We start from the raw sequence: 226,470 nt of genomic DNA, 5'->3' as shown, positions 1-226,470 counted from the left end.
AAGGTGGCATCCAGCGGATTCGGCCCGAAGCTGCCGGCGTTCAAGGGACCTGCGACGAACTCCCAGAACGGCTCGAACTGCTGGAACGCGGCGCGATTGGGGTGATAGTGGTGCGCCGCGCAGTAGTGCACATCCGCCGTCAGCCACACGGTGTTGCGCACCCGCGCGCGCTGGATGAAGGTCAGCAGCTCGGCGATTTCCAGTTCGCGGCCCAGCGCCGGGCCATCGTTGCCGTTGGCGATGGCCTCCCAGCGCGGGCCGTCCGGTACGTGCAAACCGATGGGCATGTCGGCGGCGATGACCTTCCAGGTTGCGCGCGAGGACCGCAGCTCGCGCTTGAGCCAGTCCAGCTGCTCGCGGCCGAGAAACGCCGTGTCCGCGCCCTGCTCGGCCTGCAGGTTGTGCGTGTTCGGCCCGCGGTAGCTGCGCATGTCCAGCACGAACACCTCCAGCAGCGGCCCGTAGCTGACCTTGCGGTAAATGCGCCCGAGCCGGTCGCCACGCGCGATGCGCATCGGCGCGTATTCCAGATAGGCCTGCCGCGCGCGCCGCACCAGCGTATCGATATCACGCACCTGCTGATAACGGTCATCCAGCACCTTGCTCGGCGACCAGTTGTTGGTCACTTCATGGTCGTCCCACTGCCAGATCTGCGGCACCTCGGCATTGAAGGCGCGCAGGTTCTCGTCCAGCAGGTTGTAGCGGTAGTTACCGCGGAACTCGTCGAGCGTCTCGGCGACCTTGCTCTTCTCTTCGGTGACCAGGTTGCGCCAGGTGCTGCCGTCCTCGGCGGTCACTTCGGTGGGGATCGGCCCGTCGGCGTAGATCACATCGCCGCTGTGCAGGAAGAAGTCCGGCCGACGCTGGCGCATGGTTTCGTAGATGCGCATGCCGCCGAAGTCGGGGTTGATGCCATAGCCCTGCCCGCAGGTGTCGCCGCCCCAGACGAAGCGAATGTCGCGCGGGCGCTTCGGCGCGCTGCGCAGGTGGCCGAACCAGGGCTCGCTGAGCAGGCCGCTACGGGCATCCTCGAAACGCGCGCGGTAGAAGATCGACTGATCCGCCGGCAGCCCGCGCAGGTCCACGCGGGCGGTGAAGTCCAGGCTGGCGTCGGTGACCGGCGAAACCATGCGCCGCGGATTGCCGAAGCGACTGCGCGTATCCCACTCGACGATCAGCCGGCCGGGGCGGTCGCAGCGGCTCCAGACCAGCGCACGGTTGCCCTCGACCTCGCCGGACTGCACACCGTCGAGCATCTGTGGCCGCGCGCGCGGCGCGGCGATGATGGCGGGCGCGATGCCCAGGGCCGGCAGGGCGAGGCCGGCGCCGATGCCTTGCAGCAGCAGGCGGCGGTTGTGGTCCGGTGCGGTCATGACGGGGGTCTCCTTGCGGGTGGGTTTGTTCCGGTCTACCCACCGTGCTTGACAGTCCCGTGACGCGCCGACCGGCGGCACGCCTATTCGGCGGTCAGCACCAGCACGGCTTCGATCTCGAACAGCATGCCGTCGAGCGCCAGGCGCGGCACCGGGATCAGCGTGCAGGCCGGTTTCGGCCCCGGCCCCAGTGCGCGCGCCAGCTCCTCGCCGAACACGTGCAGCCGAGCCTCGCTGTGCTCGACGATCAGAACGCCGAGCTTGGCGATCTGCGCCGGCGAGCCGCCCGCCGCCTCGATGGCGACACACAGGTTGCGCAGCGCCTGGCGCACCTGCTGGCGGAAATCGGCCGACAGGCTGCCGTCGGCCGTCTCGCCGCCCTGCCCGGCGATGAATGCCAGCCGCGCGCCGGCCGGCAACAGCGCGACGTGCGAGTAACCGTTGGGCGCCGGGTCATACAGCCCCGGCGGGTTGATCAGTCGCAGCCCGCTGCGCTCGGTTTGTTCGCTCATGCAATATTCCTTTTGGTGGTGGGACGCAGATCGGCAAAACGCTCCAGTGCGCGGTTCATCGCGCCCTTGAGGTCGCCCGAACGGTACTGGCCGGGCTCTTGGCCGAAGGCGACGTTCAGGCGGTTCCAGCTGTTTATGGCGATGATGGCAAAGGTCAGCCGAGTGATCGCCCGCGGCGAAAAATGCGCGGTCAGCTCACCGTAGCAGCGGTCCAGGGTTTCGCCGTCGGGCAATCGGGTCACCGCCTCGGTCCAGGCCAGCGCCGCGCGTTCGGCCGGGCTGTATACGCTGGCTTCGCGCCAGGCCGACAGCAGCAGAATGCGCGGCAGCGGCGTTTCCAGCGCCAGCAGGTCTTTGCTGTGCATGTCGATGCAGTAGGCGCAGCTGTTGAGCTGCGAGGCGCGCAACTCGATCAGTGCCAGCAGTTGCGGGTCCAGGTCGGATTCCTGCAGGTAGCCGCTGATCGCGGTCAGCGCCTGCAGCGGCAGTGCGTCGGCGTGCTTGAAGTAGTCGAGGCGAACGGTCATGGCGGTCTCCAGTCGGTTTGTCGGTAATGACCCAGCCAGGACGCAGCCGCCCGCAGGGTTGTGACAGCGGTGCCGAAAAAGTCGGCTGTCACAGCGCGCACGGTCGATCCGTCCATACTGGACGAGTCATCGTGAGGAACTGACGTGCGGGACAAGACGGATTTCTTTCAAACGCTACGGCCGAAGCTGTTCGGCCTGGCCTACCGGCTGCTGGGCAGCCGCGCCGACGCCGAGGATCTGCTGCAGGACGCCTGGCTCAAGTGGAGCGGCGCGGATGCGGCGACGATTCGCGACGCCGAGGCCTGGCTGGTCACCGTGGTGACGCGGCTGGGCATCGACCAGCTGCGCCAGCGACGCGCACGCCGCGAGGAGTACCTCGGCCCCTGGCTGCCGGAACCGCTGCTCGGCCTCGGCGACCACGAAGGCGAGCGGCTGGCCGACCTCGGCGCGGACATCTCGATGGCCTTCATGGTGCTGCTCGAACGCCTCGGCGCCGAGGAACGTGCAGCCCTGCTGCTGCGCGAGGTGCTCGAACATTCCTACGAACAGATCGCCGCGACCCTCGGCAAGAACGCGGCCGCCTGCCGGCAGATCATCAGCCGCGCACGGCGCCGGGTGCGCGAGGAGCGGCCGCGCTTCGCAGTCGATGGCGAGGCGCATCGACGGCTGGTGGAGCGCTTCGCCGCCACGCTGCTGGAAGCGGACAGCACGGCCTTCGCCGAACTGCTCGCCGAAGACGTGAGCTGGATGGCCGACGGTGGTGGTCTGGTCTCGGCCGCCTCGAAGACGCTGCACGGCGTGCGGGCTTCGACGCGCCTGGCCCGCGGCATCGCTCGTCGCGCGGCGGGTCAATGGCAGGCACGCGTCGCCTGGATCAATGGCGAGCCCGGCGTGCTGGTACTGCACGGCGAGCACCTCCACGCGGCGATGACGCTGGTCAGCGACGGCCGGCAGATCCGCCGCATCTATGCAGTGCTCAACCCACACAAGCTCGGACAGACGTCGCCGGACGCGGCGACCTGAGCGCCTGCGCGCGGCTTGCCGCACATCGCCGCCGCGCTTATGGTGAGCGCCCGCCTCGCTGGAACCTGCACGCATGTGGTCCTTTCGCGCCTGGCAGCGCAAACGCATCCTCGCCCGCAACCCGGTGGCCCCGGAGCTGTGGCAGCAGGTGCTCGACAGCCTGCCGATTCTCGATGGCCTCGGCGACGACGAACTCGCCCGCTTGCGCGAACGCGCCGTGCTGTTCCTGCACGATAAGCGTCTGACCGCCCGGCCGGGCGTCGAGCTGCAGGCCGAGGATCGCCTGCGCCTGGCACTGCAGGCCCAGCTGCCGCTGCTGCATCTGGCCGATCTGGGCTGGTATCGCGGCTTCCACGAGATCGTCATCTATCCGGACGACTTCCTCAGCCCGCAGAAGCACCGCGACGCCGCCGGCGTCGAGCATGAGTGGGACGCCGAACACAGCGGCGAGGCCTGGCTGCAGGGCCCGGTGATCCTCGCCTGGCCCGGCGTGCAGCAGAGCGGTGGCTGGGAGGCCTACAACCTGGTGATCCACGAGCTGGCGCACAAGCTGGACATGCTCAACGGCGACGCCAATGGCTTGCCGCCGTTGCACCGCTACATGCGCATCGACGCCTGGGCGGTGGCCATGCAGCAGGCCTACGACCAGCTGAACGCCAGCCTCGACGCCGATCCAGACGCCGAAACGCCGATCGATCCCTATGCCGCGGAAAACCCGGCGGAGTTCTTCGCCGTCACCAGCGAATACTTCTTCAGCGCGCCGGACCTGCTGCACGCCGCCTTCCCCGAGGTCTACGCCCAGCTCGCCGATTTCTATCGTCAGAACCCGCTGCAACGCTTGCAGCGACTGCAGGCCGAACACCCGGCCTACCGGGAACCTGCCTAGGCCGTACGCGTCGAACCCGGCGTGCATTGCGCGCGACATTGCGCCTATAATCGCGCCCACTTTTTTCCGCCCCCCGGCCACGCTGGCCGATCACGGAGCCTTTCCTTCATGAGCTACAGCAAAGTCCCGGCTGGCAAAGATCTGCCGAACGACATCTACGTCGCCATCGAAATCCCGGCCAACCACGCACCGATCAAGTACGAAATCGATCACGACACCGACTGCCTGTTCGTCGACCGCTTCATGGCCACCCCGATGTTCTACCCGGCCAACTACGGTTTCATCCCGCACACCCTGGCTGACGACGGCGACCCGCTGGACGTGCTGGTCGTGACCCCGTATCCGGTCGCACCGGGTTCGGTCATCCGCTGCCGTCCGGTCGGCGTGCTGAACATGACCGACGAAGCCGGCGGTGACGCCAAGCTGATCGCCGTCCCGCACGACAAGCTGACCCAGCTGTACAAGGACGTGAAGGAATACACCGACCTGCCTCCGCTGCTGATCGAGCAGATCAAGCACTTCTTCGAGAACTACAAGGATCTGGAGAAAGGCAAGTGGGTCAAGGTCGAAGGCTGGGAAGGCGCCGATGCGGCCCGCGCAGCAATCATCAAGGCGGCGGAGGCTTATCAGAAGTAAGCCAGCGCCACCCCTGAAAGCCGGCCACAAGCCGGCTTTTTTATTGCCTGCGAAACGCCGTGCCCCACGGGCGGACCGGCCTTGCCGGCATCTAGCCGGAAGATGAATGGCCCTAGACTTTTTGCGGGATTCACGCGGCTGTGCGACTCCGCTATGGTGGCACTCAACCATCACGAGGTCGCAGGATGCGCCTGACACTTCTGTTGCTGCTTGGCCTGATTCTGCTCGGCTGCCAGCCGAATACCGAGCCGACTCGCGTCGGCAGCAATCGCTGGCTGGGCTATGGACCGATCTATCTGGCCGACGATCTGCGCTGGACCGAATCCGCCGGCGTGCGCCTGGTCGAGTATCCGACGACCACCGGTGTGCTGCGCGGCTTTCGCAACGGCATGCTGGACGCCGCGCTGCTGACGCTGGACGAAGTGCTGTTGTTGCAGGACCGCGCGCCGGAACTCGACCTGGAGATCGTGCTGGTCGCCAACGTCTCCGCCGGTGCCGATGCGCTGTTCGCGCGTGCCCCGATCGCCTCGCTGGACGCGCTGAAGGGACAGCGCATCGGCGTCGAGAACACGGCGCTCGGCGCATTCTTTCTGGAGCGCCTGCTCGACCAGGCGCAGCTGAGCATCGACGACGTGACCGTGGTCAGCCTGCCGGTGCACGAGCACGTCGAGGCCTTCCGCGAGGGCAAGGTCGATGCAGTCATCTCCTTCGCCTCGGAAGGGCCGGCACTGGAGCGCCACGGCGCGCGACGGCTGTTCGACAGCCGGCAGCTACCTGGCGAGATCGTCGACGTGCTGGTGGTCGACCGCCGGCACGTCAGCACCGAGCGGCGCCTGCAGCTCAAGGCGCTGTGGCTCACCTCGCTGCGCACCTGGCAGGAAAACCGTGCGGAAACCGATCCGCGCCTGCAGGCGCGCCTCGGGCTCAGCGCCGAGGCGATGCAGGTCACGCTGGCCGGGGTGGTGATGGGCGACGCCGCGCTCAACCGCCAATGGCTGGACAGCGGCCAGCTGCTGCGCAGCGTCCAGCATCTGAGCGATTATCTGAGCGAGCGCGGTCTGCTCGCCAATCCGCGCCCCGCCCAACAGTTGCTTGCCGAATGCCGAGGTAGGAAATGCTGACCCGCTATTCCCTGCGTCTGTCGCTGCCGCTGCTGCTCGGCCTGTTCGCCCTGACGTTCACCCTGCTGCTGACTGCCTGGCACATGCCGAGTCGCGTCGAGGAGACGCTGGAGCACTGGCGCGTCCATACCCGCCAGCACCTGGCGCTGCTGCAGAGCAGCCTCAGCGACCACCAGCGCATGGGCCGTACCGCCGAGCTGCAGACCGAGCTGGCCGACGTCGCCAGCCTGCAGGGCGTGCGCTGGGCGATGGTCATCGACCAGCAGCTGCGCGTCATCGGCAGCACCCGCCTGGGGCTGGACCCGACGAAGCTGACGCTGATCGACCCGGACGTACTCACCGACTACGTGCGCAGTGGCCGCGTCGGCTGGCTGGGCGATTCGTCGGCGCGGCAGCTGGTCATCTACCCGCTGGACCGCGCCACCCAAACGGGTGCGCCGCTGCGCGAAGCGCTGCTGGTGGAGTTCGATTTCGCTCCGGTCGTGGCGCAAACCCGCCGCGACGGCTGGTTCTACCTGGCGCAGACGCTGAGCCTGCTGGTATTGCTCGGCCTGGCGCTCAACCTGCTCTACAACCACCTGATCACCCGCCGCCTGGCCCGCATCGACCGGGCCGCACGGACCTTCGCCCAGGATCAGCAGCCGCAGCCGCCAGCCGTCAGCGGCCAGGACGAGATCGGTCAGCTCGCCACCACTTTCAGCCAGATGATGAACCAGCTGCACCAGCGCCGGCTCGCCCAGCAGGAAAGCGAGCAGCTGATGCGCAACCTCATCGACACGGCGCCGATCGGCATGCTGGTGGTCGACGGCGAGCTGCGCGTGCAACAGGCCAACCCGGCCGCCGCCGCCCTGTTCGACTGCGCACCGGACGAGCTGGTGGGCAATGTTCCGGCCGACCGTCTGCTCGAGCCGGACGCCACCGAGCGGCTGCAGCGCGCACCGGCCAACAGCGTGCTGCAGCTGACCGGGCACCGGCACGGCCAGCAGGTGCCGCTGGAAATCACCTGCACGCCGTTCCTGCGCAACGGTGAAACGCACGCGCTGATGCTGCTGCGTGACATCGGCGACCATCTGCGTGCCGAGCAGCGTCTGCGCTTCCTCGCGCATTTCGACCCGCTGACACAGCTGGCCAACCGCAACTTCCTAGTCCAGCGACTCGAGCAACTGCTCAGCGAGCGCGTGGCGCTGAGCCTGTTGTACCTCGACCTGGATCACTTCAAGCGTATCAACGACGCCCTCAGCCACGAGATCGGCGACCGCCTGCTGGTCCAGGTCGGCGAGCGCCTGCGTCAGCTGGCGCCGGAGCCGGCGCTGCTGGCGCGCACCGGCGGCGACGAGTTCATGCTGCTGCTCGAACACAGCGACGCCCAGCAGGCCGGGCAACTGGCCGAGCATCTGATCGAAGGCTTCCAGCCGCCCATCCGCATCAACCAGTACGAATGCTTCGTCAGCCCCAGCATCGGCATCGCCAGCAGCGACGGTCGCGGCAGCGCCAGCGAGCTGCTCAAGCAGGTCGACCTGGCGCTGTATGCCGCCAAGGATGCCGGGCGCAACTGCACGCGCTTCTTCAGCCAGGAGCTCAGCGCCGCGGCCGAGCGCCGCCGTCAGCTCGAGCAGGCGTTGCGCCGCGCGCTGGACGAAGAGCAGTTCGTGCTGCATTACCAGGCACAGGTGAACGCCGCGGGCGAACCCGAGGTGATGGAAGCGCTGCTGCGCTGGAACTCACCCGAGCGCGGTCTGGTGCCGCCGGGCGAATTCATCCCGGTGCTCGAAGACAGCGGGCTGATCATCGAAACCACCCGCTGGGTGTTCCGCCAGGCCTGCCGGCAGGCGCGCCAGTGGCGCGAACAGGGTCACCAACTGCGGATCGCGGTGAACCTTTCGCCGCTCGATTTCCGTCAGGCCGATCTGGCCGGCAGCCTGCTCGCCATCCTTGCCGAGGAAGACACGCCGGCGGAGCTGCTGGAACTGGAGATCACCGAGAGCGCGCTGCTGGAGGCCGACGAGCATGTGCAGCAGACCCTCACCCGCCTCAAGACCGCCGGCCTGCCGCTGCTGCTCGACGACTTCGGCACTGGCTACGCCTCGCTGACCTACCTGCAGCGCTTCCCCTTCGACGGCATCAAGATCGACCGCGAATTCGTCGCTGGCCTGCCCGATAGCGAGCACTCGGTGGCGCTGGTGCGCGGCATTCTGACGATGGCGGCACACCTGGGCCTGCACGTGGTCGCCGAGGGGGTGGAGAACGAGCGGCAGGCGGCGTTCCTGCGGCTGAACAACTGCCCGAGCCTGCAGGGCTACCACTACGCGCGCCCGCTGGCCGCCGAGGAATGCCTGCTGGCCGGTGTCATCCCGCCGACGCCGGCGCTGTTATTGCCGCTAGACGGCTGAGCCGCGCCATGTGCGGCTGGCCTTGGCGCGACGGGCTGGCTACCCTGCCCGTTTTTGCCACGGACCCTGCCTCATGTCGATCCTCGAGATTCTGCTGCTGGTCGCCGCCGGTTTCGCCGCAGGCGGGATGAACGCACTGGCCGGCGGCGGCACCTTCTTCTCCTTCCCGGCGCTGCTGGCCATCGGCCTGCCGCCGGTGACCGCCAACGCCACCAATGCCGTGGCGCTCTGGCCCGCCAGCCTGGCCGGCGCCTGGGCGGCACGCGCAAGTCTGCGTCCGCTCGGTCGCTACCTGCTGCCACTGTTGCTGGCCGGTCTGGCCGGCGGCCTGCTCGGCGGCCTGCTGCTGCTGGCCGGTGGCGACGACGTGTTCAGCCTGCTGATCCCCTGGCTGCTGCTCGCCGCTACCGCGCTGTTCGCCGCCAGCCCGCGACTGAGCCGCTGGCTGGCCGCGCGGCGCAAGGAAAGCGCCGTGCCACCGCATTCGCCGCTGTCGCTCGGCGCACATAGCCTGGTGTCGATCTACGGCGGCTACTTCGGCGCCGGCATGGGCATCCTGCAGCTGGCGGCGTTCTCCATCGAGGGGCATGCGCTGGTGCGCGCCAACGCGCTGAAGAACCTGATCTCGGCGGTGATCTACAGCGTCGCCAGCCTGACCTTCATCTTCGCCGGGCGGGTCAGCTGGTTCGAACTGCTGATCCTGCTCGGCGGCGCGACGCTCGGCGGCTACGCCGGCGGTGCGCTGAGTCAGAAACTGCCGGCGAGCTGGCTGCGCGCGCTGGTGATCCTGGTCGGCAGCGGCATGACGCTTTACTACTTCTGGGCCACCTACCTCGCCTGAGCGGATACCGGCGAACGGGTGGCTGCGACAGGGCTTCTTTGCTAATGTCGCGCCCGTTTCCGACCCGCCGCCGACAGGTGCCCGCATGGCCCGCAAGAAAGCCGCCCTCGATTTCGAACAATCCCTCGCCGAACTGCAGCAACTGGTCGAACGCCTGGAAAGCGGCGAGCTGTCGCTGGAGGACTCGCTGACCTGCTTCGAACAGGGCATCGGCCTGACGCGCGACTGCCAGGCGGCGCTGAGCCAGGCCGAACAGAAGGTGCAGATCCTGCTCGAACGCGACGGCGCCCTGCAGGAAGCGCCCTTCGAGCCGGATACCCAGGCATGATCATCGGCGACTACCAGAAAGACTGTCAGCAACGCGTCGACAGCTGCCTCGAAGCGCTCTTCGCCCCCCCGCGCCCGCAGCTTGAACGCCTCTACCAGGCGATGCGCTACAGCGTGATGAACGGCGGCAAGCGCGTGCGTCCACTGTTGGTCTACGCCGCCTGCGAAGCGCTGCGCGGCGACCGCGCGACAGCCGATGGCGCCGCCTGCGCGGTCGAGCTGATCCACGCCTACTCGCTGGTGCACGACGACCTGCCGGCGATGGACGACGACGACCTGCGTCGCGGCCAGCCGACCACCCACAAAGCCTTCGACGAAGCCTGCGCGATTCTCGCCGGCGATGGCCTGCAGAGCCTGGCCTTCGAGGCGATGGCCGAGGAAAAGCACAATCCTGCCGATGCCGCGTTGCGCCTGCGCATGTTCGCCGTGCTGGCGCGTGCCGCAGGCCCGGCCGGCATGGTCGGCGGGCAGGCCATCGACCTCGGTTCGGTCGGGCTGAAACTCGATCGCGCCGCGCTGGAGCTGATGCACCGGCACAAGACCGGCGCGCTGATCGAAGCCAGCGTGCAGCTCGGCGCACTGGCCAGCGGCCATGCCGACGCCGACAGCCTCGGCGCGCTGAGCCACTACGCCCGGTCGATTGGCCTGGCATTCCAGGTGCAGGACGACATCCTCGATGTCGAGAGCGACACCGCCACACTCGGCAAACACCAGGGCGCCGACATCGCCCGCGACAAGCCGACCTACCCGGCGTTGCTCGGACTGGATGAGGCCAAGGCCTACGCCATCGAGCTGCGCGATCAGGCCCTGCATGCGCTGCGCCCCTTCGATATCGCCGCCGAACCGCTGCGCGAGCTGGCGCGTTTCATCGTCGAGCGCCGCAGCTGAAGCGTCCGGCCGCAGGCAGCGCGGCCGCGACGAAGCCCCACCGAGCGCGCGGCCGTTCTTATCGTCGCCCCCATCGGGTAAACTGCCGCTCTTTTTTCAACGACAAAACGATCCGCCTGATGCCCAAGACGTTCCATGAGATTCCTCGGGTGCGCCCTGCGACGCCCGTTCTTGACCGAGCGGCGACGCCCGAGCAGCTGCGCCGACTGGGCGAGGCGGAACTCGACGAGCTCGCCAACGAACTGCGCCAGGATCTGTTGTTCAGCGTCGGCCAGACAGGCGGCCACTTCGGCGCCGGCCTCGGCGTGATCGAGCTGACCATCGCGCTGCACTACGTCTTCGACACCCCTGACGACCGTCTGGTCTGGGATGTCGGCCATCAGGCCTACCCGCACAAGATCCTCACCGGGCGGCGCCAGCGTATGGGCACACTGCGCCAGAAGGACGGCCTGGCCGCCTTCCCGCGGCGCAGCGAGAGCGAATACGACACCTTCGGCGTCGGCCATTCCAGCACTTCGATCGGCGCCGCGCTGGGCATGGCGATCGCCGCCCGCCTCAAGGGTGAGAAGCGCAAGGCCATCGCGGTGATCGGCGACGGCGCGCTGACCGCCGGCATGGCCTTCGAGGCGCTCAACCACGCGCCGGAAGTCGGCGCCAACATGCTCGTCGTACTCAACGACAACGATATGTCGATCTCGCGCAACGTCGGCGGCATGTCCAACTACCTGGCCAAGATCCTCTCCAGTCGCACCTACGCGAGCATGCGCGAGGGCAGCAAGAAGGTGCTGTCGCGCCTGCCCGGCGCCTGGGAAATCGCCCGTCGCACGGAGGAGTACGCCAAGGGCATGCTGGTGCCTGGCACGCTGTTCGAGGAACTCGGCTGGAACTACATCGGCCCGATCGACGGCCACGACCTGCCGACGCTGATCGCCACCCTGCGCAACATGCGCGACCTCGATGGCCCACAGTTTCTCCACGTGGTCACCAAGAAAGGCAAGGGCTTCGCCCCGGCCGAGGCCGACCCGATCACCTGGCACGCAATCAGCAAGCTGGAGCCGGTGGGTGCGCCCGCCAAGCCGAAGCAGCCTTCCGGGCCGAAGTACTCCAACGTGTTCGGCCAGTGGCTGTGCGACATGGCCGCCGCCGACCCGCGCCTGACCGGCATCACCCCGGCGATGAAGGAAGGCTCCGACCTGGTGGCCTTCAGCGAACGCTACCCGGATCGCTACTTCGACGTCGCCATCGCCGAACAGCACGCCGTGACGCTCGCCGCCGGCATGGCCTGCGAGGGCATGAAGCCAGTGGTGGCGATCTATTCGACGTTCCTCCAGCGCGCCTATGACCAGCTGATCCACGACGTCGCAGTGCAGAATCTCGACGTGCTGTTCGCCATCGACCGCGCCGGTCTGGTCGGCGAAGACGGGCCGACCCACGCCGGCAGCTTCGATCTGTCCTACCTGCGCTGCATCCCCGGCATGCTGATCATGACGCCGAGCGACGAGAACGAGATGCGCCGCATGCTCACCACCGGCTATCTGTTCGAGGGCCCGGCAGCGGTGCGCTACCCGCGCGGCAGCGGGCCGAACGCGACCATCGAGCCGGGCCTGGCGCCGCTGGAAATTGGCAAGGGCGTGGTGCGCCGTCAGGGCGAACGCGTCGCTCTGCTGGTATTTGGCGTGCAGCTGCCCGAGGCGCTGCAGGTCGGTGAAGCGCTGGACGCCACCGTGGTCGACATGCGCTTCGTCAAGCCGCTGGACGAAGCCCTGTTGCGCGAACTGGCAAGCAGCCACGAGCTGCTGGTGACGGTCGAGGAGAACAGCATCATGGGCGGCGCCGGCAGTGCGGTTGCCGAATTCCTCGCGGCCGAGGCCATCGTCATGCCGCTGCTGCACCTCGGCCTGCCGGACAGCTACGTCGAACACGCCAAACCGAGCGAAATGCTCGCCGAATGCGGCCTGGATGCCGTCGGCATCGAAGCGGCCGTGCGCAAGCGCCTGGCAGCTCTCGGCGAAGCCTGACGGGCGTTGCGGTGGATGGAGAAAGCGCCATCCACCCTACGATCTCCGCGCCAGCCATGTAGGGTGGAAAACCGCGCAGCGTTTTCCACCGCGGCACGGTTCACCTGATAGGCAAATCACGCACCTTCCTGCATTGCCCCAGTGGATGGATGAAGCGTCATCCACCCTACATTCAGCCACGCAGCAGTAACTCGCCCTCGACCGGCACATAACGCGTCGCCGCGCGGATCAGCGACTGCGCCGTCAGCCCAGGCACGCCATAAGCAGTCGCTTCGCCGCCGCCGGCGCGCACGCGTTCGAGCAGCAGATCGAAATCGCCGTCACCGGAGGCCAGCACCACCTCGTCGACCCGCGCCGCGGCGTCCAACACGTCGATGGTGATGCCCACGTCCCAGTCGCCCTTGGCCGAGCCGTCGCTGCGCTGGATGTAGGGCTTGAGTTTCACCGTGAAACCGAGGTTACGCAGGATCTGCTGGAACTGCTGCTGGCGCGCATCACCGCGGTCGATGGCGTAGGCATAAGCCTCGACGATACGGCCATGCCGGCTGACGTCGGCCCACAGCGCGGCGTAGTCGAAGTGGCAGCCATAGGCCTGGCGTACCGTGTAGTAGAGGTTCTGCACATCGGCGAACAGGGCGATCTTCTTCACGCGGCGACTCGTTGGGTACGGGGCCGCCAGTATGGACGGCTACATCGCACATGTCCTGCCCGCGGCGCATCGGCTACAGTGGCGCCCCGATTTGCTGCTCAGCCTTCGATGCGATGAACGTTCTAGCCATCCTGCGTGACGCCTGGTTCTTCTATACCCGCCACTTCGGCGCGATCGTGCGCCTGTGCCTGCCGCTGATCCTGCTCGAGAGCGGCGCGCGGCTGGCGGTGGACCATTGGCTGGGCAAGGATTCGCTGCCGGCGCAGGAGCTGCTGGTGGGCATGCTGTTCTATCCGCTCTACACCGGCGCACTGATCCTTTTTCTCGACGCCCGCAGCCATGGCCATGCGCCCGGCCCGCGCGCCGTGCTGGCACGCGCGCTGCCGCTGTGGCCGGCGCTGGCAGTGCTCACCGGACTCGGCACGCTGCTGATCATGCTCGGCGCCTCGCTGTTCGTGCTGCCGGGCATCTGGGTGATGGTGAAGATCGCCTTCGCCGAATTCCTCCTGGTGCTGCGCGGGTTGTCGCCGCTGGCGGCGATCAAGGCGAGTTTCGCACTCACCCGCGGACGCTTCCTGCTGGTGCTCGGCTGTGTGCTGAGCGTGCTGCTGCCACTGTGGCTGATCGAGGCCTGGCTGGCCGGTGCGCTGGTCGGCGACGGTGCGGTCGAGCCGCTGCCGCGGCTGGCGCTCGATGCGCTGGTGGGCGTGCTGCAGCTGCTGCCGACCATCATGCTGTTCCGCTGCTTCATGCTCTGCAGCGATACGCCGGCTGGCGATCGCGGCCACATCTGACCGTTCGCCCGACGCCCCGGCAGCACCGCCGGGGCCTGCTAGGCTTGCTCCGTCACCCGCCATGTGAGCACCGCCATGACCGTAACCAACCCCAGCATCCTCTCGCACATCTCGCTCGGCACCGCGCAGTTCGACGCCGCGGTTGCGTTCTACGACCAGGTACTCGCCACGCTCGGCTGCAAGCGCATCCTCGAGCATCCCGGCGCGGTGGCCTGGGGCCGCGAATACCCGGAGTTCTGGATCCAGACACCGATCGACGGCGCCCCCGCCTCGGTGGGCAATGGCAGCCACGTCGGCTTCTTCGCTGCCGACCGGGCCACGGTGGATGCCTTCCATCGCGCCGCGCTCGCCGCCGGCGGCCGCGATGAAGGCGCCCCGGGGCCCCGCCAGGAGTATGGCGAACCCTATTACGGCTGCTTCGTACGCGACCTCGACGGCCACAAGATCGAGGCAACCTACTGGGACGAGGCCCTGATGCACAGCCTCTACGGCACGCCGGCCTAGCGGTGAGGCCGGGCCACTCAGCGCGCGCGCGAGCCGAGCAGGCGCGGCAACAACAGGCTCTGGTACAGACGCGGGAAACAGCGCGCCAGCAGTTGCGCCCGCCAGTCGAGGTTGGATAGCACCAGCAGCTTGCGACGCCGGAGCGCGCCGCGGTAAATCGCCTCGGCCACATCCTGCGGCGACGCCACCCGCCCCAGGGTCAGCACCGGCTGCGGCGCGGTGGAGCCGTCGCCGACCAGCACGTTCTTGCGCAGATCGGTGGCGGTGTAGCCCGGACAAACCAGCATCACGTTGACGTCGCTGCCCTGCAGTTCGCCGCGCAGGGTTTCGAACAGCCCGTGCAGTGCGTGCTTGCTGGCGTTGTAGGCGGCGCGGTCCGGCACCGGGGCGTACTGCGACAGCGAACTGAGCACGATGATCTGGCCACCACGGGCGAGCAGGCTCGGCAGCGCCGCCTGGGTGCAATGCAGCGCGCCGTAGAAGTTCACCGCCATGATCCGCTGGAACACCGTCAGGCTGGTGTCCGCCACGCGGCTGCGATGGGTGATGCCGGCGTTGTTGACCAGCACGTCGATGCCGCCGTAACGCTCGATGACCAGCGTCATCGCCTGCTGCACCGCCTCGCGGTCGCTGACATCGCAGCGCAGTCCCAGCGCCTGGGCGTTGTGATGATCGGCCAGATGCTGCACCAGACTGTCGAGCGCGACCTGATCGAGATCGAAGATCACCAGCCGCGCGCCCGCCTGCGCCATGCGCACCGCCAGCGCACGCCCGATGCCGGCGCAGCCGCCGGTAATCAGCACCACCTTGCGTTCGAGCACTCTGCTGGTGAAAACCTTGCGCCGCATAGGCGTCTCCTCGATCCGGCTCCTGCGCCTTGAGCATAGGCGCCGTGGGCGCGGCTTTCCTGCGCCAGTGACGTCCGGCGCATGGACAAACCCCGGCGGAGTGCGCATCCTGCTCCCCGCGACATACCACGGACGGCGTTTTTCATCCTTGAAAGTTTCTTTCCTGTTCATCGCCCTGCTGCTGGCCAGCCATTTCCCGGCGCATGCCGATGCGCTCGTGCAGCCGCGACTGATCGTCGGCTATGCCGAATTCGCCCCGGTGATCTACAGCGACGCCCAGCAGCGTGCCCGCGGGCCGATGGCTGACCTGACCCGCCGGGTCGCGCAGCGCGCCGGTTACCGTGCGCAGTTTCGCGCGTTACCCAGCGCCCGCCTGTACGCCGCGCTGCAGAACGGCAACATCGATATGTGGGTCGGCACCCCGGGCAAACCCGAGCTGGCGGCGCATACGCTGGAAAGCCGGCAGACGCTCGGGCATGCGCAGCTCAATCTCTACTTCCGCCCGGATACGCCGGCGCCGCGCCTTCCCGAGGGGCTGTCCGGGCAGGGGGTGATCGTCATCGGCGGCCACAGTTACTGGCCTGCCGTCACCCAGCTGCTGCACGACCCGGCGCTGAAGGTGCGTCTGCTGCGCACCAGCAATCACGAATCGGCCCTGCAGATGCTGCGTTACCGGCGCGCCGACTTCCTGCTCGATTACGGGCTGTCGATAGACCTGATGCGCGAGCGACTGCAGCTGGACGAACTGCCCTACGTGCCGATCGGCGCGACACCGATCCACTTCATCGTCTCGCGTCATACCCGCGACAGCGCGGCGGTACTGGCCGCCCTGGAAAAGGCCTATGCCGAACTGCGCGAGGCTGGCGAAGACGTCAGCGTGACCGGCGCGGCGAGTGCACCCGCTACTGCCCGCGTGGTTTTGCCCGCGCGGTAGGCTCGGCGATCAGCGGGTCGTCCGGCCAGTAGTGCTTGGGATAGCGCCCCTTGAGATCCTTCTTCACCTCGGCATAGGTGTTGGCCCAGAAGCTCGCCAGGTCCTGCGTCACCTGCACCGGGCGCCGCGCCGGCGACAGCAGGTGCAGCTTGACCGGCTGGCGGCCGCCGGCGATGCGCGGCGTCTCGGCCAGGCCGAACAGCTCCTGCAGCCGCACCGCCAGCACCGGCGGCCGCTCGCTGTAGTCCAGGCGGATACGCGAACCGGAGGGCACCGCAAGCGCCTGCGGCGCCTGCTCTTCCAGGCGCTGCGGCAACGGCCAGGGCAGCAGCGTGGCGAGCATGGCGGCGAGGTCGAGCTGGGCGAAGTGCGCCAGCCGCGACACCTTGCCCAGATAGGGCAGCAGCCAGTCTTCCAGCCGTGCGAGCAGCGCGGCATCGCTGACGTCCGGCCATTCGCTGTCGCCGTCGCGGTCCAGATCGAGCTGCCGCAGCAGCGCGATGCGCGCCTGCCACTGGCGCAGCTCGGGCGTCCACGGCAGCAGCTCCAGGCCCTTGCGCCGCACCAGGCCGAGCAGCGCCCGCCCACGCGCGTCGTCATCCAGCTGCGGCAGCGGCTCGCGGGCGAGCACCAGCTCACCAACGCGGCGCTGACGCTCGGCGCGCAGCACGCCCTCGCGCTCGTCCCACTCCAGTTCGTCGTGCAGGCTGACCTGCTCGGCGAGCACATCGTCGAACAGCGCCGGGTCGAGCGCGACGGCACGGTAGATGCGTTCCTCGCGCCGACCCTGATGACTGCCGAGTTCGGCGATCACCAGCCAGGGTTCCTTCATCAGCGCATCGGGCTCGTCGAACTGCGCCGCGCGGCCGTTGGCCAGGCGATAGGCACCGCCGCCTTCGCGGCGCTGGCGGGCGACGCGGTCGGGGTAGGCGAACGCCAGCAACGCGGCGATGGCCTGCGCCTCGCTCAGCGTGGCCGGCGCCGCTCCGCTGCCACGCAGCAAACCGCGGAACTGCCGGGCCAGCTGGCGCACGCGCTGCACGCTGGCGCCACGGCCGTCCTGCAGCTGATGCAGGCGCAGGGCAAGGTCGGCGCCGCCGCCACGCTGGGTATCGCGTTCGCTGAGCAGTGCGGCGATGTCCGCCGCCAGCGCCGCCTGTCCCAGCGCCTGGCCGCGCAGTAGCAAATGCGCCAGCCGTGGATGTACCGGCAGTTCGGCCATCGCCTGGCCGTGGCCGGTCAATTGCCAGCTGCCTTGCGGACCGTGGCGCAAAGCCCCGAGGCGCTCCAGCAGCGCCTGCGCCTGGGCGTAGGCGGCGGCCGGTGGCGCATCGAGCCAGACCAGTTCGTCCGGCTCGGCGCCCCAGCGCGCCAGCTGCAGGGCGATGCCTGCCAGATCAGCCTGAAGGATTTCCGCCTCGCCATAGGCCGCCAGCTGCGCGTGCTGCTCCTCGGACCACAGCCGGTAGCAGACGCCGGGTTCCAGGCGACCGGCGCGTCCGGCGCGCTGGGTCGCCGAGGCGCGCGCGATGCGCCGCGTCTCCAGGCGCGTCATGCCGCTGCCGGGGTCGAAGCGCGGCACCCGCGCCAGACCGGCGTCCACCACCACGCGCACGCCCTCGATGGTCAGGCTGGTCTCGGCGATATTGGTCGCCAGCACCACCTTGCGCTTGCCGGTCGGCGCCGGCTCGATCGCCGCGCGCTGGGCGGCCAGCTCCAGCTCGCCGTGCAGCGGGCAGAGCAGCAAGTCGCCGCGCTCGCCCAGTTGCTCGGCCAGCGCCTCGTTGACGCGGCGAATCTCCGCCTGGCCGGGGAGGAACACCAGCAGGCTGCCATGCTGCTCCTCCAGCGCTTGCAACACGGTCTGCACCACCCGCGCCTCGATGCGTTCGCCGGCCTGGTATGGGCGCCCCCAGCGCAACGTCACCGGATGCATGCGCCCCTCGCTGCGCACCACCGGCGCCTCGGCGAGCAGGCTGGAAAGCCGCGCGCCCTCCAGCGTGGCCGACATCAGCAGCAACTTGAGCGGCTCGTCGCGCAGCAGCACCCGCGCATTGAGCGTCAGCGCCAGCGCCAGATCGGCGTCCAGGCTGCGCTCGTGAAACTCGTCGAAGATCACCAGGCCGACGCCTTCCAGCGCCGGATCGTCCTGCAGGCGCCGCGCGAGAATGCCCTCGGTGACCACCTCGATGCGCGTTTGCGGCCCGACCTTGCTGTCCAGGCGGATGCGATAGCCAACGGTCTCGCCAACCCGCTCGCCCAGCTCGCTGGCCAGCCGCTCGGCTGCCGCGCGCGCGGCCAGACGCCGCGGTTCGAGCATGATGAGCTTCTGTCCGGCCAGCCACGGCTCGTCGAGCAGCGCCAGCGGCACACGGGTGGTCTTGCCGGCGCCCGGCGGTGCTTCGAGCACCGCTTCGTCGCGCTGTAGCAGGGCCTGGCGCAGCGCGGGCAGCGCTTCGTCGATGGGTAGCGGGGTCATGGGCGGCTCCATTCAAGGCGCACGATTGTAAGAGCAAACGGGCACGCACCGAACGGCTGCACGTAAGCGGCATTGCCGGGCACTCATCCTCGCGAACAGCGATGCCCGCGCGGCGGTCCGATATCAGGAAAACATCACGCAGCCCTTGTATAGTTGCGCCACTTTCTGCGGAGGTCCCCATGCGTACTCGTTCCCGCGTCATCGGCGGCCTGCTGGCCGTCTCCCTGCTGACCCAGCTGGCCGCCTGCGGCACGCTGTTCTATCCGGACCGTCGCGGCCAGATCGAGGGCCGCATCGATCCGGCGATTGCCGCACTGAACGCCATCGGCCTGCTGTTCTACGTGATTCCCGGGCTGATCGCCTTCGGCATCGATTTCGCCACCGGCGCCATCTACCTGCCCGAAGGCCAGTATTCGGTCGCGCCGAACAAGCTGCAGGATGCCCTCGGCGCCGACGGGCAGGTCGACCCGACGCGCCTCAAGGCCATCCTCGAACAAGAAATCGGCCGCAGCCTGCCGCTGGATGATCCGCGCCTGATCGAGCAGCACGGCAGCCACGAACAGCTCGCCACCTACGGCCTGCGGACTGCGGCCTGATGGCAGCGGGCAGCCGTAACATCAGCGCCGAGCATGCTCGCCTGCTACGCCGCGCCACCGGCGCCGCGCTGGCGGTGGCGCTGTTTTTGGCCGTGAGCAAAGCGGTGGCCTGGTGGTTGAGCGGTTCGGTGAGCCTGCTGGCGGGGCTGACCGACTCGCTGCTCGACGGCGCCGCCTCGCTGCTCAACCTGCTGGCGGTGCACTACTCGCTGCGTCCGGCCGACGACGATCACCGTTACGGCCACGGCAAGGCGGAGGCACTCGCCGGGCTCGGGCAGGCGGCGTTCATCGGCGTCAGTGCGCTGCTGGTTGGCGCCCAGGGCGTCGACCGCCTGCTGCATCCGCAACCGTTGGGCGCGCCGCTGCTGGGTATCGTGGTGATCGTCGTTTCGCTGGTGCTGACCGTGGCGCTGCTGGCCTATCAGCGGCATGTGGTGCGCGTCACCGGCTCGACGGCGATCCGCGCCGACTCGCTGCATTACCGTTCGGACCTGCTGCTCAACAGCAGCATCCTGCTGGCGCTGGTGCTGGCCAGCTACGGCTGGGAGCAGCTGGACGCCCTCTTCGGCATCGCCATTGCGTTCTACATCCTGTGGAGCGCGGCGAGCATCCTGCGCGAGGCCGGTGCGGTGCTGATGGACACCGAGGTATCCCCGGAGATCAGCGAAGACATGCACCGGCTGGTCTGCAGCGTGCCCGGCGTGCTCGGCTGCCACGACCTGCGCACGCGGGTTTCCGGCACGCGCTGGTTCGTCCAGTTGCATCTGGAGCTGCCCGGCGAGCTGTCGCTGTCGCGCGCGCATGCGCTGTGCGACGAGGTCGAGGCGATCATTCACCAACGCTACCCGCGCGCCGAAGTGCTGGTGCACGCCGATCCCCAGGAAGTGGTGAAGCCCGAGGCACGTTAGCGGGCAAAAAAAAGACCACGCCGAAGCGTGGTCTCTGATCATCTGGCGGGCCGATGGTAACGGCATCTTCATCCAGCGCCTTGTGGGCGGTGGGGTCCCGGACCGCTACGCTGGGTAAGCGCAGTGGGGATGTACCAGCCGGTTGACCGGTACCGTTACTGCCGGGAGCGGAAGTTGTGATCAGGTTACGCGCCCTGCCGCGAAAGATGTTTGCGAAGATTGCTCAAACAAACCCCACTTGCGCAATGATCGATAACTAGATCATCCTTTTTCGCAATCCATAATTTTGCGGCAGCAGAAATGAGCAAACTCGATCGTTACGACCTGCGCATCCTCGCCGAACTGCAGCACGACGCGCGCATCTCCAACCAGGACCTGGCCGAACGCATCGGCCTGTCGCCCTCGCCCTGTTCGCGACGGGTCAAGCAACTCGAGGACGACGGCTACATCGCCCGCCAGGTCGCCCTGCTCGACCGCAAGAAGCTCGGCCTGACGCTCACTGCCTACGTACTGATCGGCATGGATCGGCATACCCCGGAGCGCTTCGAGCACTTCGAAGGCGTGATCGGCAAGTGCCCGCAGGTGCTCGAATGCAGCCTGGTCACCGGGATGGATGCCGACTACCAGCTCAAAGTGGTGGTGCCGGACATGGAGCATTACCAGCAGTTCCTGCTCGGTACGCTGACGCGCATCGAAGGCGTGTCGAGTGTGCGTTCGAGCTTCGTGCTGCGCCAGGTGGCCTCCAGTACCGAACTGCCGCTGGAGCACCTGCGCGGCTGAGACGCCGCTCACGAACCCGCGCCCCACCGGCCGAGGCGATTGCGTATAATCCGCGCCGCCTTGCTATGCCCCGCACGCAATCCAATAAGAGCCCCGCTCGATAACTATCCGCCTGCCGCTGTCATAGCTCTCGTCGTCTGTTTTCAGACCTAGTCATGCGGAGGATTCGATGGATCCAGCTGTTTTCGAAGAATGGATGATGATCATCCTGGTCGGTGGCCTGGTGGCCTTCATGGCCTTCATCGTCTGGGATCTCGCAAAAAAATCGAAGGCCGGACGCTACGGCACGCTGGTGCTGTTCGGCGCGCTCGGGTTGGGCGTGCTCGGCTTCGTCATCAAGACCCTGGTGATCGGTAGCCTCGAAGGCATCTGATCGCCCTCCCCATCCGAACCTGCGGCCGCGTCATGCTGATGCGGTCCGGGTCGCTATTTGCCAAGGAAAAGCCATGAAACCCACTGATCGGGTTATGCAGAGCTATGGTCGCTGCTGCGCCAGCGCAAGCTTCTTCGATGACTTCTACGTCAACTTCCTCGCCAGCTCGCCGATGGTGCGCGAAAAGTTCGTGCAGACCGACATGGCCGCGCAGAAGCATCTGCTGCGTGCCGGCATCCTCAATCTGGTGCTGTTCGCCCGCGGCATGCCGGACACCAAGCTCAAGGCACTCGGCCAGAGCCATTCGCGCAGCGGCTTCGACATTCGTCCCGAGTTGTACGATCTCTGGCTGGCGGCGCTGCTGCGCACGGTCGGCGAGCACGACGAAGCGGCCGGCAAGGAAGACCTGCAAGCCTGGCGCGAGGTGCTGGGCAAGGGCATCGACGTGATCAAGTCCTACTACTGACGCCGCAGCCGGTGCGCTACAGCCGCGCCGGCACTTCCCGCCATTCGCCGGGCTGCAGCCCAGCGAGCGACCACGGTCCGATGCGCACGCGCACCAGTCGCAACGTCGGCAGCCCGACCGCCGCCGTCATGCGCCGCACCTGACGGTTGCGTCCCTCGCGGATCACCAGCTCCAGCCAGGCGGTCGGCACGCTCTTGCGAAAGCGCACTGGCGGGTTGCGCGGCCACAGCGCGGGTTCGTCCAGCCGCCGCGCCTCGGCCGGCAGCGTCAGGCCATCGTTCAGCTCGACGCCCCTGCGCAAACGTTCGAGTTGCTCTTCGCTCACCTCACCCTCCACCTGCACCCAGTAGGTCTTGGGCAATTTGTGCTTAGGATCGGCAATGCGCGCCTGCAGGCGGCCGTCGTTGGTCAGCAGCAGCAGGCCCTCGCTGTCGCGATCGAGGCGCCCGGCGGGATAGACGCCGGGCACATCGACGAAATCTTTCAGCGTCGCACGCCCATCGGCATCGGCGAACTGGGTCAGCACGTCGAATGGCTTGTTCAGCAGCAGCAGGCGCGGCTCGGCCGGCGGCGCCTTGGCGACACGGCGCGGCGCAAGCTGGCGGCTCGGCCGGACGGAACGGGAGGCAGGAGGGCGAGGTGGGCGTGACATGACCAATCGTCTCGATAGCGGCCGGCCATGCTAGAAGCCGCTGCCGATGGCTGCAAGAAAGACCCGCTCCCGGTGCCACGCAAGGTACGGTGCACACGCCCGTTCGCGGCGAAAACAGCGCCGCAAAGGTGTGCAACGCCCAATGGCGATCTAGCCTTGCAACAGCGCCTCGCGATGGGCGCCTGACCGACGTCAATGCCGCGCCCGCTGGCGCAGTCGACCATCGCTCTCTGCACGCGCGCCCCCAGGAGGCAAGGCATGCACGATGTGTTCAGCCGCTGGCGCTCTGGCAAGTCCCGCCCTGATGACTCCGCAGCCAGCCGGCCGGACTACTGGAGCCTGCCGCTCGATGCGCTCTACGCCAGCCTGAAGACCGCACCGGGCGGGCTCGCCAGTGACGATGCCGCGGCACGCCAGCCGTCGGTCACGCGCGCGTACCGGCCGAGCCTGGCGCGGCAGATCGGCGCCTCGCTGGTGCGCCAGCTGTCCAGCCCGCTGGTGCTGATCCTGCTGATCGGCGCAGTGGTGGCGCTGGTGGCGCACGACTGGCTGGACGCGCTGATCGTGCTGAGCATCGTGCTGGCCAGTGCGCTGGTCGGCAGCCTGCACGAAATCCGCTCGAACCGGGCGATCGAGCGTCTGCGCGAGCAGGTGGCCAGCCGCGCCGACGTCTGGCGCGACGGCCGTCTGCAGAACCTGCCGGCCAGCGAGGTCGTCCCAGGCGACATCGTCGAACTCTCCGCCGGCAGCCTGATCCCCGCCGACGGTCGTTTGATCGAGGCGCGCGATTGCTTCGTCAATCAGGCGCTGCTGACCGGCGAAACCTTCCCGGTCAACAAACAGGCCGGACAGGTGGAGGCCGCCGCCGGCCTCGCCCAGCGCGACAACTGTCTGTTCCGCGGCACCTCGCTGCGCAGCGGCACGGCACGTCTGCTGGCGGTGAACTGCGGCATGCACACCGAGCTGGGGCACATCGAGCGCTCGCTGGTGCTGCGCCCGCCGGAAACCGAATTCGAGCGCGGCCTGCGCCATTTCGGCGGGCTGCTGTTGCGAGTCATGCTGGTGATGATCACCGCGGTGCTCGGGCTCAACCTGTTCCTCGACCGCCCGCCGCTGGACACGCTGATGTTCGCCATCGCGCTGGCCGTCGGGCTGTCGCCCGAGCTGCTGCCGGCGATTCTCAGCGCGACCCTTTCGGCCGGCGCCCGGCGGATGGCCACGCGCGGGGTGATCGTGCGCCACCTCAACGCGATCGAGAACCTCGGCGCGATGGACACCCTGTGTACCGACAAGACCGGCACCCTGACCCGCGGTGTGGTGGCGCTCGACGGCGCGGTCGACGTCGACGGCCAGCCCAGCGCTGCGGTGCTGCGCCTGGCCTGGCTCAACGCCGCGCTGCAGACCGGGTTGCGCAATCCGCTGGACGAGGCGATCTGCGAGCATGTCCGCGAGCTGCCACAGGCGCCGGCCAGTGCCGACAAGCTGGACGAGGTGCCCTATGACTTCGCGCGCAAGCGCTTGAGCGTGCTGGTGCGCGAAGCCGGGCAGGCCGCGCCGCGGCTGATCTGCAAGGGCGCGCTGGAAACCATTCTGCAGGTGTCGCAGTCCGTGCAGCAGGGCGATGCCGTGCTGCCGCTGAGCGCACCGCTGCGCGCAGCGCTCGGCGAGCGTTTCGCCACCTGGAGCGCAGCCGGCTACCGCGTGCTGGGTGTCGCCTACCGCTGGCTCGAGCAGCCGGACTGCAGCACCGATGACGAGCAGGGCCTGACCTTCGCCGGTTTCCTGCTGTTCTTCGATCCGCCCGAGCCGGGCGTGCGCGAAGAGCTGGACGCACTGCGCGAGCTGGGCGTGGCGGTGAAGATCATCAGCGGCGACAACCGCCTGATCGCGCAGCAGGTCGCCGAGAGCGTCGGCATCCCGGTCGAGCGCGTCATCACCGGCAGCGAACTGGGGCAGATGCGCGACGAGGCGCTGATCAACCTGGCGCCACGCATCAGCCTGTTCGCCGAGGTCGATCCCAACCAGAAGGAGCGCATCATCCGCGCGCTGCAGAAGACCGGTCATGTGGTGGGCTTTCTCGGCGACGGGATCAACGACGCGCCGGCGCTGCACGCCGCGGATATCGGCATCTCCGTGGACACCGCGGTGGATGTGGCCAAGGAGGCCGCCGACTTCGTGCTGCTGCGCCACGAGCTGGCGCTGGTCCGCCAGGGCATCGATGAAGGCCGGCGCACCTTCGCCAACACGCTCAAGTACATCTACCTGACTACCAGCGCCAACTTCGGCAACATGATCAGCATGGCTGTGGCGTCGTTCTTCCTGCCGTTCCTGCCGCTGCTGGCCAAGCAGATCCTGCTGAACAATTTCCTCTCCGACATCCCGGCCATCGGCATCGCCGGCGACCGTGTCGATGCCGACTGGTCGCGCACGCCGCACCGCTGGGACATCGGCGAGGTGAGGCGCTTCATGATCCTGTTCGGGCTGATCAGCTCGGCGTTCGATCTGCTGACCTTCGGTGTGCTGCTGTATCTGGTCGGCGAGCAGCCGGAGCTGTTTCGCAGCGGCTGGTTCGTCGAATCGCTGATCACCGAGCTGGTGATCATCTTCGTGGTGCGCACGCACAAGCCGTTCTACCGCAGCCGGCCGGGCCGCTTCCTGCTGGTCAGTTCACTGCTCGTCGCCCTGCTCACCGTGCTGCTGCCCTATACGCCGGCGGGCGGCTGGTTCGCCCTGCAACCGCTGCCGGCCACGGTGCTTATCGCGGTGCTGCTGATCACGCTGCTGTATGCGGCCTGTTCGGAGTGGGCCAAGCAGCGCTTCTTCGCCCGGCTCAGCGGCTCCAGACAGCCGTGACGCCCCGTGCCCCGAGTGCCTTTCGGGGCGCGCGGGCGGCCGCGCCTTTTTCCGCATCACAACGCAGCGTGTCGCCATAGCTCAACCAATTGTCTGAGAGACTGGTCAATGTGTTCTCCGACCCACTTCCCCAAGGACTGCAACGTGCTGATACGCGACGCCCGTGAAACCGATCTGGAAGGCATCCTCTTCATCTACAACGACGCCGTACTGAACAGCACGGCGATCTGGAACGACACGCCGGCCGATCTGGCCAACCGCCAGGCCTGGCTCGCCGAACGCGAGGCGCAGGGGCATCCGGTGCTGGTGGCGCTGGACGATGCACAGCAGGTGGTCGGGTACGCCAGCTACGGCCCGTGGCGACCGCATGAAGGGTTTCGCCACACCGTCGAGCATTCGGTCTACGTGCGCGATGGCCAGCGCGGCGGCGGCATCGGTCGCGGCTTGATGCGCGAGCTGATCGAGCGCGCCCGCCGCGCCGGGCAGCACGTGATGGTCGGCGCCATCGAGAGCGAGAATCGCGCCTCGGTGCACATGCACCAGCAGCTGGGCTTCATCCATGTCGGGCAGATGCGTCAGGTCGGCTGCAAGTTCGGCCGCTGGCTGGACCTGACGCTCATGCAGCTGATCCTCGATACGGCCCGCCGCGCGCCGTGACCACGCGCCGCGCAATCAGCGCAGCTGGCTGTCCTTGCTGCCTCGACGGTTGTAGCCGCTGAAGGCGGCTTCCTGCTTGTCCGCCTCGGCCTGGCAGGCAATGCAAAGACGCACGCCGGGCACCGCCTGGCGGCGAGCCTCGGGAATCGCCACACCGCACTCCTCGCAATGTTTCAGGCTTTCGCCGCGCGCGAGCCTGCTGCGGGCGCGCTGCACCGCGTCGTCGATCGTACTGTCGATCTGCTCCTGGACGGCGCCGTCGCCGGCCCAACCTGTTGCCATGATCACCTCCCGCAGCGCCCGGTTGCTGCTCTGACTTTTTGACGCTTGCCCGGCGGTGGCGCTCGCCATCGGCACGACCGCCGGTCGATAGCGGCCGCGCGGCCGACGAATGGTGCCGCCGCCGCGGCGTCAGCGCCTATCCTGCGCCGGTTGGAAAATCTGCGTCAAAGCCCATGCATCGCTTCACTCCACTCCTCGCCGGCCTGCTGCTGATGGCGGGCTGCGCCGGTCAGCCAGGCACGCTCGAGCGCGACCTTGGCGCGTTCGAGCTCACGCTCGGCACCGAACCCGTGCGCAGCATGGCCCAGGGCCTGGTGCAGCCGGGCGCGAGCGGCGCGTTCCACGGCGGCCTCGACCTCAGCCACGCCAGCGGCCTGTATGTCGGTCAGTGGACGCCGAGCGTCGGCCTCAGCGAGGGCCGCCAGCTGGAGGTCAATTCCTACCTCGGCTATCTGCAGCACGCGGTGGACGGCCAGCTCGGCTACGAAGTCGGCCTGATGCGCTACAGCTTCCCCGAGAGCGACGACTGGGGGCGTCTGCAGTATTACGGCGGCCTCACGCTGGGCAGCCGCAGCCTCGGCGCGGCGCTGAACAGCACGGCCGAGCGCCGCGACAGCACGCTGTATCTCGATCTGGGCCGGGTGATGCCATTCGGTGTCGGGGTGCGCCTGAGCTACTCCAGCCATGCGCTGGCCACGCCACGCCGGTTCGCCGACGGTAGCGTCAGCCTGTTCAGCGACTGGTCGCTCAACCTGTCGCGACCCTGGCTCGGCCTGCAGTTCGATCTCTCCTACAGCGATTCGAATCTGGAGCGCACCGAGTGTGGCGCCTATTCCGGGCACAACCCGCGCTGCGACGGCCTGCTGACCCTGCGCGCCGAGCGCCGGCTGTTCTGAGCGCGGCTCATTCCTTGACCTGCATGTACTCCTCGGCCCAGACCACGTATTCGTCGGCGGTCGAGTACTTGACCGACAGCTGCGAGGCGTTGAGGTCCAGCGCATCGATCTGACGCTGCTCGCGCAGGCAGTCGTAGGTGGCCTTGATCGCGGCGAAGTAGGCGGCGTGGCCGTTGACCACGATGCGCACGCCAAGCGCGGCCAGGCGGGCGTTGTCACGCAGGTTGGGGTTGCCGTAGGTGACCAACATCAGCGGCCGGGTCAGCTGGCTGGCGATGCTTTGCAGGTGGTCGAAATCCTCGATGCCGACCAGGCAGATCGCGTCGGCGCCGGCCTTCTCGTAGGCCTGGGCGCGGGCAATCACTTCCTCGAAGCCGATCACGCCGGCGTTGGTGCGGGCGATGATGGCCATCTGCGGATCGATCCGCGCCTCCAGCGCCGCGCGAATCTTGCCGACCGCCTCGAACATGCCGATCAGGTCGGTGGACTTGCGGCCGAATTTCGCCGGCAGCAGGGTGTCCTCGATAGTCAGCGCGGAGATGCCGGCACGTTCCAGCTCGGTCACCGTGCGCATGACGTTGAGCGCGTTGCCGTAACCATGGTCGGCGTCGGCCAGCACCGGCAACTGGGCGACCCGGCAGATGCGCGTGGCCTGCTCGACGAACTCGCTGAGGGTGATGAGGTTGAAGTCCGGGGCAGCGAGCACCTGCAGCGACGCCACCGAGCCGCCGAGGATGCCCACCTCGAAGCCGAGGTCGGCGGCGATGCGCGCCGACATCGGATCGAACACTGAGGCGGTGTGGAAGCAGCGGTCAGCCGCGAGCAGCTGGCGGAAGTTCTTGCGCAGATCGTGGTGCGAGATTCGTAGCATTGTTGGTCACCTGGTCAAACAGCACGCAAAGGGGTCGGATTGCCCCTGTCGAAACACCTTGTTGGAAGCTGTCCGCGGGGTCAAACGACACATTCGCTGAACCCCGCGGAAAACCGCTCGCCGACGCCGCGAACGAGCGCTCAGGCCGGCACCCGCCGCCGTTGTACGTAGGCCATGCCCAGCCCGCTGGCGATGATGATCGCCATGCCCAGCAGCGCGCCGCCGTCCGGTGCATGGCCGAAGGCGAAGAAGCCGACGATGCCGGCGAAGACGATCTGTCCATAGGTGAACGGCGCCAGCATCGCGGCGCTGGCGTAGCGGAACGCCTGGGTCAGCAGCAGGTGGCCGAGCATCGCCATGCCGCCGAGCGCGGCCATCAGCACGGCGTCGTGCAGGGTCGGCGTGCGCCAGTTGAACAGCACCAGCCCGCTCAGCACCACGCAGCCGACCAGGCTGGTGAGGTAGTTGCTGGTGACCGGATGCTCCGTGCCGGCGAGGCGACGGGTCACCAGCTGGTAGAGCGTGAACGACAGTGCGGCACCAAGCGGCAGCAGCGCGGCCGGCGTGAACAGCGCCGAGCCCGGTCGCACGATGATCAGCACGCCGAGCAGGCCGAAGCCGAGGGCGATCCACTGGCTGCGGCCGATCCGCTCGCCGAGCAGCGCCGAGGCGATGGTGACCAGCACCGGCGTGAGGAAGATCACCGCGGTGGCCTCGGCCAGCGGGATGTAGTGCAGGCCGTTGATGAACAGCAGGCTGACGCCAACCAGGCTCAGCCCGCGCAGCAACTGCGCCCCGGGCCGCCGGGTGCGCAGCACGCGCGGCCCCATGCGCGGCACGAACAGCAGCGTCATCAGCACGGTCTGCGCGATGTAGCGCGCCCAGATCACCAAGAACACCGGGTACAGCCCGGACAGGTGCTTGGCCAGGCCGTCATGGCTGGCCAGCAGCAGGCCCGAGAGCAGAATCAGCAGAACCCCGTAGAGCGGGTGACGACCATCGTTCAAGGCAACTTCCGAACACCTGTTAGCAGGCTAAGCATTATGCCTGCCTCGACCTCCGCGCGCAGGCGGAATTCGACCGGCGCGCCGCTGGCGGTCGCCTGGCGGCCGAAACGCCGGACTTTTGCGCTATGATCGCGGCCTTTTGCCGGGCCGCACGGCGTTTCGCGGTGTTTGAGCGTAGTCGAGATGTATCAGTTGAGAGCGATGCAGGAGCGCGATATCCCTGCCGTCCTGGCGATCCAGGAAGAGTCTTATGCCGCCGCGGTGCTGGAGGACGAGGCGGTGATCCGTTCACGGCTGGCAGCCTGTCCGGAGCTGGCCTGGGTTGCCGAAGACGCCGAGGGCGTGTGCGCCTACCTGTTCGCCTACCAGTCGCGACTCGGCAGGATCACCCCGCTGGACGGTGAGTTCGAGCCGCACGCCGAGGCCGACTGTCTGTATCTGCACGACCTCGCCGTGGCGCGCCGCGCCGGCGGCCGCGGCATCGGCCCGGCGCTGGTGCGACGCAATCTGCAGCAGGCGCAGGCCGCCCGGCTGCGCTACTCGGCGCTGGTCTCGGTACAGGACTCCGCCGAATTCTGGTCGCGTCAGGGCTATCGCGCCCACGACGGGCTGGAACCGCAGCAGGCCGACAACCTCGCCAGCTACCCGATTCCGGCGCTGTACATGGTGCGCAACCTGCACCCTTGAGCGGCCTCAGACGCTGGCGCGGCGCAGTGCCAGGCTGAGCCGGTCGACCACCTCGGCCCAGTCGGCATCCTCGAGCAGCTCGTCACGCAGAAAAGCCGCCTGGGCGGGGTTCCAGAACGGCGCGTCGGCCAGGCCCACGCCCTCCGGCAACGGCGCGTGCGTGTCGATGAAGCGCCGGATCGAGGCGTCGTCGTTGGGCAGGCCCAACTGCTCGAACAGGTTGTGGAAGGCGTGGATCGACTGTTCCATGTGAACCTCCAATGGCTGAAGCGGGAATGCGACGATCTTCAGTATCGTCCATTCCCGCCCCGGCGCACGGTTCAGCGGAACGGCGGTTCGTCGAAGCTGCGCAGCTTGCGCGAATGCAGCGAGTGCTGCTGGCTGCGCAGCAGGTCCAGCGCGGTGATGCCGATCTTCAGGTGCTGGCTCACGGCACGCTCGTAGAACGCATTGGCCGAGCCGGGCAGCTTGATCTCGCTGTGCAGCGGTTTGTCCGACACGCACAGCAACGTGCCGTAGGGCACCCGCAGGCGATAGCCCTGTGCGGCGATGGTGCCGCTTTCCATGTCCACCGCCACCGCGCGCGACAGGTTGATCAGCGGCCGTTCCTGCGCCCAGCGCAGCTCCCAGTTGCGGTCGTCGTAGGTCAGCACGGTGCCGGTGCGCAGGCGTTTCTTCAGCGCCTCGCCCTTCTCGCCGGTGATCTGCGCCGCGGCTTCCTGCAGCGCCTGCTGCACCTCGGCCAGCGCCGGCAACGGAATGTGCGGCGGCAACACGCGATCGAGGATGCCGTCGCGGCGCATGTAGGCGTGCGCCAGCACGTAGTCGCCAATGGACTGCGACTGCCGCAGCCCGCCGCAGTGGCCGATCATCAGCCAGCAGTGCGGACGCAGCACGGCCAGGTGATCGGTGATGTTCTTGGCGTTGGACGGGCCGACACCGATGTTGATCAGGGTGACGCCGTGGCCGTCGTCGGCAATCAGGTGGTAGGCCGGCATCTGGTAACGGTGCCAGAGCACGCCGCCGATGATCGCCTGCGCCTCGCCCTCCTCCATGCCGCGCTCGATGACCACGTTGCCCGGCAGCACCATGCGCACGAAGCGGGTGTCGTCGCGCAGCATGTCGAGGCCGTGGCGGATGAACTGGTCGACGTAGCGGTGATAGTTGGTCAGCAGGATCCACGGTTGCACGTGGCGCCAGTGGCTGCCGGTGTAGTGCACCAGCCGGCGCAGGGAGAAATCCACCCGCGCGCCGTCGAACAGCGCCAGCGGATACGGATCGGCATGCTCCCAGTCGTAAAGGCCGTCGGCGATGTCGTCGGTCGCCGCCGACAGATCGGTGCTGGGAAACACCCGCGCCAGCTCGGCGGCGGTCACGCCGCTGCCGGCCAGCTCGTCGCCCTGCTCGATGACGTACGGATAGGGAATGTTGCGCTCGCTGATGCCGACCTCGATCTTGACGTTGAAGTCGTGCATCAACGGCCGCAGCTGGTCGAGCAGGTAGGCGCGGAACGCCGCCGGATGGGTCACGGTGACGCTGTAGACGCCCGGCGCCTGCACCTTGGCGTAGGCACGGGTGGAAGCCGGCACCTCGCCGTGGCATTCGTAGGTCAGACGCAGCTCCGGGTAGCGGAACAGATCGCGTTCTTCCGCACTCGGCTCGGTGCGGTCGGCGACATAGCGCTTGAGTGCCCGGTTGAGCGCAGCCGTGGCGCGCTGGTGAAGCTCGGCCAGGTGATCGACCGCGGCCTCGGCAGAGCTGGCGACGGTGAAACGCTGGGTATCGGGAGTCATGCGGCAAGGTCCTGTCTGTGCGAATGGCGGTATCTTGGCCGGAATCCTTTACGAATGTACATGCCGCACGACCGCCACGGCGCCTGCGCGCAGGCATAAAAAAACCGACGCCGGCTGCCCGGCATCGGTTTCTTCGAGGGTTCCGACGGCGCTCGAAAAGTCGGGCGACCGCCGGTCCCGTCACTCAGCTGACAATTACTTGTTCAGCTTCATGGTGCCGTGCTCGGCCAGGTGGGTGTGCCAGGAGAAGGCCTTCTCCAGCACGTGCGGGGTATGACCGCCGCGCACCTTGGCCTCTTCCAGGTAATCCAGCGCCTGCTGCTTGTAATCGGGATGCATGCAGTTGGCGATGATGCGCTGGGCGGCTTCAGCCGGAGCCAGGCCACGCAGATCGGCATAACCCTGCTCGGTGATGATCACGTCGACATCGTGGTTGGTGTGATCGACGTGAGTCACGAACGGTACGACCGACGAGACGTTGCCGTTCTTCGCGGTGGAGGCGGTCACGAAGATGGTGATGCGGGCGTTGCGGGCGAAGTCACCCGAGCCGCCGATACCGTTCATCATGTGGGTGCCGCTGACGTGGGTGGAGTTCACGTTGCCGTAGATGTCCACTTCCAGCGCGGTGTTGAAGGAAATGATGCCCAGACGACGGATGACTTCCGGATGGTTGGAGATTTCCTGCGGACGGAACACCACCTTGCCTGCGTACTTGGCCATGTCGGAAGCGAGGTTTTCCACGCGCTTCTTGGACAGGGAGAACGCGGTACCGGCAGCGAACTTCACCACACCGGCGTCGATCAGGTCGAACACGCCGTCCTGCAGCACTTCGGAGGCGACGACCAGGTCCTTGAACTCGGAGGTGCGCATGCCGTTCAGCACGGCGTTGGCCACGGAACCCACACCGGACTGCAGCGGCGCCAGGCTGTTGGTCAGACGGCCGGATTTCACTTCGGCGCGCAGGAAGTCCAGCAGGTTATCGGCGATCTTCTGGGTTTCTTCGTTCGGCTCGAACAGCGGCGATGGGATGTCCGGCTGACTGGACAGCACGATGCCGCGCACCTTGGCCGGATCGACCGGAATACCGACGGTGCCGATACGGGTGCTGACGTCGAATACCGGGATGGCTTCGCGAGTGTTCTCGCCGGCAGGCCCCGGGATGTAGATGTCGTGCATGCCTTCGTATTCACGCGGAGCGGAGGTGTTCAGCTCGATGATCACGTGCTTGGCGGTCTGGACGAAGATCGGCGAGTTGCCCACCGAACCGGTCGGGATGATCTGGCCGTCTTCGGTGATGGCAGCGGCTTCGATGATCGCGTAGTCGACCTGCGGCAGCACGCCCTGGCGGATCAGCTCGGCCATGTGCGACAGGTGCTGGTCGATGTAGAGGATCTCGCCGGCGTTGATCTTCTTGCGCTGCACCGGGTTGCCCTGGTACGGGATGCGCTTGTTGATGATGCCGGCCTCGGCCATGGCTTGGTCAGCCGCCGGCCCCATGGAAGCGCCGGTGAACAGGTTGACCTTGAACTTCTCGTTCTGGCCACGCGCGGACAGGGCGCGCGGGAATTCCTTGGGCTCACCGAACAGGGTGAAACCGCTCATACCCAGCGTCATGCCGTCTTCGATCCACGACGCGGCCTCTTCTGCCGAGACAACCTTATCGAGAAACGCCGCGTTGCGAATGTACTTGTTTAGATCCGTTGCCATGAATTCACCTCTGAAACTCATCGAATGCTCGTCCGTGAAGGCTCTGCATAGAATTAGCTAGTGCCTGACGAGGCATGGAGACGGCGGCTTCAAGTTCGGAGACAAAACGCCCATGTCTTTTGCCGCTCAATCCGTCGGAACCTCAAAAAATCATGCCGCGCTTGCAACCCCGTAGTGTAGTCGCTCGCTTTATTCTAGGGTCTTCAGCTCGTTTGGCTGTTATACGAAGGTACTAGCAGGCCTACGGGACAAAGAGCCCAAAGCTGGTATAGACGGGGCAAGAGTAACCGGCAAATCGGCCGACCCGAGCCTGCTGGCACCGCCTTACAGCTGCGGCGCACTGTGCGCCAGCCACGCCCCGATAGCCAGCCCCACCCGCCGGCAGCGTGCGGTAGAGCCGTGGCGCCTGGCGATGGAGCGATAAAAATCGCTCAGCGGACTACCTGAACTGCGTCGTCCTGGCTCCACACAGCCAAGCGCCGTTCACAACGCTCGCTGATGAGGCTAAAGCTGCTCAAACGGCCAGATCGACCTGCTGCACACTGCCCACCTGGCCATTCTCGAATAGAAACAACCCGGTGCTCCTGACCCGCCCTTCCAGTTGCTGCTGGGCGATCAGGTCGAAGTCACCATACGCACGCGCCAGACCGATAGCGCCAACTCCGGCGGAGTGCAGATCAAGCTGTTCGCCCGCGCCTTGCGCGTCCGGGCGCCACAGGCGGAGTTGCTCGAAGATGCTGTCACCCTCGTCAATGAAGCCGTTGCCGTCCTCGTCATACGCGCTCAGATCGGCGAAGCCATCGCCGGAGAGGGCGCCAAACAGCTCGCGGCCGTCATCGACACGACCATTGCCATTGCGGTCCAGCGCCAGGAAGGCGCTGCCGGAGGCAAGACTGGCCAGACTGTCGCGGTCTCCGTCGGCATCCAGATCGAAGCCGACGCGGCTGCTGGCATCCAGGCGTACCGGGCCGCCCCCGAGGTTGAGCACCAGCGGGTCCTGCAATACGGCACCGGCACGCATCGAAACGCTGGCGCTGCTGTATTGCACGCTGAGCATTTCGAGGCTGAGCCCGTACTGGATCGTGCGGCCGTCGGCGGTGCTGACCGTACCGCTGGCGCTGACGCTCAGCGACTCGCCGCGCCATTCCTGCACGCTGTACTGGTAGTTCAGAAAATCGCCATTCCCAGTCGCCTCCACCTGCGGCATGGCACCGCCTGCAGATGGCGCCGCTGGCGCTGGCATGGACAAGCCCGCGGAGAGCTTGTCGAGGGTGGCGTCGATCTCCTCAACCTCGCGTCCCAGCACCGCCAGCAACATACGCAGTTTGCGCAGGCTTTCTTCGTCGGGCGTGAAATCCAGGCTATGTGCGCCGTCCGCCGTGGCGGCCGGGGCCGCTTGCGGCAGGCCGTCCGCCAGGCTTTCCAGTTGTTTCGACGAGATCGCCGGCCGGTCCTGGGCAAGATGTACTTCAGCACGGCTGGAGCTGCTCACTTCGCTGCGCTCGTGCCGACTGATCTGCAGCCGCTGGCCACCACGCTGCATGTCCAGTGTCTCGTTGACCTCGCGTCCCGCCGTGTAATGCCGCTCGGCACTCAGCCCAAACTGTTCACTTGAGGTAATCCTCATGCCGCAACCCTCCGCTCATTGCCAGCATTTCGGCATCACTGAGCAAAAGTTGAGCAATTACCCCAAAGACGGGGCGCTGCGGCTGAGCAGCGCCTGGATATCGAGCCCTTTCGGCAAGGTGCCATAAACGCGCCCGTGTCCCTCCAGACGACTGGTGATAAACGCATCACTGACTGCAGAGTTACCCGCCTCCAGCAACAGCCCGGCCTGCAAGGCCACGGCGACATCCTCGGTGAGTTGGCGAGCGCGGTACTGGATATCGTCGGGATCGCGCAACGCCGTGCGAAGTCGCTCGATATGTAACTTCAGGCGCGCGTCGCCATGGCCGTCGCCGAGTACGTCGAACAGCGCGTCGAGCACACCGGCCTCCTTCGACAACGCACGCAGCACATCCAGGCACTGCACGTTGCCGGAGCCTTCCCAGATGGAGTTGACCGGCGCTTCGCGGTACAGGCGCGGCAGGATGGTTTCCTCGACGTAGCCAGAGCCGCCGAGGCATTCGCTGGCCTCGGCGATCATTTCCGGGGCGCGTTTGCAGATCCAGTACTTGCCGATGGCCGTGACCAGGCGGGCAAACTTGTCTTCACGCTCGTCATGGCGATTGTCCTGCGCGCGGCCCATGCGCAGCGTCAGCGCCAGCGCGGCTTCGCTCTCCAGCGCGAGGTCGGCCAGCACGTTGCGCATCAGCGGCTGCTCGATCAGCGCACGCCCGCCGACATGCCGGTAGGTGCAGTGATGCAGGGCCTGGGTCAGCGCCTGTCGCATCAGCGAGCTGGAGCCGATCATGCAGTCGAAGCGCGTCGAGGCGACCATCTCGATGATGGTCGGCACGCCGCGACCGTCCTCGCCGACCATCCACGCCAGCGCGCCGCGGTACTCCACCTCGCTGGAGGCGTTGGCCCAGTTGCCCAGCTTGTTCTTCAGTCGCTGGATATAGAACTGGTTGCGCGTGCCATCCGGGCGATGGCGTGGCAACAGGAAGCACGACAGCCCCTTGTCGGTCTGCGCCAGGGTGAGGAAGGCATCGCACATCGGTGCCGAACAGAACCACTTGTGGCCGACCAGTTCGTAGGGCTGGCCGGGGCCGCCGGCACCGACCGGAAAGGCGCGGGTGCTGTTGGCGCGCACGTCGGTACCGCCCTGTTTCTCGGTCATGGCCATGCCGATGGTGACGCCGGCCTTCTGCTCCATCGGCAGGTTGCGCGGGTCGTACGCGGTGGCGAGAATTTTCGGCAACCAGCGTTCGGCGAGATCCGGCTGCAGGCGCAGCGCCGGTACGCTGGCGTAGGTCATGGTCAGCGGGCAGCTGCTGCCGGCTTCGGCCTGGTTGTGCAGGTACATCAGCGCGGCCCGCGCTACCTGCGCACCGGGCTGCGGAGCGGTCCAGGGCAGCGAGGGGATGCCGTACTCGATCGCGGTGCGCATCAGCTCGTGATAGGCCGGATGGAAATCCACCACATCGATGCGATGCCCATAGCGGTCGTGCGTGCGCAGCACCGGCCGGTTCTCGTTGGCGAGAAAGCCCGCCGCCATCAACGGCCCGCCGGCAAGCGCGCCGTAGGCGTCCAGCCGGGCATCGGCCCAACCGGCGTCGAAACGCCGCAGCCACTGTCGCAGCGGCAGGTCGATGCGATAGAGATTGGCGCCGTCGAGCGGCGGCACCTGGTTGGTCACCTCATGGGTTTCGGCTGGCGGCAGGTTCATCGTGCATTCCTCGATCCGACTCAGCGGACAGTGAAGCACGCCGCCAGCAAAGCCGAGGCGCGGTATCGGCCAAAAGCACCGCGTCTCAGGCAATCGAGCCGGACGGCGCGACCGGGCTGTGGTGCGATGTCGGCAGGCCCAGCTCCAGGCGCAGACGGAAACAGCTGCCGCAGCCTCGCTGCGACCGGTGGTCGAGCTGACCATCGAGCAGCGCGGCCAGCCGCCGGCTGATCGCCAGACCGATGCCGAGGCCGCCGTAACGGCGCGTCAGCGAGGCGTCCAGCTGGCGGAACTGCTGATACAACGACGCATCGGCGGCTGCCCCGAAGCCGATGCCGGTGTCGATCACCTCGAACTGCAGCGGCAGTTGCAACGTGGCCTCGCCGGCCAGACTGACGCGCAAGGTCACACTCCCGGCGCGGGTGAACTTGATCGCGTTGTCCAGCAGATGACCGATGATCAGCGCGAGCTTCTGCGCATCGCCGAGCAACCGATCGGGCAGCGCGGCGTCCAGCTCGACGGCAAACGCCAATCCCTTTTCGCCGGCCTTCGCGGCAAAGCGCTGCTTCAGGGTCTGGCTCCACTCATGCAGACTGAACGGCGCCCAGGCGGGCTGCAGCTTGCCGGCACGCAGCTCGCTGAGCAGCAGGATATCGTTGACCAGGCGCAGCATGTCGCGCGACGACTCGGTGGCGATGCGCTGGTATTCGTCGCGCTCTTCGGGAGTCTGCGACCCCGGCAGCAGCTCCAGTGCGCCCATCACGCCGATCATCGGCGTGCGCAGCTCGTGGCTGATGTTGGAGAGGAATTCGTCCTTGAAGCGGTTGCTTTCCGCCAGCTCGCGGTTGAGTTGTTCAAGCCCGGCGCGCGAGGCTTCGAGCAGGCTGGCGCGTTCGTCCTTGAGCACATTGATGCGGTCGGCCAGCGCCATGGACAGCAGCACCACTTCCAGCGCCGCGCCGATCTGGCTGGCGTACATCGTCAGGAAGGTGTTGGGCAGATAGCCCAGCACCATCAGCGTGTTGATCTGCCCGCCGATCAGCAGCGCGCTCCAAGCGAAGATGAAGTAGCGCGCCATGCGCATGCCGCGCCACCACGCCGCTATGCCCGCGGCGAACACCGCCAGGGTGAACAGCAACGCCATGATTGTCGCCAGGCGCAGCGATACCCCATAGTCGGTCAACAGCGCCAGCGTCATCACCAGCGCACCGAGCCCCATCATCAGCCACAGCAGGCGGTCGACCCAGGGGCTGTGCTCGGCCGTACGCAGGAAGCTGCGCGTGAACTGGCAGCCGAACAGGCCGGCTGCGCCGATCAGCAAGGGCGTGGCGACGTTCGCCCACCAGGGGTTATCCGGCCAGAAATACTGCACCGCGGCGCCGTTGACCGACAGCTGGTAGAGACCGAACGAGGCGATATAGAGGATGTAGTACAGGTAGCTGCGATCACGGATGCTGACGTAGATGAGCAGGTTGTAGACCAGCATCGCCAGCAGCACGCCATAGATGAGTCCCAGCGCATAGATGTGCCCGGGGCGCTCTTCGATATACGCATGCACGCTCCACAGCGTCAGCGGAACCTGGATCGAACCCTGACTCTGCACCCGCAGGTAGAAGCGCTGCGGCTGGTTCGGCGGCAGTTCCAGCTCGAACAGGTAGTTGCCCTGCCCGATTTCCCGGCTGGCCCACGGCAGTGTGTCGCCAGTGGGCTGCGCGGCACGGTATCCGCCGTGGCCATCGGGACGGTAGAGCTCGACACGATCCAGCGGTGGATAGCCCAGCTCCAGCAGCCAGCGCTGCGACTGTCCCGGGTTCGTTGGTCGGTAGTTCAGATCGACGCGGATCCAGTAGGCCGCGCGCGAATAGCCGCCGTTGAACACGGCGTCTTCGTGCCGGCGAAACGGCCCGGCGAAGTCGGCCGCACTGACCTGCTCGATAGTCGCCGTACCGCGCGGGTCCTCGTAGATATCCATGAGCGGGCCCAGCGGCACGCGGCGGGCATGCTCATCGAATTCGGCGGCTCCCGCCAGCAGCGGCGACAGCGCAAGCAACAACAGAAGAAGGAACCGCATGTCGCCTCGCTGACGCAGATCGAGGACACCACCGACCCGGCGCGCGGATAGGCGCAGCGGTGGGAGAGAATTGAAGTGCCGACAATCTAGCACAGCACTGCGACAGTAAACCGCCACCATGATCGACCGTGCCCCGGCGCACCGCCACGACGGCACGCCCTGCGCCCCGCACGCATGGTTTGGTGATAAGCTCGCCGGCCATGAAAACGCATACTTCCCGCCCCATCGTCCTCTGTCTCTCCGGCCACGACCCAGTCGGCGGTGCCGGCCTGCAGGCCGATATCGAGGCCCTGCTCGCCCAGGGCTGCCATGCCGCGCCGACCGTTACCGCACTCACCGTGCAGGACACCGTCGATGTCAGCGACTTTCGTGTGCTCGATCGCGAGTGGGTGCTCGCCCAGGCGCACGCGGTAATCGCCGACGTGCCGATCGCGGCCGTCAAGCTGGGCATGCTCGGCTCGGTGGAGATGGTCGACACCGTGCTCGAGATCATGAGCAAGCTGCCCGGCGTGCCGCTGATCTGCGACCCGGTGCTGCGTGCTGGCGGCGGCGGCGCGCTGGGCAAGGACGACGTCGGTTACGCCATGCGCGAACGGCTGTTTCCGGTCGCCACCATCGCCACGCCAAACCTGCCCGAAGCACGTATTCTCGCCGACCTGCCCGACGGCAGCGCCGACGAATGCGCCGAACGCCTGCTGCCGCACATCCGCCACCTGCTGATTACCGGCGGCCACGGTGACGAGCGCGAAGTGCACAACCGGCTGTACAGCCGCGACGGCAGCCGCCATGAATTCACCTGCGCACGTCTGCCGGGCAGCTATCACGGGTCCGGTTGCACCCTGGCCAGCACCCTCGCCGGCCGCCTGGCGCTCGGCGAAGGCCTGAGCAGCGCGGTGCAGTCCGCGCTCGATTACACCTGGCGCACCCTGCGCGACGCCGAGGCCCCGGGCCACGGTCAGTACATTCCGCGGCGCCTGCCGCTGGACCTGGCCTGAGGGGAGCGCTGCGCATGACGGGCACCACCACCGCACTTCGCGGCCTCTACGCCATCACCGATAGCCAGCTGCTGGCCGACGGCCGCCTGCTGCCCTATGTCGAAGCCGCACTCAAAGGCGGCGCGCGGCTGCTGCAGTACCGCGACAAGTCCGCCGAGCAGGCCCGTCGCCTGCGCGAGGCCGAGGCGCTGCGCGAGCTATGCGCTCGCCACGGTGCGCAGCTGATCATCAACGACGACGCCGAGCTGGCGGCACGGCTGGGCGTCGGCCTGCACCTGGGCCAGGAAGACGGCTCGCTGGCGGCCGCGCGCGCACTGCTGGGTCCGCGCACGATCATCGGCGCCACCTGCCACGCGCAATTGCCGCTCGCCGAGCAGGCCGTCGCCGAAGGTGCCAGCTACGTTGCATTCGGCCGCTTCTTCAACTCCAGCACCAAGCCCGGCGCGCCGGCCGCGGATGTCGCACTGCTGCACGCGGCCCGCAAGCGCTTCGGCGTGCCGATCGCCGCGATCGGCGGCATTACGCTGCAGACCGCGCCACAACTGATCGCCGCCGGCGCCAATCTGATCGCGGTGATCCATGCGCTGTTCGCCGCCGACTCCGCCGCCGAGGTGCAGCGTCGCGCCGAGGCGTTCAGCCAACTGTTCAGCCCATCCTGATTCCCAACGGCGAGCCGCGCCACGCCGGCCCGCCCTGCCATTCGCGAGGCCCCGCATGTCCCGTTCCGAAACCCTGTTCGCCAGCGCCCAGACCCACATTCCCGGCGGCGTCAACTCGCCGGTACGTGCCTTCCGCAGCGTCGGCGGCACGCCGCTGTTCCTCAAGCACGCCGAAGGCGCCTACGTGATCGACGAGGACGACAAGCGCTATGTCGACTACGTCGGCTCCTGGGGCCCGATGATCCTCGGCCACAGCCATCCCGAAGTGCTCGACGCGGTACGCCGCCAGCTCGACCACGGGCTGTCCTATGGCGCGCCGACGGCGATGGAAACGCAGATGGCCGAACTGGTCTGCAGCCTGGTGCCGTCGATGGAGATGGTGCGCATGGTCAGCTCCGGTACCGAGGCGACCATGAGCGCGATCCGTCTGGCGCGTGGCTACACCGGCCGTGACGCGATCATCAAGTTTGAGGGCTGCTACCACGGCCATTCCGACAGCCTGCTGGTCAAGGCCGGCTCCGGTGCGCTGACCCAGGGCGTACCCAGCTCGGCCGGCGTGCCGGCAGACTTCGCCAAGCACACCCTGACGCTGGCCTACAACGACCTCGCCGAAGTCGAGGCCACGCTGAAGGAGAAGGGCGAGCTGGTCGCCTGCATCATCGTCGAGCCGGTGGCCGGCAACATGAACTGCGTGCCGCCAGCGCCGGGCTTCCTCGCAGGCCTGCGCCGGCTGTGCGACGAGCACGGCGTGGTGCTGATCTTCGACGAGGTGATGACCGGCTTCCGCGTCGCCCTCGGCGGTGCGCAGGCGCACTTCGGCGTGACGCCGGATCTGTCCACCTTCGGCAAGATCATCGGCGGCGGCATGCCGGTCGGCTGCTTCGGCGGCAAGCGCGCCATCATGGAGTGCGTCGCGCCGCTCGGCCCGGTCTACCAGGCCGGCACGCTGTCGGGTAACCCACTGGCCATGGCCGCCGGCTTGACCACGCTGAAGCTGATCAGCCGCCCGGGCTTTCACGCCGAGCTGACCGATTACACCAGCCGCATGCTGCAGGGCCTGCAGGATCGTGCCGATGCCGCCGGCGTTCCGTTCGTCACCACCCAGGTCGGCGGCATGTTCGGCCTGTACTTCAGCGGCGCCGACGACATCGTCACCTTCGCCGACGTGATGGCCAGCGATGCCGAGCGCTTCAAGCGCTTCTTCCATCTGATGCTCGAGGGCGGCGTCTATCTGGCACCGAGCGCCTTCGAGGCCGGCTTCACCTCCATCGCCCACGGCGATGCCGAGCTGAAGATCACCCTGGACGCCGCCGAGCGGGCCTTCGCCAGCCTCAAGTGAGCCACCGCGCGTGGGCAGGACGGCTCCCTGCCCACACGACCTCGAGACACCTCGCCACCTCTCGCGGCGACAGGCGACGGATAAACCGTCGCGGTGGGCGGAAAGGCTTTGTAAGCCCGCGGTCACTTATCCATAATGTGACCGCCGACGCGTTTGCGCCGGCCACGTCCGTAAACGCCCTGCTTCTCGAGGCGCCTCGATCCATGACCCGCACCGGCCGCATCCTGTCTTTGGGCTGTCTGCTGCTTTCGCCACTGCTGGCTGACGCCGGTGGCAATTCGCTGCTGATTCCGGCGACGGCGCGCTGCGCGCTGAACACCGTTCCCGAGGAGCTGCCGGCGGCCCTGCGCGCGTGCCAGCAGGCGGCCAGCGAGGGCGACCTGCAGGCGGCGTTCGAGCTAGGCGAGTTCTATTACGACGGCCGCCGCGCGCCGCGTGACCTAGCCAAGGCGCTGCACTGGTTCGAGCAGGCCTCCTTGCAGGGACACGCGACCGCTCAGCACAGGCTCGGCGTGATGTTCTTCCGCGGCGAAGGTGTGCGCGCGAACAACGTGCAGGCCTATGTCGTGCTGAAGATGGCCGCGGTCAACGGCGACGAAGATGCGCTCGACACCGCCGACCGGGTCGCCGAGCAGATGCGCCGCGATGAGCTGGAGATCGCCACCCAGGTGCTCGGGCAGATCTTCCGCGACTACCTGCTGGAACTGCAGGCCGCCGAAGGCCGCGAGCCGCTGCGCCCCTGACCGGCCACCGGCTTTCTTGACCGCCATACTTTTATCGCTCTTGCGCTGCGCCTATAATCGCCGGTCATTTTTTGCACAACGCCGGCCCGTAACATGACCCGCAAGCTCTACATCGAAACCCACGGCTGCCAGATGAACGAGTACGACAGCTCGCGCATGGTCGACCTGCTGGGCGAACACCAGGCCCTGGAAATCACCGAGAATCCGGCCGAAGCCGATGTGATCCTGCTCAACACCTGCTCGATCCGAGAGAAGGCGCAGGAAAAGGTGTTTTCCCAGCTGGGCCGCTGGCGCGAGCTGAAGCAGGACAACCCGCAGCTGGTGATCGGCGTCGGCGGCTGCGTGGCCAGCCAGGAAGGCGCAGCGATCCGCGATCGCGCGCCCTACGTCGACGTGGTGTTCGGTCCGCAGACGCTGCATCGCCTGCCGGAAATGATCGACGCCGCGCGCACCACCCAGCAGCCGCAGGTGGACATTTCCTTCCCCGAGATCGAGAAGTTCGACCGCCTGCCCGAGCCGCGCGTCGACGGCCCCAGCGCCTTCGTCTCGGTGATGGAAGGCTGCAGCAAGTACTGCTCGTTCTGCGTGGTGCCCTACACCCGCGGCGAGGAAGTCAGCCGACCGATGGCCGATGTACTCGCCGAGATCATCCACCTGACCGAAAACGGCGTGAAAGAAGTCACCCTGCTCGGGCAGAACGTCAACGGCTATCGCCACGACGGTCACGACTTCGCCGACCTGCTGCATGCGGTGGCGGCGGTCGAGGGCATCGAGCGCATTCGCTACACCACCAGCCACCCGCTGGAGTTCTCCGACGCCATCATCCAGGCCCATGCCGACATCCCGCAGCTGGTGCGCTATCTGCACCTGCCGGTGCAGTCCGGGGCCGACCGCGTTCTCGCGGCGATGAAGCGCAACCACACGGCGCTGGAGTACAAATCGCGCATCCGCAAGCTCAAGGCAGCGGTGCCGGGGATTCTGATCAGCTCGGATTTCATCGTCGGTTTCCCCGGCGAGACCGAGAAAGACTTCGAGCAGACCATGAAGCTGATCGAAGAGGTCGGCTTCGACTTCTCCTACTCCTTCGTCTACAGCGCACGCCCAGGCACGCCGGCCGCCGACATGGCCGACGACACCCCGGACGAGGTGAAGAAGCAGCGCCTGGCCAGACTCCAGCACCGCATCAACGAGCTCGGCTTCGAAAATAGCCGACGGATGGTGGGCACCACCCAGCGCATCCTGGTGACCGACTACTCGAAGAAGGACCCGGGCATGCTCCAGGGTCGCACCGAGCACAACCGCATCGTCAACTTCCGCTGCGACAATCCCCGACTGATCGGCCAGTTCGTCGACGTACACATCGACGACGCCCTGCCCCACTCGCTGCGTGGCACTTTGCTGCCTTGAGTCGCGTACCGCACGCCGCACGCCCCCATGTGAACGCAACGGGGGCCGTGCCGCCCATGCAACTGCGCTTTTCGCATCGCGCGCGCAGCGCTATTCTCCATTCATCTATCCGCCGAGTCCGGCCACACCTACAAGCCCTTGAACGCACCCATAGAACCTCATCGCTTCACCCTCGAACCCTTTGAAGCCCGCCGCTTCGCCAATCTCTGCGGCCAGTTCGACGAGCACCTGCGCCTGATCGAACAGCGCCTCGCGCTGGAAATCCGCAACCGCGGCAACCAGTTCGAGCTGGTCGGCCCGACCGACGCGGCCAAGTCCGCCGAAAACCTGTTGCGCCGCCTGTACCGCGAAACCAAAACCACCGAGCTGTCGCCGGACATGGTGCATCTGTACCTGCAGGAATCGGGTCTGGAAGAACTGGCCAACCCCAGCGCCCACCAGGGCGTGGCCCTGCGCACCAAGAAGGGCATGATTCGCCCGCGCGGCGCCAACCAGCAGCGCTACGTCAAGGCAATCCTCGACAACGACATCAACTTCGGCATCGGCCCGGCCGGCACCGGCAAGACCTACCTGGCGGTGGCCGCCGCGGTGGACGCTCTGGAGCGCGAACAGATTCGCCGCATCCTGCTGGTGCGTCCGGCGGTGGAGGCGGGCGAGAAACTCGGCTTTCTGCCCGGCGACCTGGCGCAGAAGATCGATCCCTACCTGCGTCCGCTGTACGACGCGCTCTACGAGATGCTCGGTTTCGAGAACGTGGCGCGGCTGATCGAGAAGCAGGTGATCGAGATCGCCCCGCTGGCCTACATGCGCGGCCGTACGCTGAACAACAGCTTCATCATCCTCGACGAAAGCCAGAACACCACCCAGGAACAGATGAAGATGTTCCTCACCCGCATCGGCTTCGGCTCCACTGCGGTGATCACCGGCGACATCACCCAGGTCGACCTGCCGCGCGGCACCAAAAGCGGCCTGGCCCACGTGATCGAGGTGCTCAAGGGCGTCAACGGCATCAGCTTCACCCACTTCCAGCCCAAGGACGTGGTACGCCATCCGCTGGTGCAGCGCATCGTCGAAGCCTATGAGTCGTTCGAAGACCGCCACGCCCAAGCCAGCCACCGCAGCGCAGACAATCGCCATGATTGAACTGGACGTACAGCTGGCCAGCACCGGCAAGGTCCCGGCCGCTGCCGAGCTACAGCGCTGGTGTGAACTGGCGCTGCGCCAGCGCAGCGGCGACTCCGAGCTGACCATCCGTCTGGTCGACGAGGAAGAAGGCCGTGAGCTGAACCGCACCTGGCGGCACAAGGACTACCCGACCAACGTGCTGTCGTTCCCCGCCGACGTGCCGGACGAGTTCCTCGACATCCCGCTGCTCGGCGACCTGGTGATCTGCGTGCCGGTGGTCGAGCGTGAGGCCGCCGAACAAGGCAAGCCGCCGGCCGCGCACTGGGCGCATCTGGTCATCCACGGCTGCCTGCATCTGCTTGGTTACGATCACATCGAGGATGCCGAGGCCGAGGAAATGGAAGCACTGGAGCGTCAGCTCCTGGCCGAACTCGGCCATCCCGACCCCTACGCCGAACTTTCGCCCGAAACGGGCACCGACAAGGACTCTTGAGTCGCACACCATGAGCGAAGATCGATCGACCAGCGGGCAGAAGTCCTGGCTGGAAAAACTCACCCAGGCTTTTGTCCATGAGCCGAAGACGCGTCAGGACCTGCTGGATATCCTGCGCGAAGCCCATCAGAACAAGCTGCTCGACAACGAGGCGCTGGCCATCGTCGAAGGCGCCATCCAGGTCGCCGACCTGCAGGTGCGCGACATCATGGTGCCGCGCTCGCAGGTGATCAGCATCCGCGCCGACCAGTCACCCCGGGACTTTCTGCCGGCGGTGATTTCAGCCGCGCATTCGCGTTACCCGGTCGTCGGCGAAAGCCTCGACGAAATCATCGGCGTGCTGCTGGCCAAGGATCTGCTACCGCTGATCCTTCGCGAGGAGCAGCACGATTTCGACATCAAGGAGCTGCTGCGGCCGGCGACCTTTGTCCCGGAATCCAAGCGCCTCAACGTGCTGCTGCGCGAGTTCCGCGCCAATCACAACCACATGGCCATCGTCATCGACGAGTACGGCGGCGTCGCCGGCCTGGTGACCATCGAGGACGTGCTGGAGCAGATCGTCGGCGACATCGAGGACGAGCACGACGTCGAGGAAGACAGCTACATCCGTCCGCTGCCCAGCGGCGACTTCCTGGTCAAGGCGTTGACGCCGATCGACAGCTTCAACGAGTTCTTCGGCAGCGAATTCCCGGACGACGAATTCGACACCGTCGCCGGGCTGGTGATGAGCACCTTCGGCCACCTGCCCAAGCGCAACGAGATCACCGAGATCGACGGCTTCCGCATCCGCGTGCTGAACGCCGACAGCCGTCGCGTGCACATGCTGCGGGTCAGCCGGCTGAACGCCTGATCGCGGCAGGCCTGCGGTTGGCGAGTGCCACAGCATCGCCAACCGCAGGCCGCCTCCATTGTCCTTTCGAGGTTCCCCGATGCTCTGGATCACCCGCCCCGGCTGGCCGGGCAACCTGCTGGCGCTGGCGGCCGGCGCGCTGACCACGCTGGCGCTGGCGCCGTTCGATCTCTGGCCGCTGGCGCTGCTGTCGATCGCCCTGCTCTATCTCGGCCTGCGCCAGTTGACGCCCAAGGCGGCCGCGGGGCGCGGCTGGTGCTACGGCTTCGGTCTGTTCGCCTCGGGCGTCAGCTGGGTCTATGTCAGCATCCATGACTTCGGTGCCGCCTCGCCGGCGCTGGCCGGGCTGCTGACGCTTGGTTTCGTCGCCGGACTGGCGCTGTTCTTCGCGCTCCTCGGCTGGCTCTGGGCGCGCGGGCTGCGACGCGAGCAGGCGCCGCTGGCCGACGCCCTGGCCTTCGCCGCGCTATGGCTGGCGCTCGATGCGCTACGCGGCTGGGTACTCACTGGTTTTCCCTGGCTGTATGTCGGCTACAGCCAGCTGCACGGACCGCTGGCCGGGCTGGCACCGGTGGGCGGCGTGTGGCTGCTGAGCTTCGCCATCGCGCTGAGTGCCGCACTGCTGGTGAATCTGCCGCGCCTGCTGGCAACTCGGGGACAGCTGGCCATCGCTCTGGTGCTGCTGGCGGCGCCGTGGCTGACCGGTTGGTGGCTCGCCGGGCATGCCTGGACGCAGGACAAGGGCGCACCGCTGACCGTCGCCGCGGTACAGGGCAACGTCGCCCAGAGCATGAAGTGGGACCCGAAAAAGCTCGAGATGCAGCTGCTGCTGTATCGCGACATGACCTTCCGCAGCCGCCCGGCCGACCTGATCGTCTGGCCGGAAACCGCGGTACCGATCCTCAAGGAACACGCTGCGGGTTATCTGGACATGATGGCGGGCTTCAGCCAGCAGCGTGACGCCACGCTGATCACCGGCGTGCCGGTGCGCCAGCCCAACGCCGCCGGCGAGATGCGCTACTACAACGGCCTGACCGCGGTTGGCGCAGGCGCTGGCACCTACCTCAAGCAGAAACTGGTGCCATTCGGCGAGTACGTGCCACTGCAGGAGGTGCTGCGCGGGCTGATCGCCTTCTTCGACCTGCCGATGTCTGATTTTGCCCGCGGCGAGCCGGGCCAGCCGCTGCTGCAGGCCAAGGGCCTGCAGATCGCCCCGTACATCTGTTACGAAGTGGTCTATCCGGAATTCGCCGCCGGCCTCGCCGCGCAGAGCGACCTGCTGCTGACGGTAAGCAACGATGCCTGGTTCGGCCGCTCCATCGGTCCGCTGCAGCATCTGCAAATGGCGCAGATGCGCGCACTGGAAGCCGGACGCTGGATGATCCGCGCCACCAACAACGGCATCACAGTACTCATCGATCCGCGCGGGCGTATCACCGAGCAGGTGCCGCGGTTCGAGGAAGCGGTGCTCTACGGCGAGATCACGCCGATGCAGGGGCTGACGCCCTATCTGCGCTGGCGCTCGTGGCCGCTGATCGTGGTCTGCACGCTGCTACTCGGCTTTGCGCTGCTCAAGCGGCGCAACGTCTGAGCGCAGCCGTTCAGTTCGCGGCAGCTAGTCTGCCGCGTAGACCAGCGGGTAGACCGCCATTCCGACGATCTCGTTGAGCAACATGCCGTTCTGCCAGTACGCCTTCACCTCCGGCAGCCAGCCATTCAGCGGCCGACCGTTGGGCACCCCGACGAAACCCACCGGCGCAGCGATCACCTCGATGTCGTTCTGCTCGAAGCACCAGCGCGAACGCGGCATGTGTGCCGCCGAAGTCACCAGTACCACCCGCTCGATGCCTTCGGCCTTGAGCATACGGGCGCTGTAGACGGCATTTTCCCAGGTGGTACGGCTGCGCTCCTCGAGCCAGCGGGTCGCCACGCCGAAATCTTCCTGCAGTACCTGGGCACCGATCGCTGCTTCGCTCGGCGGCTGACCGTAGTGCAGACCGCCGCTGGTAAGAATCGGCAAGCCGGACACTTTCGCCACCCGCGCCGCATAGCGCAGGCGCTCTAGCGCAACGTAACCCGGCTGATCGCTGCCCCAGGCCGGATCAGCCTGCTCACGCCCCGCGCCGAGGACGACGATGGCGCCGGCTCGCGCCGCCAAGTCCGGCCACTGCGCCGCCTCCAGCGCCGGCTCGCGCTCGACCGCCCGCGCCGCCCACTCGACCACGATCGGCAGGCTCATCAGCCAGAGCCCGCCGAAGCCGCCGATGAAACACAGCGCCGCCAGCCGCGGTGCGCGCTGGCGCAGCCACCAGCCCAGCAGCAACAGCAGCAGCAGGCCGCCCGGCGGCAGCATCAGCTGTTTGAAGATATAACGAAGGGGCATGCGGCATCTCCGTGTCGACCGCCGGCAACTCTACGTGGCCGGCGCCCGTGCCGCTATGCCGTACTCAATGGCGTCGGTAGGAAAACAGCCGCTGACGCGCGCGCAGCAGCTGCGAACCGCACACCGGGCAGATCGCCGGCCCAGGACCATCAGGCCAGTGCACCTCGCTACTGCACAGCGCGCAGCTCATCGACTGTTGCAGCGACAGCGGCACATGCTTGCCATGTCCGCCATGACGTCCGCGCGACACGCTGCGCAACGACGGCCGCTGGGCCTGGCGCGCCAGCAGTTCCTGTTCCTCGGCGGCGGCATGCCAGCCCGAGAGCCATTGCGCGTCACGCTGCAGATACGCACGAATCAGTTCGAATTCGGCTGGCGTCAGCCCCCTGACCTCCAGCTCGGCATTTCCGGTTTCCCCTGCTACCGCATTACGCTCCGCCTCTTCCAGAGCCTGTGTCAGGCGCCGCAGCACGCGGCCGTAGAGACTGCTTTCTTCCGAGGGCTCTTTACCCATGATTCACCTCGTCTTCTTCCCGCCCCCAATCCAAGCGTAGACGAGAGTTGGGCGCAGGCGTCGAGGACGACAGACGGCAGTGCGCGGCTGGGGGGCAAATCGGGTTTCCCTAGGCTGCGGGGGGTCATGTATGCTACGGCGCTTCCATGCCCTCCGCCTGCAACCGCTTCGCGGCTGCTGTCCCGCCCCGCCGGACCTGCCAGCCGAGCCTGTGCATTCGCGGAGAGCCAGCCCCCATCCCAACGCCAGTAGCCATGCACGAACAGTATCAGCCCCGCGAGATCGAAGCCGCCGCGCAGTCCCACTGGGACGCGCAGAAATCCTTTGAAGTAAGTGAGCAGCCCGGCAAGGACACCTTCTATTGCCTGTCGATGTTCCCCTACCCCAGCGGCAAGCTGCACATGGGCCACGTGCGCAACTACACCATCGGCGACGTGATCGCCCGCTACCAGCGCATGCAAGGCAAGAACGTGCTGCAGCCGATGGGCTGGGACGCCTTCGGCATGCCGGCCGAGAACGCGGCGATGAAGAACAACGTCGCGCCGGCCGAGTGGACCTACGAGAACATCGCCTACATGAAGACCCAGCTGAAATCGCTGGGCCTGGCCATCGACTGGTCGCGCGAAGTCACCACCTGCAAGCCGGACTACTACCGCTGGGAGCAGTGGCTGTTCACCAAGCTGTTCGAAAAGGGCGTGATCTACCGCAAGAACGGCACGGTGAACTGGGACCCGGTCGACCAGACCGTGCTGGCCAACGAGCAGGTTATCGACGGCCGCGGATGGCGTTCGGGCGCGCTGATCGAGAAGCGCGAAATCCCGATGTACTACTTCAAGATCACCTCCTACGCCGATGAGCTGCTGAGCAGCCTCGACGAGCTGGACGGCTGGCCGGAACAGGTCAAGACCATGCAGCGCAACTGGATCGGCAAGTCGCGCGGCATGGAGATCAGCTTCCCCTACGACGTCGCCAGCATTGGCAGCGAAGGCCTGATGAAGGTCTTCACCACCCGCCCCGACACCCTGATGGGTGCCACCTACGTGGCCGTTGCAGCGGAACATCCGCTGGCCACCCTGGCGGCGCAGAACGATTCCGAGCTGCAGGCCTTTATCGACGAGTGCAAGCGCGGCGGCGTCGCCGAGGCCGATATCGCCACCCAGGAGAAGAAAGGCCTGGCCACTTCCCTGCGCGTGCAGCACCCGCTGACCGGGGAGCTGCTGCCGGTGTGGGTCGCCAACTACGTGCTGATGAACTACGGCGAGGGTGCGGTCATGGCCGTGCCAGCGCATGACGAGCGCGACTTCGAATTCGCCAGCAAGTACGGCCTTCCGATCAAGCCGGTGGTGCGCACCAGTGCCGGCGACGAGACGCCCGCGCCCTGGCAGGACGCCTACGGCGAACATGGTCAGCTGATCAACTCCGGCATCTTCGACGGCCTGGACTTCGAAGGTGCCTTCGACGCCATCGAAGTGGCCCTGCAGAAGAAGGGCCTCGGCCAGGCCCGCACCCAATTCCGCCTGCGCGACTGGGGCATCAGCCGCCAGCGCTACTGGGGCTGCCCGATCCCGATCATCCATTGCGACAGCTGCGGCGACGTGCCGGTGCCGGAAGACCAGCTGCCGGTCGTACTGCCTGAAGACGTGGTGCCGGATGGCGCCGGTTCGCCGCTGGCGAAGATGCCCGAGTTCTACGCGTGCAGCTGCCCGAAGTGCGGCGCACCGGCCAAGCGCGAAACCGACACCATGGACACCTTCGTCGAGTCGTCCTGGTACTTCGCCCGCTACGCCAGCCCGAACTACGACAAGGGCATGGTCGACCCGCAGGCAGCCAACCACTGGCTGCCGGTGGATCAGTACATCGGCGGCATCGAGCACGCCATCCTGCACCTGCTCTACGCGCGCTTCTTCCACAAGCTGATGCGCGACGAAGGCCTGGTGTCGTCGAACGAGCCGTTCAAGAACCTGCTGACCCAGGGCATGGTGGTTGCCGAAACCTACTACCGCACCCTGGAAAACGGCGGCAAGGACTGGTTCAACCCGGCCGACGTCGAGGTCGAACGCGACGCCAAGGCCAAGGTCATCGGCGCCAAGCTGAAGACCGACGGCCTGCCGGTGGAAATCGGCGGCACCGAGAAGATGTCCAAGTCGAAGAACAACGGCGTTGACCCACAGGCGATGATCGATGCCTACGGCGCCGACACCTGCCGCCTGTTCATGATGTTCGCCTCGCCGCCGGACATGAGCCTGGAATGGTCCGACTCCGGCGTCGAAGGCGCCAGCCGCTTCCTGCGCCGCGTCTGGCGTCTGGCCCACGCGCATGTCAGCGCCGGGCTGCCGGGTGCGCTGGATGTGGCCTCGCTGAACGACGAACAGAAGGCCGTGCGCCGCGCGATTCACCTGGCGATCAAGCAGGCCAGCACCGATGTCGGCCAGCACCACAAGTTCAACACCGCCATCGCCCAGGTGATGACGCTGATGAACGTGCTGGAGAAGGCGCCGACCGCCAGCGAACAGGACCGTGCCCTGCTGCAGGAAGGCCTGGAGGCCGTCGCCCTGCTGCTCGCACCGATCACCCCGCACATCTGCCACGAACTCTGGCTGCAGCTGGGCAAGAGCGGCGCGATCATCGATGCGCAGTGGCCCAAGGTCGACGAAGCCGCCCTGGTGCAGGACAGCCTGACCCTGGTGGTGCAGGTCAACGGCAAGCTGCGCGGCCAGATCGAAGTGCCGGCCAGCGCCAGCCGCGAAGAGGTGGAGGCCGCCGCCCGCGATAACGAAAACGTACTGCGCTTCACCGAAGGCCTAACCATCCGCAAGGTCATCGTGGTGCCGGGCAAGCTGGTCAATATCGTCGCAAACTGATCCGGTCCAGGCGCCTGCGCCTGGCCTGCAATGGGGATACAAGATGAACAAGGGCAATCTGGTAGTGCTGGGCCTGACGCTGCTATTGAGCGCCTGCGGCTTCCAGCTGCGCGGCACCGGCGATGTGGAGTTCGGCCTGAAGGAACTCGACTTGCAGGCACGCAACAGCTACGGCGACACCGTTCGCGAGCTGCAGACGCTGCTCGAGCGCAACGACGTTCGCGTCCATCCTGGCGCCAAGTACAGCCTCAACCTGGCCAACGAGCAGACCCGTCAGCGCACCGCCAGCTATACCAGCTCGGCACGCAGCGCCGAGTACGAGCTCACCAGCACCCTCGACTACCAGTTCCGCGGCCCGCAGGATCGCCTGCTGCTGGAGGATCGCGTCGAGGTGCAGAAGGTCTATGTGCACGACAGCAACAACCTGATCGGCTCGAGCCAGGAAGGCGACCAGCTGCGCCAGGAAATGCGCCGCGAACTGCTGCAGCAACTGGTCATGCGCATCCAGCGCATCACCCCCGGCGAACTCGACCGCCTGCAGCAGGAGGCCGAAGCCAAGGCCCGTGCCGAAGCCGAAGCTGTCGAAGCGGCACGGCGCGCGCAGGATGCGCGGCCGCAGCAGTCGCCCATCGAACTGCCCATTCAGTAATGCCACGGGGACGGCAACGTCCCCGCATCTGCCCACATGAAACTCGCCCCTGCGCAGCTCGCCAAGCACCTGCAAGGCACGCTGGCCCCGGTCTACGTGGTCAGCGGCGACGAGCACCTGCTCTGCCAGGAAGCCGGCGACGCGATCCGCGCGGCGACTCGGGCACAGGGCTTCAGCGAGCGCCAGGTATTCCACGCTGAAAGCGGCTTTGATTGGAGCCAGCTGATCGAAGCCGGTGCCAGCCTTTCGCTGTTCGCCGAAAAGCGCCTGCTCGAACTGCGCATCGCCAACGGCAAGCCTGGCGACAAGGGCGCCGCAGCACTGCTCGAATACCTCGCCCGCCCGGCCGAAGACACGGTACTGCTGATCAGCCTGCCCAAGCTCGACGGCAGCACGCAGAAGACCAAGTGGGCCAAGGCGCTGATCGACGGCAAGGACGTCCAGTTCCTGCAGATCTGGCCGGTGGAAGCGACGCAGCTGCCGCAATGGATTCGCCAGCGACTGGCACAGGCCGGCCTATCCGCCGACCAGGAAGCCATCGAACTGATCGCCGCGCGGGTCGAAGGCAACCTGCTGGCCGCCGCGCAAGAAGTCGAAAAGCTCAAGCTGTTGGCCGAGGGTGGCCAGATCAATGCCGCGACTGTGCAGGCCGCTGTCGCCGACAGCGCCCGCTATGACGTCTTCGGCCTGATCGACGCGGCGCTGCACGGTCAGGCCGCCCATGCGTTGCACATGCTCGAGGGCCTGCGCGGCGAAGGCGTGGAAGCGCCGGTGATTCTGTGGGCGCTGGCCCGCGAGTTGCGTTTGCTGGCCAACCTCGCCATGCAGTATAGCCAGGGCACGCCGCTGGAACGCGCCTTCGCGCAGGCCCGTCCGCCTGTGTGGGACAAGCGCCGTCCGCTGCTGAGCAAGGCGCTGCAACGCCACGGCGCAACCGCCTGGAACCAGATGCTGGTGGAGGCGCAGCAGATCGATGCTCAGGTCAAGGGGCAAGCCGAGGGCGATCCCTGGATCGGCCTTTCCCAACTGTGCCTGCGCCTGGCCGGCAAGCGTTTCGGGCTCGCCTGAGCGTTCGCCAGCCCAGCCACTGGACATTTTTTGCACAACGCCTATGATGCGCTCGCCTGCTCCCACGACACGAGGGCATACCATGAGCGAGAGCACGAAGCACACCAACAAGGCCAAGCGCCTGATTGCCCAACCGCTGTTCCGCAGCCGCCAGGAAACGCCGAAAAAAGGCAAAGGCAGCTACCGCCGCGAAGCCTCCCACTGGGAGGCTTCGGTCCTTCTGGCAGGCTGAAAAACCAAGCCAGGCAAAGCGTGTTAAGGTTTGCGACCTACGACACGGTCCCCGAGAGTTGTGCATGTTTTTCCCCTTCGTTCCCGTCCTGCTGTTGCGCACGCTAGTCACCGCAGCCGGCCTGAGCCTGATCGTTGCCTGCGCCGCCGAGCCACTGGCCCGCGCCGCCTCGGGAACCAGTCCCCAGGCGATCACCGCGCCTGAGGCCAGCGCGGCGAATATCGTCAGCACGCCGCTCAGCTTCAGCGAATGGCGCGAGGCCTTTCGCACCGAGGCGCTCGCCGCCGGCATCTCGCCGCAGCTGTTCGATCGCGCATTTGCCGGGGTAACGCCCGACGCCAGCGTCATCGCCGCTGATCGCAGCCAACCCGAATTTACCCGACCGGTCTGGCAGTACCTCGACGGCGCGCTCTCCGATCAGCGCGTGCGCAACGGCAAGCGGCTGCTCGCTGAACACGCCGCGACGCTGCAGGGCATCGAGGCACGCTACGGCGTGGACCGTCAGGCACTGGTCGCGGTCTGGGGACTGGAGAGCAGCTTCGGCCAGATCCAGGGCGACAAGTCGGTGATCCGCTCGCTGGCCACTCTGGCGCATGAGGGCCGGCGGCCACAGTTCGCCAAGAGCCAGCTGATCGCGGCACTGCAAATCCTCGAGAGCGGCGATATTCCCGTCGAACAACTGCGTGGCTCCTGGGCCGGCGCAATGGGCCAGACCCAGTTCATTCCGACCACCTACAACACCCACGCGGTGGATTTCGACGGCGACGGCCGCCGCGACATCTGGAACAGCCCGGCCGATGCTCTGGCCTCGGCCGCGCATTACTTGCAGGCGTCCGGCTGGCAGCAGGGCCAGCCTTGGGGTTTCGAGGTGCGCCTGCCGGAGACATTCGACTATGCGCTGGCCGACATGGAGTTGCGCAAAACGCTCGGCGAGTGGAGCCGTCTGGGCCTGCGCGGCCTACCGGCTGGCTCTGACGAGCGCAGCGCGAGCCTGCTGCTGCCTGCCGGTCACCGCGGACCGGCATTCCTGGTGCTGGACAACTTCCGCGCCATCCTGCGCTACAACAACTCCTCGGCCTATGCGCTGGCCATCGGCCTGCTCGGCGAACGCTTCCAAGGCAGCGGCCAGATTGCAGCCTCCTGGCCGCGCGGCGAGCAGCCGCTGAGCCGCTCCGAGCGCCTGGAGTTGCAGGAGCGACTGGATCGCCAGGGCTTCAATCCCGGCACGCCGGACGGCATCATCGGCGCCAATACCCGCAAAGCCATTCGTGGCTTCCAGCAGCAGCTGGGCTGGCCGGCGGATGGCCATCCCAGTCAGGAACTACTGGGGCGCCTGCGCGACCGGCCATAACGCCTGCGGCGGCCATGCGGCTGTCAATCGACCAACCAATCGGCGAACGCCAGCCACAAAAAACCCTGCCGGAGCAGGGTTTTTTGCGTTTCGACAGCCGTGCTCAGTGCTTGACGGCTACTTCGTAGAGGTAGTCCGGCAGCGGATCGATCACCACCTGGTGACCGGCGTAACGTGCCTGCACTGCCTCGCGCGGCACCACGCCGTGCGGCGCGCGTTCGTCACCCCCGAGGCGCTGGCGGGCACGGTAATCGATCACACAGCCATCGGCTTCGACCCAGAAGTGCGGCGAAAGCACCTTACCGTCCAGCTCGACCTGCCCCAGCATCGCCTGATAGGGGATGTGCTGACGCGCCAGGCGTGTCACCACAAGGCGGCTCATGGCGTCGCATTCAACCTTGGCGGCGTCCAGATCATCGAGCAGGTTCTTCAGCTGGGGATAACTCATGTGCGGTGGCCCTCGGCCTTGTGATGTCAGACGCGGGGCACTATAGACCAAAGTCTAATGCGGCGAAATGACGCAATTTTCTTGCCAAGCGCAACGGCAAACAGAAACAGATACCGTTGCGCTGGGGAAGACGTGCCAAACCGCGTGGATGACTCTCGGCGACGGCGCAGAGGGGCGAACCGCCCGGCGTCACGCCGGGGCGGCTCGGGGCGCATCAGTCCTTGGCGGCGTGCGCCTGCTGGTCGGCGTGGTACGAGGAGCGTACCAGCGGGCCGGAAGCGATGTTCTTGAAGCCCATCTTCATGCCTTCCTCGGCGAACCAGGCGAAGGTGTCCGGATGCACGAAGCGCTGCACCGGCAGGTGGCTGCGCGACGGTTGCAGGTACTGACCGAGGGTCAGCATGTCGATGTCATGCTCGCGCATGCGCTGCATGGTTTCGATGACTTCCTCGTCGGTCTCGCCGAGGCCGAGCATCAGCCCGGATTTGGTCGGCACACCCGGCACGCGCTGCTTGAACTTCTCCAGCAGGTCCAGCGACCACTCGAAGTCCGAGCCAGGGCGGGACGACTTGTACAGCCGCGGCACGGTTTCCAGGTTGTGGTTGAACACATCCGGCGGCTCGCTGGCGGTGATGTCGAGGGCGATGTCCATACGTCCGCGATAGTCCGGCACCAGCGTTTCCAGCTGAATGTTCGGCGACAGCTTGCGGATTTCGCGCAGGCAGTCGGCGAAATGCTGAGCGCCGCCGTCGCGCAGGTCATCGCGGTCCACCGAGGTGATCACCACATATTTCAGGCGCATGTCAGCGATGGCCTGGGCCAGGTTCTTCGGCTCGTCAGGGTCCAGGGCGTTGGGCCGGCCGTGGCCGACGTCGCAGAACGGGCAGCGCCGCGTGCAGATATCGCCCATGATCATGAACGTCGCGGTGCCACTGGAGAAGCACTCACCCAGGTTCGGGCAGGAGGCCTCTTCGCAGACGCTGTGCAGCTTGTGCTTGCGCAGGGTGCTCTTGATCTGGTCGACCTCGGGCGAAACCGGGATGCGCACGCGGATCCAGTCGGGCTTCTTCGGCAACTCGTCGGTGGGGATGATCTTCACCGGAATGCGCGCGACCTTGTCAGCGCCACGCAGTTTGACCCCAGCCTCAACCTTCGCCGGGCGCTTGCCCGCCGTATCAACAGTGCTCATATGTTTTCGATTCCGCCCGCGAGGGTCTTCTGTTGCGCGTATCCGAGGTGCCGGGCCAGTTGCGTGCGCAGTCGGCCGACGACTTCGGAAAAGTCCACCGGCCCGATCAGATCGCGCAGCTGTGTCATCGCCAGCCCCGCATAACCGCAGGGATTGATGCGCCGGAAGGGTTCCAGGTCCATGTCCACGTTCAGCGCCAGGCCGTGGAAGGAGCGGCCGTTGCGAATGCGCAGGCCGAGCGAGGCGATCTTGGCGCCGTCGACATATACACCCGGCGCATCCGGTTTGGCCAGCGCGGCGACACCGTAGCTGGCCAGCAGATCGACCAGACTCTGTTCGATATGGCTGACCAGCGCGCGCACGCCGATGCCGCGCCGGCGGACATCGATCAGCAGGTAGCAGACCAGCTGCCCCGGACCGTGATAGGTCACCTGCCCGCCGCGATCGACCTGCACCACCGGAATGTCGCCGGGAAACAGCACGTGCTCGGCCTTGCCGGCCTGGCCCTGCGTGAACACCGGGGGATGCTGCAGCAACCAGAGCTCGTCGCCGGTCTGCGGGCCGCGCTGATTGGTGAAACGCTGCATGGCCTGCCAGGCCGTCTGGTAGTCGATCAGCCCAAGCTCGCGGATGCCGAGCACCTCGGCATCCATCACAGCACCATATGGACGCGGCCGGTGGCGCGCAGATCGACGTGGATCGCCTGCAATTGCTCGACGCCGGTGGCGGTGATCAGCACCTGCACGGAGAGAAAGCGCCCGTTGCGGCTGTCGCGAGTGACTAGGGTGGTCTCGTCGCAGTCCGGCGCATGGCGCTGGATCACTTCGAGCACCAGCTCGCGAAAGCCCTCGCCGGCCTCGCCGATCACCTTGATCGGATAACGCTCGCAGGGAAATTCGATTTTCGGCGCAGTAGGTTCGCTGTGGTTATCGGTCATGGCGACGGACTCGTGATCCGCAGGCACGCCCGCGCGGGATAGGCGCTGACGTGCCGACGCGTTGTCAGTTGAACAGGCTGTAGAAGAACAGGCGAATGCTATCCCAAACACGACGGAACAGCCCACCTTCTTCTACCGCTTCCAGCGCAACCAGATCGGCGCTGTGCAGCACTTCCTCGCCAAGTTTGACCTCGACCTTGCCGACCACCTGGCCCTGGCTGATCGGTGCGATCAGCGTGTCGTTGAAGCTCATGCTGGCCTGGAGCTTGTCCAGTTGGCCGCGCGGCAGGGTCAGCGTCAGGTCCTCGGCGAGGCCGGCCTTGACCTGGCTCTGCTGACCTTTCCAGACCTGCTGCTGGGCCAGTTCGACACCCTTCTGATAGAAGGTGCGGGTCTCGAAGAAGCGGAAGCCGTAGGTCAGCAGTTTCTGCGTTTCGGCGGCGCGGGCCTGCTCGCTGTCGGTGCCGAACACCACGGAAATCAGGCGCATACCGTCGCGCACGGCCGAGGCCACCAGGCAGTAGCCAGCCTCTTCGGTATGGCCGGTCTTCAGACCGTCGACGGTCTTGTCGCGCCACAGCAGCAGGTTACGGTTGGGCTGCTTGATGTTGTTCCAGAAGAATTCCTTCTGCGCGTAGATGGCGTAGTGCGCCGGGTCCTGGTAGATGATCGCGCGCGCCAGCTTGGCCATGTCATGGGCGGAGGAGTAGTGCTCCGGGTCCGGCAGGCCGGTGGCGTTCATGAAGTGGGTGTTGCTCATGCCCAGGCGCTGCGCCGTGGTGTTCATCATGTCGGCGAAGGCTTCTTCGCTGCCGGCGATATGCTCGGCCATCGCCACGCTGGCATCGTTGCCCGACTGGATGATGATGCCGTGCAGCAGGTCGTCCACCGAAACCTGGGTATTGACCTGAATGAACATGCGCGAACCGCCGGTGCGCCAGGCCTTCTCGCTGACGGTCACCAGATCGCTGTCGCTGATCTGCCCTTTCTGGATCTCCAGTGTGGCGATGTAGGCGGTCATCAGCTTGGTCAGGCTGGCGGGCGGCAGGCGCTCGTCGCTGTTGCTTTCAATCAGCACCTTGCCGCTGGCCGCGTCCATCAGCATGTAGGACTTGGCTGCCAGCTGCGGCGGCGACGGGATGGCGGGAGCCGCCCAGGCCACCGAGGCGGCAGTGGTGACAATCGCCAGCAAGGCGAGAACTATGAAGCGAGGCATGCAAGTCTTGATGTTCATCCGTTTCTCGAATTGGTTTCAGGTAAGACAGGGGTTCGCGCTGCGACGGCGGCTCAATCGGCCTGCACCCGGCGGGGCTGCCCGAGATTGGCCAGGCGCACGCTCTGCTCCAGCTGCGACGCCTCGTCGGCGCTGCCGATGGGGCCGAGGCGGACGCGGTGCAGGGTCTGCTGGTTGTGCACCACCGAGCTGATGAACACCGGCGCGGAGACCACGCCGCTCAGCTTGTCCTTGAGCAGTTCGGCGGCGTCCGGGTTGGCGAACGCACCAACCTGCAGGAACAGTCCCGAGGACTGTACGGCGTCGGGCGAGCGCTCCAGCTCGACCGGCAGCACCGCGGCGGCGTGCTGTTGCGGCGGCGGCGTGTACTGTTCGATGGGTTGCACCAGGGTGCTGGCGGGTTTGGGTGCGGCTGCCTGAGCCTGCGCCATGACCAGCGGCACCGGCTTGCCCTGTGCGGCCCACCACTGTTGCGGGTCGATCCCCTCGACCTTGACCCGCGCCGTGCCGGTCTCGGCATAGCCGAGCTTCTTCGCCGCGGCGAAGGACAGGTCGATGACCCGATCGGAGTAGAACGGTCCGCGGTCGTTGACCCGCAGCGTCACGCTACGGCCGTTGTCCAGATTGGTGACCTTGACGTAGCTGGGCAGCGGCAGGGTCTTGTGCGCCGCGCTCATGCCATACAGGTCGTACTTCTCGCCATTGGCGGTGGGCTGGCCGTGAAACTTGGTGCCGTACCAGGAGGCGGTGCCGACCGCGGAGTAGCGGCGGCCGTCGCTCATCGGGAAATAGGTCTTGCCCAGCACGGTATAGGGATTGGCCTTGACCGGCCCGTAGTGCGGCATCGGCGTCGCATCGGGAATCTGCGACACGTCGACATCCCACCAGGGCGCGCCATCCTTGCTCGGCCGGCTGAAATCGCCCGGGCCGCTGATGCCTGGCTTGCGCGCGGGCGCCTGCGCCGTCGGCGATGAAGAGCAGCCGGCGAGCAGCACGCCGGCGAGGCCGAGCGCCAGTAGCGCTGTGGTACGCGTCATGGTTGTTGCCCTCGCGCCGCAGCCAACGCCTCGGACAGCTGATGCACGGCCATCGCGTACATCACGCTGCGGTTGTAACGGGTGATGACGTAGAAGTTGGGCAGCCCCAACCAGTATTCGTCGCCCTCGACACCCTCCAGGCGGAAGGCGGTGACCGCCGTATCATCGGCAACCGGAGAAGCGGCCGTCCAGCCCAGCTCACGCAGCTCGGCCACGCTTTTCACCGGATCGAGGCCGGGGCTCAGGCCCTCGGCGACGCGCTCGCCGTCGACCTCGGCGCGTGCCACCACCGGTTCGCCGCTGGCCCAGCCGTGCTGCTTGAAGTAGCTGGCCGCGCTGCCGATAGCATCCACCGGGTTGCTCCAGATATCGATGCGCCCGTCGTCGTCGAAATCCACCGCATAGGCGCGAAAGCTGCTCGGCATGAACTGCGGCAGGCCCATCGCGCCGGCGTAGGAGCCCTTGAGCGTGAGCGGATCGACCTGTTCCTCACGCGCGAGCAGGAGGAACTCCTTGAGCTGCTGGCGGAAGAACGGCTGGCGCGGCGGATAATCGAAGCCCAGCGTCGACAGCGCGTCGATGACCCGGTAGTTGCCGGTGTTGCGGCCGTAGAAGGTTTCCACGCCGATGATTGCCACGATTACCTCGGCCGGCACGCCGTAAACCTGCTCGGCACGGGCCAACGCCTCCTCGTTCTGCCGCCAGAAGTCCACGCCCTGGGCGATCCGCGAGTCGGTGATGAAGATCGGCCGGTACTCCTTCCACGGTTTGACCCGCTCAGCCGGCCGCGAGATGGCATCGAGGATCGCCTGCTTGCGTTCGGCCTGGGCGAACAGGTCGAGCAACTGCTCGCTGGCGAAACCGTAATCGCGGGTCATCTCGGCGACGAACTCGTCCACGTTCGGTCCCTGGTAATCGGCGGCGAGAGCCGTCTGCCCGCTCGCAGCCCAGAAGATTCCTGCCATGCAGAGGATTCGCGCCGTCCAGCCACGCCGTAATGAAGTCAAGAAATACACTCTCGTCAAACCTGGGCGATCCACTTGCGATGGGTGTGGATCGACATCAAAACCCCGAACCCTGACAGCAGGGTTACCAGTGAAGTTCCGCCGTAGCTAATGAAGGGTAACGGCACGCCCACCACCGGCAGCAACCCGCTGACCATACCGATGTTGACGAAGACGTAAACGAAAAAGGTCATCGTCAGCGCACCGGCCAGCAGTTTGCCGAACAGCGTCTGCGCCTGCACGGTGATCACCAGACCGCGGGTAATCAGCAACAAATACACCAGCAGCAACAGGCAGACGCCGACCATGCCGAACTCCTCGGCAAGGACCGCAATGATAAAGTCCGTGTGGCTTTCCGGCAAAAAATCCAGGTGCGATTGCGTGCCCAGCAGCCAGCCTTTGCCGAACACGCCACCCGAGCCGATGGCGGCCTTGGACTGGATGATGTTCCAGCCGGTACCCAGCGGATCGCTCTCCGGATCGAGGAAAGTCAGCACCCGCTGCTTCTGGTAATCGTGCAGCACGAAGTACCACATCGCCACGGCAATCGGCACCACAGCCGCGGCCGCGCCCATGATCCAGCTCCAGCGCAGACCTGCGATGAACAGCACGAAGGCACCGGAGGCGAGGATCAGCAGCGCGGTACCCAGGTCAGGCTGCTTCACGATCAGCACGAACGGCACCACGATCAGCGCCAGACTAATCAGCGTGTGCTTGAAGCGTGGCGGCAGCGGGCGCGCCGCGAGATACCAGGCAATGGTCATCGGCATGATGATCTTCATGAATTCCGAGGGCTGGAAGCGGATCACCCCAGGGATGTTGATCCAGCGCGTAGCGCCCATCGCCGTATGCCCCATGAACTCCACTGCCAGCAGCAGTCCCACCACGGCGAGATAGCCCAGCGGCACCCAGCGCGCCATGAAGCGCGGCTCCAGCTGGGCGATGACCAGCATGGCGCCGAGGCCCAGGCCGAAGGACGAGGCCTGCTTGAGCAGCAGATCCCAGTTCTTGCCGCTGGCCGAATAGAGGATGAACAGACTGCCGGCGGCCAACAGCAGCAACAGCAACAACAGCTGCGCATCGATGTGCAACCGCTGCAACAGGCTGGCGCGCCGGCGCATGACGTCTTCGCGAGACAGGGTACGGTCGAAATTGCTGTTCATGGCGTCTTGGCGTCCGTGGTGGTCGGCGCGGCGTACTCGGCCTTCAGCTGACCGTTCTCATCCAGCAGCCAGGCATCCATGACCTGCTTGGCCACCGGCGCAGCGACGCCTGAGCCCGACTCGCCGTTCTCCACCATCACCGCCACGGCGATCTGCGGATCATGGACCGGGGCGAAGGCGACGAACAGCGCATGGTCGCGGTGACGCTCGTTGAGCTTGCCGCTGTCGTAGCGCTCGCCCTGCTTGATCGCCACCACTTGCGCCGTGCCGCTCTTGCCGGCGATGCGATAGGCGGCGCTGTCGCCGACCTTGCGCGCGGTGCCGCGGGCACCGTGCAGCACCTGCTCCATGCCGCGGATCGAATAGTCCCAGAACTTCGGATCGCGCAGCTCGATGTCCGGCAGCGGATTCGGATCGACCGGCGGCTGGTCGCCGATGCGCTTGGCCAGGTGCGGGCGAATCCATTTGCCACGCGTGGCCATCAGCGCGGTCGCCTGCGCCAGCTGCAGCGGCGTGGCCTGCATGTAGCCCTGGCCGATGCCGAGAATGACCGTCTCTCCCGGATACCAGGCCTGGCGATAACGCGCACGCTTCCATTCGCGCGACGGCATCAGTCCGGCGGTTTCCTCGTTCATGTCCAGCGCCACGCGTTGTCCCAGGCCGAAACGGGTCATGTAGTCGTGCATACGATCGACGCCCAGCTTGTGCGCCATGTCGTAAAAATAGGTGTCGTTGGAACGCATGATCGCCACTTCCAGATCCACCGGGCCATCGCCGCCGCGATTCCAGTTGCGGTATTTGTGCTTCACGTTGGGCAGCTGGTAATAGCCCGGGTCGTACACCCGGCTGGTCGGCGTGATGACACCGGCATCCAGCCCGGCGATCGCCATCATCGGCTTGATCGTCGAGCCGGGCGGATAGAGACCGCGCAATACGCGGTTGTACAGCGGCCGATCGATCGAGTCACGCAACTCGCCATAGGCCTTGAAGCTGATGCCGGTGACGAACAGGTTGGGATCGAAGCTCGGCTGACTGACCATCGCCACCACCTCGCCGCTGTCCGGCAGCAGCGCGACGATCGCCCCGCGCCGGCCGCCGAGCGCGGCCTCGGCGGCCTCCTGCAGTTTGAGGTCAAGGGTCAGCGTCAGGTCCTTGCCGGGAATCGGATCGGTGCGTTTGAGCACGCGCAGCACGCGACCGCGGGCGTTGGTTTCGACTTCCTCGTAGCCAACCTGGCCGTGCAGCACGTCCTCGTAGAATTTTTCGATGCCGGTCTTACCCATGTGATGGGTGCCGCTGTAGTTCACCGGATCGAGCGACTGCAGCTCCTTCTCGTTGATCCGCCCGACGTAGCCGACCGAGTGGGCGAAGTGCGGGCCCTGCGGATAGTGCCGCACCAGCTGCGCCGACACCTCGATGCCGGGCAGGCGGAACTGGTTCACCGCGATACGCGCGATCTGCTCTTCCGTCAGCTCGTACATGATCGGTACCGGCTCGAACGGCCGGCGTCCCTGCAGCACGCGCTTCTCGAACAGCTCGCGCTCCTCGGCCGGCAGCTGCAGCACCTCGACCACCCGGTCGAGCACGCCGCGCCAGTCCTGCCCGGCGCGCTCGCGGGTGACCGTCAGGCTGAAACTCGGGCGGTTGTCGGCGATCACCCGGCCGTTGCGATCGAAGATCAGCCCGCGGTTGGGCGGGATCGGCTGCACGTGCACGCGATTGTTTTCCGACAGCGTCGAATGGTGCTCGAACTGCACCACCTGCAGGTAGTACATGCGCGCCACCAGCACACCGATCAGCAACACCACCACGACAATGCCGACCAGCGCGCGACTGCGCACCAGCAGGGCATCCTTTTCGTGGTCCTTGAGGGGGATCGGTTGCGGCATGGATCGGTCGTCGGACTACTTGTGATAGGGGTGGCCGGACAGCAGCGTCCAGGCACGATAGATCTGCTCGCCCACCAGAATCCGCACCAGCGGATGCGGCAGTGTCAGCGGCGATAGCGACCAGCGCTGCTCGCTGCGCGCACACACCTCCGGCGCCAGCCCTTCCGGGCCGCCGACCATGAGGTTGACGTTGCGCGCATCCAGCCGCCAGCGCTCCAGCTCCGCCGCCAGCTGCTCGGTGCTCCACGGCTTGCCGTGCACCTCCAGCGTGACGATACGCTCGCCCGGCTGCACCCTGGCCAGCATCGCCTCGCCTTCCTGACGGATCAGGCGCGCCACATCGGCGTTCTTGCCACGGGTGTTGAGCGCAATCTCCACCAGATCGAGCGGCAGCTCGGCTGGCAGGCGGCGGGCATATTCCTGCCAGCCGTCCTCCACCCAGCGCGGCATCTTCGAGCCGACGGCGATCAGCTTGATCCGCACGGGTTACTCCGGATCGTGGCTGTGCTGCGCGCGGCTCTGTTCGGCGCCCTGCCACAGGCGTTCGAGATCGTAGAACTGGCGGGTCGGCACCTGCATGACGTGTACCACCACGTCGCCCAGGTCGAGCAGGGCCCACTCGCCGCCTTCCAGGCCTTCGCTGCCCAGCGGCCGCACGCCCTGTTCCTTGACCTTCTCCAGCACGTTGTCGGCCAGCGCCTTGACCTGGCGACTGGAGCCGCCGCTGGCGATCACCATGTAGTCGGTGACGCTGGTCTTGCCGCGCACATCGATGGTGACGATGTCCTGGGCCTTCAAATCTTCCAGCGCGGCGACCGCCAGCTGGACCAAAGCTTCAGTTTGCATAACGTGAAAACAACCTCAGTTCGACGCCCGGTAGAGTCCGTGCGCGTTGATGTAAGCCAGAACGGCGTCGGGTACCAGAAAACGCACCGACTTGCCGCTGGCCAGCAATTGACGAATCTGTGTGGCGGACACCTCCAGCGGTGTCTGCCAGACGAAGGCGATCTGCCCGGCAGCGCCGGCCAGTGCCTGTGGATCGGAAACACTGCGCGCGGCAAGCAGATCGCGCAACGCCTGCGGCGCTTCGCTGCCGGCATCCGGCCGCTGCAGCACGAGGATGTGGCAGTAGTCGAGCAGCTCCTCCCAGCGATGCCAGGTCGGCAGCCCGCAGAACGCATCCCAGCCGACGATCAGCAGCAGCTGGTCGTCGGTCGCCAACTCCTCACGCAGCGAGATCAGCGTCTCGATGGTGTAGGACGGCTTCGCCCGTTCCAGCTCGCGGGCATCGACGCACAGCGGCGGCAGATCGGCAACAGCCAGACGGACCATCGCCAGACGGTCCTCGGCCGAGCAGCTCGGCGTTTCGCGGTGCGGCGGACGCGCATTGGGGATCAGCCGCAACTCGTCGAGACCGAACATCTCGGCCACCTCCAGCGCGCCGCGCAGGTGGCCGATGTGTACCGGATCGAAGGTACCGCCGAGGATGCCGATGCGCCGCGCGCCGCTGCCGTGGCGCATCAGGTACGGACGTGACCGTCGCCGAAGACCACGTACTTCTCGCTGGTCAGACCGTGCAGGCCGACCGGCCCGCGCGCGTGCAGCTTGTCGGTGGAGATGCCGATCTCCGCCCCCAGGCCGTACTCGAAGCCGTCGGCGAAGCGCGTCGAGGCGTTGACCATCACCGAGCTGGAATCGACTTCGGTGAGGAAGCGCCGCGCATCGGTGAAGTTCTCGGTGATGATCGCATCGGTGTGCTGCGAGCCGTAGCGGTTGATGTGCTCGATGGCCTCATCCAGCGAATCGAGGATGCGGATCGACAGAATCGGTGCGTTGTACTCGGTGGACCAGTCTTCTTCGCTGGCTGCCAGCACGTCACCACCGAGCAGCGCCCGGGTGCGCTCGCAGCCGCGCAGCTCGACGCCCTTCTCGCGGTAGATCGCGGCCAGCGGCGGCAGCACGCACTCGGCGATGCCCTGGTGCACCAGCAGCGTCTCCATCGCGTTGCACGGCGCGTAGCGCTGGGTCTTGGCGTTGTCGGCGACGCGGATCGCCTTGTCGACGTCCGCGGCGATATCGACATACACGTGACAGATGCCGTCCAGGTGCTTGATTACCGGCACCCGGGCATCGCGGCTGATGCGTTCGATCAGTCCCTTGCCACCCCGCGGCACGATCACGTCGACGAATTCCGGCATCGCGATCAGCGCGCCGACGGCCGCGCGGTCGGTGGTTTCCACCACCTGCACCGCAGCGGCGGGCAGGCCGGCCTCGGCCAGGCCGAGCTGGATGCAGCGCGCGATGGCCTGGTTGGAATGAATGGCCTCGGAACCGCCACGCAGGATGGTGGCGTTGCCCGATTTCAGGCACAGGCTGGCAGCGTCGATGGTCACGTTGGGCCGCGACTCGTAGATGATCCCGACCACGCCCAGCGGCACGCGCATTTTGCCGACCTGGATGCCCGAGGGCATGTAGCGCATGTCGCGGATTTCGCCGATCGGATCGGGCAGCGCGGCGACCTGGCGCAGGCCTTCGATCATGCTGTCGATCACCTTGGGCGTCAGCGCCAGGCGGTCGAGCATCGCCGCGTCCAGGCCATTGGCACGGCCGCCGGCCAGATCCAGTTCATTGGCGGCGACCAGCTCGGCACGCGCGGCGTCGAGCGCGGCGGCGGCAGCCTGCAGGGCACGGTTCTTCTGCGCGGTGCTGGCGCGCGCGAGCACCCGCGAGGCGTCGCGCGCGGCGCGGCCCAGGCGGGTCATGTAGTCGAGCACGGACTCGGTCATGGTCTTGCTGGCCTGACGAAAGGGAAAGCGGCTGATTATAGCCACCCCAGCCCGCGCCGCACAGCAGCGTCGGGCGAACGGGCCGGCCTCGTCGGCGCGTAATGGCATCGCTATCATCCGCGCGGTGAAACCCGCGCCGTCAGTGGCGGGTCGAAAAGGCCTCACCCGAACAAGGAATCGCGCATGAGCCAGTGGCTCGACCCGTTCACGACCTGGCTTGGCGCCCATCCGCAATGGCTTGGCCTGGTGCTGTTGATCGCCGCCTGTGTCGAATGCCTGGCGGTGGTCGGGTTGCTGGTCCCCGGGACCGTGCTGCTGTTCGCCATCGCCATGCTCGCCGGCAGCGGCGCGCTGACATTGAGCGAGACGCTGCTGCTGGGCTTCGTCGGCGGCCTGCTCGGCGATCTGATTTCCTACGCCCTCGGGCGCCGCTACCACCAGGGCATCCGCCGCCTGCCGGGGCTGCGCCACCATCCCGAATGGCTGCTACGCGCCGAACACTACTTCGCCCGTTATGGCGTCGCCAGCCTGCTGGTCGGCCGCTTCATCGGCCCGCTGCGACCGATGCTGCCGATGACCGCGGGGATGCTCGACATGCCGTTCGGCCGCTTCCTGCTGGTCAGTCTGGTGGCGGCGGCCGGCTGGTCGATGGCCTACCTGCTGCCCGGCTGGACCGCGGGCGCGGCGCTGCGCCTGCCGCTGGCCGAGGGCTTCTGGGGCGAAGCGGGAGCCGTCCTCGGCGCGATCGTGCTGCTGATTGGCGCCATCATCCACGGCAGCTTCCGTCACCAGCGCTGGGTCAGCGCCGTCGCCGCCGGGCTGAGCACGCTGATCCTGCTTGGATTGTTCTTCGGCTGGCCGTACCTGCGCGAGTTCGACGAAGGACTGCTGACAGTGATCCAGGCCGAACGCAGCGCGCCGATGGACCGTGTCATGGTGCTGATCACCCGCCTGGGCGACTTCCACACGCAGCTGTGGGCCGCGGCGCTGCTGAGCCTGCTGTTGCTGTTCCTGCGCCAGTGGCGCGCTGCCCTGTTCGCCATCGCCACGCTGCTCGGCACGGCACTGGCCAACGGCGCTCTGAAGGCGACCTTCGCCCGCGTGCGGCCGGAAGTACTGCTCGAACCGCTGGGCAGCTACAGCTTTCCCAGCGGCCACAGCTCGGCGGCGTTCGCGCTGTTCCTCACCCTCGGCGTGCTGGCCAGCCGCGAGCAACCACCACGGCTACGCCTGGCATGGCTGCTGCTGGCCGGGCTGCCGGCCACCGCCATTGCGCTGTCGCGGGTCTATCTGGGCGTGCACTGGAGCACCGACATACTGGCCGGCGCGCTGCTCGCCTCCACCTTCTGCTCGCTCAGCCTGACGCTGGTGCAATGGCGCACACCGCTGCCGGCGCTGTCGCCGCGCGCATGGTGGTTGATCCTGCCGGCGTGCCTCGGCCTGCTGGGCGCCTTCTCACTCTGGGCGCTGCCGACGGCGATGCAGATGTATCGGTACTTCTAGCCGACCAGCTCGCCCTGCAGCGCTTCCAGCAGGGACTGGATCAGTTCGAGCTGCGCTTGCGGCGCATCCAGCGCCAGCAGGTCGAGCTTCTGTTGGGGCTGGAACGGCAGCAGATAGGCCAGCTGCGCGGCGAGGTCGCGCTGCCCGGCCGGCGTGCCGCCCATGCCCAGATTTTCCACCATCGGGTGGCGGCCCAGCGCCTGCAGCAGCACCAGCAGATCGGCATGGCTGTCGTCCAGCGGCCGCTCGGCGAGTTCATCCAGCCAGCGCACGTCGGCGATGCTGAGCTGATCGCGCTGGACCTCGGAAGACTCCACGCAGAAGCGCCGCCCGCCCTCGACGCGAATGCCCAGCAGGCCGTTGGGCTGCTGCTGCCAGTCGCGAATCAGCGCCTCGCAGCCGATCCGGGCGAACGCCGCCGGCGCCGGACCGACCTCACTGCCCTCGAGAATATGCACCACACCGAAGCCATGACCGGCCTTCAGGCAGCCGCTGAGCATGTCCAGGTAGCGCGGTTCGAAGACTTGCAGATCCAGCGTGCAGCCGGAAAACAACACGGTATCAAGCGGGAACAGCGGCAGCTTCATGCAGGCTCCATCACAGCAACAGGGTCACCACCAGCGGCAGCAGCACCGCTGTCATCACGCCCATCAGACTCATCGCCAGCGCGGCGAAGGCGCCGCACTCGTCGCTCTCCTGCAGCGCCTGGGCGGTCCCCACCGCGTGGGCGGTCAGGCCGAGGGCCATGCCGCGCGCCGCCGGATGGTGCACACCACAGCGGCGCAGCAGCGCGGGGCCGAAGATCGCCCCGAGCACACCGGTGATCATCACGAACACCGCCGCCAGCGCGACCACGCCGCCGATCTGCTCGGCCACCAGCATGGCGATAGGCGATGTCACCGACTTCGGCGCCAGGGTCATGAGGATCATCCGCTCGGCGCCGAACAGCCAGGCCAGCGCCATGCCCAGTGCGGTGGCGGTGACGCCGGCCACCAATAGAGTGATCACGATGGGCGCGAACAGTTCGCGGATGCGCCGCAGATTCAGATACAACGGCACCGCCAGCGCCACCGTCGCCGGGCCGAGCATGACCGTCAGCAGCTGCGCGCTGTCGGCGTAATCGGCATAGCTGAGCCCGCACAGCAGCAGCACGCCGATGACCAGCAGTGCCGAGAGCAGGACCGGCTGCAGGAACACCCAGCGGGTCTTCTCGTAGGCGGCGAACGACAGCTGGAACGCGGCGAGCGTGATGCCGACGCCGAACAGCGGATGATGGATCAGCGCCTGCCAGGCGGCGTGCCAGTCGAGCATTGTCGTCATGCGTCCTCCCGCCGGCGGGACTGCCGCTGGATCAGCGCCTGCATCAACCAGCCGGTGAACACCAGCGAGAGCAGCAGGGAAATCACCAGCACGCCGACGATCGCCCAGAAGTCCTGCAGGATCGCTTCGGTATAGACCATCACCCCCACGGCCGGCGGCACCAGCAGCAGCGGCAGATAGCGCAGCAGACTGCTCGCCGCCACCTGCAGCGACTCGCTCGCACTGCCGCGCAGCAGCAGCGCGGCGAACAACAGCAACAGACCGATGATCGGCCCCGGCAGCATCGGCACCAGCAACACATTGAGTACCGTGCCGAGCAGCTGGAACAGCACCAGCCAGGTCAGACCGCGCAGCAGCATGGGAGCCCCCTCCGGCAAATGTCAGCGAGTATAAGCCGCAACTGCTCACCTCACGCAGCGGCGGCTTCGCTATGACGCGCCATTCGCCCGGTCATGGGTGATTGCGCGGGCCGAGGGTGCGTGCTGATCTTCACCGACAACAAACGTCCCGCAGAGGAACCGCCCCATGCCCCAGGTACCGCTCGATGAACTCAAGGACTACATCGGCAAGGAACTCGGCCACTCCGACTGGTTGACCATCGACCAGAGCCGCGTCGATCACTTCGCCGAGTGCACCGGCGATCACCAGTTCATTCATGTCGACCCGGAGAAGGCCCGGCAGACGCCGTTCGGCGGCACCATCGCGCACGGCTTCCTCTCACTCTCGCTGCTGCCGCAGCTCATGGAAGACCTCATGGTGGTGCCGCAGGGCACCAAGATGGCAGTCAACTACGGCCTGGACAGCCTGCGCTTCATCCAGCCGGTGCGGGTCGGCTCGCGGGTGCGCCTGCACGCGACCCTGCTCGACGCCCACGAGAAGAACCCCGGCCAGTGGCTGCTCAAGACCCGCGCCGAGATGCAGATCGAAGGCGCGGAGAAACCTGCCTATATCGCGCAATCGCTGGCACTCTGCTTCGTCTGAGGCGATGCGGCATACTGCGGGCGTTCCGTCGTCTGGATGCCCGCATGCGTCACCTGACTCCCCTGCTCCTTGCCTGCCTGCTCGCCGCCTGCGGCGACGGCGAACCGTTGCTGCCGCCAGATGCCGTGCTGCCCGACGGCGGGCGCTACCGCGGCACGCTGGTGGATGGCCTGCTGCAGGGCGAGGGACGCATCGACTACCCCAACGGCAGCAGTTACCGCGGCCAGTTCAAGGACGGTCAATGGCACGGCCAGGGCCGCTGGACCGGCGCCAACGGCGACCGCTACGAAGGCACCTTCGAACACGGCCTGTTCCACGGCGAGGGGCGCTTCAGCTACGCCGCCGGTGGCGTCTATGCAGGCCAGTTCCGCCAGGGCCGCATGCACGGGCTGGGCACCTTCAACCAGGACGGCGCCCGCTACAGTGGCGAATTCCAGAACGACCTCTATCACGGCGAAGGCGTCCTCGAATACGCCGACGGCGTGCGCTATCAGGGCCGCTTCGCCAACGGCCAGCCAGACGGCACCGGCACGCGCAGCGATGCGGACGGCTCGTACAGCGGGCAATTCCGCGACGGCCTGCCCAACGGCGACGGCGTCTACCTTTCCGAGGACGGCGAGCGCTATCGCGGCACATTCGCCGACGATAGTTTCCACGGTGCGGGTCGCTACGAAGATGGCCGCGGCGATGTCTGGGAAGGCCAGTTCGCTCACGGTGAACTCACCGGTGCCGGCCGCCACACCAGCGCCGATGGCAATCACTATCGCGGCGAATTCCTCCGCTGGCAGTACCACGGCAGCGGTGTGCTGGAACGTGCCGACGGCAGCATCTACCGCGGTGGCTTTCGTCACGGCAAATACAGCGGCGACGGCCAGTTGACCCTCGCCAGCGGCAGCGTGCAGCGCGGCAGCTGGCACAACGGCCGCCGCGTGCGCGACGAGCACGGCAAGCGGCTGCCGGACCCGCTCGAGATCGGCCTGCTGCGCCAGGGCGCGCTGCTCGACCAGGCACTTGCCGCGGTTCCCGCGTCCACGCCGGCGGCGGAGCTGTACAGCCTGGTGCTGGCCGGCGACGGTCGCCAGAGCGTGTTCCTGCGCGAGGCCGACTACGTGCAGCGCCTGCTGGCCGAGCGCTTCGCCGCGCGCGGGCAGATCAGCCTGGTCAACCACCGCGATCACCTCGGCGATCGTCCGCTGGCGACCCGCGAAAACCTGGCGCGCGCCGCGGCCACCCTGGCCGAGCGCAGCGGCACGGAGGATCTGGTGTTCATCTACCTCACCAGCCACGGCACCGCCGATCACCACCTGATCCTGCAGCAGCCACGCCTGGGGCTGGACGACTTGAGCGCGCCGGAGCTGGCCGATCTGCTCGCCCCGCTGGCCGGGCGCAACCAGGTGGTGGTGATCTCCGCCTGCTATTCCGGCGGCTTCATCGAACCGCTGAAAGACCCGAGGCGGCTGGTGATGACCGCCGCGCGCGCCGACCGTGTGTCGTTTGGCTGCTCGGAGGAAAGCGATTTCACCTATTTCGGCCGCGCGCTGTTCGCCGAGGCGCTGCAGCAGACCGTCGACATCGTGCACGCCTTCACGCTGGCGCAGGCGAGGGTTGCCGAACGCGAGCAGGCCGACGACTATCAGGCATCGGAACCCCAGATATGGGCGCCCGAGCCGGTCGTCGAACACTGGCGCAACCTGCAGCAACGACGCGCCGCCTCACACTGATTCGCCAAGGAGCATGACCATGTATCTGACGCCCCAGCGCATTCTGCTTGCCGGCGCCACCGGACTGACCGGCGAACACCTGCTCGATCGACTGCTCAACGAACCCACCGTCGCACGCGTGCTGGCGCCGACGCGCAAGCCGCTGGCGGCGCACCCGCGCCTGGAAAACCCGGTCGGGCCGCTGCAGTCGCTGCTCGACCAGCTCAACGGCCCGGTCGACACCGCGTTCTGCTGCCTGGGCAGCACGCTCAAGCAGGCCGGCACCCAGGAGGCGTTCCGTGCCATCGATTTCGATCTGGTGCTGGCCTTCGCCCGTCGCGCACGCGAGCTGGGCGCGCGACACCTGCTGGTGATCAGTTCGCTGGGCGCCAGCCCGGACAGCCCGATCTTCTACTGCCGGGTCAAAGGCGAGATGGAAGCGGCGCTCGAGGCCCAGGACTGGCCGCAGCTGACCATCGCGCGGCCGTCACAGCTGCTCGGCCCGCGTCTGGAGTTGCGCCTGAGCGAGCGGATCGCCGCGCCGCTGTCGCAACTGCTGCCGGGCAAGTACCACGGCATCGAAGCCTGCACGCTGGCCCGCGCGCTGTGGCGCCTGGCGCTGGAGGAAGGCGACGGCGTGCGCATCGTCGAGTCCGACGAGTTGCGCAAGCTCGGCAAGTAGCGGCGCGCCGGGCCGGACGCCGCCGGCGGCATCACACTTTGATGAAATGCTCGCGGTAGTGCCGCAGCTCGGCGATGGAGTCGCGGATGTCGTCCAGCGCCAGGTGCGTACCGCTCTTGCTGAATCCCTGCATGATCTGCGGCGCCCAGCGCGCGGCCAGCTCCTTGAGCGTCGAGACGTCCAGGTTGCGGTAGTGGAAGTAGCGCTCCAGCGCCGGCATCTGCCGATAGAGGAAGCGCCGATCCTGGCAGATGCTGTTGCCGCAGATCGGCGACTTGCCCTTCGGCACCCACTGTTCGAGAAACACCAGGGTCTGGGCCTCTGCCTCGGCGGTGCCGATGCGGCTCTCGCGCACCCGCTGGGTCAGGCCCGAACCGCCGTGCTGGCGGGTGTTCCACTCGTCCATGCGCGCCAGCACCTCGTCGCTCTGATGCACCGCGATCACCGGCCCCTCGGCCAGTATGTTGAGCTGGCTGTCGGTGACGATGGTGGCCATTTCGATGATGACGTCGGTATCCGGGTCCAGACCGGTCATTTCCAGGTCGATCCAGATCAGGTTCTGCGGGTTCTGCATGATGGGCTCCTTGGCTGTGGCGCGCAGTTTAGCCGCTCGCCTGCGGGTCGTCAGGCCGGGGCACACCGGGGCGCCAGAGCAGCAGCTGCGATTGCCGCCAGTCGTCGACCACCAGCCGCTCTTCGGGCTCGACGCCCGGCACCGCGAAACTGTTGCTGATCAGCAGCGCGTCCGGCCGCATCTGCACGCAGGCCTTGCGCCACAGCGCCGGCATCGGGGCCGGCGAGAGGAAGCAGTAGACCACCTCGTACCGCGCCAGATCGACGCGCCACAGGCTGCGCAGGAAAATTCGGCAGTTGCGTCGCGGCAGGCAGCGCAGCCAGGCGATGAGGAACGCCAGCGGCGCGGTCTCCACGCCGACGAAGCGCGCCTGCGGATAAGCCTGGGCCAGACGCGACAGACTGCCGGCCAGCCCACAGCCCAGATCGACGAAACGGAAGTTCGCCGGCAGCCCGGCCAGACGTTCAGCCAAACGCCGTTCGGCCGCCCGGCCGGTCAGATACAGCGGCACGTGCTCGAAAAAAGCGTTCCAGTTCAGCAAGAACAACGCGGCGAAGGCCGCCAGCGGCAGCCATCCCGGCAGGCTGTGATCGCGCAGCACAACCAGCGCCGGCACAAAGACCAGGTTGATCGGCCACCACCAGCGCGACAGGCCCAGCCGTGCGCCCAGCAAGGCGGCGAGCGCGCCCTGCATGATGGCCGCCTGCAGCAACGAGACGTGCAGGCCGAGCAGGCGCGCCGCGGCCAGCAGCACCAACCAGGTCAGCAGCAGCGCCGCCAGCTGCGCCCCCAGGGCGAGCAAGATCGGCGGACGAAAGCGCGGCGAGTCGGACATGACGGACACGAAGACGGGACGGCAGGCCAGTCTACCTGCCGCCTGCGCGCCAAAACAGGCGGTCAGCGGCGCCGGTCGGCCATGCTAGACTCGCGCACCTTACATCGACCGACGCCCCGCACATGGCCAAACGCCAACTCAACCGCCGCCAGAACTGGCGCATCGAGAAAATCCAGGAAGAACGTACTGCCCGCGCGGCACGCCGCGAATCCCGCGCGCTGGAAGAACTGGAAGGCGGCGATCTGGGGCCGGAGCAGTTCGGTCTGGTGATCGCGCATTTCGGCGTGCAGGTCGAGGTCGAAGCGCAGGAAGGCGAGCACAGCGGGCAGGTCTTCCGCTGCCACCTGCGCGCCAACCTGCCGGCGCTGGTCACCGGCGACCGCGTGGTATGGCGTCCGGGCAACCAGGGCATCGGCGTAATCGTCGCGCAGCTGCCGCGCCACTCCGAACTGTGCCGCCCCGACACCCGCGGCCAGCTCAAGCCGGTGGCGGCCAACGTCGACCTGATCGTCATCGTCTTCGCGCCGCTGCCTGAACCGCATGCCAACCTGATCGACCGTTATCTGGTCGCCGCCGAACATGCCGGTATCCGTCCGCTGCTGCTGCTGAACAAGGCGGACCTGATCGACGAGCACAACGAGGGCGCGCTCAACGCGCTGCTGGCGGTCTACCGCACGCTTGGCTATCCGCTGCTGGAGGTGTCGGCCCACGGCGGCGCCGGCATGGACGAACTGCGCGCGGCGCTGAACGGCCACGTCAGCGTGTTCGTCGGCCAGTCCGGGGTGGGCAAGTCGTCGCTGGTGAACAGCCTGCTGCCGGGCGTCGATACCCGCGTCGGTGCGCTCTCGGAGCTGACCGGCAAGGGCACTCACACCACCACCACGGCGCGACTGTTCCACTTCCCCGGTGGCGGCGAACTGATCGATTCACCCGGCATCCGCGAATTCGGCCTCGGCCACGTCAGCCGCGACGATGTCGAGGCCGGCTTCATCGAATTCGCCGATCTGCTCGGGCACTGCCGCTTCCGCGACTGCAAGCATGACCGCGAGCCGGGCTGCGCGCTGCTCAAGGCGCTCGAGGACGGACGCATCCAGCCGCAGCGGATGAACAGCTACCGGCACATCCTCAGCAGCCTGCCCGACCCCGACTACTGATCGTCGCCGCCGGCGGGCCGCGGCTGGTCAAGCTTGAGCACGCCTTCATCGAAGATGTTCAGCCGTTCGCGCACCTGCCCCGGCGATAGCGGCTCACCGCTGGCGCCCGCCGGAGCAGACGGGTTCGCCGGCGCGGCTGGCGCCTTGCTCGCATCGTCGCCCTCGGCCGGCACGAACTGCTCGTTCTCGATGTTGCGCTGCGCCTTCTTGGTCAGCACCAGGATGTCGATGCGCCGGTTGATCGGGTTGAGCGGGTTCTTGCGATCGAACAGCGCCGAGGAGGCATAGCCGACGACACGGGCGATCTGCTCTTCAGGGTAGCGTCCGGCGATGAGCGTGCGACGCGCCGCGTTGGCGCGGTTGGCGGACAGTTCCCAGTTGCCGAAATCGCCATTGCCGGCGTACGGCTTGGCGTCGGTATGGCCGCTGATGCTGATCTTGTTCGGCACCGCGCGAATGGTGTCGCCCATCGCCAGCAGGATGTCCTCGAAATACGGCTGCAGCTGCGCGCTGCCGAGCGCGAACATCGGACGGTTTTCGTCATCCATGATCTGGATGCGCAGCCCGTCCTTGGTGATCTCGAACAGGATCTGATCCTTGAAGCGCTCCAGCTCGGGGTTCTCGTCGACCTTGTTCTGCAGTTCCTGCAGCAGCAGTTCCAGGCGCTCGCGCTCGATCTGTTCGGCGAGGGTTTCCACCTGATCGCCGTCGATCTGCACATCCGCCTGCGGCACCGCCGGGTCGATCTCCGGGTTGAGGGTGCGGTCCGGCGACGGCGTCGGCGTGCCGCCCAGGTCGATCACGTGCGGACTGGCGCTTTCGGTGAAGCCGATGGGGTCCTGGAAATAGCCGGAGATGGCGCGTTTCTGCTCCGGCGTCGCCGAGCTCATCAGCCACATCACCAGGAAGAACGCCATCATCGCGGTCATGAAGTCGGCGAAGGCAATCTTCCAGGCGCCGCCATGATGGCCGCCGGCGGTCTTCTTGACCCGCTTGACGATGATCGGTTGATTATTGTCCATAGCGGCGCTTAGCTGCCACGCATCGCTTGCTCAAGCTCGGTGAAGCTCGGGCGATGGGCGTGGAACAACACCTTGCGGCCGAACTCGACGGCCAGCGTCGGCGGCATGCCGGAAGCCGAGGCGACCAGGGTGGCCTTGATTGCCTCGTAGAGATTCAGCTCCTCGCGCGCGTCGTGCTCAAGCGAGGCGGACAGCGGGCCGAAGAAGCCGTAGGCGGCGAGAATGCCGAGGAAGGTACCGACCAGCGCGGCGCCGACCTTCTCGCCGATCTCCGCGTTGTTGGCATCGGCCAGCACCGACATGGTCAGCACGATGCCGAGCACCGCGGCGACGATACCCATCGCCGGCAGGCCGTCGGCAATGCGATTCACCGCATGCGAGGGATGCTCCAATTCTTCCTTGAGGCTGGCCAGCTCCATGTCGAACAGCCCTTCGAGTTCGTGCGGGGCCATGTTGCCGGTGGACATGATGCGCAGGTAATCGCAGATGAACGCGGTCATGCGCTCGTCCTTGAGCACGCCGGGGTACTTGCTGAACAGCGGGCTGGCGGCCGGGTCCTCGAGGTCCGCCTCGATGGCCATCATGCCTTCGCGACGGCTCTTGTTGAGCACCGAATAGAGCAGGCCGAGCACTTCCAGGTAATAGGTCTGGGTGAAGCGGCTGCTGAACATCTTCAGCGATTTCTGGAACACGATTTTCGTCGTGCTGCCCGGGTTGGCCTGCAGGAACGCGCCGAGCGCGGCGCCACCGATGATCAGCACTTCGAACGGATGGATGAGTGCCGCCAGGGCGCCGCCGGAGAGCATGAAGCCGCCGAGCACGCTGCCAATTACCACGATGATGCCGAGAATCTTGACCATAGGTACGTCTGGGAAGCCTGATTACCAACCGCTCGAAACGAATCGGAGCACGTTCGCACAGCGGCTCCGCGCTCCGTCAAGGAGGGGTATCTGAAAGAATTGTTCGGGTTATCGGAACTTTTGCGCCAGACTAAAGAGCATCCCGACGAAAAGCCAGTTCGGCGCCATGACCACAACGACTTCGCTACCCCGCAGCATCCCCGCCTGGATCAAGCTTCTCGACGATTCTCCGCTGCCGGCATTCGCCACGGTGCACGAGAGCGTGCGCCGCGCGCTGCGCGACAACAGCCAATCCATGCGCCAGATTGCCGAGCGGGTGCAGCCCAGCCCGGTGCTGGCGCTGAGTTTCATCCGCGAAGCCAACCGGCATGGCGGCGACGGCCAGCCTGCGGAGAATCTCGAAACCGCGCTCAGCCGCATCGGCGTCGAGCGCGCCGAACGCCTCCTCGACCGCATTCCCGCCACGGCGACCGCCGACATGCCGCCGGCGCTGCGGCAGATGGTGCTAATCAGCCGGCACGCCAGCCAGCAGGCCAGCGGCCTATTCGCCGGCCGCCTGGCACGCCTGTGGCAGGACATCCACTGGGGCAGCCTGCTGTTTCTCTCGCCGGTATGGGCACTGCTGGCCGCGCGGCCGCAGCTGTTCGAGGCCTGGGAACAGCGCGTGCTGGTCAGCGGCGAGCCACTGCAACGGGTCGAACAGCAACTGCTCGGCGTGCCGCTGCTGGAGCTGTGCCTGAAGATCGCCGAACACTGGCATCTGCCCGACTGGATCATCCAGGGCTACCGGCTGCTCGGCGGCAATCGACGCCTGCTGGTCAAGGCGCTGCACATCGCCCGCGACAACACTCACCCCTTGCAGCAGCAGCAACGGCTGGACGCCGACCCCGAGCTGCGCCGCTGGCTGACCCTGCCGAGCAACACCATCGTGCTGGCCAACGGCCTGGCGCTCGCCGCGCATCACAGCTGGAGTGGCGTGCACAGCCTGCGCTGGCAGCAGCTGATCGGCCTGTACCTGCAGCTGCCGATGGCGCAGGTGCAGCAACTGGTCCACCAGCAGGCCGTCGACAGTGCGCGAGCCATCGGCCCGACCGACCTCTGGCACCCGGCGCAAGGACTGCTGTGGCCGTGGGACAGCCGCTTCCAGCACAAGAAGACCGGCACGGCCAGCGTACCCGACGCCGAGGCGCTGGCGCGCTGGCGTGACTGCTGCCGTGAGCTGCTGAGCGCGCCCAGCCCCTTCACCAACGTGCATCAACTGACGGCCTGCGCGCGCACCGCGCTGGTCAGCATCGGCATGCAGCGCGTACTGCTGATGCTGCTGGATCGCAAGAACCAGCGGCTGGTCACGCAACAGGACGTCGGTCTGCCAGAGCACGCCGCGCGCCTGATCCTCGATCCGCAACACAGTCAGGTGCTGCGCCGGTTGCTGGAAAAACCCGCACAGCTGCACCTGCAGCCAGACAACATCGCGACCTTCTCGGCGCTGCTACCCGGCACACTCAAGGCGCTGTTCGCCGGCGAGCACCTGCTGCTGCGCTCGCTGGGCAGCAACGGGCGCGTGCTGATGCTGCTGATCGCCGACCAGGACAACGCCGCGCTAAGCGCCCCGACGCTGCAGGCGTTCGACAAGACCGCCCAGTGCATCGAGCGGGCGCTGGGCAATTTCAGCAAGCGCGGCAGCTGAGCTTTTTCGCTAGACTGCGCCTTCACCGACTCGCCGAGACCTGCCGTGTCCGTCTTCGCAAACCTGCCACTGGTAATCGAGCCTGCCGATCTGGCCGAACGCCTGCACGCTCCCGAACTGATCCTGGTCGATCTCACCAGCGCCGTCCGCTATGCCGAAGGCCACCTGCCCGGCGCGCGCTTCGTCGACCCCAAGCAGACCCAGCTGGGCCAGCCACCGGCGCCGGGATTGCTGCCACCCAAGGCACAACTCGAAGCGCTATTCGGCGCCCTCGGCCATCGCGCCGATGCGGTCTATGTGGTCTATGACGACGAGGGCGGCGGCTGGGCCGGGCGCTTCATCTGGCTGCTCGATGTGATCGGCCATCGTCACTACCACTACCTCGACGGCGGCCTGCATGCCTGGCTGGCCGAACGCCGCCCGCTGTCGCGCGACGTGCCGGTCGCGGCCGGCGGCACGGTCGCACTGCAACTCGAAAGCGCCCCCATCGCCACCCGCGAATACCTCGAAAGCCGCCTCGGCGCGGACGATCTGGTGGTCTGGGACGCCCGTTCGCCGCAGGAGTACCGCGGCGAAAAGGTGCTCGCCGCTCGCGGCGGGCACATTCCCGGCGCAGTGAACTTCGAATGGACCGCCGGCATGGACCCGGCACGCGCGCTGCGTATCCGCAGCGACATCGCCGAGCAACTCCAGGCACTCGGCATCGTGGCGGAGAAGGAAATCATCACCCACTGCCAGACGCATCACCGCTCGGGCTTCACCTACCTGCTGGCCAAGGCTCTGGGATACCCCAGAATCAAGGGCTACGCCGGTTCCTGGGGCGAATGGGGCAACCTGCCCGATACGCCGATCCAGTCATGAAAAGGTCATCCATGAAAGATCGCTTGTTCGTCATCAGCCAGTACCTGCTGCCGCATCACCTGATTTCGCGCCTGGCCGGCTGCCTGGCCGAATGTCGCATTCCCTGGCTGAAGAACGCCTTCATCAAGTGTTTCGCCCGGCATTTCCAGGTGGACATGAGCCAGGCACAGATCGAAGACCTGAGCGCCTACGAGCACTTCAACGCGTTCTTCACCCGTGCGCTGAAGGATGGCGCCCGCCCGCTGGACCCGACGCCCGGCGCCATTCTCAACCCCTGCGACGGCGCCATCAGCCAGCTCGGCAAGATCGAGCAGGGCCGCATCTTCCAGGCCAAGGGCCACAGCTACAGCGTCACGGAGCTGCTCGGCGGCGATCACCAGCGCGCCGCGCCGTTCATGGGCGGCGACTTCGCCACCGTCTACCTGTCGCCCAAGGATTACCACCGGGTGCACATGCCGATCACGGGCACCCTGCGCGAGATGGTCTACGTACCGGGGCGCATCTTCTCGGTGAACACAGTGACCGCCCAGGGCGTGCCGGAACTGTTCGCGCGCAACGAGCGCGTGGTGTGCATCTTCGACACCGAACGCGGGCCGATGGCGATGGTGCTGGTCGGCGCAATGATCGTCGCCAGCATCGAAACCGTCTGGGCCGGCCTTGTCACGCCACCCAAGCGCACCCTGAAGACGTTCCTGTACGACGAATCCGCGCGCGCACCGATCCGGCTGGAAAAAGGCGCGGAAATGGGCCGCTTCAAGCTCGGCTCCACCGTGATCCTGCTGTTCGGACCGGAGCAGGTTCGCTGGGCGGAGCAACTGGGCCCGCTGAGCCCTGTGTGCATGGGCGAAGCGCTCGGCCAGGCGCAGACGGAATGATGCCGGCAGGGCCTGCAGAATGAGCAGGCCCACCCGCGCGCGGCGCCGCACCCGACACGCCCTGCGACAACCCCGCGTACCGGAACGACCAATCATCGGATAATATCAAAATGACATCGTCGATCATCAACACGACGAAGCGCAGCTGATAGAGTTCGCTGACAAGGCACCGATGGTCGGTGCTGCGGGAGTTTCCGGTTGCAGAGTCTTCATTTGCCATTGCGCGTACCCACGCCGACCCAGCAGAGCCTGAGCTTCTGCGAGGCGAGCGTGCGCGCACTGCAGGTGTGGCTCGCCGGCCTGCCCAAAGCGAATCTGGGAGAAATGGCACGCCAGCTCTACCAGGCGCTGGTCGAAATCAACCAGCTGCGCGTGCCGTCGCAAACCCGTCTGCAGCTGCTGGAACTGCTACGCCCCGAGGTGCACTACGTCTGCGGGCATCTCGAGCGGCACTACCTGAATCAACCGATCGTGCTCGACGAGCGACCACGCAAGGTCGCCGGTCTCTGCCAAGCGCTGCAGAATCACCTGGCCACCGGCTACAAGCTGATCGTCGTGCGCGCCCTTGCACGCCCCGAGCAGGATCGCCGGCAGCTTCTGACGATCGCCCTGCAGCGCGCGGTGCACAGCCTCGGCGCGCTGCTGACGCGCTCTGCCCAGCTCTACAGCCCAGCCGCCGAGAGCCTCTGGCTCGAGCTGCACCAGCTCTATCAGCTCGCCGCGCAGTACGCCGTGCAGGGTACCGCGGTGCGCGACCCGCTGGCGCACCACGGTCCGGGCCTGAGCACCGAGCAGTGCTACCTCGCCGCCCTGCTGCTGGGCTGCGCGCGCTGCAACCAGCTGCGCCAGTCCGGCATCGCCCGGCTGGCCAAGGCACTGGAGACCTGGAGCACGCTGGCGGTCATCCAGCCGGCCAGCGCGCCGTCCAGCCTGTTCGTCTTCTCGCCGCAGCATGACAGTGCGCCGCGTTACCGCTCGCTGTTCGCCCGCGCCGCGCTGCCAAGCATGTGCGGCATCGACACCAGCCGGCTGGTCGCAGCGCTCGCCGAGCACCTGCGTCTGCCGCCGGAGCATCGCGACCGCTCTTCGCTGCCGGACGCCAGTGGCATCGGCGATGACCTGCTGCTGCACCTGAGCGCAGCCTGGGGCGACATGGCCGAGCGCTCCTTCCAGCGCACACCGGCCAACGGCACGCTGCACCTGTGCATCGGCATGACCGCCCTGCACTACCAACTCGCCGGCCGGCGTCCGTTCAACGCCGTACTGGAGCGTCACGAGGAACCCAGCTCGGCAGTGTTCAAGGCCAACAACGGCGCCCCCGACATCTGGGCGAACGCCTTCGACGCGCAAAGCCTCAACGGCGACGGCCTGCTGCCCGACGAACACATCGAGTTCGTTCGCCCGACCAATCCCAGCCAGGCACCGGCGGCCGCGCAAGCCAGCGAGCAGACCTACCCTGAGTTCGAGGTTCGCCTGGTCAACCACAGCCCCGGCGGTTACTGCCTGTCCTGGCCGGCCGAGGTTCCCACACAACTGCAGGCTGGCGAGCTGCTGGGACTGCGCGACGGCGACAACGGCTGGAGCGTCGCCGTGGTGCGCTGGGTTCGCCAGGTGCGCGGCGGCGGCACGCAGATGGGCGTCGAACTGATCGCGCCGCAAGCGCAACCCTGCGGCCTGCGTCTGCTGCGCAAGACCGAGCTGGGCAGCGAATACCTGCGCGCGCTGCTGCTGCCAGCAATCCCGGCCATCGGCCAGGCGGCGACCCTGATCGCCCCACGCCTTCCGTTTCAGCAGGGCCACAAGGTGCTGATCAATCAGGAAGGCAACGAGCAGCGCGCCGTACTGCAGCGCCGCCAGAGCCATACCGGCAACTACAACCAGTTCGAGTACCAGCTCATCGGCCAGCCGCCCGCCGAGCCGGAGATGCCGGTCACAGCCTGGGGAACCCGCGCAGTCAATGGGGACGCAGATTTTGACTCACTCTGGAAGTCGCTGTAGATTGCCGGCACCCGTATTTTCGCCCGCCCGCGCACCTTCGGCGCGCTTTTGATCTGTCGTCATGGCCCTGCAAAAGAAAACCATCCGCCTGTTGATTCTCGAGGATTCGCAGAACGAAGCCGAGCGTCTGGTCAGTCTGTTCCGCAATGCCGGACAGGCCACCCGGGTGCATCGCCTCACGTCCAGCGACGATCTCGCGAGCGCGCTGCAACAGACCTGGGACCTGCTGATCGCCGCGCCGAGCAGCGAGAATCTCGAACCGAGCGAGGCCATCGCCGCCATCCGCCGGCAGGCCAAGGACATCCCGATCGTCCAGCTCACCGCGAGCAACGACGCCGAAGCGATCACCGATGCGCTGACGCTCGGCGCCCAGGATGCGCTGCCGCAAGGCGAGGACGAGTGGCTGCTACTGGTGGCCAACCGCGAGCTGGCCAACCTCGAACAGCGGCGCGCCCGGCGTTCGGCGGAAGTGGCGTTGCGCGAGGCGGAAAAACGCTGCCAGCTGCTGCTCGACAGCTCGGTGGACGCCATTGCCTACGTGCACGACGGCATGCACATCTATGCCAACCGCGCCTACCTTGAGCTGTTCGGCTACGCCGACGTCGAAGATCTGGAAGGCATGCCGATGATCGACCTGATCGAAGCCTGCGATCAGGGCAGTTTCAAGACCTTCCTGAAGAACTACCAGACGATGGAAGGCAACAGCGAACTGACCTGCAGTGGCGTGCGTGTCGATGGCGATAGTTTCAAGGCTCGCATGCACTTCTCGCCGGCCACCTACGATGGCGAGCCGTGCATCCAGGTCGTGATCCGCGCCGAAAACGACAGCGCCGAACTGCAGAAGCTGCGCGAGATCAGCACGCAGGACCCGATTACCGGCCTGCACAACCGCAACCATTTCACCGAACTGGTCGACAGTGCCGTCGAGCGTGCGGTCAATGCCGGCCAGATCGCCAGTCTGGCCTATATCCGGGTGGACCGCTTTGCCAGCCTGCAGGCCGAAATCGGCCTGAGCGATGCCGATCAGCTGCTGCGCCAGCTGGCCGACGTGCTGCGCGCGCACTTCGACGCCCAGGCGCCGCTGGCCCGCTTCGCCGACGATGTGTTCACCGCGCTGCAGCCCGGTATCGCACCGGACCAGGCCGAAGTCTCGCTACGCAAACTGCTGACTCGCGTCGAAGGCCACCTGTTCGACATTGGCGGTCGCACCGTGCAGACCACCCTGAGCATCGGCGTCGCCGGCCTGGACGAGAAAACCGCGCGCGCGCAGGACGTCATCGATCGCGCCCATCGCTGTGCCGACGAACTCACCGACGGCAACGCGCTCAAGCGTTATGACCCGGCCGACGAACTGGCGGCGGCGGCAAGTCGCGGCAATCTCGCCGCCATGTTGCAGCAGGCGCTGGACACCAACAGTTTCCGCCTGCTGTTCCAGCCGATCATCAGCCTGCGTGGCGACAGTCACGAGCACTACGAGGTGCTGCTGCGCCTGCTCGACCCACAGGGCGTCGAAGTCCCGCCGGCGCAGTTCCTCAGCGCCGCCAGCGACGCTGGCCTGGCCGGCAAGATCGACCGCTGGGTGATCCTCAACTCGATCAAGCTGCTTGCCGAACATCGCACCAAGGGCCACAGCACGCGGCTGTTCCTGCACCTGTCCAGCGCCAGTCTGCAGGATCCCGGGCTGTTGCCCTGGCTCGGCGTCGTGCTCAAGGCAGCCCGCCTGCCGGGCGACGCGCTGGTGTTCGAGCTCAACGAACCGGATGCGGTGGCCTACCTCAAACCCGCCAAGGCGTTGGGCCAGGGCCTCGCCGAGCTGGGTTGCCACATGGCGCTGAGCAACTTCGGCTGCGTGCTCAATCCGTTCAACACGCTGCGTCACCTGAACGCGCTGTTCGTCAAGGTCGACGGCTCCTACACCCAAGATCTGAGCCGCCAGGAGAACCAGGAAGCGCTCAAGCAGCTGCTCGCCGACCTGCACGAACACAAGCGCCTGAGCATCGTGCCCTTCGTCGAGAGCGCCACGGTGCTGGCGACGCTCTGGCAGGCGGGCGTCAACTACATCCAGGGTCATTACCTGCAAGGCCCCAGCCAGTCGATGGACTACAACTTCTCCTCGGACGAGGAGTAACCGTCCCCGCATCGGGCACGACCTTGATCGGGATCAGCGAGACGTCACAACACTCGACTAGAGTGTCCTGACGTCTTTTGATCCGAGAGGAGTCGCCATCATGGCCATGATGAAAGCCGCGGTGTTCGTCGAACCGGGCCGTATCGAACTGCAGGACAAGCCGATCCCCGAGATCGGCCCCAACGATGCGCTGCTGCGCATCACCACCACCACCATCTGCGGCACCGACGTACACATCCTCAAGGGCGAATATCCGGTCGCCCGCGGCCTGACCATCGGCCACGAGCCGGTGGGTATCATCGAAAAGCTCGGCAGCAACGTGCAGGGTTACCAGGAAGGCCAGCGGGTCATCGCCGGTGCCATCTGCCCGAACTTCTCCTCCTACGCCAGCCAGGACGGTCTCTCCTCGCAAGACGGCGGCTGCAGCTGCCACGGCTACAAGCCGATGGGCGGCTGGCGCTTCGGCAACACGATCGACGGCACCCAGGCCGAATACGTGCTGGTGCCCGACGCGCAGGCCAACCTGGCGCCGGTGCCTGACGGATTGACCGATGAGCAGGTCCTGATGTGCCCGGACATCATGTCCACCGGCTTCGCTGGCGCCGAGGCGGCCAACATCAAGATCGGCGACATCGTGGTGATCTTCGCCCAGGGGCCGATCGGCCTCTGCGCCACCGCTGGCGCCAAGCTGCGGGGCGCGAGCACCATCATTGCGGTGGACGGCGTCGATGCCCGGCTGGATATCGCGCGACGGATGGGCGCTGACGTGACGCTGAACTTCCGCAACGTCGATGTCGTCGACGAGATCATGAAGCTGACCGCTGGCCGTGGCGTCGATGCCGCCATCGAAGCGCTCGGCACCCAGACCACTTTCGAGCAGGCGCTGCGCGCGCTCAAGCCCGGCGGCACGCTGTCGAGTCTGGGCGTCTACTCCAGCGACCTGACCATTCCGCTGGGTGCGTTCCATGCCGGCCTCGGCGACAACAAGATCGTCACTTCGCTGTGCCCCGGCGGCAAGGAACGCATGCGCCGGCTGCTCAACGTGGTGGCGTCCGGGCGCGTCGACCTTGGCCCGCTGGTGACCCACCAGTACGCGCTGAACGACATCGAAGCGGCCTACGACCTGTTCGCCAATCAGCGTGACGGCGTGCTCAAGGTGGCCATCAAGCCCTGAAGCAAACAGTACCCGGAAACGACAAGCCCCGAGCCGATCCCGACTCGGGCTTGTCGTTTCTGCCGTTATGCCTATCGGAAAAAGCGTTACTCCGCGCCTTCCCGATCGCGATAGCCGAGCAGATAGAGGATGCCGTCCAGCCCCAGGGTGGAAATGGCCTGCTTGGCCGACTGCTTGACCAGCGGCTTGGCGCGGAACGCCACGCCGAGGCCGGCCAGACCGAGCATCGGCAGGTCGTTGGCGCCGTCGCCGACCGCGATGGTCTGCTCCAGGCGCAGCCCTTCCTGCTCGGCCAGCTGGCGCAGCAGATCGGCCTTGCGCTGGGCGTCGACGATCGGCTCGACCGCCACGCCGGTGACCTTGCCGTTGACGATCTGCAGTTCGTTGGCGAACACGTAATCGATGCCCAGCTTGGCCTGCAGCTGCCGGGCGAAGTAGCTGAAACCACCGGAGAGGATTGCCGTCTTGTAGCCGAGCCGCTTGAGCTCGGCGAACAGCAGCTCGGCGCCCTCGGTCAGGCGCAAGCTGGCGCCGATGTCCGCCAGCACGTCCTCCGAGAGCCCTTCGAGCAGCGCCAGGCGCTCCTTGAAGCTGGCGCGGAAATCCAGCTCGCCGCGCATGGCGCGCTCGGTGATCTCCGCCACCTGCTCACCGACGCCGGCGGCCTTGGCCAGTTCGTCGATGACCTCCGCCTCGATCAGCGTCGAATCCATGTCGAACACCGCCAGACGCCGGTTGCGGCGGAAGATCGAGTCGCGCTGGAAGGCGATGTCGACGTTCAGCTCCTGCGCCACGCTGAGGAATTCGGCACGCAGCGCCGCGGTGTCTTCCGGCTCGCCGCGCACGGAGAATTCGATGCAGCCCTTGCCCAGCTCCTCGGGCACGTCCAGCGGCATGCGCCCGGAGAGGCGGTCGATGTGGTCGATGTTCAGGCCGAACTTCGCGGTGATCGAGCTGACCCGGTGCAGCTGCTCGGCGGTCACCTTGCGCGTCAGCAGGGTCACGATATGTCGCGACTTGCCCTGACCGGCCACCCACTGCTGGTAGTCGTCTTCGGACACCGGCGTGAAGCGCACCTGCTGGTCGTGCTTGTAGCCCATGAACAGCACGTCCTTGAGCACCGCCGAGGCGCCTTCGCTATCGGGCAGCTCGACCAGGATGCCGAAAGACAGCGTGTCATGGATCACCGCCTGACCGATATCGAGGATGTTCACGCCACCCTGCGCCAGGACGCCTGTGATGGCTGCAGTCAGACCGGGACGATCTTCCCCGGTGATGTTGATCAGGACGATTTCGCGCAAGGCGCAACTCCCATGCAAAGAAGGCGCGCATTCTACAACATCCGCGCCGGGCTATCCGGTACGCGCGGGACGTCGACGTTTCGTCCGCTTTACCGCGCAGACCTTCAGCCGCCATCGCGCTTTCCGTATACTGCCCGCCAATTTCCTTCGAGAAGAGCCGCGCTCTGTGAACCGGCCCGCATCCGTCAAGCCAGACAATTTCTTCCTCATGCTCTACCGCGCCGTGCGTCAGCACCGCATCCCACTGGTGCTGCGCATCGCCAGCCACACGCTGTTGCTGGTCGCCCTGGCGCTGGTCATCTATGCGTGGGTGATCGGCATGCAGTTCAAGCAGGCGATGGAGCAGCAGGCCGATGCGCTCGGCCAGAGCCTGGTCACGCAGACGGCCGCCTCGGCTACCGATCTGCTGGTGGCCAACGACATCCTCAGTCTCAACGTGCTGCTCAGCAATCTGGTGAAGAATCCGCTGGTCGCCCATGCCGCCATCTACAGCGTGGACAACCGCGTGCTGGCCGAGTCCGGCACGCGACCGCAGCACAGCCTGCTGGGTGACGACAAGGGCCTGTATTCCACACCGATCAGCTTCCAGGAAGTGATCGCCGGTCATCTGCGCATCAGCCTCGACATGCAGCAGTTCCAGCAACCGATGACCATCAGCCTGCAGAGCATGGGCCTGCTCAGCCTGATCCTGCTGGCGCTCGCACTGGTGCTGAGCATGCGCCTCGGCCGCCAGCTGTCCACGCCGCTGCTGCAGCTGCGCCTGTGGCTGCGCGATCCGGACGACCCCGCGCCGGGCGCCGGGCGTCAGGACGAGATCGGCGACCTCGCTCGTCAGCTGCAGGCACGTCTGGTGCCGGAAAAACCCGAGCCGGAACTGGATCTCGGCGAAATGCTCGACGATGGCTATTTCGATCAGGTCGATCCACGTGACTTCAGCGAACCGCCTGCGGTCGCACCGACGCAGCCGATCGAGCCGTCATTCGGCGAGCCGGCGGCCCTGCGCGCGGACGATGACTTCGAACCGTTCGGCGCCTTCGACGACGAAGATCCGCCGCTCGCTACCCCGGCGCCGCCGGTCCCGACCCCACCGGCCGCGCCGCGCAAGAGTGCGGTGCTGGCCATTCAGCTCGGCGGCCAGGAACAGCTGCGGCGCCTGCCGCGCGAGCGCCTGACCGATCTGCTGCAGCGCTACCGTGACTCCCTGCAGCAAGCGGCAACGCTCTATCAGGCGGAACTGCAGACACTCAACGACGGCAGCAGCCTGATGCTGTTCCACAGCCAGGACGATGAACAGAACTACCTCACCCACGCGATCTGCTGCGGCGAGCTGATGCGCGCGCTGAGCCACGCGCTGCAGATCGAGGTCGCCGACAGCGGGCTGACCCTGCAGCTGCAACTGGGCCTGACCGAAGGCGAAGGTCTGTACGAGCTCAGTCAGGGCGATCTGCTGCTCAGCGACGCCGCTCAGGCGGCATTGGCGATGTCGCTGCACAGCCGCAACCTGCTGCTGGTCGAGCGCAGCATCGGCGACGACCCGCTGATCAGGCAGCGCGCACGCATCCGCCCGATCGCCAGCCCGGAGGGTGCCTGCTGCGTGGAGCGCCTGCTGGAGCCGTACCCGTCGCTGCTGGAGCGCCAGCTGACGCGCATGCACGAGCTGCGTCAGCGCAGCTGAGGCGCTGCGCGCGTTCACCCTCCCCTTCGCGCCGCCAGCCGGCGCACTTCCTTACCGACAGATAGCCACGCCGAAGCCGGCCGCGCGCCGAAACCGGCTGCGGCTGCGGCTGCGCGAAGGTATGAGGAATCGGCAGGCTGACGAGCCGGCCAGCGTCTTGCCCGGCCGGCTCGCGGGGCGATCAGAAGCGGAACACTTCCATATCGGTACGGATCGGCTCGAGTGCCGGGATGCGCGGCACCTTCGCTTCGGCGGCCTTGTTCGGCCTGGCGGGTTCGCGCTTGGGTGCAGCCGGCTTGGCGATGGCCAGCGGCTTTGCCGCGGTCGCCAGCATTTCACCGAGACGCTGCAGCAGCACGCTCTGCGCATGCACCTGATCGGCCGGCGTACCCTGATGTTCCTCTTGCAGACGAACCAGGCGACTGCCTTGCAGCTTGCCCTGCTTGTCCAGCAGTCGCCATTGCGCCTCCAGCACCGCCGGGTGCGCCGGGCCGGAATCCAGCCGGGTAACGGCCACTTCAACCTGAACATCCGGTGTGAACCCGGCGCCGGCCGGACTCAACTGCACGCGCTGGGTCTCGAGCCCGGCGGCGAGCTGGCGCAACAGCAGCTGTTCGATGTCGCCCTGCAGGCTGCCGGCCCAGCGCGCATGCTGCGCATCGGCCGCCAGGCTACCGTCAGGCAGCCGCTGCAGCATGGCATCACGCTGCAAGTAATCGGCGAGGGTCACCGGTCCCAGCAGCACCGCCGGACCATCGATCCGCTCCGGCATGGTGGCCGATCCATTCTCCAGGCGGTACATGGGCAGCGGCTGCTGCAGCATGCAGCCAGACAAGCTGGCGCTGAGTACCAGCAAGACAGTCGAAAGACGCAGCAACTTGTTCATTACCCTCTTACACCATGATCCAGGCTATGCAACGGCGGGCGCCGGCTACCCGATCGTCGGTGACGGCCAGCCATGCGGCGTGCTGGACGATCCGAAAGTCGGATCGACAGAGCGTCGCCTGTTTGAAAGGTGGCTATCTTCCGTGAATCCGGCCCCGGATGCCAGCACTGAAGCGCGCCACTCAGCCCACGCGCTCGACCTGCAGGCCATCGACTCGCTGGAAGCCACGCGGCAGCTTGTTGCCGCGTCGCCCGCGCTCGCCCTTGTAATGTTCTAGGTCATCGGCCTTGAGCGACAGCGTGCGCCTGCCGGCCTGCAGCGTCAGCGTTGCGCCTGCCGGAAGCACCGCCAGATCGACCAGATATTCCTCGCGGCTGGCCACACGCTCGCCAGGAATACCGATGATTTTGTTGCCCTTGCCCTTGCCCAGCTGCGGCAGGTCCCGCACCGGGAACACCAGCAGGCGCCCTTCGGTCGTCACCGCCGCCAGCCAGTCGTCGTCGCGACTGTGCAGCGGCCGCGGTGCCACGACTTTCGCGCCGGCCGGCAGCGACAGCAGTGTCTTGCCCGCCTTGTTCTTGGCCTGCAGGTCATCACCCTTGACCACGAAGCCGTAGCCGGCGTCCGAGGCAATCACGTACAGGGCATCGTCATCGGGCAGCAGCACGCATTCGAAGCTCGCGCCGGGCGGCGGCGTCAGGCGGCCGGTGAGCGGCTCGCCCTGGCCACGCGCCGAAGGCAGCGAGTGCGCCGCCAGCGAATAGCTGCGCCCGGTGCTGTCGATGAACACCGCGAACTGATTCGAGCGCCCGCCAGCGGCGGCCTTGAACCCGTCGCCGGCCTTGTAGGAGAGGCCGGTTGCGTCGATGTCATGGCCCTTGGCGCAACGCACCCAGCCTTTCTCGGAAATCACCACGGTGACCGGCTCGGACGGCAGCAGTTCGTTTTCCGACAGCGCACGGGCTTCGGCGCGCTCGACGATCGGCGAGCGACGCGCATCGCCGTAGGTCTCGGCGTCGGCCAGCAACTCTTTGCGCACCAGCTTCTTCAGCTTGGTCTCGCTGCCGAGCAGCGCCAGCAGCTGGTCGCGCTCCTTCATCAGCTCGTCCTGCTCGGCGCGGATCTTCATCTCCTCGAGGCGTGCCAGCTGGCGCAGGCGCGTATCGAGGATGTAGTCGGCCTGCAGCTCGGACAGCGCGAAGCGCGCCATCAGCACCGGCTTGGGCTGGTCCTCGGTGCGGATGATGTGAATCACCTCGTCGAGATTGAGGAAGGCGACCAGCAAACCGTCCAACAGGTGCAGGCGCTTCTCCACCTTGTCCAGGCGGAACTGCAGACGCCGGCGCACGGTGCCGATGCGGTAGGTCAGCCACTCGCTGAGCAGCACGCGCAGGTTCTTCACCTGCGGCTTGCCGTCCAGGCCGATGACGTTGGTGTTGACCCGGTAGCTCGACTCCAGCTCGGTGGTGGCGAACAGGTGGGTCATCAGCTCGTCGGCATCCACGCGGTTGGAGCGCGGAATGATGACGATACGGCAGGGATTCTCGTGATCCGATTCGTCGCGCAGGTCGGCGACCATCGGCAGCTTCTTGGCCTGCATCTGCGCGGCGATCTGCTCCAGCACCTTGGCGCCGGACACCTGATGCGGCAGCGCGGTGACTACAATGTCGCCGTCCTCGACGCGATACACGGCGCGCATGCGCACCGAGCCACGGCCGGTTTCGTAGATCTTCAGCAATTCCGCGCGCGGTGTGATGACTTCCGCCTCGGTGGGGAAATCCGGGCCGAGGATGTGCTCGCAGAGCTGTTCGACGCTGGCGTTCGGCTCGTCGAGCAGACGCACGCAGGCCGCCGCGACTTCGCGCAGGTTATGCGGCGGCACGTCGGTGGCCATGCCCACGGCAATGCCGGCGGTGCCGTTGAGCAGCAGATTGGGCAGGCGCGCCGGCAGCGTCGCCGGCTCGTCGAGGGTGCCGTCGAAGTTCGGCACCCAATCCACCGTGCCCTGCCCCAGCTCGGACAGCAGCACCTCGGAATAGCGCGATAGCCGCGCCTCGGTGTAACGCATGGCAGCGAACGATTTGGGATCGTCCGGCGCACCCCAGTTACCCTGTCCGTCGACCAGCGTGTAGCGGTAGCTGAACGGCTGCGCCATCAGCACCATCGCCTCGTAGCAGGCGCTATCGCCATGCGGGTGGAACTTGCCGAGCACGTCGCCGACGGTGCGCGCCGACTTCTTGTGCTTGGCGTCGGCGTTCAGACCCAGCTCGCTCATCGCATAGACGATGCGTCGCTGCACGGGCTTCAAGCCGTCGCCGATGTGCGGCAGGGCGCGGTCCATGATCACGTACATGGAATAGTTGAGGTAGGCCTGCTCGGTGAAGTCGGCAAGGGAGCGCCGCTCCACGCCGTCCAGGCTCAGGTCGAGTGTTTCGCTCATGGTCGATCCGTGGCGTGTTGGCGCAGCACCAGGGTGCCGGCGCGCTGGGTGAATTCGAGACGTTTCAGGGCGCTCATGCCGAGCAATATCTGCTCGCTGTCGAAGCCCGGGGCGATGACCGCGCGCACGTCGCGCAGGACGATGTCACCCAGCTGCAGGCGCTCGATCTGCGTGCGATAGCCGGTGGTGCGCCCATTGGCGGTCTGCAGCTGAACCGGCGCGCCGCGCTCGAGCTGCAGACGCCCGGCCAGCTCCACCGGCACCGCCACGTCGGTGGCGCCGGTGTCGAGCAGAAAGGTGACGGGCATATCGTTGATTCGGCCATCGGCGACGAAATGCCCGCTGCGATTGCCGGCCAGCTGCACTTCGATCTCGCCGTTCTCGACGCGCGAGAGCGGTTCACGATTGGGATTGGTGCGTTCACCTTCCCAATCGGCGAAAAAGCGCGTGGCGAGGAACAGGCCGGCAGCCCAGGCGAGCACCAGCATCACCCGCCCGGCGCGTCGACCGGCCGTCTGGCTCACGGTGCGTTCCAGCCGCCGGCCGGCGCGGCGAAACGCCAGACGATCGGACGCTGCTCACCATCGGCGCGGCGCATGTCGTTGTTGTCGACGCCGATCCAGGCACCCTCGGCGTCGAGCCACAGCGCTTCGGCGGTACCGAAGCGGGTCGGGTAGCGTCGCTCCTCGCTCAACGCCGTCGCGACGAACGACCAGCAACGCTCCACGGCGCCGGTCGCCGGTACACGGCGGCAGACCTGATGTGCCAGCGGCTCCAGAGTAAACAGCTTGTCCTGATGGAAGGCCACGGCGGTGAAGCCCGGCGCCGTGGGCTGTTGCCCGAGCGCTGGCGGCGGCAGTTCCTGACCGCCCTCGGACAGCAGCACGCAACCGCCGGTGCAGTGCCAGCTGTTCTGCCGACGATGCAGCACCAGCAGCCCGCGGCGCTCGCGCTCAGCCGCCAGCCACATGCGCTCGGCCGCCGGATCGACAGCGATGCCTTCGAACATCGCATTGAAATGCAGCAGCATGCCGCTGGCCCGCGCCTGGCGTACCAGCGACGACGGCAGGTGCAGCCATTCGGCGGTGCCGGCCGGATTGACCCGCAGCACGCCGGCGTGCGCCTCGCTGACCAGGTAACGATTGCCCAGGCTGTCGCAGCTCAGGCCTTCGAAATCCATCTGGCCGCCGCGCAGCTGGCCACTGACCCAGGTACGCATGCGCATACCCCAGGGCAGCCCGCTGGCCGGTGGTGGCGGCAGCTCGAAACGCTCCGCCTCGGCCTGCCATTCGCCGGCGCCGCCGGAGAGTCGGTAGAGCCGGTCGTCGTCGCGATCGGATACGGCCCACAGCGCATCGCCGCACCAGGCCAGGCCGGAGAGATTGCCGCCGGTCATGCCGGCAACCGCATGCTCGCTGACCAGCTGCAGCTCGACCGGCGCCGCGCTGGCCGGCACGGCCGCGCCGAGCAGGCCGAGCAGCACCAGGCAGCGGCGGATCAAACCAGTACCTCGGCCAGATTGCCCTTCGACTCCAGCCAGCTCTTGCGGTCGCCGGCGCGCTTCTTGGCCAGCAGCATGTCCATGATTTCGCGGGTGCCGTCGAAGTCATCGAGGGTCAGCTGGACCAGCCGACGGGTGTTCGGATCCATGGTGGTTTCGCGCAGCTGCGGCGGGTTCATCTCGCCGAGACCCTTGAAGCGCGTGACCTGTGGCTTGCCGCGACGCTTCTCGGCCACCAGGCGTTCGAGGATGCCGTCACGCTCGGCCTCGTCGAGGGCGTAGAAGATGTCCTTGCCCAGGTCGATGCGATACAGCGGCGGCATCGCGACGTAGACGTGGCCGGCTTCCACCAACGGGCGGAAATGCTGGACGAACAGCGCGCAGAGCAGCGTGGCGATGTGCAGACCGTCGGAGTCGGCGTCGGCGAGGATGCAGATCTTGCCGTAGCGCAGCTGCGACAGATCGCTGGAGCCGGGGTCGAGCCCCACCGCCACGGCGATGTTGTGCACTTCCTGACTGGCCAGCACCTCGCCGCCGTCCACTTCCCAGGTGTTGAGGATCTTCCCGCGCAGCGGCAGGATCGCCTGGAATTCCTTGTCGCGCGCCTGCTTGGCGCTGCCGCCGGCCGAATCACCTTCCACCAGGAACAGCTCGGCGCGCGCCGGGTCCTGTCCGGCACAGTCGGCCAGCTTGCCCGGCAGGGCCGGACCCTGGGTGATCTTCTTGCGCTCGATCTTCTTGCTTGCCTTCAAGCGCCGGCCGGCGTTGCTGATCGCCAGTTCGGCCAGTTGCAGACCCAGCTCGGGGTTGGCGTTGAGCCACAGACTGAAGGCGTCCTTGACCACCCCGGAAACGAACGCGGCGGCCTCGCGCGAGGACAGCCGTTCTTTAGTCTGCCCGGAGAACTGCGGCTCCTGCAGCTTCATCGAAAGCACGAAGGCGATGCGTTCCCAGACATCCTCCGGCGCCAGCTTCACGCCGCGCGGCAACAGGCTGCGGAACTCGCAAAACTCGCGCATGGCGTCGAGCAGGCCCTGACGCAGTCCGTTGACATGGGTGCCGCCCTGTGCGGTGGGAATCAGGTTGACGTAGCTTTCCTGCACACTGTCGCCACCCTCGGGCAACCACAGCAGCGCCCAGTCGACCGCCTCGGTATTGCCGGAAAGCGTGCCGACGAAGGGCTCGTCAGGCAGGCGGGCGAACTCGCTGACAGCATCGACCAGATAAGAACGCAAGCCGTCCTCGTAATGCCACTCGACCTTCTCGCCGCTGGCCTTGTCCTCGAAGCTGACGTTCAGCCCCGGGCACAGCACCGCCTTGGCCTTGAGCACGTGCTTGAGCCGGCTGATGGAGAACTTCGGCGAGTCGAAGTACTTGGCATCCGGCCAGAACTGCACGCTGGTGCCGGTGTTGCGCTTGCCGACCGTGCCGATGACCTGCAGGTCGCTGGCCTTGTAGCCGTCGGCGAAGCTCATGCGGTACTCGTTGCCGTCGCGGCGGACGGTGACCACCACCTGCGTCGACAGGGCGTTGACCACCGAGATGCCCACGCCATGCAGGCCGCCAGAAAACTGGTAGTTCTTGTTGGAGAACTTGCCGCCGGCGTGCAGCTTGGTGAGGATCAGTTCGACGCCGGGAACGCCTTCCTCGGGATGGATATCCACCGGCATGCCGCGGCCATCGTCGATGACTTCCAGCGAATTGTCGGCATGCAGGATCACCTGCACCGAACGGGCATGGCCGGCCAGCGCCTCGTCGACGCTGTTGTCGATGACTTCCTGGGCAAGGTGATTGGGCCGCGAGGTATCGGTATACATGCCCGGGCGCTTGCGCACCGGATCGAGGCCGGAAAGGACTTCGATGGCTTCTGCGGTGTAAGACATGGGCGTCTCGATAGCTTATGAATCGGAAAAATCGGTCTCGAGCCAGAGCGTCGGAGCGAACCCGGCGAACGCCAGCAGCGCCGGCAGACGCTCGGCGAAGCCCTGGAAACCGTGGTCGCCCCCAGCCTGGATGCGCAGCGCGCAGCCACGGTAGAAGTCGGCGGCCTGGCGATAGTCCAGCGTTTCATCGCCGGTCTGCAGCCAGACCTGATAGCGCCCGGCATCCTGCGGCGGCGGCACTTCCAGCTCCGCCAGCGCCGCGACATGGTCATGGGTGAGTTCCCAGACTTCGCCGCTGTAGAGGTTGGTCTGCGGCCCCAGGTAGCCATCGAAACGCCGATGCGGCAGCACTGCCGGATTGATCAGCAGCGCACGCAGACCGTGGCGCTCGGCGAGGTGGGTCGCATAGTAGCCGCCGAGCGAGCTGCCGACCAGCAGCGGTCGGCCCAGCGCGGCCAGCTGCGCTTCCAGCTGGGCGATGGCCTGGCGCGGATGATGATGCAACGCCGGCACCCGCAGGCAGTCGACCATACCGATGCAGGTGAGCGCGGCACTGAGCTGGCGGGCCTTCTGGGACAATGGCGAGCTGTTGAGCCCGTGTATATAGAGGATGGCGGGACGATCGCTGGTCATTCGATTCGCTGGCAGGCAAGGGACGGGGAAGGCTACAAGGCGGATGCCGCACGGTGCAAGCCGCCTGCCGACGCGGCTCAGTAACCCTTGACGCTGTAGTCCACTTCGAAGTCAATGCCGCTGACGCGCGACACGCCAGTGTCCAGACGACCGTCGCCGTGCAGGCGCAGCCAGCGATACCCAGGCGCCAGGCTATCGACCTTGAAGCGCTCGCTACGCGGCGCGAACTGCACGCCGGTGGAGGGCGAGGCGAGCAGCCGCACGCCGTTGCGCACCTGCTCGAATTCCTGATGAATGTGCCCCCAGAGCAGCGCACGGACGTTGCGATGGCGGTCGAGCACCTCGAACAGCCGTTCGGGCTCACGCAGGCCGATGCTGTCCATCCAGCGACTGCCGATCGTCACCGGATGGTGGTGCAGGCAGATCAGGTGGTGCTGCTCGGGCGCAGCACGCAGCGTCGCGTCGAGCCACTCGAGCTGCGGCTCGTCCAGCACGCCGAACACTTCGCCAGACTGCAGGGTATCGAGCAGGATCACCCGCCAGTTGCCGCACTCGAACACCGGTTCCATCAGGCTGGACCCACGGGTCGCCTCGCGCATGGCTTCGCGCTCGTCATGGTTGCCCGGACACCAGCGCGCAGGCGCGGCGATGCGCGTCGACAGTTCGCGAAAGCGCTGGTACGACTCGAGCGAGCCGTCCTGCGAGAGATCGCCAGTGGCCAGCAGCAGGTCGATATGCGGTTGCTCCTCGAGCACCAGATCGATCACCCGCTGCAGGCTGTCGCAGGTGTCCATGCCCAGCAGGGTACCCTGCGCCGGCGCGAACAGATGGCTATCGGTCAGCTGCACCAGCAGCACCGACTCTTCAGCAGCGGTCAGGGATGCACCAAGCAAGGCCCTTCTCCTCGGGAAAATCGCAACCGAATTATGGTTGGCTGCACACGGGAGGGAAACCGCGGGAAGTGGGCGTGGATCACAGAACAGCGCCGGCGACGGGCGCTCAGAGCACCGGTTCGAGCTCGTGACCGCACGCCTGGCAATGGCTGAGCCACTCGCCGAGGAACAGGTTGAGCTGACTCTTTTCGTCCGGCTGATGCATCTGCGCGTTGGGGTAGTGGTAGATGCCGCGCAGGCGTCGGGCATTCTCCGCGCGGACCACTTCGGCCATGCGCGCGTCGTGATACACGCGCACCTCCATCCTCGGCACCGGCAGCCAGCTCAGGCAGTGCTCCTGGCTGACCTGCACGGTGGTGGTGTAGGGGCAGTTTTCCAGCACCTGCAGCACCAGCACGCCGAGCAGCTGATCGCCCTGGCTGATGGCGATGCGCCGGGTACGGCCGGACTGGCGCATCTCCGGCAACAGCCGCAGCAGGCGCAGGTAATTGGCCTCGCAGGTCGCCTGCAGCTCGGGCAGATCGACCCGGTAGCGCTCGCGGCGCCGGTTCATCGCCAGGCTCCCCGCACATCGTCACGGTTCAGCGCCAGCCATTGCAGGGCGATGATGCTCGCCGCGTTGTCGATGCGCCCGTCACGCACGGCCTGCAGCGCCTGCTGCAGCGTCCAGACATGCACGCGAATGTCCTCGCCCTCCTCGGCCAGGCCGAATACGCCCTCGGCGTTCTGGCTGTCGCACCGACCGACAAACAGGTGGACCTGCTCGTCGCTGCCGCCCGGCGAGGGAAAGTAGCGGGTCACCGGCCACAGCTCGCCCAGCTCCAACCCGGCCTCCTCGATAGCCTCGCGGCGCGCCACCTCCTCGGGCTGTTCATCCGTATCGATCAGCCCGGCGACCAGCTCGATCAACCACGGATTGCTCGCCTTGCCCAGCGCGCCGACGCGGAACTGCTCGATCAGCACCACCCGGTCCAGGCACGGATCGTAGGGCAGCACGCACACCGCATCATGACGCACGAACAGCTCGCGACTCAGCTCCGCGCCCATCGCACCATTGAACTGACGATGACGCAGGTGCAGGCGCTCCAGGCGGTAAAAACCGCTGAAGCATTGCTCGCGTCGCAGGATCTGGACATCATCCGGGCCGGGCTTGAAAGTCTCGCTCATCTGGACATCACTCACATTCGGTTGGGCCGTACCCGCGCAGCGTCTGACATGATCCGCACTGCGCCGGCACTGGCATGACTACAGCCGCACATCGTGAGCCGTCTCCATGATCATCCTAGCGCGCCGCCGATACGGCCGCAGCCCTCAGCTGACCGACGCAAGGCGGCCGGATCCGCTCACGGCGAACTTCAGACACCCAATGAACTCGAAACGGCACCTCACCCCGACAGGCGAACCATGAGCCATCCGACCTCTACCGCACGCTTTCCCGTCTACGCCCTGCTGGCCAGCCTGCTGTTGCTCGGCGCCTGCCAGCACAATCCGTTGCAACACGCGCCACAGGCCACGCAGCGCCTCACCGAGGAACGACCGCACGGTTGCGACGGCGAGGATTGCCCGCTGGTCAATATCGACACGCTGCACTTTGCCGATGAGTCGCAGCTCGACCGGCTGATCGACGAGCGCCTGCGCCGCATGACGCTCAACGCACCCGATGCACGGCTGCCGGAGTCGCTGCAGGCTTATCAAACCAAGTTCCTGCGCGACGCCGAGCCCGGCTGGGCCAGCTATCTGCAGGCCAAGGTGCGCGAGCAGCATGGCGACATCACCGTGATCGAGCTGTCCAGCTACCTCTATACCGGTGGCGCACACGGCATGCCGGGGCGTGGCTTCATCAATTACGACAGCGCACGGGACCGCGAACTGCGCCTGGAAGACCTGCTCATCCCCGGTCAGGAAGGCAACTTCTGGCGCGCCGCCCGCCAGGCCCATCAGCGCTGGTTGACGCAGAACGACCAAGCACAGAACTCCGACTTCCGCGAGCAGTGGCCGTTCCAGCAGACCGCGCATATCGCCCTGCTCAAGGACAGCGTGCTGCTCAAGTATGACGTCTACAGCATCGCGCCTTACTCCAGCGGTCATCCGGAGCTGTTCATTCCGCATGCGCAACTCCAGGGCATTCTCAAGCCGGAATACCTTTGAGCGTGCGCCGACGGGCATCCGCGCCCGCTCCCACGCCCAAACAGCGCTTCCATTCGCGCTGGTGATTTTTTAGACTATTCCGTCCGCTCGCCCATCCGGGCCCGCTATACCGCTATTGCACACGAGGAACACCATGGCCCGCGTTACCGTTGAAGATTGCCTGGACAACGTCGATAACCGCTTCGAGCTGGTCATGCTGGCCACCAAGCGTTCGCGCCAGCTGGCGACCGGCGGCAAAGAGCCGAAGGTGGCCTGGGAAAACGACAAGCCGACCGTCGTCGCCCTGCGCGAGATCGCTTCCGGCCTGGTCGACTACGATGTCATTGCACAGGATGAAATCGTCGACGACGAACCGCTCTTCATCCAGTATGAGGAAGAGCCCAACGAGGCCATCTGATTAAATGCCAGGTCGAAGTCGAATCGCCGAGCCTACATTGCGCCGGCAAGGAGCACAGCCTTGCCAGCCATAGATACGCTTGCCGATCGCCTGTCGACCTACCTCGGCCCGGACCAGGTCAACCTGGTTCGCCGCGCCTACTTCTACGCCGAGCAGGCCCACGACGGGCAGCGCCGGCGCAGCGGTGAAGCCTACGTCACCCATCCACTCGCGGTAGCCAACATCCTCGCCGACATGCACATGGACCATCAGAGCCTGATGGCCGCGATGCTGCACGACGTCATCGAGGACACCGGCATTCCCAAGGAAGCGCTGGTTGCGCAGTTCGGCGAAACCGTCGCCGAACTGGTCGACGGGGTCAGCAAGCTGACCCAGATGAACTTCGAGACCAAGGCCGAAGCGCAGGCCGAGAACTTCCAGAAGATGGCCATGGCCATGGCGCGCGACATTCGCGTGATCCTGGTCAAGCTCGCCGATCGCCTGCACAACATGCGCACCTTGGAAGTGCTGGCCGGCGAGAAACGCCGACGCATCGCCAAGGAAACCCTGGAAATCTACGCGCCCATCGCCAACCGCCTGGGCATGCACTCGATGCGCGTGGAGTTCGAGGACCTCGGCTTCAAGGCCATGCACCCGATGCGCTCCGAGCGCATCCGTGCTGCGGTGCGGCGTGCTCGCGGCAACCGCAACGAGATCGTCGAAAAGATCGAGCAGTCATTGATTCACTGCCTCGCGCGCGACAGCCTGGAAGGCGAGGTGGTGGGCCGCGAGAAGCACCTGTTCAGCATCTACAAGAAGATGCGCGGCAAGCGCAAGGCGTTCAACGAGATCATGGACGTCTATGCCTTCCGCATCGTGGTCGACAAGGTCGACACCTGTTACCGCGTGCTCGGCGCCGTGCACAGCCTGTACAAGCCGCTGCCCGGCCGCTTCAAGGATTACATCGCGATTCCCAAGGCCAACGGCTACCAGTCGCTGCACACCACGCTGTTCGGCATGCACGGCGTGCCCATCGAAATCCAGATCCGCACCCGCGAGATGGAAGAGATGGCCAACAACGGCATTGCCGCGCACTGGCTGTACAAATCCGACGAGAACGACGTGCCCAAGGGTACCCATGCCCGCGCCCGGCAGTGGGTCAAGGGCGTGCTGGAACTGCAGCAGCGCGCCGGCAACTCGCTGGAATTCATCGAGAGCGTGAAGATCGACCTGTTCCCGGACGAGGTCTACGTCTTCACGCCCAAGGGCCGCATCATGGAGCTGCCCAAGGGCTCCACCGCGGTGGACTTCGCCTACGCGGTGCACACCGACGTCGGCAACACTTGCATCGCCTGCCGCGTCAACCGGCGCCTGGCGCCGCTGTCGCAGGCGCTGGAAAGCGGCTCGACGGTGGAAATTGTGACCGCGCCGGGCGCACGGCCGAATCCGGCCTGGCTGAACTTCGTGGTCACCGGCAAGGCGCGCACCCATATCCGCCATGCGCTCAAACTCCAGCGTCGCTCGGAATCCATCAGCCTCGGCGAACGGCTGCTGAACAAGGCACTCACCGGCTTCGAGACCAGCCTGGACAAGATCAGCGCCGAACGCATCCGCCAGGTTCTCGCCGAGTACCACGTCGAATTCATCGAGGACCTGCTCGAGGACATCGGCCTGGGCAATCGCATGGCCTACGTGATCGCCCGGCGCCTGCTGGCCAGCGACGGCGAGCAGGCCCCCAGCGCCGAAGGCCCGCTGGCGATTCGCGGCACCGAGGGTCTGGTGCTCAGCTACGCCAAGTGCTGCACGCCGATCCCGGGCGACCCCATCGTCGGCCACCTGTCCGCCGGCAAGGGCATGGTGGTGCACCTGGACACCTGCCGGAACATTGCCGAATTCCGTCACAACCCGGACAAATGCATCCAGCTGTCCTGGGCCAAGGACGTCACCGGCGAATTCAACGTCGAGCTGCGGATCGAGCTGGAGCACCAGCGCGGCCTGATCGCCCTGCTCGCCGGCAGCGTCAACGCCGCCGACGGCAACATCGAGAAGATCGGCATGGACGAGCGTGACGGGCGTGTCAGCGTGGTCCAGCTGGTGGTCAGCGTGCATGATCGCGTGCACCTCGCACGGGTGATCAAGAAGCTGCGTGCGATCAAGGGTGTCACCCGGATCACGCGACTCAGGGCCTGAATTTCGCCCCGCAAGACAACGGGGCCGCCACCTCGCACCTCATCGCCGGCGGTGGCTGCGGTTGTCACAAGTCATTATGCTGACCGGCCAATTGCCAATTCCGCAGAGGAGTTTCCATGAGCAAGACCGTCATCAACACCGACAAGGCCCCCGCTGCCATCGGCACCTACTCCCAGGCGATCAAGGCCGGCAATATCGTTTACCTGTCTGGTCAGATTCCGCTGGACCCCAAGACAATGGAACTGGTCGAGGGCTTCGAAGCCCAGGCCGTGCAGGTTTTCGAGAACCTCAAGGCCGTGGCCGAAGCCGCTGGCGGTTCGCTGAAGGATGTCGTCAAGCTCAACATCTTCCTCACTGATCTGGGCAACTTCGCGACCGTCAACGAGGTAATGGGCCGTTACTTCCAGCAGCCTTATCCGGCGCGCGCCGCCATCGGCATTGCTGCGCTGCCGAAAGGTTCGCAAGTGGAAATGGACGCGATCCTGGTCATCGACTGACCTGCTGGGCGCACCGCCAGCCGGTGCGCCTCCTTCCCTCAGCGCGGACCGCGCTCAGCGAATCAGCACCTCGACCCGGCGATTACGCGGCTCGGCGGTCGCATCCGGCGTCGCCACCAGCAGATTGCGCTCGCCGTGACTGGTCACCCGCAACTCCATCGTCTCCAGCCCCCGGGCCTTCAAAAGCTCGGCAACCGCCTGCGCGCGACGCAGGCCGACCCGCACATTGGCCGCCTCGGCGCCGAGCGTATCGGTATGGCCGATCACCGTAACCACCGGGTAATCGCGACGGCGCACGGCTTCCAGTACCTGCTGCACGATCGCCTCGGCGGCGGCGTCGGGTTGGCCGTCGGCGCGTAGCTGGAGCATGTGGCGTTCCGGCAATGCCGGTTGCGCCGCCAGCGTCCGCTCGAAATCCCGCTCGCGGCGCAACGCGCTCACACTGAACGGGCGCGCATCGCCCAGCGTCATGCCCTGTCCGGCCTGGGTCAGCTGCGGTGGCTCCTGATCGTCGAGCGCCACGCTGCCGGCGCCAGGCAGCATCACGTAGGAGCGCCCGCTGCAACCGGCGAGCGCCGCCGCCAGCAACACCACGGCCCAGCCGCGCCAGCCGGCTCTCATTCGACCACCTTCAGCAGCATCTGGCCGCCGTGCAGCCGCACACGACCGTCCGGGGTATCCACGGCAATGGCGCCCGGTGCCAGACGGGCAATATCGCCGGCGAGCAGATTCAACGTGCCGCGCTGCAGGCGCGCATCGAGTCGCAACTGATCCTCGGCCGGGGCGAAGCGGTAGTCGTCAAGCACCAGTTCGCTGTGCGGACCGAACGACAGCACGCTGCCGTCGCTGAGGATCACGCCCAGCGCGCCGCCTTCGCCGGTGCTCAGCGTTACCCCGGGGATGATCGCCTGGCCGACCCGGGCGGCATTGGTATAGCCGCGACTGCTGACATAGGCCGCGCCCTCGACGCGAGCCACATGCCCGCTGGGCTCGGGCAGGTCGGTTGCGGCGGCGCAGGCCAGCCACAGCACCGGCAAACCGGCCAGGCAGCGCAACAGTTTCAGGTGCGGATCGTTCATCGGTCTCTCGAATCGACAGCTAGCGGAACGGCAATGATTAAGCCGAACCACTAAGGCAGTCGAAATCGGCAAAAGATTCCGCAACGCCGCGTGCAATCGCATAAACCGAAGAGGCCTCGGGCCCGCGTACGCGCCTGCTCCCCGCGCACGAAAGGGTTCCGTCGGCGACCTGTCATTCGTCGCAAACCTGCCGTCCGTTCGTCGTGTGACGGTCCGGGCGACCTCGCTTGCCGTATCCTCGCCGCTGGCGGTTGATTAAAAACCGACCAGCGGTCTGGCACAGAACAGCATCCATAAGCTAGCGACCGCACGCACAGCGTGCTGTGCGCCGGCGGGTTTCGCCCGCATCAGAAAACTGTGGTCTGCCTGTCGGGCAGTGTTTTTATCGACGCGTCGGGCCTGCCCCGATTGGATGTGAAATGAAGAAACCACGTTTGCTCCAGGGCCGTCCGGGTCTTGCGCTGTCCATGTTCGCCCTGCTGCTGCTCGCTGTGCTGGCCTTCTGGGCGACTCGCCCCGGCACGCCCGCGCAACCGCCGGCCGCCGGCTCCGCCGCCGCCATGCTGGCCGAGCTGCAAACCTCGCGCGACAGCTGGGACGCCCATCGCGGCGACCTCTCCCGTCTGCTCGCCGACCTGCGCGGCGGCGCCATCGCCAGCGCCGCACTGGGCGCCGACGCGGTTTACATCAGCGCTCGCGACGGCCAGCGCTACTGGGTGCCGGAGCAGTCCGGGCAGGTCGCCGCGCTGCTGCTCGACCACTACGCCAGCAGCGGCGAGCTGTTTCCGTTGACGCTGTTCGAGACCGCGGCGGACAAGCCGTTCTACCTGTCCCTGCTGCCTTACTCGCCCATGGTCCTGCTGCTGCTCGGCGGCGCGCTGTTCTTCATCCTCAAGACCCGCGGCTTCGAGGTGCAGCGCAAGGGCAGCGGCGTCACCTTCGCCGATGTCATCGGCGCCGCGGAGGCCAAGCAGGCGCTCGCCGATGTCACCGCCTACCTGCGCGACCCGGCCGCCTACGCACGCCTCGGTGCGCGTCCGCCCAAGGGCGTGCTGCTGACCGGCGAGCCAGGCACCGGCAAGACCCAGCTGGCCAAGGCACTGGCGAGCGAATCGAACGCCAGCTTCATCCAGGTGACCGGCAGCGATTTTTCCTCGATGTATTTCGGCGTCGGCATCCAGAAGGTCAAGGCGCTGTTTCGCACCGCGCGCAAGCAGGCGCCGTGCATCATCTTCATCGACGAGATCGACGGCATCGGCAAGCGCGCCGAGCAGCAGCGCTCCAGCGATGCCGAGAGCAACCGCATCATCAACCAGTTCCTCGCCGAGCTGGACGGCTTCGACGGCGCCAGCGGCGTGCTGGTGCTGGGCGCAACCAATTTTCCCAATTCGCTCGACCCGGCGCTGGTGCGCGAGGGCCGTTTCGACCGCTCCATCGCCGTCGGCCTGCCGGGGCTGGATGATCGCGAAGCGCTGTTCCGCCTGTACGCCGGGCGGATCAGCGCTGCCGACGATCTGGACTTCCCGCAGCTGGCACGCAACAGCGTCGGCCTGACGCCTGCGGCCATCGCCTACATCGTCAACCATGCCGCCCTGCTGGCGGCCCGCACGGGCGCCACGCAGGTCGACATGGGCCACTTCGTCGATGCCGTCGAAACCTGCCGCATCGGCGAGCAGCCGTCGGGGGTGACGCCGATGTCGCCGACCGACCGCAAGCGCATCGCCGTGCACGAGGCTGGCCACGCGTTGGTCGCGGCTGAACTCAAGGTCGGCCGGGTGGAGAAGGTCACCATCCTGCCGCGCGGCCAGGCGCTGGGCGTGACCCTGGTGACGCCGGTGGAGGACAAGCGCCTGCACATGGAGTCCGAGCTGCGCGCGCGCATCCAGATGCTGCTGGCCGGGCGCTGCGCCGAGCAGCTGTACTTCCATGAGGTCTCGTCCGGTGCCGGGCAGGACCTGCAGGAGGCGTCGAAGATCGCCCTGTCGATGGTCGGCGCGTTGGGCATGGGGCCGAAAGGCTCGCTGCTCAGCCTGCAGGCGGTGCGTGATGCGCACATCGAGTTCGACTCCGGCGATGCCATCCGCGCCGCCGACGACCTGCTCCGCCAGCTCGAACGTGACTGCCAGGCGCTGCTGCAGCGGCTGCGGCCGGCGCTGGACGAGGTGTCCGCGCGGCTGCTGGCCAGCGAAACCGTGCCCGGCGAAGAGGTGCTGGCGGCCATCGAGCGGCTGCCCGCCCATCACCGCGACGCCAGCATCAGCAGCATCGGCGCCCAGATCGGCACCCTCGATCGCGTCGCCGCCAGCACGCTGGAACATGCCGAGCATTTCGAGCTGTCGCCTGCGCCGCAGGACCAGCCGTGCGACGACGGACCGGGGATGGCCTGAGGCCGGCGCGAGGCGCGCCTCGGGAACGAGTTCGGTGGAAAAGCGCTGCGCGCGTTTTCCACCCTACGCACCCTGTGCCGGGTCGAAGGGGGGCAACGGCGCAGCCTTGCCCATCGCGACAAAGGCTGCGGTGGCCCCCTCGAACGCCGCTAGTCCAGCACCACCAGCCGATTGGGCAGCTCGTTGCGTGCATGGGTGGCCGGCACATGCTGCGCCAGCAGCGCGCCGGCCGACTCGATGCAGCCGAGGAAACCCTCGAGCACCCGGCCCTGCTTCACCCGTTCGGTGAAGGCGGCGACGATCGTCTCCCAGGCGGCATTGTCGATACGGCTGGCGATGCCGCGGTCGACGAGAATCTCCACATAGCGCTCCGCCTCGCTGACGAAGATCAGCACGCCGGTATCGGCCTCGGTGTGATGCAGGTTCAGCTCGATGAACTGCCGCCGCGCCAGGTTGCAGGCCCGCCAGTTGCGCACCGCGCGCGGAATCAACCGACTGGTCAGCGCCGGCGCGCGGAACGCCACGGCCAGCACCAGGAACGTCGCCCATTGCGCCAGCAACTGCTGCCAGGCACTCAGCCAGCCGCCGAAGAACAGCAGCGCGCCGGGCAGCAGCAACGCAATCAGGCTGGCCCAGAGCAGCGGAATGTAGCGGTAGTCGTCGGCCTGCGCGGCCAGCACGGTCACTACCTCGGCATCGGTGTCGCGCTCGATGCGCTCGATCGCCGCGGCCACCTGTTGTAGCTCGCTCTCGCTCAGTAAGGTCATTGCGCGTCCATCGTTCGATTACCAGCCACCGGAGGCACCGCCGCCGCCGAAGCCGCCGCCGCCCCCGCCAAAGCCTCCACCGCCGCCGAAGCCGCCCCCGCCGCCGCGACCCATACCGCCCAGCAACGCGCCGAGCAGCAGCGCACGGCGACCACCGCGCCCGCCACGACCGCCACCAATGAGGAAGATCGCCACCAGCATGAGGAAGAAACCGAGGATGCCCAGGCCGCCCGGCTCCTGTGAGCCCATCGGCATCGCCGGGCGCAGCGCCGCACTTTGCAGCGGATCGCCGCCGAGCACCTGGATCATCGCCTCGGCGCCCGCGCTTATGCCTCGGGCAAAATCGCCCTCGCGAAAGGCCGGCACGATGATGCCGTTGATGATCAGCGAAGACTGCGCATCGGTCAGCCGCCCTTCCAGGCCGTAGCCGACCTCGATGCGCACACGTCGCTCGTCGCGCGCCACGATCAGCAGCGCGCCGTTGTCCTCGCCGCGCTGACCGATGCCCCACGCGCGGCCCAGCGCCACGCCGAACTCCTCGATGCTGCGGCCCTGCAGGTCCGGCACGGTCACGACCACCACCTGCTCGGTGGTGGCCTGCTCGTGCGCGGCGAGCATGCCCGTCAGGCGCGCCTCGGTCGCGGCGTCGAGCAGCTCGGCGCCATCCACCACGCGACCGCTCAGCGCCGGCAACGCCAGCTGCTGCGCAGCGACGCCCGCCGCCCAGAACAGCAGGCCGAGCAGCAGAGCCGGCGCGAATCTCACTGGAATTTCACTTGCGGCGCCTGTTCGGCGTTCTGGGCGGTGGCCTCGAAGGTCTCGCGGATCGGCATGTCGCTGTACATCAGCGTGTGCCAGATGCGCCCCGGGAAGGTGCGAATCTCGGTGTTGTAGCGCTCTACCGCGGCGATGAAGTCACGCCGTGCCACGGCGATGCGGTTCTCGGTGCCTTCGAGCTGCGACTGCAGGGCGAGGAAGTTCTGGTTGGATTTCAGCTCCGGATAACGCTCGGACACCACCATCAGGCGGCTCAGCGCGCCGGTCAGCTGGTTCTGCGCCTGCTGGAACTGCTGCAGCTGCTCGGGGTTGTCCAGGGTGCTGGCGTCTACCTGAATCGAGGTCGCCTTCGCTCGCGCCTCGATCACCGCCGTCAGGGTTTCCTGCTCCTGGCGGGCGAAGCCCTTGACCGTCTCCACCAGGTTGGGGATCAGGTCGGCACGGCGCTGGTACTGGTTCTCCACCTGCGCCCAGGCGGATTTCACCTGCTCGTCGTACTGCGGAATGTTGTTGATGCCGCAGCCGCTGAGCAGCCCGGAGAAAAGAAACACCACCAGCAGTTGCCAGGGAAAGCCAAAGCGCTGCGTCCGCATGATTCGCTCATCCATTCGATTCGAGGTACTGATTAAGAATAGCCAAGCGCCGGCAGAGTTCAGCCGTGCCGCCCGCGTATGCGACGCTAGATCACACCGGCATCGCGCAGAGCGCCGATCTGCGCGGGCTGCAGCTGTAGCAGACGTTCGAGCAGCGCCGCGCTGTGCTCGCCAAGCAAAGGCGGCGGCCGGCGATAGCTGACCGGCGAGGCCGACAGGCGCAGCGGGCTGGCCACCTGCGGCACGCGGCTGGCCAGAGGATGCGGCATCTCGACCCGAAGGCCGCGATGCTGCACCTGCGGGTCGGCGAACACCTGCGCCAGATCGTTGATCGGCCCGCAGGGCACGCCGGCCTGTTCCAGCGTGCTGACCCATTCGGCCGTGGTGCGGAACACCGTGACCTGGCGGATCAGTGGAATCAGTTCGGCGCGATGGGCAACCCGCGCACGATTGCTGGCGAAGCGCGGATCGTCCGCCCATTCCGGCCGCCCGGCCACTTCGCAGAACTTGCGGAACTGCCCGTCGTTGCCAACGGTGAGGATGATGTCGCCATCGGCGGTGGGGAAATCCTGATACGGCACGATGTTCGGGTGGGCATTGCCCATGCGCTTGGGCGCCACGCCGGTGGTGAGGTAGTTGAGCGCCTGGTTGCCGAGGCAGGCGACCTGCACGTCGAGCAGGGCGGTATCGACGTGCTGGCCTTCGCCGGTCCGCTCGCGGTGCGCCAGCGCGGCGAGCACGCCGACGGTGGCGTACAGGCCGGTGAGGATGTCGGTCAGCGCCACGCCGACCTTGACCGGCCCGGCACCCTCCTCCGCATCGCTGCGCCCGGTCAGGCTCATCAGTCCGCCTAGGCCCTGGATCATGAAGTCGTAGCCGGCGCGTGTAGCGTAAGGCCCGTCCTGGCCGAAACCGGTGATCGAGCAGTAGATCAGCCGCGGATTGATGGCGCTCAGGCTGGCGTAATCCAGCCCGTAGGCGGCCAGCCCGCCGACCTTGAAGTTCTCCAGCAGCACGTCGCTCTGCATCACCAGCTCGCGGATGATCCGCTGGCCCTCGGGCTGGGTGAAGTCGACGGTCAACGACTGCTTGTTGCGGTTGGCGGTCAGGTAATAGGCCGCCTCCGAGGTGTTCTCGCCGTGCTGGTCCTTGAGATAGGGCGGCCCCCAGTGACGGGTGTCGTCGCCGGTGCCAGGGCGCTCGACCTTGATCACCTCGGCGCCGAGATCACCGAGGATCTGTCCGCACCAGGGGCCGGCGAGCACGCGGGACAGGTCGAGCACGCGCAGATGGGACAGAGCGCCGGACATTGCGATTTCCTTCATGCGTAGGGTGGAAAACGGCCGCAGGCCTTTTCCACCGGTGGATACGGGACCGGGGGCAAAGGTGGAAAACGCTGGCGGTTTTCCACCCTACGATCCGTCAGAAGAACGCCTGGATACCGGTCTGCGCGCGGCCGAGGATCAGCGCGTGCACGTCATGGGTGCCCTCATAGGTGTTCACCACCTCGAGGTTGACCAGGTGCCGGGCCACGCCGAACTCGTCGCTGATGCCGTTGCCGCCGAGCATGTCGCGGGCCAGGCGCGCGACGTCCAGCGCCTTGCCGCAGCTGTTGCGCTTCATGATCGAGGTGATCTCCACCGCCGCGCTGCCTTCGTCCTTCATCCGGCCGAGGCGCAGGCAGCCCTGCAGGGCCAGGGTGATCTCGGTCTGCATGTCGGCGAGCTTCTTCTGGATCAGCTGATTGGCGGCCAACGGGCGACCGAACTGCTGGCGGTCGAGCACATACTGGCGCGCGGTGTGCCAGCAGAACTCGGCGGCGCCCAGTGCGCCCCAGCTGATGCCGTAGCGCGCACTGTTCAGGCAAGTGAACGGCCCTTTCAAGCCGCGCACGTCGGGGAAGGCGTTCTCTTCCGGACAGAACACGTTATCCATAACGATCTCGCCGGTGATCGAGGCGCGCAGGCCGACCTTGCCGTGGATCGCCGGCGCGGACAGCCCTTCCCAGCCCTTCTCCAGCACGAAGCCGCGGATCTCGCCGGCATCGTCCTTGGCCCAGACCACGAACACGTCGGCGATCGGGCTGTTGGTGATCCACATCTTGCTGCCGGAAAGGCGGTAGCCACCGTCGACCTTCTTCGCGCGGGTGACCATCGAGCCCGGGTCGGAGCCGTGGTTCGGCTCGGTCAGACCGAAGCAGCCGATGTATTCGCCGCTGGCCAGCTTGGGCAGGTACTTCTGTTTGGTCGCTTCATTGCCGAACTCGTTGATCGGCACCATCACCAGGGAGGACTGCACACTCATCATCGAGCGGTAGCCGGAGTCGACGCGCTCGACTTCGCGGGCGATCAGGCCGTAGCACACGTAGTTGAGGCCGCTGCCGCCGTAGGTCTCGGGAATGGTCGCGCCGAGCAGGCCGGTCTCACCCATCTCGCGGAAGATCGCCGGATCGGTGCGTTCATGGCGGAACGCTTCCAGCACGCGCGGCGCCAGCTTGTCGGCGGCGAACTGCGCGGCGCTGTCACGCACCATGCGCTCTTCCTCGGTGAGCTGCTGGTCGAGCAGCAGCGGGTCGATCCAGTTGAAGCGTGCGGAGCCGGCCATCGCTCTTCCTCTTGTGCGGTCGTGCGTATTCGGATGAGTCGATGCTAGAAAGCATCCCGCGCCGCTGCAAACGAGAAATTCGCACCCATCTGTGCGATTTGCTCACAACTAGATAAGGTAGAAGGACTTTTCTGATCGACTTGAGTGAGCCGCCCGCACGATGCGCCGAAAGATCCCCAGCACCGCTGCCCTGATCGCCTTCGAGGCGGCTGCGCGGCACGAGAGCTTTACCCGCGCCGCCGAGGAACTGGCGCTGACCCAGGGCGCCGTCTGCCGGCAGATCGGCGGACTAGAAGCCTTTCTCGGCCTGGAACTGTTCCGTCGTTCGCGACGCGGCGTGAAGCTGACCGAGGCGGGGCTGTCCTACGCCCGGCGCATCGCCGCGCAGCTGGATGCGGTGGAGCGCGACACCCTCTCGGTGATGGGCCAGCAGGGTACGCAGACCCTGGAACTGGCGCTGGTGCCGACCTTCGGCACCCAGTGGCTGCTGCCGCGCTTGCCGCGTTTCCAGGCGCTGCACCCGCAGATCACCGTCAACCTGACCAATCGCACCCGCCCGTTCCTGTTCGCCGATACCGATTTCGACGCCGCGATCTATTTTGGCGACGGCGACTGGTCCGGTACCGAGGCGCACTACCTGATGCCCGAGGACCTGCAGCCGGTGTGCAGTCCGGCGCTGTTGCCCGACGGCGAGCCGCTGGATGCCGAACGCCTGGCGGCAATGCCGCTGCTGCAGCAGACCACGCGGCCCTATGCGTGGCGGCAGTGGTTCAATTCACTGGGGCTCAAGGTCGCCCGCGACATGACCGGCCCGCGGCTGGAGCTGTTTTCCATGCTGGCGCAGGCGGCGGAGCATGGCATGGGCGTGGCACTGATTCCGCCGTTCCTGATCCAGCGCGAGCTGGCCGAGGGGCGGTTGGTGCCGGCGCATCCGCATGCCTATCGCAGCGAGGCGCGGGCGTATTACCTGATGATTCCGGAGCGCAAGGTGGAGTCGGCGGGGTTGGTGGCGTTTCGCGATTGGTTGAAGGAGGAGGCTAGGGTTTGGCGCGAGCAGGACGGGGCATAGTCCTGCGGACCGACTTATCGGCGAACGCTGGGGCCTGTGTCCCGGTCGTGCCGAGGAAAGCGCGGCGTCGTTCGCAGGCATAAACGCCCAACGAGGTGGAAAACGCTACGCGGTTTTCCACCCTACGGTTATTGGCCGGATACGAGCGGGTGACGCGGCAGGGTTACTTCTTCTTACGAGGCTTCAGGTATTTGGTCAGCCCCTGAAACCACATCACCAGCGCCGGATTCCCCTGAATCTGGATGTTCTTGTCCTGAATCCCCTGCATGAACGCCAGCTGCTTGTTCTTCGCCGTCATGGTCTCGAACCCATAGACCGTATCTCTGAAGCCCAGGGAAAACGCCGGCTCCCTCGCCGGGCCGCCTTTGCTGGTGACGCGCTGGTCGCGCACGACGAAATGCCGCGCGACCTTGCCGTCGAGGGTATGCAGCTGGAAGGTCAGGTCCTTGTCGCCCAGCTGCTGCTGGAACTCGGGGTTGGTTCGGCTGGCCTTGGCCATCAGGCGGCCCAGCATCCAAAGCAGGAAACGGAATTTCATGGTGACGTCCGACCGATACGAGGGAAAGGCCGCATTGTAGAGGCTGGATCGGCGGGCGAAAGTGTGGGTACGGCAGGGTCGGTGAGCGACCGGGTGGTCAGTTGACCCGGAGCCGCTGGGGCTCCGGGTAGCGCACGTCAGCTGACGGCGTCCTTGAGCATCTTGCCGGGCTTGAACGCCACGGTGTTGCTGGCCTTGATGGTGACCGGCTCGCCGGTCTGCGGGTTCTTGCCGGTACGGGCGCCGCGATGGCGTGGTACGAAGGTGCCGAAGCCGACCAGGGTCACGCTGTCCTTGCGGTGCAGCGCATTGGTGATTTCATCGAGCACGGCGTTGAGTACACGATTGGCCTGATCCCTGGAAAGGTCGGCCTTCTCGGCGATGGCTGCGGCGAGTTCCGGTTTGCGCATTGGAAGCCTCTGAGACTTTGTTGTTGTTGTGTCCTGCTGCTCCGAGGAACAGCGTTCTAAGGCGCTGCGACGGCTCTAGACCGGGCAGACGCGTCGAGAATGGCATGCTGCTAGCACCTGCGCCAGTCTTCTACGACTCAAGTCCGATCCCGGCTCAGGCCTTTAGCGACAGAACTTGCGGCAGTTCCGCCAATACCGGCGGAAGCTGCCGATTCAGCGCCATCCGCTCCTGCGTTGCCGCGCCTGTCAGAGCATAGCCGAGCAGCTGGCCGGAGGGCCCCAGATAGCGTGCACGCACGTCGGCGCCCTGGGCCTCCACGGACCAGTGGCCTTCGGCACCAACGGCCGGCGGCGAGACCACCAGCGGGCATACCGGCGTCTTCACCGTGACCGGCATGGCACCGTAGCTGACCATCGTCGGGGTGCCCGTAAGCGTCCTGGCCAGTGCGCGCACGCCGCTCATCAGCGGCATCACGTAGAGCAGGCTGAGCCCTTCCACCTCGGCGCAGTCGCCCAGCGCGTAGATGTGCGGCTGCGAGGTCTGCAGCAGACGATCGACGACGATGCCGCGCGCCACCTGCAGACCGGCTTCGGCGGCCAGTTCGGTGCGCGGACGCAGACCGACGGCGCTCACCACTAGGTCGCAGTTCAGCGTCTGCCCATCCGAGAGACGCGCCTGCAGGCCGTCGCCCGTGCGCTCGAGGCGTTGCAGTACCGGCCCCAGGTGAAAGCGCGCGCCGAGCTGCTGCAGCCCGCCCTGCACTGCGGTGGCCGCCTCGAGCGGCAGCAGTCCGGGCATGATCTGCGTGCTCGGCGCGACCACGTCGACCTGGTAGCCGCCGGTCAGCAGGTCGTTGGCGAACTCGCAGCCGATCAGCCCGGCGCCGAGAATCAGTACGCGCTGCTTGCCCTGCGCCGCCGCGCGGAAACGGCGGTAATCATGCAGGTCGTTGATCGGGAAGATCGCGTCCTGCGCGTCGCCCTCGACCGGCACGCGAATGGTCTGCGCGCCCCAGGCGAGAACCAGATCGCGATAGACCACCGGCTCGTTGCCGATCCAGATGCGGCGCGCCGCGGGTTCGAGGCGGGTGACGCGGGTGTGGGTGCGGATTTCGGCATTGAGCTTCTCGGCCATCTCGCCGGCATCGGCCTGACCCAAACCGTCGGCGTCCTTGCCCATCGCGAAGCCGGTAGACAGCAGCGGCTTGGAATAGGATCGACCGTCATCGCTGGTGATCAGCAGCAGCGGCGTCGTGCTGTCGAGCTTGCGCAGCTCGCGGGCCAGGTTGTAGCCGGCCAGGCCGGTGCCGATGATCACGATAGGTGCTGTCACGTTGTCCTCCTCGTTGTAATGCAAAGCGCGGCTCAGGCGACCACGACCATCTCGAAATCCACCTTGCCGACGCCGCAGTCGGGACAGGTCCAGTCTTCCGGTACGTCTTCCCAGCGGGTGCCCGGCGCGATGCCCTCTTCGGGCAGCCCGGCCGCTTCGTCATAGGTGAATCCGCACACCACGCATTGCCATTTGTTCATTCCGGACCTCGATACTGTATTGATCGAACCGCACGCTATACGAGCACGCGCGGACTTGCCATGCCACGAACGAAACGGGCGGCCAAGGCCGCCCGTCGCTCAGGGTTGCTGCGTACTCAGCGGGCGACGCCCACCAGCGGATCGGTGATGCCCAGTACATAGAAGCCTAGCAGGCCGATAGTGCCGGCCAGGGCGAGGTAGTACAGCGTCGGCAGCATGGTCTTGCGCAGGGTGATGCCTTCGCGCCCGAGCAGGCCCACGGTAGCCGAAGCGGCGACCACGTTGTGGATGGCGATCATGTTGCCCGCCGCCGCGCCCACCGACTGCAGCGCCACCATCAGCGCACCGGACAGACCCAGCAGGCCCGCGGTGTTGAACTGGAACTGCGAGAGCATCAGGTTGGATACGGTGTTGGAACCGGCGATGAACGCGCCCAGCGCACCCACGGCCGGCGCGAAGAACGGATACACCGAACCCACGCTGTCGGCCACCAGCTGCGCCATCGCCACCGGCATCGACACCAGATCGGAGCCGTTGACCCCCGAGTTGATCAGGATACGCACCATCGGAATGGTGAAGATCAGCACGAAGCCCGCGCCGAGCAGCGTCCGGCTCGACTCGTTGATCGCCGCACCCAGCTCCCGTGCGCTCATGCGATGCAGGAAGAAGGTGATCGCCACGACGATGCAGAGGATGCCACCGGGCAGGTACAGCGGCTCCAGCGTACCCGAGACACCGGCTTCACCGAGGATGTCCTTCCAGCCGAAGGAGAGCGACATCAACGCCGCCTTGACGTCCGGGAACACCCGCGAGATCACCAGGAACGCCGCCAGCAGCAGGTACGGCGCCCAGGCCATCGGCACGGAGATCGGCGTCTTGCCGGCGATGTCCTCGATCTTCATCTCGATCTTGCCCATCCACTCCGTCGGCCATTCACTGGCCGGAGCGAAATCCCAGCTCTGCTTGGGCAGCAGGAAGCCGGCCTTGGCCGCCGGTACGACGATGGCCAGACCGACCAGCGCGCCGATGATCGAGGGGAACTCCGGTCCAAGGAACACGCCGGCAGCGGCATACGGAATCACGAAGCAGAGGCCGGTGAAGATGGCGAACGGCGCCACCACCAGACCTTCCGACCAGGACTTATTGCGGCCGAAGAAGCGCGTCATGATGCTGATCATGATCAGCGGCATGAGAATCCCGCACAGCGCATGGATGATCGCCACCCGCGAGAAGATCAGGTGGAAGAACACCTCCCAGTTACTGCCCACGGTGGCCAGCTGCGCGCTGATGCCGGTCTTGTCCAGGCCCGCGCCGACACCGACCAGAATCGGCGTACCCACAGCACCGAAGGACACCGGCGTGGATTGCACCATCATGCCCAGCACCACTGCGGCCAGTGCCGGGAAGCCCAGCGCCACCAGCAACGGCGCCGCCACCGCGGCCGGCGTACCGAAGCCGGAGGCCCCTTCGATGAAGCAACCGAACAGCCAGGCCACGATCAGCGCCTGCACGCGACGGTCGGGACTGATGTCGGAGAAGCCGCGACGGATCGCCGAGATGCCTCCCGAGTGCTTGAGCGTGTTCAGCAGCAGGATCGCACCGAAGATGATCCAGAGGATCGCCGCGGTGAGGATCAAACCTTGCAAGGTAGAAGCGATGACCCGGTTGAGGGTCATGTCCCAGGCCAGCAGGCCGATCAGCGCAGTGAGGACGAAAACCAGCGGCATCGCGTACTTGGCCGGCCAACGAAAGCCGATCAGCAGGACACCCGCCAGCACCAGCGGCACGAAGGCCAGTATGGACAGTAGTGTTTGACTCATTATTAGTCCCTGTTTTTGTTGTGAACCGCTTTTCTTATGTCCGGGCAAGCCCGGTGCCTTGCATGGAACCCCGCGCCGTCACAGCCTAAGGCCGTCGCAGTTGCGGACCCCCCGGGTGCCTGCCGAACTGCCTGGCAGATCCCCATGCTCGAAAGCCCCGAACGCAAAAATCGGCGTCCGGGGCTCCTGTCTTGTACCGGCGGGAGACAAGCTCCCGCCTTGCCGTTCATGGCTCGCTTCAGACCGGATTGGCCGCCTTGAAGCGCTGGCGCCACTGGTGCAGCAGCGGCTCGGTGTAACCGGCCGGCTGCTCGCGCCCCTTGAACACCAGGTCGCTGGCTGCCTGGAAGGCGATGGACTTGGCGTAGTCCGGCGCCATCGGGCGGTACAGCGGGTCACCGGCGTTCTGCTGGTCGACCACCTTGGCCATGCGCTGCAGGGTTTCCTGCACCTGCTCGCGGGTCACCACACCGTGGTGCAGCCAGTTGGCGATGTGCTGGCTGGAGATACGCAGGGTGGCGCGGTCTTCCATCAGGCCGACATCGTGGATGTCCGGCACCTTGGAGCAACCGACGCCCTGCTCCACCCAGCGCACCACATAACCGAGGATGCCCTGGCAGTTGTTGTCCAGCTCCTGTTGCTTCTCTTCGGCGCTCCACTTGTCCGCGGCGACCACCGGGATGGTCAGCAGGTCATTGAGCAGCTGTTCGCGCTCGGCGGCCAGATCGACCTTCTGCAGTTCGCGCTGCACCGCCTGCACGTCTACCTGATGGTAGTGCAGTGCGTGCAGGGTCGCGCCGGTGGGCGACGGAACCCAGGCGGTATTGGCGCCGGATTTCGGATGGCCGATCTTCTGTTCGAGCATGGCCGCCATCAGGTCCGGCATGGCCCACATGCCCTTGCCGATCTGCGCGCGACCGGCGAGGCCGCAGGCCAGGCCGACCAGCACGTTGTTGCGCTCGTAGGACTTGATCCACGGGGTGTTCTTCATGTCGCCCTTGCGCAGCACCGGGCCGGCTTCCATGCAGGTGTGCATCTCGTCGCCGGTACGGTCGAGGAAACCGGTGTTGATGAAGGCCACACGGCTCTTGGCCGCCGCGATGCAGGCCTTGAGGTTGGCGCTGGTGCGGCGCTCCTCGTCCATGATGCCCATCTTCAGGGTGAAGCGCGGCACGCCGATCAGGTCCTCGACGCGGCCGAACAGCTCGTCGGCGAAGGCGACTTCGGCAGGCCCGTGCATCTTCGGCTTGACGATGTAGAAGCTGCCGGTGCGCGAGTTGCCCTTGCGCGCCAGGTCATGCTTGGCGATCAGGCTGGTGAACACGCCGTCCATGATGCCCTCGGGGATCTCGCTGCCATCTTCGAGCAGGATCGCCGGGTTGGTCATCAGGTGGCCGACGTTGCGGATGAACAGCAGCGAACGGCCGTGCAGCTTCAGCGTGCCGCCGTTCGGCGCGCTGTACTCGCGGTCCGGGTTGAGGCGGCGGACGAAGCTGGAGCTGCCCTTGGCGACTTCCTCGCTGAGGGTGCCCTGCACGATGCCCAGCCAGTTGCGGTAGGCCAGCACCTTGTCGTCGGCATCGACGGCGGCGACCGAGTCCTCGCAGTCGAGGATGGTGGAGACCGCGGCTTCGATCAGCAGGTCTTTCACGCCGGCCGGGTCGGTCTGGCCGATCGGGCTGTTCGGATCGATCTGGATCTCGATGTGCAGGCCGTTGTTCTTCAGCAGCACGGCCTTGGGCTCGACTGCCTCGCCCTGGAAGCCGACGAACTTCTCCGGCTGCTGGAGACCGGTGACGGTGCCGTTCTCCAGGGTCACCTTGAGCTGACCGTCCTGCACGCGGTAGGCGGTGGCGTCGGCGTGGCTGCCTTCAGCCAGCGGCGCGGCCTGGTCGAGCACGTTGCGCGCGTAGGCGATGACCTTGGCCCCGCGCACTTCGTTGTAGCCCGGCCCCTTCTGCGCGCCGCCTTCTTCGGAGATGGCGTCGGTGCCGTAGAGCGCGTCGTACAGCGAGCCCCAGCGGGCGTTGGCGGCGTTCAGCGCATAGCGGGCGTTCATGATCGGCACCACCAGCTGCGGGCCGGCCTGAGTGGCGATCTCGATGTCGACGTTGGCGGTGTCGATCTTCACCTCGCCCGGCACCGGCAGCAGGTAGCCGATGGATTCGAGGAAGGTGCGGTAGGCGGCCATGTCCTGGATCGGCCCCGGATTGGCCTTGTGCCAGGCGTCCAGTTCGAGCTGCAGGCGATCGCGCTCGGCGAGCAGGGCACGGTTCTTCGGCGCCAGGTCGTGGGCGAGCTGGTCCAGGCCGCTCCAGAAGGCGGCGGCGTCGATGCCGGTGCCCGGCAGGACTTCGTCTTCGACAAAACGCTTGAGGTTGGCCGCAACCTGCAGGCGGCCCAGGGTTACGCGCTCGGACATCTGTTGTTCTCCTTGTGTCTGATTCAGTGAGCGAGGGCGGCAACGCCCGCCTTGGCGATCTGCGCGTCCTGCGCGGCAGTCACGCCGGACACGCCAACCGAACCGATGACCTGGCCGTCGACCACCAGCGGCACGCCGCCCTCCAGCGAGCAAACCACCGGCGCGGAGAGGAAGGCATTGCGGCCGTTGTTGACCATGTCCTCGTAGCCCTTGGTTTCGCGGCGACCGACGGCCGCGCTGCGGGCCTTCTCGGTAGCGATGTAGGAGGCGATCGGCGCGCAGCCGTCCAGACGCTCCAGCGCCAGCGGATGGCCGCCGTCGTCGGCGACGACGATGGTCACGGCCCAGCCGTTGGCCTGCGCTTCGGCACGGGCGGCGGCGAGGATGGCGGTCACTTCGGTCTGGCTCAGTACGGCTTTGCTTTTCATCTCGATTCTCCTGTCTGCGTATTTCGATTGTTCGGTTGGCGCGCGGCGGGCGGGCCGGAGTGGCTCGGTGGACATGCGCTGCGCGAGATGTCCACCCTACGGCTCGCGCGTCGTAGGGTGGAAAACGGCGCAGCCTTTTCCACGGTTAGCCCATCGATTCCTCGACCACTTCGATCCAGTGCTTGACCGGCGTGCGGCCGGCGCCATCCAGGTGGGTCTGGCAGCCGATGTTGGCGGTGACGATCACCTCCGGCTTGCCGCTCTCCAGTGCATTGAGTTTGTTGTCGCGCAGCTGGTGGGAAATCTCTGGCTGGGTGATCGAATAGCTGCCGGCCGAGCCACAGCACAGGTGCGCATCGGGCACCGCGGTGAGCTGGAAGCCCAGGCGGGTCAGCACGTCTTCGACCGCGCCGCCGAGCTTCTGCGCGTGCTGCAGGGTGCACGGGCAATGGAAGGCCATGCGCTTGTCGGCGCGCACATCGAGCTTTTCCAGCTCGGCGCTGCGCAGCACCTCGACCAGATCTTTGGCCAGTTCGCTGACACGCGCGGCCTTGGCCGCGTAGGCCGGGTCATCCTTGAGCAGGTGGCCGTATTCCTTGACGAAGGCGCCACAGCCGCTGGCGGTCTGCACGATGGCTTCGGCACCGGCTTCGATGGCCGGCCACCAGGCGTCGATGTTGCGCCGCGCGCGGTCCAGACCGGCGTCCTGGGCATTGAGGTGGTAATCCACCGCGCCGCAGCAGCCAGCCTCACGTGCTGGCGTGACGCTGATGCCGAGGCGGTCGAGCACGCGCGCGGCAGCGGCGTTGGTGGCCGGCGACAGGCTCGGCTGCACGCAGCCTTCGAGCATCAGCACGCGGCGCTGGTGCAGCACCTGCGGGCGCGGCTTGGCCGGGCGGATCTCGCGCGGCAGGTGGTCCTTCAGCGAGGCCGGCATCAGCGGCTTCAGCGCCTGGCCGGTGCTCAGCAGCGCCTTGAACAGGCCCGGACGCGGGATCACCGTGCGCAGGCCGCTACGCAGCAGGCGCTCGCCGGTTGAACGCGGCACCTGGCGCTCGATGAAGTCGCGGCCGATGTCCAGCAGGTTGTGGTACCTCACCCCGGACGGGCAGGTGGTCTCGCAGTTGCGGCAGGTCAGGCAGCGGTCCAGGTGCAGCTGGGTGCTCTCGGTCACCTCGCCGCCTTCGAGCATTTGCTTCATCAGGTAGATGCGCCCGCGCGGGCCGTCCAGCTCGTCACCGAGCAACTGATAGGTCGGGCAGGTGGCGTTGCAGAAACCGCAGTGCACGCAGGAGCGCAGGATGCTTTCGGCTTCCTCGGCGCGCGGCAGTTGCTTGGCGGCTTCGCTCAGATTCGTTTGCATACGTCGTCAGACCTCGGAATACATGCGGCCGGGGTTGAAGATCCCCTGCGGGTCGAGCGCGGCCTTGAGCTGGCGGTGATAGCGCAGCAGCGGTGCGGACAGCGGCTGGAACGGATTGGCCGTCGCGCCCGCGGTGAAGCAGCTGGCGTGGCCGCCGACCTCGACGGCGATGCCGCGTACGGTCACCGCATCGGCATCGGTCTTCAGCCAGCGCTGGGCGCCGGCCCAGTCCACCAGTTGCTCGCCCGGCAGGTTGAGCGCCGGCGTGTTGTTCGGCAGCGACAGCCGCCACAGCGGCCGTGCGTCGGCAAAGAACGCCAGGCGCTGCTCGCGCAGCTCGCTCCAGTAACCGGCGTCCAGATCGTCGCCACCGATGCGCTCGCGCGCGGCGTTGACTGAACCTTCGCCGCCTTCCAGGCGCAGGTTGAGGAATCGCCCGTCATGGCTGGCCGCGCTGATCGGCACCGGCTGCTGGCCCCACTCGGCGAGCTTGAGCAGGGCGCGTTCCAGATCGATCTCCAGGCGCAGGCTGGTGCACTGGCGCGGCTTGGGCAGCACCTTGAGCGAGACCTCGGTGAGCACGCCGAGGCAGCCGAAGCTGCCGGCCATCAGGCGCGAAAGATCGTAGCCGGCGACGTTCTTCATCACCTCGCCACCGAAGCGCAGGTGCTTGCCCTGGCCGGTGATGATTCGCGTGCCGAGCACGAAATCACGCACCGAGCCGCTCCACGGCCGGCGCGGGCCGGACAGCCCGGCGGCAATCATGCCGCCGACGGTGGCGCCCTCGCCGAAGTGCGGCGGCTCGCAGGGCAGCATCTGCCCGGCGGCATCCAGCGCGGCTTCCAGCTCGGCCAGCGGGGTGCCGGCACGCGCGGTGATCACCAGTTCGGTGGGGTCGTAGCTGACGATGCCGCGATGGGCGCGCACGTCGAGCAACTGGCCCTCGACCGCGCGACCGAGGAAGGCCTTGCTGCCGCTGCCCTGGATGCGCAGCGGGGTCTTGCTCGCCAGCGCCTGGTTGACCTGTTCCAGCAACTGCTCGCTGGCATCGAATGAAACCGTCATCAAAAGCGCTCCAGTTCGGGGAAGGGCAGTTCGCCGTTGTGGATATGCATGCGGCCGAACTCGGCGCAGCGGTGCAGGGTCGGGATGTTCTTGCCAGGGTTGAGCAGGCCGCTCGGGTCGAAGGCCGCCTTCACCGCGTGGAACAGGGTCAGTTCGTCGCTGTTGAACTGCGCGCACATCTGGTTGATCTTCTCGCGGCCGACGCCGTGCTCGCCGGTGATGCTGCCGCCGACCTTCACGCAGAGTTCGAGGATCTTGCCGCCGAGCTCTTCGGCACGCTCCAGCTCACCGGGCTGGTTGGCATCGAAGAGGATCAGCGGGTGCATGTTGCCGTCGCCGGCGTGGAACACGTTGGCCACGCGCAGGCCGAACTGCTCGGACAGCTCGGCGATGCCCTTGAGCACGCCCGGCAGCTCGCGCCGCGGGATGGTGCCGTCCATGCAGTAGTAGTCCGGCGAGATGCGCCCGACCGCCGGGAAGGCATTCTTGCGTCCGGCCCAGAAACGCACGCGCTCGGCTTCGTCTTTCGCCAGGCGTACTTCGGTGGCGCCGGCCAGCTTCAGCACTTCGCTGACACGCGCGCAGTCGTCGTGCACGTCGGCTTCGACGCCATCCAGTTCGCAGAGCAGGATCGCCTCGGCATCCACCGGGTAGCCGGCGTGGATGAAGTCTTCGGCAGCGCGGATCGACAGGTTGTCCATCATCTCCAACCCGCCGGGGATGATGCCGGCGGCGATGATGTCGCCCACCGCACGCCCGGCCTTCTCCACCGAGTCGAACGCGGCCAGCAGCACCTTGGCCACCTGCGGCTTGGGCAGCAGTTTGACGGTCACCTCGGTGACGATGCCGAGCATGCCCTCGGAGCCGGTGAACAGCGCCAGCAGGTCGAAGCCCGGCGAGTCCAGCGCGTCCGAGCCGAGCACCATGCGCTCGCCTTCGACGGTGAGGATTTCCACCTTGAGCAGGTTGTGCACGGTCAGGCCGTACTTCAGGCAGTGCACGCCGCCGGCGTTCTCAGCGACGTTGCCGCCGATCGAACAGGCGATCTGCGACGACGGGTCCGGCGCGTAGTACAGCTCGTAGGGCGCGGCGGCCTGGGAAATCGCCAGGTTGCGCACGCCGGGCTGGACGCGGGCGAAGCGCCCGGCCGGATCGACTTCGAGAATCTTGTTGAAGCGCGCCATCACCAGCAGGATGCCCTGCTCCAGCGGTAGCGCACCGCCGGACAGACCGGTACCGGCGCCGCGGGCGACCACCGGCACGCCGCGCTGGTGGCAGAGCTTGAGCAGTGTTTCGACCTGCTCGACACGCTCGGGCAGCACCACCAGCATCGGCGTGGTGCGGTAGGCCGACAGGCCGTCGCATTCGTACGGCTTGAGATCTTCGCCGCGATGGAGGATTTCCAGATCCGGCAGCTCGCGCTGCAGTTCGGCCAGCAGCGCGGTCTTGTCGACCTTGGGCAACGCGCCGTCGACGCGTTCGTCGTAGAGGATATTCATGCAGATTCGCCGCTCTCGTACGGTCACCCCAGCACGGCCGCTGCGGTGAGATGCCGCATGTTTAGCCTGCGCGATGCAAGGTCGTCCATGCCCGCACCAACTGGTCCTACCAGTTTCTGTAGTGGTAGGCGCTCAGGCACTACCTGAATACCAGTCAAGCCGCCATTTCTGCACGTAAGAGGCCACTCAGGGTAAACTGCCCGCAAACTGGTCCTACCAGCAGGGAGAGCACCTGCATGTTGAGCGAAAAGAACAATGACCGTCGTCAAGTTGCCGACGTGGTCGCCGAGCGGATCGAGCGCCTGATCGTCGATGGCGTGCTCAAAGCCGGCCAGGCACTGCCTTCGGAGCGGCGCCTGTGCGAGAAACTCGGCATCTCCCGCTCGGCCCTGCGCGAGGGTCTGCGCGTGCTGCGCGGGCGCGGGATCATCGAGACGGCGCAGGGGCGCGGCTCCTTCGTTGCCCAGTTGTCGGACAAGCGCGATGCCAGCCCGCTGATGCACCTGTTCAATTCGCAGCCGCGCACGCTGTACGACCTGTTGGAAGTGCGCGCGCTACTGGAAGGCGAATCGGCGCGACTCGCCGCGCTGCGCGGCACCGATGCCGATTTCGTGTTGTTGCGCCGGCGCTACGAGGAGATGCTCGCCGCCCATTCCGACGAGCAGGACGCCGACCCGCGCGAACATGCGCGCCTGGATCATGCCTTTCACCTGGCCATCTGCGAGGCCTCGCACAATCCGGTGCTGGTGCACACCCTACAGTCGCTCACCGACTTGATGCTGTCCACCGTGTTCGCCTCGGTGAACAACCTCTATCACCGCCCGGTGCAGAAGCGGCAGATCGACCGCCAGCACTCGCGGCTGTTCCACGCGGTCACCGAACGCCTGCCCGACCAGGCGCAACGCGCCGCACGCGACCACGTGCACGGCATTCGCGACAACCTGCGGGAGATCGAACAGGAAGAACAACGCCTGGTGCGCGCCACCATGCGCCTGGAAGGCTGGGCGTAAACCCGAACTGGAACGGATGGACGTAGGGTGAATGTCGTTTTACATCCACCCTGGCGCGCTGGGCGGATCGCCTTCGGGCTACGCCAGTACCGCCTGGTTGCGCCCCTGATGCTTGGCCTTGTAGAGCAGGCGATCCACCCTTTCGAGAAACGCGTGGGGCTGGTCGAACGGGCCCGGGATGAGGGTGCCGACGCCCAGACTTATCGTCAGCTGCGGTGCGACCTGGGAGTGGGCATGCTGGATATTTTGCCCGCGAATCAGTTGACGACAGCGCTCGGCAACCTGGGCCGCGGCCTGGGCGTCGGTCTCTGGCAGCAACAGGACAAACTCTTCACCGCCATAACGGGCCAGCAGATCGCGCGGGCGCACGGCGGCACCGCTCAGAGCCTGGCCAACGCTTTTCAGGCAATCGTCGCCGCGCACATGACCATAGTGATCGTTGTACTGCTTGAAGTAGTCGATATCCAACAGGATCAGCGACAGCGGCTGACTGGTGCGCTGGGCGTTGCTCCATTCCATCTGGAAGCGGTTATCGAACATGCGCCGGTTGGCCACGCCGGTAAGGCCGTCCTGATAGGAGAGTTCTTCCAGCTGCTTCTGCAGCTGCAACAGCTTTTGCTCGGTCTGCTTGCGCTCGCTGATGTCGAACATGAAGCCGACCAGCGCTTCGACCTCGCCCGCGGCATTGCGCAGCACATGCACCACATCGCGAATCCATACATAGCGACCGTCGCGGGTCAGAGCGCGATAGTCGGCCTCGTGGTCGATACCTGACTGAGACTGCGCCACACAGAAATTCACCACCCACTCGCGGTCTTCCGGGTGCATGCGCTCGGCCCAGTCATTGGCGCTCAGCCAACTGCCCTGCGGCCAGCCCAGCAGGGTTTCGATCTGCGGGCCGATGTAGGCAAACGTCATGGTGGCCCAGTCGATCTTCCAGGGAATGGCCTTGGTCGATTCCAGCAGTGTCTTGTACACCGCACTATCGTTCATCATCGAGCCGTTCATCATCGAGTCGTGCATGGCGGACAATCCGTGCTGAGCATGCGCAGGGTTGTAACCAAGATCGACAACCCGCGCAACCGGCGCAGTCAGCGCGCTTGCCGGCTTTCTTGTTAGACTCCCCGCCTTTCCTGAATCGCACCCTCTATCGCCCGTGCCCGAACTCCACACCTGGCTGACCGCCAACCAACTGCCGACGCCGCTCGATCCGCTGCAGCATGACTGGCTCTACGTCGACAAGGGCTCGCTGACCCGTCGCCTGACCGAGCTGGCCGCCGGCGCCTTCAGCGTGATCCCGCTGCACCAAGCCTGGGAGCCGTTGCGCGACGACGAGTGCGTCGCGCTCGGGGTGGCGTCCGGCAGCCAGGGCTGGGTGCGCGAAGTCTACCTGTGCGGCCACGGCCGGCCTTGGGTGTTCGCCCGCAGCGTCGCCGCACGCGCTGCGCTGGAGCGTTCCGGCATGGACCTGCAGGGCCTCGGCAGTCGCTCGCTCGGCGAACTGCTGTTCAGCGACCCGGCGTTCGCCCGCGGCACGCTAGAGGCCTGCCGCTATCCCGCCGCCTGGCTGCCGCCGGAACATCGCCAGCCCGACCTGTGGGCGCGCCGCTCGCGCTTCAGCCGGGAGCACCTCGGCGTGCTGGTGGCGGAGGTGTTCCTGCCCGAACTCTGGCAAGCCGCCGGCATCGCGCCATGAGCTGCGCTGCCCGCGCCTGATTCGTCATCTTCCGCACGGAGACCGCCGATGTATCTGAAACTCCTGCAATCGTGCAATCGCCTGCACCCGCGCGCCTGGGACTTCATCCAGCTGACGCGCATGGACAAGCCGATCGGCATCTACCTGCTGCTGTGGCCGACCCTCAGCGCGCTGTGGATCGCCTCCGAGGGCGTGCCGAGTCTCAAGCATCTGTTCATCTTCAGCGCCGGCGTGGTGCTGATGCGCGCTGCCGGCTGCGTGATCAACGATTTCGCCGACCGCAATTTCGACGGCCACGTGCAGCGCACCAGCAACCGCCCGCTGGCCACCGGGCGCATCCGCGTGCGCGAGGCCTGGATATTGTTCGCCGTGCTGGTGACACTGGCCTTCGGCCTGGTGCTGCTGACCAACGCGCTCACCGTCTGGCTGTCGTTCGGCGCGCTGGCGGTCGCTTCGCTGTATCCGTTCATGAAGCGCTACACCTACTACCCGCAGGTGGTGCTCGGTGCGGCGTACTCGTGGGGCATCCTGATGTGCTTCACCGCCACCCGCGGCACGCTGCCGCCGGAGGCCTGGCTGCTGTTCATCGCCAACGTGGTGTGGACGGTGGCCTACGACACCTACTATGCGATGGCCGACCGCGAGGACGACCTGAAGATCGGCATCCGCTCCACCGCCATCCTGTTCGGCGATGCCGACCGGGTGATCATCCTCGGCCTGCAGGGCCTGATGCTGTTCTGCCTGCTGCTGGCTGGCGCGCGCTTCGAGCTGGGGCAGTGGTTCCACCTCGGCCTGGCGCTCGCCGCCGCCTGCTACCTGTGGGAATTCCATTACACCCGTTCGCGCGACCGCCAACGCTGTTTTGCCGCCTTCCTGCACAACCACTGGGCCGGTCTGGCGATCTTCGCCGGCATCGTGGCGGATTACGCGCTCAAGGCGAGCTGAACTGCGCTGAGTCAACGTGCGTGATTGTGCGGCAAACAGGCCGCTATTGCGCAAAAAATAGCCAACCAATAGCGCTTTGATGGCACGCCGGCGCACGCCGCCGGCCCCTGCCCTCGCGCTGTCACATCGCTGCAATAATTCCGTTATCTAATGCCGAGCGACAGAATGACCGAGGCGTGACCATGAACGGCAAGAGCATACTGATCGTCGACGACGAAGCGCCGATCCGCGAGATGATCGTCGTCGCCCTGGAAATGGCCGGCTACGAATGCCTGGAGGCGGAAAACAGCCAGCAGGCCCATGCGCTGATCATCGATCGCCAGCCCGATCTGATCCTGCTCGACTGGATGCTGCCCGGCACCTCCGGCATCGAGCTGGCGCGGCGCCTGAAGCGCGACGAGCTGACCGCCGACACCCCGATCATCATGCTCACCGCCAAGGGCGAAGAGGACAACAAGATCCAGGGCCTGGAAGTCGGCGCCGACGACTACATCACCAAGCCGTTCTCCCCCCGCGAACTGGTAGCGCGCCTGAAGGCCGTGCTGCGCCGCGCCGCGCCGACCGACAGCGAGGCGCCCATCGAGGTTGGCGGCCTGCTGCTGGACCCGATCAGCCACCGCGTCACCATCGACGGCAAGCCGGCCGAGATGGGCCCGACCGAGTACCGTCTGCTGCAGTTTTTCATGACGCACCAGGAGCGCGCCTATACTCGCGGCCAGCTGCTGGATCAGGTCTGGGGCGGCAATGTCTATGTCGAGGAGCGCACCGTCGACGTGCATATCCGCCGACTGCGCAAGGCGCTTGGCGAGGCTTACGAGAACCTGGTCCAGACCGTACGCGGCACCGGCTACCGCTTCTCCAGCAAGGTCTGACACCTCACCGCCACCCTACCGTCCGCATGGAGCTTCTCGGTTGAACCAGAACTGGCAAGGCACGCTCGTCCGCCGTCTCCTGCTCCTGCTGGGCGCCTGCCTGCTGCTCGGGCTGGTCACTGGCGAATACGCCTGGATGCTCGTGCTCGGCCTGGGCGGTTATCTGGGCTGGACCTTCCATCAGCTGCGCCGCCTGCAGCACTGGCTGCAGCGCAAGGATGCCGACCAGCCGCCACCCGATGCTGCCGGCGTCTGGGGCGAGGTGTTCGACAACCTCTACCAGCTGCAACGCCGCGACCTGCGCCTGCGCGGCCAGCTGCAGGCGGTGATCGACCGCGTGCAGGGCTCCACCGCCGCGCTGAAGGACGCGGTGATCATGCTCGACAGCGACGGCAACCTGGAATGGTGGAACATCGCCGCCGACCGCCTGCTCGGCCTGAAGAAACCGCAGGACATCGGCCACCCGATCACCAACCTGGTGCGCCATCCGCGCTTCAAGGACTACTTCGAGGGCGACCAGTACGACGAACCGCTGGAGCTGCCGGCGCCGGTCAACGACCGCCTGCGCCTGCAGATCACCATCACCCGCTACGGCAACAGCGAACGCCTGCTGGTGGTGCGTGACGTCACGCGGGTGCATCAGCTCGAGCAGATGCGCAAGGACTTCGTCGCCAACGTCTCCCACGAGCTGCGCACGCCGCTGACGGTGATTGCCGGCTATCTGGAGACGTTGCTGGACAACCCGGAGCAGATCAATCCGCGCCTGCTACGCGCGCTGCAGCAGATGAACCAGCAGACCGATCGCATGCAGCACCTGATCAACGACCTGCTGCTGCTGGCCAAGCTCGAAGCCAGCAACCGGCCGACCGACAACCAGCCGATCGCCGTCGCGCCGCTGCTGCAATCGATCACCAGCGACGCGCGCGCGCTTTCCGGCAGCCACGCGCACCGCATCAGCCTCGACGCCGATGCCGCCCTGTGGCTCAAGGGCAGCGAGGCCGAGCTGCGCAGTGCGTTCTCCAATCTGGTGTTCAACGCGGTGAAATACACGCCTGGCGGCGGCGATATTCACATCCGCTGGTGGAGCAACGAGGCCGGCGCGCACCTGAGCGTGGAGGATTCGGGCCTGGGTATCGAGCCCAAGCACCTGCCGCGGCTGACCGAGCGCTTCTATCGCGTCGACTCCAGCCGCGCGAGCAATACCGGCGGCACCGGTCTCGGCCTGGCGATCGTCAAGCACGTGCTGCTGCGCCATCAGGGCCGGCTGGACATCAACAGCTCGCCGGGCAAAGGCAGCACCTTTACCTGCCACTTTCCGACCTCGCAGATCGCGCAGCGCTGACGGCCGGCGCGCAGGCGGATCGCATGGCGCTACCACGCGATCGTCGGATGGTTGCTTGAAAAGCCCGCCCGCCGCCCCCATTCTGAGCGCTCCATTGTCACCCAGAACACCTCATGGACCCTTCCCCCAGTTACGTTGCACCCCCCTATTTCGCTGATCTCGGCCTGATTCTGTTTGCCCTGTTCCTCGTCCTGCTCAACGGCTTCTTCGTCGCAGCCGAGTTCGCCATGGTCAAACTGCGCGCCACCAAGGTGGAGGCCATCGCCAGTCAGCACGGCTGGCGCGGACACATCCTGCGCACCGTGCATAACCAGCTGGATGCCTACCTGTCGGCTTGCCAGCTGGGTATCACCCTGGCATCGCTAGGGCTTGGCTGGGTGGGCGAACCGGCGTTCGCCCACCTGCTCGAACCGCTGCTGGCGCTGGTCGGCATCGACAACGAAGCGCTGGTGCACGGCATCGCCTTCTTCACCGCGTTCTTCATCATTTCCTACCTGCACATCGTGGTCGGCGAGCTGGCGCCCAAGTCCTGGGCAATCCGCAAGCCCGAGCTACTGTCGCTGTGGACGGCCGTGCCGCTGTACCTGTTCTACTGGCTGATGTATCCGGCGATCTATCTGCTCAACGCCAGTGCCAACGCCATCCTGCGCCTGGCCGGCCAGGGCGAGCCGGGGGCGCACCACGAGCACCATTACAGCCGCGAAGAACTGAAGCTGATCCTGCACTCCAACCGCGCGCTGAACCCGAGCGACCAGCAGATCCAGGTGCTGGCTTCGGCGGTGGAGATGAGCGAGCTGGAAGTGGTCGACTGGGCCAACTCCCGCGAGGACCTGCTGCAGCTGGAGCACGATGCACCGCTCGGCGACATCCTCGACACCATCCGCCGCCACAAGTACAGCCGCTATCCGGTGTACGACAGCAGCCGGGGCGAGTACGTCGGCCTGCTGCACATCAAGGACCTGCTGCTGGCGCTGGCCGAGGACGAACGACTGGCCGAGCACTTCGACCTGCACGATCTGCTGCGGCCGCTGGAGCGCGTCTCCAAGCACATGCCGCTCAACGTGCTGCTCAACCAGTTCCGCCAGGGGGGGGCGCATTTCGTGCTGGTGGAGGAAGGCGACCACAAGGTGATCGGCTTCCTGACTATGGAAGACGTGCTCGAGGTGCTGGTCGGCGACATTCAGGACGAGCATCGCAAGACCGAGCGCGGCATCCTCGCCTACCAGCCCGGCAAGCTGCTGGTGCGCGGTGACACGCCGCTGTTCAAGGTCGAGCGCCTGCTCAACGTCGACCTCGACCATGTCGAAGCTGAGACCCTGGCCGGGCTGATCTACGAAACCCTCAAGCGGGTTCCCGAGGAAAACGAGGAGCTGCAGGTCGAAGGCCTGCAGATCGTGGTCAAGAAGATGCGCGGGCCGAAGATCGTGCTGGCCAAGGTGCTGCGCCAGGAGTCATAGCGACCGGGGGCGGCGTTCGGTTACTCGCCGCCCACCGCGAAATTCGGCAGGCTGTCGACCGGCTGGGAAAAGGCAAACGGAATCGACTCGACGGCCAGACCGACGTTGCGCTGCACGACGAAGTGCAGGTGCGGCCCGGTGCTGTTGCCGGTATTGCCGGAGCGCGCCAGACGCGTGCCGGTTTCCACCCGCTGGCCTTCCTGCACCGCCACCGAGCCCTTCATCAGGTGCAGGTAGACGCCCATCGTGCCGTCGTCGTGCAGGATGCGTACGAAGTTGCCGGCCGGATTGGTACCACGCCCGCTCTGCTGGTTTTCCACCTTCACCACCATGCCGCCGCGTGCCGCGATGATTGGCGTGCCCTCGGGCATGGCGATATCCACCGCATGCCGCCCCTTGGGCGTGAAGTGGCTGTACTGGCCGTTGGCGCCCTGGGTCAGGCGGAACGGGCCGCCGCGCCAGGGCAGCGGATACTTGTAGGGCTTTGGCAGCAACCGGGGATCGCCCAGCGCATGGCGCAGCTTGGGTGTGTAGCGGAGCGGTTTGCTGGCATCGCGCGGCGCCAGCGTGGCCAGGCGGATCTGGCTGCGCGGCGGCAGCACCCAGCGGATCGGCTGGGCCGGGGCACCCACCGCATTGCTCACTCCCTCCAGCTTCAGCTCGATATCCACCGGGGCGAACAGGTCGTTGCGCACCACCAGCGTTTCACCGGCCGCATGCTTGCGGGTTTCCAGCTTCACCTGGTTGTCGAGCTTCTCCACCATGCGGTCGCGGAAGACGAACACCTGCGAACCGGGCGCAGCCTGGTCGCTGTAGGTCACCACGCCATTGGCATCGGTGTACTTGTAGATGGTCAGAGCCAGCGCGGGCGAGGCCAGCAGCGATAGCCCGAGCAAAGGAAGAAGACGCCCCAGCATAACGGCAGTTCTAGTCGTGAAGTCTGTTGAAGGGCGAAGACTAGCAGCGCCGCCAGGACGCCGCGAGCCACCGACCGTCGGGGTGTGAAGCCGGTCAGCTTGTGCACGGCGCCTGCGGACGAACTGTGCGCGACGTGCTCAGGCGCCGGGCACGAAATGCTTCTGCGCGGTGCCGCGCGCGATCAGTCGCGACAGGTAATCGAGCTTCTGCGCATCGCGGTCGACGAAGCGGAACGACAGCTGCAGCCACTCGCTGTCGGGCTTGGGCTCCAGCGCGGCCACTGCGTGCAGGTAACCGTTCAGCCGAGCGATCTCGCCGCCCTCGCCCTGCTCCAGATCGAGCACGGCGCTTTCCAGCACCTGCGGCAGCAGCTCGCCGCGACGCACCACCAGCAGCGCTTCCTTCAAGCTCAGCGCCTTGATCACGCACGCCAGCGTACCGGCCGCCAGACGCAGTTGGCCTTGCCCGCGGCCGCCGGTTGCCGCGGCCGGCTTGCTCGCGGCTGGCGCGGCGGCAGGCTGCAGCAGCGGGGAAGCGGCAACCGGCGCAGCGACCGGTGCGGGACGTACCACCTCGGCCTTGCCGCCGGTCAGCGCGGCCAGCGAATCATTGGCCATCCCGGGCGACAGGGCGCGCACCGGCGCACTGGCGGCCAGCGCGTCGAGCTTGCCGGCGCGGCCGAGTGCCTTGCGCACCTTGCTGGTCAGTTGCTCGTTGGTGAACGGCTTGCCGATGTAGTCCGAAACCCCGGCCTGGATCGCCTGCACGACGTTCTCCTTGTCGCCGCGGCTGGTCACCATGATGAACGGAGTGGTCTTCAGTGCCTCCTGCGCGCGGCACCAGGTGAGCAGCTCGAGGCCGGACATTTCCGGCATTTCCCAATCACAGAGGATCAGGTCGAAGCGCTCGCGACCGAGCATCTGCTGCGCCTTGCGGCCGTTGACGGCCTCCTCGATGCCGATGCCGGGAAAGTGTCCGCGCAGCCCCTTCTTCACCAGATCGCGAATGAACGGCGCATCATCCACTATCAACACACTGACCTTGCTCATCCATCCCCTCCTGCGAATGCCGGCAAGCATAGCCGCAGCGTACCTACCAACAAAAGCACGGCGTCCTTCGCCGCACCTGTCCGTTGCGCCGGATCAGCGAGCGAGGCACCGCGATTGACGCAGCGCACCGCGGGACAGCGCCCGCCGGGCGCGGCATACTCGGGCTTTCCGTCACCGCGAGGCCAGCATGGTTCAGCACATTCTCGTCGCCCACGATCTCAGCCCCGAAGCCGACCTCGCCCTGCGCCGTGCCGCGCAGCTGGCGCAGCAGAGCGGTGCCCGGCTGAGCCTGCTGCATGTGCTCGACAGTCGGGGCGAGCCGCAGGACGAAGCCAGCGTGCGCGCCGATCTGCAGGCGCGCCTGCAAGCCAATGGCGCGGCGACGGCGCAACTGTGGCTGCGACACGGCCAGCCGGTGGAAGAGGTACTGACCCAGGCACAGGGGTTGGAAGCTGACCTGCTGGTCCTGGGCCGCCACCATCGCCACTCCAGCCTGGGCTTCGCCGGCACCACGCTGGAACGCATCCTGCTGGCCAGCCCGGCGCCGTTGCTGCTGGCAGCCCATCCGGCAGTCGAGCCGTACAGTTGCGCGCTCGCCGCGCTGGACTTCTCGCCCTGCGCCAACCGCGCGCTGCAGATCGCGTGGCGATTGCTGCCAGCCGGCGGCGAGCTGCACGCCCTGCATATCCACGAAGTGGCCGAGATTCACGGTGCGGATGCCGACGCGCTGGCGCTGGAGCACGAACTGTTCGAGCAGCTGATCGAGGATATTCAGGACACACTGCCGGACAGCCGCGCCACTCTGAGCTACAGCCTGCATCAGGGCGAGCGCAACAACTGCCTGGAGGCGGCGCTGGACGAACTGCATCCGCAGCTGCTGGCGCTGGGCGGGCACAGTCGCGGCGAACTCAGCAGCGCCTTGCTCGGCAGCCTGACGCGGCAGTTCCTCGACCAGCCGCCGTGCGACGTGCTGGTGGCGCGCTAGCTTTCGATCAGATCATGCAGTTCGACGAACTGCAGGCTCAGCTTGTGCCGCGGGTCGAAGTGGATCAGCGGCATGCACGCCTGGTGCGATTCGCGCATGCGCACCGAACTCATCAGGTTGACCGGTAGCACCGGCAGGCCCTCTTCCAGCAGCTCGGCGATCATCTGCTGCGGCAGCGCGGCACGCGGCTGGAACTGGTTGACCACGATGCCCTCGACCTCCAGCGCCTCGTTGTGGTCCTCGCGCAGGTCTTCGATCTCCTCCAGCAGGCCGTACAGCGCCTGGCGAGAGAAGCTGTCGCAGTCGAAAGGTATCAGGCAGCGGTCGGCGGCGATCAGCGCTGAAACGGTGTAGAAGTTCAGGGCTGGCGGCGTGTCGAGATAGATTCGCTCGTAGTCTTCGGCGAGGTTGTCGAGCAGTTTGCGCAGCTTGTTGATCTTGTGCTTGGCCTCCAGCTTGGGCTGCAGGTCGGCCAGCTCGGCGGTCGCGGTGATCAGGTGCAGGTTGTCGAACGGGGTTTCGAAGATCGGCGGACGCGCCTTCTTGCCGGCCGGGCCGCTGGCCAGTACCTGCTTGAAGAAGTCGGCGATGCCGGTCGGCACGTCCTCGCCTGTCAGCCCCGTCAGGTAATGCGTCGAGTTGCCCTGAGCATCGAGATCCACCAGCAGCGTGCGGTAGCCCTGGGCCGCGCTCACCGCCGCCAGATTGCAGGCGATGCTGGATTTGCCGACGCCGCCCTTCTGATTGAACACCACCCTGCGCATGTCGCACCTCCCTAACCTGACCGGTCGAGTCTATACGGCAAACATGACAAACAGATGAGCGATCGGAAAAAACGCTAGCCGGTGGCGGCGCGATACGCGCCACACGTCCTGCCCGGTTGCGCCCGTACGATCCCCTGCTACGGTTAGCTCTACCGAATAAGAACAACAAAGGATCGCAGATGCGCCATCGTCAGGGCCGGCACCGCCACCCCCTGCGCTGCGTCGCGAATGCCGACGCGCCGCACCGACGCGCCGCCTCCGAGCGAGCGCTGCCTCGCTATTACGTCACCCACCCGTTCCAGTCTGCGCCCCAGCCGTGCCGTGCCTCGTGGGCCTGCGCGGCCGCCGCTCGGCGCCAGTCCGCTTGCCGCTTCGATTCCCTTCCCTGCCGGGCCGGTGAAACCACCTGCGCCGCGGCTCCGCACGTAAGGAGACCTGCATGAGACTATCCGCCATCGCAACAGCAACCTTCGCGGCCGCACTCGCCATCCCGGCATCGGCCGCCGAGATTTCCGACGGCAAGGTGAAGATCGGCATCCTCAACGACCAGTCCGGGGTGTATGCCGACTTCGGCGGCAAATGGTCGTATGAGGCGGCGAAGATGGCCGCCGAGGACTTCGGCGGCAAGGTACAGGGCGTGCCGATCGAGATCGTCACCGCCGACCACCAGAACAAGCCGGACATCGCCTCCAACATCGCGCGGCAGTGGTACGACCGCGAGCAGGTGGACGCGATCATGGAGCTGACCACCTCCTCCGTGGCGCTGGCGGTGCAGGGCATCTCCAAGAGCAAGAAGAAGATCAACCTGGTCACCGGCGCCGCCACCACCGAGCTGACCGGCAAGCAGTGCTCGCCCTACGGCTTCCACTGGGCCTACGACACCCATGCGCTAGCGGTCGGCACCGGCGGCGCGCTGGTGTCCCAGGGCGGCGACAGCTGGTACTTCCTCACTGCCGACTACGCCTTCGGCTACTCGCTGGAGGAGCAGACCGCCAAGTTCGTCAAATCCAAGGGCGGCGAGGTCAAGGGCGCGGTGCGCCATCCGCTGGCGACCACCGACTATTCGTCCTTCCTGCTGCAGGCGCAGTCCTCCGGCGCCAAGGTCATCGGCCTGGCCAACGCCGGACTGGATACCGCCAACAGCATCAAGCAGGCCGCGGAGTTCGGCATCGTCGCCGGCGGTCAGCGCCTCGCCGCGCTGCTGTTCACCCTCGCCGAGGTGCACGGTCTGGGCCTCGACGCCGCACAGGGGCTGACCCTCACCGAGAGCTTCTACTGGGATCGCGACGACCAATCCCGCGAGTTCGGCGAGCGCTTCTTCAAACGTACCGGACGCATGCCGAACATGATCCATGCCGGCACCTACTCCGGGGTCATGCAGTATCTCAAGGCGATCGACAAGGTCGGCAGCGACGCCACCGAGCCGGTGGCCAAGGCGATGCACGAGATGCCGGTGGACGACGTCTTCGCACGCAACGCCAAGGTCGGCGCCAACGGCCGGCTGATCAGCGACGTCTACCTGATGGAGGTGAAAAAGCCGGAGGAAAGCAAGCGCGACTGGGACTATTACAAGGTGCTGGCCACCGTGCCGGGCGACGAGGCCTACCTCAAGCCGGCCGACAGCGGCTGCGAGCTGGTCGGGCAATGAGCGCAGCGGCGGCACGGCCAGAGGCGCCCGCGACGCCGCAAGCGCATCCGGTGCTGCTTGCGGCGCGTGGCCTGCGCAAGGAGTTCGGCGGCTTTGTCGCGGTCAACAACGTCGACCTCGACGTGCGCCACGCGCGGGTGCATGCGCTGATCGGGCCCAACGGCGCGGGCAAGACCACGGTGTTCAACCTGCTGACCAAGTTCCTGCAACCGACCAGCGGCAGCATCCACCTGCTCGATCAGGACATCACCCGCACCGATCCGGCCAAGGTGGCACGCATGGGCCTGGTGCGCTCGTTCCAGATCTCCGCGGTGTTCCCGCACCTCTCCGTGCTGGACAACGTGCGCGTGGCATTGCAGCGCCCGAACGGCCTGGCCAGCCAGTGCTGGCTGCCGCTGCGCTCGCTCAACCGGCTCAACGGCCGCGCCATGCAGCTGCTCGAATCCGTGGGGCTGGCCGACCGTCGTCATGAGCCGGCGGCCGATCTGTCCTACGGGCGCAAGCGGGTCCTGGAGCTGGCCACCACGCTGGCGCTGGAGCCCAAGGTGCTGCTGCTCGACGAGCCGCTGGCCGGCATGGGCCACGAGGATGTGCACGTGGTCGCCGACATCATCCGCGAGGTGGCCACCGAGCGCGCGGTGCTGATGGTCGAGCACAACCTCAAGGTGGTTGCCGATCTCTGCCATCAGGTGACCGTGCTGCAACGCGGCGAAATTCTCACCTCCGGCGATTACCGCAGCGTCAGTCAGGACGAGCGCGTGCGGGTGGCCTACATGGGGACCGAAGATGACTGAAGCGCTGCTCAGCGTGCGCGACCTCAACGCCTGGTATGGCGAGAGCCATGCGCTGCACGGCATCGACCTGGACGTGCAGCAGGGCGAAACCGTGACCCTGCTCGGGCGCAACGGTGTGGGCAAGACCACCGCGCTGCGCGCCATCGTCGGCATCATCCGCAAGCGCAGCGGCAGCATCCGCTTCGACGGCAAGGACATGCTGCACGTGCCGCTGCATCGCACCGCGCGCCACGGCATCGGCTACGTGCCGGAGGAGCGCGGCATCTTTTCCACGCTGACGGTGGAGGAGAACCTCACCCTGCCGCCGGTGATCGCCAAGGGCGGCATGACGCTGGCGGAGATCTACCAGTTGTTCCCCAACCTCGAAGAGCGCCGCAAGAGCCCTGGCACCAAGCTCTCCGGCGGTGAGCAGCAGATGCTGGCGATGGCGCGCATCCTGCGCACCGGCGCGCGCCTGTTGCTGCTCGACGAGCCCACCGAAGGGCTGGCGCCGGTGATTGTCCAGCGCATCGGCGAGGTGCTGCAGACGCTCAAGCAGCGCGGCATGACCATCCTGCTGGTGGAACAGAATTTTCGCTTCGCCAGCAAGGTCGCCGATCGCTTCTACGTGGTCGACCACGGCACGGTGATCGACCGCTTCGCCGTCGCCGAACTGCCCGGCCGCATGGCGACGCTCAACGACGCCCTGGGGGTCTGATGACGACGATCTTCGATGTACCGATCCAGGCGTTTCTCGGCCAGCTGCTGATCGGCCTGATCAACGGTTCGTTCTACGCCATGCTCAGCCTCGGCCTGGCGATCATCTTCGGCATGCTGAAGATCATCAACTTTGCCCACGGCGCGCAGTACATGATCGGCGCCTTCGCCGGCTACCTGCTGCTGGCCACGCTGGGCATCGGCTACTGGCCGGCATTGATCCTCGCGCCGCTGATCGTCGGCCTGGGCAGCGCGCTGGTCGAGCGGCTGGCACTGTCGCGGCTATACAACCTCGATCACCTCTACGGGCTGCTCTTCACTTTCGGTCTGGCGCTGGCGCTGGAAGGTGCGTTCCGCTACTTCTACGGCTCGTCCGGGCAACCCTATGCGGTACCGAAGGAACTGGCCGGCGGCTACAACCTGGGCTTCATGTTCCTGCCCAAGTACCGCGCCTGGGTGGTGCTGGCCTCGCTGGTGATCTGCATCGCCAGCTGGCTGCTGATCGAGAAAACCAAGCTGGGCGCCTACCTGCGCGCGGCCACGGAGAACCCCACGCTGGTGCGCACCTTCGGCATCAACGTGCCGCTGCTGCTGACCTTCACCTATGGCATGGGCGCGGCGCTGGCGGGCCTTGCGGGCATGCTCGCTGCGCCGATCTACCAGGTCAGCCCGCTGATGGGTTCGAACCTGATCATCGTGGTGTTCGCCGTGGTGGTGGTCGGCGGTATGGGCTCGATCCTCGGCGCGATCATCACCGGCTACCTGCTCGGCATCCTCGAGGGGCTGACCAAGGTGTTCTACCCCGAGGCGTCGAGCATCGTGATCTTCGTGATCATGGCGATCGTGCTGCTGGTGCGCCCCGCCGGCCTGATGGGGAGGGATGCCGGATGAACAGCCAAACCCGCATCGTCACCACCAGGCGCCCGGCGCTGCGCCTGGAAACCGTGCTGATCGGCGTCGGGGTGCTGGCGCTGGTGCTGGCGCCGTTCTACTTCTATCCGATCTTCATCATGAAGGTGCTGTGCTTCGCGCTGTTCGCCTGCGCCTTCAACCTGCTGCTCGGCTACACCGGCATCCTCTCGTTCGGCCACGCGGCGTTCTTCGGCGGCGGAGCGTATTTCACCGCCCATGCGGTGAAGCAGTGGGGGCTGACGCCGGAATTGGGCATTCTGGTCGGCGTTGCCGGCGCCGCGCTGCTCGGGCTGGTGATCGGCTTCCTGGCGATCCGCCGCCAGGGCATCTACTCGACGATGATCACGCTGGCGCTGTCGCAGATGTTTTTCTTCTTCTGCCTGCAGGCGCCATTCACCCACGGCGAGGACGGCATCCAGAACATCCCGCGCGGCCGCCTGTTCGGCCTGCTCGATCTGGCCGAGCCGCTGTACATGTACTTCTTCGTGCTGACGGTGTTCCTCGCCGGCCTGCTGGTGATCTGGCGGGTGATCCACTCGCCGTACGGCATGATCCTGCGCTCGATCCGCGAGAACGAGAACCGCGCGATCTCGCTCGGCTATTCGGTGGCACGCTACAAGCTCGGCGCGTTCGTCATGTCGGCGGCGCTGGCGGGGCTGGCCGGCGGGCTCAAGGCGCTGGTGTTCCAGTTCGCCACGCTCACCGACGTCAGCTGGCAGATGTCCGGCGAGGTGGTGCTGATGACGCTGCTCGGCGGCATCGGCACGCTGATCGGGCCGGCGTTCGGCGCGGCGCTGGTGACCGGGCTGGGCAACTACTTCGCCACGTCGGAGCTGCCGGTGACGCTGGTCACCGGGGTCATCTTCATGGTCTGCGTGCTGGTGTTCCGCCGCGGCATGATCGGCGAGTTCTATGCCTCGCGCCTCGGTCGCCGGCTGACCCGGCGCGACGACGAGGATTGAGGCGGCCAGCGGCCGCCGCGCACGTCAGACGGCGACTGGCGCCTTGATGTGCGGATGGCTCTGGTAGCCGACCAGCTCGAAATCCTCGAAGCGGAAGGCGAACAGGTCCTGCACGGCGGGGTTGAGCTTCATCGTCGGCAACGGCAGCGGCTCGCGCGACAGCTGCAGGTCGGCCTGCTCCAGATGGTTGGCGTAGAGGTGGCAGTCGCCGCCGCTCCAGATGAACTCGCCGGGCTGCAGACCACAGACCTGGGCAATCATCAGCGTCAGCAGCGCGTAGCTGGCGATGTTGAAGGGCACGCCGAGGAAAATGTCCGCCGAGCGCTGGTACAGCTGGCAGCTCAACTTGCCGTCGGCGACGTAGAACTGGAACAGCGCATGACAGGGCGGCAGCGCGGCCTGCTCGACCAGGGCCGGGTTCCAGGCCGAGACGATCAGCCGGCGCGAATCCGGATTCTTTTTGATCATCTGCAGCAGGTTGGCGATCTGGTCGACCGACTCGCCGTTCGGCCCCGGCCAGCTGCGCCACTGATAACCGTAGACCGGGCCGAGGTCGCCGTTCTCGTCGGCCCACTCGTCCCAGATCGATACGCCGTTTTCCTTCAGGTAGCCGATGTTGGTGTCGCCCTTCAGGAACCACAGCAGTTCGTGAATGATCGAGCGCAGGTGGCACTTCTTGGTGGTCACCAGCGGGAAGCCGTCGGCCAGGTTGAAACGCATCTGGTAGCCGAACACCGAATAGGTGCCGGTGCCGGTGCGGTCGCTCTTGAAGGTGCCGTGCTCGCGCACATGGCGCATGAGGTCGAGGTACTGTTTCATCGCGGGCTCGGAACTGGAAAAAGGGGCAATGGTAAGAGGCCCCGCCGCGCTTGTCGCGCCGGCGGAGCCGGACGGTCAGGCGATGGCCTTGCGCGGGTTGTGCTTGTAGGCCCAAGCGATCATGCCGACGCCCAGCAGAATCATTGGCACGCAGAGCACCTGCCCCATCGTCAGCCAGCCGAAAGCGAGGTAGCCCAGCTGCGCATCCGGCACGCGGACGAACTCGACGATGAAACGGAAGATGCCGTAACAGACCGCGAACAGGCCGGACACCGCCATCGTGGGGCGCGGCTTGCGCGAGTAGAACCAGAGGATGACGAACAGCGCCACGCCTTCCAGAGCAAACTGGTAGAGCTGCGACGGGTGCCGCGCCAGCTGCTGCGGATCGGTCGGGAAGACCATCGCCCAGGGCACGTCGGTCGCCTTGCCCCACAGCTCGGCGTTGATGAAGTTGCCGATGCGCCCGGCGCCCAGGCCGATCGGCACCAGCGGCGCGATAAAGTCCATCAGCTCGAAGAAGCTCTTGCCGTTGCGCCGGGCGAAGATCCAGGTGCACAGCAGCACGCCGAGCAACCCGCCGTGGAACGACATCCCGCCCTTCCATACCTGCAGGATCAGGCTCGGCTGATTGAGGTAAGCGGCCAGGTCATAGAACAGCACATAGCCCAGGCGGCCACCGACGATCACCCCCATCGCCACCCAGAACACCAGGTCGGAAAGCTTGTCCTTCGGCCATTCGGGGGCGAAGCGCGCGACGCGCCCGGAGGCCAGCCACCAGGCGCCGCCGATGCCGATCAGGTACATCAGCCCGTACCAGTGAATCTGCAACGGACCGATGGCGACCGCCACCGGATCAATCTGCGGGTAAGCCAGCATGGTGATTCCTCAAATCAAGAAATGGGTACCGACGCTCAGCAGCAGCAGCGCGAACAGCAGCCGCAACACGCGCGGCGACAGGCGATGCGCCAGCCGGGCACCGAGGCGGGCGAAGAACATGCTCGTCGCCGCGATACCGAGCACTGCCGGCAGATAGACGAAGCCCAGACTCCACTCGGGAAGGTCGGGCGTCTGCCAGCCGACAACGATGAAACTCACAGCCCCAGCCAGTGCGATCGGCAGGCCGCAGGCCGCCGAGGTCGCCACCGCCTGCTGCATCGGCAGGCCGCGCCAGGTCAGGTAGGGCACCGACAGCGAACCGCCGCCGATACCGAAGATCGCCGACGCCCAGCCGATCACCACGCCGGCGAGCGACAACCCGGGCTTGCCGGGCTGGCCGGTGCTGGCCTTGGGACGCAGGTCGAAGGCCATCTGCACCGCCATCACGATGGCAAAGATGCCGATGATGCGCTGCAGCATCGCGCCCTGCAGCGCCGCGGCCGTCAGGCTGCCGAGCGCCGCGCCGAGCAGGATGCCGATGGTCATCCACAGCACCATCGGCCAGCGCACCGCGCCCTTGCGGTGGTGGGTGAGAATCGAATTGATCGAGGTAAAGACGATGGTGGCCAGCGACGTACCGACCGCCAGATGCGTCAGCACCTCCGGCGAGAATCCCTGGGCACCGAAGCTGAGCACCAGCACCGGCACGATGATCAGCCCGCCGCCCACGCCGAACAGCCCGGCCAGCACGCCGGCACCGCTTCCCAACAGCAGATACAGCAGAAACTCCATCGCTTCTGTCCCGGCGCAACGAAAGCGGCATGGTAGCGGAAACCGCCGCAAAACGGAGGCGGCGGTAGCGCAAACGCCCGTCACGGCGGCGAGTGCGGCGCGCATGCCCCGGCGCGGCAAATCCGGCCGGCGGGCACGGCAGTACCCAGCCGGTGGCTGCGCCAATGCCGTCGCCAGTTATACTGCCGCCCTGTTTTCCTGCGAGGTCGCGCCATGTCCGAATCCCTCAGCACCGACGTCCTCATCGTCGGCGGCGGTGTCGCCGGTCTCTGGCTCAATGCCCGCCTGCGCCGCCTGGGCTTCGCCACTCTGCTCGTCGACAAAGGCGCACTGGGCGGCGGGCAGAGCGTGAAATCCCAGGGCATCATCCACGGCGGCACCAAGTATGCGCTGCACGGCGCGCTGACCGGCGCCTCGGAAGCCATCGCCGACATGCCACGCCGCTGGCGCGAGGCGCTCGACGGCCAGGGCGAGCTGGATCTGACCGGCGTGCGGCTGCTGTCCGATGCGCACTACCTGTGGTCGCCGGGCACGCTGGCCGGCAATCTCACCAGCTTCTTCGCCAGCAAGGCGGTGCGCTCGCGGGTCGGCCAGGTCAAGGGCGATGCGCTGCCGCCGGCACTGCAGCATGCGCAGTTCAAGGGCAAGGTGTACCGCCTCAGCGAGCTGGTGCTCGACGTGCCGAGCCTGATCGTCCGCCTGGCGGAACTGGCCGGCGACAGCCTGCTGGCCGGTGAGCGGATCGAGCCGCTGCACGAGGGCGGCGAGCTGGTCGGCCTGCGCGTCGACGGTCGCGCCATCCGCGCACAACGCATCGTCTTCAGCGCCGGCGGCGGCACCGCCGAACTGCTCGCCGCCGTCGGCCTGCAGCAGCCGGCCATGCAGCGCCGGCCGCTGCACATGGTCATGCTCAAGGCGCCAACGCTCAAACCGCTCTACGCGCATTGCCTGGGCGGCGGCAGCAAGCCGCGGATCACCGTGACCAGCCATCCGGCCGCAGACGGCGAATGGGTCTGGTACCTCGGCGGCGACCTGGCCGAAGCCGCTGGCGTGGCGCGCAACGAGACCGCGCAGGTCGCCGCAGCACAACAGGAACTGGCCGAACTGGTACCGTGGATCGACCTGTCCACCGCGCGCTGGGCCACGCTGCGGATCGACCGCGCCGAGCCGGCACAGTCCAGCCTGGCGCGCCCGGACAACGCCTTCCTTGCCGAACAGGGCCGACTGCTGGTCGGCTGGCCGACCAAGCTGGCACTGTCACCGGACTTCTCCGACCGCGTCGAAGCTGCCCTCGCCCGCGACGGCATCCGCCCGGGCAACCATCCGCCACTGCCGGCGCTGCCGCGACCGCCGGTCAGCGGCCCGTTCTGGGAAGGTCTGCTATGAGCACGACGCTGCATGACCTGCACCGCCCGCTTGGCAGCACCGGGCTGACGATCTCCCCGCTGGGCCTCGGCACGGTCAAGCTGGGCCGCGACCAAGGCGTGAAATACCCCAGCGGCTTCGCCATTCCCGACGATGCGCAGGCGCGACGACTGCTGGCACTCGCTCGCGAGCTGGGCATCAACCTGATCGACACCGCACCGGCCTACGGCGTCAGCGAGGAACGCCTGGGGCCGTTGCTGGCCGGCCAGCGCGACGACTGGGTGATCGTCAGCAAGGTCGGCGAGGAGTTCGACAACGGCCAGTCGCGCTTCGATTTCTCCGCCGCGCACACGCGCTTCTCGGTGGACCGCAGCCTCGCGCGCCTGCGCACCGACCGCATCGACCTGGTGCTGGTGCACTCGGACGGCAACGACGTGGATATCCTGCGCCACGCCGAGGTCTACCAGACACTCGCCGAGCTCAAGCGCGAGGGCAAGATTCTCGCCTACGGGCTGTCCGGCAAGACCGTCGAGGGCGGCCTGCTGGCGCTGCAGGACGGCGATTGTGCGATGGTCACCTATAACCTCAACGAGCAAGCCGAACGCCCGGTGCTCGACTACGCCGCCGCCCACGCCAAGGGCATCCTGATCAAGAAGGCGCTGGCCAGCGGCCACGCCTGCCTGCGACCGGGCGAGGACCCGGTGCGGCGCAGCTTCGAGCTGCTGTTCGGCCATCCCGGCGTCGGTGCGGCGATCATCGGCACCATCAACCCGCAGCATCTGACCGACAACGTGCGCACCGCCGCCGCCGTACTGACGGGCAACTGAGACCCGCCTGGGCTAGGCTGTCTCCTCCGCCCGAGGCCGCTACCGCCGAAATTCGCCGCCAGGAGGAACCGCATGCCGACCGTTCTGCTGCGCAAGAGCCCCACCGCCTTTAAGACGCTGCCGCTGTACGTCGAGGCCAACCCGGACCGCCTCAACTACCAGAGCCTGGGCCGGCCGCTGAACTTCGGCGAAGTCATCGAGCGTCGGCGCCCGGTCGAGGTCCCCAACACCCACCGCTTCGCCCTCGAGCTGGCCAATCTCGGCGTTTCGGTGCGCCTCACCCTCGGCTGGCAGGATCGCGAATACTGGGTGCTGGTACGCCAGCAGCGGCTGGATCGCGGCGACGTGGTGCTCAAACTGATCTCCGGCTACGTGCCGGCTCACGAACTCAATCTGCCGCTGCTCACCGCCATCCAGGAAATTGCCGAGGAGTGCCTGCTGGAAACCCCGGAGGGTTGGCTGAGCGGCCGCTTCGGCGATACCTGGCTGCCAACGCCGTATGAAGGCCCGCTGCAGTACCGCGAAACGCCGCACTTCGCGCTCGCCTCGCTGACCGGCGCCACACGACCGGTACACTGCGGCGAGCGGGTGCTGATGGAGCGCCCGCGCGCATACGTGCATCTGCCTACGGCCTCGCTGCAGCTGGTTTACGACATGCGTCTGGAAGTGCCGAAGGACGTACATCGGCCAAGCCTGTTCCATGTCGACGAGCGTCTCGAGGACGGCGAGCTGGTAGCCCGTCTGGATCGCAGTCAGGCCGATCTCTACCTGATTCCGCTGCAGCATGGCGAACCGCAGGAGCAGCTGCTGCAGCTGCGTAGCGGCCGCCTGAGCCCGGTGGCGACCCGCGGACTGTGGCTGTCGGAAAGTTTCGCGCCGCAGGACGGCTGGGTGGTGCGCGCCGAGCGCATTCGCTGGAAGGACTGGTGGATCGGCCGCGCCCTGGCCGTCGCGCGCTGAGTGGCGACGGCCGGGCGCGGCAGCTAGGCCTTGCGGATCTTCTCGACGATGGCGGTGGTCGAGCTGTTCTCTACCAGCCCCAGCACACGCACCTCGCCGCCATAGGCACGGACCAGCTCGGCGCCGACCACCTGATCGACACCGTAGTCGCCCCCCTTGACCAGCACATCGGGACGTACCTGAGCCAGCAGCGCCTCGGGGGTGTCCTCGCAGAAGCACACCACCCAATCCACCGCCTCCAGACCGGCGAGCACCGCCATGCGCCGGTCGACGCTGTTGATCGGCCGGCCCGGCCCCTTCAGGCGGCTGACCGAGGGGTCGTCGTTGACCGCGACGATCAGCCGGTCGCCCTGGGCACGCGCCTGCTCCAGATAGGTCACGTGACCGGCGTGCAGGATGTCGAAGCAGCCGTTGGTGAAGACGATCTTCTCGCCCTGGGCGCGGGCATCCTCGACCACGGTGAGCAGTTGCTCCACCGTCATCATGCCGCGCCCGGAGCCTTCCTCGCGCTGGATCGCGCGGCGTAGCTCAGGCGCGCTGACACAGGCGGTGCCCAGCTTGGCGACTACGATGCTGGCGGCCAGGTTGGCCAACGCAACGGCCTGCGGCAGCTCGGCACCGGCGGCCAGCGCAGCGGCCAGTGTGGAAATCACGGTATCGCCGGCGCCGGTCACATCGAACACCTCGCGCGCCCGCGCCGGCAGATGCAGCGCGGCGTGTTCGGGACGCAGCAGGGTCATGCCGTGCTCGCCGCGGGTCACCAGCAGGGCGTCCAGCTGCAGGCGGCGCATCAGCTCGGCGCCCTTGGCGACCAGCTCGGCCTCATCGGCGCAATGCCCGACGATCGCCTCGAATTCGCCGAGGTTCGGCGTGATCAACGACGCACCACGATAGATCTCGAAATCCTTGCCCTTGGGATCGGCCAATACCGGAATCCCGCGCCGCCGAGCGGCCTGGATCAGCGCCTGATGATTCTTCAGCGCGCCCTTGCCGTAGTCGGACAGCACCAGTACCTTGACCCCGGCCAGCAGCGCCTCGACCTCGGCCAGGATCGCGGCCGGATCGGTGTCGAACGGCTCCTCGAAATCCATGCGCAGCAATTGCTGATGACGGCTCATGACGCGCAGCTTGACGATGGTCGGCTGGTGCTCGATGCATTGGAAATGCGCTTCAACGCCGGCGGCAGCGAGGCTGTCGACCAGGCTCTGACGCGCTTCATCCTGGCCGGTCACTCCGATCAGCCGGGCAGGCGCGCCCAGCGCGGCGATGTTCAACGCAACGTTCGCCGCACCACCGGGGCGATCCTCGATCTGCTCGACCTTGACCACCGGCACCGGCGCCTCCGGTGAAATGCGCGACGTGCCGCCATGCCAGTAGCGATCGAGCATGACGTCACCCACCACCAGGACGGGGGCTTGGTCGAAACAGGGCATGGACAGCTTCATTGAGAGGGCTCCGGGGCGCTGGAAAACGCCGCGGATCATAGCATGCCGGCGCGCCGCGGCTCGCGCGGCCCAGCAGACACGCGGATCACGCCGGCTCGTCGTCCTTGAACTGCTTCTCGTGCAAACGAGCATAAGCACCGTTGGCCGCCAGCAGCTGCGCATGGTTGCCGCGCTCGACGATACGCCCCTGCTCCATCACCAGAATCAGATCAGCTTTCTCGATGGTGCTTAGACGATGGGCGATGACCAGCGTGGTGCGGCCACTCATGGCGTGGTCCAACGCGCTCTGGATATGCCGCTCGGATTCGGTGTCCAGCGCCGAAGTCGCCTCGTCGAGGATCAGTACCGGCGCGTTCTTCAACAGCGCGCGGGCGATCGCCAGACGCTGGCGCTGACCGCCGGAAAGCAACACACCATTCTCGCCAACCAGCGTCTGGTAGCCTTGCGGCATCTGCTGGATGAACTCGTCCGCATAGGCATCGCGAGCCGCGCGCTGGATGTTTTCCAACGGGGCACCAGCCAGATCGCCGTAGGCGATGTTGTTAGCGACAGTGTCGTTGAACAAGGTCACCTGCTGAGTCACCAGAGCGATATGCCGGCGCAGGTTGCGCAGCGTGTAGTCCTCGATATCCACACCGTCGAGCAGAATCTGCCCTTGATCGTGGTGGTAGAACCGCGGAATAAGATTGGCCAGGGTGGATTTGCCACTGCCCGAACGGCCGACCAGCGCAACCATCTGCCCCGGCTCGACATTGAAGCTGATGTCGTGCAGCACCTGCTTATCGGTGCCCGGATAGACGAAGCTCAGCCCGGTGATTTCCAGACGCCCCGCCACTCGCTCACGCTCCAACGTACCGCCATCGACTTCCGAGGCTTCGTCCAGCTGCTCGAAGATGCTTTCGGCACCGGAAACACCCTTTTGTATGGTGGAACTGACCTCGGACAGCTGCCGGATCGGTTTCGGCAGCAGGCCGGCCAGGGTGATGTAAGCAACCAGATCGCCGGCAGAAGCATCGCCGCGCATGTACAGCACCAGAAACATCAGCACTGCCATCGCGCTGTAGATCACCAGTTGCAGCGTCGGCGTATAGACCGCATTGGTCTTGACCATGCGCAGCTGCTTGCCGGTGTTGTCCTGACTCGCCCCGAGAAAACGCGCCTGCTCGTATGCCTCGCCACCGAAACTGCGCACTACCCGGTAACCTTGAATGGTCTCCGAAGCCACATGGGTGACATCGCCCATCGCGACCTGGATTTTCTTGCTCTGCTTGCGAAATTTCTTGCTGGCACTGGACACCATCACACCAATCACCGGCAGGATCGCCACCATCACCAGCGTCAGCTTCCAGTTCATCCACAGCAACGTCGCGAACAGAAAGATCACCGTCATACCCTCGCGCACCACCACCTTGATCGCATCGGTCGCCGCTCCGGTGACCATGGTCACGTTGTAGGTGATGCGCGAGATCAGATGCCCGGAGTTGTGGCTGTCGAAGTAGCGATTGGGGAGCGTCAGCAGGTTGTTGAACAGCGCTACACGCAGGTCATGTACCAATCCCAGCGAGACGCGGGCGAGGAAATAGTTGCCAAGAAACGAACCGACACCCTGCAACAGCGCGATGACCACGATCAGCAAGGGCACCGCCTGCAGCAGCTTCAGCCCGGCCAGCCACTCCAGCTCGTTGAGATGAGGTACCTGGGCAAAAAAACTGGCGTCCGGGTTGTTCAGCCCATCGACGAAGAACTTGAGGATGTAGCCCAGCATGGGCTGGGTGGAGGCGAAGAGCAGGAAGCCGAGGATGCTGATTACGAACAGGCCCGAATAGGGGAGTACGTAGCGCAGCAACCTCAGATACACCTTTACGCTGGATTGCTGGGTAGAATTGGCCATTCGGCAAGCCCCATGAAATGGCTAGAGGAACAAGATGCGGATTGTATCAGCGCAGGAGCTGGAAGATTGGTTGGCCAGTGGTGAGGTCCTGGAGAAGGACGCTCGTGGGCCGAAGGTAATCGCGCTGGAGGATGGTCTGTTCCTAAAGATATTTCATACTCGGCGACAACCTTGGTTAGCACGTTTGCGTCCTGCAGCCTCACGTTTCGCCCACAATGCCGAGCGGCTACGTCTGGCTGGCATACCAGTTCCCGAGGTACGGGAGCAGCTCTGGTTGAGTCGGCAAGCAGGACTCAGTGCCTGCCTATATCGACCCCTTCCCGGACAATCCATCGAACAGCTTTATCTTCAAGCCCCCCAAAATGCGGAACAGCTGCTGCCTGCACTCGCCAGTTTTATCTATCAACTTCACCGTAGCGGCATCTACTTCCGCTCCCTGCATTTGGGCAACATCTTGCTGTTACCGGATGGCGGCCACGGCTTGATCGACATCTTGGATTTGCAGTGTAAACGCCAGCCTCTCAGTCCCTGGCTGGTGCAGCGTAATTTCCAGCATCTGAAGCATTATCTGGGCCGGCGCAAGTTGACTGAATTCCCCATCGACAGCCTGATCGCACATTATCAACTCTGCGCTGAGCGCTGAATATAGCGTGATTGAAAATATTCCCGTACCGCACCTCGCTGACTATCCACCACAGCCATAAACACTGGCAGCCAAAAATAAATCCATAACGGTTGCGGTGAAGTCAGCACACCATTACTGGTTGTCAGCAAGCTGCCCCAGCCAAGCAGTGCAAGTAGTAGCCAACGCGATCGGAAACGCCATGCGCAATGTAGCCACAGCAATGCAAAAAGACTGAACAACAAGCCACCTAACAGGCCATTGCGGTAGAGCATGGCAAAGTAACCACTATGTGGATGTTCAAACCTACCCAGGAACCGATACCCATCGATACCACAGCCGAACCAGACACCACATTGATTGACCAAGCGCGACCCAGCATCCAGCCATATATCCAAGCGATAGCTGAAACCACGACGCAGCAGCAACTCGTCACCGCCCAAGGCATATAACAGAGCCACCAATAGAAGAAGCACCGCCAATCCCAGCAGAAACATGCGCCGATATAGTAAATAACCGAAAAAGAACAAGATGAAGCCTGCCACTGCCGAGCGAGATTGAAATATAGTAGCGCACAACAAAATGACAGAACCCAGCAACAGCAACCCGACTGCCAAGATCAACGGCGAGCGCCGTTCAAATAAATCCGCTACTCGAAAAAGCCAAAGAAAAATCAGTGCATTACTGATCAGCAATGAGAAGTGCACCGGATTAATCGGCACGCCAAGAAAGTGACCATAGCGCACCCATTTTCCAGTCTGCAACCAGATCCATAGCCAGTCGAGGGCAATGAATACCAAAATGCCCAAACTGATCCAGGCGCATAGATCGTAAATCGCCTGCACATCCCAGCGTCGGCCCTGCAATAACAGGCAGCTGGCGCAAAAAAGCAGCAGATACAGTGCTTTCTTCAGGCCAGCCGCATCGCCCGCATCCAGCGCAACTAATGCCACCAGCAGTATCACCAGCCAGCCAAAAGGACGGACCAGTACGATCAAGGCAGCCGGTCGCAATAGCAACCACCCAAGGCAGGGTAAGGCCAAGCCAGCATAGAAGATATTATTGATTGCCTTGGAAGACAGCGGTAGATAGAACGCTAAGCAGAACAATCCGAACAGTGTGGCATACAACCAAGGACCGTAGCGCAGCCACTCCTTGCCAAACCACGTCATTAGAAAACCTCAAAAAAAAGGAAAAGAGCGCAGCAGGCCAGCCTGCAAGCCAGATAACCCCGGACGCACATATTCGCCAATCAACTCAGCCACATCCTGTCGTATAAGACGCTCTAGTGCAGAAGAGCATAAGGGTTCGGGCTCGTTCAGCGAGAAGGCCGAGTAGTAGTCAACAAATTTGAAATCAGAAATCAGCCCGCTCGACAGACGCAGACGTCGATTAGGCACCTCGAATGCATCCGCCACGATCAGTCCGTGCATGCTTGAAGAAAGCACGAAATCACAAGCCTGTATCGAACGTAGCACTTCCTCCACGGGCCAGAAAACATCAATTAGCAATACTCCGGGCTGCTTCGATGCATCAATTATGGCGGGATGCTGGCGATCGACATAATGCGGAATGATGCCCACCTTGTGAGTCTTGGCCGGCCTGGCCTTGCCGCCCCACCAGTGATTGGCCAGCAACCCCGGATCGCCCAGGGCTGGGCTGCCACGCAAACCAATTACCTGCTCACAGCTTTTGACACCCCGTAGCGCATGATAATGATGTCGCGCGGAGAAGCTTAGCCCTGGCGCATCCGTGCCGGCCCCCCAGATATGCAAGCGATGCGGTAAGAAAAAACGCTTGGCCTTACGCTCCCTCGGCAAGATTGAGCCAATAGCCATCATCTCTGCCCGATTTATCGGTGCGTAAACCACCGGCTTACCTGCCAACATCTCAACCAGCAGCGGAGACAGATAATCACCAAAATTTTGCTGGCTAGGATCGCTACGCCCCTTGCCACGGCACCAGTAAAGTTTAATTGCCATTCTAGATTCTCAATCCATATCGAATGCGCACCCAGGTCCGTTGCCAGAAGGTCAACCCTGGCCAAGGCCGCATGGGCTGGATAATTGCCCTCGCCAGATCTCGTCCGACACGAGTGAAGGTATACCGCTGGCGGGCAAACGCCTGTCCCGATCTGGCGATGCGTTCCACTAGAGCGGGGTCCTCCTTGAGGCGTTCAAGCTTTGCTATTCCCTCCTCGACAGAGCGATAGAGCATGACATTATCGCCATCCCTAAAGCCCATAGCCGCATCTTCTTCCTCGCCCTGACTCCAGGCAAGCAGCGCACAGCCGCAAGCCATGGCTTCGAAATTCTTAATCATATATTCGCCCATACCCACATCAGCACTGACGAAGATACGGATACGATTAAGCAACTCCACATATTGCTGACCTGAGTCGGTACGCGTTATCAACAGTTCGCTCCTTGCGGCGATAGAGTTCAGCATTTTCCTGCGTCCCTCATAGGAATGGCCATTTACGCTACCAAGGAAAGCAGCCGTAATATCGCGCTCAGCACCTTTATCCAGCACCAATTGCTCGTCGTAGCCTTTAGAAATGAAATGCGCATCCACACCTTCGCTACGCAGGCGCTTAGCAACTCCCAAGCCAGAGCTAAGGACCCTCGCCCAAGGCAACTTTCGATAAAAGAGAGAATAAAGGCGATAGTATTTACTTCCCGGCATGTAATTCTGGCAAGCGTCATGCTCCAGAAATACTAGACCAGGAACGCACCGCAGCACATCAACCTGACGTCGTAGACGCTTCAAGCGTGAGAAAATCACTACACGGTCATAGGTCGAACTGTTGTAATGGCGAAGTACCCGTCCTATTTTTTTTTGCTGCGACTTACTCAAGCGGATGATGTCGCAATCACCAAGAGCCAAGCGAGTTGAGTCATACAGATGATCGAGATTGATGCGCTGCTCATCCATCACAAGCATCAAAACTTTCACAGACTTTTCATCTCCAAAAAGAACTAAATCGCAAATAGCACCCTTGAACAAAGCTTTATACGACTCTATAAAAATCGCTGAAGCTATTAGGTATCACTGGCGCATGATGGCGCCTACCTACTGGGCCACAGCATCGTCGAAACACGGAACCATCGGCTCCTGGGTAAGAAAACTAACAGCCCCTACCACCGCATCGATGTCGGCCTAGGAGATTAAATATTCCCGATCTTTTCGCGATTGGCCTCGATCCAGGCTTGCAGTTCCCTGTCGCTCATCCACTCGCTATTGTTGTTGCTGGCATAGACGAAGCCCTCCGGGACCTTCTTGCCGGCCTTGATACGCTTCAGACAGGTGGCCCAACTGTGAATGGACGGCAGGATTTTGAAATGCTCGGGATACTCGTAGGTGTAGTAAGCATCCTCGGCACTGATCATCTGCTCGTGCAGTTTCTCACCAGGGCGGATACCGATGATTTCCTGGCGAGCCTCGGGGGCAACGACGCGGGCTAGGTCGGTGACCTTCATCGAGGGGATCTTCTTCACATAGATCTCACCACCTTCCATGTCGTTGAAGGCATGCCAGACCAGCTCCACGCCCTCCTCCAGGGAGATCATGAAGCGTGTCATGCGCTCGTCAGTGATCGGCAGCACCCCTTTGTCCTTGATGGACATGAAGAACGGAATCACCGAGCCGCGTGACCCCATGACGTTGCCATAGCGCACCACCGAAAAGCGGGTACCGTGCTCGCCGGAATATGAGTTGCCAGCAACGAACAGCTTGTCAGAAGCCAGTTTGGTGGCGCCATACAGGTTGATCGGACTGCTGGCCTTGTCGGTGGACAGCGCAACCACGCCCTTGATGCCCTTGTCGATACAAGCATCGATCAGGTTGATGGCGCCGTCAACGTTGGTCTTGACGCACTCGAAGGGGTTGTATTCGGCGGTCGGCACGATTTTAGTGGCGGCAGCATGCACCACATAATCGACCCCATCCAAGGCTCGGTAGAGGCGATCCTTGTCTCGCACGTCGCCAATGAAGAAACGCACACGTCTGTCGCCCTCGAACTTCTTGGCCATGTCCCACTGCTTCATCTCGTCACGGGAAAAGATGATGATTTTCTTTGGGTTGTACTTGGCCAGGGTCATCGGCACGAATGTGTTGCCAAACGAGCCGGTCCCACCGGTAACAAGGATGACCTTATCTCTCAACATACTGTTCACCTAACAAGAAGACTGGCGGATATGGCTTCAGCGACCCGTTGATTTGCCAAACGATCCCGTTGGCCAAAAACCCAGGAAAAATACTCCTGGCGCCGCTGTGCACGATCATCTCGCTCCAGCAAAGCTCTTTCGATAGGAACGGAAAGATCCACCCCCTCTTCTTTTACAAATACCGAGGGCCCACACTCGTAAAGCGTCAACAGCTGCGCCATGTCGTCAGGGTGCATCCCCTCATCACGCCCCATTTGGGCCATTACGTCCCGCGAAAGTTGGGGGGTCTCGATCAACAGTTGCGGCACATCGTAGAAAAGTGACTCCTCGGCCGGAGAGTTGGCATCCGACACCACCAAATCCGCCACGGATAGCAGCGCCGAGAGAGGATAAGACGTTAAGTCCAGCAGCGTATACGGGCGCCGTTGAACCAACGCCGCCACTCGCCGAAAGCTATCACGATCCTTCGCGCGCGAGGTCAGCGCCTGGCTGGGATGGGGGCGCAAGATGAGATTGAAATGCGACGGGACGTTCTGCACCAGGCTTTCTGCAAGTAGATCCCACGAACCAACGCCACGCCGACTCGGCGTAAAAAGTATGGTTTGCCGGTCCGCTGCCAACCCCAAACCAACCAGCACAGACTCGCGTTGAGCCGGCGACTGCTCGGGAAACTCGCAAAAAGGGAGAAACCCTGTCGCAGCGGTATTGACCCGAACCTGGTCGGAAAACCGGTCGATCATCTGCTGCATACGCGGCCCAATCACACAGAGCAGATCGAAATGTGCATTGCTGAGCAACGCATCCTTGCTCAGCAACATGTAGGTGCCATGAAAAACCGTACACTTCTTCGCCGCATAGGGCTTCAGGAAACTGCGATAAGGCGATCCAGTAACGATCACATCGGCGTTGTTCAACATCCGGTTACCCATTGCCAACCGCCCCAGCCACCTCGAATACCGAGCCTGTTCAAGCTGAGGGTAGAGCTTGCGAGCAGCCATCAACGTCGAGCGCCGGCTTGAAACAAAGGTGCCGGGTAGCAGGGCAGCTACCTGCGCCAAGTGGGGAACAGCCTGGAACATCTTCGAGAAATAAACGATACGGCCCATCTCACCTGCCCCTGATGCAACTCAAAATAGCCGAAGCCGGCAGGTGCCATACGCACCCAATCGTCTAATGCAGTTCACCTCCCCCCTTCCTTCACCACCAACACATCCTCCATGATCAGATATTGCAGATCCGACCCATAGAACATATTCAGCGCATCGGTCGGCGAGCAGATCATCGGTTCGCCGCGGCGATTGAGCGATGTATTCAAAGACACGCCGTTGCCCGTGAGCTTTTCCAGCTCGAGCATCAGGTCGTACCAGCGCGGATTGTATTCGCGCTTGAGCACCTGGGCGCGCGAAGTGCCATCTTCGTGGACGACTTCGCCGACGCGCTCTTTCCAGCCTTCGTTGACTTCGAAGGTGAAGGTCATGAACGGGCTCGGATGGTCGACCTTGAGCATCTGCGGGGCGACGGTGTCGAGCATCGACGGGCAGAACGGCCGCCAGCGTTCGCGAAACTTGATCTGCTCGTTGATCCGGTCGGCCACGCCCGGCACGCTGGGACAGCCGATGATCGAGCGTCCGCCGAGGGCACGCGGGCCAAATTCCATGCGGCCCTGAAACCAGGCGACCGGATTGCCGTCGACCATGATCTTGGCAATGCGCTCGGGCACATTGTCGATCTGCTGCCAAGCGGGCTTGTTGGGGTGGCGCGCGCAGGCCGCGATGACGTCCTCGTTGCTGAAGCTCGGACCGAGATATACGTGCTCCATCTTTTCCACCGGTACGCCACGCTGCACTGATACATAGGCCGCCGCACCGACGGCGGTACCGGCGTCGCCGGAGGCGGGCTGGACGAACAGCTCCTTCACTTCGGAGCGGGCAATGATCTTCTGGTTGAGCTTGACGTTCAGCGCGCAGCCGCCGGCGAAAGCAATCTTGCCGGTTTCGCGGATGATGTCGCCCAGGTAGTAGTCCATCATCTCCAGCGCAAGCTTCTCGAACAGCGCCTGCATGCTGGCGGCGTAGTGGATATATGGATCGTCGGCGATATCACCCTCGCGCTTGGGACCGAGCCACTCGATCAGCTTCGGCGAGAAGTAGTAGCCCTTGCCGTTCTCCTTGTAGCGACGGAAACCGATGACGTTGGCGTAATCGGTGTTGATGATCAGCTCGCCATTCTCGAATTTCGCCAGGCGAGAGAAATCGTACTTGGCCGCGTCGCCGTAGGGCGCCATGCCCATGACCTTGAACTCGCCATCGAGCATCTCGAAGCCGAGGTATTCGGTGATCGCTCCGTACAGACCGCCCAGCGAATCCGGATCGTAGAACTCCTTGATCTTATGAATCCTGCCGTTCTCGCCCCAGCCGAAGAACGTGGTGGCGTACTCACCCTTGCCGTCGATGCCCATGATCGCGGTCTTCTCGGTGAAGCCGGAGCAGTGGTAGGCGCTGGAAGCGTGAGCCAAGTGATGCTCGACCGGCTGCAGCTTGACCTTTTTCAGATCGAAGCCCAGCTGTTGCAAGCACCATTGGATGCGCTTCTTGTAGCGATAATAGCGACGGTTGCCCATGAGAATGGCGTCGAGCGCGCGGTCCGGGGCGTACCAGTAGCGCTTGGCGTAGTGCCAACGGGCTTTCTCGAAAATGCTGATGGGCGCAAAGGGAATCGCCACCACGTCGACGTCGCTCGGCTTGATGCCGGCCTGCTCCAGGCAGAACTTGGCGGACTCGTAGGGCATGCGGTTCTTCGCGTGCTTGTCGCGCACGAAGCGCTCCTCCTCGGCAGCAGCGATGAGCTTGCCGTCGATGTAGAGGGCAGCGGAAGGATCATGGCTGAGGGCGCCGGAAAGGCCGAGAATCGTCAATGCCACGGATGAAAGCCTCTTGAAAAGCGAGCTGGACGCCTGAAGCCGGAGGCTTGAAGCAACAGCGGATGTTTAGTTCAGCTCCGCAGAGCGTGTTCTTCCAGCTTCAAGCATCGGGCTCCAAGCTGTCCTTCGGTATTCGTTCGGCCAGCAGCCGATGCAGCGCCGAGTCGGCCGGCCAGTTGCGCAGAAAACGTGCGCGATCACGCGTATAGGCGCGACTGAAACCCGCCTCGCTGCGGTGTTGCTGCGCAGCATCCAGATCGATCAGCGTCCAGCACCCCTGATCCCAGAGCAGGTTGGTACCCTTAAGATCACCGTGGCTGATGCGCTCTCGACGTAGCGCAGCGAACAACTGATCGAGTGCCCGCAACTCGGATTCGGGCGGCGAACCAGCGAGGTACGGCTGGAAACGGGCAATTATATCCTCGCCGCCGCTGTATTCGGTAATCAGATAGCTGCGTTGGCGCAGGCCCAGCCAACGCCGTTCCAGCATGGCCAGCGGTCGTGGCGTGGCGATGCCGAGAAAACTCAGGCGATTTCCCTCGACCCAGCTGTGCCAGGCACGGCTGGGTCGCCAGCAGCGACGCAGCCAGTGGCCCAGGCCCTTGATGTTGTAGCGCTTGATGACCAGCGGCCGGCCGGCTGTCTCGATCAGCGCCACGCTGGCACTGCCGCCCCGCTTCATTGCACGTCCCGACTCGAGCGCCATATCCGGCGCGTCCAGCAGACTCTCCAGTACAGTCGCCTCGCTGCGACGAACGATGCGTAGCTCACTCAGGCTGCGCCTTACGCTGAACAGCGAGCAGTCGCGGCCAAGCTTGCCGAGATAGTCGCGCAGTCGCCAGCGACGTACGCCTGCGATCTCCCGCAGCAGAGCCTCCAACGGCAGGGCATGCTCGCCGTTGACCAAGATGTAGTGCACCAGCAGTTCTTCGATGTACGGCTCCAGACCAGCCGGCAGCTGCGCGAAGAACACGCCGAGGTTGGCCAGCACCTTGTCGCGTGCCAGCGGCTGGCCGGGAGTCTGCGCCTGAATGCCGCCACCATCGATGATGAATAGATGGCCGTCATGCCGCAGCAGATTGTCCAGATGCAGATCGTCCTGCCACAGGCCGCGCGCGTGTAATTGCGCGATGGCGCCCAGCGCTTCCCCCAGCACCGTCTGCTGGAGATCGGACAGCGGCGGTTCGTGCTCCACCGCCCGCCAGGCCTGTTCCAGACTTTCGGCGCCAACGAGGAAGTCGAAGAGCAACCAGCCACCCAGCCCAGTCTCAAAGCCCTCGGAGAGCAACGCCGGGGTACTCATGCCCTGCTCGGCCAGTAACCGAGCACCGTGGCGCTCGCGTTGGAAATGGCGCTCAGCCTTAGCGCCGACCAGCAGCTTGGCCAGCACGATACGTCCCTGCCATTCGGCCCTACCGACATAACGCTGCCCCGGCAGCACGCGCAGCCACTGCAACATGCGCAGTTCGCCGGCGGGCAGCACAAGCGTCAGCGGCAGCGCCGGCGAGCGGCCGGCGCGGGTCAGTTCGTTCAGTTTCATGCGCGTGCCTGCTTGCTACGGTGGCGGCCAGCGATCTTTTCCAGCCAGGCGTCGATAGCCGGATCATGCTCGTCCTGCTGCAGATAACCCGCCAGCAGTTGTCGCACCTCGTTCTGGCCCCAGGCAGCGGCACGGCGCAACAGGGCTTCGAGGTCGACGACACGATCGTTGCGCCCAGGCAGCAGTGGCCGGGTCTTTTCCAGATCGATGAGGCAGGCTTCGAAGCGCTCTCCGACCGGGCGCAGAAAGATGTGCTTGGGATAAAAACAGCCGTGGCGCTGACCGGCCTCATGCAGTGTGCGGGCTAGTTCGGCGCAGGCCCGCAGCACGGCCGCCCGAGTCGCTAGAGGCTGCTCACTCCAACTAATCAGCCAGCTGTCGAGGTCCCGCCAGTCGTCCAGCGCGCGAGTGAGCAGGATGGCACGATGCTCGCCGGCGACTCGCCGCGCGCCGAAATATACGGCCTGCAGCGCCGGTATACCCAGGCGCTGGTAGCGCTGAATGTTGCGAAATTCGCAGGCGAACGTCGGCTCGCCGAACGGATGGCGCAGGCTGTGAGTCAGGTAGTTGCTCTGTCGCTTCAGATAATAGGCCGTATCGCCCAACTCCAGGCGAAACACGCTACTCCAGCCGCCGCGACCGGTATTGGGCATATCGACCGATTCGAGCTGCACGGCCCAGAGTGCATCGAAGCTGGCCAGCCCGTGCGCGTCGAGCAGGGGCCGATCAGTAACGGAAAAAAACTCGTTCATTCGCGCCCCTCGAAATACTCCAGCACCTGCGCGATCAGCACCCGATCAGCCGGTATCAGCCGCCCACGCCGCTGGTACTGCAGGTAGAAGCGCAGGCGTTGGGTGCGACTCAAATGGTACTTGGCCACCTTATCCAGGCAGGCCAGATCCTTGATGATGCGCCGCCGCAGGAAAGGCCCCCACCAGAAGGCGCCAGAGGGGCAGTCGATCAGGAACAGCCCGCCGTCCTCATTGATCAGCAGGTTGCGCCATTTCAGGTCGTTGTGGGCGAAATGGTGATCATGCAGGGTGCGGGTAGCATGCGCCAGCTGGCGACTGATGCGCGCAACCCAGTGGCGATCGCTCAGACGCGGGTCGTTGTTCGCCGCCATGGCCGCCATGTCGACAGTGTTGGGCACTTCCAGCGTGATCAGCGCGCCACGCAGGAATGCGCCACCACGACGCTCCAGGCCCCAGGCCACCACCGGCGCGACGGGAATACCCCAGCGCGCGAAGTGCCGCAGATTCTGCCATTCGGCCTTGACCCGCGGCCGCCCGAGAAAGCGCCGCAGCCCTTTGCCGGCAGCCCAATAACGTTTGACGTAGTAGCGCAAGCCGCCGCATTCGACGCGAATCACCTCGGATAACGGATCGCTGGCGATCGCCTCGCCGGTCAGCGCGAACACCGTCGGCAGATCGGCGAATGCCCGGACCGCCTCGGTGGGCGTGCCGGTCGCGAGCTGCCAGCCACTCACGCCTGTGCGCCCGGCGCGTACTTGCGCGCATAGCGACTGGACAGCCGCTCGGCCTTGCGCTGCAGCCAGGCGAGCAGATGCGCCTCGTCATGCAGGATGTCACGCAAGGGCCGCTGAAAATAGCCGCGCAGAAACCGCAACTTGTCACGCCGCGTCAGGCCGATGCCCAGCGCCGAGAAGTACAGCCCGGCCAGGTCCTTGTCGCGCCAGCGGCGCGGTGTCTGCGCTCGGGTCTGCGCGCGGTGCAGGTCGATCAGCGACAGGCGGAAATTGCTCGCTGTAACGGGCTTGTCGGTGTGCAGCAGGAAGTGACAGATATAGAAGTCCCGATGATTCACACCGGCGCGGTGCATGGTACCGGCCATGCGGGCAACTTCGGCGATCAGTGCGCGCTTGAGCGCCGGTAGCGGCGGCTGCTCGCGCCAGTTCACCGAGAAATCCTCAAGACTGACGGTCGGCGCCAGCTCCTCGGTGACGATGAACGAATGCTGGCTGGCCGGATTGGCCCCGCGCTCGCCGTACGCGACGGCGGTCATGGTCGGTACGCCGACTTCGTGCAGACGCTGGATCGCCCGCCATTCCTGGCCGGCGCCGAGCACCGGGGCCTTGGCGGTGAGCAGATTCTTGACGATCTCGCCCCAGCCGATACCGCGGTGAATCTTGACGAAGTAGCCGCGCCCTTCGACCTCGGTACGCAGCGTGCGACGGCCTTCCAGCTCGCGGTAGACCTGGCCTTCGAGGCGCTCGACCTCGGCGAAGGCATCCTTGCCCCGCCACAGGCTCTTGAAGGGTTCGGCGAGGATCAGTTGCATGGTGGCCCCTCCGCCAGAGGGGGCACGGTGTAGCCTTGCCCACCACTGACGCACTGCGGCAGCGCCGACGAATAAGCACTACGCGTGTTATCCAGCCTGCGGGGCAGGCAGCAAGGCCGAATCATTTGCCCTCCGCAAGAATCACGTCGGCCGCCTTATGCGGCATGGAGTAGAGGTCCGCGGTCTCGGCATAAGCCAGGGCGTTGCGTCGCCAGCGGGCACGCTGCTCGTCATCGGCGAGCGTCAGCGCCAGCAACTGGTCGAGCGTCGCCTGCTCGAACGGACTGGGCACCACACAGCCGCAGGCGGCGTCTTCAATGTAATGCGCGTAGCCACAGACATCGCTGACCAGCACCGGCAAGCCGGCGACCAGCGCTTCCAGCAGCACGGTGCCGGTGTTCTCGTTGTAAGCCGGGTGGATCAGCAGGTCGGCACCGAGCAGGAAGCGCGGGATGTCGCTGCGCCCCTTGAGGAACTCGACCATGCTGGAAACGCCCAGCGCCTTGGCCTGCAGCTTGAACGGCTTGGGATCATCCTGGCCGATCACCAGCAGCCGCGTGCGCTGCTTCAGCTCGCGCGGCAACGCGGCGAGCGCCTTGAGGCTGCGATCGACGCCCTTGGTCTTGAAGCCGGAGCCGATCTGCACCAGCAACAGCTCGTCGGGGCGCAGCTCGAATTCTTCGCGGAACTCGGCGCGGATCGCTGCGGCATTGGCCGGCGCGCGGCGGTCCGCGGCGATGCCCGGTGGCAGCAGGTGAAAACGCTCGGCCTGGGTGCCGTAGTGTTTGACGAACAGTGGCTGCTGCACCTCGGAGATCATCAGGATCTCGGTCTTTGCTTGCGGGTCGAACACCGCGCGCTCGTACTCGGCGAAATGCTTGTAGCGGCCCCAGCGCCGGTAGATCGGGTTGCGCAGCGTCTGCGCCTTGTCCTCGAAGCAGGGGTCGGCGGCGTAGTAGACGTCGAGCCCCGGCATCTTGTTGAAACCAATCACGCGATCCACCGGGCGGCGCGCCAGGTCGGCCTCGACCCACGCGGTGAAGCGCTCGTTGCGGGTGTGGTTGAACAACGCTTTGACCGGCGCGATCAGCACCTCGAAGCCGTCCGGCACTTCGCCTTCCCAGATCATCGCGTAGACGCGGATGGTATGGCCACGGCGCTGGCATTCCAGGGCGATACGCATGAAATCGCGCTGCAGCCCGCCGAAGGGGAAGTACTTGTAGAGGATGAACGCCAGTTGCATCAGTCGGACTCCGTGGCCCGCAGCAGGGCATTCAATTCAGCGACGACGCGCTCGGGGCGCAGCTCGTCGAAACAGGGCCGGTGCCGGTCGCCGCTGCCGGCGCTCGGCCCGCTGGCGCACAGGTGCACCTGCGAGCGCCCGTAGGCGCCAACGCGCCCGGGCAGCGTCGGACCATAGAGTGAAATAGCCGGCACATCCAGCGCTGCCGCCAGATGCCCGAGACCGGTATCTACCGCGACGCAAGCGCGCGCACCGGCGATCACCCGGGCGATACCCGCCAGATTCAGTTTCGGCAGCACCGCCGCGTTGCCGATGCCATCGGCGATGCGCTCGGCGCGGGCCTTCTCCTCGGCGTTGCCCCACGGCAGCCGGATCGCCCAGCCGGCATCGCTCATGCGCTCGGCCAGCTCGCGCCAGTAGGCTTCCGGCCAGTGTTTGCTCGGCCAGGTAGTACCGTGGAGGAACAGCAGGTACGGCTGCTCGCCCGGCGCAGCCATCCGCGCACGGTCCAGCCCGTAGTCGCCGATGCCGGTCGGCAGCGGATAACCGAGCGCCTGGGCGAACAGCTGGCGCACCCGCTCCAGCGCGTGCTGCTCACGCGGCACGGCGTAACACCGGTCATAGAAGCGCGCAGCCAGCGGCTCGCGGGCCGAATCACGGTCCAGGCCGGCCACCGGCGCCTTGACGTAGCGGGTCAGCCAGGCGCTTTTCAGCAGCCCCTGGGCGTCGATCACCAAGTCGTAGCGGGTTTCGCGCAGACGTGCCTTGAAGCGGCGCCACTCACCGGAGCGGAGGGTTTGCCACGGCTGCTTGCGCCAGCGGCGGATAGCCACCGGAATCACCTGATCCACCGCCGGATGCCAGGCGGGAATCTCGGCGAAACCTTCTTCCACTACCCAGTCGAAGCGGATGCCGGGAATGGCCCGCTGCGCGTCGGTGAGCGCTGGCAGCGTATGCACGACGTCGCCCAACGAAGAGGTCTTGACCAGCAGCACCTTCAATCAGCGCACCTCGACCGGCTGCGGCAGCAGGCGCCCCAGCGCCTCGATCACGCGGGCCGGGTCCAGTTCGCGCAGGCAGTTGGTATGGCCGAAGCGGCAGGTGCGTTCGAAGCAGGGGCTGCACTCCAGCCCCAGGCGCACGACCTCGACCTGCTCGGACAACGGCGGGGTGAACGCCGGCGAGGTCGAGCCGTACACCGCCACCAGCGGACGACCGAGCGCGGCGGACACGTGCATCAGTCCCGAGTCGTTGGAAACCACCGCCTCGGCGCAAGAGAGCAGGTCAATTGCCTCGGCCAGGCTGGTTTCGCCGGCCAGGTTCACCGCCTCCTCGCGCAGGCCGGGAATCAGCCGCGCGCGGATGTCCTCGCCGACTGCATGGTCGTTCTTCGAGCCGAACAGCCAGACCTGCCAGCCTTCACGGATTTTCGCCTCGGCAACCTGGGCGAAGTGCTCGGCCGGCCAGCGCTTGGATTCGCCAAACTCGGCCCCCGGACACAGCGCCAGCACCGGCTGTTCGACATTCAGGCCGAAGCGCGCCAGCGCCGCCGCGCGCGTCGTCGCATCGATACGCAGCGACGGGTGCGGATAGGGCCGCGGCAGTTCGGCATCCGGCTCGAACGCCAGCGCCATGAAGCGCTCGATCATCAGCGGATAGCGTTGCTTGTCGAGCTTGCGGATATCGTTGAGCAGGCCGAAGCGCATTTCGCCGCGCCAGCCGGTGCGCTTGGGAATCCCGGCGAAGAATGGCACCAGCGCGGACTTCAGCGAGTTGGGCAGCAGTATGGCCTGCTGATACTGGCCACGCAGGCCCTGCGCGACCTTGCGCCGGGTCGCCAGGTCGAGCACGCCGTGGCCGAGCGGAAAGCTCAGCGCCTGGCGCACTTCGGGCATGCGTTCGAGGATCGGCCGGCTCCACTCGGGTGCCAGCACGTCGATCTGGCAGTCGGGGTGGCGCTGTTTGAGGCAGACGAACAGCGTCTGCGCCATCACCATGTCGCCGACCCAGCTGGGACCTACGATCAGAATATTCATAAGCGGGAAGTCATCAGCGTGAAGCTGGAAGTCGGTGCCGGAGTGTTGGTCACGTCCAGCTTCCGGCTGCCAGCCCTTGGCTTATTTGACCAGCGTGCGCCATTCGGCATGGGCATCGGTCTTGCCGGTGACCAGGTCGAAGTAGGCCTTCTGCAGTTTCTCGGTCACCGGGCCGCGGCGGCCGATGCCGATCTGGCGACCGTCGACTTCGCGGATCGGCGTGACTTCGGCGGCGGTGCCGGTAAAGAAGGCCTCGTCGGCGATGTACACCTCGTCGCGGGTGATGCGCTTCTCGACGATCTCGATGCCCATCTCGCGCGCCAGGGTCAGCACGGTGCCACGGGTGATGCCGTTCAGGCACGCGGTGACTTCCGGGGTGTAGATCACGCCATTCTTGACGATGAAGATGTTCTCGCCAGAACCCTCGGCCACGTAGCCTTCCGGATCCAGCAGCAGCGCCTCGTCGGCACCGCCGGAGACCGCTTCCTGCAGCGCCAGCATCGAGTTGACGTAGCTGCCGCTGGACTTGGCGCGGGTCATGGTGATGTTGACGTGGTGACGGGTGAAGGAGCTGGTGCGGATCTTGATGCCGTTCTCCAGCGCCTCGTCACCCATGTACGCGCCCCAGTGCCAGGCGGCGACGATCACGTGCACCTTCAGGTTGTCGGCGCGGATGCCCATGCCTTCCGAACCGTAGAAGGCCAGCGGACGAATGTAGGCGCTCTCCAGGCCGTTCTCGCGCACCGCGGCGCGGGTGGCTTCGTTGATCTCGGCCTTGGTGAACGGAATCTTCATGCCCATGATGTGGGCGGAGTCGAACAGGCGGTCGGTGTGCGCTTCCAGACGGAAGATCGCGGTGCCCTGCGGCGTGTTGTAGGCACGCACGCCCTCGAAGACGCCCATGCCGTAGTGCAGGCTGTGGGTCAGCACGTGGGTGGTCGCGTTGCGCCACTGCACCAGTTCACCGTCATACCAGATCACGCCATCACGATCGGCCATCGACATCGTTGCCAGCTCCTCAGAATTCGAAATTGCTTGGTAGCCCGACGAAGGGCTTCACTCGAGCCCCAGCTCGCGCCAGATACGCATGACCGCGCGGCGCTCGTCGTGAAATTGATCCCCACTCACCACTCCGGGCTGCTTCTGCAGTGATTGCCGGTGGGCGGCTGCACGGTAGGCCTTGTAGGCGTCCTGCAGCAGCCGGACCTCATCGCCGGTCATCAACCCGGCCTGCTCCAACCCATCGAGAATGCGGATGTTATCGGTATAGCGCAGCAGTTCAGGATGCTGGTGCGACCACGCCAAAGCGGCGTATTGCACCATAAATTCGATATCCACGATACCACCGGCATCCTGCTTGAGATTGAACTCTGCCGCGGCCTCGAACGCGTTGTCATCTACGCCGGCATGGCTGGAGCGGGTGCCGAGGTTGTCGCGCATTTTGGCGCGCATCTCGCTGACTTCGCGGCGCAGTGCGTCGAGATCGCGCGCCCGCCCGAGTACCACGGCGCGCACTCGCTCGAAGTCGGCGGTCAGCCGCGCACAGCCGGCCAGTACCCGCGCGCGCACCAGCGCCTGATGCTCCCAGGTCCAGGCCTCCTGGCTCTGGTAGCGCTCGAAGGCGGCCAGCGAGCCGACCAGCAGACCCGCCGCACCGGATGGCCGCAGGCGCATGTCCACCTCATACAGCTGGCCGGAGGTGGTCTGGGTGGTCAGCAGATGAATGATGCGCTGGCCCAGGCGGGTGAAGAACTGCGCGCTGTCGATAGGCTTGGCGCCATCGGTTTCGACCGCCGGATCGCCGTCGTGAATGAACACCAGATCGAGGTCGGAACCGTGCCCCAGCTCGATCCCGCCGACCTTGCCGTAGCCAACGATGACGAATCCCGGATCGCAGGGCGTGCCGTCGCTGCGCCGCGGTACGCCGTGGCGGGCGACCATGTAGCGCCAGGCGAGCATCAGCACCTCTTTCAGCACCGCCTCGGCCAGCCAGGTGAGGTAGTCGCTGACCTTCATCAGCGGCAGCGTGCCGGCGATCTCCGAGGCCGCAACGCGTAGCCGATGCGCCAGCTTGAAGTGGCGCAGCGCTTCCATCTGCTGCTCCAGATCGTCCTCGGGGATGCGCATCAGCCGCTCGCGCAGCTCGGCCGCCAGTTCCGGGGCCTGCGGCGGGCTGTACAGGCGCCCGGCGTTGAGCAACTCATCGAGCAGCGACGGAAAGCGCGCGATCTGTTCGGCAATCCAGGGGCTCGCGGCGCACAGCTCGAGCAAACGCCGCAGCGCGTGCGGGTTCTCGCTGAGCAGCACCAGATAGGCCGAACGTCGGGCGACCGCCTCGACCAGCGGCAGCACGCGCTCGAGCACCAGATCGGGATCGTCCTGCTCGACGACCAGCCCCAGCAGGCGCGGGATGAAGGCATCCAGCCGTTCGCGACCGAGCCGCTGCATGGTGCGCACCTGCTTGCCGTCGCGCAGCAGCGCCAGACGCTGGCAGGCCGTCGGGCCGTCGCGGAAACCCGCCTCGCTCAGCTGACCGGCGGCGAAGTCCTCGTCCCAGTCCTGCTGCCACAGCGCCAGCCATTCGCCGCCGTCAGGCAGCTCGCCGTCCTCGCTGTCGTCCTCGTCAGGGTCGGCGATGACCTGGCGAAAATGCCAGTCGATACGCCCGCGCCAGTGCAGCAGGCGTTCATGGAATTCGGTCCAGCTATCGAAGCCCAGCATGAAGGCGACACGCTCACAGTCGACCTCACTCTCCGGCAGCATCTGCGTCTGCCGGTCGGCGATCGCCTGCAGCGCATGCTCGGTGTAGCGCAGGAACTCGTAACCCTCGCGCAGCTCGTCGACCGCAGCCGGCGGCAGGTAACCCTGCGCCGCCAGCGTCGCCAGCACATCCAGCAACGGCCGCTGCTGCAGGCTGAGGTCACGACCGCCGTGGATCAGCTGGAAGGCCTGGGCGACGAACTCCACCTCGCGGATACCGCCGGCACCCAGCTTGATATTGCCGGCCATGCCCTTGCGGCGGACTTCCTGCTGGATCAGCTGCTTCATGCCACGCAGCGCTTCGATCGCGGAGAAATCCAGGTAGCGCCGGTAGACGAACGGCCGCAGCATTTTCAGCAGCTCCCGGCCCGCCTGCTGATCGCCGGCGACCACGCGCGCCTTGATCATCGCGTAGCGTTCCCAGTCGCGCCCCTGGTCCTGGTAATACTGTTCCAGCGCGTTGAAGCTGAACACCAGTGGCCCGGACGAGCCGTAGGGGCGCAGGCGCATGTCGACGCGGAAGGCGAAGCCGTCGACGGTGATGGCATCCAGCGCTTTGATCAGGCGCTGGCCGAGCCGCACGAAGAACTCTTGATTGTCCAGCGAACGCTTGGCGCCAACGGTTTCGCCGCCTTCCGGATAACCGAAGATCAGGTCGATGTCCGATGACAAATTGAGTTCGTGCGCGCCCAGCTTGCCCATGCCGAGCACGACGAGATGCTGCTGTCGGCCGGAGCGGTTACCAGTCGGCACGCCGAACTGCTCGCAATGGCGGGCGTAGAGCCACTGATAGGCGAGATCGACGCAGGCGTCGGCCATGTCCGACAGCTCGCGACAGGTTTGCGCCAGGTCCGCCTCACGCGCCAGGTCGCGCCAGACAATGCGTACCTGATGGCGATTGCGAAAGCGCCGCAGCAACACCGCCAGTGCATCCTCACTGTCGCACTCGGCCAGCGCCGCCGTCAGCAGAGCGCGCATCTCGCCGGGCGCCAGGGCGCGCTCCAGCAGCCCCGTGTCGGCCAGCTCCAGCAGCATCTGCGGATCTCGGCTAACCTGTTCGCTGACAAAATCGCTGGCGGCGCAAACGCGACCGAACGTTTCGCGCCGGGCAGCGGGCCACGCCGCCAGCATCTGTTCGGACGATTCGCCAAGGGCGCGCCGGAACGTCTCCTGCGCCCGGCTGACAAAAGGCTGAAGTGAAACAGGCAATGCAGCCAGTGGAGGCAGGCTCATGTAGGTCGTTTCCTTTTGTCACGTCGGAACAGCCGGATCGCGCGAGCTAGAGCCGCGCAAGCGCCACTTTGGAAGTATGGCCGCGCCCTGTGATTGTAGTTTTACTACTAAAGAATGCTGCAGGGGGCTGATCGCCGCGCAGTTTTGTAGTAAAACTACAGACGACCGGCCTACCCCGGCATATCCAAGAACATATAAACGCTCCCGCCCACAAAGCGGGTGCGCAGCAGGCAACCGATTCTGGAAGCCTTTCCGCCCTGGAGCAAGCCATGCAAGATCTCGATCCCGTCGAAACCCAGGAATGGCTGGACGCCCTGGAGTCCGTCCTCGACCGCGAGGGCGAGCAACGCGCCCATTACCTGATGACCCGGATGGGCGAGCTGGCCACCCGCAGTGGTACCCAGCTGCCCTACGCGATCACTACGCCGTACCGCAACACCATCCCCGTCACCCACGAAGCACGCATGCCCGGCGACCTGTTCATGGAACGCCGCATCCGCTCGCTGGTACGCTGGAACGCCCTGGCGATGGTAATGCGCGCCAACGTCGCCGACCCGGATCTGGGCGGCCACATTTCCACCTTCGCCTCCAGCGCGACGCTGTACGACATCGGCTTCAACTATTTCTTCCAGGCCCCGACCGAAGAACACGGCGGCGACCTGATCTACTTCCAGGGCCACGCCTCGCCCGGCATCTACGCCCGCGCCTTCCTCGAAGGCCGCATCAGCGAGGAGCAGCTGAACAACTTCCGCCGCGAAACCGACGGCGGCGGCCTGCCCTCCTACCCGCACCCGTGGCTGATGCCGGACTTCTGGCAGTTCCCCACCGTGTCGATGGGCCTCGGCCCGATCCAGGCGATCTACCAGGCGCGCTTCATGAAGTACCTGGAAAGCCGCGGCTTCATTCCGGCCGGCAAGCAGAAGGTCTGGTGCTTCCTCGGCGACGGCGAGACCGACGAGCCGGAATCGCTCGGCGCCATCTCCCTGGCCGGCCGCGAGAAGCTGGACAACCTCATCTTCGTCATCAACTGCAACCTGCAGCGCCTCGATGGCCCGGTGCGCGGCAACGGCAAGATCATCCAGGAGCTGGAAGGCAACTTCCGCGGCGCCGACTGGAACGTCATCAAGGTCATCTGGGGCCGCCTGTGGGACCCGCTGTTCGCCAAAGACGAAGCCGGCCTGCTGCAAGCACGCATGGACGAAGTGGTCGACGGCGACTACCAGAACTACAAGGCCAACAACGGCGCGTTCGTGCGCAAGCACTTCTTCGGTGCGCGCCCCGAGCTGCTGGAAATGGTCAGCGACATGTCCGATGACGAGGTCTGGAAGCTCAACCGCGGCGGCCATGATCCGTTCAAGGTGTACGCGGCCTACCATCAGGCGGTCCACCACAAGGGCCAGCCGACCGTCATTCTGGCCAAGACCATCAAGGGCTACGGCACCGGTTCGGGCGAGGCGCAGAACATCGCGCACAACGTCAAGAAGGTCGACGTCGAGAGCCTGAAGGTGTTCCGCGACCGCTTCGGTGTACCGATCGCCGACGACCAGCTCAAGGACCTGCCGTTCTACAAGCCGGAGCCGGACAGCCCGGAAGCCAAGTACCTGCAGAAGAAGCGCGAGGCGCTCGGCGGCTTCGTACCGCAGCGGCGCACCAAGAGCTTCAGCATCCCGACGCCGCCGCTGGAAACCCTCAAGGCGATCCTCGACGGTTCCGGCGATCGCGAAATCTCCACCACCATGGCCTTCGTCCGCGTGCTGGCGCAGCTGATCAAGGACAAGGACCTGGGCAAACGCATCGTCCCGATCATTCCCGACGAGGCGCGCACCTTCGGCATGGAGGGCATGTTCCGCCAGCTCGGCATCTACTCCTCGGTCGGCCAGCTGTATCAGCCGGTGGACAAGGATCAGGTGATGTTCTACCGCGAGGACAAGAAAGGTCAGATCCTCGAGGAAGGCATCAACGAAGCCGGCGCCATGTCCAGCTGGATCGCCGCGGCGACCGCCTACAGCAACCACAACCAGCCGATGCTGCCGTTCTACGTGTTCTACTCGATGTTCGGCTTCCAGCGCATCGGCGACCTCGCCTGGGCGGCTGGCGACAGCCAGGCGCGCGGCTTCCTGATCGGCGGCACCGCCGGTCGCACCACGCTCAACGGCGAAGGCCTGCAGCACGAGGACGGCCACAGCCACATCCTCGCTTCGACCATCCCGAACTGCCGCACCTATGACCCCACCTACGGCTACGAGCTGGCGGTGATCATCCGTGAAGGCATCCGGCAGATGACCGAAGAGCAGCAGAACATCTTCTATTACATCACCGTGATGAACGAGGCCTACCAGCAGCCAGCCATGCCTGAGGGTGTCGAGGAAGGCATCATCAAGGGCATGTACCTGCTCGAAGAAGACAAGATGGACGCCGCGCATCACGTCCAGCTGCTCGGCTCGGGCACCATCCTGCGCGAAGTGCGCGAGGCAGCGAAGATGCTGCGCGAAGACTACGGCGTCGCCGCCGACGTCTGGAGCGTACCGAGCTTCAACGAACTGCGCCGCGAAGGCCTCGCCGTGGATCGCTGGAACCTCCTGCACCCGCACGAGAAGCCGCGCCAGTCGTACGTCGAGCAGTGCCTGACCGGCCGCAAGGGTCCGGTGGTGGCCTCCACCGACTACATGAAGCTGTTCGCCGACCAGATCCGCCAGTGGGTTCCGTGCAAGGAATTCCGCGTGCTCGGCACCGACGGCTTCGGCCGCAGCGACACGCGCAAGAAGCTGCGCCATCACTTCGAAGTGGATCGCAACTGGGTCGTGCTGGCCACGCTGGAACAGCTGGTCGCACGCGGCGAGATGGAAGCCAAGGTACTGGCCGAAGCCATCGTCAAGTTCGGCATCGACGCCGATAAACCCAATCCGCTGGACTGCTGAGGAGCGAAGCCATGAGTGAATTGATTCGCGTACCCGATATCGGCAGCGGCGAAGGCGAAGTCATCGAACTGTTCGTCAAGGTCGGCGACCGCATCGAGGCCGAGCAGAGCCTGCTGACGCTCGAGTCGGACAAGGCCAGCATGGAGATCCCGGCACCCAAGGCCGGGGTGATCAAGGCGCTGAAGGTCAAGCTGGGCGATCGCCTGAAGGAAGGCGATGAGCTGCTCGAGCTGGAAAGCGACGGCGGCGAAGCCAGTGCCGAGGCGTCCGCCGAACCGGCCGCACAACCGGCCCAGGCACCCGATACCGCCGCAGCCAGCGCCCCGACCGCCAGTGCCGAACCGACGCCGGTAGCGGCTGGCGGTGCCGAGCAGAGCCAGCAGGTCCATGTGCCGGACATCGGCTCGTCGGGCAAGGCCCGCGTGATCGAGCTGTACGTCAAGGCCGGCGACCACATCGAAGCCGATCAGAGCCTGCTGACCCTGGAGTCCGACAAGGCGAGCATGGAAATCCCCTCGCCAGCCACCGGCGTGGTGGAAAGCGTGACGATCAAGCTGAACGACGAAGTCGGCACCGGTGACCTGATCCTGACCCTCAAGGTCCAGGGCGCCGTAGCGGCCGCGCCCGCTCCGGCAGCGGCACCGACCACCCCGACCGAGCCGACCAAGGCCGCCACGCCTGCCGAAGCCGATCGCAAGCCGGCCCCCACCGCGCAGACCGAAGCGGCCAAGCCGGTTGGCGCGCCCAGCCGCGACGGCACCAAGGTGCATGCCGGCCCGGCCGTGCGTCAGCTGGCGCGTGAGTTCGGCGTCGAACTGGCAGCAGTCACCGGTAGCGGTCCGAAGGGCCGCATCCTCAAGGAAGACGTGCAGCAGTACGTCAAGAGCATGCTGCAGCAAGGTCCGCAGACCGCTGTCGCCGCCAGTGGCGGCGCCGGCATTCCGCCGATCCCGGCGGTGGACTTCAGCAAGTTCGGCGAGATCGAAGAAGTCGAGATGAGCCGCCTGATGCAGATTGGCGCAGCCAACCTGCATCGCAGCTGGCTGAACGTGCCGCACGTGACGCAGTTCGAGTCGGCCGACATCACCGAGCTGGAAGCCTTCCGCGTGGCGCAGAAAGCCGCCGCCGAGAAGGCCGGCGTCAAGCTGACCGTACTGCCGCTGCTGCTCAAGGCCTGTGCGCACCTGCTGCGCGAACTGCCGGACTTCAACAGCTCCCTGGCCCCCAGCGGCAAGGCGCTGATCCGCAAGAAGTACGTGCACGTGGGCTTCGCGGTGGATACTCCGGACGGCCTGATGGTCCCGGTGATCCGCAACGTCGACCAGAAGAGCCTGCTGCAGCTGGCCGGCGAGGCCGCCGAGCTGGCGGAGAAGGCGCGCACCAAGAAGCTCTCGCCGGACGCCATGCAGGGCGCCTGCTTCACCATCTCCAGCCTCGGCCACATCGGCGGTACCGGCTTCACGCCGATCGTCAATGCGCCGGAGGTGGCGATCCTCGGTGTCAGCAAGGCGACCATGCAGCCGGTGTGGGATGGTTCGGCCTTCCAGCCGCGCCTGATGCTGCCGCTGTCGCTGTCCTACGATCATCGGGTGATCAACGGCGCCGCCGCCGCGCGCTTCACCAAGCGCCTGTCGGAACTGCTGGCGGATATCCGCACGCTGCTGCTGTAACTCGCGGAACGAAAAACGCCGCATCCCTCACAAGGATGCGGCGTTTTTGTTTGCCGTCCGATGGCTCTGCCGCCGCTAGCCCTTCTGCAGATTGCGGATGAGGAACGACAAGGCCTTGGCCAGCTCTTCGGCACCCGCGGGATCGCGCAGGATGGTGACCAGCGGCGTGCCGTCGGCGGGACTGTCGATGATGCACACCAGCCCCTGCGGCGGACAGCGGTAGCTCAGATAGGGATCGAGACCGAACACCGACAGATTGCGATTGTGTACCGCGATGCCGTTGCCCGGGCCACGCACTTCTTCGCGAACCTGCAGTTCGCCGGATTTGCCGATGCTCAGGCGATAGCTGAGATCCTGCGGATTGGCGACACCGACCTGATAGGCGACCCGCAACGCGTAGCGGTCCAGCAGGCCGTTACCATGCGCCAGCAGCGCTTCGCGCTCACCGGCAAGACCGTAGCGAGACTTCAATTCCGAGAGGTAGTGCTCGGCTTCGCCACCACTGAATTGCGCCTGATCGGCGGCGTGTGAGTGCAGGGCGACATAGCTGCAGATCGACGCCGCCAATAACTTCAACCACCGACTTGTCAGCCTCTGTCGCATGATGCACCCTTGCCCGAAGTTAATATTATTTCGCCATCCTTGAAGTCCGCTGTAGCAGTGCAACAGCGCAACCAGCCGGTCCGGCCAGCATACTGGAAGCCAAGCGCTCGATGAAAATACATCCCGATGCCGCCAGCCGTCTGGCGCCCGAGGTTGTGATGCAGTTGCCAGTGCCTTCCCGGCTTGGAATGCTGCGTTTCGAGCGTCTGAACGAGGCCAGCTGGCTGCTGCTCTATCTGGATCCTGCCTGCGAGCGCCACTTCGACGTGGCGGCCAACGAGCTGTGCTCGCTGATCGACTCGCCCTACGCGAGCCTGATGGAGCCGTACGCCCGGCACCAGCTGCACGACGATATCCAGCAGCAGCTCCTGAACCAGCCGCACTATTGCGTCGAATACCAGCTGCACACTCCGCGCGGCACGCTCACGCTGACCGAAGTGGGCGAGCGCTGCCGCAAGTACGGACGCGAACTGCTGGTCGGCTACCTGATCGTCGGCAAACCGGCCGCCGCCGCGCCGCTCAATGGCGCCACCTCCGGCATGCACACCATGCTCGACCCGCCGGCACGCGACGAACAGCTGGAACAGCTGGTGCGCTCGCGCGCGCAGCAGCAGCTGATCGTGCGCCTGGCCCGTCACCGCTACGCCTCCGACAACCCGCAGCTCGAAGCCGCCGAACTCATCACCCAGGCCGCCTGCGAGGCCTACGAGGTCTGCCGGGCCGCCATCTGGCGGCTCAACGGCACGCAACTGGAGGCGGTCGCCGCCTTCCGCCGTGACGACGACGGTTACGAGTACCCCGCCGTGGTCGATCTGGCCCCGTATCCGCAGTACCTCGAAACGCTGCACAGCAGTCGCACCCTCGATGTCAGCGACGTCGTGCACGACTCGCGCACGCATGAGCTGGCGCAAAATCTGCTGATTCCACGCGGAATCAGCTCGATCCTCAGCGCAACGATCCGTATCGGCGGCGAGATGGTCGGCCTGCTCTGCCTACAGCACGACGGCCCGCCGCGCCGCTGGCAGCCTGACGAGGTGGCGTTCGCCGGCGAACTCGCCGACCAGTACGCGCAGGTCCTGGCCAACCAGCAGCGCGTCAGCGCGACCCACATGCTGCACCTGTTCCAGCGTGCGGTGGAACAGAGCGCCAGCGCCTTCATCCTGGTCGATCGCGAGGGCCGGGTGGAATACGTCAACCCGAGTTTCAGCGCGATCACCCAGTTCTCCGCCGAAGAGGTGCGCGGCCAGCTGCTGACTGACCTAACCAGTCTGGAGAACCTCGGTGCGCTGCTCTCGGACACGGCCTCCTCGCTGGCGCATGGCAATAGCTGGCAAGGCGAATTCCGCAGCCGACGCAAGAACCTGGAGCCGTACTGGGGCCAGCTGTCGATCTCCAAGGTGCTCAACGATGCCGGCGAGCTGACGCACTACATCGGCATCTACGAGGACGTCACCCAGAGCAAGCTGGTGCAGCAGCACATCGAGCGCCTGGCCTACACCGACAACCTGACCAGCCTGGGCAACCGCCCGTACTTCATCCGCAGCCTGGAAGAGCGCTTCGCCGGCAACCGCACGCCCCAGCTGTGCCTGTTGCTGGTGGACATCGACAATTTCAAGCGGATCAACGACACCCTCGGGCATCAGACCGGCGACCGGCTGCTGACCAGCCTCGCGCAGCGCCTGCGCAACGGCCTCAGTCGCGATGGTGTGCTGGCGCGCTTCGCCAGCAACGAATTCGCCCTGCTGCTCGACGACATGGACCTCGAAGCCGGCCAGCGCCTGGCGCAGCAGGTCCTGCGCACGCTCGACAAACCACTGTTCGTCGACAAGCAGCTGATCAGCGTCAGCGGCTCGATCGGCCTGGCCTGCGCGCCGCTGCACGGCAACGACCCGGAGACGCTGATGAAGCATGCCGGCCAGGCGCTGCACAAGGCCAAGGCCAACGGCAAGAACCAGCTCCAGGTGTTCACCGACGCGCTGCACACCGAGGCCAACAACAAGCTGTTCGTCGAAAACAACCTGCGCCGTGCGCTCACCCACGACGAGCTGGAGCTGTTCTACCAGCCCAAGCTCTGCCTGCGCTCGGGGCGCTTGCAAGGCGTCGAGGCACTGCTGCGCTGGAATCACCCGACCCGCGGCATGATCAGCCCGGACCAGTTTATCAGCGTGGCCGAGGAAACCGGGCTGATCATCCCGATCGGCAAATGGATCGCCCGCGAAGCCTGTCGCATGGGCGTGCGGCTGTCCGCGCTGGGGCTGGGCCGGCCGCAGGTGGCGATCAACCTGTCGCCCAAGCAGTTCTCCGACCCCGAGCTGATTGCCTCCCTGGCCGCCACCCTGCGCGAGGAACAACTGCCGGCCGCGCAGCTGGAGCTGGAGCTGACCGAAGGCCTGCTGCTCGATGCCACCGAACAGACTCGCCAGCAGCTGCTCGGGCTCAAGGCGCTAGGCGTGACACTGGCGATGGATGATTTCGGTACCGGCTACTCGTCGCTCAGCTACCTGAAGAAATTCCCCATCGACGTGATCAAGATCGATCGCAGCTTCATCAAGGACATTCCCGACAACCAAGACGACATGGAGATCACCTCGGCGGTGATCGCGATGGCGCGCAACCTGCGTCTGAAAGTCGTCGCCGAGGGCATCGAGAGCCCCGCCCAGCTGGCCTTCCTGCGCCGCCAGCGCTGCGATATCGGCCAAGGCTATCTGTTCGACAAGCCGATCCCGTCGTCCCGCCTGCTCGAAGCCTTGCGGCGCTATCCACACTGGGCCTGAACGCCGCGGCGACCGGACGGCGACTAACGCTTCAAGACACCGCCGACCTCCGGTAGCCTGACTGATGTCTTTCGCTCCGGCCGAGGTTGTCACCATGCCGCTACGCTCGCAGATTCTCGTGCATCAGAACGCGCTGCCCACCGCCGAACAGGCGCTGCCGGGCCGCTCCATGCCGATGGCGGTACCTGAGGCCCATTACGTCAACGGCCATCCGCTGCAACCACCATTTCCTGCCGGCCTGCAGCAGGCGCTGTTCGCCCTCGGCTGCTTCTGGGGTGCCGAGCGGCGCTTCTGGGAACAGCCCGGCGTGTGGACGACCGCCGTGGGTTATGCCGGTGGCTTCACGCCGAATCCGACCTATGAGGAAGTCTGCTCGGGTCTGACCGGACACACCGAAGCCGTGCTGGTGGTATTCGATCCGCAGCAAATCGATTATCAGACGCTGCTCACCGTGTTCTGGGAGTCGCACAATCCCACCCAGGGCATGCGCCAGGGCAACGATGTCGGCAGCCAGTACCGCTCGGCGATCTACTGGCTGGACGACAGCCAGCGCGAGCAGGCACAGACCAGCCAGGCGGCGTTCCAGCGCCAGCTCAGTCAGGCCGGCTATGGCGCGATTACCACAGAGATTGCGCAGGCACCGACGTTCTATTACGCCGAGGGCTACCATCAGCAGTACTTGGCGAAGAACCCGGGTGGCTACTGCGGCCTGGGCGGTACTGGTGTGCGTCTGCCCGGCTGATGCCGGCGCAGATTATGTTGCGCGCAAAAAGAAAAACCCCGCCAAGGCGGGGCTTTGCAGACTGTGAATCCTGACATCCGTGATCGTGCGCCATCCTGGCGCCACTCCTTTCTCGTCCTTCTTTTCGATTGCGCTACCTTGCGCCGAGGTCCGAGTGCAGAAGAGTACTGACCGCCTCGCCGAGGCAGTAGTAGCCATCTTACATCACGCGCTGTAAGCAATTTCCTACAAGCAAGTCATCCTTGATCCGCTTTGTAGGTGATTGCTTACAGCGACGTGCTTTCTAGGACCGGAGTAGTGGCGCAAACGTTCCACGCACATGGCCGATTAATTTCATTACGCCGCCAGATTAAGCCGGTGCTCAGAACTCCTCGGCCGCCAGCAGGTACAGCGAATCGCTGCCGGCGCGTACCGAGGCGGTCAGCGAATGGATGCGTGGCAGCAGACGGGCGAAGAAGAAACGCGCGGTGCCAAGCTTGCTGCGGTAGAAGACTTCGTCCTTGCCCAGCGCCGCGCGCGCCATCATCGCCCACATGTAGGCGTAGGCGGTGTAGCCGAACACGTGCAGGTATTCCACCGAGGCTGCGCCGATTTCGTTCGGATTCTGCTTGGCCTGCTCCAGCACCCAGGCGGTCAAGTCGTCCAGATTGTCCAGCGCGGCCTGCAGCGGCTCGACGAACTCGGCCAGTTCCTGCCCGGCAGAAGCAATGAAACCACGCACCTCGTCGGCAAAGTTGCGGTACAGCTCGCCACCGCTGCCCACCACCTTGCGGCCGACCAGATCGAGCGCCTGAATGCCGTTGGTGCCTTCGTAGATCTGCGTGATGCGGCAGTCTCGCACCAGCTGCTCCTGCCCCCATTCGCGGATGAAGCCGTGACCGCCGAACACCTGCTGGCCATGCACGGTGGCCTCCAGGCCCATATCCGTGAGGAAGGCTTTGGCTACCGGCGTCAGCAGGGCGACCTGCGCATCGGCACGCTGGCGTGCTTCGGCATCATCGCTGAACTTGGCGATATCCAGCTGCAGCGCCACGTAGCTGGAGAATGCGCGGCCACCTTCGTTCAACGCTTTCATGGTCAGCAGCATCCGGCGCACGTCCGGATGCACGATGATCGGGTCGGCCGCCTTGTCCTGCGCCACCGGACCGCTCGGTGCGCGGCTCTGGATGCGCTCGCGGGCGTAGTCGATAGCGCTCTGGTAGGAGCGCTCGCCGGTGGCCAGGCCCTGGATGCCGACGCCCAGACGCTCGTAGTTCATCATGGTGAACATCGCCGCCAGGCCTTTGTTCGGCTCGCCGACCATCCAGCCGGTGGCACCGTCGAAGTTCATCACGCAGGTGGCCGAGGCCTGGATACCCATTTTGTGCTCGATGGAACCACAGGACACGGCGTTGCGCGTCCCCAGCGAGCCGTCCTCGTTGACCAGCACCTTGGGCACCAGGAACAGCGAGATACCGCGCGAACCGGCCGGCGCGTCCGGCAGTTTGGCCAGCACCAGATGGATGATGTTCTCAGTCAGGTCGTGCTCACCGCCGGTGATGAAAATCTTCGTGCCACTGACCTTGTAGCTGCCGTCGGCCTGCGGCTCGGCGCGCGTGCGGATCATGCCCAGATCGGTTCCGGCGTGCGGCTCGGTCAGACACATGGAGCCGGCCCAGACGCCGCTATACATGTTCGGCAGATACTTCTGCTTCAGCGCCTCGCTGGCATGCGCGTGAATCGACAGGCAGGCGCCGGACGTCAGCATCGGGTACAGACCGAAAGCCAGGCTTGCGGAGTTCATCATCTCCTCCACCTGCGCCGAGATGACCTTGGGCATGCCCATGCCGCCGTAGGCCGGATCACCGCCAACTCCGACCCAGCCGCCCTCGGCGTACAGGCGATAGGCCTCGGGGTAGCCCGCCGGCGTGCTGACCTGCCCGGCGTCCCAGCGGCAGCCTTCCTCGTCGCCGCTGCGGTTCAGCGGGGCGATGGTACCGGCGGTAATCTTGCCGGCTTCTTCGAGAATGGCCTCAGCCGTCTCGGCATCCACCGCCTCGGCCAGCACCGGCAGGGTCTGCCAGAGCTTCGGCGCCTCGAAGACTTCATTCAGGACGAAACGCATATCGCGCAGCGGCGCTTGGTAATCAGCCATGTGCAAATCCTCGCAAGACACGGTTTGGCGGCCTCGGCGGGCCGTTTCCAGCGAGTCTAAACCAATAACGAATGCCGGACTAAGCGTCTTTTAGTGACCGATAAGTTTTGGCTGGTCACATTCGAAATACCCTTTTTCGGGCTCCAGAATGCAGAAAGCCGCTGCAGGAGCAGCGGCTTTCGGGTGCAGCACGGACGATCAGTAGCCGAGCGCGAAGTCTTCTTCGGCCATGTCCATCAGATTGTCGGCACCGGACAGCATGGCTTCCACATGCATGCGGGTGCGCGGCAGGATGCGAGCGAAGTAGAAGCGCGCGGTCTGCAGCTTGGCCTTGTAGAAAGCCTGCTCCTCGGTGCCGGCAGCCAGTTTCTCGGCAGCCAGTCGCGCCATGTCGGCCCAGAAGTAGGCCAGGCAGGCGTAGCCGGAGTACATCAGGTAGTCCACCGATGCGGCGCCGACTTCTTCGCGGTTCTTCATGGCGGCCATACCGACCTTCATGGTCAGTTCGCCCCACTCCTTGTTCAGCTTGCCCAGCGGCTCGACGAATTCCTTGACCGCGTCGTTGCCTTCGTTGGCCTGGCAGAACTTGTGCACGATCTTGGTGAAGCCCTTGAGCGCCTCGCCCTGGGTCATCAGCACCTTGCGGCCCAGCAGATCGAGTGCCTGCACGCCGGTGGTGCCTTCGTACAGGCAGGAGATACGGCTGTCACGCACGTTCTGCTCCATGCCCCATTCGGCGATGAAGCCGTGGCCACCGTAGATCTGCACGCCGTGGTTGGCGGCCTCGAAACCCACTTCGGTCATGAACGCCTTGGCGATCGGGGTGAGGAAGGCCAGCAGGGAATCGGCGGCTTTCTTCTGCTCCTCGTCCTGGCTGCGCTGAACGATGTCCACCTGCTTGGCGGCGAAGTACAGCATCGCGCGGTTACCCTCCGCGAAGGCCTTCATGGTCAGCAGCATGCGACGTACGTCTGGATGCACGATGATCGGGTCGGCAGCTTTCTCCGGCGCCTTCGGGCCGGTCAGCGAACGCATCTGCAGTCGCTCGCGGGCATAAGCGATACCGCCCTGGAAGCCGACTTCCGCATGGGCCAGGCCCTGCAGCGCGGTACCCAGGCGGGCGGTGTTCATGAAGGTGAACATGCAGTTCAGGCCCTTGTTCGGCGGGCCGATCAGGAAGCCGGTGGCCGCGTCGAAGTTCATCACGCAGGTGGCGTTGCCGTGGATGCCCATCTTGTGCTCGAGGGAACCGCAGGAAACACCGTTGCGTTCGCCAACCTCACCCGAGGCCGTAGGCAGGAACTTCGGCACGATGAACAGCGAAATGCCCTTGGTGCCTTCCGGTGCATCGGGCAGACGGGCCAGCACGATATGGACGATGTTCTCGGCCATGTCATGCTCGCCAGCGGAAATGAAGATTTTGGTGCCGGTGACCTTGTAGCTGCCGTCAGCCTGCGGCTCGGCCTTGGTGCGCAGCATGCCCAGATCGGTACCGCAGTGCGGCTCGGTCAGGCACATGGTGCCGGTCCACTGGCCGGAAACCAGCTTGGTCAGGTAGGTCTGTTGCTGCTCGCTGGTGCCGTGGGCGTGCAGGGTGTTCATCGCGCCGTGCGACAGGCCCGGGTACATGCCCCAGGACCAGTTGGACTCGCCGACCATTTCGCTGATCGCCATGCCCAGCGACTCGGGCAGACCCTGACCGCCGTGCTCGACGTCATGGGCCAGGCTCGGCCAGCCGCCTTCGACGAACTGCTGGTAGGCCTCCTTGAAGCCAGTCGGAGTGGTCACGCCGGACTCGCTCCAGGTACAGCCTTCGATGTCGCCGACGCGGTTCAACGGAGCCAGCACCTGCTCGCAGAACTTCGCGCCTTCCTCGAGGATGGCATTGACCATGTCCGGGGTGGCGTCTTCACATCCCGGCAGGCTCTGGTAGTGCGCCTCGTAACCGAGCAGCTCGTCGCGGACGAAGCGGATATCGCGCAAGGGGGCCTTGTAGTCGGGCATAACGTAAACCTCAGCGGTGAGTTCTGGTTGCGGCGGTCGGCAGCGGCCGACCGCGCGGATTCGATTCCGGCCGCCGATCGCAGGCGCGGAGAGTCAAACAGGCGTTTGAAACATACGTTTCGACCCAGGCGATGTCAAGCCGGTGCAAAGCAGCCGCTCATCGGCCGGCAATTCATGCTAGGCGATGCCGCAACGCGTGCAGAGGGACGAAACGGACAGTTGCGGCGGCAGTCGCGACGCGCGCGCAGGGGCGGGCTCGGCGGTGAAATCAGCCGCGCCAGAAGAAACAAGAAGAGGATAAAACGACACGGCCGGCGGGCCGCGCGGAATCAGGCCTGGGTATCGATCAGCGTGCCGAGTACTTCATCGGCGCTGCGAATCAGACGAGCGCCGAGTGCGGCGTTGTGCTCGCCGAGCTTCAGCTCGATCAGCTGCTCGCTGAACTCGGTCAGCGCCTGGGAGCTGTCGACCGTCGGCAGACTGGCGGTGGCGATCGCCGAGGCAGCCTGATCGACTCGCTGCTGGGCGCCCTGGTAGGCGCTCAGGCCAGCACCAAGAAGACTGTTGGAGATTTGCATGGTCGACTCCGAAGGCGGATTGCCAGCATTCAAGCAGATGGTGCCGTCAACGGCAAGGCGGATGCGCCAGCGCGGCCAGTCGCAGGTATGCGGCAACCCGCGCGGCCGACGCCTCCGCCAGGCGCGGCACGCGGCCCAGGCAGGGCGCCGGCACCAGTTCGTCGAGCGTCGCGAGATTCTCTTCCAGCCGCGACATGGCGGGATCGATGATGTTGGCGACCCAGCCGGCCAGCACCAGACCGTCGTGCGCGATCGCCTCGGCGCTCAGCAGTGCGTGACTGATGCAACCCAGCCGCACGCCTACCACCAGAATCACCGGCAGTTGCAGGTGAATCGGCAAGGCGGCCAGCGTCTCCCGCGCGTTCAGCGGCACCCGCCAGCCGCCGGCCCCCTCGACAAGCGTGAAGTCGGCCCGCCCCTCCAGTACGCCCTGTACGGCGTCGGCCAGCGCCTCGGTGCTCAGTGTCACGCCGGCTTCGCGCGCGGCGATGTGCGGGGCGATGGCCGGCGCGAAGGCGAACGGGTTGACCTGCGCATAGTCCAGCACCGGGCAGCACTCGGCCTGCAACGCGAGCGCATCGGCATTGCGCAATCCCTGCGGCGTCGCCGTGCAGCCGGAAGCGATCGGCTTGACCGCCGCCGTCGACAGTCCGGCCGCACGCGCCGCATGCAGCAGGCCAGCGGCGATGGTGGTCTTGCCGACGTCGGTATCCGTGCCGGCAATGAAGAACGCGCGATTCAACTCATGACTCCTTGCGTAACACGCCGTAGACCACCTGATAGGTCGCCGGCAATCCCGCGGTCTGGCGCAGCTGCTCGTAGGCGGCGACCAGCGCACGCAAACGCGCGCGACCGGTCAGCCCGCCGGGCCGTCCGGGGTTGAGGTTATGCGCACCGAGCGCCTTGAGCTCATGAGTCAGTTGGCGCAGATCGGCGAAATGCAGCACTTCTGGACGCACCTCCAGCGCCAGCGGGCGCAGACGGCTTTCATTACACAGTGCCTGATAGGTGGCGAGGGGGCGAAAGCGATTGACATGGGCCAGGCCATCCACGGCCTGCCAGCTGTCGCGCAGCTCCTGCAGGGTGCCGCTACACAGGCTGCTGAAGGCGAACGTACCGCCTGGCTGCAGGACACGCCGGGCTTCGCTGAGCACACCGGCGAAATCCTCGCACCACTGCAAGGCCAGGCTGGAAAACACCAGTCCGACACTGCCCTCGCGCAGCGGCAGGTGCTCGGCGTCGCCGACGACGAACTGCCGCGCGCCGCCAGCCGGCCGCGCGTGGCGCAGCATGCCCTCGGCAATATCCAGCGCCACGCCCTCGGCCTGCGGGAACCGCGCCGCCAGCGCGCGGGAGAAATAACCGGTCCCGCTGCCCAAGTCGAGCCAACGCGTCGGCGGCGACATGTCCGGCAATGCGGTGAGCAGATTGCCGCCGACCCGTCGCTGCAAGGCGGCGACGCTGTCGTAACTGGCGGCGGCGCGGGAAAAGGACGCCGCTACCTGGCGCTTGTCGGGCAGTGCGCCCGCCGGGCGCTGGCCGAGGGAAGACTCAGTCATCCTCGCCCTCATCCATGAACGCCAGCATCGCCGTCGCCACATCCTCGGCGCGCTCCAGCGGCAGGCCGTGACTGGCATTGGCCAGCACGTCGACTTCAACGTCCGGTAGCCAGGCCAACAGCGCCTCGGCAGCAGCCGCCGGCACCAGCGCATCGCCGCCGGCGAACAGGTGCAGCTGCGGGCCGACGTAGCGCTGCAACGCCGCGCGACCATCCAGTTCGGCCAGCAGGCGCAGCCCGGCGGCGGCGACCGCCTGCGGCTGGTCGAGCAGACTGACCTGCAGCTGCCGCGTCAGCGTGCGCGGATCGTAGGCGCCGCGGCTGCAGAGCAGGCTGAAACGCTTGAGCGTGTCCTGCGGGCCTAGGCGGAAGGCTTCCTCGAAGGCATCGAAGACCTCGGCCGGCATGGCTGCCGACCAGTCGTCGCGGCCACGGAAACAGGGGTTGCTGCACAGCGTCATCAAGCCAGGACAGTTGTCGCCACGGCGCGCCGCCAGCTGTGTCGCCAGCATGCCGCCCAGCGACCAGCCGGCCAGCCAGCCGTCGGCCGGCAGGCGCGCATCCAGCTCGTCGAGCCAGGCGCTCGGCTGCTCCAGCGCCGGCAGCGGTGCGATCTCCACCTGCAGATGCGGCTGGCGCTCGCGCAGTACCTCGGCCAGCGGTTCGAGCGCCGCGGGGCCGAACGCCCAGCCCGGCAGCAGAATCAGTCGCTCACGCATCGTCGCGCTCCTCGGGCAGCAATGCCCAGCAGTCGGCCAGCGCCTCCAGCAGGCGCTCGAGCTGCGCATCGCTATGGGTCGCGGTGAAGGTGATCCGCAACCGTGCGCTGCCGGCCGGAACGGTCGGCGGGCGGATGGCGCCGACCAGAATGCCGCGCTCGCGCAGCAACGCCGACAGCCTCAACGCCCGTTCGCTGCTGCCGACCAGCACCGGCTGGATCGGCGTCGGGCTATCCATCAGCGTCAGGCCGATCTGCGCGGCACCTGCGCGGAAACGCGCCACCAGACGCTGCAGATGCTCCCGTCGCCAGCCCTCGCTGCGCAGCAGCTCCAGGCTTTTCAGTGTGGCACAGGCCACCGCCGGCGGCTGGCTGGTGGTGTAGATGTACGGACGGGCGAACTGGATCAGCGTCTCGATCAGCTCCTCGCTGCCGGCGACGAACGCCCCTGCCGTGCCGAACGCCTTGCCGAGGGTGCCGACCAGCACCGGCACATCGTCGATGCCCAGACCAAAATGCTCGACGATGCCGCCGCCGTTCGCGCCCAGCGGGCCGAAGCCGTGCGCATCATCGACCATCACCCAGGCACCGCGCTGCCGGACTGCGGCGCAGATCGCCGGCAGCTCGGCGAGATCGCCGTCCATGCTGAACACGCCGTCGGTGACCACCAGGGTATTGCCGGCGGCTTTCTCCAGGCGCTTGCCAAGGCTGGCGGCATCGCTGTGCAGGTAGCGCGAGAAGCGCGCACCGCTGAGCAGCCCGGCATCGAGCAGCGAGGCGTGATTGAGGCGATCTTCCAGCACCGTGTCGCCCTGCCCGACCAGCGCGGTAACGGCGGCGAGGTTGGCCATGTAGCCGGTGGAGAACAGCAGCGCGCGCGGCCGTCCGGTGAATTCGGCGAGCGCTTCTTCGAGCTGGTGATGCGGCATGCTGTGGCCGATCACCAGATGCGAGGCGCCGCCGCCGACACCCCAGGTCGCGGCACCCTGCTGCATGGCGGCGATCACCTCGGGGTGGTTGGCCAGGCCCAGGTAGTCGTTGGAACAGAACGCCAGCAGGCGCTCGCCATCGACGACCACTTCAGGCTGCTGCGGGGTCTGCAGCAATGGACGTTGGCGATAGAGGTGCGCGGCGCGGCGCTCGGCGAGGCGGGAGGCGAGATCGAAGGTCATGGGCAGAACCGGTAACGGTGGATGGCCGCAAGCGGGCCATCCACCCTACGAATAAGTCGGCTTCGCGGTGAATGAGGCTCGGCTCATCCACCGCACCGCACCTCAAACAGCTGCGTTGTAGAACAGCTTGGAATCGCGCTGCTCGATCAGCGCCTGCTCGATGGCGGCCTGATGCACCTCGTCGGCATGCTCGTGACGCTCTTCCGGCTTGATGCCCAGGCGCGCGAACAGCTGCATGTCCTTGTCGGCCTGCGGGTTGGCGGTGGTCAGCAGCTTCTCGCCATAGAAGATCGAGTTGGCGCCGGCGAGGAAGGCCAGGGCCTGCATCTGCTCGTTCATCTGTTCGCGGCCGGCCGACAGGCGCACGTGGGACTTGGGCATCATGATGCGCGCCACGGCGAGCATGCGGATGAAGTCGAACGGATCGACATCCTGCTCCTCGGCCAGCGGCGTGCCCTTCACCTTGACCAGCATGTTGATCGGCACCGACTCCGGGTGCTCCGGCAGGTTGGCCAGCTGGATCAGCAGGCCGGCGCGGTCGTCCAGCGACTCGCCCATGCCGAGGATGCCGCCCGAGCAGATCTTCATCCCCGCCTCGCGCACGTAGCTCAGCGTTTCCAGACGCTCGGCGTAGGTACGCGTGGTGATGATGTTGCCGTAGTACTCCGGCGAGGTATCCAGGTTGTGGTTGTAGTAGTCCAGGCCCGCCGCGGCGAGGGCGCGGGTCTGCTCCTGATCGAGCTTGCCGAGGGTCATGCAGGTTTCCAGGCCCATGGCCTTGACGCCTTCGACCATCTTCAGCACGTAGGGCATGTCCTTCGCCGACGGATGCTTCCAGGCCGCGCCCATGCAGAAACGGGTCGAACCGATGGCCTTGGCCTCGGCTGCCGCCTCCAGCACCTTCTGCACTTCCATCAGCTTCTCTTTATCCAGACCGGTGTTGTAGTGACCGGACTGCGGGCAGTACTTGCAGTCTTCCGGGCAGGCGCCGGTCTTGATCGACAGCAGCGTGGACACCTGCACGCGGTTGGCGTCGAAGTGCTGGCGATGCACGGTCTGCGCCTGGAACAGCAGATCGTTGAACGGCTGGGTGAAGAGCGCCTTGACCTCAGCGAGCGTCCAGTCGTGGCGGGTAACGGAAGCGGCGGTGGCGCTCATCGGTGATCCTTGTAATAAATAGCGGCTCGGCGGCCTGGCACGGATGCGGAATGGTTAGCCAAGCCCGATACGCTGTCAACCAGGAACGGATTCATGGTGAACAAGTGGTTATTTATTGAACAGCATTGCCTGCTCTGCGACGAACCCTGCGTGGGCGATCCGCTGTGCAGTGCCTGCGAAGCCGATCTGCCCTGGCTCGACGCGCACTGCACGGTCTGCGCCGTGCCGCTGCCGGTGCGCGGGCTGGTCTGCGGCGAATGCCTGAAGCGACCGCCGGCTTACGACCACGTCGAGGTGCCCTGGCGTTTCGCCTTTCCGGTCGACACGCTGATCACGCGCTTCAAGCACCAGGCGCACTGGCCGTTCGGTCGACTGCTGGGCGAGCGCCTGGCGCACCATCTACACCACGCCTACGCCGATGACCTGCCGCGCCCGGACCTGCTGCTGCCGGTGCCCCTGGCCCGCCGCCGGTTGCGCCAGCGCGGCTTCAACCAGGCGCAGATGCTGGCGCGCTGGCTGAGCCGCGAGCTGGCCATCGCGCTCGATGACCGTACGCTGGAACGGCTGCTCGACACCCCGCCGCAACAGCAGCTGGACGCCGCCACGCGCCGACGCAACCTGCGCCAGGCGTTCGCCCTCAGGCCCGGCAGCAACGTGCGCGGTCGCCACCTGGCGCTGGTCGACGACGTACTGACCACCGGCGCCACCGCCGAGGCGCTCGCCCGCCTGCTCAAGCACGCGGGCGCGGCGCGGGTCGATGTCTACTGTCTGGCGCGCACGCCGAAACCCGGCGACTGAGCGGCTCGACCTGCGGTGGAAATTCGCTGTGCCAGATTTCCACCCTACGATCTGATCGCGGCGGACGCGCGGTTGTTTAAAAGCCCGGGTGCAATACACTGAACGGTCTATCCTGCGGAGCCGGTCATGTCCCATCCCTTCGATACCCTCACGCCGGATCTGGTCCTCGACGCCGTGGAAAGCATCGGCTATCTCAGCGACGCCCGCGTGCTGGCGCTCAACAGCTATGAAAACCGCGTCTATCAGGTGGGCATCGAGGGCGAAACGCCGTTGATCGCCAAGTTCTATCGCCCGGCGCGCTGGAGCGACGCGGCGATCCTCGAAGAACACCAGTTCAGCCTGGAGCTGAGCGAACACGAGGTGCCGGTGGTGGCGCCGCTGGAGCGCGAGGGCAAGACGCTGTTCGCCCATGCCGGCTTTCGCTTCGCGCTGTTTCCGCGACGTGGCGGACGCGCACCGGAGCCGGGCAATCTTGACCAGCTGTATCGCCTCGGCCAACTGCTCGGGCGCCTGCATGCCATCGGCGCCAGCCGGCCGTTCGAGCATCGGGAAACGCTGGGCGTGCAGAACTTCGGCCACGACTCGCTGAACACCCTGCTCGACGGCGGCTTCGTACCCCGCAGCCTGCTGCCGGCCTACGAATCGGTGGCGCGCGACCTGCTCAAGCGGGTCGAGGACGTCTTCGCCAGCACCCACTTCACGCCCATCCGCCTGCACGGCGACTGCCACCCGGGCAACATCCTGGCGCGCGATGACGCCTTCCACCTGGTCGACCTGGACGACTGCCGCATGGGCCCGGCCGTGCAGGACCTGTGGATGATGCTCGCCGGTGAGCGCCACGAGCGGCTCGGCCAACTGGCCGAACTGGTGGACGGCTACAACGAGTTCCACGACTTCGCCCCGCGCGAGCTACCGCTGATCGAGGCACTGCGCGCGCTGCGACTGATGCACTACAGCGCCTGGCTGGCGCGGCGCTGGGACGATCCAGCGTTTCCGATGAGCTTTCCCTGGTTCGGCAGCGAGCGCTACTGGGGCGATCAGGTGCTGATCCTGCGCGAGCAAATGGCGGCACTGCAGGAAGAGCCGCTCAGGCTGTTCTGAGGCATGGTGCGGCTGCGGCCCCGTGACGGTGGATGTGAAAAGCGACATCCACCCTACGGTTAATCAAGCGGCGTAGGGTGGATCGCGCTGTACCGATCCACCGAGTGGCGGAGTGACGATCCACGGGACGCAATCCACGCCTTGCGATCTCCGCGGCTCAGGCCTCTTCGATCAGCCAGTCCAGCCGCCAGCCGCCCTGGCTCTGCGCCAGCTGCTCGGCCAGCCACGGCAGCAGCTCGCGCAACTCGTCTTCCAGCCCCCACGGCGGATTGGCGATGGCCAGGCCCGAACCGGCCAGGCGGCCGGCATCGTCCGCGGGGTGAACGAACAGTTCGGCGCGCAGCAGCTTGGGCGCACCGCTGCGGGCGAGGTCCTGGTAGAAGCGTTTGAGCTGGCGCTCGTCCTTGATCGGATACCAGATCACGCCGATGGTCTGGCGCATGCGCCCCAGCGCCTCCTTGAGTGCCGTCACGCAGCGGCTCAGTTCGTCGGCTTGTTCGAACGGCGGATCGATCAGCAGCACCACGCGCTTCTCCTGCGTCGGCATCAACGCGCGCGGTACGAACCAGCCCTCGCCCAGGTGCACGGCAACGCGGCGATCGCCGGCCATGTTGTCCTTGAGCAGCGCGCCGTCCTCGGGATGCTTCTCGTTGAGCTGCAGGCGATCCTGCTCGCGCGTCAGCTGCCGCGCCAGCTCCGGCGAACCGGGGTAGTAGCGCAGCGCGCCGTCCGGGTTGAGTTCGCGGATCACGCCGAGGTAGTCGTCGAGCAGCGCCGGGCGGGTCTCGGCCTGCCAGATGCGTGCGATGCCCTGCAGCCACTCGCCGGTACGGCTGGCCTGATCGCCGGCCAGGTCGTACAGCCCGACACCGGCGTGGCTGTCCAGATAGGCGAACGGCGCCTCCTTGCGCGACAGCAAAGCGAAGATCCGGCTCAGGACCAGATGTTTGAGCACGTCGGCGTGATTGCCGGCGTGGAAGGCGTGGCGGTAATTCATGTGATCGCTCCTCGGCAGCCGCGCAGTTTACCCGCGCTGCAGGCGCCGCACACCGGCGGCCGGGCCGAAGGTTTCCCCGTTATCGTCCCGGAGGACTAGAGTTACCTATCCCACTATGACTTTCTATGGAGTTGCCTCATGGACCTGCGCGATCTTCTCGCTATCGAACACCCACTCATCCAGGCACCTATGGCAGGCGCGCAGAATCATCTGCTGGCCGCGGCCGTCTGCGGTGCCGGCGGGCTGGGCTCGATTCCGGCGGGCATGCTCGATGCCCAGGCACTGGAACGCGAACTGAGCGCCATCGAAGCGCTGACCGACCGCCCCTACAACGTGAACTTCTTCTGCCACCAGACGCCCACCGCCGATCCGGCGCACATCGCTGCCTGGCACCAGCTGCTGGCGCCCTACTTCGCCGAGTTCGGCGTCGATCCGGCGCAGATTCCCAGCGGTGCGACCCGTCAGCCGTTCGATGCAACGATGGCCGCCGTACTGGAACAGCACCGCCCGGCGCTGGTCAGCTTCCATTTCGGCCTGCCCACCCCCGAGCTGCTGAAGCACGCCCGCGCCAGCGGGGCGAAAATTGCCGCCAGCGCCACGACCCTCGAAGAAGGTCTGTGGCTGCAGGAGCATGGCGTCGACGCGGTGATCGCCCAGGGTCTGGAAGCCGGCGGCCATCGCGGCATCTTCCTCGGCGAGGAGCTGACCACCCAGCTCGGCACCTTCGCCCTGCTGCCGCAGCTGGTCGAAGCGCTGCACGTGCCGGTGATCGCCGCCGGTGGCATCGCCGATGCGCGCGGCGTGGCGGCTGCACAGGCGCTGGGCGCGGCTGGCGTACAAGTCGGTACGGCCTATCTGCTGTGTCCGGAAAGCCTCACCAATCCGCTGCACCGCGCCGCACTGAAGAGCGAGCGCGCCCGGCATACCGCGCTGACCACGTTGTTCACCGGCCGCCCGGCGCGCAGCATCGTCAACCGCATCATGCGCGAACTCGGCCCACTGCCGCATGGCGTGCCGGCCTTCCCGCTGGCCGGCAATGCCATCAGCGCGCTGCGCGCCAAGACCGAAAGCCTCGACCTCGATCACTGCACGCCGCTGTGGGCCGGGCAGAACGCCAGCGGTTGCCGTGAAGTGCCGGCCGCCGAGCTGACTCGCGAGCTGGCCGCCGGCTGGCGCGCCTGAGTCAGGCAGGAATACGGATCAGCGGCGCCTGCGCCAGCGCCGCGAGATCCGCCGAGCCGCTGCAGAAGCAGGCGATGCGCAGCTGCTCGATCAACACGCGAAAGTGCGCGACCACCGCCTCCGGCGACGCCAGCGCGCTGTCCAGCACGGCGGCGGCCTGCGCCACCAGATCGGCGCCGAGGGCGATGGCCTTCGCCGCATCGATGCCGTCGCGGATACCACCGGAACCGATCAGCGTGGCCTGCGGACAGGCCCGGCGTACCGTCTGGATCGCCTCGGCGGTGGGAATGCCCCAGTCGGCGAACGCCTCGGCCACCGCGCGCTGATGCGCCGTGGTCGCTCGCGCCGCCTCCACCGCCGCCCAACTGGTGCCGCCGGCACCGGCCACGTCGAGCACCGCAACGCCGGCATCCAGCAAGCGCTGCGCCACCGCGGCCGACAGCCCGGCGCCGACCTCCTTGGCTACCAGCGGCACCTCCAGCGTGTGCGCCAGTCGTTCGATGGCGGCGAGCACGCCGCGCCAGTCGCGATCGCCGCCCGGCTGCACGGCCTCCTGCAGCGGATTGAGGTGGATGATCAGCGCGTCGGCCTCGATCATCTCCACCGCGCGCCGCGCCTCGTCGACGCCGTAGCCCTGCACCAGCTGCGCAGCGCCGAGGTTGCCCAGCAGCGGAACGTCCGGCGCCAGCCGGCGCAGCTCGCCGGTCAGGCCGTGGCTGGACGCGCCGGATTCCAGCGCCACCCGCTGCGAGCCCACGGCCAGGGCGATCCCCAGTTCCTGCGCGGCCTCGGCCAGGTGTCGGTTGATCGTTTCCGCACGCCGGGCACCGCCGGTCATCGAACCGATCAGCAGCGGCGCGGCCAGCGGGCGGCCGAACAGACTGGCGGAGAGGTCCACCGCATCCAGATCCAGCTCCGGCAGCGCGCAGTGCTCGAAGCGCCACGCGGCAAAGCCGGCGCGCTGCGCGCCGCGCGTGCGCAACGGGTCCAGCACGATATCCAGATGATCGTTCTTGCGGGTGGTCAGCTCGTTGTCAGCCATTGCGTGCCCCTCTACTGCGCGTGCCTGCAGGATGCCAGAAGACGCTCGGTTTTATGCAGGCATCACCCATCTGTATGGAGCTAGGCAGCGACCGGCGGCGCTTCCTAGACTCGGTGGCATCTCAAGGAGGCCGTTCCATGACCGAAACCCTGCTCTGTCCGCGCAACCTGGCGTTCGAACTCTACGAAGTGCTGGATGCCGAAGCCCTGACCCGTCGCGAGCGCTTCGCCGAGCACAGCCGCGAAACCTTCGACGCCGCGCTCGGCACCGCGCGCAGCATCGCCGAAAAGTATTTCGCGCCGCACAATCGCAAGTCCGACGAGCACGAGCCGCAGTACGTCAACGGCGAGGCGGTGCTGATTCCCGAGGTCAAGCCGGCGGTGGATGCGTTCATCGAGGCCGGCTTCCACAACGCCCAGCGCAGCTTCGAGGACGGCGGCATGCAGCTGCCCAACCTGTTGTCGCGCGCCTGCTTCGCGCATTTCCAGTCCGCCAACATCGCCACCAGCTCCTACCCGATGCTGAGCATGGGCGCCTCGCACCTGATCGAGACCTTCGGCTCCGAGGAGCAAAAGCAGCGCTTTCTGCAGCCGATGCTGGAGGGGCGCTTCTTCGGCACCATGGCGCTCACCGAGCCGCATGCCGGCTCCTCGCTGGCGGACATCCGCACCCGCGCCGAACCGGCCGGTGACGGCAGCTACCGGCTCAAGGGCAACAAGATCTTCATTTCCGGCGGCGACCACCCGCTGTCGGAGAACATCGTGCACATGGTGCTGGCCAAGCTGCCGGACGCGCCGCCCGGGGTGAAGGGCATCAGCCTGTTCATCGTGCCGAAGTTCCTGGTCAACGACGATGGCAGCCTCGGCGAGCGCAATGACGTGCTGCTGGCCGGCCTGTTCCACAAGATGGGTTGGCGCGGCACCACCAGCACCGCGTTGAACTTCGGCGACAACGGCAACTGCGTCGGCTATCTGGTGGGCGAGCCGCACAAGGGCCTGGCCTACATGTTCCAGATGATGAACGAGGCGCGCATCGGTGTCGGCATGGGCGCGATCATGCTCGGCTACGCCGGCTACCTCTACTCGCTGAACTACGCCCGCGAGCGTCCGCAGGGCCGACTGCCGGACGGCAAGGACCCGGCGTCGACCCAGGTGCCGATCATCGAGCACACCGACGTCAAGCGCATGCTGCTGATGCAGAAGGCGTACGTCGAAGGCGCCTTCGATCTCGGTCTGTACGCCGCGCGCCTGGTGGACGACGAGCACACCGCCGAGAGCGACGAGGAGCGCCGCAACGCCGGCGAACTGCTCGACCTGCTGACGCCGATCGTCAAGTCCTGGCCATCGGAGTACTGCCTGAAGGCCAACGAGCTGGCCATCCAGATTCTCGGCGGGCATGGCTACACCCGCGAATACCCGGTGGAACAGTACTACCGCGACAACCGCCTCAATCCGATCCACGAAGGCACCCACGGCATCCAGTCGCTGGACCTGCTCGGCCGCAAGCTGATGCAGAACAAGGGCGCCGGCCTGCGCCAGCTGCTGGGGTTGATCCAGGCCAGTTGCGCACGCGCCGCCGAATACGACTCGCTGACCGCACTGCGCCAGCCGCTGGAGCAGCACATCGCCCGCCTCACCCGCGTGACCCAGGCGCTGCTCGGCGACCTGGCGGCCGGCAAGGTGAACCAGGCGCTGGCCAACTCGGCGCTGTATCTGAAGGTGTTCGGCCATGCGGTGATCGGCTGGCGCTGGCTGGAACAGGCGCTGCGCGCCACGCACGGACTGACCGAAGGGCAGCCGGCCGATGCCGACTTCTACCGCGGCAAACTGCAAGCGGCGCGACTGTTCCTCACCTGGGAGCTACCGGGCTGCATGCACGAGCTGGCGCTGCTGGAGCGACGCGACGACACCTGTCTGAACATGGAGGGCGACTGGTTCTGAGCGAGGCGAACGCGCGCCGAGCGCGAGCGGGGTATTTTTGACAGACCGTCAAAACCTCGGGTTAGAATCCTGCTGGCACAGCCCATGCATATCGCGGCTGCATCTACAGGAGAACGCTTTTGGACGTCGGCAACATCAATCACCTGTTTTTCATTGGTGGCTTGCTGGTGGCCATTAGCATTCTCGTCAGTTCGTTATCGGCGCGTGTCGGCGTACCCATTCTGGTGATCTTCCTCGGCGTCGGCATGCTCGCCGGCGTCGATGGCATCGGCGGCATCGTCTTCGAGGATTACAGGCTCGCCTTCGTCATCAGCAACCTGGCACTGGCGGTGATCCTGCTCGACGGCGGCATGCGCACGCGCAAATCCACCTTCCGCGTCGCGCTGTGGCCGTCGATGTCGCTGGCGACCTTCGGCGTCGCCATCACCGCCGGCCTCACCGGCATCGCCGCCGCCTGGCTGTTCGACCTGGAGCTGATCGAGGGTCTGCTGATCGGCGCCATCGTCGGCTCCACCGATGCCGCGGTGGTATTCAACCTGCTCAACGGCAAAGGGCTGAACGAACGGGTCGGACCGACGCTGGAGATCGAGTCGGGCAGTAACGACCCGATGGCGATGTTCCTCACCGTGACCCTGATCGGCATGATCGCCTCGGGCCAGACCGAGTTCACCTGGATGGTGCTGGTGAGCCTGGTGCAGCAGTTCGGCATCGGCATCGCCCTCGGCCTGGGCGGCGGCTGGCTGCTGCTGCAGCTGATCAACCGGCTGTCGGTGGCCGACGGCCTCTACCCGCTGCTGGCGGTGGCCGGCGGCATCATGATCTACGCATTGTCCGGCGCGGTGGGCGGCAGCGGCATCATCGCCGTCTACGTCTGCGGGCTGATGCTGGGCAACCGGCCGATTCGCAACCGCCACGGCATCATGCACATGTTCGACGGCCTGGCCTGGCTCAGCCAGATCGGCATGTTCCTCGTGCTCGGCCTGCTGCTCACGCCCAGCGAATTGCTGCCCATCGCCGTGCCGGCGCTGCTGCTGTCGCTATGGATGATCCTGTTCGCGCGACCGATTTCGGTATTCCTCGGCCTACTGCCATTCAAGAGCTTCAACCTGCGCGAGCGCGTCTTCATCTCCTGGATCGGCCTGCGCGGCGCGGTGCCGGTGATCCTCGCGGTGTTTCCGCTGGTGGCCGGGCTGGACAACGCCCAGCTGTTCTTCAACGTCGCCTTCTTCATCGTGCTGGTGTCGCTGCTGCTGCAGGGCACCACGCTCACCTGGGCCGCGAAGAAAGCCCGGGTCGAGGTGCCACCCGCACCCTCGCCGATCTCGCGTACCGGCCTGCAGGTGCATACCACCAGCCAGTGGGAGATCTTCGTCTACCGCCTGTCGAGCAGCAAATGGTGCATCGGCGCCGCGCTGCGCGAGCTGAAGATGCCGCCCGGCACACGCATCGCCGCGCTGTTCCGCGGCAAGGAGCTGCTGCACCCGTCCGGCAGCACGCGGCTGCAGGTCGGCGACATCCTCTGCGTGATCGGCCACGAGGAGGATCTGCCCGCGCTCGGCCAGCTGTTCAGCCAGGCGCCCAAGCGTGGCCAGGACCTGCGTTTCTTCGGTGACTTCATCCTCGAAGGCGAAGCCGAGCTGGGCGCGATCGCCGCGCTCTATGGCCTCAAGCTGGACGGCATCGACGGCAGCCAGCCGATCGGCCAGTTTCTGGCTCAGCAGCTCGGCGGCCAGCCGGTGGTCGGCGACCATGTCGACTGGAACGGCCTGGCCTGGACGATCGCCGCGATGGAAGGCGGCGAAGTGCGCAAGGTCGGCCTGAAATTTCCCGAAGGCGCCAAGCCCGGCCCGCAGCTGATGTTCTGATCGCAGCGGGCGCCGGCGCGCCCGTCTCGCGGACTCGCACTCGCCCGGCGCAGACCGTAGACTCAGCAGTCCCTTCGTTTGCGGCTGCATCCATGTTCTCCGTGCGCACCCTACTGCTGGCGGCCCTGGCCGCACTTTCCCTGAACGCGATGCCGGCGCTGGCTCAGGCGCTGGATATCACCGGCAGCAAACCGGCCGCCGAGGCCGAAGCCAAGCCCGCCGCCCCGTCGCTCGCCGAACAGATTCAGCAGCAGGCCGAGCAGACCGCGACCGCGCGCCAGCAGCTCGAAGAGCGCGGGACGCAACTTGCGCAGGCGCCCAAGGAGATCGTCGAAGCCCGACGCGCACTCGATGCGCTCAAGGCCAAGCCGGACGAAGACCCGGCCAGGCGCTACGCCGGCCTGAACGTCGCGGCGCTCGATCAGCGCCTGGCCGAACGGATCGACGAGCTGGCCGAGTGGCAGAAACAGCTCAGTGCCGCCAACAGCCTGATCATCACCGCGCAGACCCGCCCGGAGCGTGCGCAGGCCGCCATCGGCAGCGCCCAGGCGCGCATCCAGGAGATCAACGCGCAGCTCAAGAGCGGGCGCGACGGCGGCAAGAGCCTCGGCGACGAGCAGCGCAGCCTGCTCAACGCGGAACTCGAGACCCTCGGCGCACAGATCGAACTGCGCCGCCAGGAGCTGGCCGGCAACAGCCTGATGCAGGATCTGGGCAAGGCACGCCGCGACCTGCTCGCCGAACGCATCGCCCGCGCCGAGCTGGAAACCCAGGCGCTGCAGGCGCTGATCAACGAGAAGCGCCGCGCCGAGTCCGAGCAGACCGTCGCGGAGCTGTCGGCCAAGGCCGAGCAGGCCGGCTCCGATACCCTGCTGGCCGCCGAAAGCGCGGAGAACCTCAAGCTCTCCGACTACCTGCTGCGCGCCACCGAGCGGCTGAACGACCTCAACCAGCAGAACCTGCGCACCCGCCAGCAACTCGACACGCTGACTCAGACCGACCAGGCGCTGGAAGAGCAGATCAGCGTGCTCGAAGGCAGTCTGTTGCTGTCGAAGATCCTCTACCAGCAGAAGCTGACCCTCCCCAAGGTGACGCTGGACAAGAACCTCGCCGACGAGATCGCCGACCTGCGGCTCTACCAGTTCGAGCTGAACCAGGCGCGCGAGAAGGCAGGCAACGCCCAGAGCTACGTCGATCAGCTGCTCGCCAGCCAGCCGGCCGAACAGGCGACAGCGGAGCTGCGCGCCGCGCTGCTGGAACTGCTCAACACCCGCAACGAGCTGCTCGACCGGCTGAACCGCACGCTCAACGCGCTGCTCAACGAATCGATCACCCTGCAGCTGAACCAGAAGCAGCTGCACGATACGGCGAGCGCCCTGAGCGCGACGCTCGACGAGCAGATGTTCTGGATTCCCAGCAACAAGCCGCTGGACCTGAGCTGGCTGGCCAGCGCGCCGCAGCGTCTGGAGCGCCAGCTCGCCAGCATTCCCTGGCGCTCGCTGTTGGGGGAGCTGGGCGCCGGCCTGAAGGAACGTCCGCTGCTGTTCCTGCCGCTGCTGCTGGCAATTGCCGTACTGCTCTGGCGGCGCCCGGCGATCAACGCCAAGCTCGATGCGCTGAGCCGCGACGTCGGCCATTTCCGTAACGACAGCCAGCTGCATACGCCTTTGGCGCTGTTGCTCAACCTGCTGCTGGCGCTGCCCGGTGCGCTGCTGCTGGCGCTGTGCGGCTATCTGCTGCAGATGGACGCGCGTGGGCAGAACCTCGGCCTCGGTGCCGCGCTGTACGAGATGGCCCAAGCCTGGCTGGTGTTCTACACCGCCTACCGCATGCTCTCGCCGGGGCGGGTGGCGGAGCTGCACTTTCGCTGGTCGAAACCGCAAGTGACCTTCCTGCGCGACGAGCTACGCCGCCTCGGGCTGGTGGTGCTGACCCTGGTGGTGGCGGTGAGCATCGCCGAGCAGCAGCCGGCCAATCTCGCCGACGACGTGCTCGGTCTACTGGTGATCATCGCCTGCTATGCGCTGATGAGCTGGCGCATGGCGCGCATCCTGCGCAAGGGACCGGCCAGCGAGAATGCGCCGCACGGACGGCTGCTGCTCGGCATGCTGTTCAGCGTGCTGCCGCTGCTGCTGATCGGCGTGGTCGGCATGGGCTACTACTACACGGCGCTCAAGCTCACCGAGCGGCTGATCGACACGCTCTATCTGCTGATGCTCTGGGTCGCGCTGGAGGCCACGCTGGTCCGCGCGCTGACCATCGCCGCGCGGCGCCTGGCCTACCAGCGCGCGCTCGCCAAGCGCCAGAGCAGCGAGGAGAACGGCAACGCCGACACCGAGACGCTGGAGGAACCCGGCCTGGACATCGAGCAGGTCAACCAGCAGTCGCTGCGCCTGACCCGCCTGGCCACCTTCGGCCTGTTCGTCGTCGCGCTGTACTGGGTCTGGTCGGACCTGATCTCGGTGGTGTCCTACCTGGATAACGTCGCGCTCTACGAATTCACCAGCGGCAGCGGCGATACGCTGACCACCTCGGCGATCAGCCTGAACGACCTGCTCGGCGCGCTGGCCATCGTCGTCATCACCTTGGTGCTGGCGCGCAACCTGCCCGGCCTGCTGGAGGTCGCGGTGCTGTCGCGGCTGAACCTGGCGCCCGGCAGCGCCTACGCCACCGGCACGCTGCTGTCGTACACGCTGGTGGGCACCGGCATCGTTTCCACGCTGTCGACCCTCGGCGTCAGCTGGGACAAGCTGCAGTGGTTGGTGGCCGCGCTGTCGGTGGGCCTGGGTTTCGGCCTGCAGGAAATCTTCGCCAACTTCGTCTCCGGCCTGATCATCCTGTTCGAGAAACCGGTGCGCATCGGCGACGTGGTGACCATCGGCAACCTCTCCGGCACGGTCAGCCGCATCCGCATCCGCGCCACCACCATCACCGATTTCGACCACAAGGAAATCATCGTTCCGAACAAGACCTTCGTCACCGACCAGCTGCTCAACTGGTCGCTGAGCGACACGGTCACCCGCGTCACCATCCGCATCGGCGTGGAATTCGGCTCGGACCTGGAGCAGGTTCGCGAGCTGCTGTTCCAGGCCGCGCGGGAGAATCCGCGCGTGCTCAAGGACCCGGAGCCGCAGGTGTTCTTCCTCAATTTCGGCGAGAGCCGCCTGGAACACGAGCTGCGCCTGCACGTGCGCGACCTCGGCGACCGCAACCCGGTGATCGACGAGATCAACCGTCGCGTCGATCGCGAATTCCGCGAGCGCGGCATCGTCATCGCCTTCCGCCAGCTGGACGTGCATCTGAAGGACTACGCCGGACGTGAGCTGCTGCTGCCGAAGAGCCAGCCGGTCGTGACGGGCGGCCCGCTGATCAAGGATCCCGACCCAAGCTGAACCCCACTGCGCGGTAAGAGCCTAATCTGACTGAACGGGCCGCTGGTGCAGCGTGCCGCAAAACGCCGCGCCGCTCTGCCGCCGCACATTCACCGCCCCGCTGCCGGGCATACTTGCGGAGCCATCTTGAAGACCCTTACCGAGCTGCACTTCGACAATCGCTTCGCCCGCCTCGGCGACGCATTCTCGACCGCCGTCGAGCCACAGCCGCTGGCCGATCCGAGCCTGGTGGTGGTCAGCAAAGCCGCCCTGGCGCTGCTCGATCTGGACCCAGCAGAGGCCGAGCAGCCGCTGTTCGTCGAGCTGTTTTCCGGGCACAAGCTCTGGTCGACCGCCGAGCCGCGGGCGATGGTGTATTCCGGTCATCAGTTCGGCGTCTACAACCCGCAGCTGGGCGACGGCCGCGGCCTGCTGCTCGGCGAGGTGCGGAACGCCGCCGGCGAGCACTGGGACCTGCACCTCAAGGGCGCCGGCCAGACGCCCTACTCACGCATGGGCGATGGCCGCGCGGTGCTGCGCTCGTCGATCCGCGAGTTCCTCGCCAGCGAACACCTGGCGGCGCTGGGCATCCCCAGCACGCGCGCGCTGTGCGTCACCGCCTCGGCCACGCCGGTCTACCGCGAGCGCCAGGAGCGCGGTGCCATGCTGCTGCGCCTGGCGCCCAGCCACCTGCGCTTCGGCCACTTCGAGTTTTTCTACTACACGCGCCAGCACTCCGAGTTGAAGCAGCTGCTCGACTACAGCCTCGAGGCGCACTTTGCGCAGCTGCGCGAACAGCCCGAACCGTACCTGGCGCTGTTCCGCGAGGTTCTCGAACGAACCGCCGCGCTCGTCGCGCGCTGGCAGGCCTACGGCTTCTGCCACGGCGTGATGAACACCGACAACATGTCGCTGCTGGGCATCACCCTGGACTTCGGCCCGTACGCCTTCCTCGACGATTTCGACGCACGTTTCATCTGCAACCACTCCGACGACCGCGGCCGCTACTCGTTCGAGAACCAGGTGCCGATCGCCCACTGGAACCTCGCCGCGCTGGCGCAGGCACTGACGCCGTTCGTCGAGGTGACGCGCCTGCGCGAGACGATGGAACTGTTCCTGCCACTCTACGAAGCCGAATGGCTGGACCTGATGCGCCGCCGGCTGGGCTTCACACGGGCCGAGGCGGACGACGAACGGCTGGTGCGCCGCCTGCTGCAACTGATGCAGGACAGCGCCGTGGACTACACCCTCTTCTTCCGCGAACTCGGCGACAGCCCGGCGCCGCAGGCCGTGCAACGCCTGCGCGAGGACTTCGTCGACCTGGCCGGCTTCGACGCCTGGGCCGCCGACTATTGCGCGCGCAGCGCCCGCGACGCCGCCGAGACCGACCGCCAGGCGCGCATGCGCGCGGTGAATCCGAAGTACATCCTGCGCAACTACCTGGCGCAGCAGGTCATCGAAGCGGCGGAGAACGGCGACTACGGCCCGGTGCGTGAACTGCACGCGGTGCTCGGCCGGCCGTTCGACGAGCAGCCGGGCATGCAGCGCTACGCCGAGCGGCCGCCGGAATGGGGTAAGCATCTGGAGATCAGCTGTTCGTCGTAGGTCGGGTGCAACCCGCGCCGTCGGCGCCTGAGCGCCACTCCGCAACGGCGGGTTGCACTCACATTTTGCTTCATGGCGATTGGTGAATCGCTTGATTTCCGAGTGCCCGATGCCTCTGGTTTCGGCCACCCGGCCGAGTCACTTTCTTGTTGCTTGCCCAACAAGAAAGTAACCAAAGAAGAAGGGCACCCGACATCCGGGTCTGGCCTGCGGCCAGACTCCCCTCGCTCCGGCGCCGCTCCGGGGGCACGTCACGAAGGGACATCCCTGTCCCTTCGTGACTCGCTCGGCGTCCTGCCTCGCGTCCCCCTATGCGACACCTCCACTCGGCCTCCTGACGGGGAGTTGGGTCCGAGTCGCCTGGAAGGTCGAGAAGCTGACTTTGCTGCGCTTTGTGCCTTTCCTGCACAGCCTGTCAGGCCCCACCAACCGCCCCTTTCAGGAGGCCGAGTGGAATCGTTGCGCAAGGGAGCGAGCGGCATGGATGCCGTGAGAGGCGTAAAGGGCCAGGGACGGCCCTTTACGCCGGCCCCCGGAGCGACGATGGAGCGAGGGAACCCCGGCGCAGCCGGGGCCGGATGTAGGGGCAAGCGGTTTTGGTTACTTTTGCCGCGACTGGCAAAAGTGACTCGCCCAGCAGGGCGAAAACAAGCTCTCAAGCCACTCGCCAACCACCAAGACAGCAAAACGTACAAGCCGCACGATCAGCCTTACCAGCCGTAGAGCGGGCGCAACCCGCGCCCCACTCCACAACGGCGCCCTACGGATTCAAGGGCAGCAGCACGCGAAACAACGCCCCCTGCCCCTCCTCACTCTCAACCTGAATACGCCCGCCATGCGCCTTGACGATCTGCTCGGCGATGAACAGGCCGAGCCCCAGCCCGGCGCTGCTCTCGCTACCCTCGGCGCGCTCGAACTGGCAGAAGATGCGCGCCAGGCTCTCCGGCTTGATGCCGATACCATGGTCGCGCACCTCGATCTGCGCGCCCTCGGCGCAAGGCCCGACGCTCACCTGCACCGGGTTGCCGGCACCGTAGCGCATGGCGTTGGTGAGCAGATTGGCCACCACCTGCTCGATACGAAACGCGTCCCAGACGCCGACGACCGACTCGGCCTGCTGCAGCTGCAGCGTGCAGCCGCGGCCTTCCATCTGCGCGGCGAAGCTCTCCAGCACATGCGCGACCAGCTCCGCCAGGTCGATGCGGCTCGGGCGGATCGACAGCTTGCCAGTGCGGATGCGCGAAACATCCAGCATGTCGTCGATCAGGCGGATCAGGCTCTGCACCTGCCGCTCGTCCTTCTCGACCATGTTGCGCAAACGGTCCTCGCTGAAGGCGGCGAAATTGCCGCGCGCCAGCTGCAGCTTGCGCAGCTGCACTTCGAGGATCAGCGTGTTGAGCGGGGTCTTCAGCTCGTGAGAGACGATGGACATGAAGTCGTCGCGCATGCGCACGGCGTTCTCCAGCTCGGCCTGGGTGCTGCGCAGCTCGTCGAGCAGCACCTCCTGCTCGCGCCGGCTCTTTTCCAGCGCCTCCAGCTGGCGCGCCATGCGCTTGCGGTTGCGATAGAGATCGACGAACACGCTGGCCTTGCTGCGCACCGCGTGCGCATCCAGCGGCTTGTGCAGAAAGTCCACCGCACCGCTCTCGTAGCCCTTGAAGGCGTAGTTGAGCTCGCGCCCGGCGGCGCTGACGAAGACGATGGGAATGTGTTTGGTGCGCTCGGTGCCGCGCATCAGCTCGGCCAGCTGGAAGCCGTCCATGCCGGGCATCTGCACGTCGAGGATCGCCAGCGCGAATTCGTGCTGCAGCAGCAGCTCCAGCGCCTGCTCGGCCGATTCGGCCTGATGCACGCGGATGCCCGGCGCCTGCAACAGCGCGCCGAGCGCCAGCAGGTTCTCCGGCAGGTCGTCGACGATCAGCAGATTCGCCTCATCGGTTTGATAGGGCATGACTCACTCCAGTTCGCGCAACAATCGGTGTATGTCACGCAGGGGCAAAATGTAGTCCGGCGCGAAGCGCTGGAGTGCGGCGCGCGGCATGCTGTCGACTTCTGCCTCGTCCGGGTCCTGGACGATGGTCAGACCGCCGGCGCGATGAATCGCTTCGAGGCCGGCGGCGCCGTCCTCGTTGGCGCCGGTCAGCAGGATACCGGCCACGCGCTCGCCCCAGGCGTCGGCGGCGGATTCGAACAGCACGTCGATCGACGGCCGGGAAAAATGCACGCTGTCGTCCTGACTCAGCGACAGACTGGTGTCCTGCTCGACCAGCAGGTGATAGCCGGGTGCGGCGAAATACAGGGTTCCGCCGCGCACCCGCTCCTTCTCGTCGGCTTCCTTGACGTGCAGGTCGGTCTTGCGCTGGAAAATCTCCGCCAGCTGCGTCGGCACGCCTGAAGGGATGTGCTGCACCACCAGCAGCGGCAGGCGGAACGTCGCCTCCAGCCCGGCGACCAGCACGCTGAGCGCGGCCAGACCGCCGGCCGAGGTGCCGATGACCACCGCCTCGACGGGCGGCCGCCGCTTGCCGGCCATGCGCCGGGGTGCCTGGCTGCTCATAGCTTGCGGAAAATCCTTTCCGATTTGTCGAACGCCTCGAACTGCCCGGCGCAGGCGGAGAATTCCACCGTTTCCTTGGCGCCCAGGCCGAGGAATCCGCGATGACAGAGCGATTCGTGGAACAGCCCGAAGGCGCGGTCCTGCAGCGACTTGTTGAAGTAGATCAGCACGTTGCGGCAGGAGATCAGCTGCGTTTCGGAAAACACGCTATCGGTCGCCAGGCTGTGATCGGCGAAGGTGACGTTCTGTTTGAGCGCCTTGTCCATCAGCACTGCGTCGTAGGCGACCGTGCAGTAGTCGGCGAAGTTGCCCCGGCCACCGGCCTGCTGGTAGTTCTCGGTGTACTTGTGCAGGTGCTGGACGGGAAAGATGCCCCGGCGCGCCTGCGCCAACGAGCGCGGGTTGATATCGGTGGCGTAAATCAGCGAGCGCTCCAGCAGGCCCTCCTCCTTGAGCAGGATGGCCATCGAGTAGACCTCCTCGCCGGTGCTGCAGCCGGCGATCCAGATCTTCAGCGACGGATAGGTGCGCAGCACCGGCACCACCTGCTCGCGCAGAGCGCGGAAGTAACCGGGATCGCGAAACATCTCGCTGACCGGGATGGTCAGGTACTGCAGCAGGTCCATGAAGGCGCGCGCGTCATGCAGGATGCGGTGCTGCAGCGCCGAGATGTTCTCGCAGTCGAGCTGCTTGAGCGCAAGCGTCACCCGGCGCTTGAGCGAAGCGCCGGAGTAGTCGCGAAAGTCGTAGCTGTACCGGAGGTAGATCGCCTCGATCAGCAGCTTCAGCTCGATATCGGTGCTGCGCTCGGGCATGTCACAGCAGCTCCACTTTCGGCAGCCAGACGCGGATCAGCGAGAACAGCCGGTCGAGGTCGATCGGCTTGGCCAGGTAATCGTTGGCACCGGCGCTCAGGCAGCGGTCCTGGTCGGTTTTCATCGCCTTGGCGGTGACGGCGATGATCGGCAGCTTGGCCAGACGTGGGTCCTTGCGGATTTCCTGCATGGCAGTGAAACCGTCCATCTCCGGCATCATGATGTCCATCAACACCAGATCGATGGTGCTGTCGTGCCGCAGCTTGGCGATGGCTTCCAGGCCGTTGCGGGCGATCTCCACCACGGCGCCCTTCTGTTCCAGCGCGCTGGTCAGGGCGAAGACGTTACGCACGTCGTCGTCGACCACCAGCAGCTTGCGTCCCTCGAAGGCCTTCTCGCGGCTGCGCGCGCTCTTGAGCATTCTCTGCCGCTCCGGCGGCATGTCCGACTCGACCTTGTGCAGGAACAGCGTGACCTCGTCGAGCAGCCGTTCCGGCGAGCGCGCGCCCTTGATGATGATCGAGCGCGAATACTTGAGCAGCGCCGCCTCCTCATCGCGGGTCAGGTTGCGCCCGGTGTAGACGATCACCGGCGGGAAAGAGCAGATGTCCTCCTTGGCCATGCGCTCGAGCAGCTCGCTGCCGTCCATGTCCGGCAGCTTGAGGTCGATGATCATGCAATCGAAGGCGGTGCTGCGCAGCAGCTCGAGCGCCTGCTCGCCGAACTCGACAGCGGTGATCTCGATATCCACATCCTCGATCAGCCGCGACACGCTCTCGCGCTGGCGGGCGTCGTCCTCGACCAGCAGGATGCGCTTGACCTTCTGCGCCAGCTTGGCTTCCAGGCGGCTGAACACCTCCTTGAGCTCGTCGCGGGTGGTGGGCTTGAGCGCATAGCCCACCGCGCCCATCTGCAGCGCGGCCTCCTTGCGATCCTCCACCGAGACCACGTGCACCGGAATGTGCCGGGTCGCCGGGTTCTCCTTCAGGCGTTCCAGCACGGTCAGCCCGGAGTGGTCGGGCAGGCGCATGTCCAGCAGGATGGCGTCGGGCTTGTACTGCACGGCGGTGTCGAAACCGTCGTCGGCGTTCTGCGCGATCAGGCAGCTGTAGTGCAGCTCGTGCGCCAGCTCGCGCAGGATGCCGGCAAACTGCGGCTCGTCCTCGATGACCAGCACCGAGCGCGCCGTGAACGGGTAGGCGTCGCGGTCATCGGCAATCGGCTCGACGACCGGCCTGGACGCCTGCACCACCGCCGCTGCCGCTGCTTCGGCACGCGGCGCGACGGGCGATACGACAGGCAGTGGCGCCGGCGGGGCCACGCGGGCGGGAGCGGCGTAATGCTCCGGCAGCAGCAGGGTGAACGTGCTGCCCATGCCGACCTCGCTCTGCACCTCGAGCGAGCCGCCGAGCAACTGCGCCAGCTCGCGCGAGATCGACAGCCCGAGGCCCGTGCCGCCATAGCGGCGGTTGGTGGTGCCGTCGGCCTGGCGGAATGCCTCGAAGATCGCCGCCTGATGCTCCGGCGCGATGCCGATGCCGGTATCGCTGACGCTGAAGGCGATCCGGCCGTCGCCGTGCGGCGCGATGCGCAGGCACACCGAACCGCTCTCAGTGAACTTGAAGGCATTGGCCAGCAGATTCTTGAGAATCTGCTCCAGACGCTGGCGATCGGTGTACAGGCTCGGCGGCAGGTCGTCGGCCAGTTCGACGCGCAGCCCCAGCGCCTTCTCCAGCGACTGCGCCAGGAACAGGCTCTTCAGCCCCTCGGCCAGCCGGGTCAGATGGGTCGCCTCGGGATGCACGTCGAGCTTGCCGGCTTCGACCTTGGCAATGTCGAGGATGTCGTTGATCAGCGTGAGCAGGTCGTTGCCAGCCGAATAGATCGAGCTGGCGAATTGCACCTGGTCGTCGCTGAGGTTGCCCTGCGGGTTGTCGGCCAGCAGCTTGGCGAGAATCAGCGAGCTGTTCAGCGGCGTGCGCAGTTCGTGGGACATGTTGGCGAGGAATTCGGACTTGTAGCGGCTGGCGCGCTGCAGTTCGTCGGCGCGCTCCGCGAGCAGCAGCTGCGCCTCGCGCAGGCGGCTGTTCTTCTCGTCCATCTCGTCGCGCTGGCGAGCCAGGGTGTCGGCCTGCTCGGCGAGCTGTTCGTTGGTTTGCTCCAGCTCGACCTGCTGCTCTTCCAGATGCATCTGCGATTCGCGCAGGGCGCTGGACTGCTCTTCCAGCTCTTCGTTGGCGGCGCGCAGTTCTTCCTGTTGCACCTGCAACTCCTCGTTGAGCTGCTGGGTCTCGGCGAGCACGCGCTGCAGCCGCTGACGATAGCGCGCAGCCTCGATGGCCGCGCCGATGGCCGAGCCGACCCGGCGCAGCAGCTCACGATCCTGCTCGCGCAGGGGACGCAGGAAGCCGAGTTCGATCACGCCGTTGAGCATGCCGCTGTCTTCCACCGGCACGATCAGCACCGAACTCGGCACGGTCGCGCCCAGTGCCGAGCTGACGCGCAGGTAGTCGGCCGGCAGCTGTTCGAGGGCCAGTTCGCGCCGCTCCAGCGCAGCCTGGCCGACCAGCCCGGCGCCGAATTCGAGCACGAGATTGTCTTGCAGCTTCTGCGGGTCGTAGGCGAACTCGGCGACGCGCTGCAGCTTGCCGTCCTGCACCACGTAGAGCGCCCCGACGGCGACGTCGAGATAGCGCGCAAGAAACTGCAGGATGCTCTGCCCCAGCGCCGGCAGGGCCATTTCGCCGATGATCGCCTCGCCCAGCTGGGTCTGCCCGGTGCGGTACCAGGCCTGTTGTTCCAGCAGCCGAGAGTGCGCCTGCTGCCCGGCGAGCAGCGTGCTGTAGGTGTTCGACAGGCCGAGCAGGTCGCGGCGGCCGAACCAGGCCAGCAGGCCGCTGAAGATCAGGCTGAACAGCAGAAAACCGCCGATCAGCGCGGTGCTGGTCATTTCGCTGAAATCGGAACGTTCGGCGCGAATCTGCCGCTCGGTAGCGATGAAATCGTTGAGCAGCGCGCGAATCTTGCCGGAGAGATTCAGCCCGCGCGCCGTGGCCACCAGCTCGTGGATCGACTCGCCACGATCGCGCGTGGCGATGCCCTGCTCGGCGAACCGCACCCATTCGGCGAACACCGAGCGCACCTGCTCGACGCGGCTGAGCTGCATCGGGTTCTCGCGTGCGTAGCGCTGCAGGTCGTCCAGCTGCTGGCGCATCAGCGGCAGCTCGCGGTTGTAGGGCTCCAGGAAAACCGCCTCGCCGGTGATCAGGTAGCCACGCATGGAGGCTTCCAGGTCACCCATCATCTTCGCCGCCTCATGGGCGTGGGCGACGCCGCGCACCGATTCGTCGACCCAGTGGCTCACCTGGAGCAGGTAGTAGACGATGACGCTGAAGAAGAACGCGCTGAGAAATCCGAAGCCCAGTGGAACGGTCACGTTGCGGCTGAGGATGCGTTTGAAGTTGCTCTGCTCGACGAAGGAATCGCTCATCTGGTGTCCTTTCCGGCAGCCACTGGCATCGCGCGCGGCAACCGCTGTCCGCGCGTGACCCATCGGTCACGAAATTCCGTGATCTTCCGGCATGTTCTTGAGTGTTACGCGACGCTAATAGGTTTCCGCGCAGCGAGCTGGGGACTGTACACAACCCGTTCTGGCAGCACAAAAGTAGCTGACGTCAGGTCCGCGCGCGGCTCAGCGTCGGGCGATGATCCACACGGCATGGATGATGCCCGGGATGTAGCCCAGCAGCGTGAGCAGGATGTTCAGCCAGAAGGCACCGGCGAACCCCACCTGCAGGAATACGCCGAGGGGCGGCAGAAGGATGGCAACAATGATGCGGATCAGGTCCATGTCGGGTCTCCGTCGGGTCTACAAGACGGCCTGGCGGCCTGTGCAGTCGACCGGAATGAGGTCTGACGGTTCCGTTTCGCGCGGAAGGGGAACGGCAACCGCCGCCGATTGGCAGCGGTTGGCAGCTCCGGGAGGCGTCCGGGTCGGTCGCCAGGGTGCGCCAGCAGGCGCAGGAGTGAGGGTGGACGCGACCGGCCAGTCGTGGAGCCGGTCTGTTGCGTCCGGCGCCATCCGCCTTGTGGGCGAACAGCGCGACCAAGCGGTTCGCTTAGCGTGCTAACTATTTCAAAAAAAACCTGCCTGGGCCATTGGCGGAAGGTCGAATCCCGGCCGGCTTGCGCGGCGCATCGTCTATCCTGCCGGGACGCTGGAATACCGGAACGTCTGGGCCGGGCGGCAGTCATCTGCTCGAGCGCCAGAAATCTCACAGGAACCGCCATGCCCAAGCCCCTGCTGTCGCGCCTGCGCCTGCTTGCCCTCGCGCTGCTCGCCCTGAGCCTGTCCGCCTGTGCGCTGCTGCCCTCGCACGACCCGCTCGAGGTGCAGGTCGCCGGCATCCAGCCGCTGCCGGGCGAAGGGCTGGAGTTGCGCCTGCTGGTCAAGCTGCGCCTGCAGAATCCCAACGACGCCGCGGTGGACTACGACGGCGTGGCGCTGAGCCTCTCGGTCAACGACCGACGCCTGGCCAGCGGCGTCAGCGACCAGCGCGGCAGCGTGCCACGCTTCGGCGAGCGCGTAGTCAGCGTGCCGGTGACCATCTCGGCGCTGTCGGTTGCGCGGCAGGCGCTCGGGCTGGCCGATGGCAGCCGGCTCGATGCGCTGCCCTACGTGCTGCGCGGCAAGCTCGGCGGCGGGCTGTTCGGCACGCGGCGCTTCACCGACAAGGGCACGCTGGACCTGTCCGGCGTCGCCAATCCGTATCGCCCGCTGCCGTAGCGCCGGCTAGTCCGGCCGACAACGGCCGGCGCGGCACCGGTTGGCTTGGTGCCCGGGGTCTTCCTGCATCAGCTTGCGGGTCACGCCGTTGGTCCAGCCGAAGCCGTCCTGACGCTGGTATTCGCCGCCGCTCGCGGCCTCGGTACAGGGCCGCAGCACGTACTTTTCCACCAGCTTGTTTTCGCGCTCGAACAGGTAGCTGACGATCTCCAGCCAGCGCCGTTCGATCTCCAGCGCCAGCGTCTGATGGCCGTAGTGCTGCAGGCCGCGAATGCCGATCCACTGCAGCGGCGCCCAGCCGTTGGGACAGTCCCATTGCTCGCCGCTGCCATACACCTCGGTCGTGCTCAGGCCGCCGGGTGCCAGCAGCCGCGTGCGCACCACCTCGGCCACGCGCGCCGCCTGTCGCGAGTCGGCCAGCTGGACGAACAGCGGCATCAGCGTGGCGGCGGTGAGGTTGTCGCGCTGGCGCTGAATCGCCCAGTCATAGTCGAAGTAGGCGCCGCCGACGTCGTTCCACATATGGCGCTGCATCGCCGTGCGCCGCCGCTCGGCATAGTCGTGAAACTGCCCGGCATCGCGACGCAGCCCCTCTACCGCGCAGAGCCGGGCGATCTGCCGCTCCAGGTGGTAGAGCAGCGCATTGAGATCGACCGGCAGGATGCAGGTGGTGCGGATGCTTGCCAGGCGACACGGATCGTCCAGCCAGCGCGAGCTGAAATCCCAGCCGGACTCGGCCGCGGCACGCAGGTGGCGGTACACCTCATGCGCCGGACGCGAGGAGTGCCGCGCGGTCTCGACGTCCTCGCGGTAGGCCTCCTCGCGCGGCGTGTCGCGTTCGTCCCAGTAGCGGTTGAGCAGGCAGCCGTCGGCCAGGCGCACGCAGCGCCGGTGCGCCTCGCCCGGACGCAACTCGGCGCCGCCGTCCATCCAGAAGGCGTATTCCTTGCGCAGCTGCGGCAGGTAGTCGGTGGCGGGGTGCACGCCGGTCTGCTCGAACAGTTCGGTCATCAGCGCGAACACCGGCGGCTGCGAGCGGCCGAGGTAGTAGCTGCGATTGCCGTTGGGCACGTGGCCGTAGGTATCGATCAGGTAGGCGAAGTTATCGGCCATCGAGCGCAGCAGCTCGCAGTGGCCGCTCTCGTCGAGGCCGAGCATGGCGAAGTACGAGTCCCAGTAGTACAGCTCGGTGAAGCGTCCGCCCGGCACCACGTAAGGATGCGGCAACGGCAGCAGCGAGGAGAACGGCGGATGCTCGCGCGGCTGGCGGGTCAGGATCGGCCACAGCCGATCGATGTGCGCCGCCAGGCTGTCGTCCGGGTTGGCGACGAACGCCTTCGGCGGCAACTCGTACGGGCTGAAGTTGGCGTGCACGAATTCGCCGAGGTCGAAGTCCGCGGCATCGCGCTGTGCGCGGTAGTCGTCGAGAATCGCCTGCGGCTCGCGGCACGGCACGCAGTCGACGAAGGTCTTGCTGTCGACGAACACGCGCTGCATCTGCACCGCGACGAACAGCTCCTCGTAGCGCTCGGCCGGGGTCAGGCTGTCGGCCATGCCGGCAAGCTCGAAGGCGGGGGCGATGTCGGTCATTGCTCGTGGTAGTTCCATAGCAGGCCGCCGTCGATCACCAGGGTCGTGCCGGTGATGTAATCGGCCTCGTCCGAGGCGAGAAAGGCCACCGCGCCGGCAATGTCGCGCGGCTGGCCGAGCCGGCGCGCGGGAATGTCCTGCAGCAGGCCGGCGAGCTTGTCCGGCTGCTGCAGCAGCTCGCGGTTGATCGGCGTCTCGATGGCGCCGGGCGCGACGTTGTTGACGGTGATGCCCAGCGGCGCCAGCTCGATGGCGAGGTTGCGCATGAGCATCTTCAGCCCGCCCTTGCTGGCGCAGTAGCTGGCGAAGTTGGGATGCGGCAGCTCCTCGTGCACCGAGCTGTTGTTGATGATGCGCCCGCCGTGGCCGGCCTCGCGCAGATGGCGAGCGAAGGCCTGGGCGAGGAAGAACGGCCCGCGCAGGTTGACTGCCAGCACCCGCTCGTAATCCTCCAGGCTGGCGTCGAGAAAGCCCGCCTGCGTCTGGATGCCGGCGTTGTTGACCAGGATGTCCAGCCGTCCGAGCTGCGCCACGCTCTCGCGCACCAGCCGCTGGCAATCCTCCACGCAGGCCACGTCGGCGGCGACGATGCCGGCACGCCGGCCGGTAGCGCGGACCTGCGCCGCGCTTTCGCGGGCGTCGGCATCGTCTTCGCGACCGTTGATGACGACATCGGCGCCGGCCTGCGCCAGACGCACGGCGATGCCGCGGCCGATGCCCTGGGTACTGCCGGTCACCAGTGCGACCCTGCCATGCAAATTCATGCGTGATCTCCACCGCGGGCGTTCGCCCATGCCGTTCTGACGCGTCCCGCCCCGGCATGTTCCGCCGCCCCGCCAGGCGGCGCGCGCAAGGCGGCCGCTGCGCTTTCTCGGACTGCGACAAAAGCGCACAATAGAGCGCTTTCCGCCGCCCCGAAGAAGGACTTCATGACCACCCCCGACCTGCGTAAAGGCTATCTGCTGGGGCTCGTCACCTTCGGCATCTGGGGCATGTTCCCGCTGTACTTCAAATCCATCGAACAGTTCGGCGCACTGGAGATCGTCACCCAGCGCGCGATCTGGTCGGCGCTGTTCGGCACGCTGGTGCTGCTGGTCTGGCGCCACCCCGGCTGGCTGCGCGAGCTGCTCGAACACCCGCGGCGCATCGGCGTGCTGGCGATCTCCAGCCTGCTGATCGCGAGCAACTGGCTGATCTACGTCTGGGCGGTGAACCACGGCCACATGGTCGCGGCCAGCCTGGGCTACTACATCAATCCGCTGGTCAATGTGCTGCTCGGGCTGATCGTGCTGCGCGAGCGGCTACGTCCGCTGCAGTGGCTGGCAGTGGCGATGGCGGCCGCCGGCGTGGCCTTGCAGCTGCTGACGCTGGGCGAGTTTCCGTGGATCTCCATCGCGCTGGCGCTGAGCTTCGGCAGCTATGGGCTGTTGCGCAAACAGGCGCCGGTGGCGGCGCTGCCCGGGCTGGTGGTGGAAACTTGGCTGCTGCTGCCGGTGGCGCTGATCTGGCTGTTCTTCTTCGGCAACGGCGCGAGCACCGAACCGGCGCTGTGGCGCACCAGCGAAGCGCTCTGGCTGATGGCCGCCGGGCCGGTGACGCTGATCCCGCTGCTGTGCTTCAACGCCGCCGCGCGTCACCTGCCCTACTCGACGCTGGGGTTTCTGCAGTACATCACCCCGACGCTGTTGCTGATCCTCGCCGTGCAGCTGTTCGACGAACCCTTCCCGGCGGACAAGCAGCTGGCGTTCTTCTTCATCTGGGCGGGGCTGGCGGTGTACAGCGTCGACACCTGGCGGCTGATGCGCAAGACCGCAACGGCCTGACCGCGACCGCGCCGCTCACTCCGGCGCTTGCAGCTTGAGTTCCACCATCAGGTCGTCGGCCAGGGTTTCCAGGCGGCCTTGCAGGACTTCCAGCGACAGCTCGCTGGGCACCGCCAGGCGCGCCTCGGCACGGAACAGCGGCTCGCCGCTCATCGGCGCCGACAGCACGTCGGTGTCCAGGCTCTCCAGGTTGACGCCATGCTCAGCGAGCAGGCGGGTGATGTCGCGCACGATGCCGGGACGGTCGTTGCCGACCAGCTCCAGCTCGATTTCCTGCCAGCTGGTCGGCGGCTCGCTGCCGCTGTGCGCCAGCAGCACGCGAATGCCCTGCGCCTGCAAACCCTGTAGCGCCGCGGTGAGCGCGGCATGGGCTTCGCTCGGCACCGCCACCCGCAGGATACCGGCGAACTGTCCGGCCATGCGCGACATGCGGCTCTCCAGCCAGTTGCCGCCATGTTCGGCGATGCACTGAGCCAGCCGCTCGACCAGCCCGGGCTGATCCTCGGCGATGACGGTGAGTACGAGGTGATCCATTGCCTGCTCCTTTGACGCAAAGCGGTTCGCATGAAAAGACGTTTTCTAGGTATAGCAGGCAGCGGCGCAGCGGCCGGCGCCGGGCACCACCGGCCATCGCCGCGCGGCAGGAAAGCGCCACTTTCAGCGGACTGATTTTCCCCGGCGCTTCATGTAGTATCCGCCGACCCGGACTACAAGAAATTGCATCCGACAGATTTGAAAGAAGAACCAAGTGAGGCGAGTAATGACTGAGCGCGTTCAAGTCGGTGGCCTGCAGGTCGCCAAAGTCCTGTACGACTTCGTGAACAACGAAGCGATTCCCGGTACTGGCGTCGATGCCGCGGCCTTCTGGGCCGGCGCTGATCGCGTCATCCACGACCTGGCGCCGAAGAACCGCGCGCTGCTCGCCAAGCGTGACGAACTGCAGGCCAAGATCGACGCCTGGCACCAGGCGCGCGCCGGTCAGGCTCACGATGCCGTCGCCTACAAGGCCTTCCTGCAGGAAATCGGCTACCTGCTGCCGGAAGCCGAAGACTTCCAGGCCACCACTCAGAACGTCGACGAAGAGATCGCCAGCATGGCCGGCCCGCAGCTGGTGGTGCCGATCATGAATGCGCGCTTCGCGCTGAACGCCGCCAACGCCCGCTGGGGCTCGCTGTACGACGCCCTCTACGGCACCGACGCGATCTCCGAAGAAGGCGGCGCCACCAAGGGCCCGGGCTACAACGAGATCCGCGGCAACAAGGTCATCGCCTACGCGCGAGCCTTCCTCAATGAAGCCGCACCGCTGGAAAACGGTTCGCACGTCGATTCCACCGGCTACCGCATCGAAGGCGGCAAGCTGGTCGTCGCGCTGAAGAACGGCAGCACCACCGGCCTGAAGAACCCGGCGCAGCTGCAGGGCTTCCAGGGCGAAGCCAGCGCGCCGGTCGCCGTACTGCTGAAGAACCACGGCATCCACTTCGAGATCCAGATCGACCCGGCCAGCCCGATCGGCCGGACCGACGCCGCCGGCGTGAAAGACATCCTGATGGAAGCGGCGCTGACCACCATCATGGACTGCGAAGACTCCATCGCCGCCGTCGACGCCGACGACAAGACCGTCGTCTACCGCAACTGGCTCGGCCTGATGAAGGGCGACCTGGTCGAGGAGCTGGAAAAGGGCGGCAAGCGCATCACCCGCGCGATGAACCCGGACCGCGTCTACACCAAGGCCGACGGCAACGGCGAGCTGACCCTGCACGGCCGTTCGCTGCTGTTCGTGCGTAACGTCGGCCACCTGATGACCAACGACGCCATCCTCGACAAGGACGGCAACGAAGTGCCGGAAGGCATCCTCGACGGTCTGTTCACCAGCCTGTGCGCGATGCACAACGTCAAGGGCAACACCACCCGCAAGAACACCCGCACCGGCTCGGTCTACATCGTCAAGCCGAAGATGCACGGCCCGGAAGAAGTCGCCTTCGCCACCGAGCTGTTCGGCCGTGTCGAGGACGTCCTCGGCCTGCCGCGCAACACCCTGAAGGTCGGCATCATGGACGAGGAGCGTCGTACCACGATCAACCTCAAGGCCTGCATCAAGGAAGCGCGCGAGCGCGTGGTGTTCATCAACACCGGCTTCCTCGACCGCACCGGCGACGAAATCCACACCTCCATGGAAGCCGGCCCGGTAGTACGCAAGGCCGCCATGAAGGCCGAAAAGTGGATCAGCGCCTACGAGAACAACAACGTCGACGTCGGTCTGGCTTGCGGTCTGCAGGGCAAGGCGCAGATCGGCAAGGGCATGTGGGCCATGCCTGACCTGATGGCGGCCATGCTCGAGCAGAAGGTCGGTCACCCGCTGGCCGGCGCCAACACCGCCTGGGTTCCCTCGCCGACCGCCGCCACCCTGCACGCCATGCACTACCACAAGGTCGACGTGCAGGCGCGTCAGGCCGAGCTGGCCAAGCGCGAGAAGGCCTCCATCGACGACATCCTCACCCTGCCGCTGGCGCAAGACACCAACTGGAGCGAGGAAGAGAAGCGCAACGAGCTGGACAACAACTCGCAGGGCATCCTCGGCTATATGGTCCGCTGGGTCGAACAGGGCGTCGGCTGCTCCAAGGTGCCGGACATCAACGACATCGCGCTGATGGAAGACCGCGCCACCCTGCGCATTTCCAGCCAGCACGTGGCCAACTGGATGCGCCACGGCGTGGTGACCAAGGAGCAGGTGGTCGAGAGCCTCAAGCGCATGGCCGCCGTGGTTGACCGCCAGAACGAAGGCGATTCGCTGTACCGCCCGATGGCGCCGGACTTCGACAACAGCGTGGCCTTCCAGGCCGCCCTGGAGCTGGTCCTCGAAGGCACCAAGCAGCCCAACGGCTACACCGAGCCGGTGCTGCACCGCCGCCGCCGCGAGTTCAAGGCCAAGAACGGCCTGTAACCCGCCTGCGCAGCAAAAAAGACCGCCCTTCGGGGCGGTTTTTTTATGCCTTGACGATACCGTCCGTCGGAGACCATAGCCGCGATTACAATCCGTAACGTGACCGCATGAAGTATCTCAGTCACAATTTCGATTGAAATGGCCATTGGCTACCACCGCTACCCCACGGCTACCCACAGCCGGCCCTGGAGTCGATGCATGCTGAAGAATTTCTCGCTGACCGCCAAATTGTCACTGGTGCCCGCCGTGGCGCTGTTCGGGCTGGTGCTGTACGTCCTCTACACCTCGCTGCAACTCTCGGCGACCGACTCGCGGCTGGCCCTGCTGGAAACCCGCAGCTATCCGACGCTGGAAAAGACCGACGCGGTGATCTTCCAGTTTTCCCGCGTGCCGGCGCTGTTGAACAACGCCGTGGCCGCCGGCGAACCCGGTGTGCTCGACGAGGCGCGCCAGGTGCTGCAGCAGATCGACAGCCAACAGCAGTCGCTGGCCACACTGCTGGCCGACCAGCGTACCCAGCAACAGGCGCTGGAGGAGTGGCGCAAGGCGGTACGCGGCTACGCCGACAACGCCCTCGCCGCCTCGAGCAAGCTGATCGACGGCAGCGCCTCGTTCGACGACCTGCGCCCGAGCCTCGACCGCATGGCCAGCGAGCTGGCCCAGGCCCAGCAGCTGGGCAGCACCTTCCGCGCGCAGGCCTACGCCGACTTCCAGCAAACCCTGGCACAGACCCGCGAGGCCAATGCGGCTACCACGCGGCTGGGCATCTTCCTCAGCTTGGTGCTGGTGGTGCTGGTCGGGCTCGGCGCCTGGCTGGTGATCCGCAGCGTGATGGCCAACGTGCGCGGCGTGATCGCCTCGCTGCAATCGATCGCCCGCGGCGACGGCGACCTGAGCCAGCGCGTCAATGTCGAGTCGAACGACGAGATCGGCGCGATGATCGAGCTGTTCAACGGCTTTCTCGACAAGCTGCAGGGCACCATCCGCCAGATCATCGAGGCGGCCAATCCGCTCGGCCAGGTTTCCAAGGAGCTGTACCAGCTCACCCAGGGCGCGGAAGAGAACGCCAAGTCGCAGCAGCACCACACCGATTCGATCACCCGCGACATCCTCACCATGACCGGCAGCATCCAGGAAGTGGCGCAGCGCTCGCGGCAGGCCTCCGATCAGGCCAACGCCGCCGCGCGCCAGACCGCCAGCGCGCGCGAGCACGTCAGCAGCCTGTCGACCGGCATCAGCGACCTGGGCGACAGCGTGATGGGCGCGGTCAAGGCGATGGAGCAGCTGGAGGAAGAAACCCAGGAAGTTGGCTCGGTGCTGACCGTGATCCGCAGCATCGCCGAGCAGACCAACCTGCTGGCGCTGAACGCCGCCATCGAAGCGGCGCGCGCCGGCGAGCAGGGCCGCGGCTTCGCCGTGGTCGCCGACGAGGTGCGCAACCTGGCGCAGAAAACCGCCGCGTCCACCGCCGAGATCCAGCAGATCATCCAGCGCCTGCAGAACAGCGCCAACACCGTGCTCAACGTGATGACCAGCAATGGCGAGAAGTCCCGCGCCAGCATCCAGCGCTCGGTCGAGGCCACGGAGCTGCTGCAGACCATCGCCCGCACGGTCAACCAGATCGACGAACTCAACGCCGGCATCGCTCAGTTCACCCAGGAGCAGATCGGCCTGTCGCGTTCCATCCAACAAGAAACCCAAGTGTTGCAGCAGGACGCACAAGCAACCGCCAACGGCGCCGAAGCCACCGCCCGCCTGGGCGAGCAGCTGGTGACGACCGGAGACCACCTGCGCGCCGCCACCAACCAATTTCGCGTTTAACCTTCTGGAGCATCACATGACTGCACTTCGTGTCGCCGGTCTGGCAGCCATCTGCCTGGCCGCCACCCCGGCCTTCGCCCTGGAACAGGGTGAACACCGCTTCAACGGTTTCGGAACCGTCGGCGTCACTCACCTGGGTGGTGAAGATGACGGCCGCAGCTACGGCATCAATGGCCAGACCAACGACTCCTGGCGCGGCGATCAGCTGTCCAAGTTCGGCGCGCAGCTGAGCTATGGCCTCACCGACACGGTCGGCGTGACCGTACAGGCGACCGCCAAGGCGCAGCAGGACGAGTGGAAAGCCAATCTGGAATGGGCCTACCTGTCCTGGCAGACCACCGACCAGCTGATGCTGCGCGCCGGCCGCCTGCGCAGCCCGGTGTACATGTATTCCGAAAGCCTCGACGTCGGTTACAGCTACCCGTGGCTGCGCCTGCCCGACGAGGTCTACAGCCAGGTGCAGGTGACCAACTACGAAGGTCTCGACGCGGTCTACACCGTACCGCTGTCCTACGGATCGGTGACCTTCCAGCTCGCCGGCGGCCAGGCCAAGAACCGCGACTACTACGCCTACGACGACCAGTTCGATATCGACTACGACAAGCTGTTCGGCGCCAGCGTCAGCCTGGCCACCAACCAGTTCGGCACGCTGCGCATCGGTTACGTCGAAGCGGATATCACCACCGATATCAACGGCACCGTGAACAACTACCTCACCGGCAATCCGAACGACAACCTTTCGCTGCTGGTGCTGGACAAGGAAAAGGGCAAGTTCACCTCGATCGGTTACCAGTACGATAACGGCACCTGGGTCAGCAACAACGAGTGGACCTCGCGCATGATCGAGAACGACGGTCTGGAAGCGATCGACTCGTTCTACCTGATGGGTGGTCGCCGCTTCGGTGATTTCCTGCCGCACGTCACCTACGCGCAGCTGGACGACAACGGTGGTCGCCAGAGCTCCTGGACGCTGGGCCTGAACTACCAGGCGGCGCCGACCGTGGTGGTGAAGGGCGAGTACAAGCGCGTCGACACCCAGAACGGCTACGACGGCGTGTTCACCCGCAACGCCCAGGAAGTCTTCGACAACGAAGTCCACAGCCGCTTCGGTGGTGCACTCGGCGGCGCTCCGGCCCGCAACTACGACGGCGACATCGTTTCCGTCGGCGTCGATTTCGTCTTCTGAGGAGCGTCCCGATGAAAGCATCCCTTCGCATCCTCGCCGCCGCCGCGCTGCTCGGCGCGGCTTCCCTGGCCCAGGCCGAGGTCGCGGTGATCGTCAATTCCGCCGCGGCCAAGACGCCGTCGCAGTCGGACGTCGCCAACATCTTCCTCGGCAAGGACAAGTCCATGAAGGGCGTCGACCAGGCCGGCTGGAATCCGGTCAAGGAAGCCTTCTACGCCGGTGTGACCAGCAAGAACGAGTCGCAGCTGAAGTCCTATTGGTCCGGGCTGATCTTCACCGGCAAGGGCCAGCCGCTGCCCAGCGTCGCCGACGATGCCGCCGTGGTGGCCAAGGTCGGCGCCGAAGCCGATGCCATCGGCTATGTCGACAGCGCCGCGGTCAACGGCTCGGTCAAGGTGCTGTTCACCCTGCCCTGATCCAGGCCACACCGAAAGCCGCCCCTCCGGGCGGCTTTTTCATTCCCGCCTCAATAGGCGCCGCGCGCGCCGCCTTCGCCGCCCGTGCCGGTGCTGCCCGGCTCGCCGTGCGGCTTGCCGTCGGCACCCTGGTCGATTTCCGTGGCCTTGGAGCCATCGTTGCCGGTGCCCTGGGTATCGGTGCTGCCACCCTTGCCGGTGGCGGAATTCTGCGCTGCGCTGCCAAAGCCCTTGCCGCTGTAATCGCCGCCGTGGGCGCTTTCCTCCATCGCCTCCTGGCCGTTCTCCGAGCGGCTGTTGGCGTTGTCGGGAGCGGCCTGCACGCCAGCGGCCAGCAGGGCGGCAAGCGTCAGTGCGGTCATCTGAATCAGCTTCATGATCGTCACCTCTGTGAGGGGGTTGCCTAAGTTCGGGCAACGGCGAACGCACAAGGTTTCATCGCGCCGGGAACGACCGGGCGGTCGGCGGACGGCTTAAGCGCCCGCCCCCGGTGATAGCAATCTTGGTACTGATTGCCATCACGATGGCGACCGTTTCCCGCACCACAACTGAACTTCGCCACAGAGTGCTGGTCGCTTATTAACTTTTTCCACCATTCCCCGCTCGACTGACCAGGTACCGAACATGGATGAGGATCGTACGCAGGACGCCCACGCGCCGACCGTCACGCTGCTGACCGGCAATGAACTGCTGGGGCTGTTCTTCCGCCACTTTCTCGGCGAGCAAGCGCAACTGAACGTCCGTCTGGCCGATTTCCGACAGGCGCCGGAGGCACGCGCGGATCTGATCCTCGTCGATGCTGGCCAGGCGCAAACCGAGGAGCTGTCCGATCTGATCGATCAGCTCGACGAGCGGGCGCCGCTGGCACTGGTGAACATCGTTCCGCAGCAGGCCGAGGAGCTGCTCGACAAGCATCCCGGCATACGCGGCGTGTTCTACAGCCACGCCACCCGCGAGCATCTGCTCAAGGGCATCGGCATGCTGCTCGCCGGCGGCGACTGGCTGCCGCGTCTGCTGATGGAGCGCCTGCTCGGCCAGCTGCGGCGGATGCGCCGGCTGGCCGAGAGCAAGGCCACGCTGACCCTGCGCGAGCGGGAAATTCTCACGCTGGCCGGCAAGGGCCTGTCGAATGCGGAGATCGCCGAGCGGCTGAGCCTGAGCCCGCACACCATCAAGAGCCACATCCACAACCTGCTGCGCAAGATCGGTGCATCCAACCGGGCCGAGGCGGCCTACCTGCTGCGCAGCCGCCTCGACTGGGACGAATGCCGCGCCTGACCGCCCGTCGCCCGAGGAGTCACCCATGTTCAGATCTTCGTCATTCGCCCTGCTCCTGCTGTTCGGCGCCACCGCCGCGCTCGCCGAAAACAGCGCGCGTCAGGAACAGGACGGCAGCGCCAACCGCGCCAGCGCGACGCAAAGCCAGGCCATAGACGCCCGCGCCGAGCAGCTGCAGTCCGGCAACGGCAATACCAGCGACCTCCAGCAGAGCGGCGAAGGCAACAGCGCGCTGATCCAGCAACTGGGCGAAGGCAACGACGCCCGCGTGCAACAGGTCGCGGATAGCCATTTCAACCAGGCCGCCATCTACCAGCAGGGCGCCGGCAATGCCATCGAGGTAGAGCAGAGCGGGCGGGCCAACGTGCTGCAGGCACGCAGCCTGGGCGAGGACAACCTCATCCGCGTGCAGCAGACCGGCTTCGCCAGCGCCGAGGTCAGCCAGATCGGCGTCGGCAATCTGCTGAGCGTCGTTCAGCAGGGCTTTTACGAAGGTTCGACGCTGGCGGTGACGCAGGATGGCGATGCCAACCTGGCGGTGATCGAGCAAGGCGATGGCAATCGTCTGCGCCTCGAACAGAGCGGGGTGCTGAACAGCGCGGCGATCCGCCAGGACAGTTACCACAACGAACTCGACCTCGCCCAGCGTGGCAACGACAACCGCCTCGACGTGGCGCAGACCGGCTACGGCTCGCGCATCGAGGGCAGCACGAGCGGCAATCGCAACGCGGTCGAGATCAGCCAGTCGCATGCGCTGAACCGCGCCAGCGTGGTGCAGAACGGCGACGACAACTTGGCCCGCATCGAGCAGGCCTATGAGAACCATCAGGCCGAGATCAGCCAGCTCGGCAGCGCCAACGAAGCGGTCATCCGCCAGAGCATGGCGGCCGGCGTCTACACTGGTCACAGCGCCCTGATCCAGCAGAACGGCAACGGCAACCAGGCGACCATCGTCCAGCAGTGACGCCACGCCCGCCGCGCCACGGATTGGCTGCGCACCGCCCGGTACTGCCGAGCGGAGCCTTTCGAGGAGGCAGAACGGATGCTTGACCTGATTCTCGCCCAGTGGCTCGCCGCCACGGCGCCCGCAGTGGCACCCGCAGTGGATGCCAGCCTGGAGCTGCGCGGCGTCGCCGAGCAGCGCGTGGAGCTGGCGCTGTGCTTCCAGGGTAGCGGTCAGCGCGTGCGCTACCGGCTGCAGGTCCGCTCGCACAGCCGGGCCGGCACCTCGCGCAGCGACCAGGCCGGTGCGCTGGTGGCCGGCGCCACCCGTCAGTGCCCGCTGCGCAATCGTCTCGGCGTGGCGCAGGACGGCCAGATCAGCGCCGAACTGCACTGGTGGATCGACGATGTCGAACAGCCGTTGCTCGAACGCCGCTGGCCGCAGGAGGAAGACGAAGCCCCACCCGCGCTGCCGCCGCGCGAAGGCGAAGTGGTCGCCTGAGGCAGTGTCAGCCCGGCGCCGGCGCGCCACCGGCCAGATGCTCGATGAACCAGTCGCCAGCCAGCCGGGTCACTTCATCCAGCGTGCCCGGCTCGTCGAACAGGTGCGTCGCGCCGGCCACCACCTCCAGCCGACGCACACCCGGCAGATATTCGAGCGCTGCCCGGTTGAGCGCCAACACTTCGCCATCCCGGCCACCGACGATGAACAGCGTCGGCACGCCAACCTGCGCCAGCGAATGCTCGGCCAGATCGACCCGGCCGCCACGCGATACCACCGCCGCAATGTCCGCCGGGCGCGACGCCGCGGTGATCAGCGCCGCGGCGGCACCGGTACTGGCACCGAACAGGCCGATGCGCAGCGCGCGCAACGATTCGTCCTGACGCAGCTGGTCGATCACCCCGGTCAGGCGCTGGCTGAGCAGCGGAATATCGAAGCGCAGCTGGCGGGTGAGCTCGTCGAGCGGCTGTTCATGCTCGGTGAGCAGGTCGAACAGCAGCGTCGCCAGCCCGCGCGTGTTGAACGCCCGCGCCACGCGCTGGTTGCGCGGGCTGTGCCGGCTGCTGCCACTGCCGTGGACGAACACCACCAGGCCGCCGGCGTTCGCCGGCACGCAGAGCTCACCGTGCAGCCGCGCCTTGCCGAGGGTAAAGCGCATGGGTATCGCGCCAGCAGTATTCATGGGCGCTGCCCTCCCCGGTTCCAGGCGCGCTGCAGCAGCTCCACGACCTCGGCGTCCGAGGTCTGGTCGAAGTTCACATACCAGCGGCCGATCGCGTAGAGATCGTGCGGCTGGTGCACGCAGACGACCTGCTCGGCCAGCTGCTCGAGCTGCGCAACGCTCTCCGGTGCCGCCACCGGCACGGCCACCACCACGCGCCCGGCACCCATCGCGCGCACCGCCCGTACCGCCGCGCGCATGGTCGCGCCGGTGGCCAGACCGTCGTCCACCAGGATCACCGTGCGCCCCTCCACCGCCGGGCGCGGATGCTGGCCCCGATAGGCCTGTTCGCGACGCTGCAGTTCGTGGCTTTCGCGGGCGATGGTGCCGTCGATTTCGGCCTGCGAGGCCTGGGTATAACGCACGATGTCCTCGTTCATCACCCGCACGCCGCCGCTGGCGATGGCGCCCATCGCCAGTTCGCGATTGCCCGGTGCGCCGAGCTTGCGCACGACGAGGATGTCCAGCTCCAGGCCGAGCCGTTCAGCGACCTCGAAGGCCACCGGCACGCCGCCGCGCGGCAGGGCGAGAACCAGCGCGTCGGGCCAGTCACCGGATTGCGCCAGCTGCTCGGCCAGCGCCCGACCGGCCTGAACGCGATCGGGGAAGGGAATGGTCGGTGACATAAGCAGACCTCCTCGGCGGACAGGACCTCTTGAGTCTGGCTCAGGAATGCACGGCTGTCGGCAAATCCGCGGCACCCTGCGATCTGCCACGGACGAGGGTCTGGTCGACGCGAGCAACGCGGAAGAGGCCACCTGCCCAGCCTGCCAGCGCATCGCCGAGAACGTGCCGGCCGGCACGGTCAGCCTGCGCGGAGCCTTCGTCAAGCAGCATGCCGATGAGCTGTGCGGGCTGGTCCGCAACACCGAGGAGCTGGAGAAGAGCGAGCATCCGCTGGAACGGCTGATCGCCATCAGCGACAGCGCCGACGGCCTGGATGTGACCACCACCGGCCTGCGCCTGGCTCAGCGCATCGGCCACGCGCTGGAGGCGGCCTACGACGGTGAATTGCAAATCCACTACAACCACGAGGAGTACTACGTCGACATCCACTGGCAGCGCGACTGAGCGCGCTCAGCAGGGCTGCGGCGGCAGGCAAGTCGCCGCGACCTGGCCGCTGGCCGCCAGCAGCCGCAGGTACTCATCGTAGCGATAGGTCGGCCCGTCGACGCAGGCATAGCTGCTGCCGATGTAGCAGTGCCCGCACAGCCCCACACCGCAATGCATGCGCCGCTCCAGCGACAGCCAGATCCGGCTGGCCGCCAGGCCCTGGTCGATACAGCGGCGCGCTACCGCCAGCATCAGCGGCTCCGGCCCGCAGCAAAGCACCTTGGTCGGCACCTCGGCTTCATTCAGCGCCCACGCCAGCGCCTCCAGCGGACTGCCCTGGGGCAGGCCGTCATTGCCCTGGTCGAGCGTCTCGACCAGCCTCAGGCACCCGCGCCAGCGCGCCCGTTCGCGCGCCAGCACCTGATAGGCGCGGTTGCGCGCAGCGTAGATCAACTGCAGCTCGCCATCGGTACTGTCGATCAACCCGGCCAATGGCGCCAGCCCGCAGCCGCCGGCCACCAGCAGCAGCCGCTCGCCCGGTTCGACCGCAGGCCAACCGCGACCAAACGGCCCGCGATAGCCGAGCACGGCGCCCGGCGCGAGGGCGAACAGCGCCGCGGTAAGTGTGCCGGTCTGGCGGATCAGCGCGCTGAAGCGGCCGTCGGCATCCGGCGGGCTGACATAGGTGAAGGCCGCCTCGCCCACGCCCGGCACGGCGAGCATGAAGAACTGCCCGGGCTGCACCACCGGCTCGTCGGCCAGCGGTTCGATGGCGAAGGCGAAGTGCCGCGCCGCCTCGCCATCGTCGTAGCAGTCCAGCAGGCGCATGGGCCGTGGCGTCAGGTCGATCATGGCTGGCCGATCCTCTTCATCACCTGGTGCACGCCGATACCGCCGGGGCACACCGCATCGCAGCGTCCGCAACCGACGCAGCCGTCGCGGCCGAAGCGCTGGCGGAAGTCGTCGCCGAACTTGTGGTACCAGAAGCGCTGCACGCGCTGACCCGGCGTGGCGCTGGGGTTGTGCCCGCTGGCCTCCTTCTGGAAGCCCTGGTACAGGCAGGAATCCCACACTCGCTCCTGCACCACGCCGCCAGCCACGCCCGGTTGCTGCAGCGGCGCGAAGCAGGAACAGGTCGGGCACACCGAGGTGCAGCCGGAGCAGCCCAGGCAGCGCAGGCCCAGCGCTTCCCAGGTCTGGCTGTCGACGGTTTCGCCATTGAGCGCCGCGCAGCCGAGGGCGATCTCGGTCTGTTCGCCCTGCTCGACGGCCACCTGCAGCGCCTGGGCATCGCGCTGCCGCGCCCAGTCCGCCGGCGCAGGTTGCAGCGCCAAGCCGGTCAGCGCTTGCTCGCCCGGCTCGGAGGCGACCAGCAGCAGCCAGCGCTGCTCCAGCGGACAGAGGATCAGGTCGGCGGTGTGTGGCCGCACTTCCGGGCCGCTGTCCATCATCGCGCAGAAGCCGTGCCGGCAGCTGTGCGCGCAATCGACACCGACCAGCAGGGTCGCGGCACGGCGCGCCTGGTAATGCGGGTCGCTCGCGAAGAAGCGGTCCTGGTAGGCCACAGCCGTCAGATCGCAGGCGGCCAGGCCGAACAGCACCTGCGGGTGCACCGCCGGCGGCAGCGGGATGAACTGGCCGTTCTCGTAGCGAAAAAGCGCCTCGCGCTCGGCGAAGAAGAACGCCTTGGCCGAGAACACCGGCGGCTCGGCCGGCACCACGAAGGGTCGCTCGTCGTCAGCGTTCAGCCGTTGCCAGCGCAGCGTGCCCTGCCCGTCCGCCAGCGGTTGGTAGAGCTGTCGCGTGCACGCCAGATGGGCGCGCAGGCGCTCGGGACGATCCAGCTCATAGGCCTGCATGCTCGGCCTCCTGCGGACGTTCCAGCTCGCTGCGCGGCGCCTGGGCGGGCGGCAACGGCGTCAGCGCCACGGCACAGGCCTTCAGCTCCGGCATATGGCTGATCGGGTCCTGCGCGCTGCTGGTCAGGCGGTTACAGGGCGCCTCGCGGAAGTGATAAGGCATGGAGACGGTGCCCGGCGGCACGTCGTCGGTGAGGTGTGCGCGGGTTTCCAGCTGGCCGCGGCGCGACGCCACGCGCACCCCCTGCGCCTCGCCCAGGCCCAGCCGGGCGGCATCCTGCGGATGGATAAACAGCAGGCCGGCGGGAATCTCCCGTTCGAGCAGCGGCGACTTGCGCGTCATCGCCCCGCCGCCGTAGTGAAAATGCAGGCGCTGGGTGGTGAAGCAGAACGGGTAGTCGGCGTCCGGGCATTCATCCGGCTCGACCTGCGACACCGGAATCAGCTGCGCGCGGCCGCGCGGGAAACAGTGCCGATGGAGGATCGCCGTGCCAGCCGGGTTCGCCTCGTCGCACGGCCATTGCAGCCCACCGGCCTGCGCCAGCCGCGCGTGGCTGATGGCGCTGAACAGCGGCGACAGCGCGGCCATCTCGGCAAACACCTCCTCAGAGTTGGCCCAGCGCATGCCTTGGTAGCCCATGCGCTCGGCCAGCGCGGCGAGGATCTGCCAGTCCGCGCGCGCCTGTCCGGGTGGCTCGACGGCCTTGTGCAGCAGCTGCATGCGCCGCTCGCAGTTGCTGAAGGTGCCGTCCTTCTCGGCAAAGGAAGCAGCCGGCAGCACCACGTCGGCGAAGCGCGCGGTCTCGCTCAGGGTCAGCTCGACCACCACCAGGAAGTCCAGCGCAGCCAGCGCGCGGGCCAGCTTGTGCTGGTCAGGATCGGTGACCACCAGCTCCTCGCCGAGCACCATCAGCGCACGGAACTCGCCGCGCAGCGCCGCCTCGCTCATGCCCAGCGAGGTCAGCCCCGGCGCTGGCGGCTGCGCCACGCCCCAGGCGCGGGCGAATTTCTCGCGCACCGCAGCGTCACTGACCTGCTGGTAGCCGGGGTAAACGTCCGGCAGGCAGCCCATGTCGCAGGCGCCCTGCACATTGTTCTGCCCGCGCAGCGGGTTGACCCCGGTACCCGGCCGGCCGAGCTGGCCGCAGACCAGCGCCAGGTTGGCCACCGCGATGACGTTGTGGGTGCCGCTCTGGAACTGGGTGATGCCCATGCCGTAGGCGATGAAGGCGCGCCGCGCCTGACTGTAGGCGCGCGCCAGCTCGATCAGCGCCAGCACCGGCACGCCGGTCTGCGCGCTGGTGATCTCCGGGGTGAGGTCGCGCACATGGGCGCGCAACGCCGCCTCGTTGTCGCAGCGGCAGGCGAGGAAGTCGCGGTCCTCCCAGCCGTTGGCGAAGATGATATGCAGCAACCCGTTGAGCAGCGCGATGTTGCTGCCCACGCGTAGCTGCACGTGCTGGTCGGCCAGCCGCGCCAAGCGCGTGCGTCGCGGGTCGACGACGATCAGCCGGGCGCCGCGGGCCTGCGCCCGCAGCATGCGCGCGCCGATCATCGCGTGGTTTTCGGTGACGTCGGCGCCAATCACCAGGATTAGCTCGGCCTCGTCGATGTCGGCGATGGAATTGGTCATCGCCCCGGAGCCCAGCGTGCGGCTGAGGCCAGCCACCGAGGGGCTGTGGCAGATACGCGCGCAGTGGTCGATGTTGGCGGTGCCGAGCACCGCGCGGGCGAACTTCTGCGCGGCGTAGTTATCCTCATTGGTGGCGTGGGCGCAGCTGATCACCCCGACGCCGTCCGGCCCGACTGCTTCCAGCGCCGCACGGAACTCGCTGGCCACCAGCGCCAGCGCCTCGTCCCAGCTGGCTTCGCGAAACTGTCCGTGCTCCTTGATCAGCGGCATGCGCAGGCGGTTGCCGGTGTCGATGGCAAAACCGCTGGCCCAGCCCTTGGCACACAGCTGCCCGGCGCTCACCGGATGCCCCGGCTGCGGCTCGACGCCGACCACGCGGCCGTCCTCGACGCGCAGGCCCAGCCCGCAGCCGACGCCGCAGAAGGTGCAGATGCTCGCGATGGTCTGCATGACGGTGCCCGATGAGTCGTTCAACTCTCAGCATAGGCCAGTCAGGCCGGACGTCGACCGCGCCCGTCACCGGCGGCCGACGGGCGCTGGATCAGGCTGCGCGCTGCGCCAGTCCCTTGAGGACGTTGCGCAACAGCTGGTCGCCGCAGACGCGATAGTTGCTATGCCCGGGCTTGCGGAACAGCGCGTTCAGCTCGGATTTGGACAGCGGCAAATCCACCGCCTGCAGAATCGCCTGCAGATCGTCGTCGCGCAGCTCGAAAGCCACGCGCAGTTTCTTCAGGATCTGGTTGTTGCTGACCGGCAGCTCCAGCGGCGGCGTCGGACGGCTGTCGTCCTTGCCGCGCTTGAAGTACACCAGGCCATCCAGAAAACGCGCCATCGCCGGGTCCGGGCATTCGGCGTAGCCGTTGTCGTCTTCGCGCTTGAGCCAGGCGCGCACCTCGCCTTCACTCGTGGCACAGCCGCCGAGCGCCGCAATCTCGCTCATCTGCGCATCGCTGGCGTTGAGGATGTAACGCAGGCTGCGCAGCACATCGTTGTTGAGCATGAAAAATCCCTAGTTCGTTGAATGGCGAGCGCGGCGGCCCGCAAAAGCCGGCGAGTATAAAAAGGATAGCCGCGCGTTTCAGGAATTCGCCCCGGCCCGCCGCACAATGACCGCCCGCGAACCGCTCGCTAACCTGCACGCCTTCCCGTTTCCACCTGCGATGTCCGCATCACCGAACTGCAATTGCCGCTCGACCTCGTGCCGAGGCGCTGCGCGCCACCATCGCCACGCGGCTGAAGATCCGCGACGCCGAGCGGCTCGACTTCATGTTCAAACGCAGCCACGACGCACGCAGGATTTCGCACAGTAGTGAAGTCACCGCGCGGGTGAAACCCACGGTGTTTGTCGAGCTGGAATAAAAAAAGGCAGGCTCAAAGAGCCTGCCAAAAGGAGCACCACAACAACACAGGAGAAAACTTTGGATCGTGCAGCCAGCCGGGCCGCGCCTCAGCCAGGCAGCTGGCGCAGCAGGGCGAACGCATCCTGCAGGCGCCCTTCGCTGACCACGAAACCGCGCAGTTGCGCTTGCGCATCGAAGGCGCGGGCAAGCATGCCCAGTTCGTCGAAACTGAGCTGCCAGTCGAGGTGGTCGCCGGTGGTCTCGCCG

The 226,470-nt window shown here is 66.2% G+C and carries 206 protein-coding genes (2 of these 206 only partly in view); 90 read left to right on the top strand and 116 right to left on the bottom strand.

What is annotated here, in order from left to right; translation table 11 throughout:
- The 3 genes from NAV27_RS02645 to NAV27_RS02635 all read right to left on the bottom strand — a co-directional run.
- On the bottom strand, window positions 1-1,373 hold the 5' portion of the coding sequence (locus NAV27_RS02645; protein WP_054094554.1) for an alkaline phosphatase D family protein. It extends 181 nt beyond the left edge of the window; 1,373 of the gene's 1,554 nt are visible here — the first part of the coding sequence; its start codon is at window positions 1,371-1,373; its stop codon lies off the left edge, out of view.
- 83 nt (window positions 1,374-1,456) lie between these two features.
- The gene (locus NAV27_RS02640) at window positions 1,457-1,885 is read right to left on the bottom strand and encodes a RidA family protein (protein WP_102827833.1); all 429 of its coding nucleotides are present in this window, start codon (window positions 1,883-1,885) and stop codon (window positions 1,457-1,459) included.
- Window positions 1,882-2,412, bottom strand: coding sequence for a carboxymuconolactone decarboxylase family protein (locus tag NAV27_RS02635; protein WP_102827834.1), 531 nt, complete (start codon window positions 2,410-2,412; stop codon window positions 1,882-1,884). Before NAV27_RS02635 ends, NAV27_RS02640 begins: the two co-directional genes overlap by 4 nt.
- 144 nt (window positions 2,413-2,556) lie before the next feature.
- On the opposite strand from NAV27_RS02635, the gene sigJ reads away from it, so the two are divergent.
- The 9 genes from sigJ to dxs all read left to right on the top strand — a co-directional run bounded on the left by sigJ (window position 2,557) and on the right by dxs (window position 12,542).
- Window positions 2,557-3,435 (top strand): RNA polymerase sigma factor SigJ, encoded by an 879-nt coding sequence (gene sigJ / locus NAV27_RS02630; RefSeq protein WP_102827835.1) that lies wholly within the window; start codon window positions 2,557-2,559, stop codon window positions 3,433-3,435.
- Between the two features lie 73 nt (window positions 3,436-3,508).
- The gene (locus NAV27_RS02625) at window positions 3,509-4,321 is read left to right on the top strand and encodes a M90 family metallopeptidase (protein ID WP_102827836.1); all 813 of its coding nucleotides are present in this window, start codon (window positions 3,509-3,511) and stop codon (window positions 4,319-4,321) included.
- Window positions 4,322-4,429: 108 nt separating this feature from the next.
- Window positions 4,430-4,957 (top strand): inorganic diphosphatase, encoded by a 528-nt coding sequence (gene ppa / locus NAV27_RS02620; protein WP_003290517.1) that lies wholly within the window; start codon window positions 4,430-4,432, stop codon window positions 4,955-4,957.
- A gap of 185 nt (window positions 4,958-5,142) precedes the next feature.
- The gene (locus NAV27_RS02615) at window positions 5,143-6,078 is read left to right on the top strand and encodes an ABC transporter substrate-binding protein (RefSeq protein ID WP_102827837.1); all 936 of its coding nucleotides are present in this window, start codon (window positions 5,143-5,145) and stop codon (window positions 6,076-6,078) included.
- A complete protein-coding gene (locus NAV27_RS02610) occupies window positions 6,072-8,468 on the top strand; it encodes a putative bifunctional diguanylate cyclase/phosphodiesterase (protein ID WP_102827838.1) in 2,397 nt (798 codons plus the stop codon). The genes NAV27_RS02615 and NAV27_RS02610 overlap by 7 nt, the downstream gene beginning before the upstream one ends.
- A gap of 73 nt (window positions 8,469-8,541) precedes the next feature.
- Window positions 8,542-9,309 carry a sulfite exporter TauE/SafE family protein gene (locus NAV27_RS02605; protein ID WP_003290523.1) on the top strand — a complete coding sequence of 256 codons (768 nt, stop codon included), beginning with the start codon at window positions 8,542-8,544 and terminating at the stop codon, window positions 9,307-9,309.
- 85 nt (window positions 9,310-9,394) lie between these two features.
- Window positions 9,395-9,637, top strand: coding sequence for an exodeoxyribonuclease VII small subunit (locus NAV27_RS02600; RefSeq protein ID WP_003290524.1), 243 nt, complete (start codon window positions 9,395-9,397; stop codon window positions 9,635-9,637).
- On the top strand, window positions 9,634-10,524 hold the full coding sequence (locus tag NAV27_RS02595; RefSeq protein WP_180981402.1) for a polyprenyl synthetase family protein: 891 nt from the start codon (window positions 9,634-9,636) through the stop codon (window positions 10,522-10,524). The genes NAV27_RS02600 and NAV27_RS02595 overlap by 4 nt, the downstream gene beginning before the upstream one ends.
- A 119-nt stretch (window positions 10,525-10,643) precedes the next feature.
- Entirely contained in the window at window positions 10,644-12,542 is a 1,899-nt protein-coding gene (gene dxs, locus NAV27_RS02590; protein WP_102827839.1) for a 1-deoxy-D-xylulose-5-phosphate synthase, read from the top strand.
- Between the two features lie 172 nt (window positions 12,543-12,714).
- On the opposite strand, the gene NAV27_RS02585 is transcribed toward dxs, so the two are convergent.
- Window positions 12,715-13,221, bottom strand: coding sequence for a LabA-like NYN domain-containing protein (locus tag NAV27_RS02585; protein ID WP_305128078.1), 507 nt, complete (start codon window positions 13,219-13,221; stop codon window positions 12,715-12,717).
- 83 nt (window positions 13,222-13,304) lie between these two features.
- On the opposite strand from NAV27_RS02585, the gene NAV27_RS02580 reads away from it, so the two are divergent.
- Window positions 13,305-13,985, top strand: coding sequence for a YciC family protein (locus tag NAV27_RS02580; RefSeq protein WP_102828259.1), 681 nt, complete (start codon window positions 13,305-13,307; stop codon window positions 13,983-13,985).
- 75 nt (window positions 13,986-14,060) lie between these two features.
- The gene (locus tag NAV27_RS02575) at window positions 14,061-14,489 is read left to right on the top strand and encodes a VOC family protein (RefSeq protein WP_043297672.1); all 429 of its coding nucleotides are present in this window, start codon (window positions 14,061-14,063) and stop codon (window positions 14,487-14,489) included.
- Between the two features lie 17 nt (window positions 14,490-14,506).
- On the opposite strand, the gene NAV27_RS02570 is transcribed toward NAV27_RS02575, so the two are convergent.
- Complete coding sequence (locus tag NAV27_RS02570; protein ID WP_102827840.1) at window positions 14,507-15,337, bottom strand: SDR family oxidoreductase; 831 nt, start codon at window positions 15,335-15,337, stop codon at window positions 14,507-14,509.
- Window positions 15,338-15,485: 148 nt separating this feature from the next.
- On the opposite strand from NAV27_RS02570, the gene NAV27_RS02565 reads away from it, so the two are divergent.
- Window positions 15,486-16,271: a substrate-binding periplasmic protein gene (locus NAV27_RS02565; protein ID WP_102827841.1), complete on the top strand. Its 786-nt coding sequence runs from the start codon at window positions 15,486-15,488 to the stop codon at window positions 16,269-16,271.
- On the opposite strand, the gene hrpB is transcribed toward NAV27_RS02565, so the two are convergent.
- Complete coding sequence (gene hrpB / locus NAV27_RS02560; protein ID WP_102827842.1) at window positions 16,240-18,750, bottom strand: ATP-dependent helicase HrpB; 2,511 nt, start codon at window positions 18,748-18,750, stop codon at window positions 16,240-16,242. The genes NAV27_RS02565 and hrpB overlap by 32 nt on opposite strands.
- Window positions 18,751-18,929: 179 nt before the next feature.
- Between hrpB and pmcY the strand changes: the two genes are divergently transcribed.
- From pmcY to NAV27_RS02535, 5 genes are all read left to right on the top strand, one after another.
- The gene (gene pmcY, locus NAV27_RS02555) at window positions 18,930-19,346 is read left to right on the top strand and encodes a periplasmic Zn2+ metallochaperone PmcY (protein WP_102827843.1); all 417 of its coding nucleotides are present in this window, start codon (window positions 18,930-18,932) and stop codon (window positions 19,344-19,346) included.
- Window positions 19,346-20,254 carry a cation diffusion facilitator family transporter gene (locus tag NAV27_RS02550; RefSeq protein WP_043297683.1) on the top strand — a complete coding sequence of 303 codons (909 nt, stop codon included), beginning with the start codon at window positions 19,346-19,348 and terminating at the stop codon, window positions 20,252-20,254. The genes pmcY and NAV27_RS02550 overlap by 1 nt, the downstream gene beginning before the upstream one ends.
- A gap of 300 nt (window positions 20,255-20,554) precedes the next feature.
- On the top strand, window positions 20,555-21,034 hold the full coding sequence (locus NAV27_RS02545; protein ID WP_008569683.1) for an Lrp/AsnC family transcriptional regulator: 480 nt from the start codon (window positions 20,555-20,557) through the stop codon (window positions 21,032-21,034).
- Window positions 21,035-21,203: 169 nt separating this feature from the next.
- Entirely contained in the window at window positions 21,204-21,407 is a 204-nt protein-coding gene (locus NAV27_RS02540) for a DUF2788 domain-containing protein (RefSeq protein ID WP_003290551.1), read from the top strand.
- A gap of 73 nt (window positions 21,408-21,480) precedes the next feature.
- A complete protein-coding gene (locus NAV27_RS02535) occupies window positions 21,481-21,873 on the top strand; it encodes a globin (RefSeq protein ID WP_043297686.1) in 393 nt (130 codons plus the stop codon).
- Window positions 21,874-21,889: 16 nt separating this feature from the next.
- On the opposite strand, the gene NAV27_RS02530 is transcribed toward NAV27_RS02535, so the two are convergent.
- Window positions 21,890-22,525, bottom strand: coding sequence for a pseudouridine synthase (locus NAV27_RS02530; RefSeq protein ID WP_102827844.1), 636 nt, complete (start codon window positions 22,523-22,525; stop codon window positions 21,890-21,892).
- Window positions 22,526-22,783: 258 nt separating this feature from the next.
- Between NAV27_RS02530 and mgtA the strand changes: the two genes are divergently transcribed.
- Both mgtA and NAV27_RS02520 read left to right on the top strand, forming a co-directional pair.
- A complete protein-coding gene (mgtA, locus tag NAV27_RS02525) occupies window positions 22,784-25,378 on the top strand; it encodes a magnesium-translocating P-type ATPase (protein WP_102827845.1) in 2,595 nt (864 codons plus the stop codon).
- A gap of 108 nt (window positions 25,379-25,486) precedes the next feature.
- Window positions 25,487-26,035, top strand: coding sequence for a GNAT family N-acetyltransferase (locus NAV27_RS02520; RefSeq protein WP_180981403.1), 549 nt, complete (start codon window positions 25,487-25,489; stop codon window positions 26,033-26,035).
- Window positions 26,036-26,050: 15 nt separating this feature from the next.
- Here NAV27_RS02520 and NAV27_RS02515 read toward each other — a convergent pair whose 3' ends face one another.
- Window positions 26,051-26,317 carry a DksA/TraR family C4-type zinc finger protein gene (locus NAV27_RS02515; protein ID WP_008569678.1) on the bottom strand — a complete coding sequence of 89 codons (267 nt, stop codon included), beginning with the start codon at window positions 26,315-26,317 and terminating at the stop codon, window positions 26,051-26,053.
- Window positions 26,318-26,490: 173 nt separating this feature from the next.
- On the opposite strand from NAV27_RS02515, the gene NAV27_RS02510 reads away from it, so the two are divergent.
- Window positions 26,491-27,213 (top strand): TorF family putative porin, encoded by a 723-nt coding sequence (locus tag NAV27_RS02510; protein WP_102827847.1) that lies wholly within the window; start codon window positions 26,491-26,493, stop codon window positions 27,211-27,213.
- A 7-nt stretch (window positions 27,214-27,220) separates the two neighbouring features.
- Here the strand turns inward: NAV27_RS02510 and NAV27_RS02505 are convergent, their stop codons facing one another.
- On the bottom strand, window positions 27,221-28,084 hold the full coding sequence (locus NAV27_RS02505) for an isocitrate lyase/PEP mutase family protein (RefSeq protein WP_008569676.1): 864 nt from the start codon (window positions 28,082-28,084) through the stop codon (window positions 27,221-27,223).
- 140 nt (window positions 28,085-28,224) lie between these two features.
- Window positions 28,225-29,091 (bottom strand): DMT family transporter, encoded by an 867-nt coding sequence (locus tag NAV27_RS02500; protein ID WP_102827848.1) that lies wholly within the window; start codon window positions 29,089-29,091, stop codon window positions 28,225-28,227.
- Between the two features lie 201 nt (window positions 29,092-29,292).
- On the opposite strand from NAV27_RS02500, the gene NAV27_RS02495 reads away from it, so the two are divergent.
- The gene (locus tag NAV27_RS02495) at window positions 29,293-29,778 is read left to right on the top strand and encodes a GNAT family N-acetyltransferase (protein WP_008569674.1); all 486 of its coding nucleotides are present in this window, start codon (window positions 29,293-29,295) and stop codon (window positions 29,776-29,778) included.
- A 6-nt stretch (window positions 29,779-29,784) separates the two neighbouring features.
- Here NAV27_RS02495 and NAV27_RS02490 read toward each other — a convergent pair whose 3' ends face one another.
- The 6 genes from NAV27_RS02490 to NAV27_RS02465 all read right to left on the bottom strand — a co-directional run bounded on the left by NAV27_RS02490 (window position 29,785) and on the right by NAV27_RS02465 (window position 38,680).
- Window positions 29,785-30,027, bottom strand: a complete 243-nt coding sequence (locus tag NAV27_RS02490; RefSeq protein WP_102827849.1) for a DUF2789 domain-containing protein — start codon at window positions 30,025-30,027, stop codon at window positions 29,785-29,787.
- Between the two features lie 71 nt (window positions 30,028-30,098).
- A complete protein-coding gene (amn, locus tag NAV27_RS02485; protein ID WP_102827850.1) occupies window positions 30,099-31,571 on the bottom strand; it encodes an AMP nucleosidase in 1,473 nt (490 codons plus the stop codon).
- Between the two features lie 195 nt (window positions 31,572-31,766).
- Window positions 31,767-33,278, bottom strand: a complete 1,512-nt coding sequence (gene scpC, locus NAV27_RS02480) for a succinyl-CoA:acetate CoA-transferase ScpC (RefSeq protein WP_102828260.1) — start codon at window positions 33,276-33,278, stop codon at window positions 31,767-31,769.
- Window positions 33,279-33,792: 514 nt separating this feature from the next.
- The gene (locus tag NAV27_RS02475) at window positions 33,793-34,905 is read right to left on the bottom strand and encodes an SPM autocatalytic domain-containing protein (protein WP_232249093.1); all 1,113 of its coding nucleotides are present in this window, start codon (window positions 34,903-34,905) and stop codon (window positions 33,793-33,795) included.
- A gap of 57 nt (window positions 34,906-34,962) precedes the next feature.
- Window positions 34,963-36,609: an acyl-CoA dehydrogenase family protein gene (locus NAV27_RS02470; protein ID WP_102827852.1), complete on the bottom strand. Its 1,647-nt coding sequence runs from the start codon at window positions 36,607-36,609 to the stop codon at window positions 34,963-34,965.
- 85 nt (window positions 36,610-36,694) lie between these two features.
- A complete protein-coding gene (locus NAV27_RS02465) occupies window positions 36,695-38,680 on the bottom strand; it encodes a sensor histidine kinase (RefSeq protein WP_102827853.1) in 1,986 nt (661 codons plus the stop codon).
- A gap of 200 nt (window positions 38,681-38,880) precedes the next feature.
- Between NAV27_RS02465 and NAV27_RS02460 the strand changes: the two genes are divergently transcribed.
- The 9 genes from NAV27_RS02460 to lnt all read left to right on the top strand — a co-directional run bounded on the left by NAV27_RS02460 (window position 38,881) and on the right by lnt (window position 47,882).
- Complete coding sequence (locus NAV27_RS02460; protein ID WP_043297704.1) at window positions 38,881-39,675, top strand: bifunctional hydroxymethylpyrimidine kinase/phosphomethylpyrimidine kinase; 795 nt, start codon at window positions 38,881-38,883, stop codon at window positions 39,673-39,675.
- Window positions 39,676-39,689: 14 nt separating this feature from the next.
- Complete coding sequence (thiE, locus tag NAV27_RS02455) at window positions 39,690-40,334, top strand: thiamine phosphate synthase (RefSeq protein ID WP_043297705.1); 645 nt, start codon at window positions 39,690-39,692, stop codon at window positions 40,332-40,334.
- Between the two features lie 55 nt (window positions 40,335-40,389).
- Window positions 40,390-41,673, top strand: coding sequence for a glutamate-1-semialdehyde 2,1-aminomutase (hemL, locus tag NAV27_RS02450; protein WP_102827854.1), 1,284 nt, complete (start codon window positions 40,390-40,392; stop codon window positions 41,671-41,673).
- A gap of 203 nt (window positions 41,674-41,876) precedes the next feature.
- Window positions 41,877-42,416, top strand: a complete 540-nt coding sequence (locus NAV27_RS02445; protein WP_008569664.1) for a tetratricopeptide repeat protein — start codon at window positions 41,877-41,879, stop codon at window positions 42,414-42,416.
- Window positions 42,417-42,509: 93 nt separating this feature from the next.
- A complete protein-coding gene (miaB, locus tag NAV27_RS02440; RefSeq protein ID WP_008569663.1) occupies window positions 42,510-43,823 on the top strand; it encodes a tRNA (N6-isopentenyl adenosine(37)-C2)-methylthiotransferase MiaB in 1,314 nt (437 codons plus the stop codon).
- 138 nt (window positions 43,824-43,961) lie between these two features.
- Window positions 43,962-44,966, top strand: coding sequence for a PhoH family protein (locus NAV27_RS02435; protein ID WP_008569662.1), 1,005 nt, complete (start codon window positions 43,962-43,964; stop codon window positions 44,964-44,966).
- Window positions 44,959-45,441 (top strand): rRNA maturation RNase YbeY, encoded by a 483-nt coding sequence (gene ybeY / locus NAV27_RS02430; RefSeq protein ID WP_102827855.1) that lies wholly within the window; start codon window positions 44,959-44,961, stop codon window positions 45,439-45,441. Before NAV27_RS02435 ends, ybeY begins: the two co-directional genes overlap by 8 nt.
- 10 nt (window positions 45,442-45,451) lie before the next feature.
- The gene (locus tag NAV27_RS02425) at window positions 45,452-46,291 is read left to right on the top strand and encodes a CorC family transporter (RefSeq protein WP_102827856.1); all 840 of its coding nucleotides are present in this window, start codon (window positions 45,452-45,454) and stop codon (window positions 46,289-46,291) included.
- A 79-nt stretch (window positions 46,292-46,370) separates the two neighbouring features.
- Window positions 46,371-47,882 (top strand): apolipoprotein N-acyltransferase, encoded by a 1,512-nt coding sequence (lnt, locus tag NAV27_RS02420; protein WP_102827857.1) that lies wholly within the window; start codon window positions 46,371-46,373, stop codon window positions 47,880-47,882.
- Between the two features lie 24 nt (window positions 47,883-47,906).
- On the opposite strand, the gene NAV27_RS02415 is transcribed toward lnt, so the two are convergent.
- Together NAV27_RS02415 and NAV27_RS02410 are read right to left on the bottom strand one after the other, a co-directional pair.
- Window positions 47,907-48,674, bottom strand: coding sequence for a YdcF family protein (locus NAV27_RS02415; RefSeq protein ID WP_102827858.1), 768 nt, complete (start codon window positions 48,672-48,674; stop codon window positions 47,907-47,909).
- A 64-nt stretch (window positions 48,675-48,738) separates the two neighbouring features.
- Entirely contained in the window at window positions 48,739-49,188 is a 450-nt protein-coding gene (locus NAV27_RS02410) for a hypothetical protein (protein ID WP_008569657.1), read from the bottom strand.
- A gap of 254 nt (window positions 49,189-49,442) precedes the next feature.
- Between NAV27_RS02410 and leuS the strand changes: the two genes are divergently transcribed.
- The 5 genes from leuS to NAV27_RS02385 all read left to right on the top strand — a co-directional run bounded on the left by leuS (window position 49,443) and on the right by NAV27_RS02385 (window position 55,349).
- Window positions 49,443-52,049, top strand: coding sequence for a leucine--tRNA ligase (gene leuS, locus NAV27_RS02405; RefSeq protein ID WP_102827859.1), 2,607 nt, complete (start codon window positions 49,443-49,445; stop codon window positions 52,047-52,049).
- Between the two features lie 43 nt (window positions 52,050-52,092).
- Complete coding sequence (locus tag NAV27_RS02400) at window positions 52,093-52,698, top strand: LPS-assembly lipoprotein LptE (RefSeq protein WP_008569655.1); 606 nt, start codon at window positions 52,093-52,095, stop codon at window positions 52,696-52,698.
- Window positions 52,699-52,734: 36 nt separating this feature from the next.
- Window positions 52,735-53,766 carry a DNA polymerase III subunit delta gene (holA, locus tag NAV27_RS02395; RefSeq protein ID WP_102827860.1) on the top strand — a complete coding sequence of 344 codons (1,032 nt, stop codon included), beginning with the start codon at window positions 52,735-52,737 and terminating at the stop codon, window positions 53,764-53,766.
- A gap of 82 nt (window positions 53,767-53,848) precedes the next feature.
- A complete protein-coding gene (arfA, locus tag NAV27_RS02390; protein ID WP_102827861.1) occupies window positions 53,849-53,998 on the top strand; it encodes an alternative ribosome rescue factor ArfA in 150 nt (49 codons plus the stop codon).
- Window positions 53,999-54,062: 64 nt separating this feature from the next.
- On the top strand, window positions 54,063-55,349 hold the full coding sequence (locus NAV27_RS02385; RefSeq protein ID WP_102827862.1) for a lytic murein transglycosylase: 1,287 nt from the start codon (window positions 54,063-54,065) through the stop codon (window positions 55,347-55,349).
- 103 nt (window positions 55,350-55,452) lie between these two features.
- On the opposite strand, the gene NAV27_RS02380 is transcribed toward NAV27_RS02385, so the two are convergent.
- The 13 genes from NAV27_RS02380 to NAV27_RS02320 all read right to left on the bottom strand — a co-directional run bounded on the left by NAV27_RS02380 (window position 55,453) and on the right by NAV27_RS02320 (window position 67,036).
- Entirely contained in the window at window positions 55,453-55,797 is a 345-nt protein-coding gene (locus tag NAV27_RS02380; RefSeq protein WP_008569651.1) for a hypothetical protein, read from the bottom strand.
- A 214-nt stretch (window positions 55,798-56,011) separates the two neighbouring features.
- Window positions 56,012-56,986: a lipoyl synthase gene (gene lipA / locus NAV27_RS02375; protein WP_008569650.1), complete on the bottom strand. Its 975-nt coding sequence runs from the start codon at window positions 56,984-56,986 to the stop codon at window positions 56,012-56,014.
- On the bottom strand, window positions 56,983-57,639 hold the full coding sequence (gene lipB / locus NAV27_RS02370; RefSeq protein WP_102827863.1) for a lipoyl(octanoyl) transferase LipB: 657 nt from the start codon (window positions 57,637-57,639) through the stop codon (window positions 56,983-56,985). Before lipB ends, lipA begins: the two co-directional genes overlap by 4 nt.
- Window positions 57,639-57,923, bottom strand: a complete 285-nt coding sequence (locus NAV27_RS02365; RefSeq protein ID WP_008569648.1) for a DUF493 domain-containing protein — start codon at window positions 57,921-57,923, stop codon at window positions 57,639-57,641. The genes lipB and NAV27_RS02365 overlap by 1 nt, the downstream gene beginning before the upstream one ends.
- A 64-nt stretch (window positions 57,924-57,987) precedes the next feature.
- The gene (locus NAV27_RS02360; RefSeq protein WP_102827864.1) at window positions 57,988-59,157 is read right to left on the bottom strand and encodes a D-alanyl-D-alanine carboxypeptidase family protein; all 1,170 of its coding nucleotides are present in this window, start codon (window positions 59,155-59,157) and stop codon (window positions 57,988-57,990) included.
- A gap of 53 nt (window positions 59,158-59,210) precedes the next feature.
- Window positions 59,211-60,194, bottom strand: a complete 984-nt coding sequence (locus NAV27_RS02355) for a septal ring lytic transglycosylase RlpA family protein (RefSeq protein ID WP_102827865.1) — start codon at window positions 60,192-60,194, stop codon at window positions 59,211-59,213.
- Window positions 60,191-61,159: a lytic murein transglycosylase B gene (mltB, locus tag NAV27_RS02350; protein ID WP_102827866.1), complete on the bottom strand. Its 969-nt coding sequence runs from the start codon at window positions 61,157-61,159 to the stop codon at window positions 60,191-60,193. Before mltB ends, NAV27_RS02355 begins: the two co-directional genes overlap by 4 nt.
- Before the next feature lie 56 nt (window positions 61,160-61,215).
- Entirely contained in the window at window positions 61,216-62,361 is a 1,146-nt protein-coding gene (gene rodA / locus NAV27_RS02345; RefSeq protein WP_008569644.1) for a rod shape-determining protein RodA, read from the bottom strand.
- On the bottom strand, window positions 62,358-64,250 hold the full coding sequence (mrdA, locus tag NAV27_RS02340; RefSeq protein WP_102827867.1) for a penicillin-binding protein 2: 1,893 nt from the start codon (window positions 64,248-64,250) through the stop codon (window positions 62,358-62,360). Before mrdA ends, rodA begins: the two co-directional genes overlap by 4 nt.
- A gap of 15 nt (window positions 64,251-64,265) precedes the next feature.
- Complete coding sequence (gene rlmH / locus NAV27_RS02335) at window positions 64,266-64,733, bottom strand: 23S rRNA (pseudouridine(1915)-N(3))-methyltransferase RlmH (RefSeq protein ID WP_102827868.1); 468 nt, start codon at window positions 64,731-64,733, stop codon at window positions 64,266-64,268.
- Between the two features lie 3 nt (window positions 64,734-64,736).
- Window positions 64,737-65,096: a ribosome silencing factor gene (gene rsfS / locus NAV27_RS02330; protein WP_003286539.1), complete on the bottom strand. Its 360-nt coding sequence runs from the start codon at window positions 65,094-65,096 to the stop codon at window positions 64,737-64,739.
- Window positions 65,097-65,111: 15 nt separating this feature from the next.
- On the bottom strand, window positions 65,112-65,771 hold the full coding sequence (nadD, locus tag NAV27_RS02325; protein ID WP_102827869.1) for a nicotinate-nucleotide adenylyltransferase: 660 nt from the start codon (window positions 65,769-65,771) through the stop codon (window positions 65,112-65,114).
- Complete coding sequence (locus tag NAV27_RS02320; protein ID WP_102827870.1) at window positions 65,771-67,036, bottom strand: glutamate-5-semialdehyde dehydrogenase; 1,266 nt, start codon at window positions 67,034-67,036, stop codon at window positions 65,771-65,773. Before NAV27_RS02320 ends, nadD begins: the two co-directional genes overlap by 1 nt.
- Window positions 67,037-67,219: 183 nt before the next feature.
- Here NAV27_RS02320 and NAV27_RS02315 point away from each other — a divergent pair, with 183 nt between their 5' ends.
- On the top strand, window positions 67,220-68,539 hold the full coding sequence (locus NAV27_RS02315) for a bifunctional DedA family/phosphatase PAP2 family protein (protein WP_102827871.1): 1,320 nt from the start codon (window positions 67,220-67,222) through the stop codon (window positions 68,537-68,539).
- Here NAV27_RS02315 and NAV27_RS02310 read toward each other — a convergent pair.
- From NAV27_RS02310 to NAV27_RS02300, 3 genes are read right to left on the bottom strand one after another with little or no spacing between them, the layout of a single operon-like run.
- Window positions 68,536-69,126, bottom strand: a complete 591-nt coding sequence (locus tag NAV27_RS02310) for an LON peptidase substrate-binding domain-containing protein (RefSeq protein WP_102827872.1) — start codon at window positions 69,124-69,126, stop codon at window positions 68,536-68,538. The genes NAV27_RS02315 and NAV27_RS02310 overlap by 4 nt on opposite strands.
- Before the next feature lie 10 nt (window positions 69,127-69,136).
- Window positions 69,137-69,859 (bottom strand): LrgB family protein, encoded by a 723-nt coding sequence (locus NAV27_RS02305; RefSeq protein WP_102827873.1) that lies wholly within the window; start codon window positions 69,857-69,859, stop codon window positions 69,137-69,139.
- Window positions 69,856-70,218 (bottom strand): CidA/LrgA family protein, encoded by a 363-nt coding sequence (locus NAV27_RS02300; protein WP_008569636.1) that lies wholly within the window; start codon window positions 70,216-70,218, stop codon window positions 69,856-69,858. Before NAV27_RS02300 ends, NAV27_RS02305 begins: the two co-directional genes overlap by 4 nt.
- A gap of 166 nt (window positions 70,219-70,384) precedes the next feature.
- On the opposite strand from NAV27_RS02300, the gene NAV27_RS02295 reads away from it, so the two are divergent.
- From NAV27_RS02295 to NAV27_RS02285, 3 genes are read left to right on the top strand one after another with little or no spacing between them, the layout of a single operon-like run.
- A complete protein-coding gene (locus NAV27_RS02295) occupies window positions 70,385-70,840 on the top strand; it encodes a MaoC family dehydratase (protein WP_102827874.1) in 456 nt (151 codons plus the stop codon).
- Between the two features lie 44 nt (window positions 70,841-70,884).
- Entirely contained in the window at window positions 70,885-72,561 is a 1,677-nt protein-coding gene (locus tag NAV27_RS02290; RefSeq protein WP_102827875.1) for a C13 family peptidase, read from the top strand.
- A gap of 19 nt (window positions 72,562-72,580) precedes the next feature.
- Window positions 72,581-73,222, top strand: coding sequence for an oxidoreductase (locus NAV27_RS02285; protein ID WP_102827876.1), 642 nt, complete (start codon window positions 72,581-72,583; stop codon window positions 73,220-73,222).
- Window positions 73,223-73,253: 31 nt separating this feature from the next.
- On the opposite strand, the gene orn is transcribed toward NAV27_RS02285, so the two are convergent.
- Together orn and NAV27_RS02275 are read right to left on the bottom strand one after the other, a co-directional pair.
- Window positions 73,254-73,796: an oligoribonuclease gene (gene orn, locus NAV27_RS02280; RefSeq protein WP_102827877.1), complete on the bottom strand. Its 543-nt coding sequence runs from the start codon at window positions 73,794-73,796 to the stop codon at window positions 73,254-73,256.
- Between the two features lie 28 nt (window positions 73,797-73,824).
- Window positions 73,825-74,631 (bottom strand): class I SAM-dependent methyltransferase, encoded by an 807-nt coding sequence (locus NAV27_RS02275; RefSeq protein ID WP_102827878.1) that lies wholly within the window; start codon window positions 74,629-74,631, stop codon window positions 73,825-73,827.
- A 122-nt stretch (window positions 74,632-74,753) separates the two neighbouring features.
- Between NAV27_RS02275 and rsgA the strand changes: the two genes are divergently transcribed.
- On the top strand, window positions 74,754-75,785 hold the full coding sequence (gene rsgA, locus NAV27_RS02270) for a small ribosomal subunit biogenesis GTPase RsgA (RefSeq protein WP_102827879.1): 1,032 nt from the start codon (window positions 74,754-74,756) through the stop codon (window positions 75,783-75,785).
- On the opposite strand, the gene motB is transcribed toward rsgA, so the two are convergent.
- Window positions 75,779-76,807: a flagellar motor protein MotB gene (gene motB / locus NAV27_RS02265; RefSeq protein WP_102827880.1), complete on the bottom strand. Its 1,029-nt coding sequence runs from the start codon at window positions 76,805-76,807 to the stop codon at window positions 75,779-75,781. The two genes, rsgA and motB, sit on opposite strands and share 7 nt — an antisense overlap.
- A gap of 8 nt (window positions 76,808-76,815) precedes the next feature.
- On the bottom strand, window positions 76,816-77,667 hold the full coding sequence (motA, locus tag NAV27_RS02260; protein WP_008569628.1) for a flagellar motor stator protein MotA: 852 nt from the start codon (window positions 77,665-77,667) through the stop codon (window positions 76,816-76,818).
- A 166-nt stretch (window positions 77,668-77,833) separates the two neighbouring features.
- On the opposite strand from motA, the gene NAV27_RS02255 reads away from it, so the two are divergent.
- From NAV27_RS02255 to NAV27_RS02230, 6 genes are all read left to right on the top strand, one after another.
- Window positions 77,834-79,354 carry an HDOD domain-containing protein gene (locus NAV27_RS02255; RefSeq protein ID WP_102827881.1) on the top strand — a complete coding sequence of 507 codons (1,521 nt, stop codon included), beginning with the start codon at window positions 77,834-77,836 and terminating at the stop codon, window positions 79,352-79,354.
- Between the two features lie 45 nt (window positions 79,355-79,399).
- Window positions 79,400-80,215 (top strand): rhodanese-like domain-containing protein, encoded by an 816-nt coding sequence (locus NAV27_RS02250; protein ID WP_102827882.1) that lies wholly within the window; start codon window positions 79,400-79,402, stop codon window positions 80,213-80,215.
- Window positions 80,216-80,226: 11 nt separating this feature from the next.
- On the top strand, window positions 80,227-81,090 hold the full coding sequence (asd, locus tag NAV27_RS02245; RefSeq protein ID WP_102827883.1) for an archaetidylserine decarboxylase: 864 nt from the start codon (window positions 80,227-80,229) through the stop codon (window positions 81,088-81,090).
- Window positions 81,091-81,288: 198 nt separating this feature from the next.
- A complete protein-coding gene (locus tag NAV27_RS02240) occupies window positions 81,289-83,088 on the top strand; it encodes a cyclic-di-GMP receptor FimW-related protein (protein ID WP_102827884.1) in 1,800 nt (599 codons plus the stop codon).
- 61 nt (window positions 83,089-83,149) lie between these two features.
- Window positions 83,150-85,216 (top strand): EAL domain-containing response regulator, encoded by a 2,067-nt coding sequence (locus NAV27_RS02235; RefSeq protein ID WP_102827885.1) that lies wholly within the window; start codon window positions 83,150-83,152, stop codon window positions 85,214-85,216.
- Between the two features lie 97 nt (window positions 85,217-85,313).
- Window positions 85,314-86,390 carry an NAD(P)-dependent alcohol dehydrogenase gene (locus NAV27_RS02230; RefSeq protein ID WP_180981415.1) on the top strand — a complete coding sequence of 359 codons (1,077 nt, stop codon included), beginning with the start codon at window positions 85,314-85,316 and terminating at the stop codon, window positions 86,388-86,390.
- A gap of 86 nt (window positions 86,391-86,476) precedes the next feature.
- On the opposite strand, the gene serB is transcribed toward NAV27_RS02230, so the two are convergent.
- Window positions 86,477-87,691 carry a phosphoserine phosphatase SerB gene (gene serB / locus NAV27_RS02225; protein ID WP_102827887.1) on the bottom strand — a complete coding sequence of 405 codons (1,215 nt, stop codon included), beginning with the start codon at window positions 87,689-87,691 and terminating at the stop codon, window positions 86,477-86,479.
- A 166-nt stretch (window positions 87,692-87,857) separates the two neighbouring features.
- Here serB and NAV27_RS02220 point away from each other — a divergent pair, with 166 nt between their 5' ends.
- Window positions 87,858-89,366, top strand: coding sequence for an AhpA/YtjB family protein (locus NAV27_RS02220; RefSeq protein ID WP_102827888.1), 1,509 nt, complete (start codon window positions 87,858-87,860; stop codon window positions 89,364-89,366).
- Between the two features lie 181 nt (window positions 89,367-89,547).
- Here NAV27_RS02220 and NAV27_RS02215 read toward each other — a convergent pair whose 3' ends face one another.
- From NAV27_RS02215 to NAV27_RS02175, 9 genes are all read right to left on the bottom strand, one after another.
- Window positions 89,548-90,252 (bottom strand): PqiC family protein, encoded by a 705-nt coding sequence (locus NAV27_RS02215; protein WP_102827889.1) that lies wholly within the window; start codon window positions 90,250-90,252, stop codon window positions 89,548-89,550.
- A gap of 181 nt (window positions 90,253-90,433) precedes the next feature.
- Complete coding sequence (gene parC / locus NAV27_RS02210; protein ID WP_102827890.1) at window positions 90,434-92,692, bottom strand: DNA topoisomerase IV subunit A; 2,259 nt, start codon at window positions 92,690-92,692, stop codon at window positions 90,434-90,436.
- Window positions 92,689-93,216 carry a retropepsin-like aspartic protease family protein gene (locus tag NAV27_RS02205; RefSeq protein WP_102827891.1) on the bottom strand — a complete coding sequence of 176 codons (528 nt, stop codon included), beginning with the start codon at window positions 93,214-93,216 and terminating at the stop codon, window positions 92,689-92,691. The genes parC and NAV27_RS02205 overlap by 4 nt, the downstream gene beginning before the upstream one ends.
- On the bottom strand, window positions 93,213-94,193 hold the full coding sequence (locus NAV27_RS02200) for an esterase-like activity of phytase family protein (protein ID WP_102827892.1): 981 nt from the start codon (window positions 94,191-94,193) through the stop codon (window positions 93,213-93,215). Before NAV27_RS02200 ends, NAV27_RS02205 begins: the two co-directional genes overlap by 4 nt.
- Complete coding sequence (gene parE / locus NAV27_RS02195; protein ID WP_102827893.1) at window positions 94,190-96,076, bottom strand: DNA topoisomerase IV subunit B; 1,887 nt, start codon at window positions 96,074-96,076, stop codon at window positions 94,190-94,192. Before parE ends, NAV27_RS02200 begins: the two co-directional genes overlap by 4 nt.
- A 15-nt stretch (window positions 96,077-96,091) precedes the next feature.
- Window positions 96,092-96,709 (bottom strand): YqiA/YcfP family alpha/beta fold hydrolase, encoded by a 618-nt coding sequence (locus tag NAV27_RS02190; RefSeq protein WP_102827894.1) that lies wholly within the window; start codon window positions 96,707-96,709, stop codon window positions 96,092-96,094.
- Between the two features lie 77 nt (window positions 96,710-96,786).
- On the bottom strand, window positions 96,787-97,602 hold the full coding sequence (gene cpdA, locus NAV27_RS02185) for a 3',5'-cyclic-AMP phosphodiesterase (RefSeq protein ID WP_102827895.1): 816 nt from the start codon (window positions 97,600-97,602) through the stop codon (window positions 96,787-96,789).
- A 106-nt stretch (window positions 97,603-97,708) separates the two neighbouring features.
- Window positions 97,709-98,155: a DUF1249 domain-containing protein gene (locus tag NAV27_RS02180; protein WP_102827896.1), complete on the bottom strand. Its 447-nt coding sequence runs from the start codon at window positions 98,153-98,155 to the stop codon at window positions 97,709-97,711.
- The gene (locus tag NAV27_RS02175; RefSeq protein ID WP_008569609.1) at window positions 98,152-98,769 is read right to left on the bottom strand and encodes an NUDIX domain-containing protein; all 618 of its coding nucleotides are present in this window, start codon (window positions 98,767-98,769) and stop codon (window positions 98,152-98,154) included. Before NAV27_RS02175 ends, NAV27_RS02180 begins: the two co-directional genes overlap by 4 nt.
- A gap of 237 nt (window positions 98,770-99,006) precedes the next feature.
- On the opposite strand from NAV27_RS02175, the gene NAV27_RS02170 reads away from it, so the two are divergent.
- From NAV27_RS02170 to NAV27_RS02155, 4 genes are all read left to right on the top strand, one after another.
- The gene (locus NAV27_RS02170) at window positions 99,007-99,750 is read left to right on the top strand and encodes an RsiV family protein (RefSeq protein WP_102827897.1); all 744 of its coding nucleotides are present in this window, start codon (window positions 99,007-99,009) and stop codon (window positions 99,748-99,750) included.
- Window positions 99,751-99,883: 133 nt separating this feature from the next.
- Entirely contained in the window at window positions 99,884-100,147 is a 264-nt protein-coding gene (rpoZ, locus tag NAV27_RS02165; RefSeq protein WP_003286572.1) for a DNA-directed RNA polymerase subunit omega, read from the top strand.
- A gap of 60 nt (window positions 100,148-100,207) precedes the next feature.
- Entirely contained in the window at window positions 100,208-102,316 is a 2,109-nt protein-coding gene (spoT, locus tag NAV27_RS02160) for a bifunctional GTP diphosphokinase/guanosine-3',5'-bis pyrophosphate 3'-pyrophosphohydrolase (protein ID WP_102827898.1), read from the top strand.
- Between the two features lie 116 nt (window positions 102,317-102,432).
- On the top strand, window positions 102,433-102,813 hold the full coding sequence (locus tag NAV27_RS02155) for a RidA family protein (protein ID WP_102827899.1): 381 nt from the start codon (window positions 102,433-102,435) through the stop codon (window positions 102,811-102,813).
- Between the two features lie 54 nt (window positions 102,814-102,867).
- On the opposite strand, the gene NAV27_RS02150 is transcribed toward NAV27_RS02155, so the two are convergent.
- Together NAV27_RS02150 and NAV27_RS02145 are read right to left on the bottom strand one after the other, a co-directional pair.
- The gene (locus NAV27_RS02150; protein ID WP_102827900.1) at window positions 102,868-103,434 is read right to left on the bottom strand and encodes an OmpA family protein; all 567 of its coding nucleotides are present in this window, start codon (window positions 103,432-103,434) and stop codon (window positions 102,868-102,870) included.
- Window positions 103,431-103,892, bottom strand: coding sequence for a FecR domain-containing protein (locus NAV27_RS02145; protein ID WP_102827901.1), 462 nt, complete (start codon window positions 103,890-103,892; stop codon window positions 103,431-103,433). Before NAV27_RS02145 ends, NAV27_RS02150 begins: the two co-directional genes overlap by 4 nt.
- Window positions 103,893-104,311: 419 nt before the next feature.
- Between NAV27_RS02145 and NAV27_RS02140 the strand changes: the two genes are divergently transcribed.
- Window positions 104,312-106,279 (top strand): AAA family ATPase, encoded by a 1,968-nt coding sequence (locus NAV27_RS02140; protein ID WP_102827902.1) that lies wholly within the window; start codon window positions 104,312-104,314, stop codon window positions 106,277-106,279.
- A 149-nt stretch (window positions 106,280-106,428) separates the two neighbouring features.
- Here the strand turns inward: NAV27_RS02140 and NAV27_RS02135 are convergent, their stop codons facing one another.
- From NAV27_RS02135 to NAV27_RS02115, 5 genes are all read right to left on the bottom strand, one after another.
- On the bottom strand, window positions 106,429-107,046 hold the full coding sequence (locus NAV27_RS02135; protein ID WP_102827903.1) for a TPM domain-containing protein: 618 nt from the start codon (window positions 107,044-107,046) through the stop codon (window positions 106,429-106,431).
- 18 nt (window positions 107,047-107,064) lie between these two features.
- Window positions 107,065-107,811, bottom strand: coding sequence for a TPM domain-containing protein (locus NAV27_RS02130; RefSeq protein ID WP_102827904.1), 747 nt, complete (start codon window positions 107,809-107,811; stop codon window positions 107,065-107,067).
- Complete coding sequence (locus NAV27_RS02125) at window positions 107,808-108,416, bottom strand: LemA family protein (protein WP_003286581.1); 609 nt, start codon at window positions 108,414-108,416, stop codon at window positions 107,808-107,810. The genes NAV27_RS02130 and NAV27_RS02125 overlap by 4 nt, the downstream gene beginning before the upstream one ends.
- An 86-nt stretch (window positions 108,417-108,502) precedes the next feature.
- On the bottom strand, window positions 108,503-109,726 hold the full coding sequence (locus NAV27_RS02120; protein ID WP_102827905.1) for a CaiB/BaiF CoA transferase family protein: 1,224 nt from the start codon (window positions 109,724-109,726) through the stop codon (window positions 108,503-108,505).
- Between the two features lie 112 nt (window positions 109,727-109,838).
- On the bottom strand, window positions 109,839-111,020 hold the full coding sequence (locus NAV27_RS02115) for an acyl-CoA dehydrogenase (RefSeq protein ID WP_102827906.1): 1,182 nt from the start codon (window positions 111,018-111,020) through the stop codon (window positions 109,839-109,841).
- A gap of 160 nt (window positions 111,021-111,180) precedes the next feature.
- Between NAV27_RS02115 and NAV27_RS02110 the strand changes: the two genes are divergently transcribed.
- Complete coding sequence (locus tag NAV27_RS02110) at window positions 111,181-112,089, top strand: LysR family transcriptional regulator (protein WP_102827907.1); 909 nt, start codon at window positions 111,181-111,183, stop codon at window positions 112,087-112,089.
- A gap of 163 nt (window positions 112,090-112,252) precedes the next feature.
- On the opposite strand, the gene NAV27_RS02105 is transcribed toward NAV27_RS02110, so the two are convergent.
- The 10 genes from NAV27_RS02105 to glcD all read right to left on the bottom strand — a co-directional run bounded on the left by NAV27_RS02105 (window position 112,253) and on the right by glcD (window position 123,167).
- Entirely contained in the window at window positions 112,253-112,627 is a 375-nt protein-coding gene (locus tag NAV27_RS02105) for a helicase (protein WP_102827908.1), read from the bottom strand.
- Between the two features lie 137 nt (window positions 112,628-112,764).
- On the bottom strand, window positions 112,765-113,037 hold the full coding sequence (locus NAV27_RS02100; protein ID WP_043299591.1) for an HU family DNA-binding protein: 273 nt from the start codon (window positions 113,035-113,037) through the stop codon (window positions 112,765-112,767).
- A gap of 154 nt (window positions 113,038-113,191) precedes the next feature.
- Complete coding sequence (locus NAV27_RS02095; protein WP_102828261.1) at window positions 113,192-114,370, bottom strand: FAD-dependent oxidoreductase; 1,179 nt, start codon at window positions 114,368-114,370, stop codon at window positions 113,192-113,194.
- Between the two features lie 32 nt (window positions 114,371-114,402).
- Window positions 114,403-114,570 (bottom strand): rubredoxin, encoded by a 168-nt coding sequence (locus NAV27_RS02090; RefSeq protein ID WP_043299587.1) that lies wholly within the window; start codon window positions 114,568-114,570, stop codon window positions 114,403-114,405.
- Between the two features lie 116 nt (window positions 114,571-114,686).
- A complete protein-coding gene (locus NAV27_RS02085) occupies window positions 114,687-116,390 on the bottom strand; it encodes an L-lactate permease (protein WP_102827909.1) in 1,704 nt (567 codons plus the stop codon).
- Between the two features lie 238 nt (window positions 116,391-116,628).
- On the bottom strand, window positions 116,629-118,812 hold the full coding sequence (locus tag NAV27_RS02080) for a malate synthase G (protein WP_102827910.1): 2,184 nt from the start codon (window positions 118,810-118,812) through the stop codon (window positions 116,629-116,631).
- A gap of 23 nt (window positions 118,813-118,835) precedes the next feature.
- Window positions 118,836-119,240: a heme-binding protein gene (locus NAV27_RS02075; protein ID WP_043299583.1), complete on the bottom strand. Its 405-nt coding sequence runs from the start codon at window positions 119,238-119,240 to the stop codon at window positions 118,836-118,838.
- Between the two features lie 145 nt (window positions 119,241-119,385).
- Window positions 119,386-120,603 (bottom strand): glycolate oxidase subunit GlcF, encoded by a 1,218-nt coding sequence (glcF, locus tag NAV27_RS02070; protein WP_102827911.1) that lies wholly within the window; start codon window positions 120,601-120,603, stop codon window positions 119,386-119,388.
- 6 nt (window positions 120,604-120,609) lie between these two features.
- Window positions 120,610-121,668, bottom strand: a complete 1,059-nt coding sequence (gene glcE, locus NAV27_RS02065) for a glycolate oxidase subunit GlcE (RefSeq protein ID WP_102827912.1) — start codon at window positions 121,666-121,668, stop codon at window positions 120,610-120,612.
- The gene (gene glcD / locus NAV27_RS02060) at window positions 121,668-123,167 is read right to left on the bottom strand and encodes a glycolate oxidase subunit GlcD (RefSeq protein WP_102827913.1); all 1,500 of its coding nucleotides are present in this window, start codon (window positions 123,165-123,167) and stop codon (window positions 121,668-121,670) included. Before glcD ends, glcE begins: the two co-directional genes overlap by 1 nt.
- Window positions 123,168-123,403: 236 nt before the next feature.
- Between glcD and glcC the strand changes: the two genes are divergently transcribed.
- A complete protein-coding gene (gene glcC / locus NAV27_RS02055) occupies window positions 123,404-124,177 on the top strand; it encodes a transcriptional regulator GlcC (RefSeq protein WP_008569586.1) in 774 nt (257 codons plus the stop codon).
- Window positions 124,178-124,255: 78 nt separating this feature from the next.
- Here the strand turns inward: glcC and NAV27_RS02050 are convergent, their stop codons facing one another.
- On the bottom strand, window positions 124,256-125,200 hold the full coding sequence (locus NAV27_RS02050) for a sensor domain-containing diguanylate cyclase (protein ID WP_232249089.1): 945 nt from the start codon (window positions 125,198-125,200) through the stop codon (window positions 124,256-124,258).
- A gap of 133 nt (window positions 125,201-125,333) precedes the next feature.
- Between NAV27_RS02050 and NAV27_RS02045 the strand changes: the two genes are divergently transcribed.
- From NAV27_RS02045 to NAV27_RS02025, 5 genes are all read left to right on the top strand, one after another.
- Entirely contained in the window at window positions 125,334-125,873 is a 540-nt protein-coding gene (locus NAV27_RS02045; protein ID WP_043295491.1) for a chorismate--pyruvate lyase family protein, read from the top strand.
- Between the two features lie 48 nt (window positions 125,874-125,921).
- Window positions 125,922-126,818, top strand: coding sequence for a 4-hydroxybenzoate octaprenyltransferase (gene ubiA, locus NAV27_RS02040; RefSeq protein ID WP_102827914.1), 897 nt, complete (start codon window positions 125,922-125,924; stop codon window positions 126,816-126,818).
- Window positions 126,819-127,000: 182 nt separating this feature from the next.
- Complete coding sequence (gene phoB / locus NAV27_RS02035; RefSeq protein WP_008569580.1) at window positions 127,001-127,690, top strand: phosphate regulon transcriptional regulator PhoB; 690 nt, start codon at window positions 127,001-127,003, stop codon at window positions 127,688-127,690.
- Window positions 127,691-127,730: 40 nt separating this feature from the next.
- A complete protein-coding gene (gene phoR / locus NAV27_RS02030) occupies window positions 127,731-129,032 on the top strand; it encodes a phosphate regulon sensor histidine kinase PhoR (protein WP_102827915.1) in 1,302 nt (433 codons plus the stop codon).
- 113 nt (window positions 129,033-129,145) lie between these two features.
- A complete protein-coding gene (locus tag NAV27_RS02025) occupies window positions 129,146-130,489 on the top strand; it encodes a hemolysin family protein (RefSeq protein WP_102827916.1) in 1,344 nt (447 codons plus the stop codon).
- 20 nt (window positions 130,490-130,509) lie between these two features.
- Here NAV27_RS02025 and NAV27_RS02020 read toward each other — a convergent pair whose 3' ends face one another.
- Together NAV27_RS02020 and NAV27_RS02015 are read right to left on the bottom strand one after the other, a co-directional pair.
- Window positions 130,510-131,406, bottom strand: a complete 897-nt coding sequence (locus tag NAV27_RS02020; protein WP_008569577.1) for a peptidoglycan DD-metalloendopeptidase family protein — start codon at window positions 131,404-131,406, stop codon at window positions 130,510-130,512.
- Window positions 131,407-131,544: 138 nt separating this feature from the next.
- Window positions 131,545-132,456 carry a response regulator gene (locus tag NAV27_RS02015; RefSeq protein WP_102827917.1) on the bottom strand — a complete coding sequence of 304 codons (912 nt, stop codon included), beginning with the start codon at window positions 132,454-132,456 and terminating at the stop codon, window positions 131,545-131,547.
- A gap of 187 nt (window positions 132,457-132,643) precedes the next feature.
- Between NAV27_RS02015 and NAV27_RS02010 the strand changes: the two genes are divergently transcribed.
- The gene (locus NAV27_RS02010) at window positions 132,644-133,441 is read left to right on the top strand and encodes a universal stress protein (protein WP_102827918.1); all 798 of its coding nucleotides are present in this window, start codon (window positions 132,644-132,646) and stop codon (window positions 133,439-133,441) included.
- Here NAV27_RS02010 and NAV27_RS02005 read toward each other — a convergent pair.
- The gene (locus NAV27_RS02005) at window positions 133,438-134,205 is read right to left on the bottom strand and encodes a ParA family protein (protein ID WP_008569574.1); all 768 of its coding nucleotides are present in this window, start codon (window positions 134,203-134,205) and stop codon (window positions 133,438-133,440) included. The genes NAV27_RS02010 and NAV27_RS02005 overlap by 4 nt on opposite strands.
- Window positions 134,206-134,644: 439 nt before the next feature.
- Here NAV27_RS02005 and NAV27_RS02000 point away from each other — a divergent pair, with 439 nt between their 5' ends.
- From NAV27_RS02000 to NAV27_RS01980, 5 genes are read left to right on the top strand one after another with little or no spacing between them, the layout of a single operon-like run.
- Window positions 134,645-135,853 carry an ABC transporter substrate-binding protein gene (locus NAV27_RS02000; protein ID WP_102827919.1) on the top strand — a complete coding sequence of 403 codons (1,209 nt, stop codon included), beginning with the start codon at window positions 134,645-134,647 and terminating at the stop codon, window positions 135,851-135,853.
- Window positions 135,850-136,647 (top strand): ABC transporter ATP-binding protein, encoded by a 798-nt coding sequence (locus tag NAV27_RS01995; RefSeq protein WP_102827920.1) that lies wholly within the window; start codon window positions 135,850-135,852, stop codon window positions 136,645-136,647. Before NAV27_RS02000 ends, NAV27_RS01995 begins: the two co-directional genes overlap by 4 nt.
- Entirely contained in the window at window positions 136,640-137,344 is a 705-nt protein-coding gene (locus NAV27_RS01990) for an ABC transporter ATP-binding protein (protein WP_008569570.1), read from the top strand. Before NAV27_RS01995 ends, NAV27_RS01990 begins: the two co-directional genes overlap by 8 nt.
- Window positions 137,344-138,234 carry a branched-chain amino acid ABC transporter permease gene (locus NAV27_RS01985; RefSeq protein WP_102827921.1) on the top strand — a complete coding sequence of 297 codons (891 nt, stop codon included), beginning with the start codon at window positions 137,344-137,346 and terminating at the stop codon, window positions 138,232-138,234. Before NAV27_RS01990 ends, NAV27_RS01985 begins: the two co-directional genes overlap by 1 nt.
- Window positions 138,231-139,217 carry a branched-chain amino acid ABC transporter permease gene (locus NAV27_RS01980; RefSeq protein ID WP_102827922.1) on the top strand — a complete coding sequence of 329 codons (987 nt, stop codon included), beginning with the start codon at window positions 138,231-138,233 and terminating at the stop codon, window positions 139,215-139,217. Before NAV27_RS01985 ends, NAV27_RS01980 begins: the two co-directional genes overlap by 4 nt.
- A gap of 24 nt (window positions 139,218-139,241) precedes the next feature.
- Here the strand turns inward: NAV27_RS01980 and NAV27_RS01975 are convergent, their stop codons facing one another.
- The 3 genes from NAV27_RS01975 to NAV27_RS01965 all read right to left on the bottom strand — a co-directional run bounded on the left by NAV27_RS01975 (window position 139,242) and on the right by NAV27_RS01965 (window position 141,704).
- A complete protein-coding gene (locus NAV27_RS01975; protein WP_043295480.1) occupies window positions 139,242-140,036 on the bottom strand; it encodes a thymidylate synthase in 795 nt (264 codons plus the stop codon).
- 75 nt (window positions 140,037-140,111) lie between these two features.
- Entirely contained in the window at window positions 140,112-140,912 is an 801-nt protein-coding gene (lgt, locus tag NAV27_RS01970) for a prolipoprotein diacylglyceryl transferase (protein ID WP_008569565.1), read from the bottom strand.
- 9 nt (window positions 140,913-140,921) lie between these two features.
- Complete coding sequence (locus NAV27_RS01965) at window positions 140,922-141,704, bottom strand: sulfite exporter TauE/SafE family protein (protein ID WP_102827923.1); 783 nt, start codon at window positions 141,702-141,704, stop codon at window positions 140,922-140,924.
- Window positions 141,705-141,917: 213 nt separating this feature from the next.
- Here NAV27_RS01965 and NAV27_RS01960 point away from each other — a divergent pair, with 213 nt between their 5' ends.
- From NAV27_RS01960 to NAV27_RS01950, 3 genes are all read left to right on the top strand, one after another.
- Complete coding sequence (locus tag NAV27_RS01960) at window positions 141,918-143,090, top strand: NAD(P)/FAD-dependent oxidoreductase (RefSeq protein WP_102827924.1); 1,173 nt, start codon at window positions 141,918-141,920, stop codon at window positions 143,088-143,090.
- Window positions 143,087-143,896: an aldo/keto reductase gene (locus tag NAV27_RS01955; protein WP_008569562.1), complete on the top strand. Its 810-nt coding sequence runs from the start codon at window positions 143,087-143,089 to the stop codon at window positions 143,894-143,896. The genes NAV27_RS01960 and NAV27_RS01955 overlap by 4 nt, the downstream gene beginning before the upstream one ends.
- A 72-nt stretch (window positions 143,897-143,968) precedes the next feature.
- A complete protein-coding gene (locus NAV27_RS01950) occupies window positions 143,969-144,856 on the top strand; it encodes a metal ABC transporter ATPase (protein ID WP_102827925.1) in 888 nt (295 codons plus the stop codon).
- A 23-nt stretch (window positions 144,857-144,879) separates the two neighbouring features.
- Here NAV27_RS01950 and hldE read toward each other — a convergent pair whose 3' ends face one another.
- Together hldE and msbA are read right to left on the bottom strand one after the other, a co-directional pair.
- Window positions 144,880-146,301 (bottom strand): bifunctional D-glycero-beta-D-manno-heptose-7-phosphate kinase/D-glycero-beta-D-manno-heptose 1-phosphate adenylyltransferase HldE, encoded by a 1,422-nt coding sequence (gene hldE / locus NAV27_RS01945; protein WP_102827926.1) that lies wholly within the window; start codon window positions 146,299-146,301, stop codon window positions 144,880-144,882.
- A gap of 85 nt (window positions 146,302-146,386) precedes the next feature.
- Window positions 146,387-148,192: a lipid A export permease/ATP-binding protein MsbA gene (msbA, locus tag NAV27_RS01940; RefSeq protein WP_102827927.1), complete on the bottom strand. Its 1,806-nt coding sequence runs from the start codon at window positions 148,190-148,192 to the stop codon at window positions 146,387-146,389.
- A gap of 34 nt (window positions 148,193-148,226) precedes the next feature.
- Here msbA and NAV27_RS01935 point away from each other — a divergent pair, with 34 nt between their 5' ends.
- Window positions 148,227-148,835 (top strand): lipopolysaccharide kinase InaA family protein, encoded by a 609-nt coding sequence (locus tag NAV27_RS01935; protein WP_102827928.1) that lies wholly within the window; start codon window positions 148,227-148,229, stop codon window positions 148,833-148,835.
- On the opposite strand, the gene NAV27_RS01930 is transcribed toward NAV27_RS01935, so the two are convergent.
- From NAV27_RS01930 to glnE, 15 genes are all read right to left on the bottom strand, one after another.
- Window positions 148,814-149,986 (bottom strand): hypothetical protein, encoded by a 1,173-nt coding sequence (locus tag NAV27_RS01930; RefSeq protein ID WP_102827929.1) that lies wholly within the window; start codon window positions 149,984-149,986, stop codon window positions 148,814-148,816. The two genes, NAV27_RS01935 and NAV27_RS01930, sit on opposite strands and share 22 nt — an antisense overlap.
- 9 nt (window positions 149,987-149,995) lie before the next feature.
- The gene (locus tag NAV27_RS01925; protein ID WP_102827930.1) at window positions 149,996-150,796 is read right to left on the bottom strand and encodes a polysaccharide pyruvyl transferase family protein; all 801 of its coding nucleotides are present in this window, start codon (window positions 150,794-150,796) and stop codon (window positions 149,996-149,998) included.
- Window position 150,797: 1 nt separating this feature from the next.
- Window positions 150,798-151,769, bottom strand: a complete 972-nt coding sequence (locus tag NAV27_RS01920) for a glycosyltransferase family protein (protein ID WP_180981416.1) — start codon at window positions 151,767-151,769, stop codon at window positions 150,798-150,800.
- Window positions 151,770-151,981: 212 nt separating this feature from the next.
- Window positions 151,982-152,980: a UDP-N-acetylglucosamine 4,6-dehydratase (inverting) gene (gene pseB / locus NAV27_RS01915; protein ID WP_102827932.1), complete on the bottom strand. Its 999-nt coding sequence runs from the start codon at window positions 152,978-152,980 to the stop codon at window positions 151,982-151,984.
- A 5-nt stretch (window positions 152,981-152,985) separates the two neighbouring features.
- Window positions 152,986-154,086, bottom strand: a complete 1,101-nt coding sequence (locus tag NAV27_RS01910) for a CDP-glycerol glycerophosphotransferase family protein (protein WP_102827933.1) — start codon at window positions 154,084-154,086, stop codon at window positions 152,986-152,988.
- 74 nt (window positions 154,087-154,160) lie between these two features.
- Window positions 154,161-155,900 (bottom strand): carbamoyltransferase family protein, encoded by a 1,740-nt coding sequence (locus tag NAV27_RS01905; RefSeq protein WP_102827934.1) that lies wholly within the window; start codon window positions 155,898-155,900, stop codon window positions 154,161-154,163.
- A gap of 100 nt (window positions 155,901-156,000) precedes the next feature.
- Entirely contained in the window at window positions 156,001-157,440 is a 1,440-nt protein-coding gene (locus NAV27_RS01900) for a lipopolysaccharide kinase InaA family protein (protein WP_102827935.1), read from the bottom strand.
- On the bottom strand, window positions 157,437-158,192 hold the full coding sequence (locus tag NAV27_RS01895) for a lipopolysaccharide kinase InaA family protein (RefSeq protein WP_102827936.1): 756 nt from the start codon (window positions 158,190-158,192) through the stop codon (window positions 157,437-157,439). The genes NAV27_RS01900 and NAV27_RS01895 overlap by 4 nt, the downstream gene beginning before the upstream one ends.
- Window positions 158,189-158,926 carry a lipopolysaccharide kinase InaA family protein gene (locus NAV27_RS01890; protein ID WP_102827937.1) on the bottom strand — a complete coding sequence of 246 codons (738 nt, stop codon included), beginning with the start codon at window positions 158,924-158,926 and terminating at the stop codon, window positions 158,189-158,191. Before NAV27_RS01890 ends, NAV27_RS01895 begins: the two co-directional genes overlap by 4 nt.
- Window positions 158,923-159,738: a lipopolysaccharide core heptose(I) kinase RfaP gene (rfaP, locus tag NAV27_RS01885; protein WP_102827938.1), complete on the bottom strand. Its 816-nt coding sequence runs from the start codon at window positions 159,736-159,738 to the stop codon at window positions 158,923-158,925. The genes NAV27_RS01890 and rfaP overlap by 4 nt, the downstream gene beginning before the upstream one ends.
- Window positions 159,739-159,859: 121 nt before the next feature.
- Window positions 159,860-160,981: a glycosyltransferase family 4 protein gene (locus NAV27_RS01880; RefSeq protein ID WP_102827939.1), complete on the bottom strand. Its 1,122-nt coding sequence runs from the start codon at window positions 160,979-160,981 to the stop codon at window positions 159,860-159,862.
- A complete protein-coding gene (gene waaC / locus NAV27_RS01875) occupies window positions 160,981-161,982 on the bottom strand; it encodes a lipopolysaccharide heptosyltransferase I (protein WP_102827940.1) in 1,002 nt (333 codons plus the stop codon). Before waaC ends, NAV27_RS01880 begins: the two co-directional genes overlap by 1 nt.
- Entirely contained in the window at window positions 161,983-163,017 is a 1,035-nt protein-coding gene (gene waaF, locus NAV27_RS01870; protein WP_008569540.1) for a lipopolysaccharide heptosyltransferase II, read from the bottom strand.
- An 81-nt stretch (window positions 163,018-163,098) separates the two neighbouring features.
- Complete coding sequence (locus NAV27_RS01865) at window positions 163,099-164,022, bottom strand: branched-chain amino acid transaminase (RefSeq protein WP_043295460.1); 924 nt, start codon at window positions 164,020-164,022, stop codon at window positions 163,099-163,101.
- Window positions 164,023-164,073: 51 nt separating this feature from the next.
- Entirely contained in the window at window positions 164,074-167,010 is a 2,937-nt protein-coding gene (gene glnE, locus NAV27_RS01860; protein ID WP_102827941.1) for a bifunctional [glutamate--ammonia ligase]-adenylyl-L-tyrosine phosphorylase/[glutamate--ammonia-ligase] adenylyltransferase, read from the bottom strand.
- 269 nt (window positions 167,011-167,279) lie between these two features.
- On the opposite strand from glnE, the gene aceE reads away from it, so the two are divergent.
- Entirely contained in the window at window positions 167,280-169,928 is a 2,649-nt protein-coding gene (aceE, locus tag NAV27_RS01855) for a pyruvate dehydrogenase (acetyl-transferring), homodimeric type (RefSeq protein WP_102827942.1), read from the top strand.
- 11 nt (window positions 169,929-169,939) lie between these two features.
- Entirely contained in the window at window positions 169,940-171,598 is a 1,659-nt protein-coding gene (aceF, locus tag NAV27_RS01850; RefSeq protein WP_102827943.1) for a dihydrolipoyllysine-residue acetyltransferase, read from the top strand.
- 75 nt (window positions 171,599-171,673) lie between these two features.
- Here the strand turns inward: aceF and NAV27_RS01845 are convergent, their stop codons facing one another.
- On the bottom strand, window positions 171,674-172,165 hold the full coding sequence (locus NAV27_RS01845) for a hypothetical protein (RefSeq protein WP_102827944.1): 492 nt from the start codon (window positions 172,163-172,165) through the stop codon (window positions 171,674-171,676).
- Window positions 172,166-172,311: 146 nt separating this feature from the next.
- Here NAV27_RS01845 and NAV27_RS01840 point away from each other — a divergent pair, with 146 nt between their 5' ends.
- Window positions 172,312-174,975, top strand: coding sequence for a putative bifunctional diguanylate cyclase/phosphodiesterase (locus tag NAV27_RS01840; RefSeq protein WP_102827945.1), 2,664 nt, complete (start codon window positions 172,312-172,314; stop codon window positions 174,973-174,975).
- A gap of 94 nt (window positions 174,976-175,069) precedes the next feature.
- Entirely contained in the window at window positions 175,070-175,717 is a 648-nt protein-coding gene (gene msrA / locus NAV27_RS01835; protein ID WP_102827946.1) for a peptide-methionine (S)-S-oxide reductase MsrA, read from the top strand.
- A 361-nt stretch (window positions 175,718-176,078) separates the two neighbouring features.
- On the opposite strand, the gene NAV27_RS01830 is transcribed toward msrA, so the two are convergent.
- From NAV27_RS01830 to bioB, 8 genes are all read right to left on the bottom strand, one after another.
- A complete protein-coding gene (locus NAV27_RS01830; protein WP_102827947.1) occupies window positions 176,079-177,851 on the bottom strand; it encodes an acyl-CoA dehydrogenase C-terminal domain-containing protein in 1,773 nt (590 codons plus the stop codon).
- A 198-nt stretch (window positions 177,852-178,049) separates the two neighbouring features.
- Window positions 178,050-179,855, bottom strand: a complete 1,806-nt coding sequence (locus NAV27_RS01825) for a phenylacyl-CoA dehydrogenase (protein WP_102827948.1) — start codon at window positions 179,853-179,855, stop codon at window positions 178,050-178,052.
- 329 nt (window positions 179,856-180,184) lie between these two features.
- Window positions 180,185-180,433, bottom strand: a complete 249-nt coding sequence (locus NAV27_RS01820; protein WP_102827949.1) for a hypothetical protein — start codon at window positions 180,431-180,433, stop codon at window positions 180,185-180,187.
- 46 nt (window positions 180,434-180,479) lie between these two features.
- The gene (gene bioD / locus NAV27_RS01815) at window positions 180,480-181,175 is read right to left on the bottom strand and encodes a dethiobiotin synthase (RefSeq protein WP_102827950.1); all 696 of its coding nucleotides are present in this window, start codon (window positions 181,173-181,175) and stop codon (window positions 180,480-180,482) included.
- Window position 181,176: 1 nt separating this feature from the next.
- Window positions 181,177-181,992, bottom strand: coding sequence for a malonyl-ACP O-methyltransferase BioC (gene bioC / locus NAV27_RS01810; RefSeq protein WP_102827951.1), 816 nt, complete (start codon window positions 181,990-181,992; stop codon window positions 181,177-181,179).
- Entirely contained in the window at window positions 181,985-182,710 is a 726-nt protein-coding gene (locus tag NAV27_RS01805) for an alpha/beta fold hydrolase (protein ID WP_008569526.1), read from the bottom strand. Before NAV27_RS01805 ends, bioC begins: the two co-directional genes overlap by 8 nt.
- Window positions 182,703-183,881 carry an 8-amino-7-oxononanoate synthase gene (gene bioF, locus NAV27_RS01800; RefSeq protein WP_102827952.1) on the bottom strand — a complete coding sequence of 393 codons (1,179 nt, stop codon included), beginning with the start codon at window positions 183,879-183,881 and terminating at the stop codon, window positions 182,703-182,705. The genes NAV27_RS01805 and bioF overlap by 8 nt, the downstream gene beginning before the upstream one ends.
- A gap of 102 nt (window positions 183,882-183,983) precedes the next feature.
- The gene (gene bioB / locus NAV27_RS01795; RefSeq protein ID WP_102827953.1) at window positions 183,984-185,039 is read right to left on the bottom strand and encodes a biotin synthase BioB; all 1,056 of its coding nucleotides are present in this window, start codon (window positions 185,037-185,039) and stop codon (window positions 183,984-183,986) included.
- Window positions 185,040-185,132: 93 nt separating this feature from the next.
- On the opposite strand from bioB, the gene NAV27_RS01790 reads away from it, so the two are divergent.
- Together NAV27_RS01790 and NAV27_RS01785 are read left to right on the top strand one after the other, a co-directional pair.
- Window positions 185,133-185,837 (top strand): ComFC family protein, encoded by a 705-nt coding sequence (locus NAV27_RS01790; protein WP_102827954.1) that lies wholly within the window; start codon window positions 185,133-185,135, stop codon window positions 185,835-185,837.
- Window positions 185,838-185,963: 126 nt separating this feature from the next.
- Window positions 185,964-186,938, top strand: coding sequence for a serine/threonine protein kinase (locus NAV27_RS01785; protein ID WP_102827955.1), 975 nt, complete (start codon window positions 185,964-185,966; stop codon window positions 186,936-186,938).
- Between the two features lie 157 nt (window positions 186,939-187,095).
- On the opposite strand, the gene NAV27_RS01780 is transcribed toward NAV27_RS01785, so the two are convergent.
- Window positions 187,096-187,935: a 23S rRNA (adenine(2030)-N(6))-methyltransferase RlmJ gene (locus NAV27_RS01780; RefSeq protein ID WP_102827956.1), complete on the bottom strand. Its 840-nt coding sequence runs from the start codon at window positions 187,933-187,935 to the stop codon at window positions 187,096-187,098.
- Between the two features lie 138 nt (window positions 187,936-188,073).
- On the opposite strand from NAV27_RS01780, the gene NAV27_RS01775 reads away from it, so the two are divergent.
- Complete coding sequence (locus NAV27_RS01775) at window positions 188,074-189,117, top strand: NAD(P)H-dependent flavin oxidoreductase (protein WP_102827957.1); 1,044 nt, start codon at window positions 188,074-188,076, stop codon at window positions 189,115-189,117.
- 1 nt (window position 189,118) lies between these two features.
- Here the strand turns inward: NAV27_RS01775 and fni are convergent, their stop codons facing one another.
- Complete coding sequence (fni, locus tag NAV27_RS01770) at window positions 189,119-190,159, bottom strand: type 2 isopentenyl-diphosphate Delta-isomerase (protein WP_008569518.1); 1,041 nt, start codon at window positions 190,157-190,159, stop codon at window positions 189,119-189,121.
- Between the two features lie 137 nt (window positions 190,160-190,296).
- On the opposite strand from fni, the gene NAV27_RS01765 reads away from it, so the two are divergent.
- From NAV27_RS01765 to selO, 4 genes are all read left to right on the top strand, one after another.
- Window positions 190,297-192,099, top strand: a complete 1,803-nt coding sequence (locus tag NAV27_RS01765; RefSeq protein ID WP_102827958.1) for an acyl-CoA dehydrogenase — start codon at window positions 190,297-190,299, stop codon at window positions 192,097-192,099.
- A 119-nt stretch (window positions 192,100-192,218) separates the two neighbouring features.
- A complete protein-coding gene (locus NAV27_RS01760; protein WP_054094023.1) occupies window positions 192,219-193,964 on the top strand; it encodes a potassium/proton antiporter in 1,746 nt (581 codons plus the stop codon).
- Between the two features lie 92 nt (window positions 193,965-194,056).
- Window positions 194,057-197,356 carry a mechanosensitive channel MscK gene (gene mscK / locus NAV27_RS01755; RefSeq protein ID WP_102827959.1) on the top strand — a complete coding sequence of 1,100 codons (3,300 nt, stop codon included), beginning with the start codon at window positions 194,057-194,059 and terminating at the stop codon, window positions 197,354-197,356.
- Window positions 197,357-197,482: 126 nt separating this feature from the next.
- Window positions 197,483-198,940, top strand: coding sequence for a protein adenylyltransferase SelO (gene selO, locus NAV27_RS01750; protein ID WP_102827960.1), 1,458 nt, complete (start codon window positions 197,483-197,485; stop codon window positions 198,938-198,940).
- A gap of 760 nt (window positions 198,941-199,700) precedes the next feature.
- Here selO and NAV27_RS01745 read toward each other — a convergent pair.
- From NAV27_RS01745 to NAV27_RS01725, 5 genes are all read right to left on the bottom strand, one after another.
- A complete protein-coding gene (locus NAV27_RS01745; RefSeq protein WP_102827961.1) occupies window positions 199,701-200,891 on the bottom strand; it encodes a hybrid sensor histidine kinase/response regulator in 1,191 nt (396 codons plus the stop codon).
- A gap of 3 nt (window positions 200,892-200,894) precedes the next feature.
- On the bottom strand, window positions 200,895-201,497 hold the full coding sequence (locus NAV27_RS01740) for a chemotaxis protein CheB (RefSeq protein ID WP_102827962.1): 603 nt from the start codon (window positions 201,495-201,497) through the stop codon (window positions 200,895-200,897).
- A complete protein-coding gene (locus tag NAV27_RS01735) occupies window positions 201,494-202,312 on the bottom strand; it encodes a CheR family methyltransferase (RefSeq protein ID WP_102827963.1) in 819 nt (272 codons plus the stop codon). Before NAV27_RS01735 ends, NAV27_RS01740 begins: the two co-directional genes overlap by 4 nt.
- Window position 202,313: 1 nt before the next feature.
- Entirely contained in the window at window positions 202,314-205,802 is a 3,489-nt protein-coding gene (locus tag NAV27_RS01730; RefSeq protein WP_102827964.1) for a response regulator, read from the bottom strand.
- A 201-nt stretch (window positions 205,803-206,003) separates the two neighbouring features.
- On the bottom strand, window positions 206,004-206,162 hold the full coding sequence (locus tag NAV27_RS01725) for a YqaE/Pmp3 family membrane protein (RefSeq protein ID WP_015275395.1): 159 nt from the start codon (window positions 206,160-206,162) through the stop codon (window positions 206,004-206,006).
- 438 nt (window positions 206,163-206,600) lie between these two features.
- Here NAV27_RS01725 and NAV27_RS01720 point away from each other — a divergent pair, with 438 nt between their 5' ends.
- Entirely contained in the window at window positions 206,601-207,098 is a 498-nt protein-coding gene (locus tag NAV27_RS01720; protein WP_003286663.1) for an LEA/WHy family protein, read from the top strand.
- Window positions 207,099-207,104: 6 nt separating this feature from the next.
- Here NAV27_RS01720 and treF read toward each other — a convergent pair whose 3' ends face one another.
- Complete coding sequence (treF, locus tag NAV27_RS01715; RefSeq protein WP_102827965.1) at window positions 207,105-208,688, bottom strand: alpha,alpha-trehalase TreF; 1,584 nt, start codon at window positions 208,686-208,688, stop codon at window positions 207,105-207,107.
- Complete coding sequence (locus NAV27_RS01710; RefSeq protein WP_102827966.1) at window positions 208,685-209,452, bottom strand: SDR family oxidoreductase; 768 nt, start codon at window positions 209,450-209,452, stop codon at window positions 208,685-208,687. Before NAV27_RS01710 ends, treF begins: the two co-directional genes overlap by 4 nt.
- Window positions 209,453-209,617: 165 nt before the next feature.
- Between NAV27_RS01710 and rarD the strand changes: the two genes are divergently transcribed.
- Window positions 209,618-210,511, top strand: a complete 894-nt coding sequence (gene rarD, locus NAV27_RS01705; RefSeq protein WP_102827967.1) for an EamA family transporter RarD — start codon at window positions 209,618-209,620, stop codon at window positions 210,509-210,511.
- Window positions 210,512-210,526: 15 nt separating this feature from the next.
- Here rarD and NAV27_RS01700 read toward each other — a convergent pair whose 3' ends face one another.
- Window positions 210,527-211,045, bottom strand: coding sequence for a glycine cleavage system transcriptional repressor (locus NAV27_RS01700; RefSeq protein WP_003286668.1), 519 nt, complete (start codon window positions 211,043-211,045; stop codon window positions 210,527-210,529).
- 226 nt (window positions 211,046-211,271) lie between these two features.
- Here NAV27_RS01700 and NAV27_RS01695 point away from each other — a divergent pair, with 226 nt between their 5' ends.
- The 4 genes from NAV27_RS01695 (at window position 211,272) to NAV27_RS01680 (ending at window position 216,875) form a co-directional block, all read left to right on the top strand.
- The gene (locus NAV27_RS01695; RefSeq protein WP_102827968.1) at window positions 211,272-213,452 is read left to right on the top strand and encodes a malate synthase G; all 2,181 of its coding nucleotides are present in this window, start codon (window positions 211,272-211,274) and stop codon (window positions 213,450-213,452) included.
- 198 nt (window positions 213,453-213,650) lie between these two features.
- Window positions 213,651-215,273, top strand: a complete 1,623-nt coding sequence (locus NAV27_RS01690) for a methyl-accepting chemotaxis protein (RefSeq protein WP_102827969.1) — start codon at window positions 213,651-213,653, stop codon at window positions 215,271-215,273.
- Window positions 215,274-215,289: 16 nt separating this feature from the next.
- A complete protein-coding gene (locus NAV27_RS01685) occupies window positions 215,290-216,459 on the top strand; it encodes a hypothetical protein (RefSeq protein ID WP_102827970.1) in 1,170 nt (389 codons plus the stop codon).
- 11 nt (window positions 216,460-216,470) lie between these two features.
- Window positions 216,471-216,875 (top strand): phosphate ABC transporter substrate-binding protein, encoded by a 405-nt coding sequence (locus tag NAV27_RS01680; RefSeq protein ID WP_102827971.1) that lies wholly within the window; start codon window positions 216,471-216,473, stop codon window positions 216,873-216,875.
- 50 nt (window positions 216,876-216,925) lie between these two features.
- Here NAV27_RS01680 and NAV27_RS01675 read toward each other — a convergent pair whose 3' ends face one another.
- Complete coding sequence (locus NAV27_RS01675) at window positions 216,926-217,252, bottom strand: hypothetical protein (protein WP_008569497.1); 327 nt, start codon at window positions 217,250-217,252, stop codon at window positions 216,926-216,928.
- Between the two features lie 319 nt (window positions 217,253-217,571).
- Here NAV27_RS01675 and NAV27_RS01670 point away from each other — a divergent pair, with 319 nt between their 5' ends.
- The 3 genes from NAV27_RS01670 (at window position 217,572) to NAV27_RS01660 (ending at window position 219,597) form a co-directional block, all read left to right on the top strand.
- Window positions 217,572-218,153 (top strand): helix-turn-helix transcriptional regulator, encoded by a 582-nt coding sequence (locus tag NAV27_RS01670; RefSeq protein WP_102828263.1) that lies wholly within the window; start codon window positions 217,572-217,574, stop codon window positions 218,151-218,153.
- A 25-nt stretch (window positions 218,154-218,178) separates the two neighbouring features.
- On the top strand, window positions 218,179-219,117 hold the full coding sequence (locus NAV27_RS01665; protein WP_102827972.1) for a hypothetical protein: 939 nt from the start codon (window positions 218,179-218,181) through the stop codon (window positions 219,115-219,117).
- Between the two features lie 78 nt (window positions 219,118-219,195).
- On the top strand, window positions 219,196-219,597 hold the full coding sequence (locus tag NAV27_RS01660; protein ID WP_102827973.1) for a hypothetical protein: 402 nt from the start codon (window positions 219,196-219,198) through the stop codon (window positions 219,595-219,597).
- Between the two features lie 7 nt (window positions 219,598-219,604).
- Here NAV27_RS01660 and NAV27_RS01655 read toward each other — a convergent pair whose 3' ends face one another.
- Both NAV27_RS01655 and NAV27_RS01650 read right to left on the bottom strand, forming a co-directional pair.
- The gene (locus tag NAV27_RS01655) at window positions 219,605-220,279 is read right to left on the bottom strand and encodes a dienelactone hydrolase family protein (RefSeq protein ID WP_081002754.1); all 675 of its coding nucleotides are present in this window, start codon (window positions 220,277-220,279) and stop codon (window positions 219,605-219,607) included.
- Window positions 220,276-220,944 (bottom strand): phosphoribosyltransferase, encoded by a 669-nt coding sequence (locus tag NAV27_RS01650; protein ID WP_102827974.1) that lies wholly within the window; start codon window positions 220,942-220,944, stop codon window positions 220,276-220,278. Before NAV27_RS01650 ends, NAV27_RS01655 begins: the two co-directional genes overlap by 4 nt.
- A gap of 46 nt (window positions 220,945-220,990) precedes the next feature.
- Between NAV27_RS01650 and NAV27_RS01645 the strand changes: the two genes are divergently transcribed.
- The gene (locus NAV27_RS01645) at window positions 220,991-221,389 is read left to right on the top strand and encodes a BCAM0308 family protein (protein WP_232249084.1); all 399 of its coding nucleotides are present in this window, start codon (window positions 220,991-220,993) and stop codon (window positions 221,387-221,389) included.
- 6 nt (window positions 221,390-221,395) lie between these two features.
- On the opposite strand, the gene NAV27_RS01640 is transcribed toward NAV27_RS01645, so the two are convergent.
- The 5 genes from NAV27_RS01640 to norW all read right to left on the bottom strand — a co-directional run.
- On the bottom strand, window positions 221,396-222,223 hold the full coding sequence (locus NAV27_RS01640; RefSeq protein ID WP_102827975.1) for an FAD/NAD(P)-binding protein: 828 nt from the start codon (window positions 222,221-222,223) through the stop codon (window positions 221,396-221,398).
- Window positions 222,220-223,230, bottom strand: a complete 1,011-nt coding sequence (locus NAV27_RS01635; protein ID WP_102827976.1) for a 4Fe-4S dicluster domain-containing protein — start codon at window positions 223,228-223,230, stop codon at window positions 222,220-222,222. Before NAV27_RS01635 ends, NAV27_RS01640 begins: the two co-directional genes overlap by 4 nt.
- Window positions 223,217-225,313 (bottom strand): formate dehydrogenase subunit alpha, encoded by a 2,097-nt coding sequence (gene fdhF / locus NAV27_RS01630; protein WP_102827977.1) that lies wholly within the window; start codon window positions 225,311-225,313, stop codon window positions 223,217-223,219. Before fdhF ends, NAV27_RS01635 begins: the two co-directional genes overlap by 14 nt.
- 91 nt (window positions 225,314-225,404) lie before the next feature.
- Window positions 225,405-225,863, bottom strand: a complete 459-nt coding sequence (locus NAV27_RS01625) for a YehS family protein (protein ID WP_102827978.1) — start codon at window positions 225,861-225,863, stop codon at window positions 225,405-225,407.
- Window positions 225,864-226,310: 447 nt separating this feature from the next.
- Window positions 226,311-226,470, bottom strand: partial view of an NADH:flavorubredoxin reductase NorW gene (norW, locus tag NAV27_RS01620; protein ID WP_102827979.1) — the 3' portion only. 974 nt of this gene lie beyond the right edge of the window; the window shows 160 of its 1,134 coding nt (coding positions 975-1,134); the start codon falls outside the window, past its right edge; the stop codon is at window positions 226,311-226,313.

The sequence above is a fragment of the Stutzerimonas degradans genome (assembly GCF_024448505.1).
GTDB classification, from domain to species: domain Bacteria; phylum Pseudomonadota; class Gammaproteobacteria; order Pseudomonadales; family Pseudomonadaceae; genus Stutzerimonas; species Stutzerimonas degradans.
The sequence above is the reverse complement of the archived record's forward strand: the minus strand, read 5'-3'. Positions and strand labels throughout refer to the sequence as shown.

What these genes read in the sequence shown, in the direction of transcription:
- NAV27_RS02640 (WP_102827833.1), bottom strand. Translation starts at nt 1,885, where the DNA reads ATGAGCGAACAAACCGAGCGCAGCGGGCTGCGACTGATCAACCCGCCG.
- NAV27_RS02635 (WP_102827834.1), bottom strand. Translation starts at nt 2,412, where the DNA reads ATGACCGTTCGCCTCGACTACTTCAAGCACGCCGACGCACTGCCGCTG.
- NAV27_RS02625 (WP_102827836.1), top strand. Translation starts at nt 3,509, where the DNA reads ATGTGGTCCTTTCGCGCCTGGCAGCGCAAACGCATCCTCGCCCGCAAC.
- ppa (WP_003290517.1), top strand. Translation starts at nt 4,430, where the DNA reads ATGAGCTACAGCAAAGTCCCGGCTGGCAAAGATCTGCCGAACGACATC.
- NAV27_RS02615 (WP_102827837.1), top strand. Translation starts at nt 5,143, where the DNA reads ATGCGCCTGACACTTCTGTTGCTGCTTGGCCTGATTCTGCTCGGCTGC.
- NAV27_RS02610 (WP_102827838.1), top strand. Translation starts at nt 6,072, where the DNA reads ATGCTGACCCGCTATTCCCTGCGTCTGTCGCTGCCGCTGCTGCTCGGC.
- NAV27_RS02605 (WP_003290523.1), top strand. Translation starts at nt 8,542, where the DNA reads ATGTCGATCCTCGAGATTCTGCTGCTGGTCGCCGCCGGTTTCGCCGCA.
- NAV27_RS02600 (WP_003290524.1), top strand. Translation starts at nt 9,395, where the DNA reads ATGGCCCGCAAGAAAGCCGCCCTCGATTTCGAACAATCCCTCGCCGAA.
- NAV27_RS02595 (WP_180981402.1), top strand. Translation starts at nt 9,634, where the DNA reads ATGATCATCGGCGACTACCAGAAAGACTGTCAGCAACGCGTCGACAGC.
- dxs (WP_102827839.1), top strand. Translation starts at nt 10,644, where the DNA reads ATGCCCAAGACGTTCCATGAGATTCCTCGGGTGCGCCCTGCGACGCCC.
- NAV27_RS02580 (WP_102828259.1), top strand. Translation starts at nt 13,305, where the DNA reads ATGAACGTTCTAGCCATCCTGCGTGACGCCTGGTTCTTCTATACCCGC.
- NAV27_RS02575 (WP_043297672.1), top strand. Translation starts at nt 14,061, where the DNA reads ATGACCGTAACCAACCCCAGCATCCTCTCGCACATCTCGCTCGGCACC.
- NAV27_RS02570 (WP_102827840.1), bottom strand. Translation starts at nt 15,337, where the DNA reads ATGCGGCGCAAGGTTTTCACCAGCAGAGTGCTCGAACGCAAGGTGGTG.
- hrpB (WP_102827842.1), bottom strand. Translation starts at nt 18,750, where the DNA reads ATGACCCCGCTACCCATCGACGAAGCGCTGCCCGCGCTGCGCCAGGCC.
- pmcY (WP_102827843.1), top strand. Translation starts at nt 18,930, where the DNA reads ATGCGTACTCGTTCCCGCGTCATCGGCGGCCTGCTGGCCGTCTCCCTG.
- NAV27_RS02550 (WP_043297683.1), top strand. Translation starts at nt 19,346, where the DNA reads ATGGCAGCGGGCAGCCGTAACATCAGCGCCGAGCATGCTCGCCTGCTA.
- NAV27_RS02545 (WP_008569683.1), top strand. Translation starts at nt 20,555, where the DNA reads ATGAGCAAACTCGATCGTTACGACCTGCGCATCCTCGCCGAACTGCAG.
- NAV27_RS02540 (WP_003290551.1), top strand. Translation starts at nt 21,204, where the DNA reads ATGGATCCAGCTGTTTTCGAAGAATGGATGATGATCATCCTGGTCGGT.
- NAV27_RS02535 (WP_043297686.1), top strand. Translation starts at nt 21,481, where the DNA reads ATGAAACCCACTGATCGGGTTATGCAGAGCTATGGTCGCTGCTGCGCC.
- NAV27_RS02530 (WP_102827844.1), bottom strand. Translation starts at nt 22,525, where the DNA reads ATGTCACGCCCACCTCGCCCTCCTGCCTCCCGTTCCGTCCGGCCGAGC.
- mgtA (WP_102827845.1), top strand. Translation starts at nt 22,784, where the DNA reads ATGCACGATGTGTTCAGCCGCTGGCGCTCTGGCAAGTCCCGCCCTGAT.
- NAV27_RS02520 (WP_180981403.1), top strand. Translation starts at nt 25,487, where the DNA reads ATGTGTTCTCCGACCCACTTCCCCAAGGACTGCAACGTGCTGATACGC.
- NAV27_RS02515 (WP_008569678.1), bottom strand. Translation starts at nt 26,317, where the DNA reads ATGGCAACAGGTTGGGCCGGCGACGGCGCCGTCCAGGAGCAGATCGAC.
- NAV27_RS02510 (WP_102827847.1), top strand. Translation starts at nt 26,491, where the DNA reads ATGCATCGCTTCACTCCACTCCTCGCCGGCCTGCTGCTGATGGCGGGC.
- NAV27_RS02505 (WP_008569676.1), bottom strand. Translation starts at nt 28,084, where the DNA reads ATGCTACGAATCTCGCACCACGATCTGCGCAAGAACTTCCGCCAGCTG.
- NAV27_RS02495 (WP_008569674.1), top strand. Translation starts at nt 29,293, where the DNA reads ATGCAGGAGCGCGATATCCCTGCCGTCCTGGCGATCCAGGAAGAGTCT.
- NAV27_RS02490 (WP_102827849.1), bottom strand. Translation starts at nt 30,027, where the DNA reads ATGGAACAGTCGATCCACGCCTTCCACAACCTGTTCGAGCAGTTGGGC.
- amn (WP_102827850.1), bottom strand. Translation starts at nt 31,571, where the DNA reads ATGACTCCCGATACCCAGCGTTTCACCGTCGCCAGCTCTGCCGAGGCC.
- scpC (WP_102828260.1), bottom strand. Translation starts at nt 33,278, where the DNA reads ATGGCAACGGATCTAAACAAGTACATTCGCAACGCGGCGTTTCTCGAT.
- NAV27_RS02475 (WP_232249093.1), bottom strand. Translation starts at nt 34,905, where the DNA reads ATGAGGATTACCTCAAGTGAACAGTTTGGGCTGAGTGCCGAGCGGCAT.
- NAV27_RS02470 (WP_102827852.1), bottom strand. Translation starts at nt 36,609, where the DNA reads ATGAACCTGCCGCCAGCCGAAACCCATGAGGTGACCAACCAGGTGCCG.
- NAV27_RS02465 (WP_102827853.1), bottom strand. Translation starts at nt 38,680, where the DNA reads ATGCGGTTCCTTCTTCTGTTGTTGCTTGCGCTGTCGCCGCTGCTGGCG.
- NAV27_RS02460 (WP_043297704.1), top strand. Translation starts at nt 38,881, where the DNA reads ATGAAAACGCATACTTCCCGCCCCATCGTCCTCTGTCTCTCCGGCCAC.
- thiE (WP_043297705.1), top strand. Translation starts at nt 39,690, where the DNA reads ATGACGGGCACCACCACCGCACTTCGCGGCCTCTACGCCATCACCGAT.
- hemL (WP_102827854.1), top strand. Translation starts at nt 40,390, where the DNA reads ATGTCCCGTTCCGAAACCCTGTTCGCCAGCGCCCAGACCCACATTCCC.
- NAV27_RS02445 (WP_008569664.1), top strand. Translation starts at nt 41,877, where the DNA reads ATGACCCGCACCGGCCGCATCCTGTCTTTGGGCTGTCTGCTGCTTTCG.
- miaB (WP_008569663.1), top strand. Translation starts at nt 42,510, where the DNA reads ATGACCCGCAAGCTCTACATCGAAACCCACGGCTGCCAGATGAACGAG.
- ybeY (WP_102827855.1), top strand. Translation starts at nt 44,959, where the DNA reads ATGATTGAACTGGACGTACAGCTGGCCAGCACCGGCAAGGTCCCGGCC.
- NAV27_RS02425 (WP_102827856.1), top strand. Translation starts at nt 45,452, where the DNA reads ATGAGCGAAGATCGATCGACCAGCGGGCAGAAGTCCTGGCTGGAAAAA.
- lnt (WP_102827857.1), top strand. Translation starts at nt 46,371, where the DNA reads ATGCTCTGGATCACCCGCCCCGGCTGGCCGGGCAACCTGCTGGCGCTG.
- NAV27_RS02415 (WP_102827858.1), bottom strand. Translation starts at nt 48,674, where the DNA reads ATGCCCCTTCGTTATATCTTCAAACAGCTGATGCTGCCGCCGGGCGGC.
- NAV27_RS02410 (WP_008569657.1), bottom strand. Translation starts at nt 49,188, where the DNA reads ATGGGTAAAGAGCCCTCGGAAGAAAGCAGTCTCTACGGCCGCGTGCTG.
- leuS (WP_102827859.1), top strand. Translation starts at nt 49,443, where the DNA reads ATGCACGAACAGTATCAGCCCCGCGAGATCGAAGCCGCCGCGCAGTCC.
- NAV27_RS02400 (WP_008569655.1), top strand. Translation starts at nt 52,093, where the DNA reads ATGAACAAGGGCAATCTGGTAGTGCTGGGCCTGACGCTGCTATTGAGC.
- holA (WP_102827860.1), top strand. Translation starts at nt 52,735, where the DNA reads ATGAAACTCGCCCCTGCGCAGCTCGCCAAGCACCTGCAAGGCACGCTG.
- arfA (WP_102827861.1), top strand. Translation starts at nt 53,849, where the DNA reads ATGAGCGAGAGCACGAAGCACACCAACAAGGCCAAGCGCCTGATTGCC.
- NAV27_RS02385 (WP_102827862.1), top strand. Translation starts at nt 54,063, where the DNA reads ATGTTTTTCCCCTTCGTTCCCGTCCTGCTGTTGCGCACGCTAGTCACC.
- NAV27_RS02380 (WP_008569651.1), bottom strand. Translation starts at nt 55,797, where the DNA reads ATGAGTTATCCCCAGCTGAAGAACCTGCTCGATGATCTGGACGCCGCC.
- lipA (WP_008569650.1), bottom strand. Translation starts at nt 56,986, where the DNA reads ATGAGCACTGTTGATACGGCGGGCAAGCGCCCGGCGAAGGTTGAGGCT.
- lipB (WP_102827863.1), bottom strand. Translation starts at nt 57,639, where the DNA reads ATGGATGCCGAGGTGCTCGGCATCCGCGAGCTTGGGCTGATCGACTAC.
- NAV27_RS02365 (WP_008569648.1), bottom strand. Translation starts at nt 57,923, where the DNA reads ATGACCGATAACCACAGCGAACCTACTGCGCCGAAAATCGAATTTCCC.
- NAV27_RS02360 (WP_102827864.1), bottom strand. Translation starts at nt 59,157, where the DNA reads ATGAACATCAAGACTTGCATGCCTCGCTTCATAGTTCTCGCCTTGCTG.
- NAV27_RS02355 (WP_102827865.1), bottom strand. Translation starts at nt 60,194, where the DNA reads ATGACGCGTACCACAGCGCTACTGGCGCTCGGCCTCGCCGGCGTGCTG.
- mltB (WP_102827866.1), bottom strand. Translation starts at nt 61,159, where the DNA reads ATGGCAGGAATCTTCTGGGCTGCGAGCGGGCAGACGGCTCTCGCCGCC.
- rodA (WP_008569644.1), bottom strand. Translation starts at nt 62,361, where the DNA reads ATGAACAGCAATTTCGACCGTACCCTGTCTCGCGAAGACGTCATGCGC.
- mrdA (WP_102827867.1), bottom strand. Translation starts at nt 64,250, where the DNA reads ATGCCGCAACCGATCCCCCTCAAGGACCACGAAAAGGATGCCCTGCTG.
- rsfS (WP_003286539.1), bottom strand. Translation starts at nt 65,096, where the DNA reads ATGCAAACTGAAGCTTTGGTCCAGCTGGCGGTCGCCGCGCTGGAAGAT.
- nadD (WP_102827869.1), bottom strand. Translation starts at nt 65,771, where the DNA reads ATGCGCCACGGCAGCGGCGCGCGGCGCATCGGCATCCTCGGCGGTACC.
- NAV27_RS02320 (WP_102827870.1), bottom strand. Translation starts at nt 67,036, where the DNA reads ATGACCGAGTCCGTGCTCGACTACATGACCCGCCTGGGCCGCGCCGCG.
- NAV27_RS02315 (WP_102827871.1), top strand. Translation starts at nt 67,220, where the DNA reads ATGAGCCAGTGGCTCGACCCGTTCACGACCTGGCTTGGCGCCCATCCG.
- NAV27_RS02310 (WP_102827872.1), bottom strand. Translation starts at nt 69,126, where the DNA reads ATGAAGCTGCCGCTGTTCCCGCTTGATACCGTGTTGTTTTCCGGCTGC.
- NAV27_RS02305 (WP_102827873.1), bottom strand. Translation starts at nt 69,859, where the DNA reads ATGACGACAATGCTCGACTGGCACGCCGCCTGGCAGGCGCTGATCCAT.
- NAV27_RS02300 (WP_008569636.1), bottom strand. Translation starts at nt 70,218, where the DNA reads ATGCTGCTGCGCGGTCTGACCTGGCTGGTGCTGTTCCAGCTGCTCGGC.
- NAV27_RS02295 (WP_102827874.1), top strand. Translation starts at nt 70,385, where the DNA reads ATGCCCCAGGTACCGCTCGATGAACTCAAGGACTACATCGGCAAGGAA.
- NAV27_RS02290 (WP_102827875.1), top strand. Translation starts at nt 70,885, where the DNA reads ATGCGTCACCTGACTCCCCTGCTCCTTGCCTGCCTGCTCGCCGCCTGC.
- NAV27_RS02285 (WP_102827876.1), top strand. Translation starts at nt 72,581, where the DNA reads ATGTATCTGACGCCCCAGCGCATTCTGCTTGCCGGCGCCACCGGACTG.
- orn (WP_102827877.1), bottom strand. Translation starts at nt 73,796, where the DNA reads ATGCAGAACCCGCAGAACCTGATCTGGATCGACCTGGAAATGACCGGT.
- NAV27_RS02275 (WP_102827878.1), bottom strand. Translation starts at nt 74,631, where the DNA reads ATGTCCGACTCGCCGCGCTTTCGTCCGCCGATCTTGCTCGCCCTGGGG.
- rsgA (WP_102827879.1), top strand. Translation starts at nt 74,754, where the DNA reads ATGGCCAAACGCCAACTCAACCGCCGCCAGAACTGGCGCATCGAGAAA.
- motB (WP_102827880.1), bottom strand. Translation starts at nt 76,807, where the DNA reads ATGGACAATAATCAACCGATCATCGTCAAGCGGGTCAAGAAGACCGCC.
- motA (WP_008569628.1), bottom strand. Translation starts at nt 77,667, where the DNA reads ATGGTCAAGATTCTCGGCATCATCGTGGTAATTGGCAGCGTGCTCGGC.
- NAV27_RS02255 (WP_102827881.1), top strand. Translation starts at nt 77,834, where the DNA reads ATGACCACAACGACTTCGCTACCCCGCAGCATCCCCGCCTGGATCAAG.
- asd (WP_102827883.1), top strand. Translation starts at nt 80,227, where the DNA reads ATGAAAGATCGCTTGTTCGTCATCAGCCAGTACCTGCTGCCGCATCAC.
- NAV27_RS02235 (WP_102827885.1), top strand. Translation starts at nt 83,150, where the DNA reads ATGGCCCTGCAAAAGAAAACCATCCGCCTGTTGATTCTCGAGGATTCG.
- NAV27_RS02215 (WP_102827889.1), bottom strand. Translation starts at nt 90,252, where the DNA reads ATGAACAAGTTGCTGCGTCTTTCGACTGTCTTGCTGGTACTCAGCGCC.
- parC (WP_102827890.1), bottom strand. Translation starts at nt 92,692, where the DNA reads ATGAGCGAAACACTCGACCTGAGCCTGGACGGCGTGGAGCGGCGCTCC.
- parE (WP_102827893.1), bottom strand. Translation starts at nt 96,076, where the DNA reads ATGTCTTACACCGCAGAAGCCATCGAAGTCCTTTCCGGCCTCGATCCG.
- NAV27_RS02190 (WP_102827894.1), bottom strand. Translation starts at nt 96,709, where the DNA reads ATGACCAGCGATCGTCCCGCCATCCTCTATATACACGGGCTCAACAGC.
- NAV27_RS02180 (WP_102827896.1), bottom strand. Translation starts at nt 98,155, where the DNA reads ATGAACCGGCGCCGCGAGCGCTACCGGGTCGATCTGCCCGAGCTGCAG.
- NAV27_RS02175 (WP_008569609.1), bottom strand. Translation starts at nt 98,769, where the DNA reads ATGAGCGAGACTTTCAAGCCCGGCCCGGATGATGTCCAGATCCTGCGA.
- NAV27_RS02170 (WP_102827897.1), top strand. Translation starts at nt 99,007, where the DNA reads ATGAGCCATCCGACCTCTACCGCACGCTTTCCCGTCTACGCCCTGCTG.
- rpoZ (WP_003286572.1), top strand. Translation starts at nt 99,884, where the DNA reads ATGGCCCGCGTTACCGTTGAAGATTGCCTGGACAACGTCGATAACCGC.
- NAV27_RS02155 (WP_102827899.1), top strand. Translation starts at nt 102,433, where the DNA reads ATGAGCAAGACCGTCATCAACACCGACAAGGCCCCCGCTGCCATCGGC.
- NAV27_RS02150 (WP_102827900.1), bottom strand. Translation starts at nt 103,434, where the DNA reads ATGAGAGCCGGCTGGCGCGGCTGGGCCGTGGTGTTGCTGGCGGCGGCG.
- NAV27_RS02145 (WP_102827901.1), bottom strand. Translation starts at nt 103,892, where the DNA reads ATGAACGATCCGCACCTGAAACTGTTGCGCTGCCTGGCCGGTTTGCCG.
- NAV27_RS02140 (WP_102827902.1), top strand. Translation starts at nt 104,312, where the DNA reads ATGAAGAAACCACGTTTGCTCCAGGGCCGTCCGGGTCTTGCGCTGTCC.
- NAV27_RS02135 (WP_102827903.1), bottom strand. Translation starts at nt 107,046, where the DNA reads ATGACCTTACTGAGCGAGAGCGAGCTACAACAGGTGGCCGCGGCGATC.
- NAV27_RS02125 (WP_003286581.1), bottom strand. Translation starts at nt 108,416, where the DNA reads ATGCGGACGCAGCGCTTTGGCTTTCCCTGGCAACTGCTGGTGGTGTTT.
- NAV27_RS02120 (WP_102827905.1), bottom strand. Translation starts at nt 109,726, where the DNA reads ATGTCCGGCGCTCTGTCCCATCTGCGCGTGCTCGACCTGTCCCGCGTG.
- NAV27_RS02115 (WP_102827906.1), bottom strand. Translation starts at nt 111,020, where the DNA reads ATGGCCGGCTCCGCACGCTTCAACTGGATCGACCCGCTGCTGCTCGAC.
- NAV27_RS02110 (WP_102827907.1), top strand. Translation starts at nt 111,181, where the DNA reads ATGCGCCGAAAGATCCCCAGCACCGCTGCCCTGATCGCCTTCGAGGCG.
- NAV27_RS02105 (WP_102827908.1), bottom strand. Translation starts at nt 112,627, where the DNA reads ATGAAATTCCGTTTCCTGCTTTGGATGCTGGGCCGCCTGATGGCCAAG.
- NAV27_RS02100 (WP_043299591.1), bottom strand. Translation starts at nt 113,037, where the DNA reads ATGCGCAAACCGGAACTCGCCGCAGCCATCGCCGAGAAGGCCGACCTT.
- NAV27_RS02090 (WP_043299587.1), bottom strand. Translation starts at nt 114,570, where the DNA reads ATGAACAAATGGCAATGCGTGGTGTGCGGATTCACCTATGACGAAGCG.
- NAV27_RS02085 (WP_102827909.1), bottom strand. Translation starts at nt 116,390, where the DNA reads ATGAGTCAAACACTACTGTCCATACTGGCCTTCGTGCCGCTGGTGCTG.
- NAV27_RS02080 (WP_102827910.1), bottom strand. Translation starts at nt 118,812, where the DNA reads ATGTCCGAGCGCGTAACCCTGGGCCGCCTGCAGGTTGCGGCCAACCTC.
- NAV27_RS02075 (WP_043299583.1), bottom strand. Translation starts at nt 119,240, where the DNA reads ATGAAAAGCAAAGCCGTACTGAGCCAGACCGAAGTGACCGCCATCCTC.
- glcF (WP_102827911.1), bottom strand. Translation starts at nt 120,603, where the DNA reads ATGCAAACGAATCTGAGCGAAGCCGCCAAGCAACTGCCGCGCGCCGAG.
- glcE (WP_102827912.1), bottom strand. Translation starts at nt 121,668, where the DNA reads ATGACGGTTTCATTCGATGCCAGCGAGCAGTTGCTGGAACAGGTCAAC.
- glcD (WP_102827913.1), bottom strand. Translation starts at nt 123,167, where the DNA reads ATGAATATCCTCTACGACGAACGCGTCGACGGCGCGTTGCCCAAGGTC.
- glcC (WP_008569586.1), top strand. Translation starts at nt 123,404, where the DNA reads ATGTTGAGCGAAAAGAACAATGACCGTCGTCAAGTTGCCGACGTGGTC.
- NAV27_RS02050 (WP_232249089.1), bottom strand. Translation starts at nt 125,200, where the DNA reads ATGCACGACTCGATGATGAACGGCTCGATGATGAACGATAGTGCGGTG.
- ubiA (WP_102827914.1), top strand. Translation starts at nt 125,922, where the DNA reads ATGTATCTGAAACTCCTGCAATCGTGCAATCGCCTGCACCCGCGCGCC.
- phoB (WP_008569580.1), top strand. Translation starts at nt 127,001, where the DNA reads ATGAACGGCAAGAGCATACTGATCGTCGACGACGAAGCGCCGATCCGC.
- NAV27_RS02025 (WP_102827916.1), top strand. Translation starts at nt 129,146, where the DNA reads ATGGACCCTTCCCCCAGTTACGTTGCACCCCCCTATTTCGCTGATCTC.
- NAV27_RS02020 (WP_008569577.1), bottom strand. Translation starts at nt 131,406, where the DNA reads ATGCTGGGGCGTCTTCTTCCTTTGCTCGGGCTATCGCTGCTGGCCTCG.
- NAV27_RS02015 (WP_102827917.1), bottom strand. Translation starts at nt 132,456, where the DNA reads ATGAGCAAGGTCAGTGTGTTGATAGTGGATGATGCGCCGTTCATTCGC.
- NAV27_RS02010 (WP_102827918.1), top strand. Translation starts at nt 132,644, where the DNA reads ATGGTTCAGCACATTCTCGTCGCCCACGATCTCAGCCCCGAAGCCGAC.
- NAV27_RS02005 (WP_008569574.1), bottom strand. Translation starts at nt 134,205, where the DNA reads ATGCGCAGGGTGGTGTTCAATCAGAAGGGCGGCGTCGGCAAATCCAGC.
- NAV27_RS02000 (WP_102827919.1), top strand. Translation starts at nt 134,645, where the DNA reads ATGAGACTATCCGCCATCGCAACAGCAACCTTCGCGGCCGCACTCGCC.
- NAV27_RS01995 (WP_102827920.1), top strand. Translation starts at nt 135,850, where the DNA reads ATGAGCGCAGCGGCGGCACGGCCAGAGGCGCCCGCGACGCCGCAAGCG.
- NAV27_RS01990 (WP_008569570.1), top strand. Translation starts at nt 136,640, where the DNA reads ATGACTGAAGCGCTGCTCAGCGTGCGCGACCTCAACGCCTGGTATGGC.
- NAV27_RS01985 (WP_102827921.1), top strand. Translation starts at nt 137,344, where the DNA reads ATGACGACGATCTTCGATGTACCGATCCAGGCGTTTCTCGGCCAGCTG.
- NAV27_RS01980 (WP_102827922.1), top strand. Translation starts at nt 138,231, where the DNA reads ATGAACAGCCAAACCCGCATCGTCACCACCAGGCGCCCGGCGCTGCGC.
- NAV27_RS01975 (WP_043295480.1), bottom strand. Translation starts at nt 140,036, where the DNA reads ATGAAACAGTACCTCGACCTCATGCGCCATGTGCGCGAGCACGGCACC.
- lgt (WP_008569565.1), bottom strand. Translation starts at nt 140,912, where the DNA reads ATGCTGGCTTACCCGCAGATTGATCCGGTGGCGGTCGCCATCGGTCCG.
- NAV27_RS01965 (WP_102827923.1), bottom strand. Translation starts at nt 141,704, where the DNA reads ATGGAGTTTCTGCTGTATCTGCTGTTGGGAAGCGGTGCCGGCGTGCTG.
- NAV27_RS01960 (WP_102827924.1), top strand. Translation starts at nt 141,918, where the DNA reads ATGTCCGAATCCCTCAGCACCGACGTCCTCATCGTCGGCGGCGGTGTC.
- NAV27_RS01955 (WP_008569562.1), top strand. Translation starts at nt 143,087, where the DNA reads ATGAGCACGACGCTGCATGACCTGCACCGCCCGCTTGGCAGCACCGGG.
- NAV27_RS01950 (WP_102827925.1), top strand. Translation starts at nt 143,969, where the DNA reads ATGCCGACCGTTCTGCTGCGCAAGAGCCCCACCGCCTTTAAGACGCTG.
- hldE (WP_102827926.1), bottom strand. Translation starts at nt 146,301, where the DNA reads ATGAAGCTGTCCATGCCCTGTTTCGACCAAGCCCCCGTCCTGGTGGTG.
- msbA (WP_102827927.1), bottom strand. Translation starts at nt 148,192, where the DNA reads ATGGCCAATTCTACCCAGCAATCCAGCGTAAAGGTGTATCTGAGGTTG.
- NAV27_RS01935 (WP_102827928.1), top strand. Translation starts at nt 148,227, where the DNA reads ATGCGGATTGTATCAGCGCAGGAGCTGGAAGATTGGTTGGCCAGTGGT.
- NAV27_RS01930 (WP_102827929.1), bottom strand. Translation starts at nt 149,986, where the DNA reads ATGACGTGGTTTGGCAAGGAGTGGCTGCGCTACGGTCCTTGGTTGTAT.
- NAV27_RS01925 (WP_102827930.1), bottom strand. Translation starts at nt 150,796, where the DNA reads ATGGCAATTAAACTTTACTGGTGCCGTGGCAAGGGGCGTAGCGATCCT.
- pseB (WP_102827932.1), bottom strand. Translation starts at nt 152,980, where the DNA reads ATGTTGAGAGATAAGGTCATCCTTGTTACCGGTGGGACCGGCTCGTTT.
- NAV27_RS01910 (WP_102827933.1), bottom strand. Translation starts at nt 154,086, where the DNA reads ATGGGCCGTATCGTTTATTTCTCGAAGATGTTCCAGGCTGTTCCCCAC.
- NAV27_RS01900 (WP_102827935.1), bottom strand. Translation starts at nt 157,440, where the DNA reads ATGAAACTGAACGAACTGACCCGCGCCGGCCGCTCGCCGGCGCTGCCG.
- NAV27_RS01895 (WP_102827936.1), bottom strand. Translation starts at nt 158,192, where the DNA reads ATGAACGAGTTTTTTTCCGTTACTGATCGGCCCCTGCTCGACGCGCAC.
- rfaP (WP_102827938.1), bottom strand. Translation starts at nt 159,738, where the DNA reads ATGCAACTGATCCTCGCCGAACCCTTCAAGAGCCTGTGGCGGGGCAAG.
- NAV27_RS01880 (WP_102827939.1), bottom strand. Translation starts at nt 160,981, where the DNA reads ATGCAACTGGCGTTCATCCTCTACAAGTACTTCCCCTTCGGCGGGCTG.
- waaF (WP_008569540.1), bottom strand. Translation starts at nt 163,017, where the DNA reads ATGAATATTCTGATCGTAGGTCCCAGCTGGGTCGGCGACATGGTGATG.
- NAV27_RS01865 (WP_043295460.1), bottom strand. Translation starts at nt 164,022, where the DNA reads ATGTCGATGGCCGATCGTGATGGCGTGATCTGGTATGACGGTGAACTG.
- glnE (WP_102827941.1), bottom strand. Translation starts at nt 167,010, where the DNA reads ATGAGCCTGCCTCCACTGGCTGCATTGCCTGTTTCACTTCAGCCTTTT.
- aceE (WP_102827942.1), top strand. Translation starts at nt 167,280, where the DNA reads ATGCAAGATCTCGATCCCGTCGAAACCCAGGAATGGCTGGACGCCCTG.
- aceF (WP_102827943.1), top strand. Translation starts at nt 169,940, where the DNA reads ATGAGTGAATTGATTCGCGTACCCGATATCGGCAGCGGCGAAGGCGAA.
- NAV27_RS01840 (WP_102827945.1), top strand. Translation starts at nt 172,312, where the DNA reads ATGAAAATACATCCCGATGCCGCCAGCCGTCTGGCGCCCGAGGTTGTG.
- msrA (WP_102827946.1), top strand. Translation starts at nt 175,070, where the DNA reads ATGCCGCTACGCTCGCAGATTCTCGTGCATCAGAACGCGCTGCCCACC.
- NAV27_RS01830 (WP_102827947.1), bottom strand. Translation starts at nt 177,851, where the DNA reads ATGGCTGATTACCAAGCGCCGCTGCGCGATATGCGTTTCGTCCTGAAT.
- NAV27_RS01825 (WP_102827948.1), bottom strand. Translation starts at nt 179,855, where the DNA reads ATGCCCGACTACAAGGCCCCCTTGCGCGATATCCGCTTCGTCCGCGAC.
- NAV27_RS01820 (WP_102827949.1), bottom strand. Translation starts at nt 180,433, where the DNA reads ATGCAAATCTCCAACAGTCTTCTTGGTGCTGGCCTGAGCGCCTACCAG.
- bioC (WP_102827951.1), bottom strand. Translation starts at nt 181,992, where the DNA reads ATGACTGAGTCTTCCCTCGGCCAGCGCCCGGCGGGCGCACTGCCCGAC.
- NAV27_RS01805 (WP_008569526.1), bottom strand. Translation starts at nt 182,710, where the DNA reads ATGCGTGAGCGACTGATTCTGCTGCCGGGCTGGGCGTTCGGCCCCGCG.
- bioF (WP_102827952.1), bottom strand. Translation starts at nt 183,881, where the DNA reads ATGACCTTCGATCTCGCCTCCCGCCTCGCCGAGCGCCGCGCCGCGCAC.
- bioB (WP_102827953.1), bottom strand. Translation starts at nt 185,039, where the DNA reads ATGAGCGCCACCGCCGCTTCCGTTACCCGCCACGACTGGACGCTCGCT.
- NAV27_RS01790 (WP_102827954.1), top strand. Translation starts at nt 185,133, where the DNA reads ATGGTGAACAAGTGGTTATTTATTGAACAGCATTGCCTGCTCTGCGAC.
- NAV27_RS01785 (WP_102827955.1), top strand. Translation starts at nt 185,964, where the DNA reads ATGTCCCATCCCTTCGATACCCTCACGCCGGATCTGGTCCTCGACGCC.
- NAV27_RS01780 (WP_102827956.1), bottom strand. Translation starts at nt 187,935, where the DNA reads ATGAATTACCGCCACGCCTTCCACGCCGGCAATCACGCCGACGTGCTC.
- NAV27_RS01775 (WP_102827957.1), top strand. Translation starts at nt 188,074, where the DNA reads ATGGACCTGCGCGATCTTCTCGCTATCGAACACCCACTCATCCAGGCA.
- fni (WP_008569518.1), bottom strand. Translation starts at nt 190,159, where the DNA reads ATGGCTGACAACGAGCTGACCACCCGCAAGAACGATCATCTGGATATC.
- NAV27_RS01765 (WP_102827958.1), top strand. Translation starts at nt 190,297, where the DNA reads ATGACCGAAACCCTGCTCTGTCCGCGCAACCTGGCGTTCGAACTCTAC.
- mscK (WP_102827959.1), top strand. Translation starts at nt 194,057, where the DNA reads ATGTTCTCCGTGCGCACCCTACTGCTGGCGGCCCTGGCCGCACTTTCC.
- NAV27_RS01745 (WP_102827961.1), bottom strand. Translation starts at nt 200,891, where the DNA reads ATGCCCTATCAAACCGATGAGGCGAATCTGCTGATCGTCGACGACCTG.
- NAV27_RS01740 (WP_102827962.1), bottom strand. Translation starts at nt 201,497, where the DNA reads ATGAGCAGCCAGGCACCCCGGCGCATGGCCGGCAAGCGGCGGCCGCCC.
- NAV27_RS01735 (WP_102827963.1), bottom strand. Translation starts at nt 202,312, where the DNA reads ATGCCCGAGCGCAGCACCGATATCGAGCTGAAGCTGCTGATCGAGGCG.
- NAV27_RS01730 (WP_102827964.1), bottom strand. Translation starts at nt 205,802, where the DNA reads ATGAGCGATTCCTTCGTCGAGCAGAGCAACTTCAAACGCATCCTCAGC.
- NAV27_RS01725 (WP_015275395.1), bottom strand. Translation starts at nt 206,162, where the DNA reads ATGGACCTGATCCGCATCATTGTTGCCATCCTTCTGCCGCCCCTCGGC.
- NAV27_RS01720 (WP_003286663.1), top strand. Translation starts at nt 206,601, where the DNA reads ATGCCCAAGCCCCTGCTGTCGCGCCTGCGCCTGCTTGCCCTCGCGCTG.
- treF (WP_102827965.1), bottom strand. Translation starts at nt 208,688, where the DNA reads ATGACCGACATCGCCCCCGCCTTCGAGCTTGCCGGCATGGCCGACAGC.
- NAV27_RS01710 (WP_102827966.1), bottom strand. Translation starts at nt 209,452, where the DNA reads ATGAATTTGCATGGCAGGGTCGCACTGGTGACCGGCAGTACCCAGGGC.
- rarD (WP_102827967.1), top strand. Translation starts at nt 209,618, where the DNA reads ATGACCACCCCCGACCTGCGTAAAGGCTATCTGCTGGGGCTCGTCACC.
- NAV27_RS01700 (WP_003286668.1), bottom strand. Translation starts at nt 211,045, where the DNA reads ATGGATCACCTCGTACTCACCGTCATCGCCGAGGATCAGCCCGGGCTG.
- NAV27_RS01695 (WP_102827968.1), top strand. Translation starts at nt 211,272, where the DNA reads ATGACTGAGCGCGTTCAAGTCGGTGGCCTGCAGGTCGCCAAAGTCCTG.
- NAV27_RS01690 (WP_102827969.1), top strand. Translation starts at nt 213,651, where the DNA reads ATGCTGAAGAATTTCTCGCTGACCGCCAAATTGTCACTGGTGCCCGCC.
- NAV27_RS01685 (WP_102827970.1), top strand. Translation starts at nt 215,290, where the DNA reads ATGACTGCACTTCGTGTCGCCGGTCTGGCAGCCATCTGCCTGGCCGCC.
- NAV27_RS01680 (WP_102827971.1), top strand. Translation starts at nt 216,471, where the DNA reads ATGAAAGCATCCCTTCGCATCCTCGCCGCCGCCGCGCTGCTCGGCGCG.
- NAV27_RS01675 (WP_008569497.1), bottom strand. Translation starts at nt 217,252, where the DNA reads ATGAAGCTGATTCAGATGACCGCACTGACGCTTGCCGCCCTGCTGGCC.
- NAV27_RS01665 (WP_102827972.1), top strand. Translation starts at nt 218,179, where the DNA reads ATGTTCAGATCTTCGTCATTCGCCCTGCTCCTGCTGTTCGGCGCCACC.
- NAV27_RS01660 (WP_102827973.1), top strand. Translation starts at nt 219,196, where the DNA reads ATGCTTGACCTGATTCTCGCCCAGTGGCTCGCCGCCACGGCGCCCGCA.
- NAV27_RS01655 (WP_081002754.1), bottom strand. Translation starts at nt 220,279, where the DNA reads ATGAATACTGCTGGCGCGATACCCATGCGCTTTACCCTCGGCAAGGCG.
- NAV27_RS01650 (WP_102827974.1), bottom strand. Translation starts at nt 220,944, where the DNA reads ATGTCACCGACCATTCCCTTCCCCGATCGCGTTCAGGCCGGTCGGGCG.
- NAV27_RS01645 (WP_232249084.1), top strand. Translation starts at nt 220,991, where the DNA reads ATGCACGGCTGTCGGCAAATCCGCGGCACCCTGCGATCTGCCACGGAC.
- NAV27_RS01640 (WP_102827975.1), bottom strand. Translation starts at nt 222,223, where the DNA reads ATGATCGACCTGACGCCACGGCCCATGCGCCTGCTGGACTGCTACGAC.
- NAV27_RS01635 (WP_102827976.1), bottom strand. Translation starts at nt 223,230, where the DNA reads ATGCAGGCCTATGAGCTGGATCGTCCCGAGCGCCTGCGCGCCCATCTG.
- fdhF (WP_102827977.1), bottom strand. Translation starts at nt 225,313, where the DNA reads ATGCAGACCATCGCGAGCATCTGCACCTTCTGCGGCGTCGGCTGCGGG.
- NAV27_RS01625 (WP_102827978.1), bottom strand. Translation starts at nt 225,863, where the DNA reads ATGCTCAACAACGATGTGCTGCGCAGCCTGCGTTACATCCTCAACGCC.